The sequence below is a fragment of the Pseudoalteromonas nigrifaciens genome, assembly GCF_002221505.1.
Classification (GTDB): Bacteria; Pseudomonadota; Gammaproteobacteria; order Enterobacterales; family Alteromonadaceae; genus Pseudoalteromonas; species Pseudoalteromonas nigrifaciens.
Genome location: NZ_CP011036.1, coordinates 2,129,089 through 2,359,774, shown reverse-complemented (window position 1 = coordinate 2,359,774; position 230,686 = coordinate 2,129,089). Strand labels below are relative to the sequence as shown.

Below are 230,686 nucleotides of genomic sequence, written 5' to 3'. Positions count from 1 at the left end.
CCACTAGCCAAAGCTTAGCAATTGCTTTGGTTACTGCTGTTATTTTTACCCTCCCCAGTTTAGGCAACTTAATGCCTAATACCCGCTGGTGGCGATTTCCTTTATTGGTAGTGATTTTGTGTATATTAAGTGCTGGCTTATGGCAACTACGTAGCTGGGTGCCGCCAGCGGCTTTGCGCTTAACCGATATTACTTTATCGCACGAGGTTGATTTAGAGCAACGCCAACCTATTGGTAATATTAAGCAATTAGACTCTTATTCACTACATCATCAGGGGTTATATACGTGGACTGCTGTTAAAGCGCCCAGAGGATTAAATGAAAAGATATTTCATGTGTGGCTATACAACAATAAAGAAGTAGATCGGATCACACTAAATATAAGTGGTGGGCGAGAGCAAGGTTATAGAGCGTGGACCCATAAAGTAAATTTCCCAACTGATTCTGTCGGTAAATGGCAGGTGCAAGTAGTAACAGAATCGGGGCAACTTATAGGTTTAACTAAATTTACAGTTTTGCCTTAGCTAATGTGCATTTACTAGCGCGTTTACGGCAATTTAATTAGCTCATTTTAAGTAAGGATTATTGCCTTGCTCTACAGCCACGCAAAAAATGCGTAAATCAAGCTCTAGCTGGTGGTAACTTGGCTCCATGTGACAACAAAGTTTATAAAAACTTTTGTTATGGTCTTTTTCTTTAAAATGAGCGAGCTCGTGTACCACTAAGGCTTTTAATAACGGCTCGGGAGCGCGCAGTAAATCACTGTTGATGGCCAAATCGTGCTTGCGAGTTTTACCTTGCATACGATAGGTGTGCGTGCCAAGTGCATTAGTGACCATGTCGCCTTGCTTTTTAAATGCGGCGCGACCAAACGGCGGGGCATTTTTTAAATACTGTTTTTTAAGCTCTGTGGCGTAGCTAAAAAGTGCTTTGTCGCTGGTAATATTATGTGCCTGCGGATACTTTTTAAGTAAGTAGTTACTTACTTTATCATTACTGATTAGATTTAATACTTGCTCAACAATGTTTGCAGGGTAGCCGGTAAAATAACGTGCATATTCACTCATGTTGCTCTCTAAGTTCTAACATTTTATTTGTTGTAAGTGGTTATTTAAAACAGTGCTTGCTGGTGGGCTTCTGCCTCGCCGCTAAATGGATTTAGTACCTTGTGGTTATAACCTAGGTCCTTACAAAACTGCCTTGCTAATAACGGTGCTTCTCGGTTGTCTGCGGTATGAAAAAATACATAGGGCGTTTTTCCTTCATCAAGCCACTGTTTTACTTTACTAAGCCAAGGCTTATAAAAGGTTTTATATTCACTTTGTAAATTAGCAATAACAAAACGTGCCATGGGTTGCTCACTTGTAGCAATAGCATGCACGGGCAGATGCGGCTTTTTTTGTTGTGCATCAATCAGCGCTTCTGTATTCGCTTTAACTGCAAATAGGGCGCGGGTATCCATGGCTATACGGTTTATGTTATTTGCCATTAATAATTGATTAAGCGCTATTTCGGCTTCACCCTTTTGAAAAAATGCCGGATGGCGAACTTCTACCCCGAAGTTTAGCTCTTTGGGTAATAGGCTAATAAATTGCGCTAACTTGGGTAAATCATTAGGGCCAAAAGCACTTGGCAGCTGCAGCATAATTTGCCCAGTTTTCTCTAAAATTGGTGCAAATAAGTTAAGCCAAGCGGTTAGCTCGTTGTGTACATTAGTCAGCTTTAGCTCATGGCTAAAGCGCCGATGAAACTTAAAGGTAAATTTAAAATCGTCGGGTACACTGTTTGCCCAGCGTAAAAGAGTACTTGGGGATGGATCGGCGTAAAAGCTGGTATTTCCCTCTACAGAGTTAAAATGTTGCGCGTATTGGCTTAGCATATCGGTATTTTTACATTGGCTCGAAAATAAATTGCCTTTCCACGCATTGCTTGACCACTGTGGGCACCCAATATATAGCATACAAACTAACGCCTAATTATAAAGTAGCTATAGTGTATCAAATAATAAAATATGCTGCTTTAAATCCGATGCAAAAAACGACACCCGCCCTAGTATCTTCATATCACTTGCGTATAATACAGGGCTTAATTTGATTATTTTGAATTGCAAGCGGTGTTATTTTTATATTCGTATTTATAAAAAAGATTTACCCTACTTAAAACGAATGTTTTTTGACCGTTGCACGCCTTTTATCTGACAGGAAAACTATGCGCTCTATATACTGCGGACAGCTAAATAAAACTCACGTAGATCAAGAAGTTGAACTATGTGGCTGGATCAACAAACGACGTGACCTTGGTGGACTTATCTTTGTCGATTTACGCGATAGAGAAGGTTTAGTACAAGTTGTATTCGATTCTGACATTGAAGAGTTGATGAGTTCAGCTAACACGCTTCGCCAAGAATTTTGTGTGCAGTTAAAAGGTATTGTACGTGCACGCCCAGATAGCCAAGTAAATAAAGACATGCCTACAGGCGAAATCGAAATATTAGGCACTGAGCTTAATATTATTAACCGCTCAGAGCCATTACCACTTGATTTTAACCAAGTGAACTCTGAAGAGCGTCGTTTAAAATACCGCTACCTAGACCTACGTCGCTTAGAAATGAGCGACCGCATTAAGTTACGCGCTAAAGCAAGCAGCTTTGTGCGTCGTTTTTTAGATGAAAACGGCTTTTTAGACATAGAAACACCCGTACTTACCAAAGCAACGCCAGAGGGCGCGCGCGATTACTTAGTACCGAGTCGTGTTCACAAAGGTAGTTTTTACGCATTACCGCAGTCGCCGCAGTTATTTAAGCAATTGTTGATGATGTCGGGTTTTGACCGTTACTACCAAATTGTAAAATGTTTCCGTGATGAAGATTTACGTGCTGATCGCCAACCTGAGTTTACTCAAATAGATATTGAAACCTCGTTCATGAGCTCTGATCAAGTACGTGGTATGACTGAAAAAATGATCCGCGAAATGTGGCAAACATTGCTAAATGTAGATTTAGGCGATTTTCCAATTATGCCTTACAGCGAAGCAATGAGCTTATACGGTTCAGATAAGCCTGATTTACGTAATCCAATGAAGCTTGTTGATATTGCCGATTTAGTTAAAGACGTAGAGTTTAATGTTTTCTCAGGCCCTGCAAATGACGAAAAAGGCCGTGTTGCGGTATTAACTGTACCAGGTGGTGCTAAGCTTTCGCGTAAACAACTTGACGATTACACTAAGTTTATTGGTATTTACGGCGCTAAAGGCATGGCGTGGATGAAAGTAAACGATCACACTGCTGGCGCAGAAGGCGTGCAGTCACCAGTAGCTAAATTTTTAACTGCAGATGTAATTACTCAGTTACTTGAGCGTACTAATGCACAGTCGGGCGATATTATTTTATTTGGTGCCGATAAGCGAAACACAGTAAATGAAGCAATGGGCGCACTGCGCGTTAAAATTGGTATTGATTTAGAAATCACTAACCTTGATAGCTGGGCACCACTTTGGGTTGTAGATTTCCCAATGTTTGAAGAAGATGACGAAGGTACGCTGCACGCTGTACATCATCCATTTACTGCGCCAAAAGACATGAGCGCAAGTGAACTTGAAGCAAACCCTGCGGCTGCTATTTCAGATGCGTACGATATGGTATTAAACGGCTACGAAGTAGGTGGCGGTTCGGTACGTATTCATAATGCTGATATGCAAGAAGCTGCGTTTAGAATTTTAGGTATTAATGAGCAAGAGCAACAAGACAAGTTTGGCTTTTTGCTTGACGCACTTAAATACGGTACGCCACCACATGCTGGTTTAGCTTTTGGCCTTGACCGTTTAGCTATGTTGCTTTGTGGTACTGATAACATTCGTGACGTTATTGCGTTCCCTAAAACTACGCAGGCGTCGTGTTTATTAACTAATGCGCCAAGTAAGCCTAATGCTGATTCGTTAGCAGAACTTGCAATTAGCGTAGTAGAAAAAGCGGTACTAAGCGCAGAGTAAATTATTTTTACAGTGTTTTGTAAATATGCGTTAGATAATTAAAAATTAAACCCTTAAGTGTAGGCTTAAGGGTTTTTTTATGGTTAAATTTAGTACTGCAATAATCATACAGATGAAAAGGAATTCTTATGTCAGTTAACATCACTCTTTTTGGCGAGTTTATCGCTTTTTTTATACTTTTATTAGTGCCTATTTTTGCTTTTATTAGTTATAAATTAGGTAAACGAAAAAGTACTAATCCAGGTGTCATTGCTTTTGTTGGTGGCTGTTTATCGCTAATTTTACCTCTGGGTTTAATATTTATAGCGATACTCGCACTGAAAAAAGATCTCCCTAAAAAAGCTCAATTTGCGCGTTAAGGTAATATTCAAACCGTGTCTATAGAAAATAATAATCACTATTTTGATCAACAATTTACAGCATTAGCACTGACAGAGCAGGTTTTTGAGAATATAGAGTTTGAAGACTGTACTTTTACAGATTGCGACTTTTCAAATGGCCAATTTAAACACTGCCGTTTTATAGAATGCAGTTTTAAAAAATGCAATTTAGCATCACTAAAATGGGGTTATAGCTCACTCGAAAATGTTGACTTTAGTCATTGTAAATTAAACAGTATACAGTGGAGTGATATAAACTGGCCGCAGCTTAGTGTTAATGCTGCTGTGAGTTTTAGTCACTGTGAGCTTAGCCACAGTTCCTTTTTTGAACTAACTCTAAAAGCACTTAAACTAACAGATTGCTTTGCAAAAAATGTAGACTTTAGGCACGCAAATTTAGCTAAGAGTAAATTTAGCGGTACTGATTTTCGTGATAGCGAATTTTTTCAAACTAATTTAAGCCAGTGCGACTTTGTTGGTGCCACGCAATTTAATATCGATTTAAATAGCAACCAAATAACCAAGGCTAAATTTGAGCGTTTTGAAGCGTTGAATTTACTCAGCGGATTAGGTGTGGAGCTGGTGGATTAGCCGTTATTACACGGCTAATTAAGCTTTTTTAACAGCTAGGGCCATTTTTATTACGTGCACTTGCAAGCACTCTGGCTATTTCAAGCAACGCTGGCGAAATATCGGTTGCGCCATCTTTAATTAGCTTAGTTACATCACCCGATGAATATAAGCTATCGCGAGACGATTTAATGCCTAAACCACGTACATAGTCTTTGGTTTTACCCGTGCTGCCGGTTTCAATAAACTCGCGGATTCAAATCTGAAGTGCATAACGTTTAGGCGGCTTTAGCCGCCAAGTGATCCTGCATCAATTTTGCAGGCGTTTCAAATCCAAGTGTCTTCCTCGGACGATTATTAAGTTGCTCAAGTACTGGTATAACTTGCGCTGGTGTTACCGCCTTAAAATCGGTGCTCTTCGGCCAATACTGACGTAGTAATCCATTCGTGTTTTCATTCAATCCGCGCTCCCATGAATGATAAGGGTGAGCAAAATAAACAGGAACATTTAAAGCCTCTGTGATTTGCTCGTGATAAGCGAACTCTTTTCCATTGTCAGCCGTGATGCTATGAAGCGCTGACCTATATGGCCTTAATAGTTCTATCGTCGCCGTAGTGACGGCTTCCGCTGTTTTTCCTGCCACCTGAGTTGATACAGTGAATTGGGTGACCCGCTCTACAATGGTAACAAGGGCGCCTCGATGACCTTTACCTATGACGGTATCTATTTCCCAATCTCCGATACGGCCTTTCTCATCAACTATTTGTGGACGTTCTTCAATGCTAACGCGATTTTTTATTTGCCCTCGGTTTGTTTTACCATGACTGCGCTTGTGATATTTCTTACCGTGTCGGCGCAGATGTAGGTATAACTCACCACCTGCTTTTTTATCTTCCCAGATATACAGATAAATGCATTCATGGCTGACAGACAGTTCACTTTCTTTGCGTAACCATCCCGTTATTTGTTCAGGACTCCACTTCTCATTAAGCTTCTGGGTAATTAAAGCTATCATTTCAGGTGTCATCTTAAGCGGTTTTCTTACACTTCTTCGGCGAAACAAAGCCCGCTCATGAGCTTGTTTGTGTCTGTAACCTCGCTTACCTGTATTTCTAGAAAGCTCTCTTGAAATCGTAGATTGCGATAAATTAGTTAGCTCAGCAATACTTTGTTGCGTAAAACCGCTTTTCTTTAGAACGGCGATCTGGCATCTTTGCGCATAGGTCAGTTGTTTGTAATGTCTCATTGTAAAATCTCTTGCCGGAGAAAAAGCAGTTAGTTTATGAGCAACTGACCACTTAATCTAGCCAAAACAAGTTATGCACTTACAATTTGAATCTAGGACTTAAAAATAATGCGTTCGTTATCACTTTTAGGTTCAGCTTTTAATACTTCAATTTCGTCTTTATAGGCTTCGATTCGGCTTTGTAAAATTTCAATTCGTTCTGCAATGGTATTATATGATTTCATGGATGGATTCTTTTGCTAAAAATATTGGAACAATGACGGTTATTATCGCACACATTTAAAATAATTAATTATTTAGCTTAACAAGATGAAAAAATAGCGCAGCTTTAACTGCGCTATTTTATATACAGAATTAAAATTATTATACGTTACTCTACCAATTCACTTATCACCAGCGGGTTATTGTGCAGGGTTTTATGCACTGGGCATTTATTGGCTATTTCGAGTAAGCGCGCGCGTTGCTCTGGGGTTAAGTCGCCCGTTAAGGTGATTTTACGCGTAATAGCTTCAACACCTTGGGTTTGCTCTGCGTCACCGTCTTGTTTTTTATAATCGCGAGTGTGCTCAAGCTCAACTTTGACATGCTCCAACGGTAATTTTTTATGGCTCGCATACATGCGCAGTGTCATAGAGGTACATGCGCCAAGCCCCGCGAGTAAATGCTCATACGGATCTGGGCCTAAGTTATGGCCACCTGCTTTTAGTGGCTCATCGGCAAGCCAAGTATGCTCTTTGGTGCTTACGTGCTGAGTAAATACATGGTCTTTTTCTTCTACTAATACGCTGCCATTATTTAATTTAGCCGTATATTTAGTTTTATCGTAATTTACATAACGATTGGCCCAGGTGGCAATAATATCTGCTGCGTAGTCGGCATCGTTTTTATTAGTAAGTAAGTGATCGGCGTTATCTAGGCTAATAAAGCTTTTAGGGTGCTTAGCTGATGCGTAAATTTTTTCGGCTTCGCTAATATTTACAGTCGCGTCAATAGGGGAGTGCATTACTAATAATGCGCGCTTAAGTTTACTTATGTGGCTTTTATCGTACTTAGCTATATCGTCTATAAATTGTTTTTTAATAGTGAACTCGCGGCCTGCTAAATTTACTTTAGCTTCGCCAGCTGCGTTAATTTCATCTAGGTGGGCTTTAAAGTTGTGTGCTACGTGTTGTGCATCTGACGGCGCACCTATGGTAGTAATTGCCGATACTTCTGGTATGTGCTCTGCAGCGGCCAGCACTGCTGCTCCACCTAAGCTGTGGCCTATAAGTAGCTGCGGCGCACCAAAATGTTCACGCAGGTGATTAGCGGCCGCTACTAAGTCTTGAATATTAGATGAGAAATTACTATTGGCAAAGTCGCCATCGCTATTACCTAAGCCGGTAAAATCAAATCGTAATACTGCAATCCCTTGTTGTGTGAGTGCACGGCTGATACGTGTTGCCGCCGCTATATCTTTGCCACAGGTAAAACAGTGTGCGAATAGGGCGTAAAATTTAATTTCACCAGAGGGCAGTTCAAGTTGTCCTGCCAATTTTAAATCACCACTTTTAAAAGATACTTTTTGTCGCATGAGAAGCCTTAATACTTAAATTTAAGTACAAAATAATAAACATTACTATCATAGTTCAGAGATAGGTGCGAAGTGATGTTATTTCAATCTTTATTTATAATTTGATTAAGATCAACTCGATTGCTCACCTAGCCAAGGTGCGGACATATGTCCTTATGATTTTAGGGCTGTTTGTCTATCCTCACGGTGGTAATAATACAGGCTTTGCTGCTTAAATAGAGTAATCTACCTCTATAATGTAAATGATCTCTCACAACCTATTCACTGGAATGTACAATGCAATTACCTACTGTTGATTATAAAGCGGACAATGCGGCTGCTCAATTTGTTGAATCATTAAGAAATACCGGCTTTGGGGTATTAAAAAACCATCCAATTCCGCAATCTTTAGTTGAGTCTATTTATAAAAATTGGCAAGACTTTTTTAACTCAGATCAAAAGCAGGACTTTTTATTTTCTAAAGACACCCAAGATGGCTATTTTCCGCCTTCGGTATCTGAAGTGGCAAAAGGCTGTAAAGTTAAAGACATTAAAGAGTATTTCCATGTTTATCCTAAAGGCCGTGTACCTGCCCAGTTAGAAGCAGACATACGTGAGTACTATCGTTTAGCTAATGAGTTTGCAGCAACGCTTTTAAGTTGGGTACAAGCAGAAGCACCAGCAGATGTGCGTGCTAAATTTTCGATTGACTTAAAAGATATGATTGCTAATTCTGAGCAAACATTGCTGCGTATTTTACATTACCCACCAATGACCGGCGATGAAGAGCCAGGTGCTATTCGTGCAGCTGCGCATGGCGATATTAACTTGCTAACTGTATTACCTGCTTCTAATGAACCGGGTTTACAAGTTAAAAATACCGAAGGCGGTTGGTTAGATGTTCCTTCTGATTTTGGTTGCTTGATCATTAATATTGGTGACATGCTACAAGAAGCGTCGGGTGGTTATTTCCCTTCAACAATTCATCGGGTAATTAACCCAACAGGTAAAGCGTCTAGTAAGTCGCGTATTTCATTACCACTATTCTTACACCCTCGCCCAGATGTGGTGTTATCAGAGCGCTATACTGCTGATAGTTACTTGCAAGAGCGTTTACGTGAGCTTGGCGTTAAGTAACTAGTAAATATCGCGATATAAAAAAACGGCTTTTTAGCCGTTTTTTGCGTTTTATAACTGCGGGTAGCGCTGCTGCATAATGTTGAGTGACCTTGTAATAATCTGCGCGAGTATCGTTAAATCCACTTTAGCTAGGTTTGTAATATATAAACAGCTTTTACCTAAACTGTGCTTTCCTAACTGGTTAAGTAGGGTTTTAATCGTCTCATCTTCAAAGCCGGGCATTATATAAATACACAGCTTGGTTTTACGCGGGGAAAAGCCAGTGAGTGGCCATTTTTCACTGCTGCCAGAGTTATGTTTATAGGTGTAGTGGCCAAAGCCAATAATATCCTTACCCCATACAACGGCTTGCTCATTAGTGACTTTTGTAAATAGGGCGAGTAATGTTTTCGCCTCATCTTCCCGCTTAGTCTCTACATTATGTAAACACTCAACTAAAGTTATTTGGTTTGCTTGGGTTTTTAAGCTCATAAGTAACTCTTTAATTTATTTTTAGCGGTAGTTAATAGTAGCAAAAAATGAGTACTAAAAGTTGGATGTGAATATTTTTATGCAATATTGCAGGTTATAGGTATAATGCGCGCAACTGGCTAGTTTAGCCTTATTTAAAAGAGAGTTTATATGAGTTTTGAAGGTTTAGGTTTATCACAGTCTTTAGTTAATGCGGTTTTAGAGAAGGGCTATGAAACGCCAACGCCAATTCAGGCTCAAGCAATTCCGGCGATTATTGAGCGTCGTGATGTGATGGCAGCAGCGCAAACAGGAACAGGTAAAACAGCGGGTTTTACACTGCCACTTATTGAGCGTTTGTCTAGCGGTCCTAAAGCTAAAAGTAACCATGTGCGTGCACTTATTTTAACGCCAACACGTGAGCTTGCTTTGCAAGTTAGTGAAAATGTTGAAGAGTACGCAAAGCATTCAAATGTAAGCTCGTTTGTAGTTTACGGTGGCGTTAAAATTAACCCACAAATGCAGCGTTTGCGCAAAGGGGTTGATATTTTAGTGGCAACTCCAGGGCGCCTAATCGATTTACATAATCAAAATGCGGTTAAGTTTGATAGTGTTGAAGTACTAGTTCTTGACGAAGCTGATCGCATGCTCGACATGGGCTTTATTCATGATATTAAACGCCTGATTGCAAAAATGCCTGCAAAACGTCAAAACTTAATGTTTTCGGCAACCTTTTCTGACGAAATTCGTGCACTGGCAAAAGGGTTGATAAACGATCCGGTTGAAATTTCTGTTGCTGCAAAAAACACCACAGCTAAAAGCGTTACTCAGTGTGTTTACGCGGTAGATAAACCACGTAAAACAGCGTTATTAAGCCACCTAATTCGTACTAACGATTGGCAGCAAGTATTAGTATTTAGCCGTACTAAGCACGGCGCAAACCGCTTAGTTAAACAACTAGAGCGCGATGATATTGTTGGCGCGGCTATTCATGGCAATAAATCGCAAGGCGCACGTGTTAAAGCCCTTGATGGCTTTAAAAGCGGTGAAGTACGTGTGTTAGTTGCAACCGATATTGTTGCCCGTGGTTTAGATATTGTGGAATTACCGCATGTTGTTAACTACGACTTACCAAACGTATACGAAGATTATGTGCATCGAATTGGCCGTACTGGCCGCGCCGGTGCATCGGGCCATGCAATTTCGTTTGTAACCACGGAAGATGCAGTGGATTTATACGGCATTGAGCGCTTTATTGGTGAGCTTATTCCTCGTGCTACCGAAGAAGGTTTTGAGCCGGTTAACCCAGTACCAGAGCGCGACTTAGATGCTCGTCCAATCGCTCCTAAAAAAGCTAAAAAGACCAATCAGCCATTTAATAAGCCTAAATCTGACAGCAGCAAGCCAAATAATAAAAAGCCTAATAATGGCGGAAACGGTACGGGTGCGCGCAGAGGCGGTTCTAAAAAGCCAGTAGCTAAAACGGATGATAAAGCGCAAAGCCCATGGGCAAAACGCGAATCTGTTGGTGGTAATACTCAGCGCCGTCGTCGTCCAAGTAACAACGATTAATAATACTTTTAAACGCTGAGACAAAAAACGCGCTTACTTGCTTTACAAGTAGCGCGTTTTTTAATGGGGATTTTTTAGTGTGTATGCTTTGCTATTATTACAGGCTAGCTGATTAAGTAATTAATTCCTAATCCTACAAATAAGGTAACACTTACGCTAAGTAGTGTGCCTAGCATTACATATTCGGTGAGCTTTTTATCTTTACTGGCACTTAAATCGCCAAATCTAAATACAGATTTAGCGGCAATTAAAAACCCTAGCCCTGCAAACTGATCTAATAAGATAAACGTCAGCATCAGTACTCTTTCAAGCATGCCAATACTTTGTCCAGCTAAGGGCAGGCTACCATCACTTGAAAAGTGGTTGGTTATACGCTCTAACATCATTCTTATAAATACGGCACTGGGATTTAAAATAATGAGGTAACCAGCTATAACCCACAGCGCTTTTGAGTTGGTTAATAGCGCCATTACACTGTTAGTAAACTGCAGATTGTCAGTTAGCCAAATACTTATCGCAATAATAATGATGATATGTGCAATTTGGTCGAATAAAAAAGGCACTACGCCTTTATTAGAGTACGATTTTGCAATATCAATAAAGTAGTGGCTAATCACGATAATACTGGTGGCAAGAAATACGCTACTCAGTTGTTGCCAGCCAAAGGTATACTCCCAAAGCGTAATAATTAGTGCGCTAGTCACGCCGTGAACTAATACATGGTAGTAAAGTTTTTTTGCTTTAAAGTGGCGGGTGTTTCTGTCGTTTACCCAGCTCATGGGTTGCCAGTAAAAATCGGCGAGTAGGTGGCCAATAATAAGGGCAACGAGTAAGAGTGAAAATGCCATTATTTACTTCCTGCGATTATTTTTTGGATACATTGCTGAGTGTATTTAATAAAACGCTCTATTAGTTGGTAATGCGCTAAATTAAGCAATTTAGTAACATTCTCCCGGCTTGTTTTTAGCTCTTTAGCTACAGCGGCATGGCTGTTGTCGGCTTTAGTTAAGTACACATACAAGGCATTGGCCTGCTTTAGCGTAATTTTAGTGAGTAACACATCTACAAAGGCTAGATTAAGGCTTAAGCTCTCATCGAGTTGTTGCTCTGCAATATTAATAATAAAGCGTTGATTGGCTATTTTATCTAGCCCTTGCCCAGAGAGAGTAAAGGCAGAGCCGGTTGCGGTTTTTATATCGCTGCGCGGATTATCTATTTTCCCTAAAGCCATACTTTGGCGTAGTTCATACCCCGATGCTTTTAAGTGTAAATACACTAAAATAGCGGTTTTAAATAATTGCTCTGGGTTGTTTAACTGTAATTGAAAGGCATCGCCTCGGTATATATTCCAATGAGTGCGCTGTGTGGTAATACTTCTTAGGCTTTGCTCTAGCTGATAAAGCATGGCATCGTACTGCTGCTGAGGAATAGTTTGCGATTTAATAATGTCGCCGCTGATCACACCAATCATATGAGCCTCGAAATAGTTACTTTTTAAAATGTAACCTAAATTGGTTACATGGAGTTAAGTAACCAATTTAGGTTACTTAAATAAAAAATGCAAGGTACACTTATTTTAATAGCACCACGCCATTACTATAAATCCTGATTAGGAAATTAAATGACTTCACAACACGAGCTGCAAAATACCAAACCCCGTGTAGGTATTTTTGTCGATGTACAAAATATTTATTACACTTGCCGTGAAAGTTACGGAAAAAACTTTGATTACAACGCATTTTGGCGAGTTATGGCGCAGCAATATAATATTGAATGTGCGTTTGCTTATGCAATTTACCGAGGGGATGAAAAACAAAGCCAGTTTCAAAATATTTTGCGTGCAATTGGTTTTGAGGTAAAACTTAAGCCATTTATTCAACGCCGCGATGGCAGTGCCAAAGGCGACTGGGATGTGGGTATAACCATTGATATGCTTGAGCATGGTAAAAACCTTGATAAAGTTATTTTACTCTCTGGTGATGGCGACTTTGCTTTATTGTTGGGGCATTTAAAAAGCCAATATAATGTTCCGTGTGATGTATATGGCGCTGATAGGTTAACCGCAGAGGCATTAAAACAAAGTGCTGAGCAATTTCATTTAATCGACAATACATTTTTGCTTTAAATCAAGGTTTACTAAATAGCCAAAAAAATAACACTCACATAGGCTATTAGCCCCTGCAACATGAGACTTTTTAATACTGCAGTGTTATATAGCAATTGAGCCTATTTTAGGCTTTTTTTATCGCGCTAATAAATTGGGTTTACTAAAGGGTTATGGTAATTTTAAAACATAACGTGTACCTAAGGATTTAAATGCTTCATTACAGCAACATGCCACTAGACAGAGGCTCAAATTTTCGTAACGACCCAGCATGGCTTAAAGCGCATATGTCGGCGCAAAGTAAGTGGGTTTTAGTTAAAAATAATCAAACCTTATTTATTAAAGATACCCCAAAAGTTAGTTATTTATCGTATCAACAGGTTGCCCATTTAGATTTAACTAATGCTATTTTTGTTGGTTTAAACAATGCAAAAGATGGGGTGTTTGCTCTTGATGTATCTAAGCTAGATACCAGCATACTTGATCCTTTAATTGACGGCGCACAGTTTGTTGACATACGCCAATACGGCCCTCAAGTAACCATTAAATACGCTTCAATAGCGGCACTTGCACGCGGCTTATGTTATTGGCATGCAACCCATAGTTTTTGTGGACGTTGCGGCAGTAAAAATCATTTAGTAGAAGCCGGGCATTCGCGAGTATGCGAAAACGAAAACTGTAAACACCCTACTTTTCCGCGCACTGATCCTGCAGTAATTATGGTGGTTACTAAAGTGTTTGCCGATGGGGTAGAGCGCTGTTTACTAGGTCGTCAAGCTGCGTGGGCGAGCGGTATGTATTCGTCGTTAGCGGGCTTTGTTGATCCCGGTGAAACACTCGAGCAAGCAGTAGCTCGTGAGGTAAAAGAAGAGGCGGGTATTGAAGTAAATAATGTACGTTATGTTGCATCACAACCTTGGCCGTTTCCTTCATCAATAATGCTGGGCTTTTTTGCCGAAGCGGTTACAGAAGATATTAATGTTGATAAAAACGAACTTGACGATGCTAAGTGGTTTAGTCGTGAAGAGTTACGCCAGTTTGGTAATTGGCATGACGAAGGGGAGCATTTAAAGCTTCCCAGAACAGATTCTATTTCTCGCTATTTAATTGAGTACTGGCTAAATAATAAGGATTAAGCATGACGATCAAAAGCAATAAAAATACCCAACTTGTTACATCAGGACGTAAAAAAGCCTATACCCACGGTGTAGTTAATCCGGTTGTGCAACGTGCATCAACCATAGTATTTGACTCAGTAGCAGAATTAAAAAAAGCCGCTAAAACATGTGGTGACAAAACCTTATTTTATGGCCGTAGAGGCACAACTACCCACTTTGCGCTGCAAGAGGCGATAACTGAGCTTGAGGGCGGCGAAGGGTGTGTACTTTATCCGTGTGGCGCAGCTGCAATTAGCCAAACTTTGCTGTCGTTTTTAAAAACCGGCGACCATATTTTAATGGTTGATAATGTATACGAACCTACTCGTGATTTTTGCGATAAAATTCTAGCCGGCCTGGGTATTAGCACTACGTATTACCCACCTACTATAGGTGCTGGAATTAAAGACTACATTAAAGCAAACACCAAGGTATTGTTTTTGGAATCGCCGGGCTCTATTACCATGGAAATTCAAGATGTACCGGCTATGGTAAAAGTAGCAAACGAGCACCACATAATGACCATGCTTGATAATACCTATGGCAACGGTTTGCATTATCGTCCGCTTGAGCACGGTGTTGATATTAGTATTCAAGCAGCTACTAAATATATAGTAGGCCATTCTGATGTAATGATGGGCGTGGCTGTTGCTAATAAAAAGTATTGGCTAACTTTGCGCGAAAACTCCTATTTACTCGGGCAATGCACTAGCGCAGACGATGCATATTTAGCACTTAGGGGCTTACGCACTATGGCTGTGCGTTTAAATCAACACGAAAAAGCAGCAATAGAAGTGGCTACATGGCTTGAGCAACATGAGCTTGTTGATCATATTCGCCACCCAGCATTTGCTACTTGCCCGGGGCATGAATTTTTTAAACGTGACTTTGATGGCAGTAATGGTTTGTTCTCAATAGTAATGAAAGCAGGGGATCAGGCTGCCATAGATGCGTTTTTAGATAGCCTACACTATTTTAAAATGGGTTTTTCGTGGGGCGGCTTTGAAAGCTTAGTAACCGCTAATTTAACCATGAAAGGACTGCGTTCTGATACAGGTTGGGATTTAGGGCCCGTTATTCGTTTGCATATAGGCCTTGAAGATGTAGACGATTTAATCAACGACTTAAGCCAAGCACTTGAGGTTTATAAGCAGCATTTATAATTTTTAATGTAATTTATGCTGTTAGATTAAAATGTATTGTTACAAAGCTCACCATTGGTGAGCTTTTTTTTGCTGGTAATTCAAGGTATTTACACTTAGTGTGGATAAATATACTGAAAACAAAAAGTCATTAAGGATAGTCAATGGCAACACCATTACCGATAAACATAGGGCGACTAACGCAAATAGCAGGCTTTGAGCTCGTACGTATGTTTTTAACTAAACGTGGGCTCATTGCATTAGCTGCCTTTGCATTGGTGTGGCTAATAATACTGCGCTACCCGATAGGGCAAGCGGTAGGCATTGTAAGTGCGCCCGATTTTGAACAAATTGCCCGTGACATATCTGGCTCCATAGGTTTAAGTAAATTACTTGATTGGCCTGAGGCCGAATTTGCTATGTATTGGCTGATTGCTTTGTATAGCTTTCCGATATTTAGTGTGTTTATTTGCAGCGACCAAACGGTAGGCGATAGAGAGCGTGGCACACTTCGTTTTTTATCGCTGCGTTCAACACGTTTTGAAATACTCTTTGGCCGTTTTTTAGGGCAATTAGCGGTATTAGCATGCTTGGTAGGTATTACCCTGGTGGCTACGCTCGCTGTGCTGGGGTTTAGAGATCCTAGTTTACTTGCTGGTGGCTTTGCCCGCGCACTTTCTATATTTTTAATATTAGTGGTTACTCTGTGCCCATTTGTAGCTCTTATGACGTTGATAAATACCTTTGCTCGCTCATCGCGTTTATCTATAGTGTTGGCAATTTTATATTTTACTGCAGGCGGTATTGTTGTTGGTATTTTGCAGTGGCAAATCCCCGCATTAGGTATGCTTGATTATTTATTTCCGGGTGTACAAATAGAGCTATTAGCTGGACAAAATTTACCATTACTAAGCGCGGTGGCTATTCCACTGATCCAAACAGCGGTATTACTAAGCGTTGCTCAGCGTGTTTTTGCAAGGAGCTCACTATGAGAGCATTAATTACAGGCAGCGGTTTGAGTAAATCGTATGGCGCAAAACTTGCGCTTAATAATGTGAACTTTGAAATAAATAAAGGTGCGCCAGTGGCGCTTGTTGGGCCAAATGGCGCGGGTAAAACCACCTTATTTAGTTTGTTATGCGGCTATATAGCGCCCAGTAAAGGCAGTCTTGAAATATTAGGGCATAAGCCTGGCAGCGCAGCTTTATTTAATAAAGTAAGTGCATTACCGCAAGACGCGCAGCTTGACCCTCGTTTTAATATAGACAAGCAACTTGCCTTTTATGCAAAACTACAGGGTATGGGCGCTAAGCAAAGCCAAACTGAGGCGCTACGTGTACTTGACTTGGTTGGTCTAAAAGAGATTGCAAAGCAGCGTGCAGGGGACTTATCACACGGTATGCGTAAACGTGTAACCATAGCACAGGCGCTTATTGGTGAGCCGCAAATAGTGATGCTTGATGAAGCCACTGCGGGGCTTGATCCTATTCATGCCAGAGAAGTACGCGAGCTGGTTTCTGATTTAAGTGAGCAGGCTACTTTTATTTTAAGCTCGCACGATTTAACTGAGCTGGAGCGACTTTGCTCGCAAGTATTGCATTTAGATAAAGGCGTTTTAAGCGAGCATCAAACCAAAGAAAACAAGTCAGATACACATTTTTATACCCTAATGCTTAATGAAAATTATCAAAATGTAGAGCAGCAGTTGCAATCGATAGCAGGTATAAGCCGTGTATATATGAGCCAACATAAAGAGTTTGTAATTGAGTACCAGCCTACAGGTGAACCGCTTGATATTGCATTGCTTAACTTTTGCCATCAGCATAACTGGCAATATAGGCAGCTTGTGAACGGACACACCCTAGAGAATCAAATTTTTAAACAGGAGAAATTATAATGGGATTATTCAGTGGGTTAATGGGTAACGCTAGCGAAGTAGATGATGCCGACTTAGAAAAAGTATTATTAAATACCTTAATAGAAGGCGAACAGGTTGAAAAGGCTTATAAAGTAATACGAGATATGTTTATTTTTACTAACAAGCGATTGATCTTGATAGATAAACAAGGTGTTACTGGTTCTAAAATGGAGATGATCAGTATAGCTTATTCAAAAATAACAAAGTTTAGTAAAGAAAGCGCAGGGCATTTTGATCTAGATGCCGAGCTGAAAATATGGGTTGGCTCAGACTCTACACCTATTAGTAAAGACTTTAAGTCTGGCGATAATATTAATGATGTTTATCGTATTATTAGCCAATATGCACTGTAATACTTAGTTTAGTTAAAGTAGTTGTTAGCATGGTGTTGCAATTACTTTAATCTTACACATACCTACACTTCATTACAATTAACTTAATGAATACAAGTGCTTAGTTAAGTTTTCATTCAGTTTCACAGCGTTAGCATGTCCCTCGATCTCAGCTACCCAGCTAAGACATAAAAAAGTCATATAAATAGGGATTTATCATAATGAAAAAGTTAGCAGTTATTATCTCAAGTATTTTATTATCTAGCGCTGCAACCACTGCAATGGCAGCAGATAGCTATCAGTCAATTAGTAACCTAGGCTTTAAGCATGAAACTAGCAGCAATAACAATACCGTTGCGGTGGATTCTATTTACTATTTATCGCCTAAAAAAACATTAGGCCCGTACGATCAGTTTGAATACATAAATAAACAAAGTAATGTATATGGCAGCTACGCTGACGACGACTCTAGTGACGTAACTTCAGTTGGTGGCGAATACTTTATTAACAACTTTGTGGTAGGTGCATCTTACAGTAACCTTGATACTGGTTCGCACAATGAGTTTTACACGCTTTCAGGTGGTTTCTTTTTTAACCCAAACTTACTGGCTAAAGTAACTTTAGTTGAAAACAAAAACGGTGAAGATTTTGCGTTATTTGATTTAGCTTACAACCACATGCTAAACAGCACTGACTACATTGGTGTAACAGTAACCGCTGATGACGACTTTGATTACCGTGCAGTAGCAGCTAAATACTTTATTGACTTGCAGCAAGGTAACTTCTTAACGTTTGAAGGTAAGTACGAGAGCATTGATGATAAAGAAAACCAATGGGTAGCAGAAACTAACTACTACTTCTCAAAAGCAACATCTGTATTTGCTAACTACAACAAGCAAGATGCTTACAGCTTTGGTGCTCAGCATTTCATTAATGAAAATGTAGGTATTAAAGTTGGTTACGGTAACAATGCTGATGATTCAGGCAACGATGCTTACTTTGCTAACATGCGTTTTCAGTTTTAATTAAGGCTTATAGTTAATTTACTTAAGAGTAAAAACAAACCCCGCTTAATACTAAGCGGGGTTTTTGTATTTTTAAAGTAAGTAATTGAGTTAAAAATAATAACTAAAGCTATGCAGAAAGTTAAAAGAGGTGATTTTTAAATAAACTAAGCATAACTTACGACTGAAGAATGATTGTATTTAACTTGAGAACGGTCATAATTAAACCACTATTTTCATTCAATGTATCAAGGAATATGCACATGACATTTTTTATTATATTGCTGGTCGTGGTGGTGGTTATATTTGCAGTTAAAAATATTCGCCTCAATTTAATCAGTCGACCTACCTTTAAAATGTTTAAAAAAGTATTACCGCCGTTATCACAAACCGAGCGCGAGGCAATGGAAGCTGGTGATGTTTGGTGGGATGGTGAGTTATTTAGTGGTAACCCAGACTGGCAAAAGCTGCACCGCTTTCCTAAGCCTGAGCTAAGTGATAAAGAAAACGCCTTTATGGATAATCAAGTAGAGACTTTATTGGCTATGCTTGACGATTATCAAATTGTGCAAAAAGATAAAGACTTACCAAAAGATGTTTGGGATTACTTAAAATCGGAAGGTTTTTTTGCATTAATAATTCCTGAAAAATTTGGTGGGCGTGAATTTTCTGCGATTGCAAACTCTACTATAGTGTCAAAAATTGCCACAAAAAGCTTAACAGCAGCTGTTACCGTAATGGTACCTAATAGCTTAGGCCCAGGTGAATTACTGCTACATTACGGTACTACAGAGCAACAAAACCGCTGGTTGCCTACGTTGGCGACTGGTGAAGATGTACCTTGTTTTGCACTAACAGGTCCAGAAGCCGGATCTGATGCAGGAAGCATTCCTGACTCAGGCGTGGTGTGTATGGGGGATCATAATGGCGAAGAGGTTTTAGGCCTGCGTTTAAATTGGTCAAAACGTTATATTACGCTTGCGCCTGTGGCAACGGTTTTAGGGCTTGCCTTTAAAATGTATGACCCTGACGGTTTATTAGGTGGAGAAAAAGAGCTGGGAATTACCTGTGCGCTTATCCCTACTGATCACCCTGGAGTTGAAACTGGCGAGCGCCATTACCCACTAAATATGGCGTTTATGAATGGCACAACGTACGGTGAAGATGTGTTTATTCCACTGGATTGGATTATAGGCGGGCAGCAAGGCGCTGGACGTGGTTGGCGCATGTTGGTTGAGTGTTTAAGTGCAGGGCGTGGCATTTCATTGCCAGCATTAAGTACAGCAACAGGGCATTTAGCCGCTAAAATGACCTCAGCTTACGCCATGGTGCGCCAACAGTTTGGTGTGTCTATTGGTCAATTTGAAGGTGTACAAGAGGCACTTGCACGTATTGGTAGTTTAACCTATGCGCTTGAGTCGTGTCGTTTAATGACGGCAGGTGCAATTGATTTAAAACTCAGCCCTTCAGTTGTTACCGCTATTGCTAAATACCATATGACTGAAATGGGTCGTACAGTAATGAACGATGCGATGGATATTCATTCAGGTAAAGGCATTCAGGTTGGTCCAAATAACTATTTAGCGCATGGCTATATGGGGATCCCGGTATCGATTACGGTAGAAGGCGCTAATATTTTAACGCGTAATTTAATGATATTTGGCCAAGGTGCCACACGTTGTCATCCGTTTGTATTAAAAGAAATGGAAGCGGCAGCGATGGAAGATGATGACGCTGCATTAGAGCAATTTGATGGTTTATTAATGGACCATATTATGTTTGCCGCGTGCAACGCCAGCATGGCACTTGTGCATGGTTTAACGCGTAGTTGTTTTGCTAAAGCACCGGTAAGTGGCGAAACAGCAGTTTACTATAAGCAACTGACAAGAATGAGCCGTGGCCTTGCCATATGTACAGATGTAGCCATGCTCATGTTAGGCGGAGAACTTAAACGTAAAGAAATGATATCGGCACGTTTAGGTGATGTATTAAGCCATTTGTACTTAGCGTCAACCGTACTAAAACGTTTTGAAGACGAAGGGCGCCAACAAGCCGACTTACCCTTTGTTAAATACGCAATAGAAACGTCATTGTATGAAATTGGCCAAGCATTTGATGGTTTCTTTAAAAATTTCTCAAACCCGGTGGTTAACTTTGTGCTCAAACGTATTGTATTCCCACTCGGTAATCATTATCACAAACCAAGTGATGCCATTGCACAAAGTATTTGTAAACATATGACTCAACCAGGTGTGTTTAGAAACCGATTAACGCATTTATGTTATGTGGATGAAAACGCGGGTACGGGTGTAATGGAAAGTGCATTTTTAGCAATGCATGATATGCAAACACAATTTAAAGATCTAAAACAATGGCAGCGTAAAGGGAAGGTACCCGCTACGCTTGATATTGAGGGGGCGATTAATTATGCGCTTGAAAACGATTTATTAAAGCAAACCGATGCCGATGCAATGCATCATGCTAATAAATTAAGAAAGCAAGCCATAGCAGTTGATAACTTTCAACCTGGTGAGCTATAACGCAGTGCTTTAAGTAATAACTAAAACGAAAAGGCCTTACAAATGTAAGGCCTTTTTGCGTTTAATTCATTTAAGTTAACGAGCGTAAGGATCGGTCACTATTTTATCTATATACCATAGGCCTTTTTTATGACGCATTTTAACGCTGCGCATATCATCAATTTTTTTACCATTTAGAGTGCCGGTGAATATAAGATTAATTTTAGCCGAGTCGCCATATTGCTCCCGTAAGCTCATATTAGACATATCAACTTCTATAACCACTTGATCATATTGCATGTTTAATAAGGTGCGAGAAAATTGCTTAGCAGTACCGTATGATTTCATAATGCGGGCAAGGTTTGGGGTTGCCATAGTGCTGGCTTTATGCAGATTTTTTTGATTATAAAGCGCGTCAAAATAAGCCGTTGCAGCATCGCCCGGCGTGCTATTAACTTGGGCAACTTCTTCAGTGCAGCTAATAATAAATAGGCAAAAAGTTAAGCTTAAAAAAGAGGTTAGTTTTTTCATCATCAATATAATTTATTCATTCTTTACAAAGTGTGTGGCTTTATTGCACGGATGTAAAGGGGGGTGAATAAATAAGTAATAAAAAAGGATGCTAAGAGCATCCTTTTTTCAAACAAAATACTTATTGTACGAGCTCTTGTTCACTAAACTCTTCATCAAACATGGGGCTTGATAAATAACGCTCAGTGGCACTTGGTAAAATAACCACTATATTTTTATCTGCATTTTCAGGCTTTTCAGCAATACGTTTCGCCGCAACAACCGCTGCGCCAGATGAAATACCTACTAATATACCTTCTTGTCTCATTAGTAGGTGTGCCATCGCAATAGCATCTTCGTTAGATACTTGCTCTGCACCATCAATCACACTTAAATCTAAGTTACCAGGAATAAAGCCAGCACCAATACCTTGAATTTTATGTGGCCCAGGCTTAATTTCTTCACCTGCTAGCGTTTGGCTAATAACCGGTGAATTTGTTGGCTCAACAGCAATCGATTTTACATTGAGACCTTTTTCGTTTTTAAGGTAGCGACTAACACCAGTGATAGTCCCGCCAGTACCAACGCCTGCAACAAAAAAGTCTACTTTACCATCAAGGGCATCATAAATTTCAGGGCCGGTGGTTTCAAAGTGAATTTTAGGGTTTGCCGGGTTTTCGAATTGTTGTAATAAAATATATTTATCGGGAGCGGTTGCTTGAATTTCTTTTGCTTTATCAATTGCACCGTTCATACCTTTTGCGCCATCGGTTAGTACTAGGTTTGCACCTAATGCTTTGAGCAGTTTTCGGCGCTCTAAACTCATAGTATTTGGCATGGTAAGGGTTAGTTTATAACCACGAGATGCTGCCACAAACGCCAGCGCAATACCGGTATTACCAGATGTAGGCTCAATTAGTTCTTTATCTTTCGTTAGCTGCCCTGATTTTTCAGCTTCCCAAATCATTGATGCACCAATACGACATTTTATACTAAAGCTTGGGTTGCGAGATTCAATTTTTGCGTATACGTTGCCACCGGTAACACGGTTAAGTTTTACCAGCGGTGTATTACCAATGCTTAGTGAGTTATCTTCAAAAATAGTAGACATAATGTTCCTTTGGATACAATCCGCTTAACATGTTAGTAGTTTTGCTATTAACTATATAAGCATACTTTACTGTGAGTTTAAAAAATTTAAAGTAAAGTTTGGCTATAACATATATTTATTGGGCTTATAACGAGGATGTGTTTATTTCTAGAGCTTGAATTTACCGCAGTGTGGTTGATTTTTGAGCTATGTAGGGCCTTCTTAATGTGGTTACTGCTCATTAATTGACGCTAACGACGCTTAAAAGATAAATAAACCCTAATTAAATAAAAACTTGGCCTCGTGATCATTACAAGTGTTACTTAAGGAACCTGAGCTCCGGATAATAAATCTATCTCAAGCAGCTATTTTCAGCGCTAACTGCGTTGAATTTACTTGCAATAGGCCAGCTATTGACGCGTAAATTCGCCTTGTTTTCATTGAAAACTTCTGGCTAGAGAAAATAAAATTAAATATAACTATGATTCAATACGTTAGTAAATCTCTTAATCAGAGTTCAGATTAAGTAGAAAAATAAACTTTTGAAAGGCGTGTTATATTTATTTATATTCTAACAATTAATCTATTAAAGACTTAATACTCACCGTATTGTTGCTTATTTGTGCAAATGAACTGCAGTTGAACAGTTTTATGATACAAGCTATGCAAAACATGATAAAAACACAGTATCTAAATTCAAGAAAGCAATCACAATGAAGTTAATCTTAAAATTAATTGCCGGTATTGTGGCCGGTATCTTAGCTGGACTCTATTTACCACTAATAGGCGTTGAACTTTTATATACTGTTAAAGAACTGATTGGACAATTGATCTCCTTTACTATACCGCTGATCATTTTATTTTTTATTGCATCGGGTATTGCTGGACTACCAAAAGGGTCAGGGCACTTATTAGGTAAAACAGTTGGTTTTGCTTATGGCTCTACTGTTATTGCTGGCACACTGGCTTTTTTACTGGTTAGCACAGTAATTCCATTTTTAAGTGGCGGTATTACATTTGAAGCTGAATCAGCGACACAAGTTGGTAGTTTTATTGATTTAGAAATTCCGCCACTAATGGGCGTGATGACTGCATTAATGAGCGCATTTATATTTGGTATTGGCATGAGCCAGCTTGAATTGACTACGCTTAAAACAGTGTCTGATCAGGGGCGTGATATTGTTGATGGCTTATTATCTAAGGTGATAATACCGGCATTACCATTTTATATTGCAGGTGTATTTGCCGAAATGACGGTAGCAGGAACAGTTGTTGATACCCTACAAGCATTTGGCGTAGTACTTATTGCAGCGCTGGTTATGCACTGGTTATGGCTTACTGTTTTATATGTATCTACAGGCTTGTTACTAAAACGCAACCCAATCGAATTAATTAAAAATATGCTACCAGCGTACTTTACCGCTTTGGGCACAATGTCTAGCGCTGCAACAATTCCAGTATCATTACAATCAAGTAAGTCGAATGGCGTAAAAGAAGACGTAGCCAATTTTACGGTTCCGCTTTGTGCGACAATTCATTTATCGGGCTCTACAATTACAATTGTAACCTGTGCAATGGCGGTCATGTTTTTATCACCAAGCATGCAAGCACCTTCATTAATGGGCATGTTGCCATTTATTATGATGTTAGGTGTAGTAATGATTGCCGCACCAGGTGCACCAGGTGGTGCAGTAATGTCGGCACTGGGTTTATTAACAACTATGCTAGGCTTTAATGAAGGCGCAGTAGCTTTAATGATTGCACTATATTTAGCCCAAGACAGTTTTGGTACTGCGTGTAACGTAACCGGTGATGGCGTTATTGCTTTGTGGGTAGATCGCTTTAGCGAAAAAGCATAATAAACTGGGTGTGTTAATCTGTTAATATACATGTATTAACACACCTTAAACGATGAAATAATATCGGTTATTGTTTTATTTTAACTGTGTTACTGTGGCAAATTAATATTATTAAATTGCATTTTATTAGGCTAGTGAGGATGTTCCATTGATTAATGTACTTTTAGTTGATGACCATGAGTTGGTACGAACAGGGATCAGGCGGATTCTTGACGATGTACGAGGCTTTAAAGTTGTTGGAGAAGCTAAAACAGGTGAAGAGGCAGTGCAATTTTGTCGTCAACACTCACCCAATATAGTACTTATGGACATGAATATGCCCGGTATTGGTGGCCTTGAGGCGACGAAAAAGATTTGTCGTTATTGCCCAGATGTAAAAATTATAGTGCTTACTGTTAATTGTGAAGATCCGTATCCTAGTACCGTAATGCAGCTTGGCGCGCATGGCTTTTTAACTAAAGGTGCTGGGTCTGATGAAATGGTACGTGCTATACGCTGTGTGCATGCAGGGCAGCGTTATATTGCACCTGAAATTGCACAGCAAATTGCATTAGCACAGGTAAGTGGGCGCACAGATGAAAGTCCATTTCAGAGTTTGTCAGAGCGAGAACTGCAAATAATGCTAATGATCACCAAAGGTGAAAAAGCACAAAGTATAGCTGAGCGTTTAAATTTAAGCTCTAAAACAGTTAATAGCTACCGCTATCGTATGTTTGAAAAACTAAATGTGAGTGGCGATGTAGAGCTGACTCATTTAGCTATTCGCTATAAAATGATTGATATAGACATATCGTACTAATCATAATTTATGTCTGAATTTGATCACGTCCAGTTTTTAAAAACACTATCGAGTGAGCCCGGGGTTTACCGTATGCTCGATAGTGACAATCAAGTAATTTATGTTGGTAAAGCAAAGCATTTAAAAAAACGGGTGAGTAGTTACTTTAGAAGTAACATCACCGACAGCAAAACCCGTGTTTTAGTCAGTAATATTTGTAATGTTGAAGTAACGCTTACTAATACCGAAACCGAAGCGCTATTACTTGAAAACAATCTGATAAAAAAGTATCAGCCTCGTTACAATATTTTATTACGCGACGATAAATCCTATCCTTATATATTACTTACTAATCATAAACATCCTCGATTAGCGTTTCATCGTGGCAGTCGTAAAGTAAAAGGTGAGTATTTTGGCCCATTTCCAAGTGCGGGGGCGGTATCAGAAAGCTTACGACTGATGCAAAAAATATTTCCCATTCGTCAATGCGAAGATGTTTATTACCGTGCGCGCAGCCGACCATGCTTACAATATCAACTCAAACGATGCTCAGCCCCGTGTGTAAATAAAGTTTCAGATGAAGATTATACTGAGCAAGTTGATTATGTGCGTAAGTTTTTAACGGGTAAATCACATGAGGTAATCGCCGATCTCATTAAAAAAATGGAAGCAGCTAGCCAGCAGCTAAATTTTGAGTTGGCTGCAAAAGTGCGTGACCAAATAATGTTGCTGCGTAAAATGCAGGAACAACAGTCTATTTCGGGTAATTTTGCAGAAATGGATGTTGTAGGCTTTGCACACCTAAATGGTTTAAATGGCATTCACTTATTGATGATCCGCGACCATAAAGTATTGGGCAGTAAAACCTACTTTCCAAAAGTGCCAAAAGACTCAAGTGAACAAGAAATATTGACTTCGTTTTTAGGCCAGTACTATTTAGCGCCGGGGGCAACTGGGCGTATCGCAAAAGAAATCATTTTGCCGTTCGAAATACAAGAAAGCGACGTATTAGGCCAAGCACTTACGCAAATAAGTGAGCGTAAAGTAACTCTTAAAGTAGTTACTCGGGGTGAGCGTGCCCAGTATTTGCAGTTAGCCAATAAAAACGCATTAAATAGTATTACCGTTAAGCAAAGCACCCAAGACTCTATTAATAAACGCTATGCGCAATTAAAAGCTACCCTACGCCTTGATGATATAACCAGAATGGAATGTTTTGATATAAGCCATACTATGGGGGAGAACACGGTTGCTAGCTGTGTGGTATTTGATTCACAAGGACCCAATACTAAAGAGTATAGGCGTTACAACGTGACTGGAATAACCGGTGGAGATGATTATGCTGCCATGGAGTTTGCGCTTAATAAGCGCTACAACAAATTAGTTGATGAAGATAAAATACCCGATGTGATTTTTATAGACGGTGGTAAAGGGCAATTAGGGCGTGCAGAGCAGTATTTTGCTACTTGGCCACATGCAAAAATGCCCTTGTTAGTTGGTGTAGCTAAAGGTACAAGCCGTAAACCCGGCCTCGAAACACTGTTAATAGACGGTGGTCGAAAAACTATTCCAATGGATTCAGATGCACCTGCACTGCATTTAATTCAGCATATACGCGACGAATCACATCGTTTTGCTATTGCGGGGCACCGTAATAAGCGCCAAAAACAACGAACGCAATCATTATTAGAAGAAATAAATGGCGTAGGTGCTAAGCGCCGACAAACATTATTAAAATATTTAGGGGGCATGCAAGGGGTAAAAGCTGCTAATATAGAACAGTTAAAGAAAGTACCGGGGATCAGCCCTGACATGGCTGACAAGATATTTAACCATTTGCATGACAAGGGTTAGCCCTTCATGCGAATATAGCAAAAAAGACATACCCAAGCAGTTATGTGGAATATTCCAAACACACTCACAACCTTTAGACTTTTTCTTATCCCCATTTTTTTGGTGGTATTTTATTTGCCTTATTCATGGGCGCTTTTTGCTGCCGCCTTTATTTTTTGGTTTGCATCAATAACCGACATTCTCGACGGTTATTTAGCACGTAAACTTGAGCAATCAACCCCCTTTGGTGCGTTTTTAGATCCCGTTGCCGATAAAGTTATGGTGTGCGCTGCCTTAGTCGCGTTATCAGAGCATTATCAGTCTATGTATATGACTATCCCGGCACTTATTATAATAAGCCGCGAAATTGTTATCTCTGCACTGCGTGAATGGATGGCAGAACAAGGTAAGCGCGATAACGTGGCTGTATCTAATATGGGTAAAATAAAAACAGCAGCACAAATGTTAGCCATTATCGGTCTAATTTGGCAATACGATGCTTGGATGAATTATTTAAGTTTTGGTTTGTTGTATATTGCGACCTTCCTAACATTGAGTTCTATGATGCAATATTTGGTATCGGCATGGAGTGAATTGACCAAAAATTGATTCTAAACGTCTAATAACGCACCATATTAGATAAAAAATAATCAAACAGTTCGAAAGTGGCATTTTTTGTATTGACGCGTTTAATAATCTCTGTAGAATGCGTCCGTGTTGAGAGGGCATAGCCCCCAAGATAAACTAAATGGTAATTAATCAGTTACTGAATATTTACTGCAATACGTTGCAAGTTGATAGAAAGCTTACTGAATAATATTAAATGCGGCACTAGCTCAGTTGGTAGAGCGCGACCTTGCCAAGGTCGAGGTCACGAGTTCGAGCCTCGTGTGCCGCTCCAGTTTATCTCATTGTTAAGGCGGAATGGCAGAGTGGCCATGCACCGGATTGCAAATCCGTTTACCTCGGTTCGACTCCGGGTTCCGCCTCCATAGCAACACTCCACATGCTTTAAATAGCAAACTCGATGCCCGAGTGGTGGAATTGGTAGACACAAGGGATTTAAAATCCCTCGACTAACAAGTCGTGCCGGTTCAATTCCGGCCTCGGGCACCACTTTGTGGTTTTATTACATTACCAAGTGTAATTTATAAAATGTTTAATTTAGAACTAATATGATGCGGCACTAGCTCAGTTGGTAGAGCGCGACCTTGCCAAGGTCGAGGTCACGAGTTCGAGCCTCGTGTGCCGCTCCATATTAGTTTTATCCACTTGCTTTAAATAGCAAACTCGATGCCCGAGTGGTGGAATTGGTAGACACAAGGGATTTAAAATCCCTCGACTAACAAGTCGTGCCGGTTCAATTCCGGCCTCGGGCACCAATTTTATATAAAGTGGCAGAGTAATAAAATACTAATTTATAGTATAAGTAAATACCATTGCTTATAGAATAAAAATGCGGCACTAGCTCAGTTGGTAGAGCGCGACCTTGCCAAGGTCGAGGTCACGAGTTCGAGCCTCGTGTGCCGCTCCAAATTATTTGGATACATTTAGGCGGAATGGCAGAGTGGCCATGCACCGGATTGCAAATCCGTTTACCTCGGTTCGACTCCGGGTTCCGCCTCCATATAATTTACTCCACACGCTTTAATTAGCAAACTCGATGCCCGAGTGGTGGAATTGGTAGACACAAGGGATTTAAAATCCCTCGACTAACAAGTCGTGCCGGTTCAATTCCGGCCTCGGGCACCACTTTCTTGCTATTACTACTTATAAACAATGCTATAAGCTGGCAATAACATTAGTCAGTATTTACGCATCAATTCGTTATAATAAAACTACACATCTTATTACTACAATAAAACCCAGTCTGTTAAAGTGAATAGTTACCTTGAATAACGCTAGATTCAGTGCTTATTTATATCTTAAAGTCTACAGCCTTACCTAAATAAGTATTTCCAATTAAGCAATTAGCTATTTATTGTTACTGCACGTAAGAAATAGCCACACTTGCTGATAATACCAAAGATCCCGTAACGAAATAACGCCGCAGCGCTTAGCTACATGGCTACACTTCATCTAGTTAGAATACTAATCAAAACATGAGGACTCTATACACTAGTATAGGGTTTTGTATTTGCCGCATGAGAACGTATTACAATACAAAACTAAATGCTTACCATGAGTAACGATTACTAGGCGTTAGCAATAAGTAATCGGCAAAGCGTTACCATTTAAATCGCCAGATCATCGTTACTAAGTTTAGGGGGGGAGGTTAGGCCTCATGCGTCTCTGAGGCTTAGGTTATTGTATGAAGGTGTAGAGTGAAGCGTTATTAGCCATATAAAGGCGAGCCAGCAATGGGGATGTGCTTTAAAAGCAAAAAAAGGGAAGCACTATAGCTTCCCTTTAATTTAACCAATATTAGCATTTAATTACTTATGCCAAATCCCTTTTGGAATTGTTTTATCAAGATGCTTATTTTTAGTTGGATCGAAGGTTGGTAACTTCCCAGCACGACGTTGCGTGTTGTAGTCTTTAGCAAGCCAAACAACTACGCCTGACAACATAAATAATGCTATAACGTTCACAATAGCCATTAACCCCATAGATATATCAGCTAAAGTCCACACTAATGGTAGCTCACCCATAGCGCCAAACATCACCATACCTAATACTAACAATCTAAAAATCAACATGCCGTATGCATGGTTATGCTCTAAAAATAATAAATTTGTTTCTGCATAAGAGTAATTAGCAACAATAGATGTGAAAGCAAAGAATAAAATAGCAATCGCAACGAATATTGCACCCCAACTACCTACATGCTCCTCAAGTGCTGCTTGAGTTAAAGCTATGCCCGTTAAACCAGAGCCAGCAGTAAGTTGTTGTGATAATAAAATTAATGCCGCAGTAGCGCTACAAATTACAATAGTATCAACAAAAACGCCTAACATTTGCACATACCCTTGTGAGGCAGGGTGGGGAGGGTTAGGTGTTGCTGTTGCAGCTGCGTTAGCAGCGCTACCCATACCCGCTTCGTTTGAGAACAAGCCACGTTTAATGCCTTGGATCATCGCTTGCATAACGCCGTAGCCAATTGCGCCTGCGCCTGCTTGCTCAATGCCAAATGCACTATTTATAACATGCATAAAAACACCAGGTAGCTCTGAGTAATTTAAAGCACAAACGTACAAAGCCACTAGTAAATAAGCAAGAGCCATAAAAGGCACTACCATTTCTGCAAATCGAGAAATAGTTTTTAAACCGCCAAAAATAATGATCCCAGAGCCAATAACTAAAGCAATACCTACTACATAGTTCGGAATATCAAAAGCGACTTTAAATGCAGCTGCAATAGAGTTTGATTGCACTGCGTTAAATACAAAACCAAACGCTAATATTAAACACAGTGAAAAAATAACGCCCATCCAGCGCTTACCTAAACCATATTCCATATAATAAGCAGGGCCACCACGAAAGTTCCCCTGTTCATCACGCGTTTTATAAGCTTGCGCTAATGTGCTCTCGGCAAAACTAGTCGCCATACCAATTAAAGCAATAAGCCACATCCAAAAAATAGCCCCAGCACCACCTAAATAAAGTGCAACTGCAACACCTGCCATATTACCAGTACCAACACGCGCTGCGAGTGAAGTACAAAAGGCTTGGAATGAAGAAATGCCATCGCCTGAACCTCTACGACTCAAAAACATCACTTTTATCATGTGAGGAAACTGTACAAATTGAATAAAGCGAAGGCGAATGGTGAAAAACAGCCCTGCTGCTATTAATAAGTATACTAAAACATGGCCCCATAAGAGGCTGCTTATACTGTTTATTATATCTGTCATGCTATTTGCCTAATCAACGAGTTTAAATCTGTCGCGCAACTTAGCATAAGCTTGAGAAATAGTTTAGTAATCGAGGTAAAAAAATGACTTGTCCACAGGCTTTTGTGGGTAACCTGTGAGCCTGGCTTGTGTATCTTTGGGGTAAAAATTAAATGCAAAAAAGGCGATAAAAACGCTTGCGTAAAATCTGCGGCTCCCTATAATGCGACCCCACTGAGACGGGAAACGTCAACGCCTAGCGAGACGCGAACTACTCAGAGAGTTAAATAAAACTTCGGTTTTAAATCTTCCAAAAAGAAAGTTTAAAACTAAGTGTTGACTCGAAAAATAAAGGATGTATCATACGCATCCCTTGAGACGCTAAAGCGACTCAAAACGTTCTTTAACAATATAAAGCAATCATCTGTGTGGGCACTCGTACAGATTGAGTTCTAACAGCCAACCTACTTACTCTTTATGGGTAATTAGCGAGGCAAACAAATTAGAGTCTCAATTGAAAACTGAGTGACCAACAGAATAGTTATTTCGGTAATTATTCGGCACAGTCAATTCAATATCGAAAGATATTAAAATAAATTCAGAATTCATTGAGCTGTCGAAAGACATAAAACTTTTTAATTGAAGAGTTTGATCATGGCTCAGATTGAACGCTGGCGGCAGGCCTAACACATGCAAGTCGAGCGGTAACAGAAAGTAGCTTGCTACTTTGCTGACGAGCGGCGGACGGGTGAGTAATGCTTGGGAACATGCCTTGAGGTGGGGGACAACAGTTGGAAACGACTGCTAATACCGCATAATGTCTACGGACCAAAGGGGGCTTCGGCTCTCGCCTTTAGATTGGCCCAAGTGGGATTAGCTAGTTGGTGAGGTAATGGCTCACCAAGGCGACGATCCCTAGCTGGTTTGAGAGGATGATCAGCCACACTGGGACTGAGACACGGCCCAGACTCCTACGGGAGGCAGCAGTGGGGAATATTGCACAATGGGCGCAAGCCTGATGCAGCCATGCCGCGTGTGTGAAGAAGGCCTTCGGGTTGTAAAGCACTTTCAGTCAGGAGGAAAGGTTAGTAGTTAATACCTGCTAGCTGTGACGTTACTGACAGAAGAAGCACCGGCTAACTCCGTGCCAGCAGCCGCGGTAATACGGAGGGTGCGAGCGTTAATCGGAATTACTGGGCGTAAAGCGTACGCAGGCGGTTTGTTAAGCGAGATGTGAAAGCCCCGGGCTCAACCTGGGAACTGCATTTCGAACTGGCAAACTAGAGTGTGATAGAGGGTGGTAGAATTTCAGGTGTAGCGGTGAAATGCGTAGAGATCTGAAGGAATACCGATGGCGAAGGCAGCCACCTGGGTCAACACTGACGCTCATGTACGAAAGCGTGGGGAGCAAACGGGATTAGATACCCCGGTAGTCCACGCCGTAAACGATGTCTACTAGAAGCTCGGAGCCTCGGTTCTGTTTTTCAAAGCTAACGCATTAAGTAGACCGCCTGGGGAGTACGGCCGCAAGGTTAAAACTCAAATGAATTGACGGGGGCCCGCACAAGCGGTGGAGCATGTGGTTTAATTCGATGCAACGCGAAGAACCTTACCTACACTTGACATACAGAGAACTTACCAGAGATGGTTTGGTGCCTTCGGGAACTCTGATACAGGTGCTGCATGGCTGTCGTCAGCTCGTGTTGTGAGATGTTGGGTTAAGTCCCGCAACGAGCGCAACCCCTATCCTTAGTTGCTAGCAGGTAATGCTGAGAACTCTAAGGAGACTGCCGGTGATAAACCGGAGGAAGGTGGGGACGACGTCAAGTCATCATGGCCCTTACGTGTAGGGCTACACACGTGCTACAATGGCGCATACAGAGTGCTGCGAACCTGCGAAGGTAAGCGAATCACTTAAAGTGCGTCGTAGTCCGGATTGGAGTCTGCAACTCGACTCCATGAAGTCGGAATCGCTAGTAATCGCGTATCAGAATGACGCGGTGAATACGTTCCCGGGCCTTGTACACACCGCCCGTCACACCATGGGAGTGGGTTGCTCCAGAAGTAGATAGTCTAACCCTCGGGAGGACGTTTACCACGGAGTGATTCATGACTGGGGTGAAGTCGTAACAAGGTAGCCCTAGGGGAACCTGGGGCTGGATCACCTCCTTATACGATTTAGAACTTATTTGTTCGTAGTGTCCACACAGATGATTGTTAATTAGTGCTTGTTCTTCGGAATAACTAATTAATATGCTCTTTAAAAATTTGGAAAAGCTGATAATAAAATTCTGATGAATAACATTGTTATTTATCAAGAGTTTTCAAAAGTAAAAAAAGAATGGTAGCAGTACCATTCAGTGCCATTTAATTAACTCTTTGAGTTGATTGATTGGTATCTACTTTAGTATTCAATATTGACTTCTGGCGAAGTTAAACTGTCACACAACAAAGACCCGTTTGGGTTGTATGGTTAAGTGACTAAGCGTACACGGTGGATGCCTTGGCAGTTGGAGGCGATGAAGGACGTATTAACTTGCGATAAGCCTAGTCAAGCTAGTAAAAAGCACTTGAGACTAGGATTTCCGAATGGGGAAACCCACCTGCTTGCAGGTATCGTTAACTGAATACATAGGTTAACGAGGCGAACGCGGAGAACTGAAACATCTAAGTACCCGTAGGAAAAGAAATCAACCGAGATTCCGAAAGTAGCGGCGAGCGAAATCGGAACAGCCCTTAAGCTTATTATGTGTTAATGGAAGGCTGCTGGAAAGCGCCACGATACAGGGTGATAGTCCCGTACATGAAAAGACATTTTAAGTGAAATCGAGTAGGTCGGAGCACGTGAAACTTTGACTGAATATAGGTGGACCATCATCTAAGGCTAAATACTCCCAACTGACCGATAGTGAACCAGTACCGTGAGGGAAAGGCGAAAAGAACCCCTGTGAGGGGAGTGAAATAGAACCTGAAACCGTGTACGTACAAGCAGTAGGAGCCCACTTGTTGGGTGACTGCGTACCTTTTGTATAATGGGTCAGCGACTTATATTTTGTAGCGAGGTTAACCGATTAGGGTAGCCGTAGGGAAACCGAGTCTTAACTGGGCGAATAGTTGCAAGGTATAGACCCGAAACCCGGTGATCTAGCCATGAGCAGGTTGAAGGTTGAGTAACATCAACTGGAGGACCGAACCCACTAACGTTGAAAAGTTAGGGGATGACTTGTGGTTAGGAGTGAAAGGCTAATCAAACCGGGAGATAGCTGGTTCTCCCCGAAATCTATTTAGGTAGAGCCTCGGACGAATACTTACGGGGGTAGAGCACTGTTAAGGCTAGGGGGTCATCCCGACTTACCAACCCTTTGCAAACTCCGAATACCGTAAAGTAATATCCGGGAGACACACGGCGGGTGCTAACGTCCGTCGTGAAGAGGGAAACAACCCAGACCGCCAGCTAAGGTCCCAAAGTCATAGTTAAGTGGGAAACGATGTGGAAAGGCCCAGACAGCCAGGAGGTTGGCTTAGAAGCAGCCATCCTTTAAAGAAAGCGTAATAGCTCACTGGTCGAGTCGGTCTGCGCGGAAGATGTAACGGGGCTAAACTATGCACCGAAGCTGCGGATTCATCTTAGGATGAGTGGTAGGGGAGCGTTCTGTAAGCCGTTGAAGGTGATCCGGGAGGGTTGCTGGAGGTATCAGAAGTGCGAATGCTGACATGAGTAACGATAATGGGAGTGAAAAACTCCCACGCCGGAAGACCAAGGGTTCCTATCCCATGTTAATCAGGGTAGGGTAAGTCGACCCCTAAGGCGAGGCCGAAAGGCGTAGTCGATGGGAAACAGATTAATATTTCTGTACTCGATATAATTGCGATGGGGGGACGGAGCAGGCTAAGCAAGCATGGCGTTGGTAGTCCATGTGAAAGTGAGTAGGGCGTTTGTTTAGGTAAATCCGGACGAACATTAAACCTGAGACACGAGACGAGTCACCACGGTGATGAAGTTGCTGATGCCATACTTCCAGGAAAAGCCTCTAAGCTTCAGATTATATGGAATCGTACCCCAAACCGACACAGGTGGTCAGGTAGAGAATACTAAGGCGCTTGAGAGAACTCGGGTGAAGGAACTAGGCAAAATCGTACCGTAACTTCGGGAGAAGGTACGCTCCTATCTGTGATGAGACTTGCTCTCTAAGCGGACGGGAGCCGCAGTGACCAGGTGGCTGGGACTGTTTATTAAAAACACAGCACTGTGCAAAATCGCAAGATGACGTATACGGTGTGACACCTGCCCGGTGCCGGAAGGTTAATTGATGGGGTTATCCTTAGGGAGAAGCTCTTGATCGAAGCCCCGGTAAACGGCGGCCGTAACTATAACGGTCCTAAGGTAGCGAAATTCCTTGTCGGGTAAGTTCCGACCTGCACGAATGGTGTAACCATGGCCACGCTGTCTCCACCCGAGACTCAGTGAAATTGAAATCGCAGTGAAGATGCTGTGTACCCGCGGCTAGACGGAAAGACCCCGTGAACCTTTACTACAGCTTGGCACTGAACATTGAACCTACATGTGTAGGATAGGTGGGAGACTTTGAAGATGAGACGCTAGTTTTGTTGGAGTCAACCTTGAAATACCACCCTTGTAGTTTTGATGTTCTAACGTTGGCCCCTGAATCGGGGTTACGGACAGTGCCTGGTGGGTAGTTTGACTGGGGCGGTCTCCTCCTAAAGAGTAACGGAGGAGCACGAAGGTTGGCTAAGTACGGTCGGACATCGTACGGTTAGTGTAATGGTAGAAGCCAGCTTAACTGCGAGACAGACACGTCGAGCAGGTACGAAAGTAGGTCATAGTGATCCGGTGGTTCTGAATGGAAGGGCCATCGCTCAACGGATAAAAGGTACTCCGGGGATAACAGGCTGATACCGCCCAAGAGTTCATATCGACGGCGGTGTTTGGCACCTCGATGTCGGCTCATCACATCCTGGGGCTGAAGTCGGTCCCAAGGGTATGGCTGTTCGCCATTTAAAGTGGTACGCGAGCTGGGTTTAGAACGTCGTGAGACAGTTCGGTCCCTATCTGCCGTGGGCGTTTGAGAATTGAGAGGGGTTGCTCCTAGTACGAGAGGACCGGAGTGAACGAACCGCTGGTGTTCGGGTTGTCATGCCAATGGCATTGCCCGGTAGCTACGTTCGGAACTGATAAGCGCTGAAAGCATCTAAGCGCGAAGCAGGCCTCGAGATGATTTCTCACTAGAGCTATAAGCTCTCTGAAGGGCCGTTGGAGACTACAACGTTGATAGGCAAGATGTGGAAGTGCTGTGAGGCATTAAGCTAACTTGTACTAATTACCCGTGAGGCTTAACCATACAACGCCAAACGCGTTTTATGTGACAGTTCAAGCAAGAAGTTAATATTGCTAAAGTAGATATTTACGCAAAGACTTAAAAAATATTATCAGATATTTTCCAAATTCAGTTAATTTGTAGTGATACGAATTAACGCCCTAATTTGCTTGGTAACAATAGCGTTTTGGACCCACCTGACCCCATGCCGAACTCAGTAGTGAAACGAAACAGCGCCGATGATAGTGTAGCATTTGCTATGTGAAAGTAGGACATTGCCAGGCTCCAAATTGTAGAAAGCCCGACTAGAAATAGTCGGGCTTTTTTACGTCTGCAGAAAAGTGAAATGTGGGTGAATAATGTACACAAGTCTCCCGCGTAGGTTGGGCGAGCGTAGCGACACCCGACACTCAAATCATAAAAACATCACCACTAGCCAATGAATGTGGTGCATTTGCACTGTGACTCTCCACCGCTGTGGGCACTTACGACATTCTACTGCGTTGTCGCTACGAAGTAGCGCACCGACATTCAAATCATAAAAACATCATCACTAGTCAATGAGTGTGGTGTATTTGCACTGTGACTCTCCACTGCTGTGGGCATTAAGACACTACCAGGCCTAATTAAAGACTCCGATTCTAATTATCGCTTTGTTATTGAGCTCGTTATTTAATATTAAATTACTCATTAACTTTATGCGATTAGTATAAAAACATTAAATTGTTAGACAAAAATAACCCCATCAGCAATCTCTGCTAGCACCTAGCACCTAGCACCTAGCACCTAGCACTTTTTCCTACAAATAAAATATAATTTTGCTTTGTGGGTTGCTTTGATTTAGGATCAAATCAGTTTAAAACTAAGAACAAATAGCCTGTGTATAGATTATTATTAAGTGCCTTATCAATTATATTTTGCTTTACTGCATCAGCGGTTGAAGTAACTGATCTTTATCAAGATATTTTAAAAGTTGATGATAAAACTCGAGACACGCGTTTAGCAGCAAGTCGTAAAGCATTGCTGAATGTTCTAGTGAAAGTCAGCGGTGATGAAAGTGCTGATCAAAACAGCTTAGCGCAACAAAAAACTCAAGATATTTCAGACTACATGCTCAAGTTTGAGTACGACGAGAGTACAACCGGTAACTTAAAACTTGTTGTTAAATTTGAAGCGCGAAAAATTAATGCATTAATTAAAGAGCTCGGTTTACCCTTATGGGGTGTGCAACGACCATTAATTGCAATATGGTTAGGAATTGAAGATAACTGGCGCAGAGAGCTAGTTACTCAAGAAAGCTACCCACAACTAGAACAGTTAATATACGATAAAGCAGGGCGACGTGGTTTACCGGTTGTGGTGCCTTTACTTGATTTACAAGACAGACGTCTAGTAGGTATTCCTGAAGTATGGGGTAACTTTTCAGAGCCAGTAGAAGAGGCCTCTAAGCGTTATAGTGCTGAGCGCAGTATTACAGCCAGAATGTATAAGCAACCAGATAGTGAAAACTGGGTTTTAGATTGGCGATTTACTAACGATGATCTTTTTGAATTAAATAGATTAACGGGTGATAAACAACAAGTTGTTGCGCAAATGATAGATACGTTAGCGAAAGGGCTAGCTAATGAATATGCAATTGATCCAAATGCTTATTACGAGCAAGCAGCGGCAACTTTAACTCTAAAAGGTACGCAAAGCTTTGTTGATATTGAGTTGGCTAAACGCCGGTTATCAAATTTAAGTGTGGTAACTCAGGCTACTATTATACGAAAAACCCCAGATTTAGTTGAGTTCAAACTTAATCATACGGGTAGTGTGGTTGATTTAAAAAAAGCATTAGGGCTTGATGCTGCGTTTAGAGATTATGTTGATCCAAGTGCTTTTTATCATATTGTTGATAAAAACAGTTTAGAGTATCAATGGATTGGTGAGTAATGCTAACTCATGAGCCAATGCAAATGGCATTGCCGGTTACTTTGCCCGATGACGAAACCTTTACCTCGTACTTTGGTGGTGAGGACTCTTTAGAAGTAAGTCATTTAAAAGACAGTTTTTCAAAATTGTCGCAATCTTTTCAATACACTTATTTATGTGGTTTGGGCGATTCAGGGAAATCTCACCTTTTGTACGCTACGTGTATTCAAGCGCAAGAGCGCGGCTTATCAAATATGCTGTTATCTATGCGAGAAGTTATTGATTTTGGCCCTATGGTATTAGAAGGCTTAGAAGCCCTTGATGTTTTATGCATAGATGATGTGCATTTGGTAGCGGGTGATGATGCGTGGGAAAAGGCCTTATTTAATTTTTTTAATCGCTTTAACGAGCCTAAAAAAATGTTAGTGGTGACCGCTGACTTACTCCCCGACATGCTAAATATTAGCTTACCAGACTTAGAATCGCGGCTAAAATGGGGAACTACACTGCAAATTCGCTCAATGAGCGATGACGATAAAGCACAAGCTTTAGTTAAACGCACAAAAATGCGTGGCTTAGAGCTAAGTGACGAATGCGCCCGATTTTTATTAACGCGCTTAAGCCGTGATATGCGTACATTACTCGACGTATTAGACAAATTAGATCATGCATCTATGGCCGCACAACGAAAATTAACAATTCCTTTTATAAAATCAACGTTAAAGCTCTAGTAGGTCTAGAATCTAGGCACTGCTTTCAGTTATCATAAGTTATTACTTAACAGCAATCACCTTCTGTGAAAGATCAGGTATCCAATGAACTTAGAAAATATATTAGCGCAAGCACTTGAGGCGGTAGCCAGTGCCAGTGAAATCGCGCAGTTAGAAGAAATGCGGGTTAATTACCTTGGCAAAAAAGGCGAGATCACCAGCTTACTTAAAACGTTAGGCAAAATTGCCCCTGAAGAGCGTAAAGAAGCGGGCCAAGTTATTAATCAAGCTAAACAAGATGTGCAAGCTGCTATAAACGATAAACGTGAGCTGTTAGCCAGTAAAGCGCTAGAAGAAAAGCTAGCCGCTGAAACTATCGATGTAACATTACCTGGGCGTGTTATGCCTACTGGTGGCCTACATCCGGTTACACGTACCATTGAGCGCATAGAAAGCTTTTTTGGTGAGTTAGGCTTTGCAGTTAAATCGGGTCCTGAAGTTGAAGATGACTTTCATAACTTTGATGCGTTAAATATTCCTGAGCATCATCCAGCCCGTGCTGATCACGACACTTTTTACTTCAACCCTAAGCTGGTATTGCGCACGCAAACGAGTGGCGTACAAATACGTACAATGGAAGTTGAGCAACCGCCGCTGCGTATTATTTCTCCTGGACGTGTATATCGTAACGATTATGACCAAACGCACACGCCTATGTTTCATCAGGTTGAAGGCTTAATGGTCGACACAGATGTGAGCTTTACTGAACTTAAAGGTATTTTACACGACTTCCTGCGTAACTTTTTTGAAGAAGACATGGAAATTCGTTTCCGTCCTTCATTTTTCCCTTTTACAGAACCTTCAGCAGAAGTAGACGTAATGGGTAAAGACGGCAAGTGGCTAGAAGTATTAGGCTGCGGCATGGTACACCCTAACGTTCTTAAGTCTGTGGGCATTGATCCTGAAAAATACACCGGCTTTGCTTTTGGCATGGGTGTAGAGCGCTTAACTATGTTGCGTTATGGCGTAAACGATTTACGTGCATTTTTTGAAAATGACTTAAAATTCCTAAACCAGTTCCGTTAAGAGTGAAACAATAATATGAAATTTAGTGAAAAGTGGTTAAGAGAGTGGGTTAATCCAGCCATTGATACGCAAGCTCTGTCGGAACAGCTTTCTATGGCTGGCCTAGAAGTTGATGGCGTAACACCTGCAGCAGCAAAATTTAATGGTGTATTGGTAGGTGAAGTTGTTGAATGTGGACAACATCCTGATGCAGATAAGCTACGCGTTACCAAAATTAATGTCGGTGGTGATGAACTACTTGATATCGTATGTGGCGCACCGAACTGTCGTTTAGGCATTAAAGTTGCGGTTGCAACTGTTGGCGCAGTGCTTCCTGGTGATTTTAAAATTAAAAAAGCCAAGTTACGTGGCCAACCTTCAAATGGCATGTTGTGTGCCTTTGTTGAGCTAGGTATTAGCGAAGAAGGCGATGGCATTATGGAATTGCCAAGCGATGCGCCAGTAGGTACAGATTTACGTGAATACCTAGGCCTTGATGATAATATTATTGATGTTGATTTAACACCAAACCGTGGTGATTGTTTAGGTATAAAAGGCTTAGCGCGCGAAGTGGGCGTACTTAACAGCATTGACGTAAACGTATTACAAATTCCAGCGGTTACAGCAACAATTGACGATAAAGTATCGATTGAATTAGTTAATGAAGATGCATGTCCTCGCTACCTTGGGCGTGTGATTAAAGGCATTAACCTTGATACAGCAACGCCGTTATGGATGGTTGAAAAACTACGTCGCAGCGGTGTGCGTTCAATCGACCCAGTAGTTGATGTTACTAATTATGTATTACTTGAACTTGGCCATCCAATGCATGCATTTGATTTAAATGCGATTGAAGGTGGAATTAAAGTACGTAGTGCAAACGCCGGTGAAGAGCTAGTTTTACTTGACGGTAATAGCGTTAAATTAAACGAATCTACATTAGTGATAGCCGATCATAATAAAGCACTAGCCATTGCGGGTATTTTTGGTGGCGAGCAATCGGGTGTTACAAATAAAACGTCTGATATATTACTTGAAAGCGCATTTTTTAACCCTGTAGCAATAGCTGGGCAAGCACGTAGCTACGGTTTACACACAGATGCATCGCATCGTTATGAGCGTGGTGTTGATTTTGCGCTACAGCATGATGCAATAGAGCGTGCAACAGCGTTACTACTTGAAATAGTAGGCGGTGAAGCAGGCCCAGTGGTTGAAGCCGTTGCCGCAGATAAACTACCTAAAGTGACTGAGGTTCGTTTACGTCGTAGCCGTTTAGACCGTGTTATTGGCCATCATATTGAAGATGAAAAAGTTACTGATATTTTAACTCGCTTAGGTTTTAACGTAAAAGTTGAAAACGACAGCTGGAGTGCAGATGTACCTAGTTACCGTTTTGATGTGCGTATTGAAGAAGATTTAATTGAAGAAGTGGCGCGTGTTTACGGTTACAACAGTATTCCTAATGTTGCACCGACTGCTAAGCTTAAAATGACCACCCATAACGAAGCGACTATCGCACTAAGCAAGTTTCGTAATACGCTAGTAGCCCGTGGTTATCAAGAGGCTATTACGTACAGTTTTGTCGACCCTAAAGCGCAAGCTATTTTGCACCCAGAAAGTCAGCCGCTAGTATTACCGCACCCAATTTCAATTGAAATGTCTGCAATGCGAGTAAGCTTAATGCCTGGCTTATTGGCGTCGCTAGCGTATAACCAAAATCGTCAGCAACCGCGTATTCGTCTATTTGAACACGGCCTTAAATTTTTAAGTGACGAAAATGCCGAAAATGGTGTTAACCAAGTGCCAGTAATTGGCGGTGTAATTACCGGTCTTGCGCATGGCGAGCATTGGGTTGAAGAAAAACGCAACGTCGATTTTTACGATGTGAAAGGTGACGTGGAAGCACTACTGGCAATTACCAATGATATGAGCCGCTTTGAAATTAAAGCAGAGCAGTCAGATGGTTTGCATCCTGGTCAATCAGCGGTAATTTATGTTGCTGGTAAAAAGGTTGGTTTTTTTGGTGCATTACACCCTCAAGCGCAAAAGTCGTTAGATATCAATAATGCTACTTTCGTGTTTGAAATTGAAATGTCGGCAATCGAAAAAAGAAATTTACCGCAAGTTGCAGGGGTGTCTAAATTCCCTTCAAATCGCCGCGACATCGCGATTTTAGTGCAAGAGAGCGTAAATATTGGCGATATTTTAACAGCGATAGAAAAAGTTGGCGGAAATCAATTAGTTGACCTAAACTTATTCGATGTGTATAAGGGCAAAGGTATTGAGCCAAATTATAAGAGTTTGGCGATTGCTCTAACACTGCAATCGGTTGATAGAACACTCGAAGAGAAAGATATCAATCTAGTAGTTGATAACGTGGTGGCCACACTGGCCGAACAGTTTAATGCATCGTTGAGGGACTAGATATGGCGCTTACTAAAGCCGACATAGCTGAGCACCTATTTGAAAAACTCGGGATCAATAAAAAAGATGCCAAAGATTTAGTTGAAGCGTTTTTTGAAGAAATCCGCTCAGCGCTTGAAAAAGGCGAGCAGATTAAGCTCTCTGGATTTGGTAATTTTGATCTTCGTGATAAAAAAGAAAGACCGGGACGTAATCCGAAAACAGGGGAAGATATTCCTATTTCGGCGCGTCGCGTGGTGACCTTTAGACCTGGGCAAAAACTTAAAACCCGAGTAGAAGTGGGCACAAGTAAAGCAAAGTAATATAAAAAAGGCAGCGTAAGCTGCCTTTTTTATTATTAATGTTTTATTTAACTACGCCTAGGTTACTTAAAACTCCCTAGGTGATACAAACTTACCAGCGCGAATTTGCTGAAAAGTTTGTTGCGCTAAAGAATCTAAACTATCAAGATTTTTTCTGCTGCTTGCCAATTGCTGCTCTACAGCAAATATATCAACGTTTTCTATCCCCGACATCTGCGCAACTTTAGAAAAAACATAGGCATGTTTATAATTTTGTTGTTTATAAAACAAACTGACCAAAGAAGTAAACACCTCGGGATCAGGTATTTGCTGTGCTTTATTAAGTTCTAATGTTTTGTAGAGCAAATCAATCGTTTTATCATCATCAAATTTAATATAATACGATGCCAAAAAAAGTTGCATTTCAGCACTTGTTGTCACCCTTTCATCATGCTCCAAAGCTAAAAATTTAGTCAGTGCTCGCTGATCGTTATTACGCGACCAATGATAGTAAAGTAAGCCTGGGTGATTAGTACTTTTAGTATCTTGATATAATCGCGTCATTTCTTTAATACTGGTTAATTTACCTTCTACACGAGAGGTCTTTTTTTCTTTTAATTTTATATGCTCAATTTTAGCTGCAAGCGTAATACACTGATTATATGATTCAAACTCTTTAAGTAGCTGATATTTATTTTCATCAGTTGGGTGCTTATATTCAATATAACGCTGCAAAATAGTGTTAGAACGCTGCTCCCGACAATGATTATCTTTATTTAGATCGTTGCAAAAACCGGGCGTTTCTTTACATACTTGGGCCAAGCTTAGTGGCTTTTCACATCCGGCTAAGGTGAGTACTCCAAGCACTACTATTAGTCTTATAACCATCCTCAACCCTTAAATATATTAATATAATGTTATTCTAACGCAATCATTTAGCCTCTAACAGTAGAGAATAAAGCAAGATTAAATTAGAATAGGGAAGTCACTAGAGTGCGTTGACTTATCAGGGTCGAAATCATTTCAACTTTTGATGGTTAAATGCTCTAGGGCTATCCGTTCAAAATGTTTAACTTAGGTAAATAAAATGACCTCATCTCACGAGTTAGAATACACAAATAGTTGGCAAGAACGCCAAGGTTACGCAGAAAGCATGCAACCAATCATTGGTAAGCTTTATCGTAGTCGTGGTATCGAAATTGCTGTTTATGGCCGCCCACTTGTAAATGCAAGCCCAATTGAAATTATCAAATCTCACAAATCAGTTGCGCAGTTTGAAGGTACAAAATTACGTTTACGTGAAAGCTTCCCATTTTTAGAAGCGATTAGCAAAATGGATTTAAACTCTGCACGTATCGATATTGGTAAGCTTGCTTACAGCTATTTGTATAATGATGCTGCAAACGGTCGTTCTGTTGAAGAGTTTGTAAAAGATGAGCTCGCTGAAATTGCTGATTTACCAGCTAAAGAATCACGCGATGTGGTGCTTTATGGCTTTGGTCGAATTGGCCGTTTACTTGCACGCCTACTAATTGAAAAATCAGGTCCTTATGCTGACTTACGCCTACGCGCAATTGTTGTACGTGGTGGTAAAGATGGCGACCTTGAAAAACGTGCCAGTTTATTACGTCGTGATTCAATTCACGGTCCATTTAATGGATCTATCACTGTTGATAAAGAACGTAATGCAATTAAAGCTAATGGTAGCTACATCCAGGTTATTTACGCTAACTCTCCTAGCGAAATAGATTACACAGCCTACGGCATCGACAATGCACTTATTGTTGATAACACAGGTATTTGGAAAGATGAAGCAGGCCTTGGTCAGCATTTAGAATGTAAAGGCGCTGCTAAAGTATTATTAACGGCTCCTGCTAAAGGTAATATCAAAAACATCGTATATGGTGTAAATAACAAAGATATTTTACCTGAAGACAAAATTGTATGTGCAGCAAGCTGTACAACTAATGCCATTACACCAACACTTAAAGCATTAAACGATAAGTTTGGCATTAAAAATGGTCACGTAGAAACGGTTCACTCGTATACTAATGACCAAAACTTAATTGATAACTACCACAAAGCAGACCGCCGTGGCCGTGCTGCTGCACTTAACATGGTAATTACTGAAACAGGCGCTGCAAAAGCGGTTTCAAAAGCACTACCAGAGCTTGAGGGCAAACTAACGGGTAACGCAATTCGCGTACCTACACCTAACGTGTCGCTGGCTATTTTGAACCTAAACTTAGAAAAGAGCACCTCGGTAGAAGAGCTAAATGCATTTTTACGCGATACCGCACTTCACTCAGACCTGCGCGACCAAATTGATTACACCGCTTCTACTGAAATCGTATCTACCGATTTAGTAGGTAGTCGTTACGCTGGTGTGGTTGACTCGCAAGCAACTATTGTTGATGACAACCGTATTGTACTTTACGTTTGGTACGATAATGAATTTGGTTACAGCTGCCAAGTGGTACGTTGTATGCGCGATATGGCCGAAGTGGCATTCCCAAGCTTACCTCACTAATTTATTAGTCGTTATACAAAAGCCAGCATTTGCTGGCTTTTTTGTTTGCCCAGCGAAGCTGGCAAACCCGATAGGCTGAAAGATGCCTTATTACCCTGACTAAGGGGAAGATAATCTGAATGGCAAGGGCGTCACTGGCCAACGGTGGGGTCTGAAGGAAGCCATAAGAAGTTAGAGGTACACAACTAACCGTAACCTGTTTCGGCAGTATTGGTGGGTCAGCGTGCAAAATAGCGCAACGCCCTATACTTAGTCAGACCAATACTGTGCTTGAGGGTGGGATTTCTAACAGGGAGCCAGTGCAGTAACTGGGGAAGCCTGGCATCTAAACTTAGTGTAAATAAGTGGCCTAAACTCAAGGGGAAACCCAAGGTTTAACGTCGGTGTGAGGTGGCAGATGAACCCGTAGTAGTGAGTAAGGCTAGGCCGATGAAAGCCAGTAATGGTGTGGAGGACAAAACCAAGCCGACTATCAACAGAATGTTTGATAGGGTCAATTTTAATCAAAAGTTTTAATTGATTGCGAAGGGGGGAAGTATTCTTTAAGTGTATGAAAATCAGGAGTATCGACGTATAGGCTCACATGTATTTCGACGGAAATAGGCAAGAGATGACGGCTAAGCAGGAATGTGGACGCTGAGAACTGAAGGCCGAGCATGGGAGTAATGAGCGACCACTTAGGCAGATTGCCATTCGGCTAGCACACCTAATGTCCTCATGAAGAACACCACTATACATCAATGTGAAACGACAGACATACCGTAAGCAAAGGCAATTGATGACAGTTTACTACAGCTTGTATGGGCAATTATTAGATATTAATAACCTGTACAAGGGATTCAAAAAAGTGAAAGCAGCGAAAGGAGCGGCCGGAATAGATAGGCAGTCCATAGCCGCGTTCGCCTTGAATTTAGAAGAAAACTTGAAACAACTGCAAGGTGAACTGCAAAGCAAGCAGTATCGCGCACAGCCAGTCAAACGGATAGAAATACCGAAAGATGATGGTGGTGTGAGACTGCTGGGAATTCCAACAGTTCGCGACCGCATAGTACAACAAACACTATTGAACATTCTCCAACCGCTCTTCGACATCGACTTTCACCCATCAAGTTATGGGTACAGGCCGAAACGAAGTTGTCATGACGCCATCAGCAAAGCCACGGTATTTATTCGTAAATATCACCGTGAGTGGGTGGTTGATATGGATCTGTCGAAGTGTTTTGACCTACTCGATCACGACTTGATCATAAGCAGCGTCAAAAGCAAAGTGACAGACGGTAGCATCTTAAAACTGCTCAAACAGTTTTTAAAAAGCGGAGTAATGATAGGCAATAATTGGGAAGCGAGTGAGCTAGGAAGTCCACAAGGTGGTGTTATCAGTCCACTGTTGGCGAATATCTACCTAGATGCATTTGATCAAGAAATGAAAAAGCGAAATCACAGAATAGTGAGGTACGCCGACGACATATTGATCTTATGCTGCACAGAAAAAGCAGCCAAGAATGCACTCACAGTAGCGACTCAGATACTCGAAAAAGGCTTAAAGTTAACAGTCAACGAAAAGAAAACGCACATAGCGCATAGTAGTGAAGGCGTAAAATTTTTGGGAGTGGAGATAGGCAGTAATTGGACGCGTATCCAAGCCACAAAACTCAAAGGCTTTAAACAAAGAGTTAAACGATTAACAAAGCGAAATAGTGGCATGAACTTAATTGAAGTAATAAAAAGACTCAATCCAGTGGTGCGCGGCTTTGTAAATTATTTCAGTATAGCCAATTGTAAACGAGTGCTAAATTTGTTGGCAAGGTGGGTGAGACGACGATTAAGGGCAATTCAGTTAAGGTTGTGGAAAAACCCAGCGAGGTTGCATAAGCGACTAAAACAATTAGGGAAAAAGCCGCCATTTAAGTTCATCAAAATGAACTCATGGCGAAACTCTCTAAGTCCATTATCGAATGTAGCGATGCCAAACCAATGGTTTGAGGAGCAAGGTTTATATTCAATGGAAAAAGTAAGTACAGGATGGCTTGCTCAATCGGCGTTTAGAAAATAAGCCGAAGGGATAGAAGAATACAGGAGCCGTATACGAGGCCCGTACGTACGGTTCTGTGAGAGGGATGAGGCAAAAGCCTCACCCTACTCGATGATTATCAATATTTTTAAAGCGCAGCGCTTATGGTACGCTTTATACATTAGATACGGCTAATCGCAGCGTACTTACATCCTGGCTATTTATGCAGTCCAGAGACACTTAGTCAACTTATAGGTTTTTTGTCATGAAAATCAGTAGCAATTTCGATAGTGGTAATATTAAGGTTATTGAAGCCACCGATCCATTAAATATCCAGTTAGAGATTAATAACGATTTCCAGTCTGAATTTTATCAGTGGTTTCATTTTCGCCTAGAAACAACCCCTTACCAATTACATAAGCTAAATATAAACAAGCTCGAAAATTCAGCTTATCCAGATGGCTGGGTAGATTATCAGGCGGTTGCATCGTATGACCGTCAAACGTGGTTTCGTGTACCTTCAATCTACGAAAATGGCACATTAAGCTTTGAAATAGAGCCAGAGTGCGGCAGTGTTTATTTTGCTTATTTTGCACCATATAGCTATGAGCGTCATTTAGATTTACTTACGTGGGCGCAAAGCCAGCAAATTTGCCAATTAGAAACATTGGGCGAAACCCTTGATGGCCGCGACATGAGCGTACTTAAAATTGGTGAGCCAAGTGCAGATAAGAAAAACATTTGGATCACAGCTCGCCAGCATCCGGGTGAAACAATGGCGCAGTGGTTTGTAGAGGGAATACTTCACAAACTACTTGATGACGAAGACCCGCATGCTGCTGCATTACTATCAAAAGCAGTATTTTATATTGTGCCAAACATGAACCCAGATGGTAGTGCTCGTGGGCACTTACGTACTAACGCTAAAGGCGTTAACTTAAACCGTGAATGGCAAACGCCGAGCATGGAAAATAGCCCAGAAGTTTATTTAGTGCTTAATAAAATGCGTGAAACAGGCCTAGATATGCACCTTGATATTCATGGTGATGAAGCAATCCCGTATAACTTTGTAGCCGGCAGTGAAGGCATTCCAAGTTATGATGCGCGCTTAAAAGATCTAGAAGATAGCTTTAAAGCTGCTTTGTTAACCATTACTCCTGAGTTTCAAGACGAACATGGCTACCCTAAAGACGAGCCAGGCCAAGCTAACCTTACAGTAGGTTCATCTGCAACAGCAGAAGAATTTAAGGCGCTTACCTATACAGTCGAAATGCCATTTAAAGATAATAACGACTTACCCGACCCAGATTACGGTTGGTCAGATCGTCGTTCATATCAATTTGGCCAAGATACTTTGGCGGCTATCGTAAATGTCGTTGATAAATTAAGATAAATTAGTATAAGGTAAGGGCAACATTAAAATGTTGCCCTTTTTTGTTACAACACTTACAAAAATAACAAGTGCGCAACGGCACAATAAACTGTGGCTTAACGAATGTTTAGTCAGCAATTTCAAAATAAAATAATAAGAGGAATTTAGCGTGGATGCATTCGGACAACTTTTAGATAGCCTAGATGGCATGTTAGGAGGAGCAGTATGGTTTCCTTATGTGTTATTAGGGGTTGGTTTATTTTTTACTATTTATTTAAAATTTCCCCAAATACGGTATTTTAAACATGCTTGCCAAGTTGTTTCGGGTAAGTTTGATAAAAAAGATACAGAAGGGGATACCACTCACTTTCAAGCACTTGCTACAGCACTATCGGGCACAGTAGGCACAGGTAATATTGGTGGCGTAGCACTGGCTATATCAATTGGTGGGCCTGCGGCGTTGTTTTGGATGTGGATGACCGCATTTTTTGGTATGACTACCAAGTTTGTAGAAGTTACCTTGTCGCATAAATACCGTGAAAAAACTGAAGATGGCACTATGTCTGGCGGCCCAATGTATTACATGGATAAACGCCTTAACATGAAATGGCTGGCCATTTTATTTGCCGTAGCCACTGTAATTAGCTCGTTTGGTACAGGCAGCCTGCCACAAATTAATAATATTGCACAAGGTATGGAAGCCACCTTTGGTTTTGCGCCTATGGCCACAGGTGCAGTGTTATCTATTTTACTTGCCTTGGTTATATTAGGCGGCATTAAGCGTATTGCAGCAATTACATCACGCGTAGTACCGTTAATGGCGGCTATTTATATTATTGGTGCTCTGGCTGTTATTTTTTATAACGCTGAAAACATCGGTCCTTCATTTTCTGCTGTATTTATGGACGCATTTTCTGGCTCTGCTGCCGCAGGTGGCTTCTTGGGGGCGTCATTTGCTTATGCGTTTAACCGGGGTGTAAACCGTGGTTTATTCTCTAACGAAGCGGGTCAAGGTTCTGCGCCTATAGCGCATGCTTCGGCAAAAGCTGATGAGCCAGTATCAGAGGGTATAGTATCTATCCTAGAACCTTTTATCGATACCATTATTATTTGTACGCTTACGGGGTTGGTTATTTTATCCTCGGGGGTGTGGAATGAAAAATTTCAAACTCATTTTGAGCGCTCGGCTATGAGTATTATTAAAGGCGATTACACAGAAGAAAACCAAACACAGCGCGAAGACCTCTATAAATATCTTAATGGTCAAAAAAGTAATATAGAGACGTTTACCGGCAATATTGAAGTGGTTAATGGTGAGGCATTGAGTACAGGTTTTACGGTACTACATTCACGCTCAATTGCAGAGGATGTACGCTTTGGTATTACTGAAAAGCACAAATATACAGGTGTTGTAGAAGTAATAGATGGCATGCCAACAGATGACAGCATTAGTTTAGTGGGCAAATCATTGGTACATTCAGCAGAGCTAACTACCAAGGCTTTTAAACGTGGTTACTTTGGCGATAGTGGCCAGTACATTGTATCAATAGGCTTATTGCTGTTTGCGTTCTCTACTGCCATTGCTTGGTCGTACTATGGAGATCGCGCAATGATTTACTTATTAGGGCATCGCTCAGTAATGCCGTATCGCGTATTTTATGTGGCTGCATTCTTTTGGGCATCGTTCGCCGATACTACCTTGGTATGGAAGTTAGCGGCAGTGGCTATTGTTGTAATGACACTACCTAACTTAATTGGCATTATGTTATTGCGTAAAGAGATGAAAGAATCGGTAGATGACTACTGGGTCAAATTCAAAAAAGACAACGAGAAATAAAACAAGTACAATAAAGGCGCCGCAAGGCGCTTTTTTTATGCGTAGTATGGAGAGATGTATGGCGATTATCCGTTGCCCTAAATGTGCCAAATCAATATCAGATAAACACGCGCAATGTCCGCATTGCGAAAGTAACGTTGCCGACTTAAATAATGAGCAAGTTCAACAGCTTCAACGTGAGCAGCGAATTAAAAAACAGCAAATGTTTATAACTCACTCATTTTTAGCACTTATCCTATTTTTAGGCGGTTTTTTCTGTTTGTACTTCTTACAACCGCAAGAAAAAACACCTCAGTGGTATGCTTACACCATCGCTATTGGCGTGGGGTGTATTTGGTACCTTATTAATCGTATTATTTTAGTGACTCTAAAAAAGAAAAAATGACATGAATATCGACAATCTTGTACAAAATATTACCCCAGAATTATTTGAACGTTTGCAATACGGAGCAGCAACTGGCAAATGGCCAGATGGCACTCCTTTATCAGATGAACAAAAACAGCAAACAGTGCAGTTAGTTATGTTGTATCAAGCAAAAGTTGCTCAATCGAATGAGCAATTTACTATTGGTGCAAATGGCGAAATGGTGCAAAAAACAAAAGCACAACTGCAAAAAGAATTTAACTCAGATAACGAAATAGCTAGGTTTAGTGAACATGATCTTTAAACACCTTTTTACGCCAAAATGGAAACACCCAAAGCTGCAAGTACGTCTAGACGCAATCGAAAAATTAGATGTACAACGCGACGCAATAATTTTAAGCACTTTAGCGCTGGAAGATAGCTCAGCAGAAATTCGTCGTAAGGCACTGCAAAAAGTAAACGACTTGCCACTGTGGTGGAAAGCTTATAAACAAGATCAAGCATTAAAAGATATTGCTGAACAACAAATATCTACCGCTGTTTTAAGTAGCGAAAGTACACTGTCGCCGCAAATTAAAAGCGAATATATAGAGCGTTTTGCACCAGTAAAAACCCTTGAAAAACTTGCCTTTGCAGAAAAAGAGTTGCAAGTGCGGGTTAAGTTACTAAAGCGCCTAGGAAACCCTAAACTAATAGAAAAAGCCTTTAAAGAGGGCAGCGAAGAGTTACAAGCGCAACTAGTTGAGCTGGTTATTACCCACCAGTTAACTAAACCATTATTAAAGCATGCACAAAACAGTGCTAAAACAGCGCTTAACACGCATTTAGAAAACGAGCGTTTAGCAATTGAAATGCCAGCGCAAGTTGGGGGGGAAACCCGTGTTATTTTAGCTAAGCTAAATGCGCTGCGCGATAAAAATGATTTTGCATTAGTCAACCCAAAAGCCGGTGAGTTAATGGCGCAATGGCAAGCCTTAGAGCTTAAATGGCTTAGCACTGAGCAAGTAAAACTGTTAAACGAAAAGTACAGCACAATTACCGAAAAGCTAAATGCCCATATTGCACAGCTTCGCAGTGAGCACGAAAAAGAGCAGCAATTACTTGCACTACAACAGCGTCAACTGTTGGCATTAGCAACGCTTGAAGCTTTAAGTGAAGAAATTGAAAATGCATTACAACTTGGCCTAGAAACGCCAGAGCAAATTCAGCAAGATTGGCTTGATGCAAAAGTAGCGCAGGCTCAACAAGCAATAAATGAAACAGAGTTAGCCAATAACCCGCAATCAAAGCAGGTTATTAATAAGTTAGAAAAGTCATTTACTCAAGTAGCTAAATTACCTGAGCTAACGTCTGCTATTAAAGATTATAAGCTGGCATTTGCTGCACTGTGTGAAATAAAACCAGCAGCCGATTTAGCCCAATACGACGAAACCCTAGCTGCATTTAATAGTGGTTTTAAAGCAGCGCGTAATCATCTAAATATATTAGATAGTGCATTGCAAGGTACGTTTAAAACACAACTTAATGCGCATAAAAAGCAATTTTTAGTGCCAATGAACGAGTTGATAAAACCGCTTGAAAAAAATCAAAGCCAAGCTAAACGCAAAGCCCGTGATGTAAAGCGCCTAATAGAAGAAGGTCGTTTTAACGTTGCATTTGGTGTGTTTAAAGGCTTTGAAGAGTTATTTAATACCTTAACTGAGCAGTATCAGCAACCACTTGTAAGCTTAAAAACCGATTTAGAAGCGCAGCTAGCTGACGCCAAAGATTGGCAAAAATATGCTGCAGCACCAAAGCGCGAAGCATTACTTGAAGAAGTTAGCACGCTCGCTTTAGAGGAGTGCGTAGATCCCCAGCAACGGGCTGATCAAGTTAAAGTGTTGCGTAAACGTTGGAATGAGCTTGGCCGCTTAGATACAGACGAAGAAAAGCAACAAGGTGAGCAATTTGATCAAAAAATCGAATTATTGTTTGCACCTTGCCGTAACTATTTTGCAGAGCAAGAAGTACAACGTGAAGCGTCAAAAGCGCAGCGCGAAAGTATTATTGCTGACATGCATGCACTGCACTTACTCGCAACTGACGAGCAGGGTTTTGATTGGAAGCAGTTTGAAAGCCAATACAATCGTTTAAACAAAGCATGGCGTAGTGTGGGTAAAGTTGACCCTAAAACGTACCGTGTATTAAACGATCGTTACAAAAACGAGCAGCAGCGTGTGCTAGCGGCGTTAAATGCGTTTCATAAAGGCAATGCTACACTTAAAAATGCATTAGTAGAGCAAGCGCAGCAATTATCACAAAGTGATGACCTAGCAGCAGCATGCCAAGAGCTAAAACAATTACAGCAGCAGTGGCAAGCAATTGGCTTTGCCGGCTTAAAAGCTGAAAATGCCTTATGGCAAAAATTTCGTCAATTTAACGACGAAACTTTTACTAAACGCAGTAGCGAGTTTGAACAGCAAAAGTTAGATCAAAGCGAAAACGACAAGCAAGTAGTCGCTGAGCTTAACGAACTTGAATTGGCGCTGGGTCAAATTAACGAAAAAGCGCAATTACACGACTTAGAAACTAAAGTTAAAGGGTATACCCAGTTTAAGTCACTATCGCCAAAAGTAACGTCGTTACTTAGCGCCATAGAAGAGAAGCTTGCAGGGCTAACGAGCAAAGCCGAACAAGCTAATTTAGTGGCCTTATTTAACGCTCTTGAAAATAATGAAGCGATACCGAGCCAGTACCAAGCTGCACTTAAAACATCACTTAGTAGCGCACAGTTACTTACTAGAATGGAAATTTTAGCTAATGTAAGTAGTAATGATGCAATGCAAAGAATGGCAGAGCAAGTTGCCATGTTAGATGATAAGCATCGTGGCGAACATGCAGATATAAGCTATTATTTAAAGCAGTTGTTAGCGCTCAGTGAAGGTTCAGTTGATGCTGACACACTAGCACGGCTAAAGGCTGTTTTTACAGCTTAGTGTAGTTACACCTAATAGAGTATTACTCTTTTAAAAGCCGCTCGTAAGCGGCTTTTTTATACCCATCACTTATAATAATTTAGAGAGTTTTTTTATGAAAATATTATTTATTATTGCCGCATTATTTTTAACTGCATGTAACGCTACACAAGGAATGTCTGTTTATTCATTTACTAACGCCGACGTGGAGTCGTTATTAACAAAACAGCTTCCTAAATTAAGCGAACAGGTAAGTTTAATGGGATTACCAGTAGAGTTTGATGTAAACGATGTGAGTGTAAATATTGGTCCAGAAAATCGTGATGTTGTAGTGCTAGGCGCCGATTCAAGCGCTAACATTAGTGCTTTTGCATTAAAATACCCAGTACGCTTAAAGCTGCAAATAGAAGGTAGCCCATTTTACGACAGCGAGAAAAAAGCGGTGTTTTTACGTAATATAAAATTACTAGATTCGAGTGTTGATGCTGGTGGTTTTAAAGGTAATTTAGGTGCGCTAGACGAACAAGCTATGGATATTATTAACCGCTTTTTAGCTGTAAACCCAGTGTATGAGCTAAATATGAACGATCCTAAAATGGCCTTGCTAAGTAAACTACCACTTGATATGAAAGTGGTTGCAGGCGCTATAAAATTGGTTCCACGCCTTTAAGTTAGTTGTAAATAAAGCCTAGTTAGCATAATAATGTAACTAGGCTTTATTTTTTGTCATAAATTTTTGTATTTTCGTAATTCTATTGTCACTCCCTTCCTCCAGCGCTATTAATTACTAATAATAATTTTTGCAGTGCACTTTTTTAATTAAATTGTCATAATGATCGCGATATTTCGCGAGGGCTATTTTATGATAAAACAATTTTTAAACGATCCTAGTTTATTACTCAACGCAGTGGGCGAAGGAATTTATGGCTTTGATCTGTCGGGTAATGCCGTGTTTGTTAACCCTGCGGCCGAGCGCATGACAGGCTGGAGTGCAGAGACACTATTAGGTAAAAAAATTCATCAATACCATCATCATACTCATGCCGATGGCACGCCTTATCCAGCCGACGAATGCCAAATATATTGCACCATGTTTGACGGTAAACGTCGTGAAGTGAAAAACGAAGTTTTTTGGCGCAAAGATGGCAGCTCTTTCCCTGTTGAGTACACATCGACACCAGTTTATCGAAATAATGAATTGATAGGTGCGGTAGCGGTATTTCGCGATATTTCTCAGCAGCAACAAACACAAAATGCATTACAAGATGCACTTGCACAAGTAAAACATTTGAGTGAACAGTTACAAGATGAAAATAATTATTTAATAGCAGAATTAAACGAAGATTGGCAAGACTCTGGCTTAGTAGGTAAAAGCCACGTGTTTCAAACCATGTTAGAGCAAATTAAGTTAGTGAGCGAAACCGATACCACAGTGCTTATTTTAGGCGAAAATGGTACAGGTAAAGAGCTGGTTGCCCGAAACCTATACAGATTAAGTAAGCGTAATAAACAGCCCTTTATAAAAGTGAACTGCGCAGCATTTACGCCAAGCTTATTAGAGTCAGAGCTGTTTGGCCATGAGAAAGGCGCGTTTACTGGTGCTAATGAGCGCCGTAAAGGGCGTTTTGAACTAGCCGACAAAGGTACCTTATTTTTAGATGAAATAGCAGAGCTGCCGCTTGAAGCGCAAAGTAAGTTGCTTAGAGTGTTGCAAGAGCAAGAATTTGAACGTGTTGGGGCAAGCAATACATTAAAGGTAGATATTCGCGTTATTGCAGCAACTAACCGCGATCTATGGGAAATGGTGCAAAAAGGCAGTTTTAGAATCGATTTATACTATCGCTTAAATGTATTTCCTATAAAAGTGCCAGCGCTGAAAGAGCGCAAGGAAGATATTCCTTATTTATGTAGTAATTTAATAGTGCAGTTAAATAAACGTTTAACTAAGCAGCTTAAGGGATTAAGTAATAAGGCAATTTCTCAACTACAAGCTTATGACTGGCCAGGCAATATTAGAGAGTTACAAAATGTACTAGAGCGCGAGGCCATTTTGTCTAAGCAAGCCGTTTTACAATTAAGTCAGCCATTACAAGCAATATCACAAAGTACTATAAACCCAGCATTAACGCTCAATGAAATGCAAAAACAGCATATTATTACTGTGCTTAAGCTGTCGGCTTGGCAAATATCGGGGAGTAAAGGGGCCGCTGCAAAACTTGGTATGCCAGAGAGTACCTTACGCTCTAAAATGCACAAGTTAGGGATTAGCAAGATCTCGTGATATATCGCGAGGATCGCTTTATTTCGCGAGTTTGAGGTTTTTAATAATAAGTAAATCACTTAAATATCAATGCAATGCCTTTGCTTTCAGTTTGGTCTGAAAGTTGCAAATACTTAACTAACATCCGTTATGTTTAAGTAAGTACTATGAAGTTTGATATTAAAGAAGAAGATATGATCATCAAGCCCTACAAAAGCGAAGGGCCAATTTATATACGTGAGCAAAAAGGCTTTTTTCAACGTATACGCCGTAACTTAGGCTGGTTATTAATGCTTACGTTTATTGCAATACCGTGGATCCAATATAACGGCCAACAAGCGGTGCTATTAGATGTAGCAACGCAAAAGTTTACTATTTTCACTTTAACTTTATTCCCGCAAGATTTTATTATTGTAGCCATGTTGTTTATGGTGGGGGCCTTTGCGCTATTTTTTGTAACCAACTGGTTAGGCCGCGTTTGGTGTGGTTATACTTGCCCTCAAACTATTTGGATGTTGATGTTTTCGTGGGTTGAGCAACGCGTTGAAGGCACACGTAATCAGCGTATACAGCTTGATAAATCTGCATGGGGTTTTACCAAATGGCGTAAAAAGCTTACTAAACACAGTGCTTGGTTGGTGCTATCACTATTAACTGCCACTTCATTTTTAACTTATTTTATACCCGCAAAAACATTGTACTTAGAAATGCTTACTTTTGAGTGGTCGGGTATTACCAGCTTTTGGGTGTTTTTATTTGCTTTGTGTACATATGGTAACGCAGGGTTTTTACGTGAAAAAATGTGTACTGTGGCGTGTCCGTATTCGCGTTTTCAATCGGTTATGTTTGATAAAGATACACTCGTGGTTACTTACGATAGCGCACGCGGTGAAAACCGCGGCCCACGTAAACGTAAGGCCGACCCAAAAGCACTTAACTTAGGTGACTGCGTAGATTGTAATTTATGTGTAGAGGTATGCCCAGCTGGAATAGATATTCGAAATGGTTTGCAATATGAATGTATAAACTGTGGCTTATGTATTGATGCTTGCGACGATACTATGAATAAATTTGGTTATGAAAAAGGGTTAATAAAATACGCTAGTGGAGAGCAAATGGCGGGTAAAAAAACCAACCCTTTTAGGCTTAAATTGGTTGGATATGGTGTTTTGACCGTGATGCTAATTGTAGCTATGTTTGCTTGGGTGGCACAAAGAACACCAATTGAAGCCTCGGTACTGCGCGATAGAGGCGCCTTGTACAGAGTAAATTATGAGGGGTTAGTAGAAAACCCTTATACGTTAACGATTATAAATAAAACCCAACAAACATTGCACTACACTATTGCTATATCAGGCTTAGCAGAGGCTAAATTAACTAGCCCAGATACAACACTAATTCAACCTGGAATGATGAGGCGTATACCCGTAACGGTGACTGCAGATGGCTTTGATATTTCAAACAAGGTAAGTAAAGTTAAATTTATTATTTTTGCAGAAGAAGATCCGAGCATTAGCATAACGAAAGATAGTTACTTTTATAAAAATTAAAAGTATAAAAATGCCCAAGCTAGTTTACCTACTTGGGCATTTTAATAGGATTATTAATTGTATATATTTAAACCCAGATCACAGATTAATTATGTAATCTAATGCGCTCGTAATTACGGCTACTTGTGCCAAAATACATTCTTCGTCACTTGCTGTAGGGCTATCTGGGTATACTTCAGTGGTGGTTACATAAGGTGCATTGGTAAAGCCCATACATAAACCTAATTCGCGAGCAGCGTAGTTGATCACCCCAAATTGCTCTTGTGGCACACCAATAAGTTGGTTATTTTCATCACTTGGGGCAATGTGGGTTACTTTTGCTACGCTATCAATAATGGCTTTTTGAAATGCAGCCTCAGGTTTAGTGCTATCGGCCACTAAATAAAAACCATCGGGAATATTCCAATTAGTATTTACTGTGCCTTCGCGTGCAGCTAGTGCCGGGCGAAACTCGCTGTTGTCGCTGTCGGTCGTTTCGTGCAAATCAATATGAGCAATTAAATCTAACTCAAGGGATTTTACATACGCCATAATCGCCGCCGACTCTTGCGCTGGGCTACCTTCATAAAATGAGCGGTTAGGATCAATGGCTTCTGGGTTCCAGCGGTTTATCGTTTCGTAACCCCAAGGGCTAATACAAGGTGCGATTACAATATTAAAATGCTGACTATATTTTTGCGCTGCCGTTTTTGCAAACCTAAGCGCGCCGTGTACGCCACTAGTTTCGTAGCCATGTACACCACCGGTAATTAAAACGGTAGGTTTGTTAGTGTTAAAGTCAGCGGTTTTTAAAACAAATAAAGGATATTTGCCTGCAACGTAATTTAGTTCGCCATATTGTTCTACATTTAGCTCATCTTTGAGCTCGTTAATGAGGGTTACTACTTCATTTTGATAGCTGCGTTTAATATTTTGGCGGGTTAACCAATCGGCTTTATCGTTGTTATTCCACTTAGTGCCAGGTGTGCCAATAGGATATGTGCTGTTAGTCATAATAAACCTTTAATAATAATTATAATTAACCTTATAGCAAGGCTATATAGCAAATGCAGTTAATATAATTAGTAAATAAAGGCACAGCTTAACGCTGACTAAAATAAGGCGCAAATTAAAACGATAAACAGCTGTTTTAATTTTTTAAATTAGTTATTTACTAAGCTCAGTTATAGTAAGTTGTTAAATTAAATGTATTATAAAAGAGTATGTTACAATTGTTTTATTACCTACTTAGATATTGAGTATTATGGCGCAGTATTTTGCCACACCTAGTTGGTTAGGCCGTTTTTTCACCCGTATTAAATTACTCAGTATTGAGCAGGAAAGCTTAGTGATTGAGTTTAAAAACGCGACTAAGCAATCGTTTTTAATCAAGGATTTTAACGATTTTTCGCAGTTGCAAAACCGGATATTTAGCGCCAAAATTAATTTAACTCTAGGTGAAAATAGTGCTCATACTACTATTAGCTTTTTAAACAAAGCACAGGCAAAAGCACTAAACATTGCAATTAACCAATATTTTTCGCAAGCGCTTGAACACAAAATAAATAATGCTAAAGCTTTATTAAAGCGCACTGCGTTAGATGAGTATTTACGCGACAGTAATACCACAATTTTAAGCGCTGAGGTGTTTTCACTGAGCAAGCGCTATCAGCAAAACCGCAATGTGTGGCAAGGGTATTTACCTTCAAATAGTAGCCAGTTTTTATCGGTATTGGCCAGTGCAAAAAATAAGAATGATGCTATTGCACAACTGCGTAATAAATATGAGCGCAAGCAACTTGCTCAACGAGCTGATTTTTATAATAACGTGGAGTCAAACCCATTAACTAATGAGCAGCGTCTTGCTGTAATACGCAATAACGATAAAAATTTAGTATTGGCTGCTGCAGGTACCGGTAAAACCTCAGTTATGGTAGCCAAAGCACTTGATTTAATTGCCACAAAACAAGCAATGCCTGAGCAAATACTGGTACTTGCTTATAATAAAACAGCGGCGCAAGAGCTTAAAACACGCTTTATTAAACGCGCCCAGCAGGCTAAATTATCAAGCAAATCACCAGAGGTTTTAACTTTTCATGCGTTAGGGTTGCAGCTGCTACAGCAGGCAGGTAAAGGTTGCAACATATCGCCTTTTGTAAGTGATTTTGGCGCGCTGTCGAGCTGGCTAACATCATGGCTAAGTGAGCAAGTACAAGGCCAACCGGTATTATTAAGCGCCTTTATTGCTATGCTCGATAAGCCTTTAGTATCCTGCGATACTCATAAAAGTAAGTTTAATGCTACGCAAGTACTGGCAATATTAAAAGACTCAGGGCAGCTTAAGCATGAGGTTGATAAATATTTAAAATGCTTAGCAGCTATAAGGGCTGAACAGTTAACCGATAGCGAAATTACTCAGCGGCTTAAGCGCCAAAATAATCAATTAAATACTGTTCAACTAAGTACCAATCAATTAAATACGAGTCAAGTTAATAGCAATCAAAAAAGCACTAATCATCACAGTGCGGCCGCGCAGTTATTAATTGCTATGCATCGCGCTTATAAAGCGCAACTCATTGCGCAAAACTGTATTGATTTTGACGATATGATTTTACAAGCTACTCAGGCTGTAAATAAGCAGCAAGTGAATGTGCCATGGCAGCATATTTTAGTGGATGAATTTCAGGATATTTCTGCTGCGCGTATGGCTTTATTAAACAGTTTAATTAAGCATGGTCATAAGGTGCGTTTTACCGCTGTAGGTGACGACTGGCAGTCAATTTATCGGTTTTCTGGTGGTAACTTAGCACTTACCACACGTTTTAATGAGTTAGTGGGTAGTCATTCGTTAACGTTGTTGCAAAAAACATTTAGATATAACAATAGTATAAGTGACGTAGCGGGGTGTTTTGTTATGCAAAACCCTGAGCAGTATAAAAAGCTCATTATTACTCATACACAAGTGGCTGAGCCTCAAGTTATTTTATTAGATGACGTGTACCAAGGTAAAAAGTCGTTAGAGCTAAAAACCCAGCAAACTATCAATACTATTCAAAAACACCATGCAAACGCGAGTATTGCTGTATTGAGCCGTTATCGTTATACGCTCAACAAAGTGCAACAGCATTTAGCCTCACAACAAAAAAGTGCAAACGTAGCATTTTTAACCCTGCATAGCGCCAAAGGGTTAGAAGCAGATTACTGTATTATTATAGGGTTAGAGCAGGGGAAGTTTGGCTTTCCGAGTAGTCAGCAAAATAATCCGCTGCTGGAGGCTTTACTACCTAGCCAAGACACCTTTGCTTATTCAGAAGAGCGGCGTTTATTATATGTGGGGCTTACCCGAGCAAAACATAAGGCTTACTTAATTGCCGATGCTAAACAGCCGTCGTTATTTGTTAAAGAATTAATAAATGACAACTATCCAATTCATATTGCATCTACTTTGTTTAGCAAATAACAAAAAGCAATAGTATGCAGTGACTGTAACCAGAGGCTGTTGTTAAGCGCTAACTTGGTGAGTTAATTAATGGTTCATGCTGATATAAATTAGCGTATTGACGTTGGTGTTCGGCAAATAAATAAGCTCTTAATTGTTCTTTACCAGTATGAATGTGTTTTATTTTAGCTGCAAGGCCATGCTTGCTTTGCCTGACAGGCTCAATATCCATAGATACAGATTCTTTATTTGGTAGGGTAAATTCTACGTGTTGAACTTTTGATAGGTTTTTGTGTTTACCGGTGGGCTTTAAAAATACACCTGTGCTTGAAATTGATTCAATGCAAAAGCCTTGGCTTTTAATATTTAAATGGCTCCAGCGCCAACTGCGTTGAGTGCCTTTAGTATCAATAACTTCAGGAGCGCTTAAAGTAGGTGTAATTGTGCCGGAGCTATTAATTTTTAAGTGTAGCGGAAACCACAGTTGGTAATGGGCAACCTCAGCCAGTAGAGTTAAATTGGCATTGCTAAGTAACTGCGCAATACTAACAGGCACACTGCTTTGCATGGTTAACATAGGCTCATGAGGTAATGCAGGTTTTTGATCGGATTTAAATAAGTCAGATAAAAAGTCTATTTCTTCAGCAGAAAAATCCATATTCCATACTCGGGTTGCCTAAAATATAAGCATAAGTTAAACAAAACACCGGCTCAATAAACAGCGTGTTTAATTTTGTTTAGTTAGTCTTTAACCGTTTTAGGTAGTTAGTATCTTTAGCTAAACAAAGCGATACGGCGCGTTATTAGCTTAACCCTAGAGCTAGATTAAGATATAAAGTTGCAGCCCAAGTTATTAAAAATTAACATGATGTAATTACAAGCCACTTTTTATTTGGGTTATATCATGACGCATGCATTTACACATTATAGACAACAGCAATTGGTCCGCTTTTTAGCTGTGTTATTAAGCATTACGTTTTGTGCTAGTTTAACGGCCGCAGAGCAAAGCCAAACGTTAATTTTAGTTGGTAGCGAGCTAAGTAGCTGCAGTAGTTTAAACATGCAACAGTGCGATAAAAACACCCAAATAGCGGGTAAAGCAGAGCATTTATTTAGCGTTACGGCTGAAAAAGTTAAAAAAATCACTCAGCAGTGGCCGAGTACTAATCAAGAAGTTAAAAGCAGTACAGTTAAAGTTTTACTTGCGATAAAGGCTAAATCATCAACATCAATAACTAAGCCTGCACTGTTATGGCACTGGCGCGATATTGATAATACCCAGCTTAATAGCCTATCGGAGCAAGAGTATCATTTTGTTATGGATATGCTTGAAGTGCCTCAGTTGAGTTCTCAAGGGCAGCGATTAGCGGAGCAAGTTAACCCTAGTTTGAATAATGAACCGACTATAAACAATATACTGCAATTTATAACGGGTAGTTTAAAGGTAGCTAACGAGCAACCAAGTGTGTTGGCAATTACAGCAGCAAGCCGAGACCCTTATGCTGCTGCCGATTTTACTCAAGGTTTATTGAGCACGGCAAGTGTAAACAGCCAATGGTTAGCATTGACCCCTGCATTAGTTAAAGCAATTACTACAAACACCTGTGAAAAATTACCACAATATAGGCAATCAGAAATGCGCTTGTATAACCGTGAGGCTATTTATCCCGATCGCATCCAAGCAGAAAATACCCTTTGCAGTAATGGCGTTAATAGCTTGGTAAAGCTAATAAACAACAGTACAGGAGTGATTTTTAATAATGGCGAGCAAGACTTAACGCGCAGCGTACTGTTTGATGAAAACAACCAAGCTTACCCGTGGACTAAAGCATTGCAAACACGCCCTGTTGTTATAGGTAGCGCCGCGGGGGCGGCTATTCAAAGCGGTGGCAAAAACACAAGTGGTAACATAGCTACAATTACTAAAGGATCGAGCCTTTTGGCTTTACAGGCAGATATTAACGATAGTTCTATGTTTAATCTTGCTGGTGGCCTTGCAACATTTAATTATGGCATGATCGATACTCACTTTAGTGAACAAAACCGTACATTAAGGTTGGCAACAGTACTTGATAAAACGCAACAAAAGTTTGGTTTTGGTATTGATGAAGCCACGGCATTAGTCGTTATAAAGTCATCCGCAGGTAACTTAATGACCGTAATAGGTAAAAGTGGTGTGGTATATTTAAAAGCAAAAGGCAATCAGCATTATAACTACTCATACTGGCCTGCAGGCAGCGTTATTGATATTGCAAATGAAGATTTTACCCTAAGCCAGCGCAGCATTAATAAAGCTTTAGCAAGTATTAAAATACCAGCATTACCGCTACAACGATTTGGCTCTATATTAACGAATGCAAAATTACGCTCACTTATTCAAGCTATGTGTTTAAGCCAAGAACAAAGTACAGTTGCTCAACAAGATCAGTTTATATTGAGCTTAAGTGTACAAGCTAACACTGCGTATCATCGTATTAATAAGGATCAATATGGCTGTGCTATCAGTCATTTAGAACTTGCAGTGAGTACATTTTAGTTCTGAAAGTTTACTAGAGCGTGTTTAATTAAAACGGCCAAAATATTGTTTATAAAACTACATTGGCCGTTTTAATACTTAGTAGCCAGCGGGGCGGCTATCACGCATGATAAAATCTAGTTTTATTTGCGCTTTTATTGGCTGCGACAGATCAGTTATTTCAATCATTTCACACTCATCTCTGATCATTTCAGCTATTAGGCTCGGATAATGGCGACAGTCTTCGGGGCGGTCTAAGTAAATACTGCAAGTGTATTTATTTTGCGCTAGTGGGTTTGTTTTAGGCTCAATCTCTAAAAAAGGGCACCTGCTTAGTCTTACACCCGATTTAGGGTCGAACCATATTTCATTATTTTTAACAAATTCAAAGATTTCAGGGTTAAATACTTCCCATAAATCAATTTCTTCTTGGGTAGCACTCAAGTCGCCATCGCCGTATTTAATACAACATTTACCGCATTGATTACAGTCTTTCATAGTTTGCCAGTTAGCATAATAACCAGGCCACAGTGTAGCACTTATATTGATATGCGGTGTTGTTGGCGAAAAGGTTTAAGTTTCTACCAAGAGTATATAAAATAGCGAGCATATTGTATTACTAAGCTTTGCAGTACGCGGAGCATGATTAAAAGAGTTATAAAAAATGAGTGAAGAGCAAAGTGTAATTGATAACCTAGCCGACCTTGAAAGTTTTTTACTTAATGTAGAAAGCGGTGGTTTTGGCTTAAAAGGTGTTGCAGGCATTGGTATGGCAACAAATAACGCAGATGGCAGCCGCTTTGTAGCAGTATTTGACGATAATCAAAAGCTACTTTTAGCACGCATGATTACAGAAAACGTATTCCAAACAGGGCAAGACATGGTACGTAATGGTGTAGGGCGCAAGCATTAACTATAATAGTTAAAACGCCGCTTTAATTTAAACTGTTAAATTAAAGCGGCGTTTATTTTGTTTTTAGCCTATAAGCTTATTTAAGGTTTATAGGCGCTATCAACTTCAACAGCCTCATCTATAACTTATTAATAAATAATGGCAGGGTTTGGCTTATTCGGCGAACCTAACATTTCGCGATAAGATGGTGGCTGCAAACCTTCTCTGTCGGTAATATTAAAATGCTTAGCTATTTCGGCAGCAATTACAGTGTGCCCGTTAAGCTCGTCACCTTTAGGGTCATTAGCAATAGCATAAACAATATCACCAATAAATTCTGGTGACTCTGCGGTTGCCATAAACTGCTGGTATTGCTCTTTATCTAGTTTACCTATAATGGCCGAACGTTCGGTTAAGAGTGGCCCCATCCAAATAGATACAGCACGCATACCTGTGCCTTTAAAGTCTACCGCCATATCATGAGCAAGCTTATCAAGGCCCGCCTTTTGTGCACCATAAGCAGGCCCATGAATATAACAACTAGCACCAAATGATGAACCAAACATAATTAAGCCACTGTTATGCTTAGCCATTAGTTTTGCGCCATGCCAACTAGCCACGTAAGCAGAGCGTAAACCTACATCTAAAATTTTACCCGCATCAAGCTCTTTTTCCCAAAATGGCTTTTGTTCAACTAATTGATCATGAATAAATGCAGCGTTATTAACCAAAATATCTAATCGGCCTTGCTCTTTTTCAACCTGAGCAAACAATGCGGCGGTTTGTGCATCGTCACTGTGATCGCACACCACAGCAATACCTATACCACCTGCTTGATTAATTTGCTCGGCAGTTTCATATACTGTTCCGGGTAATACCGAGCCATCCCACCCTAAAACTGAGCCTGTTTTTATACTGCGGCCAGTAACATAAACTGTCATGCCTTTTTTACCTAAAGCTAAGGCAATGCCTCTGCCTGCACCGCGGCTAGCACCGGTTACAATGGCAACTTTTGCTTCTTCCTGTTGCATGGATTCCCTCATTTAAAAAGATGACACATTAAAAGTACTAAAGGTTAAATTGGCTAACCAGCTCAATTTAGTTTCGATAGTAGTCGTACTAGTAATAAAGATATATTTGTATTGAAATTAGCATGTAAAGCCTTAGTATAAAAGCCTAGCTTAAAAATCAACCAAAAAACAAAGGACTGCTATGAAATATACAAAGACTACCGAGCAACGTTTACAGCAACTAGAAGACAAGCAATCAATATTAGAGTTGAAATATCGCTACCTAAATGCCTGCGATGAAAAACAACCTGAGGTGGTAACTAATTGCTTTATTAGCGGCGAAGTAGATATTAACTTTGGTCACATTGGCCAATTTAACCGACGGGAAGATTTTGTGGCTGTTTTTAAAGATCTTGGTTGCCACGACCATATAGTTGATATGCATCACGCACAAAATCCGGTTTTTTTAGAGCTCACCAACAATACAGCCAAGACTAAAATTAACCTTCGCTTTCAAAGTATCAACACCAAAGATAAGCTCCATGTGCAATTAGGTGGCTACTACCTCGACGAATTTGAAAAGCAAAGAGACGGTCAATGGCTGATCAGCAAAAGTGCATTTATAATAAATTCGGTAAGCATGAGTGATTTTTCAGGTGAATATAGCAAAGTGGTTTATAGCGGAAACTGCATGCCAGACTAGGTTACTGTATATTTTTTAAATTCAGGAAAGGTAGCAATAAAGTAACTGAGCGTGTTGCGAAGTAATTGATTTTGGTTATTTAAAAGGCTTTTAAAGTTGGTTGGTATGGAGAGATATTAAACAGACACCGGATATTAAACAGACACCCATCTTAATATTTGTAAAAAAGATATTAAACAGACACCCATCTTAATATTTGTAATATCAGTGTAATTAACTAAGCTCTGGTTAGTGCAATAATTAAGCAGGGTGTCACATGGCTATCGCAAGAAAGCGTCAGGTTAGTTTGGTCGATACAAAATACTATCACTGTATTTCGCGCTGTGTACGCCGTGCATTTTTATGCGGCGTAGACAACTTTACTAATCAATCGTATGAACATCGCAGAGGGTGGGTTGAAAGCAAATTACTTGCCCTCGCTAACGTATTTTGTATCGATGTGTGCGCGTATGCAGTAATGAGCAATCACACTCATTTAGTACTCTATGTTGATGATAAAAAAGCCAAGCGACTAACCGATAAAGCCATTATTCAGCGGTGGCACAGGCTTTGTAAAGGCACTGTTCTCACTAACAAATATCTGCAAGGTGAAGAGCTAAGTAAAATTGAATGGCTCTTTCTAAATGAAACAATCAGTGAATACCGAGAACGCTTAGCTAATATCAGTTGGTTTATGCGCTTATTAAATGAAGACATTGCGCGCAGAGCTAATAAAGAAGATAACTGTACCGGCCGCTTTTGGGAGGGACGCTTTAAATCACAAGCCCTCTTAGATGAAGCCGCATTAATCGCCTGTATGGCATATGTTGACTTAAACCCAATAAGAGCAAAGGCAGCAACAACACCAGAAACATCAGAGCATACCAGCGTAAAAATACGCATTGAAAGTGCCACTGCAGGTAAGCAACCGAAGCAACTCCTGCGCTTTTCAGGTAAATCAAAAAAGCACATGGCGAAAGGATTACCATTTGCGCTTAAATCTTACCTTGAACTAGTAGAATTAACCGGGCGTTGTATACGCGAAGGCAAGAAAGGCCATATTGAGAGTACCACTTTACCCCTGTTACAAAGAGTAAACATTACCCCCGAAAACTGGCTAAAACTCACCACACAATTTAGTCGCGTATTTCATGGTGCAGTAGGTCGCCCAGCGTCACACGAAGGATACTGCGAACACCTAAACAGAAAGCGGCGCGCCAACGTTAGTAACTGCGAAAAGCTACTGGCTTAAAGCGTTACTTCAAAAAGTTACCCGTTATTTCCCTTCACTGTGAAAGCACAGTATTTCGCATGCCTAAAAATGAATAAAAAGTAGGTAAAAACGATGTTATTTGAGCTAGCGGAAGCATTTTGAATATTTAGGACACTTTAAGCCAAACGATATTTATCTTAGTAAAAATTAAAGCGATTAATTATTAGAATGGGTGTCACATTAATTTTTTATTTGTCCTTACAATTTATTTAAGATATTTGCAGGGCTTTGTAAGCTACTGCTCTATTATCACTGCTGTACCCGAGGCGACAATAAACAACATGCCAGCTTTACCACCACCTGATATTTCACTGTAGTCTAGGTCTATACCAATTACAGCGTTAGCGCCTAAAGAATAGGCTTCTTTTCTTAGCTCAGTTAAAGCTGTTCTGCGGGCATCTCTTAAAGTGTTTTGTATACTTTTATTTCTGCCACCAAAAGTATCACTGAGACTGGCTAATATATCTTTGAAGATATTCATCCCATAAACACACTCAGCAGTTATAACATCCAACCTTTTGAGTACTTTTAAATTTGATGCTGTTTCAGTAGTAAGCACAACTTCGTTAGGGCCTCTAATTACTTTAAAGTTTTTTGTAGTGAGGCTATCTTTTCTTTTTTCAATTTCGCTTAGGTTATTTTTTATTCTTTCATTTAAAGCTGAGAGTTTAGTATTTAGATATATATCTTTTGTAGCTTCTATCTTATGAGCAGTTTCTTTAGAAACACTCGTTAAATATTTACCATAGAAAAGGAGATCATAAGAGGAGTTACATTCAACAGTCCTCAAACCCGCTATACCATAGTCTTTTGATTTAAAGCTGAGTAGTACACTAGAGAGCGTAATTTCATTGTTGTTTACATCTAAAAGCTTTTCATTAATATTATTATTTATCGTTGTGTTTTCTTTGATGCCATGTTTTTTATACACACCAGATAAGCTATAAGTCGTGATTAAATTGCAAAGGAATTCATTCTTATAAAATATTGATGCGACACCTTTGTAACCATCTTTTTTTAGTGAAAAGCTGAGGTGCTCAATCTCATAAGTTGTTTCAGTAAAGTTATTGGTTAGGCCTTTGTCGTTTAAAGTCCATTCGGTTTTGGTATTTGAAGCTTTTGATTGTTGATTATCTGATAAAAACATAACCGTCCTTAGTAGTTTTAGTGTTATTAGAATTACAAAAGGCGCTAGCAAATTCAAGTCATTTAAGTTTAATTATCCATAGCCTTCTTATTGAACACAATTTTATGCCTAACTGAATCGCCCGAAATGATTGTAATAAAAGGGTATAATATGACCTTCTAAGGAGGATATATGAATACGCAACATAGAGTTGATAACGATAAACTAGTATTTAAAGCGCTGATATTAAAGCTTAATGAATCGCATAAATATAAAAACCCTAGCTACCAGTATTTAGTTAATCATTTAAATAACATAAACTTAAAAACTAGTTGGGGTAATACATGGACGCGTAAAAGCTTATTTAGATACTTACAAAGAAACGGTTTTTCGGGTGTATGGGGGCTTAGAAATAGCCTAGAACAATACAGCAAGCTAGCTAAATTTTTATAGGGTATTTTCCTACACCGTAGAAGGGGGATTCGCAACCAGTACGCACGAGCAATTGAAGAGTTGAATTTTAATTCCCGACTATAAAAAAAGAGTAGAGTGGCTACACATTGGCTACACGCAATGCTTTAGGTTAAAACGAGAATCTTATAACTAGAGGTAAGGTATTGATTTAAATGGTCGGTATGGAGAGATTCGAACTCTCGACCCCTGCCACCCCATGACAGTGCGCTACCAAGCTGCGCCACATACCGACTGAGGTTGCAATAGTACGTGTATTTTTTTAAAAATCAATAAGCATTTGTTTGTTTGGGTGTTTTTTGCGCAAGCAGGCTGAAAATAGTTTCCTTGCGCAATTAAAAGTAGTTAAGCATGGCGCTAGTCTTTATTTAACCAAAGTTTGATCGTGTTATACATTTCGTCTCGTAGTATTGGTTGCGCAGTTTTGTTAGGGTGCAAGTTATCGTTTTGCATTAAGTCGTTTTGCCCAGCAACTTTAAGTACAAAAAAGTCCATAAGGTAAGCGTTTGTATTTTTACTTACTTGTGTAAAACTATCGGTAAACATTTTGCTGTAACGTGGCCCGTAATTAGGGGGAATATAAATTTCCATTAAAGCGCTGGTGGCATTGGCTGCTTGGCTTTTTTTGATTAATTCGGTTAAGTTAGCTTGTAGCTTACTCACCGGAAAACCACGTAAACCGTCGTTTGCGCCCAGCTCAATAAGTACATGAGTTGGTTGATACTGCGCTAGCAAAGCATCTACACGGCGCAGTGCGCCACCGGTTGTTTCGCCACTGATACTGGCATTAATAAGTTTGATATTACTTTGCTCAGCATCGTATTTATCTTGTAACAATTGTACCCAGCCTTGTTCTTGTTTAAGTCCGTAGGCTGCGCTTAAACTGTCACCAAGTATTAAAATGGTGTTATTAGCTGCTGCACTTAGTGGCTTGATAACTAAAAATAAAATGAATACAAAACGTAGGATTGAATGAGTCATATGTCAGCGCTTTCTCAATTAAATATAATTCAAGTAAATGGTTTGTCTAAAGTGGTATCTACCTTTGAAGGTGAGTTGCCCATCCTCAGCGACATCAGCTTTAATGTCAAGCATGGCGAATCTGTTGCGGTAGTGGGCACTTCTGGTTCTGGTAAATCTACGTTACTTAGTTTGTTAGCTGGGCTTGATACGGCGAGTGGCGGTGAAATATTTTTAGATGGCGAGCCGCTACATAATCTCGATGAAGAAGCGCGTGCTGGGCTGCGCGCCGCAAAAGTAGGCTTTGTATTTCAGTCGTTTATGTTAGTACAAAGTTTAACAGCGCTTGAAAACGTAATGCTACCCGCTGAACTTGCAGGGGAGCGCGACGCTAAACAGCAAGCACTTATTTTGCTAGAAAAGGTAGGTTTGGGTCATCGCATCGACCATTATCCGTCGCAACTCTCTGGTGGTGAGCAGCAACGTGTTGCAATTGCGCGGGCATTTATTGGCACACCAAAAATACTGTTTGCCGATGAGCCTTCGGCAAACCTAGACAGTAAAAACGGTAAAATGATTGAGTCGTTATTATTTGATCTAAATTCGCAGCACGGTACTACGCTTATTTTAGTAACGCATGACGAGGCACTTGCACAAAAATGCCAGCATATTATTCAAATTGAAGGTGGCCGATTAGTAGAAAACTCAGCAGAGGAAATAGCAAATGTGGGCTAAGTTAGCGCTTAAGTTATTTTCGCGGGAGTTTCGCCGTGGTGAGCTTACGGTGATAAGTGCGGCTATAGCGCTTGCGGTACTTACCGTGCTTACTTTATCTATGGTTACCGAGCGTATTGCGCAGAGCATTGCGCAAAAAAGTAGCGCCTTTATTGCCGCCGACCGAGTGCTTGGCAGTAATCACGTAATCGACACTTCTTATATAGCTAAAGCAGAGCAACAAAATTTAAAAACCGCACAAATGCTTTACTTCGACACCATGTTATTTGCCAACGATGAAATGCAATTTAGTTCGGTAAAAGCGGCTTCAAGTGGTTACCCGTTAAAGGGGCAACTTAAGGTTAAATCGAGCCTAAATGGAGAAACCGAAGTTGCTAACGGCGGACCAACACTTGGCAATGTGTGGCTTAGCGAGTCGGTATTTTATAGTTTAAATATAGATATAGGCGATGTAGTAGAGCTAGGTGCTGCATTATTTAACGTTGAAAAAGTAATTGTAGAAGAGCCCGACGCGCCTTTTAATGTGTTTTCGAGTAGCCGCAGGGTGCTTATAAACATTAACGACGTGGAAAAAACAGAAGTAATACAACCGGGTAGCCGAGTGTTTTATCGTCAGCTTTATGCCGGCGATGAAAGCGATATAAATAGTTTTTACGATTGGCTAAAACCGCAGCTAAAAGAAAACCAGCAATGGTATGGCGTAAAAGATCGCCAATCGCCAATATCTAACAGTTTAAACCGCGCAGAAAGCTTTTTGTTGCTAGCAGGTTTACTGGGCATTATTTTAGCCGCAGTGGCAATTGCGGTGTCTGCAAAGCGTTATTGTGAACGCCAATACGACCCAGTTGCTATGATGAAAACCTTAGGTGGTAGCCGGGCAATGATCCGCAAAATTTACCTTACACATTTATTAATGGTGTGTTTAATGGCGGTAACAGTGGGTTTATTAATTGGCTATGGTTTACAAGAAATTGCGACACATTATTTAGCAAAAAGCATGGGTACAACGTTGCCAATGGCGGGTTTTAAGCCGTGGTTAGTGGCAATTAGTACAGGTGTAATTTGTGCTGTGATGTTTTCTATCAAGCCCTTATTTGATTTATTTGATATTCCGCCATTGCGAGTGCTGCGTCGTAACTTAGGCGATAAACTAGCGGTTAGCCGGGTGCACTTAGCTATGAGTGCGTTTACCGTGTTTTTACTCATGTGGCTATTTAGCAATAATATAAAAATTACTCTGATTTTGTTTGCCTCAACCCTTACTTTAATTGGCGTGTTGTTTTTGGTGTCTAAAGTTATATTTGGTGGTGGCCGTAAATTGGGCTTAAAGCCGGGTAATAGTTGGTCGCTGGCAATTGCGTCAATTCAAAAGCGTGCAAATGTGAATGCAGTCCAGCTGATCAGCTTTTCCCTCGCTATTAAGCTATTACTATTTTTAGTGGTACTTAAAAACGACATGATAGCCGATTGGCAGTCGCAGTTACCAGACGATGCTCCCAATGCATTTTTAGTCAATATTACCCAAAACGAACTTGAGCCAATTAATACTTATTTGGCGCAAAAAAACATTCAGGTATCGGAGTTTTACCCTACTATTCGTGGCCGGGTAAATGCGGTAAATGGCGAGCTGGTAGCGCGAGAAGTATCATTGCAAGACAACGAGAAAAAAGATGAAGAGGCACGCGCTGGTATTGGTCGCGAGCTAAATTTAACCTGGCTTGAAACGCCGCCAGCGCAAAACGAAATAGTGCAAGGGCAGTGGTTTAATGAAAACACATTAGCAGAGGCATCTATTGAGGAGTCTATGCTTGAGCGTTTAGATGTTGAACTTGGCGACACGTTAACGTTTTTAATTGGTGCGCAGTCGTTTGACGCTAAAATTACCAGTGTGCGTAAAGTAAACTGGGCCACCCTTAAGCCAAACTTTTTTATTATTTTAAGTCCTGATGTGCTCAAAGACTTTCCGGCAACGTATATTTCGTCGGTACGTATTGAGCCTGATCAAAAACGCGACTTTAGTCAATTGCTGCGCAGCTACCCAACGGTCACGGCCATAGATGTAGGTAACTTTGTTAAACAAATACAATCAACCATAGAGCAAGTGTCACTTGCAATTGGCTTTGTACTTACTATTGTGGTGTTGTGTGGTGCACTGGTATTAATATCGCAAGTGCAAGCAAGCTTAGGCGAGCGCATGCAAGAAATTGTAATACTGCGCACACTTGGTGCAAAAAGCCGGCTAATTAAAAACGCCACTTTATATGAATTTTTATTGCTTGGTGGTTTGGCCGGCTTAGTTGCCGCTTTTTTTAGTGATATTGCACTATTAATTGTACAGCAGCAGTTATTTGATCTGGCGGGTAAATTACATCCACATATTTGGATAATAGGACCGGTGGCAGGTGGAGTGTTTGTAGCGGGGTTAGGCTATTTTATGATTGCTCGCACACTTAAGCAAAACACCCAAGGGCTGGTGCGTGCGTTAGGTTAAGTTGCCAATATTTAAGCAAAAGGAAAACGCCCACTTAAGTGGGCGTTTTTGTTTTATTGTTACTGGTAATTTATACAGTGCTCTGGCATTATTAGCCTAATTAACGAATAACAATAATGAGAGTGCTTTTTGGCCATAATTTTAGGGATTGATCCAGGCTCACGCTTAACTGGCTACGGTGTTGTAGCGCATCAGGGGTCTAAATTCACTTATTTAGGCAGTGGTTGCATTAAATTAGCGGATCATGAGTTTCATATAAGACTTAAAATGATTTACCAAGGCATTACCCAGCTTATAGAGCAGTTTTCGCCAGAAACCTTCGCGATAGAAAAAGTGTTTATGGCGCACAATCCCGACTCAGCCTTAAAGCTAGGCCAAGCACGTGGTGCTGCTATTGTAGGCGCTGCAATGGCCGACTTACCAGTATTTGAATACTCAGCAAGGCAAATAAAACAAGCCGTAGTAGGCAATGGTGGCGCCGATAAAACTCAAGTACAGCATATGGTTAAAAACATTTTAAAACTACCTGGTACGCCACAAGCTGATGCCGCCGATGCACTGGCTATTGCTATTTGCCATGCGCACTCAGAACAAAATTTAATAAAACTAGCGGGTAGCGCAAGCAAAACCGTTAGAGGACGTTTAAGGAAATAACTATGATTGGTCGCTTAAATGGTATTTTAGTAGAAAAACAACCTCCCGAAATATTATTAGAGGTAAATGGTGTTGGCTACGAAGTGCAAATGCCAATGACCTGCTTTTACGACTTACCTAAAGTTGGCGAAAATGCCATTGTTTATACTCATTTTGTAGTACGCGAAGATGCACAACTATTGTTTGGCTTTAACAATAAAGTAGAGCGTGCCTTATTTAGAGAGTTATTAAAAGCCAATGGCGTAGGGCCAAAGCTAGGTTTAGCTATTTTGTCGGGTATGTCGGCGCAGCAATTTGTAAGCTGTGTAAATAACGAAGACTCCACAAGCTTAGTTAAATTACCCGGTGTAGGTAAAAAAACCGCCGAGCGGCTAGTACTCGAAATGAAAGACAGATTAAAAAATTGGGGCAACGATTTATTCACCCCTTTCAGCGACAGTGCGGTTATTGAGCCGTTTAGCGACGCAACAATTGCTAATAATGCCGCCGATGATGCTGTGTCGGCTTTGGTGTCGCTAGGTTATAAATTGCCACAAGCGCAAAAAGCAGTAAAATCAGTAAGTAAACCCGATATGTCTACTGAGGTTCTTATTAAAGAATCTTTAAAATCTATGCTGTGAGTAACCTATGATCGAAGCTGATCGCTTAATTGACGCGACTGAAAAACCCAACGAAGACTCTATAGACCGTGCAATTAGGCCAAAATTACTCGCCGATTACCGTGGTCAACCGCATGTTAAACAGCAAATGGAAATTTTTATTGAAGCGGCCCGTAGCCGAGGCGAAGCACTCGATCACCTGCTTATTTTTGGCCCACCAGGTTTGGGTAAAACTACATTAGCTAATATTGTTGCCAACGAGCTGCAGGTAAATATAAAGGCAACCTCAGGGCCAGTGCTCGAAAAAGCCGGTGATTTAGCCGCATTGCTAACCAACCTTGAAGAAGGTGATGTATTATTTATTGATGAAATACACAGGTTAAGCCCACAAGTTGAAGAAATACTCTACCCAGCAATGGAAGACTACCAACTTGATATTATGATAGGTGAAGGCCCAGCAGCACGCTCGATAAAATTAGATTTACCCTCGTTTACGCTTATTGGCGCAACGACTCGCGCGGGTTCGTTAACCTCGCCACTGCGTGACCGCTTTGGTATTGTGCAGCGCTTAGAGTTTTATTCAGTAGAAGACTTATCGTACATAGTAGGGCGATCGGCGCATTTTCTTGATTTAGAAATGTGCGACGAGGGTGCAGTTGAAATTGCTAAACGCTCACGCGGTACCCCCCGTATTGCCAATAGATTACTACGCCGAGTGCGTGACTACACCCAAGTAAAGTCAGACGGTACGGTAAACGCCGAAGTGGCAGAGCTGGCACTTAATATGATCGATGTAGATAAAAGCGGTTTTGATTATATGGATCGTAAGTACTTACTCGCCATTATAGAAAAATTTATGGGCGGCCCAGTTGGGCTCGACAATATAGCTGCAGCTATTGGCGAGGAAAAAGAGACTATTGAAGATGTAATAGAACCCTTTTTAATTCAACAGGGCTTTATTCAGCGTACACCCCGTGGACGAATAGTGTCAGACAACGCATATCATCACTTTGGTTTACTACCAAAGCAAGACTAATAAAAAGCTTTACCCAATTTAAAAAGCCATTGCGATTAATTAATTGCAATGGCTTTTTAGTTTATGCTTAGCCGTGTTTTATGTTGCTTTGCGCTGCCGTTATATTCATTCTATAGGCACGTTATTGGCGCTATACTTGGTGAGTTTTAATGTGGTTGGTATGCGTACTTAAATTTAGCAATAATTCACGATGCGTTAAGTCAATCAAGGTTATTGTGCCTGCGTTATATTGCTGGTGTTAACTAATAGGTGGTTTGCTGTGGCGCACTAGCTTAGGCTTTATGCAATTGTTATAAACGCTAAAGTTGTGATGCTAACTTAATACCTAGGTATTAATGTTATGAAGATTATTTATGGGCAAAAAAAAGCCCGCAAATAATGCGGGCAAACAACAAGTTGAAGGAAGTAATCTTGGGAACTCTATTTTACTTACTTAGGTTTTATCCTAAAAAAGTAAAACAATGTAATACGATGAAATGTCATATTACGAAGAACTGGGTGCAATGAAAACTTTCATTTAATGCGTTAGTTCGGTATGAGGTAATAATACCGAAGAGTTGTTTTTTGTTCAAACTAGAAAATTTATAATTTCAGATAAAAAAAACTAATCTGAATGCTTTTTATGAATGTTCAATTATTGCACGTTAATTAATCGTTAACATTATAACTTTATGAAATTATTTGCTTATATTGTATTTTACAGTAAATTTCGGTATTAGTTTTACTATTACGTTAAAGTAAACCTTAGGTTGTTTTGCGTGCTTATGCTTATATTTTGAATAAACAGCTAATTTAACTGAGTGTTACCTTTATAATAGCGCATTAATAAACACTAATATTAATTACGCAATTATAATAAACGGGTTATTTTACGGTTTAATAAAAATAAAAGAATTTTTTAACGTTTTTTGTTGTCTATTCATAGCAAGATCGTTGTAAGCGGGAAATACACTATATACACTAGCTACAATTTTAGACGCTTACCCTTTGTAGTTCTGGTGTAAGGTCATATTATCCAAATAAATCAATTTGATGTGTTTTTAATTTTTTAGGAGTTTAACGTGGGATCAGGGCTTAATTTTTTAGATCTAATTCTAGAAGCAAGTTTGCTTGTGCAACTAGTGATGCTAGCGTTAGTAGCGATGTCGGTAATGTCGTGGGCTATTATTTTTCAGCGTAAAAAAGCAATCTCAGACGCTTTAAGCAATGCCAAAAAGTTCGAACAAAAGTTTTGGTCTGGAATTGATTTAAGTAAGCTGTATAGCGAAATTTCATCACGTAGTGGGCAATCAAAAGGTATAGAAGCATTATTTACCGCTGGCTTTAAAGAGTTTGCACGTCATAAAAAAAATACATTTCAAAGTGCTGGCATTGTTATGGAAGGCACACATCGCTCCATGCGCGTGGCGCTTTCACGTGAGGTAGAAAAATTAGAATCAAGTTTGTCATTTTTAGCAACCGTGGGCTCAATTAGTCCATATATAGGCTTGTTTGGTACAGTATGGGGCATAATGAATGCCTTTATTGCACTGGGCGAAGTTAAGCAAGCTACGCTACAAATGGTAGCACCAGGTATTGCTGAAGCGTTGATTGCTACTGCAATGGGCTTATTTGCAGCTATTCCAGCTGTTATTGCTTATAACCGTTTTGCTAATAAAGTTGAAAAATTAGAAACGCATTACATTAACTTTATGGAAGAGTTTGCTAATATCCTACACCGTCAAGCAGCTACTCAAATAGAGGCCCAAGCGAATGTATCAGCGTAAAAAGCGCCGTCCGGTCGCAGAAATTAATGTAGTGCCTTACATTGATGTAATGTTGGTACTACTAATTATATTTATGGCTACAGCACCACTCATTACTCACGGTGTTAAAGTTGACTTACCAAAAATGGAAGAGTCGGACTTAGTTGATACTAAAGATACGCCACCTATTATTGCCTCTATAGATGCTGATGGCCGATACTATGTAAGCGTAGGCACCGACCCTGAAGAGCCAATGGAAGCGCTAGATGTAGCTGCCGTAATTAAGTTACAGCTGATGAAAAATCCAGATGTACCTGTAATGATAAAAGGCTCGGGCAAAGTGTCATATCAAGAAGTATTACTATTAATGGACTTTTTAAAAAGAGCAGGCGTGCCATCGGTAGGGTTAATGACAGAATCCTTTGAGGGGACGAAGTAGCCTTATGCAAACACCATTAATTAAATCAGTACTTTTACATGTGGCATTAGGTGGGTTTTTGTATGCCACCGCAAATATTCATTCGCCAGCGCCTAAGGTAATGGAAGTTACACTTAACTCGGCTATTCCCGATGTAGATAAAGCGGTGTCTGCGGTAACGGTTGATCAAAAACAGGTTGAGCAAAAAATTGCGCAACTTAGAAAAAAAGAAGACGATCAAAAGCGAGCTGAAGACAAACGTATTCGCGATTTAGAGCGCAGAGCTAGTAATGCGCGCAAAGAGCGAGAATCAGAAGCACGACAAATTAAAAAGTTAGAGCAACAGCGTAAAGCCAAAGAGAAAGAAACGGCAGAGGCGCAAGCGCAAGCTAAAAAAGCACGTGCCATAGAGCAGCAAGAGCGTGCTAAAGCTAAGCAAGCCGAAAAGCAAAAGCAAGAGTCTGAAAACGCTGCAAAGGCTGCCGCTGATAAACGCAAAGCTGAGGAAGATGCGCTTAAAAAAGCACAAGCTGAACGCAAAAAACGCGAAGCAGAAGCCGAACGTAAGCGTGAGCAAGCAATGCAAGAGCAAATGTTACAAGAGCAACTTGCTAAAGAGCAGGCTGCCCGCAGTAAAATACGCCAACAACAAGTAGTGAGTGAAGTAGATAAGTACCGTGCCTTAATAATGGCGCGTATACAGCAAAACTTACTTATTGACGAAAAAATGAAAAATCAGCAGTGCCGAGTTAACATTCGTTTAGGCTTTAATGGCTTAGTAACGCAAGTGACTTCATTAGGCGGCGATAGATTAGTGTGTGAAGCTGCATTAAGAGCGGTGCGTATGGCCGACACATTACCGGTATCAAAAGATAAAGACGTATTCGACCAACTTAAGAATATAAATTTAACAATCAAGCCAGAATTTTAAAGGAATGATATGTTCAACAAAGTAAAAGTAGCCTGTTTAATTTTATTATTGGGTTTTCAGGGCGTTGCAAATGCAGCCCTGGAAATTGTAATAACAGAGGGTATAGATGGCGCACGACCAATTGCTATTGTGCCATTTAAGTATCAAGGTATTGGCCCTATTCCACAAAAGATCAGCGAAGTTATTGCTGCAGATTTAATGCGCAGTGGTAAATTTAAGCCTGTAGATGTAGCACAAATGCCGCAACAGCCAAGTAAAGATAGCGATATTAACTATGCTTCTTGGGTAAACAAAGGAGTAGAGGCGATATTAGTTGGCGAAGTTGAGCAGCAATCTAATGGCCGCTACTTGGTGCGTTATGAACTGGTTGATGTTATTCGTGGGCAAATTACCGGTGGTCAAACGCAAATGATGACTAACGGTAAATTGATTAAAAACCAAGACCATATTTTAGAAGCACGTGAAAGTATTATTAGCGACACCGGCTTTCGTCGTTATTCACACCGTATAAGTGATGTGATTTACGAAAAGTTAACCGGTGAAAAAGGCGCATTTTTAACTAAAATAGCCTATGTTATAGTACGTGATAATGACGACAGACCTTATCAACTGGTAGTTTCTGATTACGATGGTTTTAATGAGCAAGTATTACTGCGCTCTAAAGAGCCGTTAATGTCGCCAGCATGGTCGCCCGATGGCACTAAGTTAGCCTATGTAACGTTTGAAAATCGTCAGAGCCAAATTTACATTCAAGACCTATACTCAGGTAAACGTGAATTGGTTACTAGTTATCCTGGTATTAACGGTGCACCGCAGTTTTCGCCCGATGGTAAAAAGTTACTATTAGTACTTTCAAAAGATAAAACCGGTGCAACCGAAGTTTATTTACTAGACTTAGTAACACGCAAAGAAACGCGTCTTACTCGTCATCGCAGTATAGATACAGAACCATCGTGGCATCCTAATGGCCAAGATATTGTATTTACATCTGAAAGGGGTGGTAATGCCCAGATTTATAAGTTAAATTTAAAAACTGGCAGAACACAAAGATTAAGCTTTGACGGTGATATGAACCTAGCAGGTTCAATAACACCCGATGGCAAAGAATTAGTGATGGTTAACCGTACCAACGGGCAGTACCATCTTGCTAAAAAAGAGCTGGCTACAGGTGCGTTTCAAGTATTAACACGAACTCGCCTTGATGAATCACCGAGTATAGCGCCAAATGGCTCGATGATTATATATAGCACGCTTCATAATAATAAACAGGTACTTGCGCTGGTATCGATGGACGGTCGCTTTAAAGCACGGTTACCTGTGCTAGACGGACAAGTAAAGGCGCCAGCTTGGTCGCCATATTTACAGTAATAATTGCGGTTTACTCAAAATAGGAATCTACTCAATGCAACTTAATAAAATACTTAAAGGCCTGCTAATTGCTGTGCCAGTAATGGCTTTAGCAGCTTGTAGCTCATCTTCAGATATAGATGAAGGCGCAGCTAACCAATCAAATCAAGGTATGGTTGAGCAATCAACAAATACTGACACAGTTGAAGTAGCGACAATTTCGCCAGAGCAACGTGCAGAAGAGCAACTTCGTCAAAAATACGAAGCACTTCGTCAAGAGCAAGTAATTTACTTTGATTTTGATAAAGCGACAGTTGAAGGCAAGTACGCTGATTTATTACGCGCACACGCTGAGTTTTTAGTTCAAAACTCATCTGTTAAAGTACTTATTGAAGGCCACGCAGATGAGCGCGGTACGCCAGAGTACAATATTGCACTAGGTGAGCACCGTGGCCAAGCAGTTGAAAAATACCTACAAAGTTTAGGTGTTTCTGCAAGCCAAATGTCAGTGGTAAGCTACGGTGAAGAGAAACCTATGGTTAAATCTCGCACTGAATCAGCTTTCGCTAAAAACCGCCGTGCGGTACTAGTTTACTAAGATAAGAGATATTATGAAGCCGAAAATTATTTTGGCAGCCATGATATTGAGCGGGAGCACCCAGTTAATGGCTGCTCCCGCTCCTGTTTCAGAAGCTGCAAGTTCACAATCGAGTATTGAAAAGCGTTTAGCGTCGTTAGAGAATATGATGCAACAACGTAACTTTTTACAAGTTGAGTTACAGCAACAGCTTAATTTATTGCAAGATGAAGTAAGCCAAATTCGTGGTGTAACCGAAGAGCAAAGTTATAAGCTAGAAAAAGTGCTGCAGCGTCAGCGCGAGCTTTATCAAGAAATTGAAAACCGCGTAAGCCAAGCTTATAGTCAACCGGCTGCCACAGCGCCTGGAGTTGATCACACGCAAGCAAGCGATACTCAGACATACAGTGCCGATTTATCTGAAAACGAAGCATACGAGCGTGCTGTTGCGTTAATAATGAAAGATAAACGCTATGATCAGGCGATCCCAGAGTTTCAAACTTTTTTAACTACCTACCCAAATTCTGTGTATGCATCAAATGCACATTATTGGCTTGGGCAGCTGCTCACGATAAAAAATAACCCAGCTAAAGCAACGGAGCATTTTAAAGTGGTGGTTAATGAATTTCCAAATTCAAATAAGCGCCCAGATGCCATGTTAAAGTTAGGTACTTTGCTACAAGAGCAAAATTTAGCAGCCGAAGCGCAAAAAATACTGAACGATTTAATTAATCAGTATCCAAGTACCACTGCTGCAAAATTGGCCACAAAGCGCTTATAAAATTAATACAAGAGACTTGATTAGGCTGCTTTTTGTCATAAGCGGTCTAAAATTGTTCAGCTAAGCATAAAAACTTAAAAAAAGAGACAATTTCGGTTGCACTCATTTTATAAATAAGTATTATAAGCGCCCGCAGCAAACGAATGGTTACCCCACTCGAAATGCGACAAAAATAGAGCGGGTCATTAGCTCAGTTGGTAGAGCAGTTGACTTTTAATCAATTGGTCGATGGTTCAAATCCATCATGACCCACCATTATATTTATAGTAATAATGGTCTATTATCGGCGGATTTACGTAAGCTTAATTAATTATTAAATTAAGCACACAGAGCGGGGCATTAGCTCAGTTGGTAGAGCAGTTGACTTTTAATCAATTGGTCGATGGTTCAAATCCATCATGCCCCACCATTCTATGAGCAGTGAAAGTAAAATATTAGTCGGCGGATTTACGCAATCAACTAACTAGCAGCCTTGCTAATTAGTTATCAAAGGGGGGCATTAGCTCAGTTGGTAGAGCAGTTGACTTTTAATCAATTGGTCGATGGTTCAAATCCATCATGCCCCACCATTCTATGAGCAGTGAAAGTAAAATATTAGTCGGCGGATTTACGCAATCAACTAACTAGCAGCCTTGCTAATTAGTTATCAAAGGGGGGCATTAGCTCAGTTGGTAGAGCAGTTGACTTTTAATCAATTGGTCGATGGTTCAAATCCATCATGCCCCACCATTCTTTATATTTAAGAATGGCTGGAATCGGCGGATTTACGTAAGCTTAATTAAATTAAGTGCATAGAGCGGGGCATTAGCTCAGTTGGTAGAGCAGTTGACTTTTAATCAATTGGTCGATGGTTCAAATCCATCATGCCCCACCATTCTATGAGCAGTGAAAGTAAAATATTAGTCGGCGGATTTACGCAATCAACTAACTAGCAGCCTTGCTAATTAGTTATCAAAGGGGGGCATTAGCTCAGTTGGTAGAGCAGTTGACTTTTAATCAATTGGTCGATGGTTCAAATCCATCATGCCCCACCATTTTTATACAATCCCTTCTTAATAGCGTCTTTTTAAAACTTCAACTTTTTATTTATAAACACCTTGAGCAGATAGCTGTTATTTAGCTTTATATTCTCGTATAATTCATCGTAATTAATGCAATATAGATGAAGTGGTCGAGAACATGAGTCTAGCTCAAACTATTATGCCTGAAGGCTATATTTTCCCTCCTAAGCCAGCACCGTTAACACAAAACGAACAAGGCGAATACAAAGCACGTATAAAGCAACTACTGCAAGAAAAAAATGCCGTATTAGTTGCCCATTACTATACCGATCCTGAAATACAAGCACTTGCCGAAGAAACCGGCGGCTGCGTTGCCGACTCGCTAGAAATGGCGCGTTTTGGTACACGCCACGATGCCGACATGATCATTGTAGCGGGTGTGCGTTTTATGGGTGAAACCGCAAAAATATTAACGCCTAACAAAACCGTGGTTATGCCAACGCTCGAAGCGACTTGTTCGTTAGACATAGGTTGCCCGGTAGATGAATTCTCAGCGTTTTGCGATCAGCACCCCGACCGCACAGTAGTAGTGTATGCAAATACTTCTACCGCAGTAAAAGCGCGTGCAGATTGGATTGTAACCTCATCTTGTGCACTGGAAATTGTTGAGCACTTAGACGAACTAGGTGAAAAAATAATTTGGGGCCCAGACAAGCACCTAGGTAGCTATATTCAAAAGAATACCGGCGCAGATATGATCATGTGGAATGGTGCATGTATCGTTCATGACGAGTTTAAAACTAAAGCTCTAAAAGACATGAAAGCGCTGCACCCAGATGCGGGCGTACTCGTACACCCAGAGTCGCCAGAGGAAATAGTTGCCCTTGCTGATGCGGTTGGTTCAACCAGCCAGTTAATAAAAGCAGCGCAAACAATGAGCAACAAAAAGTTTATTGTAGCAACTGACCGCGGTATTTTTTATAAAATGCAGCAACTATGCCCAGACAAAGAATTCTTTGCCGCTCCAACTGCCGGTGAAGGCGCTTCATGTAAAACATGTGCGCATTGCCCTTGGATGGCAATGAACGGCTTAAAAGCGATTGAAGAAGCTCTGATAGACCCCAAAGGTAAAGAAGTGTTTGTTGACATGGACTTACGCGAAGGCGCACTTAAATCACTTAACCGCATGCTTGATTTTACCGCCACAATGGCAAAGTAAAATTAACGAATATAAAAACGCACGTTAAGTTAACGCCTAAAAAACGGTTATGCCACCCGCATAGCCGTTTTTTGTGCACAGCATAAAAAATATGAATGATAAGTGAGCAGTTAAAAGCTCAAAACTAAAAATGCCTTGCACCTATGGCGGCTATTTCATACTATAGCGCGCTTGTTGCACTACCTAGTATGTAGCAACGCCGTGGAGGGATGGCTGAGTGGCTGAAGGCGCACGCCTGGAAAGTGTGTTTAGGTTAATCCCTAACGAGGGTTCGAATCCCTCTCCCTCCACCATTATTCAATATCAGGACGTCTCATGACGTCCTTTTTTGTGCCTGTAACAAAGTAAAATCAATGACTTAGTGTTTTGCAGCGTCCTACCGCGTCTCATCAAAGCTTAAAGTTTTAGTATTCCATTTAGTATTCCTATAATAAGCTGCCATAATTAGGAATACTAAAATAGAACGGAGTTAATTTGTTATGGCCAGATCTGTAAAACAACTTACTGATACAGCGCTCAAGAAAGCAAAAACAGTAGATAAAGATTTTATTTTATCTGATGGCAACGGCCTACAAGTCAAAGTTAGAAAGAGCGGAACTAAACTCTGGAATTTTAATTACTACCATCCAATTACAAAAAAGCGTATTAACATGGTATTGGGTAAGTATCCCGCTCTATCCATTGTTAATGCACGAAAATTAGCCCAAGAAGCCAGAGAGTTGGTTGCATTAGGAACTGACCCAAAAGAGCATAGAGATGAAACTTTAGCTTTTAAACGAGCACAAGAAGAGTTAACACTAAGTAAGGTCGCTTTAGAGTGGTTTGAGGTTAAAAAACCTGATTTTACTCAAGCTCATGGTGAAGATATTTGGCGCTCATTAAATAACCATGTTTTACCGGTTATTGGTAAATACCCAATTGGTAAAATTAACGCACCACAGGTAATAAAAATATTAAGGCCTATAGAGGCTAAAGGTACCCTAGAAACAGTTAAGCGTTTGAGCCAACGATTAAACCAAGTTATGACCTACGCAGTTAATAGTGGTTATATTCAAGCTAATCCGCTTGCTGGAATAAAAGAAACTTTTAAAAAGCCGCAAAAACAAAACATGCCTTCGTTAAAACCTGAAGAGTTGCCTGAATTGATGCAAACGCTTGCTACAGCTTCAATTAAACGTGTAACTCGCTTTTTAATTGAGTGGCAGTTACATACTCTTACACGCCCTGGTGAAGCTGCAGGTACTCGGTGGGATGAGATCGATTTTGATAATAAACTTTGGGTTATCCCAGCTGAACGTATGAAAAAGCGCAGAGAGCATGTTATTCCTTTATCAAAACAAGCTGTAGAGTTATTAGAGGCAATAAAACCAATTTCAGGGCACAGAGACTTTGTTTTTCCGTCAGACAGAAACCCGAGAAATCATATCAACAATGAAACAGCTAATATGGCTCTAAAACGCATGGGGTTTGAAGGTAGATTAGTAAGCCATGGCTTGCGCTCGCTTGGCAGCACAACATTAAATGAACATGAGTTTAATCCAGATATAATAGAAGCCGCACTTGCGCATGTAGATAAAAACCAAGTTCGTTCTGCTTATAATAGAGCTGAATACATAGAAAAACGCAGAGAGCTAATGAATTGGTGGAGCGACCATATAGACAAAGCATCGCAAGGGAAATTATCTATATCAGGTACAAGGCATCTATCGAAGGTAGGTTAATAACTATAATTCATTTGGCTAAATAACAGTTGTTTTATGTAATTAAAATGGCGTTAGTTAGTCAATGGTTTGTAATTTATTGCTAGACATAACTTTTACTGCGGCATAGACTGAATTTAGAAAAAGGATTTTACAAGGACGTTCATAGATGAACACTTTATTTATACCCTCTAAAAAAGTAATAACTGCAGAGCAACCTGCTCGTTTCAAAAGTGTATTAGCTTACAAATCAACATTTTCAGTGTTTTGCCCTTATTCATAATTATTAATTAATTTTAATGATGGGCTTATTCATGCCTGAAAACATCATAATTTATAAAGGAATAATTCGATGTTTATACAAAACCTCAACAAAGCTATCTAGCGTCAATTAACTTGGCCGGTTCCGCGTCAATTATCTTGGCCGGTTGACACCGAATTTTATTTGCTCTTATTGAGCGCTGTTTTGCGTCGGTAACTTTCACCTTCGCAATGAATAATCGTTGCATGATGAACCAAGCGATCGATTGCCGCGACAGTCATCGTTGAATCATCAAATAGTTCATCCCATTGTTCGAATGATTTGTTTGATGTGATGATCATGCTGTGTCGCTCATAGCGATGGGCTATCAATTCAAACAGCACACTCGTTTCCTGTTCCGTTTTTCGAACGTAACCAACGTCATCAACGATTAATAAGCTGTATTTATCGAGCTTTACAAGTTCGTCTTGCAAGCGTAAATGTCGCTTTGCTTGCTGGAGTTGTTGAACAATCGCTGACGCGGCAACAAACTTAACTTTATGGCCCTGCTCGATAAGGCCATAACCGATGCTACTGGCGATATGCGTTTTACCAAGACCACTGGCGCCAAATAACAATATATTGCCACCGTACTTCAACCAATCCGGCTGATTTATTAAATCAGCAACAAGGGGCTTACTAACCCCATCAACAAGGGTAAAGTCGAAGCTGCTAAGGTGTTTACCCACGGGCAATTTTGCATCTTTTAAAAGCCGCTGAAGGCGTTTGTCATCGCGTGTCGCAAGTTCAATATGGCACAGCTCAGATAAGTATTGCTGTGGGCTCCATTGTTCTTCTATCGCTTTTTTGCCCAGAGTATTCCACTGTTGAAGCATGGTGCTAAGCTTTAATTGTTTCAGCATTAAAGGTAACGAGGCCGTGAAGTTATCCATGTAGACCTCCCGGTATCATGCTGCTATAAGCGCTCAAGCTGTGTTGCTTTATTGTTATTGTGGGTATGTTTGATGCAATCACTAAAAATTGCGCTTCACATTCTCGGATGGCCGGTAATTGTCGCTGAGTAATTGACGCTGCTACAAATCGTCCTAATTGACGTTCACACCCACTTTGCTTCGCTAAATGGAGCAATTTCACCATGTAATAGCTCGCTTCATCCGCTAAAAGGTGGGCATTAACGTATTCCCAAATAGCTTTGTAATTGTCGCTTGGAAGTAAGTCGTCACGTAGTTGTGAGTAGCGAAATGCCAATGGTTTTTTAACCAGTGCGTCAATAACATGCAAGTAACTAATATTACGTGCACGGCATCCTTTAGAAGCATAGACACGCGCTAACGTTTGAACTAAATCGCTGCCATAGCGCAGCTCTAAACGGTTGTCATATAAACGAACAAGTAATCGGCTACCAATAAGGCGTGACGGGACGCTATAGGTAACACGTTTCAACGAAATAGTACTCGTACGTGACACCGTTAGATAATGCTCGGTGTAATTGACGCTCATCGTCCGTGGTAAAGCATGTAATTGTCGCTGCTCTACTGCGTATTTATCACTTACACGGCGATTACGGCGAGCTACAATGTCGGCAACAAACGATTCATAGACTTCTCTTGTCTGAAAGTCATAACTACCACGGATTTTTAATGCTTGCTCCAGTTGCGATTTAAGATGCCCATGAGGGCTCTCAATAGCCCCATTTTCATGCGCAATACCACGGTTATTGCGGGTCGCTTTAAAGCCATAATGGGTGACTAATTCATTAAAGCGCTCTGTAAAATCGTTATCATTAGTGTGATTACGATAGGCGGCACTCAGACTGTCTGTACGCACTTCTTTAGGCACACCGCCGGCTGCTTTAAATGCGTTTTGCACGCCATCAGAAAAAGCAGCAAAGCTTTCACCGCCGTAAATCACTTGGGCATAAGCCCAGCCACTGGCGGGCATACGATAATGAAACAACATATGCTTTAAGGGTTCACTAGCAATGGTAACGGGTGACTTCACATGTGTAAAATCACACATGCCTAATAGGCCATACTCGTGTGTTTGCAGGAATACGACCTCTTTGCTTGAGCCATACAGTGCTCGCCATTTGTGAATTCGACGCTCTAATGTACGCCGTGAGCTAGGGTTAAATTTGTCGGTGTGAAACTCGCAAAGGTGATCAAAAATTCCCACCGGAGTTAACGTTGCATCACCTTGAAGTAGAGGGACAACAATACTGTCCCAGATAGACTCAAGTGGATCTATACGCGTTCGCCATTGGCGTTTATTAGACAATGGCTGCTCATCCAGTTTATCAATGCGCCTTGCTGAACGTTCAGAAATACCTGCTTTCGCAGCCGCGATAACTTGGCTATTACGTTTTCTATGTTTCATATAAATAGTGACCTGCTGATCAGTGATTCGTGTTCCCGGCACAGTGAACTCCTCCGTTCTGCTGTACCGAACCTTATCAGATCAACCGGCCAAGATAATTGTCGCTAGACCGGCCACCGTAATTGTCGCTTAATAACAAAGCACAGCAAGAAGTACTTCTTAAGTTAGCAAGTGACTTAATGATATCTGATGGTGTTATAGATCAAAGTGAAAAGGAGTTGATTAACTTTGTTAAGTCACAGTGTACCGAAGGTGTATCTGAATTAGAAAACTTCAATCTAAGTGAAATAAGAGATGTTTTTGGCAGTAAAAAGGCTAAAGTCTCGATGTTACTTGAGCTTATTGGGCTAGCTCATGCTGATGGTTATTACGGTAAAGAAGAAAAGGTTTTTATCAATGAAATCGCTTCAGTACTAAACATAAATGAAGCTAATTTAAATGAGTTAGAAAATTGGGTTAGACGTCAACTCGATTTGGTGAACGACTCAGTTATGTTCATGGAGGAATAATTATGCCATTACCTTTGATTTTAGTAGGAGTTACCATTGCAGCTGGTAGTTTTGGGGTTAAGAAAGGGTTAGATGCAAAATCTGACTATAATGAAGCTAATAGCATTAATAAAAGAGCTAAAAATATATTTGATGATGCAGAAAGCTCGCTAAATTCAAAACGTGATCAAGCAAGTAACTCAATGTTAGCTTTAGGTCGAACAAAGTTTGATATTTATGAAAACTCATTATTAAGCTTTGTGAGTAGCTTTAGTCAAATTAAAAATATTAACTTTAATGATAGTGATGTAAAAGGTCTAGAGTCATTACCGGGTGTAGATAAAGCAGATTTAGACAACTTAAGCAGTTCAGTATTATCAACTCATGATGTTCTCTCTGGAGGTGTTACTGCGCTTGGTACTGGTGGTTTAGCTGGTTTAGCTGCGTATGGTGGTGTTGGCTTTTTAGGAACTGCATCAACCGGTACTGCAATAGGGTCTTTAACCGGTGTAGCAGCTACTAATGCTACTTTAGCTTGGTTAGGTGGTGGTTCGCTAGCAGCAGGTGGTTATGGGATGGCTGGTGGCGCTGTTGTGCTAGGTGGATTAGTTGCTGGACCAGTATTAGCCGTTGGTGGAATGATGCTCGCATCTAAAGCTGAAAGCGCAAAAATAGATGCATATTCAAATCGTGATAGAGCGCTATTAGCTGCCGAGCAAATGAAAACAGCTGAAGTCGTAACTGATGGTATTCGCCACCGTTTTGAAGAAATTAATGATGTACTTCTTCGATTAAATACTTTCTTTAATCCTATGCTAAAAGAGTTTTGTGGCCTAGTTGCACGCAATATTGATTATTCAAGCTATACAGAAAATGAAAAAAAGCTAGTGTTTAAGGTAGCTGCTACAGCTAAGAGTATAAAGAACTTACTAGAAGTTGTAATAATTAATGAAGATGGGAGCTTAACATCCCAATCAAGTAGTATTGCTAGTTTTGGATCGGATGTTATTTCGGGGCAACATCCTGACTTAGCAAGCCTAGAACCAAACACTGAACACGTTGATGTAAAGAAAGAGCCTGAACCTAAAAAGGATTTAGAGCACTATTTTCGTGAAATCAGTAGTCAAATTGACGATCAGAAGTGGGTATATGCTTTATCGTATGGCAAAAAGCTAAGAGATAAAACAGCTGCAGCTGTAAAATCGTATGCACATGAAGACTATGAAGTTGATAGTGACTATAAGAGTGAGCCTTATGGCTATTTAGTGCTTATTGATACAACTCTTTTTGGTAGTGCCAAAGATGGCTTCTTCATAACGGATACACATATTTATGGCAGGCCCTCATATAATGATCGTTTTAGTATTGAAATTAAGAAAATCAAATCAATTAGAGTAGATGAAGATGATCAGGAGTTAATGATAAACGGTGACTACTATGGTTACACGCAATCTGAACTGACTCCAAAAATGAAATTAATTGTTAACGCAATTAAAAAGTATTTAGAGCAATTTAAGTAACCTGTTATTCGAGGAGGCAGGATAAACCTCCTCGAATTTTTAAATATAGAATTAATTAATAAGTTTCTTATGGACAATATAAACTCTTCAACGTCTATTTTGGGTGGGATCTACACTCAACATTTAACGCAAGATATAACAGAGCGAACATATCGGATATTCGGTGATGCAGACCAGTTATCTCAGTTTGCATCAAAATGGAAAAATGTTGCTGCTGATAAGTCTCAAGGTCATATGTTCGAGCAACTAGAGACATTAAAGTTTAACTTTGATGCTTTAAAAAAAGATAGTGACTTATATGCCAGAACTACTGCGAGTATGGGGCTACCTATAGATCCTGTTGATATTATTATTTCTAATGGTAAAGAAACGATTCGAGAGATACAGGCAAAGTCTTGCAATAGCGCGGCGAGAAGTGCATTTGCATTATCTCAAAAAAAATACGATGAAATGCTACGCTTGGCCCCAAGTGATCAACACAGCAAAATAGAAGAGTTATTAAAACAAAGAATAGAAAAAGGCACACTCAAAGCCGAAGATTATGAACAGACACTCCGCAATCTAAAAAAGTCATTACAACATGACAATATTGCTTCAGAGGGAACAACCTACCAAGAAGCATTAGATGCAACAAACCAAGAGCAAGCAGATAAAATAGCCAACAATTATAAATTCAAGTCTGCTATTACTGATATGCACAAATCTGGTCTAAAAGCGGGAATAGTTGGAGCAAGTTTAACAGGTGGAATATCTTTTTTGGCAGAAGGTTACTCTGTGATAAAAGGAGAGAAAGACTTTGCAGAAGCGACTTTAAATACTGCGATTAATAGTGCAAAGGGTTTTGCCACTGGCTATACAGTGACAGTTATGAGCAAAGGTATTACACACTCTTCGTCATACTTCCTAGGTGAACAATTAGCTAAAAGTATTACGAGATCATCTGCGCCTGTCGCAATCGCTGTTGGAGTAGTTAATACAAGTAAGTATATAGTATCTTATTTAAAAGGTGAGATTGAATTAGAAGAGTTAACTGAGAATATAAGTCATACAGCTATAACGGGTACTTCATCCTTTTACTATGGTGCTTTAGGTCAGTTAGCTATTCCAATTCCTGTAGTTGGCGCCTTAGTTGGAGCGGGGGTTGGTTATTTTATTGGGAATATGATCCATCAATCTGGTTTAGTTGCTTTAGGTGATAGTGCAGTTGTTAAAGCATCGAAAGAGCGCAGAAACCAAATACGCGCTATTTGTTTAGAAGCGATTCCACAAATTCAAAAAAATAGAGCAGAGCTTCAAAGCTTACTTGATAAACACTTTGCAGAAAGAAAACATATATTTGACTCGACTTTTTTAGCTATGGATTTGGCGGTAGATAACGCAGAACCAGAACAATATATAAATGCTTTAAATTCTTTAAATGAAAGATTTGACTGTGAGTTACCATTTCAAAACTTTGCTGAATTTGATCAATTAATGCAATCAGATCAGAGCTTTGATTTTTGATGGAGTTTCCATGCACTAAGTGCGGAAAATGCTGCTCAAACGTAAAATTATCACCTATTACCAGTTACCTGGATAGAGGTGATGGTACTTGTGAGTATTTTGATGATAATACCAAACACTGTAAAATATACGACAACAGGCCTGAAATTTGCCGAATAGAGTTACAGTTCAATAAATACTATAAAGAAAGATTCAGCTGGAATGAGTTTATAGCAATAAACTTAGATGTGTGTGAAAAGCTACCTGAAAAGTAAAAATAAATAGAGAAATTAAATGGCTTTAACACAAATGCTAATTATTCAGTCTCTTGAGAAATGTGATCTGGTTAGAAAGGGAGTTAGTTGGGGTGTACCAGCAACTGAGCTTAAGCATTTAACTGGGAGAATAGGGGAGTTATATGTAGCGCTGATAACTAATGGTCGTATGGCAACGGAGGTTAATCAGGCTGACTATGGTGTTACACAAGCCCATGGCATAACAATAGGTTAAAAAGACCGCTAGGCTGCATACAGGCGGTTATATAGGCTTGTATGCTAATACGTTAGGCTTAGTTGAACGTATAATTATTTTAAGAATCAATACCGACGAAATTCAAGTTTAAACCCTATTAGATACGCCGTAGAAGAAGCTAAACGACTAATGAACAATGTAGCAACAGGTAAAAGCTTTATTACAATGAGCAAGTTAATAAATCCACCTGCTAAGCCACGTACTTTATTAAACCTAAAAGAAGCTATATGGCATAACTACAAATTATTATAGCTTGAAAGCGGTACTATTGAAGTGTTTGTTAATCGTGAATTAGTACCCCCTGTAAGCCTTACTTACGTGATATTGCTAAAGAGTTTAGGATTTCAATTTTAAATAGCAACGGAAATCCATTTAATACGCGGCAGTTGGGTTCTGTGTTGATTAAAGAATTGCTTAATTAATCACTAATATCATGGATTTACTGAAGGTACTTTAAAAGGTACATTGCTGTCTAAATTAATAAAATGAAGCAGGGAATATGAGCGATTTAGAAGAGTGTAGTGAGTGTAAATTAAAATTCGATTTGGATGAATACGATAATTGTCCTGATTGCGAAGATGATTTAATTGAGTGTGAAGTGTGTGAGCACAAGTTTAATTATAAACTTAAAAGCTGCCCTAACTGTGATGAAAACACGGTTCCAAAAGGTACTGAATGTGGATTTTGTGAAAAGCCCGCAGTGCGCTATATGCAAGATAATCCGGTCTGTGAAGGCCACTTCCAAGTTTAACTAAGTCTCTGGCTCATAATAAATTGTAATGAGCCATTTCCTCGACTCAAGATCTCTAAGTTACAGACAATATGCCTTATGGTTTTTAGTATATAAGTATTAACCCTGGTCCATATTACATCTACTATGAGCAGGTTGAGGCTTGAACTTTAATTTATGGAACTCACACCAATCATTAGTTAGTTTTTCATCAACAAATACACGTTTTTCAGAATTATTTAAATCCTTATATGTAATTCCAGTGATCTTTATGCCTTTGTGGGCTAGCCAAGACTCAAATATATATTTAAACGTATATGGTGGTGTAAGATCAGCATGTACATCATTTATATCCATATTATCTAAACATATCGCACAAACTAAGTTGTCTGCATCTTTAAACCTATTACGCGCTTTATCTTGTTGGTATCGAATATGGTAACGAGCAGCATCTATAACATTATCTTCATGTATTATTTGCTTTTTCTGTTACAAAGCATTTTTTAGAATAACCAATGTGTGTTTTTGTACCATCTGCTAAAACAACCCAAAATTGATAATTAGATCCACTTGATGAAGGCTTTACAAATATGTTTTTAATTGGACTTGGTAATTTTTTTAATGGGTTATAGTGATGGCGTTCAAACGCTTCTTTTAGAAATAAGAAGTCATTTAAATCATTTACAATCCTAGATATCTTATATTTATTTAAAAGTAATGTGCATAGTGCACGAGCCTCTTTCTGTGAATAAATCTCATCGTTGATTTCAAATTTTAGTACCATATCTCACCTATATTTAGTAATTCAATGTAAGCTTTTTAAACCTAGTTAAGTGATATCAACAGTTTACTGTATTTAGATTTGCTAAAAATATAAATAGTGGCAGAATAAGAAAAAGTCTATTGAATATAAGCAATAGTGTTAATTTTAAATAGACAGCCCTCGGATCAGCATAATTTTAACAAGGAGTTAGTTTTATGAATAAAGCTGACGTACACCGCCAAAAAGTCCAAGAAATCCTTAGTAGTAACGCATTACATGGTCATCAAGTAAATGCCGCGACAAAAACATTTGATGCATTTTCTAAAGATGTTAGAGCCGTAGTTACAGCTGCAGAAATGCAAGCTGGTAAATCGGGTATTGCTTTAGCTTTATGTTGTTTACAACGTTTGAGCCTAGATGATGAAACCATTTGCCAAAAGCGCTCGCTAAAAGACACCTTATACCTTGTCACAATGCCAGATACAGCCTTAAGGGATCAAGCTGAAGATGACTTAAGGCTTGCGAAAAATGTAGTGGTCAGTAATTTTGTCAATTTTGAAAAGTCTTTAGAAACAGACTTCAAGGGCAACCCTCCTAAACTCATCATCATTGATGAATGTCACTATGGCTCTAATGTAACAGGTATTCGTTATAGCACTGTATTTGACTATTTAGAGCAAGAAAATGATTCTTGTAAGGTCGTGTTTATTTCTGCGACACCTTTTGGCGCTTTATATGGTGCAGAAACAGAGTACGAAGAAGCATTAGAAGTTAGCTCAGAAGCAGAAATAGAGCATAACGATAAACTTTTAAAAGAATCAACTCAAGCAGCTAATCAAGCGCTTAAAGACTCGATTTTACGCCGTGATTTTGGTACTCGTTTGGTTTTCCATAAAACCAGTGACGAATACTACGGCGTACGAGAGATGCTACAAAACAATCGGTTACACAATTTAAATGACGAAGAAAGAAACTTCTTAGTTGAGTCGTCTCACCGTAAAAATTTTATGCAGCAATTTAATTCGCATGATGGAATGGGTTGGTCGTTAGTACGCGTACCTGCAGGTACAGCAATGGATGCCAAACAATTTTTCATTTCACAAGGAGTAGATGAAGAAAATATTTACATTCTAGGTAATTCTCTTTCAGGTGTACCTGAAGATGAGCTATCTACAATTGATAGATTTAAAAAAGCATTTGAAGACAGCGAATTGTTTGGTGAAAAGTTAGTTGCAATTACAGTTGCAGGTTGTCGAGCCGGAATAAACTTTGGTAACTTAATGAAGAATAACCTTATTTCGACCTGGGATAGCACAGTTGCAAGTGTTGCTGCTGTGGTACAGGCTAATGTAGGTCGTGCGTGTGGTTATCATGGTAACAATACCTCAATGCATTTCACTAATGGTAATGCTGCTGAAGCGTATGGGGCAATTTTAGATTATCTAGAACGGACATGTTCTGATCATGCCGCATCTGATTTTGATGGTTTAAAAGAGTTTTTTGAAGACGTATGTCAAGAATACCAAGTTAATGGTTTAGATGTAGGTCTTACAATTAAATATAAAAAACGTAGACCTATTGGTGATGTAGAAACATTTGCAACAGATCACTATGTAGCTGTACCTGCAAGGTTGCTAGATCAAGATTACGACTTTTCACAATACACGCAAGACAAGCTTCTATTAAATGCCATCACAGTTTTAAGAGAAGAGTTTATTAAAAATGGAGCACCGTCGGTAAAAGGCAGTAGAGCCATGCGCGGTAAAAAGAAAAATTGGATAAAAGCCCAGTGGGTTAATGGTGATAGTTACGATAACCCTGAGAAGGCAGGTGTAGATGGCCCTCAGAAAGATAGAACAATTATGCTTACAAGCATGTTAGATAATGATGACTATGTGGAGTTTAATAGAGTCGTAGCGCCAGGTTCAGGGGAGCTATCTGAAAATAAATCAGTTACTGCAACAGTGTTTAGTGTTTACAACATCTCAAGACGTAAAGTTGCTAAAACAATTATGACTGAAAGGGATGTATGGGATATGTGTGATTATTTCGATATTCCACATGACGATACCATATTTGTTTTGTATAGGCGTGGTGAGTACGACTTAGATAGGACTTTAGCTAAAAAGGCTCATAATGAGTTACCTGAAAAATCAGGTGCCTTGAGTGACGAATCACAGTTCTCGGTAAAGTAAAATATCATGAATCAAGCAGATAACCACAGAAAGCAACTAGAGGACGTGATAGCTCAGTTTACTTTTGCGCATCAACAGCACGCCGCACAGCGAGCATTTAGTCATTTTAAAGATGGTAGTCGTGCGGTTGTTATAACCGCCGAAATGCAATCAGGAAAATCTGGTATCGCACTAGCACTAGCTGCACTACAAAGGTTGAGTTTATCAGATACATATATTTGTGAGCGTTCAAAATTAAAAGATACACTTTATTTGGTCACTATGGCCGATTTGTCACTCCAAGAGCAGGCTAAGCAAGATCTTGCTAAATGTAATAATGTTGTTGTGAGTAACTTTACTAATATGAGTTTCGCACTCTCAAGCAACTTTAAAGCCCAACCACCCAAACTCATTATAATAGATGAGTGTCACTATGGAGCCGGCTCCGAGGCCGTAAGATATGCGAAGGTTTTTGAATATCTTGAAAAAGAAAATACAAACTGTAAAGTCGCTTTTATTTCAGCTACACCATTTAGCGCGCTCTATTCGGCGGGTACAGATTCTATTCTGCGTCACGACTTCAAAACTAGTCTAGTTTTTCATAAAACAAGCGATGAGTATTTAGGCATCAGGGAGATGCACCGCAATAATCAAATAGTAAAGTTAACAGAAGAGCAGCGTAATTTTTGTGATGATTCTTTACTACGTAAGCGTTTTATTAGGCAGTTCAAAGAGAATCCCTCATCAGGATGGTCATTGATTAGGGTTCCTAGCAGCCAGGCTAATTTAGCAAAAAATATCCTACTAGAAAACGGTATAGCCGAAGAGCAAATTATGGTTATTGGCCAAAAGTTGGTGGGGGTTGAGGAAAGTGACTTAGCAAGTATTGACGATTTTAAACGTGAATATGAAGCAGCAGCAATGTTCGATGACAAAGTTATTGCTATAACTGTTGCGGGCTTTAGAGCTGGTATTAATTTTGGTCAAGAAATGAAAAGTACGCTCATTAATACTTGGGACAGCACAATTGCTAATATTGCTGCAATTGTCCAGGCTAATATCGGTCGTGCTTGTGGTTACCATAGCAATACACTAGCCAAACACTATACGAACCTTGATGCTATTAAAGCTTATAGTGACTTACTTAACCACCTTGAATTAAATAGTGATAAAAGTGACTTTGAAGGTTTACGTGCAGTTTTTGAAGATATTTGTGCTAAATATGATGTAAGAGGTTTTGATAGAGGGATTCAAATCTCACCAAATAAGGAATATACCGCCTCTTCTCGAAAAAAAGATGACACTCAAACATATTTAACCCAAAGTTATCTAGTCGTTCCAGGTAAATTAGCTATACCGAACTACGATTACTCAAAATACACCCAAAACCCCTTACTACTTGAGGCTATTGCTCTAATTAAGGCTGAATTTTTAAAAGATGATGGTCCACACCGTAAGCAGGGTAGAGCCCTGAAAGGTGAACATCAGAACTGGATAAAGGCACAATGGGTAAACGGCGTTACTTATGATGATTACACTCCAAGCTGTGCAAAAAGTAGAACAATAGAATTCACGTCATTATTAGATCAAAATCAATCGTTAGAGTTTAATAAAGTGGTTAACCCAGGTGGTGGTGAGGCTACGACTGATAAGAGAGTTATGGCAAGTGTGTTTAGTATATATAACTTATCTAAAAAAGCAGATGCATTTAAGCGTTCAATGGATGAAGATGATTTGCAAGAGGTTAGTGAGCTATTAGATGTAGCACTCGATGACACAATAATTTTATTGTTTCTTCGTGGTGAACACTCAAGTGAGTTAACTAAAATAAAAAAACATCAGGCTGAAGTGACAGCTACGCACATTAAAAACCAGTCTGTTTTTTAATGTATTTTACAATGGTTTGGTCTCTATTACCTTTAAGGCTCTAACATGGATGAAAAAACTTTAAGTTTTATTAATAAAGCAAAATCTATACATGGCGACACTTATTCTTATGATAAGTCTATTTATATTGGTAGTAATATTAAATTAACGATTACGTGTCCACAGCATGGGAACTTTGAGCAAACACCATCAAATCACTATAAATATCATTGCTCAAAGTGCTCTAAAGAAGCGCAAAACCAAGCTAAGATTGCTAAAGCCTCTTTACAATATATACAAAAAGTAACAGCGGTTCATCAGGATAAATATGATTTATCAAAAATAATTTATACAGGTGCAAATAAAAAGGTTTCTGTAGGGTGCAAGCACCATGGTTTTTTTGAAATAGCCGCTCGACATTTTTTAGCAGGATCAGGGTGTAAACTATGTGGAAACAAAAATACAGCATTAAAAACTATCGAAGCAGCTTCCAAAACATTTGAATTAAAGTCTAGAAAGGTCCATGGAGATAGGTTTGATTATAAACATGTGTATTATAAGGGTAACACGACGAGAGTTACAATAACCTGCCCAGAACATGGGAACTTTGAACAAACCCCTCGCAAGCATCTTGAAGGTTCCGGTTGCCATAAGTGTGCAATAGATAACTCCACTTCAAGGTTATCAACTAGTGTATTTATAGAAAAAGCAAAAATAGCCCATAAAAATAAGTATAACTATTCAAAAACTCAATTTACTAAGTCACATGAAGATATAATAATTACCTGTGAAAAGCATGGTGATTTCTCACAAAATCCGCATAACCACTTAGCAGGAGCAGGTTGCAAAAGCTGTGCAAATGACCGCTTAACGTATACTACCGGTGAGTTTATTGACAGAGCTAATAAAAAGCATAATTTTTATTATACTTATGAAAAAACTGCCTATATTGCTTCAAAGACTAAAGTGCTAATCACTTGTCCTACACATGGCTTATTCTATCAAAAACCAATACTACATTTGCAAGGCTATGGCTGTAACCGTTGTGCGGCAATTAAACGTGGTAAAGATAGCAGCTCATCAACGGCTGAGTTTATACAAGGCGCAAATTTCATACATGATTTCAGATGGAACTATGACAAAACAAACTATATAAATAATCACGTAAAAGTAGTTATAACATGTGATATCCATGGCGACTTTGAACAGACACCTGGTAGCCATAAAGGTGGAAGAGGGTGTCCTAAATGCGGGATTACTAAGTCTACAGAGTCTGGAAAGGTAAAGTATGAAGAGTTTTTATTGAGAGCTCAAGATGTTCATGGTGACAAGTATTTGTATGATTTAGTAGAATATTCTGCATACAGTGAAAAGGTTAGCATAAAGTGTTTATTGCATGGTGTTTTTAATCAATCACCGGCATCGCATATTAGAGGAGTTGGGTGCCCAGCATGCGGCTTCGAATCTTCCGCAGAAAAGATCAGGGTACCTTTCTCTGTGATAATAGAAAAAGCAAATGAAATTCACAACTTTAAATATAGTTATTCAGAAATTACTAGCAACAATTCAAAAGGTAAAATACTTGTTTCTTGTCCAGAACATGGAGAATTTGAGCAAAAAACTGATGCTCACCTAAGAGGAGTTGGATGCCCGGAATGTACTAGCATTAAGCGTAACATTCAGACAGATGAATTTATTAGTAGGTCGCTTAAAATTCATAAAGGAAGGTATGGTTATGATCACGTTAATTGTAATGGCACTAATACTCTGCTAAAAATTGAGTGTTATGTTCATGGCATTTTCGAGCAAAGAGCTTCTCAACACTTAAAAGGTAGTGGATGTAGGGATTGCTATGTTGATTCTACAAAATTAAATCTAGAGAATTACCTAAAAGACTGTAAAAAAGTACATGGTGATAAGTATGATTACTCTAAACTAGAATATAACACTATCAGAGACAAGGTTATTATTACTTGTCATACCCATGGTGACTTCCTCCAAACTGCTCATGATCATAAACATGGTGGAGGCTGCCCTAAATGTGCTGAGTATTTTAGAAATTTAGACAATAAAGACCCTGATACCCCTTGTTATCTATATTATTTACAACTAAGAACAGAGCATCTCATTTTTTATAAAGTAGGCATAACAACAAAAGGCGTTGAACAACGTTTTTATCGTTTGGAGAAAGATAATACCGAAATTTTAGATCAGTTTAGTATTCTCACAACTCTTGATAAAGCTATTATTGCCGAACAAACTATATTAGAAGAGTTTGAAGAATATAGACTCTTAATGTCAGACACTTTAGTGTTAAGTAAAGGCGGAACAGAGTGTTTCGCTGATGATGTATTAGGGGTGCATGGCTTAGAATTAGAAGACTACATTACTTGAGGCAGGTGAATGCAATGTAATTATCTAAAATTATATATTAGAAAAAAGCCGTTCAACTTGAACGGCTTTCATAATAAATCTGTTAATGAACTAAGCTAGGATAGATTGATTTATATAAAGAAAGGGGATTAAGCATTTCTATAAACTCAGTCTGTTGCCGTTACGCTGTTTTTAGATATACAAAATAGCGGTTCGCAATAGCCAGCTTATGCCATCCCCCAGAACTCCGATTTAATATCATCAGCATTATTATTTTTATATATATTTTCACTTATCAAATAAGCTTGAGATTGACTGTTATTGACCATAAAGTGCTTATCATTTTTTTTATAAAGTTTGAATGGATAGTGATATTGGCTCGAATATGTCGCAGTAGCTGAAAATACATTGGTAATATTATTTTGCCCCATAAATTGAAAAATAGCTTGAGCGACATAGTTTAATCTTTCATCTCGGCCCATATTCATTGTAAACATTGAATACGAATCTTGATCATCAAATGCAACAAATATCTCAATAACTTCGTTTGAATCTTTAAAGATAAAGTTAACCACTCTGCCGTCTAGCTTCATATCACCATCTTTATCAATTTCATACAGGTGAGGAGTTTCATTATTAACATACATGACCTCACCATTTTTAACGATGAACATTATATCGACTTCAGCTTCAATAAGCCTCATTCCACCATCGTAATCGATTTGTTGATTACTGATATTATTGCCGGAATTAGAAGTAATACTTAATGAAATCAATTTATTAAGTATTGCAGTCCTAATTTTAAACATCTTGAGAGGGTCACGGCTGAAGCAACATAAAATACTTTTAAAAAATATAAATGCTTTTCCAGTATTATTATTCTCAGTGACTTTTATAAATTCAGAATGATTAATCCCGCAATTTAAAGCATATTCCTGGTGGATTCCCCCCATTTCCTCAAGTTCTTTTATTTCTTCAAGAATAAAATATTTTATTAAATCTAAATCATTGGCTAAATGCTGATTACTTAGTATTTCTGCCCAACGTTGGGCAAAGTACTCAAGTCCATCATTAGAGAGCTGCTGTCTAACAGTATCGCCACTTTTTTTTTCGAAACTGATAAATAATTTTATTCGCTCTATATTTTGCAATGCCATCGAAGTGGCTCTTTCTATATCAACTGACTCCTTATTCTTCTCCATGTCTATAACTTTACGATAATCATCATACGCCTCAAGGTACCTTTCTTGAATCATGAAACAGCCGGCTCTATTTAAAAATACGCTTGAATGGTGTGGGCTTACTTCTAGTGATTTTGTAAAGAATAAAATAGCGTCATCTTGATTACCGTATTGATGATACTGAAGAGCTTGGCGAAAGTATTGTTCACCTTGGGCTTCTGCCTTGGGGTCCGTTTTAATTCTTGAGAAAAAGCTAAATAGAGACATATTATTTCCTTATAATGAGATTTAGTTAAAGCAGTGCGAAAGAGCATACTGTCGATTGTGAAAGTAAGTATTATTGATTCTAAAATCGGTATTTGCTAATAACTCGCTAGGTTTATCCAAATATATTGATTGGATATATTCTTTTGGAATATGACTATTAACGAGAATTTCGGCTTGTGAGTCAGTAGGGTCACAAGCTCGTAAATTGATAGGTTGATTATTAAAAAGCTGTTTTAATGCCACACTTCCTGAGAGGGATTCCTCAGTTGCTGATGCTATAGAAGAGCTAGCAGCATTTGCGGGGCAAAATAAGCAGTCAAGCTCCCATAAAACACGGGCAGATATTTCTAACACAGCCCAGCTTTCTTCTGGTTGTGCTTGTCTATACTTATAAAACATCTTGTCGTTAGGGTAGGACACAGATAACGAAATCATGTGAGTTCTGTAGTCAAACCTATTAGCATCGTTGTAAATATGACCTTTAGATATTTCGTTATTATAATCTTTACTATTAAGGCCTATATCCAAAATGCTTTTAAGGTTTTTTACTTTTGTAAAGTGTATTAATGTAGTAATTCCACGCTCGCTACAAAATTGCTTAATAAGCTCTTTATCATCAATATTCGCATATTTACCTAATCCATAATGCTTCATTACGGCATCAATTAATTCAAGACGTAATGAAATAGTATTTTGATAGCTGCCTAAGTCAGCTATTAAAGTTGAAAACAGAATGTTAGGGCTATTTAACTCCAGCAGTGGCATCTCAGTCTTTAGTTTTACACCACTGGATTTAGCAAAATTACGAACCAGGAGAGAGCTTTTATTAGCGAAAGATAATTCATTTACTACAAATTATCTAGCGTCAATTAACTTGGCCGGTTCCGCGTCAATTATCTTGGCCGGTTGACACCGAATTTTATTTGCTCTTATTGAGCGCTGTTTTGCGTCGGTAACTTTCACCTTCGCAATGAATAATCGTTGCATGATGAACCAAGCGATCGATTGCCGCGACAGTCATCGTTGAATCATCAAATAGTTCATCCCATTGTTCGAATGATTTGTTTGATGTGATGATCATGCTGTGTCGCTCATAGCGATGGGCTATCAATTCAAACAGCACACTCGTTTCCTGTTCCGTTTTTCGAACGTAACCAACGTCATCAACGATTAATAAGCTGTATTTATCGAGCTTTACAAGTTCGTCTTGCAAGCGTAAATGTCGCTTTGCTTGCTGGAGTTGTTGAACAATCGCTGACGCGGCAACAAACTTAACTTTATGGCCCTGCTCGATAAGGCCATAACCGATGCTACTGGCGATATGCGTTTTACCAAGACCACTGGCGCCAAATAACAATATATTGCCACCGTACTTCAACCAATCCGGCTGATTTATTAAATCAGCAACAAGGGGCTTACTAACCCCATCAACAAGGGTAAAGTCGAAGCTGCTAAGGTGTTTACCCACGGGCAATTTTGCATCTTTTAAAAGCCGCTGAAGGCGTTTGTCATCGCGTGTCGCAAGTTCAATATGGCACAGCTCAGATAAGTATTGCTGTGGGCTCCATTGTTCTTCTATCGCTTTTTTGCCCAGAGTATTCCACTGTTGAAGCATGGTGCTAAGCTTTAATTGTTTCAGCATTAAAGGTAACGAGGCCGTGAAGTTATCCATGTAGACCTCCCGGTATCATGCTGCTATAAGCGCTCAAGCTGTGTTGCTTTATTGTTATTGTGGGTATGTTTGATGCAATCACTAAAAATTGCGCTTCACATTCTCGGATGGCCGGTAATTGTCGCTGAGTAATTGACGCTGCTACAAATCGTCCTAATTGACGTTCACACCCACTTTGCTTCGCTAAATGGAGCAATTTCACCATGTAATAGCTCGCTTCATCCGCTAAAAGGTGGGCATTAACGTATTCCCAAATAGCTTTGTAATTGTCGCTTGGAAGTAAGTCGTCACGTAGTTGTGAGTAGCGAAATGCCAATGGTTTTTTAACCAGTGCGTCAATAACATGCAAGTAACTAATATTACGTGCACGGCATCCTTTAGAAGCATAGACACGCGCTAACGTTTGAACTAAATCGCTGCCATAGCGCAGCTCTAAACGGTTGTCATATAAACGAACAAGTAATCGGCTACCAATAAGGCGTGACGGGACGCTATAGGTAACACGTTTCAACGAAATAGTACTCGTACGTGACACCGTTAGATAATGCTCGGTGTAATTGACGCTCATCGTCCGTGGTAAAGCATGTAATTGTCGCTGCTCTACTGCGTATTTATCACTTACACGGCGATTACGGCGAGCTACAATGTCGGCAACAAACGATTCATAGACTTCTCTTGTCTGAAAGTCATAACTACCACGGATTTTTAATGCTTGCTCCAGTTGCGATTTAAGATGCCCATGAGGGCTCTCAATAGCCCCATTTTCATGCGCAATACCACGGTTATTGCGGGTCGCTTTAAAGCCATAATGGGTGACTAATTCATTAAAGCGCTCTGTAAAATCGTTATCATTAGTGTGATTACGATAGGCGGCACTCAGACTGTCTGTACGCACTTCTTTAGGCACACCGCCGGCTGCTTTAAATGCGTTTTGCACGCCATCAGAAAAAGCAGCAAAGCTTTCACCGCCGTAAATCACTTGGGCATAAGCCCAGCCACTGGCGGGCATACGATAATGAAACAACATATGCTTTAAGGGTTCACTAGCAATGGTAACGGGTGACTTCACATGTGTAAAATCACACATGCCTAATAGGCCATACTCGTGTGTTTGCAGGAATACGACCTCTTTGCTTGAGCCATACAGTGCTCGCCATTTGTGAATTCGACGCTCTAATGTACGCCGTGAGCTAGGGTTAAATTTGTCGGTGTGAAACTCGCAAAGGTGATCAAAAATTCCCACCGGAGTTAACGTTGCATCACCTTGAAGTAGAGGGACAACAATACTGTCCCAGATAGACTCAAGTGGATCTATACGCGTTCGCCATTGGCGTTTATTAGACAATGGCTGCTCATCCAGTTTATCAATGCGCCTTGCTGAACGTTCAGAAATACCTGCTTTCGCAGCCGCGATAACTTGGCTATTACGTTTTCTATGTTTCATATAAATAGTGACCTGCTGATCAGTGATTCGTGTTCCCGGCACAGTGAACTCCTCCGTTCTGCTGTACCGAACCTTATCAGATCAACCGGCCAAGATAATTGTCGCTAGACCGGCCACCGTAATTGTCGCTTAATAACAAATTCAGCTGCAATAGCTGGAGTAGGTAAAAGGGCTAATGTCTTGTTTAACATTGGCTCAAACATATTAATTTCCATTTAAATAAATAAATCCTTTTGTACAGGGGAGGCGCAACTTCCGATGCTTTGGCTTAAGTGAGCTATAAACTCATCAGCAGAGTGAGTAACTTGTTTTAAAGTGCCATTGTTGACTAAAGAAACATATAAAGCAGCTGCTCTAGCCTGGCAATTAACGCTTTTTTTAGGGTTAAATTCAATATCAGTAAACGCATTATATTGAATAATTTGAGAGTGTAGTTCTTTGTTTAATTTTAAAGCATTAATGTAAATCCAATCATAAAATATAGTTTTAGGTGTGAGTGGCCAGGTTTTTCCATTACTAAAAAAGCCAGTTAAACAGCCGCTCTCAACTAAACGGCTATCTCGTTTAACTTCATGTGTCGGAATTGTTAGAAGCTCTTTAAAAGGACCGCCATTTTCAAACACTTTAGCTGCATGAAAAATATTCTCAAGTGGAATTTCGCGACCATTTTTTAATGTAACGAGCAAATTGAAAGCACTTAGGCTTACACCCAAGGTGCTCTCACTTTTTGTCGAGATTTCAAGTACATTTAAATCATTAAACAAGTTATGCGCAGCGTTATGTAAAGAGCGAACAGATTTTTGTTTTTGTGTGGCTGCCATTCCTTTATGCCATTCAAAGTCAATAAGCTCTTCCTGTACATAAGGAAACGGCTTAATCACTTTAAAAACGGGTCTAGTAGCCACTTAATCAACCTTAGGGTGTTGTTATGTTAATTACGGGGGTTAAGCACTCTTGTATGCTTAAGCCACCATGGTTGTAATAATCACCAGCCACATAACCTGCAATACCAGGAGCCATAGCTACAGAGACATTCTCGTTCCAATGCCATGGTACTTTTAATTCGTCAGTGCTTACATTGTCTTTTAAAATAGCACAGCGGGCTAAGCGTTTTTTAACCTGATTTTTTGGAATGTTTGCTTCAGCTAATTTACCTGGCACCCATAACCAACCGTGGTCGGTCACAATGCGTATATTTTTCCAGCCAGCAGCTATTAAGCCTTCAATACGGGTGACTACATCATTTAAAATGCTATCAATATAGCGTGGCATTTTTAGCTGTTGCTTATGCCCCATATTGTCTAAATCGCCAGTTTGTAGCCATGCATTTATAGATGGGTTGCCAGTGTCTAACTCTTTTAAAAACTGCCAATCTTTTTTTTCTAATGCACGACTCAAGTGATAAGAGCTAAACTCAGAGTTAGACTCGGTTATCTGGGGAATAAAGTTATCATTTTCTTGAGCGCCACTTAAAATATCGGCAACAGGAGTTACGGCAGCCTTAGCGGTTGCTGTTAATGAGGGTAGGGCACACCAGTTACTTGTTAAATTAACAGACAGGTTTAACTTATTAAGCTTATCCTCAAGCATTTTTGCAGTATCAAAACGTAGTCCATCAACAAAAAATACAGCTTGGCCGTTGGTGCTATACGTTGCGGTCGACTCATTAATTTCACCAGCACTACTTGGCTTACCGGGGTAGCCCTCGTCCTTTACTAAGCGTTGAAAGTTCAACGTAACAGCTTCAAGCCAAGGGCTATAAATTACTGCCAGAATATCAGCAACTATTTGCTCCTGGTTTAAATCAGTAGCAGCAGCCATAGCATTAATTGCTGCAGCATCTGCATGCCAGAACCGCTCTTTGTAGGTTTGTGCCATTGCCTCGGCATTTGGGCCTGTAAAATTAATTTGAGTATGCTGAGCAACGTTTACTAGTTGTTCTAATATATTCAGCCAAGGCGACATATCGAGCTTTTGCCATAACCAGCTTTTACGCTGTTCATGTAATTTATACAAGGCAGTTAACTGCTGCCTTAGCTCGGTTGGCGTTACACTGATAATGCTAGCTAATTTATTTGCTAATTCAGCTTCATCTTTTAAATTTTCAGATAAAAAATGGCTAGCCTCAAACGCTAAACCAGTAGGAGCTATAGTTTTAAGCTTTTCAACTAAACAAGGTAGGTTGTGTGCGGTGTCTTTAAATCGCTCCCAAACAGTATACCATTCGCCTTCAGCCTCACATAAGCTGTAGATAATAGCGCTTATAGCGCTTATATCGCTTATATCATCAGGGTCAAAGTTAAATTGGCTTATACAGGCTTGTTTAAATACAGGCCATTTATTTTCATCCCAAGCTTGCTTTTTTGCTTCAGGGTTATTTAACCAAGCTAAAATATCTTTAGCTGGGTCATCCATTACAATGCTTATAAAGTCCTGTGCTTCTAGCTTTTTACCTTTTAATTGTTCTGCTGGCGTTTCAAGTAAATCGGGTAAAATATTGAGTATGGCTTCTTGTGTTTTTTTATCTTTTGCAACATCCAGCTCTAAGCCCACACGCGGGTTTGTTAAAAATGAGCCAACACTCCAATCTCTCCCTGCAGAATTGTAAGCCCACCAGCAGCCTCTGTATTGCAATTCGGCTAAAGGTCTTAATTCATCAGGGCATTGCTCTATTGCACGTAAGTCTTTGCGGCCAAAACCTGGTAAATAAATTATTGGGGTTTTACCTTTAGGTAATTCACACTCTTCTAATACTCCAGCTATCGCACACTTTATCCAAATAGCAGGGCCTATGCGCTCTTCTGGGTTGTAAGTACCTAACTCAATGAGTTCAGGTACATGTTGTTTTATAAACGGCATAGCAGGCTGCCACTGACGCTCAATGTCAGTCCACAAAATAGCAGCAGGGGCTACTTGCACCGCTGAATTATAGGTTGCTGAGTTTCGCAACTGCGAAGCTAGGTAATCAATTAATTGCATAACTTTTTAACACTCACCTTAGAGGTTAGCAGCAACATTTGTTGTTAAAAGTTGCTTTATTTGTTGCTGTATTGCCACAATAAAAGGTTGATATTTGTCATCAACTTTTTGGCTGATTCTTCTATATAAGTTTACTAAATCATTGGGAGTTGCATTCGAAATAAAATCTTCATCGAGAATGCCAGAAATTTCGGCTTGTCGTTTAGCTTTTAGCGACTCTTCTTTTAAATTCAATTCATCGATCATATCAGATGCATTTTGAATACTTGCTTTAATACCACCATTAGCAAGGTATTTAAAACTAGCTTCATGGTTATCTAATGGAGATAAAGTTAGCCGAGCATCAAACCAATTTTTCTTAGCATCCCCACAATGGCTAGGAGTCCCTGGCTTCTTATTTTTAAGGCAAGATACATGCAAGTTAGAATACTCTAACTCTAAAGCTTCAAATGTTTCTTGAGGTCTAAAATGCTCAATATGAAAATCATCATTACTAATATCTTGGTTACAGTAGCAGCAGATAGAACCTTGCTCTTTCAGTAAGCTTTGCCTCATTGCTCGTTTTTCAGCGCCAGATAACTCATCAAAATTTGGCTGCCAGTCATCATTAGCTAAGGCTTTCCAATCAATAACTTCTTGCGGCTCATTGTCCTTGATTATCTGTTTCATTCATCAAGCTCCAACAGCCTTTTGCGCTTAATAATTGCGCTAGCACGACGCAACTCATCAATATTGCCGCACTTTTTAATTAACACATTAATTAAGCCCTCGGCTTGTTCTAATTCATTCTCCTCGATGTGTATAAACAACTTATTTAACTCATTTTTAGTTTCAGGTTCTCGCTCATCGACTTCCAAGTGTTGGAGTAAAATACTATTGCTATCCATTCCAAGCGACTTTTCAGGTCTAAATGCAACAACCTCACTATTTTCACGTTTAAAAAGCCACATATTTTTAGGTTCAATATGGCTAATCATTTGAGGACTGTGGGTAGAAAAAATAAACTGTGTGTTAGGAAACGTTTCCTGAAAATTTGCTATTAGCTTTCGTTGCCAGCCAGGGTGCAAATGCAAGTCAATTTCGTCTATTAGAACTATTGCCTCACCTTTAAGAGGGTTATTTAAAGCTGGATTAGCAATGGCTAGCCTTCGGGCTATATCGGCTATGAGAGCAATCAAACAAAGCTCACCATCTGATAACTGTTTTAGTTTTAGCGCTTCTTGATCTTTGTAGATGAAAAGTTCCTTTAACTTTTCATCATATCGAAGTTCGCTAAATTCAGGTAAAAAAGTAGTGATCGCCCTTTCAACAGCTCTTAATTGCAGGTCATTAGTACTAGCACTTTTACCTTGCCTGCTTTCAAGGTAACGTTGGCGATAACCAAACCAATTAGCTAATGCTTTAAAATACACACCATCTATTGATACCGATTTTTCATAAGCATCAAGAGGTGCATATTTTATTTTTCTAATATCATTAGAGTTGGCTTTTCCTCTGAAAAGCCTATTTACACTATAGTAAGCGGCAAGAGGAACACTAGTTTGGTATTCCTCAAGTTTCTGCTCTTCATTAAGCTTATGGCTTAGCGGCTTAATAATATTATTTAGTATGTCTAATTCTGAAGATTGTGTTTTTCCAGAACCATGATCTTTAGCAAATCGCGTAGTAGACCAACTTAAAGGTTCGCCTTTAAACTGCATGAAAACGGTTGAACTTAATTCTTCAGTACCTGATTTAATATCATCATTGGTTAGTTTTTTTGTGTAGCCAGGCGTACCCTTTACTCTGTTGGTAAATGTTGAAAGCATAATCCCCATAGCTTCAAGCACAGATGATTTACCCACGCCATTTACCCCAACTAGTAGGTTTATATGTTCATCAAAACTAAGCTCTATTTCTCCTAAGCCGCGAAAATTTTCGAGCTTAATTCTATCAATAAACATTTACTGAGCTTCCTTTGCTGCTTTTTTTTCGGCCAGTGTTAGGTGATGGTCGTTGATACGGTCACCTTGTTTACCGCCGTATTCCAACCCAAGATCAAACCATGGGGCTGAAGGCACGTCGGTGCCGCGGTCTTTTTTCCAGTGGATATTGGGTTTTGAACGCAGTATGCCTGCGTCTTTTTTACCGACATCTTTCGCTTTCATAAACGGGCGGATGTTTAAGCGTACACCATCATTTAAGTCTGGATTCCAACCGATAGGTTGTTCTGCTAGTGGCTTCCAGCGAACAAAAATATCTAAACTTTCTTCGCCAACAAGAATTGCTTCTAACTGTTTTTTCAAATTCTCTGCTGCTCTTAAGCGTATATCAGCCCCTTCTTTTCCATCAGCCAGGTCGCGCTTTTGAGAACCGATCCAATCGTCGAGGTAAGTATAGATTAAGCGTTCAAGGGCTTTATAGTCAAATTTGTGGTAGTTGACTAGTGCAGAAAAACCATCTTTTTCGCCATCCCATATTTGCCAAATAAACGGGCGGTGTTGAAATAGTCTACAGTGTTGATCAAAGAACTTATCACGTAGCCATTCTTCTAGATCTTTGGCTTTTACGGTTTTTAAAAGGTTATCTTCTACATTGCTAGACCACTTATCGCCATAGGCTTTATGTAAAATTGCCTCTACGCGTTTCACCGCTCTTTTTTCACTGCGAACTGCGGGGATACAGACAATACCATCGTCATCAACTAAGCCATCAAAAACTTTATTTTGAGCGATGATTTCACGCATTTCAGGAGCTAATTCCATTTCCGTGTCCAGCTCTGCTGGCCAGCGGTAACCTAATAAGCGGGCTAAAGCTACTTGTAGAACTGTGTCATCTTGTCGTAGTTCGCTGATTAAAGTAGTTTTAGTCTCGTCATTCCAGGTCACTGAGGCAGAGGGGTGACCGTGAAAAACCCATTGGGTGGGATGATCACAATATGGTAATGGAAGACCATAAGGAAATTGTTTAATCGCGATTTCATCCCATTCAGCTTTTACGTAATTGGCCTTCAATAAGTACCCATTATCTACATTTAACTTTTGATTTATTGATCTTATATTTTTATTAAAACTTGGAGATGAGCAATACATCCAAAGTCCAGGCAAATCCTTAGGATCGTCTGGTATGATTACAGCTACATTATTGTCAAATTTAGTTCCAAGGTACATGCTGGATGGTAGTTCACCCATAGTCCTAACAGAAATTCCTTTATTACCCCAGGCACTCTCTCCCCTCAACCAGGCTTTCTCCTTTCCAGCGCCTAACCTTTCTGTTAAATATTTAAGATATTCACCTTGACCATTTTGCCAGTGAAATAGGTTTTCTAAACCACCAAAATTAGAGCTTTTACTAACTGTACTTTGTTGAAAAGACCACGCAGAAGTTATTTTGCTTAGTTCAAAGAATTTTCTTCCAAACCTTGGGAAGTCACCACTTTGCAAGCCCGCATAAGAGGATACATAATCATTCAATGTCTCTAATGTCTCGGATTGAGAGGTTACAATTTCAATCCCTTTTGTTTTTTCAACTTGAGCTACTTTTATAATATTAAAATTTACAGAAGCTAGAGCTTTTATTTTATTAGATATAGGCTTAATTAAAGATAAATCTAATGTTTTATAAGTCGGATGCTTTTCATTTACACTAATGATAAACATAGATATTGTAGTTATATTACCAGGTCCAATTGAGAAAGAGTCAGCTCCACCACCAAGACCAGTAGCTAACTTAATAGTGTCACTTTCTAATATTTTTTGTCTTAGTCTTTTATAACCAGAAAGATAAAACCAGTGTTGAGGTGTTACTAAAGCATATACACCGGATGGTGTAAGTAACTTACGTATCCTTTCAATAAATACAGTCGCTAGATCTAGCTTAGAGAGCGGGTAATGTTTTTCTACAAAGTCGTTAAGACTTTCCGTGAATTTATTTTTTGTAAGGTAAGGTGGATTTGTTGCTATGAAGTGGTATCTATTAGTTAATATACTTGAGCACATCACTAAACCAGAAGAAATTGTTTCATATCCTTCAGATATATTACCCTTTTTAATTAGTGTACTATTAATAATATCCCATGGCTTATCAAAATGATTTTCGGGCTCAATTAGACTACCTAACACTGGCGCATTGATGTATGTCTGGTGCATCCACTTAACAGCACCTTGTTGGCTATTATCAGCCTTTAATAAATCTTTCCATTCTTTCTGTGCTTCGGTTATTGATACACCAGAGCAAGCTAGTTGTAACTCAGGTAACTGGCGATAACCACCAGCACCAGGATAACGCCATGCTTCAAGAGCTAAGGCAAATGCCGCCAATTCTAGACAGCGTTGGTCAAGTTCTAAACCATGGATATTTTCAGCAATAACTTTATCAATCGATTGTTTAGCGCTTAGTGATTCTAACTCCATGCGCATTGGCACTAACATTAAAAATTTGGCCACTAAAAAGTGACCTGACCCACAGCAAGGGTCGAGCGATTTAAATTCACTTAAATCTTCTGGCCATTTATCAAAATCACCTGCGGCATTGGACCAAGTTTTTGACTCTTCATCTTGAACAAATCGCAAATAATCAAGCGGTACACCGGGAATAGAGGCTAGTTCTCTAAGCTCTTGTTCACTGGTGGCAGTCGCTAAATCGTCTTGTGTTAAACGATGTTTTGCCCACCAAGCGCCTAATGCATTGTCGAGTAAAAAGCTCACCATATAGGGTTCGGTGAATAACTGAGTGACTGGGCTTAGTTCTTTAGCACCAATTTTTATGCCTGATTCGTTAACCTGTTTTTTCTTTTTGTTTTGCCAAAATTGATAACACCAGCCTAAGGCGTCTGATGCCTGAAAAGTGTTTTCATGAAGTTTAGCAATAAGTTCTTCAAGGGTATTAACATGATTAATTGAGAGCTTTACTTCAAATACAGGCGAGTCAGCTCGGAATATTTGCGGCAACATTTTTTGTGCTAATTGCCCAGCGAATTCCCAACCGTCTTTTACATCGGGTTCTTCTTCAGCTAGCTCAAAACACTCATCTAGGGTTACGTGAGTGTTTTGGTCATACATTAATAAGTCACTTTGCTCTAAAAAGCGAGCAAATAGCATACGATGCCAATGCTCGTATGCCATTTCATTAATTAATAACTCTGTTTCTTGCTTGCCTGACTCTTTGTTGAGTACATCACCCAATTGGCGGCCATGAGCACGCAATCGATTTCTTAATTTACGTTCTTCGTCTGATAAATAGCTAGGTGCGCTGCCATCACTAATACCTAGACGAGTGAGTGCTTCTGTTACTGCTATTTCAACTATGTCACGTGCTTTTTCTACTGTTTTTTCAAGCTTACTGCGTAATGTTTTATCTAATGGTTTTCTCATTTTTTATTCCTTTAGCAAGCTTATATTAGCTAGGTACTACAGGGCCGTTAGTAAGCTCTGCTTTTATTTGTGCCTCAACCTCACTAAGCCATTTTTGAAGGTCATCTTCTGTTTTAATCATGGGCTTATTAATTCGGCTATACCTTACTTTTGGAGTAAGTTCGCTAATTGCATCTTTTAACAGAGCACTAAACTTACCCGGTAGGGCAGATATGCGGTCACTCCATTGTTCAAAGCTGGTTTCATCAACAGCGTCATATACTGCAGCTGTGCTTGATAAGTCAACAGTAGGGATGTTTAACAATTTACGTTCAGCAAGTAGTGCTTGTTGTTTATCCTGGGAGATTTCCGCCCAGTTTTCATCGTCATTTAAGTCGAGAAGGCAAGTGTTAAACTCGTTTTCGTATTCAGTAAGTTTAGCCGTTATCTGATCCCTTAATGCATTTGCAGCTTGGCTAAGTAAAGGTGGTACTGGGTTTGGGTCGTCTAATAAGTTACGATTATTAATAATAGCTTGATGCTGTTGCTCTAAGTTTTTATAAACAGCTAAATTTTTACAGTAATGAATGGCTGTTTTAAGCTCTGAGTATTGATTGATACGCACTTTAGCTAAATCGGCTTGTTCTTGCCATTGATTAAAATGGTTTAGGATTTCGTCTTTTGAGTCGAATGCGTGTTGTAACTGCTCGTTACCATCGTATATTTCTAAGTTGGTAAGGATTGTGGTACTAGGTGCTAAAGGCAATGGAGCTTCACCACCTGCACTTCGCGCAATATGCTTGGCATTTTGAATTGCTAACTTTAGCTTACTGTGTTCTTCGCCTGTACTACAATTTTGCCCTTCAGGTAGCAGGGCATTAATTAAACCACGGATCTTAATAATCTGTACTTTGTTTAATGTAACGCTTTCTGGGCGGAATTTAGTTTGGGTAACAGAAGAGCGAACTAAGCTTTTGGCATCAATAGAATTCTCTTGTCCGTCATTGGCTTTTAACACGCCTGCGGCTAGCATGGCATACAAAGCTCCTTCAATAGTGTCTTTACCCCAACCATAAGGAGCATTATCGAATTGTTCAATAATTTCTCTACCAGTTTTCATTACGCCAATATAGCGTTTGATTTCGGCGCAAACAGGGTGCTTTTCAGCTTCATCGTTATAGCCAATCGCCTCAAGTGCATTTGCATCGCCCTGAGTACTTGCTCGCTCATATACTTTAGCCCAACCTTTATTATCAGCCATTTTGAATTTATGATAAAGGCGTTGGCAAGCTAGCTCTCCGGCATGTTGTACTTGTTCGTAAAGGGAATCACCCTCTACTTCTTGACCGCCAGCCATGCGTACTTGAATCGACTCAAAAATCTCATTAAGTAATCGTTTTTTGGTATTTTCGGCACTACGCAAACGTGTTTCCATTGCTTGTCGTGCATCTTTACCAGCATCTGTTGTGGCTCTGCCTCTTACTTCTAGAGTGTTTTCAGCGGCTTTAAATTCAACTATTGCTTTTTGTAGTTCGCTTCGGTAACTATTAGGAACATAAACGAAAATAGTTGAACTATCTGAATCGGCTCCACGAGATTCATCATCAAATTCACGCTTGCTTTGCTCTGGAGCCCATATTGAAATGCGTTTATTTGCATCTGCAGGTAATACCAAATCAAAAATAACGCTAGGAGGGCGAGAAACAGCGACTTCACCTTGTGTTATACGTACTTTTGCTACTTGCTTGCGAATATAACTTTGTATTTCTTTACTACGGTAAGCGTCTAATGTTTGCTGGTTTCCTAGTAAGTCATTCTCTTGGTTTCTAAATTCATCGTACCAAGCTTGGCTTTCTAGTGTTTGTAAATTATAAATACGGCCTTCGTCAGTATCGCGCGCCATAATTTCGTGTTCATCTTCAAGCACTTTAAGCATTTTAGGCACTAGTGGCCGTAATTCATGTTTGCCAGTAGTTAAGTTTTCTAATAAAAGATCAGCTAGTGCTTCTTCAGTAGCATAAATACCAAGCTGTTTTTCTTCAGGCAGTTTGCCAATAAGTAAAATAAGTGAGAGTAAGCGAGCTTGAAGTTGTTGCTCAGCATTACCTGACATTTTTCCACCAATTGTTTCATGAATACTTTTAGATATAACGCCAGCCTGTAACAGGCTAGTTGCAATCTGTTGATAAATGAAATCAGCAGGTACTATATAACCAAGAGGTTGGTTTGCATTTTGTTTCAGTGCATCGTGGACAATTCTTAATTGGTTACGTAACTGTGAGCCAGTGCCTGTTCTATCTAATGCAGGGAGTACTTCTTCCCAAAAACGACGACGGACTGGTAATAGTGGATAATCGGCAACAATATTTTTCTCATCATCACGCCTATGTGCTATCTTACTGCCACCCAGGTGACGAGTTATTTCACCCAAATTATCGTTAAGTAAGTTTGAAATATTTGGCTTAGCTGATTCTTTTTTAAGTAAAATAACCTTTCGTATTACTTCGTCTACATCTGTATCAGCAAGCTGAACTGGGACTTGAAAACGTCCAAGCAGTTTCATTAATAAAGCGCTACTATTTAATGCACTTTGTCCTGTGGCAACAAATAGTAATTTTGATTTTAGTTGACTCGCTTTACAGCACTTTTCAACAATTTCTTGAACCTCATAAACACGTTTTTCGTAGTCTTGTGCCAAAAACTGTTGTAACTCATCTAAGACAATGAGCGTAAGAGGCATCTCGTTATTACGAGATAACGCATCAACAATTGCTGATATCATTTCGTCTAGTGAAACTTCTGTTTTTTCGGGGAATTGGGCTAATAATAAATCTGATATGTTATCTAGCGTTTTATTGCCTGGTAGGTGTTGAGATAACGCTTCAGCTATAAGTTCTGAAATATAAAAGTCTTTTAATTCTTCTCGCCATGAATCTTGAGCATCATCGTTTTGTTCAACAAACTCTCTTACTTGTTGATATATACCTTTGCTTTTAAGCCACATAACAAACTGTGCTAAATGGTATTGTTCTGGTAGGCCCGCAGATTTAAAAATTAGTCCTAATAATGTAAGACGGACGTTGCTTGTGCCAGAGCCTAATGTTCCAGATACAGCATGAAGACCACCATAATTATTCGCTACTTGAGTTAACTCATCTAGGGATTTACCAATTTTTTCAGGTAAGTCTGTGTAACTTCTAGCTGTTTTACCAGCCTCTATTTCATTATTAGTCCAAAGTGTTCTTATCATTTTTGCTAAATGAGATTTACCTGAACCATAAAAGCCACTGATCCAAACGCCTGGCTGTTCATTTGTTTTTTTATCAGGTTTATCAGGTTTATCAGGCTTATCAGGCTCATTTGTTTCCAAGTTACTGAGGAATGCATCTAATATTGCTTGAAAGCCTTTTTCATAAGCACCTGTACATACAAAGGTTTCTAATTCGTAAATAAGAGTTTGATATGACTCATTTGATGTATCGTCGTTTACAGTTGCTACTCCGTTGTTAGCTAACCGTTTTTTCAGTGGATCATTATGAAAAATTTCATGTAACATTTTATTGTTCCTTAATTTGAAATTGTAGTGGCTTGGTAGCCCCAACCATCTGTTGCATCTAATAACCTGAATACATTATCTATTTTTTCGCCAGGGAAGAATAATACTACTCGACCAGTAACGCGTTTGCTGATGGCTTTAAGTAAGTCGGATATAGATAAAAAACCAAATAGTGTGCCGCAACTAGATAAACAGAGTACGTCTTTTTCTGTATGAGAGGGTTCTATATTCGTTATAATTTGCTCGACTAAATCTTCAAAAAAATAGCTGTATTTAGTTTTTAGAAGTCCAGGCCGCTTAAAGTATGGCGTTATTCTTTTTTGATTCATCATCCAATTAGGAAAGGCGTCGCTTAGATCGTAATGTTGCCAACCATGTTGATGAGTTTTAGTAGCTAGCTCAAACTCTCCCAAACGAGCTTGCAATTTGAGCTCATCAGCTTTGTCATATACGACTATTACTGCTCGTTCTTCAGCAGAAAGTAGCTGATTCCATTGTATGCTTATGTGACTTTCATAACTTTCTAGTAGCTTTGATATTCGATCAGCCATGTTCAGAGCTCCGGTAATGTAATGTCAGGAAACGAAATCTCAATAACATCACCGGCATGCTTATACTTTATAAGGCCTCTTAATGATGCCATGTAAGCTAAATCGTATAGTGTGTTCATATCTTGGCAAAGCATTTGACACCAGAAACTGTCGAATAATCGTTGACCACTGTATCCATTGCAATGTCCTAAAAAAAGCGAGTATGCAACATTAACGAAACTAACAAGCGGAATTTCACGATACTTTTTATTTTTACCTGATAAATAACCAGCCTGTGTCCACGTACCATTAATATTTTGGGCAAATGATTTTAATGATGCCGAGCTAAAACGCATGGGATCGTCTTTAGCTAAAAATGTTTCCATTGTTTCTCTGGGTAAATGTTCGCCGATTTCTAACTGTTGGATTACTTGAACGGAAGAACGCAGCAATGGATCTCTTGCAACAGCAAGCTGAAGTGCAAGCAAAGCCTGAGAGTCCTCTTTAATTTCCCACCAACTTCTTAATACACTAAATAAAGTTATATTTTTGTCTAGTGTATATAGGTCAATAAGATGCCTATATGTTAATAAACGCGACTTTTCTGTTGGTTTATGTAATATATTGAAATTTACAATATCTTCTCGGTAATCTTCTTGTGTTGCAGCTTCATCACGGGAAAAAAGTAATAATTTAAGATCTTCGATCATCATACTTCTAGCTGAGTGAGCGCCATTTTTACCAAATTTGAAGCCTATTTGGCTAAGTGTGTTTTCTTCAACCATGTTCATTCCTGATAGCCTGGGGCTATCTCAATATCTTTAAGATTAAGCTGTGATTTATTGCTCAAATGCAGCTGGTAAGTATTACAGTTTAATATGCCTTTATCTGTACAGTCTACATTCCACTGCCTAAGCAAATAACCAAGTAGAGCGGCTCTTATTTCTAATTTTAATTGCCCATTTTCCATTGCGTAATCAAGCTCTATTGCTTTTGGATATTGTAGCTTTGGATGCGGGGTTAAAATTATATCGTATATGGTCTGCCATTGGGTGTCTTTATCTGCGGATTCTTCAGGTTTAATGAGTGACAGCAGTATTTTTGGACATTCAATACGGGTGGTAACAAAATCTCTAAACTGTTGCTTGGTTCTATCAAAAGCTCGTACATGCCAGCGAGTACCATTATTTACAATAGAGTGGGGTACCAATAGCTTTGAAGTAGTGCCTGAGGTTAGTGATGTATATTGGCACTCAATAGCGAGCTTAGACGTAATAGCACGCATAAGAGTCGCGATTACTTCACTATTTGGGTGTATCAAGCGCGTTGCATCTTGGCAGTAACTACTAGGCTGAATATTACTTGATAAGCCATCACCAAAACCACGGCATAAGGCGCTGAGAATACTCTCAGCGTTGTGTTCGAAAAGGGGTTTAAAGCTTTCTAAGCGGTGGTAGCTTTTAGTTGTATGACTCAATAATAGATTTTTGGGTGCAAGTTCTTTATATGATGAAAAATCACGAGTACACGCGGCTAAGCCAGTTTTGAAACGCTGAATTAAATCAGCTCTTGCAACTTGGCCAAAGTACTGCAGATTAAAATCTATGAACGCTAAGCGTTCCCTCTGCGCATGTGTGAGTGCATCCAATGCGGTACTAGTCATAAATATACTAAATCATTATTTTGTAGTAACTATATCAGGCAAAGTTAAAGATGCAATCAAAATGAGTTAATGTGGTGTGTTTCTTAAATAACTACAATAAACATTTGACATTAAATGTTTTAGCAATTAAATTGCGTTTTAAGGGCAGAGGCTTACCTGCGGTTTGTAATGTACTTCTTACAAAACAAAGCACTCGAATCGTTTTCAGATAACACCTACGATATACACTTCATTCTTGGACTTAGTAGCCAGAAGTACGCCGTTTAAAATATACAACGGGGCTTTAACTATTTTTTAAGGTTATAGAATGAAAAACAATACCTCAGTTCCAACTACATACATCCCTCTAGAAAAATTTCATATACTGCCTTTAACTGGTTTAACACCAGAGAACTTAAAATACTCAGCTAAAAAAATTATTAAAGACAGAGAAAAAATATCTCCTACCACAAGGCTTAATATACTAGCTAAAAGCCTCGGTATTAAGGGTGGTTTTGCTAACTACGCAAATGAGTTTGAAGAAAAGATTAAGCCATTCATGGTAAAGCATAACTTGCATAAACGAGTTAATTTACTTGAGCATAAATGCCGTGGAATGCAACTAGGCTACACACAATTTACCCACCAGCAAGTATCTGAGAGGCTGTTTTACTCAAAAGGGCAGATGCCGAATAAGTTATTTACTGGGCACGACTTCGATTTTTCAGGTGTTTTAACCTGGGATATGCTAGAGCTAAATACCGCACTTGAGGTTGATAGTGATTGGGAAAGTATAATTACCAACGATATTCATTTAAAGGTTTTCAGTGATGGCTATGACATAACTCAATTAAATGAGCGTCAACAGCAGCTTTTATCCCAAGGGCTATCAGCAAAAGTAGCTTTTAAGGTGGTCGATAAATCAAGCCTACCAAGTTTCATAGACCTTATCACTGATGATAAAGCTCAAGACGCTACTCCAACTGCAGTTAAACATAGAGAGTTAGTAACTACTGCTGCAGAACTAATATTAGTTAAGAATCACAATACTGTATCCAGTTGTTATAACTTACTCGGGGACAATCTTTGTGATACGTATTGTTATGGCCCTGATTCAGAGGTAGAAGTTTATTTTGAAGAGGGAACGCTACAATCTGAAATTCAATCAATAAAAAACAAATGGAGTTTTTTTCAAATGCATTAAATGAGTGGCTTCAGGCTAGTGATTGTGGATGGGTTAATGTAATACCTTACAACGAAAATCTTATTTTCCTTTCTGACAATAGTGGCAACTATGACTTTTTAATTAAAAACCAAAGAGATAAGGTTTTTTCACATCAGATATATGGTGATTATCTAAAACGAGCTGATATACCAAGCTTTATTGAAGACTATCGATTTAAGCGTTGGGAGTACTTTAACTATAAAGGTAATCGTGAATTAGGCAGCCACTTAGCAGAGCAACATTACTATGCTAATGGCGGTTTAACTAAAAATTACCCTGGGCAACATGTAATATTACAAAATTATTATGAAGTGTCTGGTGATTATATTACTGAAAGCCGCAGCTCGAATAAGCGCTTACATGGCTTTAAAAAGATTAAGCTAGCCGAGAAAGAGCTAATGGTTTCAGAGCTTATAACCATAGATGAAATAAATGATTTTTTACATAAAAACCATGAATATTTTGCTACCAGAAAGGGTGACTCGTTACCCCCATTAAATAGTGAGTGTTATAAAGGTTTAGCTGCTACATGTACTTTTTATGATGTGCTGGCTTATATTAGCTGGGCAGAAAAAGAAACAAACGTTCCACTAAGATTACTAGCTTACGACGAGTACTTAGCTGTCAGAGATAATGAAGTTGGAAAAAGTGCACACTCTAATAAAGGCAGTGATATGACCTTTCATACACCTGACGGTAGGCAGTACCCCGGGCACCCACCATATATGAATGAGAGTGACTTTGATGCTTTGACATTACGGTTTCCTGAGAATTTAACTAATTTTGAAAAAAATGGGTTGGAATTTATAGACTCGAACTTTTTTGCAGAATGGCTTTTGGAAGGCGTAAGTATTCGTTCAGCAAGTTTAACCTCTTTTTATGGCGACGCTAATGTATTAAGGGCATCTGGTCCGCGAGATTGTACAGGTAAATATAAAGGCATAAAAACAGGCTTTAGACTTTGCTATGAATTAAGCAAGTAGGCTTTATTAAAGCTACCCCGCTATGGGGTAGCACTTTAAGCTGCAGTACTTGCAGTGTCTCTTTTCCCAATTTTTTCGCTTATCCATTCTTCAACTTCACTTTCTACCCAGGCTACAGAGTTGCCACCTAGCTCGACCTTCATTGGAAATCCACCAGCGCTCATAAAGCGATAAACAGTTGAACGGCTTAAGCCTGTGATATGTAAAACTTCTTTTAATTTGATTAAACGCATGGGATTTCTCCGGTTAGGTTATTAGTACATATCCTTTCCGGAGGTAGTAATTTTTTACTGAGGCGAAACAAAAACGTTAAGCACATACATCACTATTTTGCATAAACCATTAAGAGGGGATAACAATGCAAAATAACAAGTCACTATACGAATTTGATCACCCTGTAAGTGATGAACAAATACTTGAAGCTGCTGCTTACATAATCGCTCAAAAGCAATTTAGGCATGGGGCTTTAACATGTCCGAAAGACAGTGAAGAATATTTAAGGCATAAGTTGGCGTTGATTGAGCATGAGGTGTTTGCCGTTCTGTTCTTGGATAGCCAAAACCGCATACTTGAATATAAAGAGTTATTTAGGGGGACTATTAACGCAGCAAGCGTATACCCACGAGAAGTGGTTAAAGAAGTATTAGCGCTAAATGCAGCATCTGTAATACTTGCGCATAACCATCCTTCGGGTGTTAGCACGCCCTCACAAGCTGACAAGCTTATTACTACCAAATTACAGCAAGCACTTAACCTTATTGATGTTTCGATAGTTGATCACATCATCATTGGTGAAACCAGTTATTCATTTGCTGAACATGGCTTAATTTAAAGGGAGTAGGTTATGGCTATTAAAATAGAACAAGTAGCAGGTTTGAATGTACCTGAGTCATTTATTGATGTGATTATAAATGCCATCACTAAAAAAGATGAGTCGATAGGGAATACGAGTGAGTTAACTATTAATTTCCGTGATAAAAACTACAGTGCTAAAGCTGGTGGCTTTCATCCAGTCGAGGTCAGGCTAGAAAAGCGGGGTATTGGTTGGATGCTTGTATATATTACTGATTTTTCATACCAGGGCCGACCTGATTCTGAATTAGTAAAAGAGATTGATGTTTGCTTTGTGATTAAACGTGTATATCACATGCTGGTGGGCTGGTTGAGTGAACGAGAGGGCAAGGAGCTTTTAGCCTTGTTTGTGACTAACTTTGTTGAGTATTACAACACAGGTTGCTACCAAGTAACTATTACAACAGAGTAAGGAGTTGGCTATGGCTGAAGTACAAGCGATTAAGGACCTTGATACAGTTAAGTTAATTAGTTACTTGCTCGAAAAACGTTGCTCTAAGCAAATGAGCCATATTTGGAATATAGGATTGAACCTAGCATTGCGTATATCTGATTTATTGTCTGTTAAATTTACGGATATACAAAACGATAGGTTAATTATATTTGAGAGTAAAACAGGCAAGCTAGCAGAGATTAAGTTAAATCAGAAAGCATTAGCGTTTATCCATGAAGTACGTGTCACTCACCCCAACCATGTTTACTTATTTCAATCGTATCGTAATCAACAAGCTAAAAGTTCAAGACCACGGCCCTTATCACGCAGGGCTGTTACCAGAGCATTTGCGCTGGTGGGTGAAGAGCTTAATTTAAAGTTAGGTACTCACTCAATGCGTAAAACACGAGGTTACCACCTCTATCATAAAACCCAAGATATCGCCCGTGTAATGAAAATGCTTCGCCATAGCTCGGAAGCAACAACACTGCGTTACATTGGAATAACCCAGGAGGAAATTGATAAAGACTTTGAAGAGTTAGAGCTATAAATTTATTACATATAATAGGAGTAAGTTTGTTATGTCGTTAGAAAAAGCCGTTACATGCGGTGTAGTAGGAAATGAAGTCTCTAAACAGATAACCGGTAGTAGTGAGCCGTCACTCAGTCGAACAGCCATTGCTGTAAGCTCTGGTGCTGTAGCAGGAGCTGCTGTATCTGGTGCGATAGTAGTTGGGTTAGGTGTGGCATCTACACCTGTTACGGTGCCATTGGCTGTTGCTAGTGGCTTGCTGGCTGGAGTAGCGAGTTTATTTGATTAGAAGTAAACAAAGAACGCATTTATGCAGTGCGTTCTTTTTTTGCTTTTGTAGCGTAAATAGCGCTTCTCGTAATGCTATTTTGGGAACTTGCCAGCCCTTATATACTAAGGGCGTAGGCTTATTTAGCTAGTTGAAGGTCTCAATAGCGCGTTAGAACTAATTATGAGAAGCACAGGTCTTAATTAGAATGTCACCTCTGACTATAACCAAAACAACGCTGCCCTAAACCATATTGTTTCGTATTAAGCTTTGCTAAATAACTAGCTCGTCTATAAAGACTGCTGTAATCCGCTGTAAAATTTGTATTGTTAGCGTCAAGGTAGTAGTGCGCATTTTTTGGTAAATGCACAAGCCGTAGCGCTTCATTAAAAGGTAAACTTAAAGCACTAGCCCATGCAGCTGTAATTCTAGTAAATAAATTGTCATTACCGATGTCAATCTTACCTGTGCAGTGATACCTATCCTTATTGAAAAGTAGTACCCAATGATAATGCTGTTTATGTGCAGTGTTTTTCTCTCTTGCCCAAATAAAACGAACACTAGAAGGGTGTGGGTTTTTACCTTCGCGCTTTTTACGTATCGCATCAGCTTTAATCTGTGCTGTAAGTGATGCAATAAAACGAGTACAAACATCATTGCTATTTAAATCAACTGTATTTGAATAATCAGGTAACCTTAAGTCAACTCTTACTGCAAAGGTTCTTTTATGTTCTGTGATAGCGTTATCCATTACTTTTTGAATAGCATCTAGGTAGGGTCTAATTAACGGCTGTTTTTTTCTTGCTAGTACGTTGTACTCATTATATGAAGAACATTTAATTATTTGGTACTGTGTTGGGTTTTTCATTCTCTTTCTCCTGATAAGTATTAGTTCATATCAGGTGTATGAGTTGTAGTTTTTTAATTTGTATTTGTTGTAATAATGACTCAGTTACTAGTAACTCTAATATATATTACCAAACCGAAATTTATACTAATAAAACCAGCTCAGTTTGTGGTGGTTAATTTCATGAGCACATTACAGAGATGCTGTTTAGCGTATTCATAATTGCTCTGAAGTTATGACTGTCTTATAAAAATGCGCAAAGGAATCCGGGACGCATTGAAAAACGGGGTGTTGACCAGATTCTAAAGCCGATTTAGGGTCTCTAAAATCTACGTTCATATTGGTAATTTTGACTTTATCGCTAAAATCGATAGTAGAAGAAATAACTAAATTTTCTATTGAAAAAACACCTGAAAACTTAACTTTGGTAGGGGTTCTTATGAGCTCTATATCAATATTTTTATTTGGACAAGTCAAGCTAGTTACCCATGAAAAGTACTCTTGTTTACTAGGGGTAATAGGAAGGTTCACATCACATCTATTTAGATAGAAGGTAAATAAAATATAATGAATGAGTATGTTCGCGAAACTTCCTATTAGCTCAGAGGTTAAACGCCCCTGAATAGCTGTCATGAACTCAAAGCTTGCAGGACTTAAAATCTGATTGAATGCATCTTCTTCTGAAATAGGATTAAGTTCATACTCCTTCCTAGTAAGTAAGCGTGATAAGCCGTAAGAAACTAGCTTAAACAACACATCGTCGAAGTAATCAAAAACTTGAGTTGGCTGTTGCCTTAAAAATTGAATTTCATCATTTTGTTTGGTATCACTATCTAACCATGTATTGTCGAAATGAAGTAACTCTACAAAAATTGAATCGTTTTTGAGATGTTTTTCCATTAGTAATGAAAAGAATATGGTTGTGAATGAATTCAATTTTCTTTTCCTGTTTGAGGGTAATGTTATTAAATAAATTGCATATGTTTCTTTATTGTTTAGTTTAAATGTTGAACTACGTTTTAAATTATTAGCTTCACTACCTACTAAGCCTTTTCTTACTTTTGGCTTTACACTGTGATATTTTTTTATCGTACATCCTGTTACTGACTGGCTTATTAAGTTTTCATTTTTAAGTAGCTTTATAGCCGTTTTTAGCTGAGTAGATTCTAACCCACATGCTGTAGCTATATTTGCCATTGTAAAGCCTTCTATATAGCCAAATTCATTTTGGTTTAACACGAAGAAGCACCATAGTATTTTTATAGGCACTCTTAAATCTTTACCCTCTATTTTTGCAAGTATTTCGCTAGATATTAATTTACTAATTTCATTGGGTGTATCGTAGATAAAATTATAATAGATCTTAGGCCTTCCCCGATTAGACTGTTTAACTTTATGCTCTGAAATGGCATCGATATTTAGTAGTTCATCTACAACTTTATTGAATTTATTGTATGGACATTCTCGTTTAATGAAGTCAGTTTTAGATAATTCATCTCCAATAGTTTTATCCACAATTAAACAAATTAAAACCCATTTTGAATATGCTGATAGGCTAGCTGTTGAAGTGAAAAACTTATTCATTTAATTACCGTGCGCTATAATTTTTGTAGATATAGTAGCCAGTTTATCTATTTAATAACAGTAAAACAGGGTGTTTTTTTGTCATTAAAATATGGGGATATAATTTAATCTCAATTAGAGGTTGTTTAGAGTTTTAGTTTATTTAAAAAATCTAATTGAGTAGCTAACTGAGATTTTAACTTAGCGTCTAAGGGAGTTAACTGGAATTTTGATGTGAGCATTGATAAATATCTAACTTGGATTTTAGCTGGTGTCTAATTGCACCTCTTAATAAGAAGGGGTTTAGTTTCTGACTGCAAAGTAGTTGCTTATAGATTAGTGTTGGATTATTGTTTTTGATAACAGCAACAAACATTAAAGCACAGGGAAGAACTAATGACAGATTGGATTGATAGCAAGAATATTTTGAAGTGGGTCAAGGAAGATAATGAAGATTTGCGCAACTGGCTAGCATATCGATTTTCAAACTATGCTGAATATTTTAAATCTGAAAATGCTTCATTAAATGGCTTCATTAGATATGAAGTTAAAGGGTGCAGTTCTAATAAGGATACTCAAAAAGTCGAGGTGCAAAGGCTGCATAAAGCTTGGAAAAGCTATGAAAGAGGCTTAAAGAATGCATCTAATAAAGTGTGTAAACTTCAGTTAGAAGTGTCTAAGTCAGCACGAGATAAACTTAAGGTTTTAAGTAATGCAGATAAAATATCTCAATCTAAATACATTGAAAAGCTAATAAATTACGCTAGAACAAATCCTAAACTGATCTCTAACGATACAACGGTGAAGGATGCATATGTTTTAAAAAAGAGATCGTATAGCGACGATAACTCGGAGAACAAGGTAATAAACGATAAGTTATCAATGATTGATGATAAAATAACTAGGCTATTGGATACATGGGGCGAGTAGATTGAACACCACGTTTCTTTCTGATATTTAGGAGTTTTTTTTATAGTATTCCTATTAGTATTACAGGTGCTTATAGTTTTCCGTTTTTATCATTTTAAATCAGTTGCTTACGGTGTTTAGGTGAATCCCTCTCCCTCCACCATTATTCAATATCAGGACGTCTTATGACGTCCTTTTTTGTGCCTGAAATAAAATTATATATGTTATTAAAAGCCAGTGGGTTAATCCAACTGGCTTTTTTGTCTTATTATTTAACCGTAGTTAATACTATTAACGGCGTACGTCTTTTGGTGCGCCGCCTTCAGGCCAGTCGTTTGCTTTAGCGGCAAATGCTGGGCGTGCTAGGTGGCTAAAGTAAAATGCAATATCAACGGCTTCTTGGTCAGTTAAAATACCTTCTTGGCCAAGTGGCATGTTGCCTTTTATAAATGCAGCGGCGGTATAAGTACGTGCCATACCTGCGCCGTCGTTAAATGAGTTGTCGCCTGCTACTGCTGGGAACATATAAGTGCCACTAGGGTATAAACCTTTGGCGTCCATTTGATGGCAGCTTGCACAGTGCTGTGCATACAATGTTTTACCATTTTCTGTGTTTGGCTCTAGGTCTTTATTAATTGCTATAAAACCATTATTACTTTTTAAGTCATCTTTCGTTTTTATATCTTGCGATAAAAAGTTCATGTAGCTGACCATAGCTTGCATTTGTGTAGAGTCGGTTATTAATGGTTGGCCGTTCATTGAGCGTTGAAAACAGCCATTAATACGATCTTCAATAGTGTTTATTTTAGCATTACGGCTACGAAACTTAGGATAAACCACGTTCATACCTACATAAGGGGCTGCGTTAGCTACGCGGCCTTCGTTTAGGTGGCAAGAACTACAGTTTAGTTTGTTATTAACGTTTTCGGGTAATTGGCGGTAGGTATCGATAACTAATAAACGCCCGTAACGAATTAAATCAGATTCAGGGCTATTATCTAAATCGTTAATATTTGGCGTTGATAAGGTGTTTGGGTGGCTTGCTGATAGGTTAGTAATTACTGGCGCATTGCTTAGCGCTTTTTGTATATCTGATTGTGGTTCGGCCGTTGCTTTTGTAGTAATGCTAGTTGCATTTTGGCTGGTTGCTTTTTCAACAGCAGTGGTTTTAGCGGTTGTTTGTTTAGCTGGTTCAGGTACTGGCTCAGAGCAAGCAAATAGCGCTAAGATAGCGCTTAAAATAGTAATGAGACGGAGTTGAAACATAATTTGACCCTAGGGTATAAAAGTGTGTGGATTATACGCCTGAAAAACCATTTTCCTATTGCTTTAAATCGGTTTGCCGACGTTATTTGGCTAAAAGTTAGCGATTAAAAAAACCATAATTTATTGTATTTAAAAATATAGTTAATAATTATTTAAAATGTATATTTTATTTTAATTTTTAGGGCGTGTTGGTCATTAATAGTTACAATATTATGCTATTTAGCGGGCGATTTAATTGGACGGAAATTTATAGCTTAGTAATATAAAGCGAGGATTTAATAAGGGCCGCAATTGCAAAGGGGCTGTATAAAACAGTAAAACCATTATTGTGAGCATGGCTTTACTGTTTTGAGGGAAAGTGCTTAATATTTTTTCTTTGGCATTTTTAATTGTGTATCAAACTCATCCGGAAACAGTATAGTGCCGTCGTCGTCTTCGGTTGGAAAAACGGCAATAAGTAAGTCGTCGTCTTCTAAGCCGGGTGTCCAGCGGTTTATCCAATCTTGTGTGGGAATAGCTTTAGGCGTACAACCTTCCCATTCGCCAGTGGCCCATGCTTGTGCAAACTCGCGAGTTGGCCATACGGGTACGCAGTCGTCATCTTCGTTGGTGAGCATAACGCAGCCATCGTCATCGTTTAAAATCCATACTTGTTTAAATTGCTGTGTGGTTTCAAACATAAAAGCGAGTCGTTTTTTGGCACCAAGGCCTAAAATTACGTCGTGTTGTTCTGTGTTATTTGCTGTTGTCATAATTTGCTTACTCTAAGTTTATGGCTTGGTATTAAGTGTAAGTATATCGAGTTATATGACAGTGTGGTGAAAAGTTATTATTTAATTTACCCTATATAGATCTAATTTACGGCTCTGTAAGTATAAGTTTTATTATTAATTTGAGCGTTCATTCAAAAATACCCTTGAATGTTTACCAAATGGCCGCATTTACACACCATACTTGCTATTTAGGTTGAGCATTTAGTGCTTAGCCATTCCCACACAAAGGATCCACAATGTCGATTGATTTACTTGCCCCGTATAAATTAAACAGCACAATTGAGCTTAAAAACCGCGTATTAATGGCGCCGTTAACGCGCAGTATGGCTGATGATAACCTAGTGCCAACCCAAGCTATGGTTGACTACTACGCGCGCCGTGCAGATACAGGGTTAATTATTAGCGAAGCGACAATTATTCGCCCAGACGCGCAAGGCTATCCTAATACGCCGGGTTTATTTACTAGTGAGCAAATTCAGGGCTGGAAAAAAGTAACCGACGCAGTACATACCAATGGCGGCAAAATATTTGCCCAGCTTTGGCATGTTGGCCGTGTTGCTCACCCACACTTTTTTGATGGCGATGTACTTGCGCCATCAGCAATTGGTGTAGAAGGGACAGTTCCGCGCATGCGTGAGCTTACTTACATTACGCCAAAAGCGGCAACCACAGATGATATTAAAAGCTTAGTAGCCGATTACGCAAAAGCAGCCGAAAACGCAATAGAAGCAGGCTTCGATGGCATAGAAATTCACGGTGCTAACGGTTATTTAATTGATCAGTTTTTACATTATGCAGCAAATGAGCGCAATGATGAATACGGCCAAACGCCTGAGAACATGGCGCGTTTTGCGCTTGAAGTAACCGACGCAGTTATTGCTGTCGTTGGAAACGAACGTACCGCTATTCGTGTAACGCCGGGTGCTTATTTTAATATGACCGAGGATAGCCGCGACAAAGCCGTATTTGATTATTTGTTAGCTGAATTAGACACAAAAGATCTTGCTTACTTACATGGTGGAATTTTTGACGACAGCATGCGTTTTGACTCGCTTGAAGGCAAAAACACCTCTGAGTTTTTACGCGCAGGCTACAAAGGTACGTTAGTAGGTGTGGGTAGCTATAGTTTTGAAACAGCAAAAGAGGCGATTAACGATGCTAAGTTTGACTTAATTGCCATTGGTCGCCCACTTATTGCAAACCCAGACTACATAAGCAAAATTAGTAATAATCAACCGCTGGTAGAATACAATGCCGATATGCTTAGCGAGCTGGTGTAACTATTAGTTTTATAATTATTTAAAACGATTTTTAAGACAACCCATAAGCTTACTTTTGGGTTGTCTTTTTTTGTACATATTCCTGCCATAAATTTCCCATATTTGTTTAATTTTTATGTAAATAAAGTTCATCCCCGTTGTCATATTTAAAACTCATACTGCTCCCGTTTTCATAATAATTAATTTTTAATAATTAAAACTAAACGGGACAACAATGTACGCTTTAAAAAACAAATCGCTTTTGAGCATGGCTATAGCCATGGCTGTATCAACATCTGTTTATGCAAACGACAAGACTATAGAGGAAATAACCGTAGTTGCTAAGCCTACCAGCTATGCTAACAACGTTATTGAGCCTGCAATGCTTGAGCAACAAAGTTCGGTAGCAAGTATATTGTCGGTGATTGATAATTTACCGGGTATTAGCATAAACGAAGGTGATGCATTTGGTGGTGACGATTGGTCCACCACAATTACAATGCGTGGTTTTAGTATTGACGGTAACCAACAGCAATTAGGGATGACAGTAGATGGCATACCCAATGGTGGCTCTAATTACGGTGGCGGCGCTAAAGCAAACCGTTTTCTGGACAGCGAAAACCTGGCTACAGTTGAAGTAGGTCAAGGTACGTCTGATATTAAATCGGCATCGCTGGAAGCGCTAGGTGGTACATTTAATTTTGTAAGTAAAGATCCCAGCCTCGAAAAAGGCACTACGTTTGCCTATACATCGGGCAGCCACGACGCCTCGCGTTATTATATTAAGCACGAAACAGGCACTGTTTTTGATAATACCCAAGCATACGTAAGCTACTCGCAAACCGACACCAGCCGTTGGATTGGCTCGGGAAGTAATGGCGGTAAAGACAACCAACATGCTGAGCTTAAGTTTGTATCTAATTTTAACGATTTAACCCTAACCGGACGCTTATCTTACGACGATGTTAGCGAAACTAACTACAACAGCGTGAGTATTGAGCAATTTGAGCAAACCCCCAATTGGGATCAATTAACGTGGAACTGGACAGGGGTTCCGCACTTTGATCAAATGTTTGCCGAAGGTTGGGGGACGCTGCGCGAAAACACTTTAGGTTATTTAAAATTTGAATATGCAATTTCGCCCACATCACTATTAACGATTAGCCCTTATTATCATAAAAACTCGGGGCGTGGTGACTGGATCCCACCTTATTTAACAACCCCAGTAGATGAAAACGGCGAGCCAACAACACAAGGCGGTACTAATGCTGGCTCGTATGGTTTTGCTGATAGCGAGGGTAACCCGCTTGCACCTAACTCAGGTTGTACAGCAAGCTTAAATTGGCCGTGGGAGTCGGGGCCTGGTTTAAATCCGGCGTGTTACGACGATACAGCAACGCCCGTTATGTCTTATCGTCATACCCATTACAAAAAAGATCGTTTAGGCGTAACTGCTAACTACCAAGCAACGTTTGGTGATCACGATATTGAGGCTGGTTTTTGGTATGAGCAAAGTGAGCGAGAAGAGTCGCGTGATTGGCACAAAGTAATTGATGCGCGTATTTTTCATCATTTTGAAAACACCCCTTACTGGACTCAGTACAAAAATACCTTTGATACAGATACGTTCAAATGGTACATCCAAGACTCTATTAACTTAGGCGATTTAACCTTAAATATTGGCGCTAAACAGTATTTAGTTGAGTTACAAAAGTACGACCACTTTGCTAACGAAAGCTCTGATAAAGTAGACAGCGACTCTGATGTGTTATTTAGTGGCGGCGCGCTGTATCAGTTAAATAACGATACCGAATTATTTGCAAGTTACAGCGAAAACTTTGCTGCAATTAAAGACGGGGTGCTAGAGCGCGACAGTTCAACACTGACTGAAATAGAGCCAGAAACAGCAAAAAACATTGATTTTGGGGTACGCTACCAAGCCGATAGATTAACGCTAAGCGCAACGGCCTACAGCGTTAAGTTTGATAACCGCATTACCTTTATTGCACCAGGCAGTGATTCAGGCGGAATTGACTACACTATTGGCACTAATGGTTCATACATAAATGTAGGGGGCATCGATTCTAAGGGGTTAGAGCTCTCTGCAAGCTATATGCTCACACCAAGCTGGAGTGTTTATTCGTCGTATACCAATAGCAGCTCTGAATATTCGTCTGATGATCCAAATGCATATGACTCACAAGGCGTATTACTACAAGATAAAGAGGGCAACACTGCAGCGCCAAGCTTTAAAAAAGGCGATAGCTTAATAGATACATCGGAAGATTTATTGGTTGTATCTACCGATTACTTTAGTGACGGCTTTCGTGTTGGTTTGTCGGCTAAATACACAGGTGAGCGTTTAGGTGCATGGCAAGACGAAGGCACGCGAGCACGCAATAAAGTAGACGGCTACACGGTACTCGACTTTAATGCAGGTTACTCAACCGATGTAGACGCAGGGCCATTTAAAGCCATTGATCTCTCGTTTGTTGTTTATAACATAACCGATAAAAGCTACTTAGCAGGTGGCACAGGTAATGGGACTACTTACTTTATTGGTGCTCCTCGTACTGCTGCGGTTACGTTTACTGCAGATTTTTAAGTCGTAATATAAATTATTTTAAGCCCATTATTAATGGGCTTTTTGTTATAAAAATAGGCCGGTAACAATATGAAAACGATTTTAAAAGTAAGTGCATTTAGTTTAATTGCCCTAGGAAGCGACTTTGCAGCGGCAGTACAAACAGCTGATCAAAATGTAGTGTTGGTAACGCTTGACGGTGTGCGCTGGCAAGAGGTGTTTAGTGGCGCTGATAAAAACCTTATTAATAATTCCGATTTTGTTAAAAAGCCAGAGCAGCTAAATACAGAGTTTTGGCATAACAGCTCTGCAAAACGCCAGCAACTGCTGATGCCGTTTATTACCCAAATTGTAGCTAAGCAAGGGGTAATAATTGGTAATAGAGAGCAAGGCTCTAATATGTCGGTAAGTAACCCGTGGTATTTTTCGTATCCCGGTTATAACGAAATACTTAGCGGTGAGGTAGATGAAGGTATTAATAGTAATGATAAAATCCCTAACCCAAATCACACTATATTAGAGCGTTTGGAGCGCCAACCCGCGTTTAAAAATAACACCGCCTTATTTGGTAGCTGGGATGTATTTCCTTCAATACTTAATACTGAGCGCAGTAAGGTATATGTTAACGCCGGATTTATGCCAATTGAGGAGGATTTATTTGAAAATGCGCCACTTTTAAATGCCATGCAAAATGAAATTCCGAGCCCTTGGAGCAATGTACGATTAGACAGTTTTACTTATCGGTTTGCTAAGGCGTATATGTTAGCTAAAAAACCAAAATTATTAGTAATAAGTTTAGGAGAGACCGACGACTTTGCTCACGATGGTGATTACCACGCGTATTTAAAATCGGCAAAACAAAGTGATGCTTTTATAGCTGATTTATGGAATACCATTCAAACAACACCGGGTTATAAAAATAACACTACCCTCATTATTACCACAGATCATGGCCGTGGTAGTAACGCAAGCGACTGGCAGCATCACAGTTCAAAACGCGCCTTAGCAGCACTGCATATAGGCGAAAATAAGTTTCCCGAGGGCATTATAGGCTCCGAACATATTTGGCTTGCCGCGATTGGCCCTGCAATAAAAGGCCAAGGCTTAGTTAAAACAACTACTGAGCTAAAACAAACGCAAATTGCCGCAACAGTGTTAAAGGCACTTGGGCAAAATCCAAAGCAGATAAATTTGAATATGGCACCGGCGATTAATGAGATTGTAAAATGAAAATAATAACCGCGGTAGTATTAACCAACTTACTTGTAAGCTTTAGTGCTTTGAGTGCTCCCTCTAAAATATTATTTGGCTCGTGCGGGCATCAAGATAAAAGCATTCCTATATTCGATGCTATAAACAAAGAGCAGAGCGATTTATTTATATTTTTAGGTGACAATATTTATGGCGACACCAATAATATGAGCGTACTTGCTAATAAATACCAGCGCTTAGGAGCAAAGCCCGGTTTTAAAACACTAAAAGCGCAAACGCCTATTATAGCTATGTGGGATGACCACGATTATGGCCAAAACGATGCAGGTAAAGAGTATCCGCATAAAGAAGAGTCGCGGCAAATTATGCTCGATTTTTGGCAAGAACCTGCAAACTCACCACGACGCACTCGCCCTGATGGTATTTATACCTCGTATACGTATGGTGAAGGTGAGCAAACTGTGCAGGTGATTATGCCAGATTTGCGCTGGAACCGAGATGCGTTAAACGCAGTAAGTAAGTTGGAGTACGACACTAAGCGCAAACTAAATAATCAAGGCCCGTATAGCCCAAGTCATGTTAAAGGCGCATCAATGCTTGGTGAGGCGCAGTGGCAATGGCTTGAACAAGAGCTTAAAAAGCCCGCGGCTATAAAGCTAATTGCCTCAAGCTTACAGCTACTTCCCGATTTTACAGGGTGGGAGTCGTGGGCTAATTTCCCCGACGATCGAAAGCGTTTATTTACACTGATCAAAAAGCATAAAGTAAACGGCGTAGTTATTATTAGCGGCGATACCCACTGGGGCGAAATTTCACAGTATAAGCACAACCTTGACTACCCACTAATAGAAATGACCAGTTCTGGCCTAACCGAAAAATGGAAAAATGTAAGCCCTAACACACACCGAATAGGGGATTTTACCCACCAGGTTAATTACGGCGATTTAAGCATAGACTGGCAACAAGCCGACCCGTCAATTTCATTACAGCTCAAAGATATTGATGGTAAAGCAATAATGCAAAGTCAGTTTAAACTCTCAAGCATTAGCCCTTATTAATTATCGCCCTTATAAAACGCACAGTAAATAGCATCACTACAGTGCGTATAAAATTTAACTAACCCGCTGATTTATTAAAGCCAATTTGCGCTAATCGCTACCCCTGTAATTGAAAATATCTTACACTCGTTTTATCTCAAGCAAGGACAGGTAAGTATGCTCAATATTATTCAATCAAACCGTATGGAAGCACTGCAAGCGCAGTTTCATCAGTTATTAAAAACCAACCCATTAGCAAGCCCATTCGACAAAGAAGTGGTACTGGTGCAGTCACCGGGTATGTCGCAGTGGCTAAAAATTGGTTTGAGCGAAAACTTAGGTGTAGCGGCGCAGGTGGATTTTCCGCTGCCTTCGAGCTTTATTTGGCAGTTGTATCAGCAACTTTTACCAAATGTACCTAAAGAGTCGGCGTTTAATAAACCCAACCTTGCATGGAAACTGTTTGCTATTTTACCAAGCTGTGTTAATGAGCCACTGTATTTACCGCTAAAAACCTATTTAGAGGGCGATATTGACGGCCAAAAAACCTTTGCCTTGTGTGAAAAAATAGCCGACGTGTACGACCAATATTTAATGTACCGCCCGCATTGGATTGCCACATGGGATAGCGGTACAGATGAACTTGATGATGTTGATGTAACCATAGCCCCGTGGCAACCTGATTTATGGCGACGCATTGTACAGTTAAGCCTAGAGCTTGGGCAAAGTCAGTTTCATCGCGCGAATATGCAAGGACAACTGCTGGCAGCGCTTGAGACAATGGACAACAGCTTATTACCACAACGCATTAGTTTATTTGGTATATCGGCCATTGCCAGCTCGCAGCTTGAAGTATTTACAGCGCTGAGTGAAAAAACCGAGGTATTTTTATTCTTTTTTAATCCCAGTGAGCATTATTGGGGCGATATTATTGATGAAAAAACCGCCGCTAAAATAAGTGCAAAATACGCCAAAATGCCGCTGGTGGAAGCGCAGGAAAAAAAGCAAACTAATCCCGATGAAGAATACTACTTTATAGGCAACCCACTGTTATCCTCGTGGGGTAAATTAGGTCGCGACTACTTTGAGCAGCTAGTACAGCTAGACGCCCGTTGGATTGATGGTTTTATTGATGTGTTTGACGACACCTTACTTGGGCAAATACAAAGTGAAATTTATCAGTTGGCGTTTAAAGGTGAGTCACTGACCGATAACAAAGAGTGGTTTATAAACGACGAAGGTAAATTGCCTATAAGTGCAACCGACACCAGCATTACGCTAAGCGATTGCCATACACCGCTTCGAGAAGTTGAGCGTCTGCATGACTACTTACTTAATTTATTTAATCAAAACCCTGCGCTTACCCCCAAAGACATAATAGTAATGATGCCCGATGTAGGCACTTACAGCCCGTACATTGAAGCCGTTTTTGGTGGTGCACAAGGTAGTCGCTTTATTCCTTACGCACTTGCCGATTTAGCCATAGAGCAAGAAAAACCTGTGCTTAGCTCGTTTGCGAGTTTAGCTAATTTACCGTTTTCGCGCTTTGGTGTGTCGGATATTCTCGATTTATTACAAGTGACACAAATAGCCGAAAAATTTGGCCTGGAGGCACACGAGTACGAGCAAATTCAATATTGGCTGGAACGTGTTGGCGTTAAATGGGGTATAAATGCCGATCATAAAAGCAGCTTTGATTTACCCGCTATCGATTTAAATACCTGGCAACACGGGCTTAACCGTTTATTACTAGGTATTGCGATGCGCGACGAGCAATGCCCGTTTAACGGCATTTATAGCGCCGATGAAGTAGAAGGCATGGCGCTTGATACGCTTAATAAGCTAGTGCATTTTATTGATGTGCTACAAAGCTTTAAAGAGCAATTAACGCCCGACGATACGCTTACCAACAAAGCGCATGTTTTAAGCGAGTTGCTTAGTGCAATTTACGAGAGCGAAAGCGACGACAGCTGGGATTTATTGGTGCTGCAAAACGTGCTCGAAGAGTTACAAAAGCATCATAATAATGGCGACTACAGCAAAGCGGTATCGCAGCGTATTGTTAGTTACTTAATTAAACAAGGCATTCAAGAAAAAGGCGTAGGGCAGCGGTTTTTAGTGGGGCAAGTTAACTTTTGTACCCTAATGCCAATGCGCGCCGTGCCATTTAAAGTGGTGTGTATGCTGGGTTTGAATGATGCCGACTACCCGCGTAACGTACAGCCGATTGGTTTTGACTTAGTGCCTTATTCTAAAAAACAAAAAGGTGACCGATCACGTAAATTAGATGATCGTTACTTATTTTTAGAGGCGCTACTCAGTGCCCGCGATAACTTATACATGAGTTACATTGGTCGCTCGTGTTTTGACAACCAGCCGCGCATGCCATCAACCCTTGTGAGCGAGCTGCTAGAATATATTGGGCGTAGCTTTGCATTAAGCGACGACAGCGAAAAAACACTGCCAGAGTGTTTAATTAGCCAACAGCATTTACAGCCCTTTAATAGCCATTATTATTTAGCCAATGAGCAAGCAAACACTGTGCTGAGCAACCACAGCTATAATCCAATTTGGCTGCCAAGTGAGTCAATAACCCCACAAGTCGTGAGCGCGCTTAATGCAACACCGCCTGAGCAGTTAGAGCTCGATGTGTTTATTCGCAGTGTTTGCAACGCCCAAGAGAGTTTTTATCAACAAAGTTTAGGATTGCGATTACCGCAATTTAACGAAGTAGTAAAAGACGAAGAGCCCTTTAGCCTAGACGCATTGCGCCGCTATTTTTACCTTGATGAAATACTCGAAGCCAACATTAACGAGCTGCCACTTAGTACAGAACAAATATTGCAACGCGGCGAACTACCACAAGCCAACGTAGGTAGCTTAATATTTGAGAGCATGCAGCACCGAGTAGACGCATTGGCAGGGCAAGTGAAAGAGCAAATTAAAGGGGGCAAAAGCGACCCTATAAAGGTAGCCCTCGAACTAGAAAACACTAAAATAGAAGGCTGGTTAAACCATATTTATTTGCAAAAACAAGTGTTTTATCGCAGCGCTAGTATAAAAGCGAAAGATTTAATTAAAGGCTTTATTTATCACCTAGTAGCGCAAAGTATGGAGCAACAAGTAGAAACGCTAATACTTGGGCTTGATAAACAAGTTACCTTTGCGCCAATAAGTAAAACCGATGCCGATGCATTGTTACTTGATTGGTTTGAGTTATACAAAGCACTGCGCAACGAGCCCGTGGCGTTTTTTCCGGTAAGTGGCTACGAGTACGTAAAAAACGGTGGCGATATAGCAAAAGCCATGAGTAAATTTAGCCCGCAATACATAGGGCGAGGCGAGGGCGAAAACCCCTATATTCGCTTAACGGTACAATCGCTTAACGACTGCCAAGACGAGTTTATACAGTGGAGCGATAAATTACTCGCACCGTTATTTGCACACGCTAAGGAGAGTGACCATGCAAGCGCTTAATCCACTTACTATGCCACTAACAGGGCAAAGCTTAATTGAAGCCAGTGCCGGTACGGGTAAAACGTATACAATTACTGGTCTATATTTACGTTACTTATTGGGAATGCAAATAGCCGATGATGCAAACTCGCTATTAAATAAGCCGCTAAGCGTTGAGCAAATACTGGTGGTAACTTTTACCGATGCTGCCACGCAAGAAATTAAAGACCGCGTGCGTAATCGTATCATCACCGCGCGCGATGCACTTCTTGGGCAAGACCCAAAAGATGAACTTATAGCAGGAGTTATAGCTGCCGTTGATGATAAACACCGCGCCTTTGATTTACTCGATGCAGCGGCTAAATCGATGGACGAAGCGGCTATTTTTACCATTCATGGCTTTTGTCAGCGCATGCTAAAACAACACGCGTTTGAGTCGGGTGTGGCGTTTAACTTAGAGTTTATTTTGGATGAGCGCGACATATTGCTCGAAACCATTAAAGATTTTTGGCGCGCCTTTGTATATCCACTCAATAAAGAAAAAACCGATGCTATTTTAGGCGTGTTTGCCGCGCCAGAAGCTTTATTTGGCAAAGTGTCGAGTATTTTAAATAAAGCGAATGCGCAAATAACCCCGCAAGTAAACTTAGATGATGTATGGCAAGCGCGTGACGAGTATATAATCCGTGTACCTGCATTTAAAAAAGCGGTATTAGAGCAAGAGTTTATAGCTGCGATTAAAGGCTCGGGCTTAAGTGGTTCTAAAACGCCAGGGCGCAAAGGCAGCCTTGCAGCACTTGAAGCCTTTTGTTTAGGCGGCGATTTGTTTTTTGAATTTGGTACTAGCAAGTATTCGTTTGAGGTATGGAGCAGTGAAAACTTAAGCGATATAAGTAACTATAAAAAAAATCAGCCGCTATTTACACATCCGCTATTAACTGAATTTGACCAACTGGCAGCACTTAATAACACCATAAACCAAGGGCTAGCAATTGCTGTAGTGCAGCATGCGGCAAAGTGGGTAAAAGCAGCCGTAATAAAGCGCAAGCAAGAGCAAAGCGTGATCACCCCAGATGATTTACTTAGCAATTTACACAGTGCATTAAATAACGAGCAAGGCAATGTACTGGCGCAAAAAATTGCCCAGTTGTTTCCGGTGGCTATGATAGATGAGTTTCAAGATACCGATCCGATTCAGTACGGTATTTTTAGTAAAATTTACCAGCAAGAGCACACTACACTGGCGATGATTGGCGATCCTAAACAGGCTATTTATGGTTTTAGGGGCGCAGACATTTTTACCTATATTGGTGCCAAAGAAGCGGTGCAAAAACAGCAGCAATTTACGCTAGGTACTAACTTTCGCTCTAGCAGCGATGTAGTAAGCAGCGTAAACAGCTTATTTGGTAAGCACGCTAACAGTTTTATTTATAACGATGCCATACCGTTTAATGCAGTAGCAGCTAAAGGTAAAAAAGCTGACGAGTCGTTTTTGATTGACGGACAAGCAGCCACTGCGTTTGAATTTTGTGTATTTAGCGACACCGCCGCAGATGAAAAAAACAAGCCGACAGGCAAAGCCATTGGGCAGCAGCACTTAGCCACCTTTTTTGCCAATAAAATAGTTACTTTACTAACGCAGGCCGAGCAAGGGCGAGCCTGTATTGGTGAACAGCCAGTAAGCGCTGCAGATATTTGTATATTAGTGCGCGACCGTGTTGAAGCGCAAATAATGAAAAAGGCCTTAAGCAACGCTAAAATTGCCAGCGTGTATTTATCGCGCGAGAGTGTGTTTAGCCAAGAGCTTAGCCATCACTTACTTAATTTTTTAACTGCGTTGCATGGCCAGTATGATGAGTCGCTATTACGTGGGGTGTTAGCAGGGCCGTTATTTTGTTTAAGCTATAACGAAATATATGCACTGGCAGATGACGAGGCACAATGGCAAGAGCACTTAAACTTTTTTGCGCAACTTAACCATATTTGGAACAAGCAAGGCGTTATGGCAATGCTTGAGCGCTTAATGAGCCACAATCAACTTAGTGCTAAATGGCAAGGCTTAGGCTACAACGTTGAGCGCTGGCTTACCGACTTTAGGCACCTTGGAGAAATACTACAGCAAAAACAAATTGAGCTTGAGGGCACACTGCGTTTACTGCGCTGGTTTGCACAAAAGGTAAGCCAGCAAGATGGCGAAACAGTGCAAGTACGCCTAGAGAGTGACGCTAATTTAGTTAAAATAGTGACTATGCACGCCTCAAAAGGGCTTGAGTATCCGCTGGTATTTATGCCCTTTGCTAGTGGCTATCGTGAAACAAAAGAAGCGCTGTATCATAATAATGGCACACTAATTTACGATTTAAGTAAAGGGGATGACGCACTGCAAAAAGCAGAGCAAGAGCGCCTTGCCGAAGATTTACGCTTACTGTATGTAGCACTCACTCGCGCGGTACACTTTTGTGCTATTGGTATGTATAACATTGGCCAGGGGCAAAGTAGCCGTTTGGTAATACAAAGCAGCGCCCTGGGGCATGTGTTATTTGCAGGGCTTGAAATTACGAGCAGTCAAATTTGGCGTAACCATTTAGCCGATTTTTGCAGCGAGCATACAGGTATGGATTATCAGCAATTCACCTCAGAGGATTTATTAGCTCAAGGTACTTTAAGCTTTAATAATAACGTTGATGCTCAGCAAACATTGAGTATAAATAATGTAACAGCCAATATTGAGCGTAATTGGCGAGCAACTAGCTTTAGTGCGCTGAGCTTTAAAAAGCATATCGACCACCTAGCGCCTGGGCGCAGTGATGAGGATCATGAAAAAGATGAATTTGCCGTACAAGAAGACGAAGCACCTTCTGCGTATAGCTTTCCTAAAGGGGCAAAACCGGGGAGTTGTTTACACGAAATTTTTGAGCAAATAGATTTTACTAGCCCAATAGAGCACCCAGTTAATAAAGAGCACAATTTAGCAGACGTTATTAAACGCAGCCTAGAGAAGTACCATATTAGTGAACACTGGCAAGATGTTACTCAGCAGTGGATATTAGACGTTCTTGCTTGCCCGCTTAATGGCGATAGCAATGTTAATGCTGATGCCTCAGGTAATAGTACCTCAGGTAATAATATCTCAGGTAACAGCTCTTTAGTTAATAGTAATGGCCTGAGCTTAAGCCAACTAGCGCCAAGCGATTGCCTAGTAGAAATGGAGTTTAACTTACCGCTTAAAAGTTTAAGTGCGCCGCAGCTTAATGAAATTCTTATAAAACATTTTGGTTTTGAGCACAGTAAGCTCGAATTTAGCCACGTAAAAGGGCTGTTAAAAGGTTTTATCGATTTAATATTTTGCCACCAAGGTAAATATTATATTTTAGATTATAAATCTAATTACTTAGGTAGTAACGCTGCTGATTACGAGCACGATATGCTTGAGCAAGCCATGAGTAGCCACCAGTACCATTTACAGTATTTAATTTACACCGTAGCGCTGCATCGTTTGCTAAAACAGCGTATAGCTGATTACTCAGTTGAAACTCATTTAGGCGGCGTGTATTACACCTTTTTACGCGGCATGCCAGCTGGGCAAGGTGTGTACTTTAAAAAGCTCACCACTGAGCAAGTGACTATTTTAGATGGTTTGTTTAGCCAAGGAGCCATGTTATGAGTGAACTAAATAATCAACCGGGCCTTTTTGATCAAGAGTTTGATCAAGAGTTAGATCAGGAGCTTGAGCTAAATGAGCAAAACCCTACTTTAAGCACAGCAGTGCCTTTACTTACCTATTTACTTAGCGAAAACCGCATTCGCATTGTGGATGTAAAGTTAGCTGAAATGCTCAGTAAAAGTAACAGCGATAGTGAAAAGGCGCACAATGAGATGTTTTATCTGGTGCTATTACTGTGTTTATCGCAGCAAAGCCAGCATAGTTGTTTAACCTTAAGCGAGGTTGATTGGAGTAACCCTTTTAATTTACGCCGCAGCGACGTTAGTAAAGCACAAGGGAGCGTGCCAGATAAGCTAAGCCCGTTTAGTGAAGGGTTTAATTATGAGCAGGTGCTTAGCTATTTACAAAACCATACAAGCGTTGGAGACAACAAACCACTGCAACTGTTTAATCAACGCCTTTATTTTGCGCGCCTTGCCGGATACGAGCAAACATTAGCGAGCCGTTTACTAACAATGAGCGAGCGTAAACTTAATATAAATAATGAGTTATTAGCTGCGCTACTTAATGAGTATTTTACACCCGATGTAAACATTACCACCGATTGGCAAAAAGTAGCCTGTGCTATTGCAGCCACCAAAGGTTTTAGCGTTATTACTGGCGGCCCAGGTACTGGTAAAACGACCACTGTGACTAAATTACTCGCCATTTTACAGTCGCTTTACAAAACCGCACCGCTGAGTATTAAGCTGGTGGCACCTACAGGTAAAGCTGCAGCGCGTTTAAGCGAATCAATTTTAGGCGCTAAAGATAAGCTCACTAATATACCCGCTGATATTAAAACGTTAATCCCCGAAAGTGCACAAACTATTCACCGATTATTAGGGGTAAAACCCTTTACCAATAAATTTAGGCACAATAAAGCGAATCCACTGCATTTAGATGTGTTGATTATAGATGAAGCCTCAATGGTCGACTTATCGCTGATGGCAAAACTAATTGAGGCATTACCTGCACATGCACGGTTAATACTCTTAGGTGATAAAGATCAGCTGGCCTCGGTAGACACCGGCAGCGTAATGAGCGACTTATGCCAAGGGTTAGTACTGGGGCAAACACCTGGTTATTCACCTGCACGATGTGATGAGCTAAATAACTTATGCTTTAACGGCGAAGCTAAATTAATAGCGCAAAGTAATAGCGCGTTTAAACTTGCCGATTGCATTGCATTTTTACAACACAGCTACCGCTTTGATGCACAAAGTGGTATTGGTCAACTTGCGTTAGCGGTAAATACCAATAACACAGGTGTTTTAAATTACGTTGAGCAAGAAAGTGTTGAGGGGCGTTTTAAGGATGTGATTTTAGATTACGACTTTATAGCTAAACCTATCGAAAAATTGGTTAAAAGCGCTGCAAGTAAATACACACATTACCTTAGTTTAATTGCTCAAGGTGCAAGCGTTGCAGAGGTGCATAAAGCCTTTGCAAGTTATCAGTTACTGGCCGCGGTGCGTGAAGGTGATTACGGAGTTAATAGTTTAAATCAGCGTATTGAGCGCGTTTTACAACAACAAGGACTTATTACCCTAAGCCCGAATCAGCGCCATTATACCGGTATGCCAATAATGGTAAGCCAAAACGATTATCAGCTTAAGTTGTTTAATGGCGACATTGGTATTTTAATGCCCGATGAAAGCGGCCAGCTTAAAGCACTATTTATAGACGAGCAGGGGAATCAACGGGCGTTTTCGGCAGCACGCTTACCTGCGCACGACAAAGTATATGTAATGACTATACATAAATCACAAGGATCAGAGTTTAGCTACACCGCCATGGTATTGCCGCCGCTAAAACAAGCCCGCATGGGGATAAATAGGCAGTTAGTGTATACCGGCATAACGCGTGCTAAAAATACCTTTGAGCTGGTGGCAGATAAAAAAGTATTGTTACTGGCAATGAATAAAAGTGTGTCTAGGGCATCTGGTTTATATGAGCGTTTAAAGCTTGAATGATTAAGCTTTTAGGTGGGGGTAATAAAAAGGGTTTGCCATGGCAAACCCTTTTTATATATAACCTTTAAGTTAGCTCAGATTAATAGTAACCACTTCTGTGCTGGCATCTTCATCTTGTAAGCTATTAATTGGCACTTTTGGAATATCTGGTTTGTCTAGGGCAATATCGCCACCATCAATTACTTCGCCAGTTTGCAAATTAGTAAAATCAAATAACTGGTTATCTGCTAAATGCGACGGTACAACGTTCTGTATAGCGGTAAAAATACTTTCTATACGACCTGGGTGCTCAGCGTCCCACTTAGCTAACATATCTTTTGTGTGTTTACGCTGTAGGTTTTCTTGCGAGCCACATAAGTTACACGGAATAATAGGGTAGCCCTGTACAAAGGCATATTGGCTAATATCGCTTTCTTTACAGTATGCAAGTGGGCGAATAACCATATGTTCACCGTTATCGCTCATTAGCTTAGCTGGCATACTTTTAAGTTTGCCGCCGTAAAACATATTTAAAAATAGGGTTTCTATCATGTCATCGCGATGATGGCCAAGCGCAATTTTAGTTGCACCTAACTCTTTAGCAGTACGGTATAAAATACCCCGGCGCAGGCGCGAACAAAGTGAACAAGTCGTTTTACCTTCAGGAATAATATCGGTCACTATGCTGTAGGTGTCTTCTTCTACAATTTTGTATTCAACATTTAGTTTATCTAGATACTGGGGTAAAACGTGCTCAGGAAAGCCAGGTTGCTTTTGATCTAAGTTAACAACAAATAGCTCAAACTTAATCGGTGCTACACGTTTTAAGTGTTGCAGCATGTCGAGCATAGTGTAGCTATCTTTGCCACCAGATAAGCACACCATAATGCGGTCGCCTTCTTCAATCATGTTAAAGTCCATGACGGCTTGACCTGTTTGGCGGCGTAAACGCTTTTGAAGCTTGGTTAAGTTAAATTGAGCTTTAGCTTGATCTGAATGAGACAATTACGCCCCCTTATTAAACAATACGGCAAAGTTATTTGCTAAAAATAAAGGGGCGCATTATATACTTAAAATGCTCGGTAACAAAATTTAATCTTTTGCGAGCGGGCTAATATACCCGTCGGGTTTAAGTGCCAGTACATCGCAATCTAGGCTGTCAATAACATGCTCTGCAGTATTGCCTACTAAGGCCGCGCTTAAACCAGTACGCCCTACAGTGCCAATAACCACCAACTCGCTGTTTAAACGTTTTGCTACATCGGGAATAACGTCCTCAGGCAAACCCTCTTCAATAAAGCACTGCTCTGGGGGTAAATTAAACTCATCAGCCAGTGCATTAGTAGATTGATGATGATGTTTTTTAACCGACTCGTTATAAATGCCAGGGTTAAATTCAGGTATTTCTATGGCAATATTAATTGGTGTAGCAGGGTAGGCGTTCACCAAGTTTAGTTGGGCGTTGGCCAGTTCTGCTAAAAATTGTGCGTCTTTAATAATACGTTTATTAAGCGCTAAGTGTTGCTCGTTTTCGCTCACTGCATTAACAGCCGCTAAAATGTTGCCATTTGCAGGCCATGCCATTTGTTTTACAAATAAAACCGGAGATGGACATTTTCGTACTAAATGCCAATCGGTTGGGGTTAAAATAACGGCTTTAAGTGTACTGTGTAGATGAGTGCCTTTAATAACAAGGTCAAAGCTTTGCTCAATAACGGTATTAATAATGGCTTCGTACGGGCGATTGTGCCAAACAACTTGTGTATCAATATTAACATTTTGATAAGGCGATACTAAATCTTTTAACCAAAGCTCGCGGTCGTTTAACACGGCTTTGCGCATAGCTTCGCGCTCATCGCCAGAGAGCATAGTGGTCATTTCATAAGAAAAGTCGTAAACCGTCATAAAGGCGGTAATACTCGCACCAGATTTTTTAGCTAAATCAATCGAACGAGCTAAACCGTGCTGGTCGTCTTTGGTGGGGTCAATAACCGCAAGAATGCGTTTAATCGTGTTCATGTGCAAGCTCCATTCACTTTACGGGTGTACCTTGAGTGTAACGTAAATAGAGCACAGTGAAAGGGATAGTACAAATATTATTGTTCTAGATCAAACCATTTAATCGAATGGATTAAATGGTTTGAATATTACAACGTAAGTAGGCTAATTAGCGGGGCTTTACTATTGCAGCTGCTTTGGCCAGTGCATCGTTATCTAAAATAGTAATAAATTTGCCTTCAACTTTTATTAAATCGGCTTTTTGAAAGCGACTCAATAAACGGCTAATTGTTTCAACGGTTAAACCCAAGTAATTGCCAATTTCGCCGCGGGTCATGGTAAAGCGAAATTCTTTACGAGAAAAGCCACGCTCACCAAAGCGTTCAGATAAGTTAAAAATAAAGCTGGCTAAGCGTTGCTCGGCAGATTTTTTGTTAAGCAGTAACAGCATTTCTTGGTCATAGGTAATTTCGCTACTCATTAAGCGCATTATTTGTTGGCGTAACTTAGGGAGTCTGCCTGCTAACTCGTCAAGGGTATCAAACGGAATTTCGCATACCATAGATGTTTCTAACGCTTGTGAAAAGCTTTGGTGCATCATTTTACTTATTGCATCAAAACCAACTAAGTCACCGGCTAAATGAAAACCTGTAATTTGCTCATCGCCTTGCTCAGATAAAGTATAAGATTTAAACGAACCCGAACGAACAGCATAAATAGCGTTTAATGGCGCGCCCGACTCAAACAAAAAGTCGCCTTTGTGTAATGGTTTTTTGCGCTCGATTATTTCGTCAAGCTTATCCATTTCTTGACCATTAAGAGAGAAGGGTAAACATAACTGGCTGATACTGCAGTTATTACAGCTAATAGCACAATTACTTTTAGCACGACCTTGAGAAAAATCCATAAATTCAATCCGTTAAAATTCAAGCCACAATATGATCAATGTTAATGCACAAGCTTATCTGTTGCAATGATCAGTAAATAAATACCATACCAAATTATTACGCTGCCTAATATTATTCGCGTCCAAGGGTGATTAAATAGGGTGCTGAGTTTTTTTGCACTAACGCCTATTGTGATCATCGCGGGAAATGTACCTAGTGCAAAACACAGCATTACTAATGCACCATCAAGCGCATTTGCGCTGGTCATGGCCCAAGTAAGTGCTGAATAAACTAAACCACAGGGTAACCAGCCCCATAAAGCGCCGTACCCAAGAGCTTTAAATGGCGAGTTAATCGGCATTAAATATTTATTAAATTTAACTAGGTGTTGCCAAACTAAGGTTTTACCTACTTTTTCGAGCCATTGTAAGGTAGCTGCTAAGCGCATTATATATACCCCTACCAACAACATAAAAATGCCTGCTATAAAAGACAGTGATAATGCAAAAACAGAGTTTTGCGTGGCAAATTTACTGCTAATGCCTGCCACTAATGCGCCTGCAAGCATGTAACTTAGCGCTCGGCCTATATTATAAGCAAAAGAGTAAATGAGAGTTTGGCGTTTATTACTGGCTAATTGCAATGAGCTGGCTATGCCACCACACATTGCAATGCAATGGCCGCTGCCAATTAGGCCCATAAAAAAAGCACTGACAAAAATAGGGTCAATCATTACTTTTGTTATGCTGCTCTTTGTCATCTTCAAACAAGATACTATGGCCTTGTTTATTTAAATCAGAAAATTGCTCGCCTTTTACTGCCCAAAAAAATACTCCTATAGCTATTAGTACAAATAAAATAGCGATAGGAACTAAAATGTAAACTATGCTCATAACTTTAACAGCCTTAATGAGTTGCATATCACAATAATTGAGCTGGTCGACATACCAATAACAGCCATCCAAGGCGCTACCAGCCCCATTGCAGCTAACGGTAATATTGAGCCATTATACAATAAAGACAAAGTTAAGTTTTGTTTAATAATACGCCTAGTTTTTTTGGCAACTATTAATAGGTGCTCGATTGAGGCTAAATCGCTATTGAGCAAAACCACATCGGCGCTATTTTTTGAAATATCGGCCCCAGTTTCCATGGCGATTGATAAGTGCGCGCTGGCAAATACTGGGCTGTCGTTTACCCCATCACCTACCATGGCAACCACTTCACCTTGTGTTGACCATTGCTCAACCGCTGTTTGTTTGTCTTTAGGGCTACAGCCCGATTGCACGCTGTGTAATTTAAGTTTTTTAGCGATACGTTGCCCCGCATCAGACGCATCGCCAGTAAGCATATGACACGTTAACTTATGTGTGTGTAGAGCGTTAATTAACGTACTCGCATCATCTTTTATTTTATCGACAAAGTAAAAACGGGCAATAGGTTGCTGATTAATATACAAAGTTGCTTGCGCGTTAGTTTTTTTGCTATTAAACCAGCCACTTTTACCAATAGCATAATGAGTGTCGTTGTACTGTGCGCTGATCCCTTTGCCTGGATGTAATTGAATGTCGTTAAGTTTATGCCCTGGTACTTTATATTGGCTAAACGCACGGGCAATTGGGTGCTCTGAATAGCTCTCTAGTTGGGCTGCAATCTCAAGCACTTGATTTTTAGTGTACTCTTCGCTGAGTATATCGACCGCATCTAAGCTAAAGCGTCCTTGGGTTAGCGTGCCGGTTTTATCAAATGCGAATAAAGTGATTTTAGATAGAGTTTCGAGCACATGCGCTTGTTTTATTAAAATACCTTTACGAGTAAGGTTGGCTACCGAACAGGTTAATGCGGTTGGAATAGCTAAGCTTAGCGCGCAAGGACACGTAGCCACGAGTACAGAAATAGTGATCCAAAATGCTTGCTCAGGGGCAATTTGATACCAGCCAAATGCGGTTACCGATGCAAATATAAGTAACACAGCCACAAACCACTGAGCAACTTTATCTGTAATTTCTACTAGTTTAGGGCGTTTGGTAAGTGCATTGTGTTGTAGACGAATTATTTGATTTAGCAGCGTGCTTTGGCCTATTTTATTGATTTTTATTTCAATAATGCCGTCATGATTGACTGTGCCGGCGTAAACACTGTGATTAATAAACTTATTAACCGGCAGGTGCTCTCCGGTCATCATTGATTCATCAACGCTGGTTTTACCTTTAATTAAAATTCCATCGGCAGGAATGGTTTCGCCGGCTTTAATTAGAATAATATCGTTTAATTTAAGCTTTTTAGCGGCAATAATATGTTCTTGGCCATTTGCATCGAGAGTACGGGCGGTTAGTGGCAATAACTTTTGTAAGTTAGCTGTAAATTCACTGGCTTTTAATCGTGCTCTAAATTCTAGATATTTACCTAATAATAATAAAAAGGTGAACATACATACCGATTCAAAGTACACCTCGCCAACATTCATAATTGTGGCGTAAGAACTTGCGCCGTAAGCACCAAAAATAGCCAGCGAGACGGGTAAGTCCATATTAAGCTGTTTTGCTTTTAAACCATTAATGGCATTACTTAAAAAGGGCAGTGCGCTATATAAAATAACCGGAGAAGCTAAAACGAGGCTGATCCACCTAAAATACTGCTCAAAATTACTGTCCATACCGGAGAACATGCCAAAGTACATAGCAAAGGCAAACATCATCACTTGCATGGTCATTAAACCGGCTACACCTAAGCGGCGAATATAGGCTTTTGCGGTTTGCTGTTTTTGCTGTGCTTCTAAGTCGGACTGAAACGGATAGGCTTTATAGCCAATTTTAGCAAGGCTAGTAATAATTTCGCTCAATGGGGTGGCGGTTTTATCCCATTGCACCATAGCGCGGTTAGTTGAGGTATTAACATCAACACGCTTTACTGTTTTTAAACTGAGTAATTGCTTTTCTATAAGCCATGCACAAGCTGCGCAGGTTATACCTTCTACGCTGAGCAATACTTCTGAGAAGTTGTCATTGGTCGTTATAAATTCGTCTTGAATATCTTCATTGTCGTAGCTTTTAATAAAGGCGAGTTGCTCTGGTACTAACTGCTCTACTTTACCAGCTTGAACGGTACGATATTTATAATAGTCGGTCATACCTTGATCAATAATGTTTTGCGCAACGGCTTGGCAGCCAATGCAACACATTGGCTGAGATTTATTATCAATTACTACGTGTGCGCTAAACCCGTTAGGTACACTTTCAAGGCAATGAAAGCAATTTATAGACATACTAAATACTACTTATAATTAGGCGTAACTAAAACAGCAAGGGTGGTTGGTAAGGTAATGTTTTCTTTTAGCTTCCAGCTACCATCAATAGGCTCAATAAATACCGAATAAGCACCGTCGGTAAACCCGTCAAGTAATGCGGTAAATTCTTGATTAGCATTAGGCGTTAGCGTGGCTTCAAAGTCATGCGCTTTAATTGTACGATGATAAAACGACAGTTTTAATGCATGTATGTTGCTCGTATCGCCTTTGGTAAATTTAAAACCAACGCGCTCACTGGTAACATTCAGCTCGCCATGTAAGTATAAAGCTTTTGCCTTATCAAACTTAGTAAGCTCTAAGTTAATTGCTTTGCCTTTTTTATAGTAGTCATCTACCACCATATCAGGGCCATTGCCTATGGCGGTAAAGAATAAGCTAATGCAGCCAATAATTGCAGCAGAGGGAAAAAAGATTAAAAACCAAGGCCAAAAATTTTTATACCACGGAGTAGGTTGCATAGTTACTCTAAAATAAAATGAAGATGCGGCTATACTATAATAAATATTTGTAAAAGACTAAAAAAAAGCCTCCGAGTGGAGGCTTTTTTGATCTGGATTAATCTATTGAATTTAAAAGGTTAAATATTCGTTAACGGTGTAACTATTTAGCTTGAGATAAGCTGTAAACGTAAGCCGTTAGTAGGTGTATTTTATCTTCACCTAAAATATCTTTCCACGCTGGCATTACACCGGCACGACCATGGTTAAGCGTTTCTTCAACAGCACGTTGAGAACCACCATATAACCAAACGTTGTCGGTTAGGTTAGGTGCACCAAAGGGTAAGTTGTGTGCAACAGAGCCTTTACCGTCAGCACCATGACATGCAGCACACATAGCCCACTTAGCTTCGCCGGCAGCAGCGTCTTTTTGGTTTACAGTACGACCTGAAAGGCTAAGTACATGAGCGGTCATTTCTTTAACGCCTTGCTCACCTAATGCAGCACCCCAAGGTGGCATTGCTGCTATACGCCCGTAAAGTAATGTTTCTTTAATTTTATCGGGTGTGCCGCCATATAACCAATCATTATCAGTTAGGTTAGGAAAGCCAGTACCACCACGTGCGTCAGAACCATGACACTGAGAACAGTTTTGTGCAAAAAGACGTTGGCCAATTTCAATTGCTAGCTGACCTTGTGTTTCGGCATGTTTTTCACCATTTTCAAGTGCAACTCGCTGTGCTGCGTCACCTTCAAATTTAGATTCAACCAATTTTACTACAGGTATTTGTGCCAGTTCATTAAAAATAGGACCAAAACGTGCATCTGCAACTTCGTACTCTTTATCAAGTTTTACAAAGCGACCTTCTTCTTTAGCAAGTTTTACTGCTTCTTTAGACTCAGCCAAAGAAGTAATACCTTGGTTAGAACTAGTCCACTTACCTAATCCTTCCCAGTTACCTAAACCTGGGTAAGCTGCTAAGTAATAAACAGACCAAATAAATGTTGCAAAGAACATGTAAGTCCACCACTTTGGTAGTGGGTTATTTAGCTCTTCAATTCCATCATATTCATGTCCGCAGCTTTCACCTTCAGGTACACCAGTGTAGTTTTTTAAATTCCACACGAGTAAACCAAATAAAATGAACAAACATGATAGGGTTAATACAATAACCCAAATACTCCAAAAGCTAGTCATTTCTCAGACCCCTTTTCCTCGTTAGAGAGCGTATTGTTGTGTTTTATTTCATCTTCGAAAATAACATTAGCAGCGTCTTTAAAACGTGTTTTACTACGCTTGCTATATGCCCAAGCAACAATCACAATAAATAGTACTAAAATTACCAGAGTTAAAATGCCTCTGTATGTCCCATAATCCATAATTAGTTACTTCAAGTGGGTGCCAAGTTGTTGCAAATAAGCGATAAGGGCTTGCATTTCTGTTGCACCTTTACCGTCATTCATTGCATCAACTTTGGCAACATCGGCGATTAATTCTTCATCACTACCGTAACCTAAACCATCGTAACGGTCGGTACGGCTATCGATTCCAAATGTGTCACGGAAAATTTTAAGTTTATTCAAAGTCAAGCTTGTATCAAGCGTATTCTCTGCTAACCAAGGAAAGCCTGGCATGTTCGACTCAGGAACCACAGCACGTGGGTCAACTAAGTGAGCATAATGCCAGTCATCCGAATAACGTTTGCCTACACGAGCTAAGTCAGGACCAGTACGTTTAGAACCCCAAAGGAAAGGGTGATCCCAAACAGATTCACCAGCAACCGAATAGTGGCCATAACGCTCAACTTCGTCACGAAAAGGGCGGATCATTTGTGAGTGACAGTTAGAACAACCCTCACGTACATATAGATCTCGGCCTTCCATTTCAAGTGCCGTTAACGGACGTAGTCCGTCAACTGGTTTAGTTGTATCGTCTTGAAACATTAGCGGAGTAATTTCAACTAATGCACCAAAGCTAATTGCGAAAACGGTCAAGATAGCCATAAGGCCAATGTTTTTTTCGACTATTTCGTGTTTGTTTTGTGAATTTTTATTGCTCATTATCTCACTCCGTTATGCTAATTGTGCTTGTTCGTCTAATTGCAGCGAATCGTTCTTCGCTGCCACTGTACGATAAACGTTATAAGCCATAACTAGCATACCTACTACGATGAACACACCACCAATAAAGCGTATAACATAGAAAGGATGAGACGCCTCTAAAGACTGTACAAAGCTATACATTAATGTGCCATCAGAGTTAACTGCACGCCACATTAGACCTTGCATTACACCTGAGATCCACATTGCTACTATGTATAAAACAACACCAACAGTGTGTAACCAAAAATGTGTGTTAATTAATTTAACGCTGTACATACGACCTTGCGAGAATAGCGCAGGGATTAAGTGGTAAATAGCGCCGATAGATATCATTGCAACCCAACCTAATGCACCTGAGTGAACGTGTCCTACAGTCCAGTCGGTGTAATGAGAAAGCGCGTTTACAGATTTAATTGCCATCATTGGGCCTTCAAACGTAGACATACCGTAAAAAGATAATGAAACAACTAAGAAACGTAAAACAGGGTCAGTACGAAGCTTATGCCATGCACCAGACAACGTCATAATACCGTTAATCATGCCACCCCAAGATGGAACGAATAGGATAATAGACATAACCATACCTAAACTTTGCGTCCAATCAGGAAGCGCAGTGTAGTGAAGGTGATGAGGGCCTGCCCAAATATAAAGCGAAATAAGCGCCCAAAAGTGAACCACTGATAAGCGGTAAGAGTAAACAGGACGGCCTGCTTGTTTTGGTACAAAGTAATACATCATACCTAAAAAGCCAGCTGTTAATAAAAAGCCAACGGCATTGTGTCCGTACCACCACTGTACCATTGCATCAACTGCACCAGCATAAATGGAATACGATTTAGTTAACGACACAGGTACAGCCATACTGTTTACAATATGAAGTACAGCAACCGTAATGATAAAGCCAGCATAGAACCAGTTAGCTACATATATATGAGACACTTTACGCTTTGCGATTGTGCCCATAAATACTACCGCATAAGTTACCCATACAACGGCTATTAAAATATCAATTGGCCACTCAAGTTCTGCATATTCTTTAGAACTTGTAATACCCAAAGGTAGTGTAATAACAGCAAGCACAATAACAAGCTGCCAACCCCAAAATGTAAAGGCTGCTAATTTATCTGAAAGAAGGCGCGTTTGACAGGTACGTTGAACGACGTAATAAGACGTCGCAAAAAGTGCACTTGTACCAAATGCGAAAATAACTGCGTTCGTGTGTAACGGACGAAGTCGAGAGTATGTTAACCATGGTGTATCAAAGTTAAGTGCTGGCCAAGCTAGTTGGGCAGCAATCAGAACCCCAATACTCATGCCAACGATGCCCCAAATCACTGTCATAATAGCGAATTGGCGTACAACTTTATAGTTGTACTCAGTGTGTGATGCTACTGTCTGGCTCATTTTCTGGCTTCCGCTGCAATAAATGCGTTTAGAAATGAATTACCCACCTAAAAAAAGTGGGGCCTACTATTACTTCACAAGCTTGCCATCTAAAACATTAAAAATACGATTATTTTAGAAAACAGACTCGAGAAACCCTTATTTTTTTGCGGTTGAAATGATAAAATTTTTGGCTTAAAAAAGATAGGTCAATTACATAATATTATGACATCAATCAAACTTTACTAGCTTGCTGTTTACTTTTTGAGGTGAATTGTACGTTATTTGTAATAAAAGTGTGATTTGACCTTGTGACTATTAAATTAGTGCCAGCCATTATTTTTTGGATTGTGAGTACCTGCCACATGTATATATATAGAGTATGTTTGTTTTTTTTACTAATTTTTTTAGTTGCGTGTGATTATTCAAAAACCAGCGATACACAACAATTAAAAAACCTTGCTTGCGAAGCCGGTTTAGCCTGTACTTTTCCAAATGGCGTTAAAGTGTGGCTTAGCGATGGTGATTTATCCCCTGAAACACCATTCTCCATATTTGCCGAGTTACCTAAAGGGCATGTTATTACGAATGCAAAACTTGAAGGCGTAACTATGTATATGGGGTATATTCCTCAGCAATTTAAGCGCTATGGCAACACTTGGCAAAGTGAAACTATGGTAGGTATTTGCGCTGAAAAAAATATGCTGTGGAAATTAATCCTTAACGTAACCGATGAGGCAACACAGCAAAGCAACTCGGTATACTATTATTTTTACGTTACTTACTAAACATGCCATTGCTTATATTGCTTATTAAGTAGCTTGCTTAATTTGCAGCAGGGAGATAAGCATTCTGGTTGAGATCAGTTTAGTTGTGCTTACTCTCTTTAAGTTAAGCGTTACTTTTTATTTCTTGGCGCAGAAAAGCTAAATCCACAGAGGGTTAGCTTTAGCGCAAGAAGATTAAGCCTACAATAAGAGTACTTCGTACGCTCACATCATTTTAGCTAGCACTTAGCACTCCTGCCTTTTGTAATTTTTACTTTCTCTTTTTAATTTCGAAAAATGCATCAATGGTATTTGGTTAATTAAGTGTACTACTAGGTTTGAGGCAATCATTGCTTCATTAAATTGGTGAATAGTTTACTTGTTTAATCTTGGCTGAATAAAAAATCTCTCCTTTAAAAGCTATATATGCGTTAAATCAGACTAATTAATTACTCAAAGCGCATAAATATAGTTATCAATTAACATCTAGTTTTACGGTTTTAATAACCTACTGTGATTAACTTGTTAAATTACCGGTAAAAGGTACATTGTTGAGTTAATTACATTTAATTACAAAGTCCATTAGTTTGATTTCACCTGTGCTTTTAATGTAGCGCAATGCATTTAGTGTATTGATTTTGAAGTGTATTTATTAATTAACAAGGAAACATAGTGTAACGTTTGTACCTTTTTTGGGTGTTGTGTTTTTCGGTTGGTTTTTAATTATCCATTCGTTAAGTTTTTGTTCAGTTAATCACGCCTAAGTTGCTGTTTTCTGACTCACAATTCTTATAAAAGTGAGCATTACCATTTAGGTAAATTTTCAACAAGTAGGGTTCATCCATGAAAAAATCAACTCTTGGCTTAGCGGTTATCGCTGCTATTCCAATGTTCTCAAGTGTGCAAGTTTTAGCGGCTGACGAAGCGGCAAAATCAATTGAAAAAATTCAAGTAACAGGTTCTCGTATTAACCGTACAGATATGGAAACGGCTAGCCCTATTACAGTTATTGGCGATGACTTTATTGCAAAGAGTGGTTATACATCAGTTGCAGACGTGCTTTCTAATCAACCATCAGCGGCAGGGATGAGCTTAGGTGGTTCGAGTAATAATGGTTCAGGTGGCACTGCTACTGTAAACCTACGTGGTATGAGCTCCAAGCGTACCCTAGTATTATTAAATGGTCGTCGTATGGTTTCATCTGGAACTGGTGCAGATTCGTCTGTTGATTTAAATACGATTCCAGTTGCAATGATAAAGTCTATTGAAATTTTAAAAGACGGTGCTTCTGCAGTATATGGTTCAGATGCTATCGCTGGTGTTGTTAATATAATAACAAAAAAAGATTTTGAAGGCTCAGAAGTTAATGTAGAAGGTAGCCGCACTACAAAAGGCGATGGTAATAACTACGGTGTAAGTTTATTACACGGAATGCAAATTGCTGAAGGTAATTTAGTTGTAGGTGCACAGTATTCAAGCCGCGGCGAAATAATCCAATCAGACAGAAGCTTTGTAGAGCCAGGTCAATCATCATATATTCCTGAGGGAACACTTGGTAGTAAAATGCCAGATGGAAATGGTGGTTTTATAGACCGCAATAAAGGCTATGATTATTCGACTTCTAGCTATGCACAAACACCAAATGACTTGTACAGTATTTTTACTAGCTTTGATAAAGAGTTAGACTCAGATACAACATTTAATGTTGATTTGATGTATACGCGCCGTGATTCGACTCAACAACTTGCGCCACAGCCAGCAAGCATAGATTTAAAAACAACGAATTTAGATGCTGCTTATACAAGTGCTTTTGTAGATGGTAATGGTGTACTTGCAGATACCTTAGAGTACCGCCGTAGAATGGTTGATGCTGGTCCTCGTATTTATGAGCAAAAAACCGATACATATAGAGCGTCAGTTGCATTAATGGGTACACTAGACAATGATGCTAGCTGGGATGTAAGTGCTACTTATGGCCGTAATGATTCTAAGGATAAAGTTCAAAATTCTATCCATGCAAGTAATGTTGAGCAAAGCATTTATGCTAATCAAGCGCTTTGGTTTGCTGGCGATGCATTAAATCGTGATATGTTAGTGTCAGATGGTGCAATTTACACTGAGTCAAATGAAGGTGGTAACGAGCAGTTTATCCTAGCTGCAGGTTACAGTGCACTAACAGATAACGATATTGGTTATGCAATTGGTGTTGAAAACAGATTTGAAAGTGGTTATTACACTCCAGATATGATCACTCAACGTGGTGAAAGTACAGCTGCACAACAAGATCCAACTGAAGGTGATTACTCAGTACAGTCTGTGTATTTTGAAGCGTCTATGCCAGTGCTTGAGTCAGTAACAATTGAAGGTGCTGCACGTTACGATAACTACTCAACGTTTGGTGGTGCAACAACGTGGAAGCTTGGTGCAACTTGGAACGTAACAGATGAATTTATGGTTCGCTCTGTATTAGCGACTGGCTTTAGGGCACCTAATGTTGCTGAGCTTTTTGGTGGTAACTCAGGCTCATTCGATTACCTTGCAGATCCATGGGGTAATGAGCAAGACCCTCAAATCGAAGTAAATTACACCAGTGACAAAAACCTTAAAGCAGAAGAAAGTAAGTCATTTACTTTTGGTATGGTATGGGAAATTACTGATGGCTTATCAAGCACCATGGATTACTGGAAGTTTGATATAACTGATGCAATTACGCGTCTAGACGTTCAAAACGAAATGAGAAGTTGTTTTGCTGGTACGCTTGAGTCATGTTCAGCAATCAATATTACATCAACAGGTGATTTATCAAATATGAGTTCAGCATTAACAAATGTTGGCTCGCAAAAAACTTCTGGTGTTGATTGGAATATCTCATACAAAGCAGATAACTATGGTATCAACCTTGATACAACATACTTAATCGAATTTGAACAAGATGATATTGATTACACAGGCACTATCGATGGCAATATCGGTGGCTATGCTAAAATCAAATCAAATCTATCTGTAAATTACGATGTAAGTGAAGCTTTAAGCCTTCTTTATAATGCAAGATTCGTTAAAGGAATGGATGGCGAGTATGACGGTGATTTCTTTAGCACTGACAATACTGTTTATCATGATATTTCTATGAGCTACAGCGTAAGTGATGATTTACGCATTACTGGTGGTATGAATAATATCTTTGATAAAGAGCCTGAGTCTGTATTAGGTGGTAATGATATGGGAACAGTTCCTGAAGTATACGATGTAATTGGTTCGCGTATTTTTGCGAGTGTTAATTTTAAATTTTAATTAGCATAATAAATATTTTAAGGCCTAGTTTTTACTAGGCCTTTTTTATTGAACAAAATACTTCAGGCAAGTACACTAAGGAGCTATATTACAAGGAGATTTAATTGTTAAAGCAAGATGAGAATTTATCTTTTATTATTGAACCGCAGCTGGGCCAACGCTCAGAGCAACGCCTTGATTTATACTTTTCGATCCCCAACGAAATGGGCGTGAATGCACAAACCCTTAGTGAAGAATCCTATTTTAATAATCAATTTAAATCTTATTTAGCTTATAACGCCAATAATATTCACCTACCGCTAGTGCGAAGCCGTTTTGTAAGTAAAAACAAAGGTGAGCAGCGAGATTACCGACAAAACCTCAATTTGTATTGTTATCAGGTGCGCTTGGCTATTGATGCAGATATTAAAGAAACCCTCAAAATAGAAGACCCTGATGAATTTTATCAACGGGCGGGTGAGCTGTGCGAGCAAAGCCAAAGCTTATTAAGAAAACTAAGACGTTATACCCCTGAAGATGAAAAGCTAATTTCATTTTACACCAATGCCGATAACTACCTTAGTTGGCAAATAGAGCAGTCGTTTTTAAAACTGCTCGATGAAGGACCGCGCAGTAGTGACTATGCAAAAGAGCGCAACGACTTAGTTAACTTTTGTAAGTCAGAAAACAGTTATCGCGAAGAGCAACAATATAATTCAGAATCAACCCTTAAAGATGCAAACCGCATTACTAATAAAATGCGGTTATTGCAGCGTTTAATTGAACATGGTGTAATTTTAAACCGCCAAACTCGCTATCTTAATAGTTATTTAAAACGTTTAGTTAAGGGCTCGGTAACCGCTGTAATTATGGCGTTAGTGATGATAGTTATACTCAATGCACGCGCAACTTTTACAGAAGTTACAGCAACATTAATCTTAATATTGGGGCTTATTTATGGCCTTCGCGAAATATTTAAAGAAGATATAACCCGAATTATTTGGCGCTCTATTGTGCGTGGGCGGCCTAAGTGGCGTTTTATTTTTAAAAATAGCGTGACTAAAGACAAAGTAGCGAGTCAGTTTATTTGGTTAGAATATACGCGCTTTAAAAAAATCCCCAAAGAAGTACGTGCTATTTTCTCCAAACGCCGCCAACAAAATAAGCTCGCTGCACAGTGGTTACACTTTGCTAGCGAAACACGTGTAAATGCCCGAGAGTTTTTACCGGGTTACGATAGCTTGCATCAAACACTGCAATTTAGCCTTGCGCCGTTTTCTCGCTATCTTAAAAAAGGTGAGGGTAAGTTATATCATCTTGAGAGTAATAAGGTTTCTAAGCAGGCTGTAGAGCGGCGTTATCAATTAAATATGGTATTAGTGCTAACCGAGCGAGATAAAAAGCTGTATCAGCGTTATAAAATAACCATGAACCGCAGTAAAATAGTTAATATTGAACTTATTTACTCTGATGACGGTACTAAGCAGGAATAACAAAGGCTGTAACCGGTTACATCCCATGTTATTCCTCTAAAGGGTTAGCGTTAGTTGTTTGCTAACCCTTTTTTGGTAAATAAAGTTACCTTGTTTGATACGAGTATAATTTCGATATTTTTCGCATCGTCACCCCAAACGCAGTTGGTATGCAGTGTTTTTTCTACGCAGTTATCAGCGCTTCCTAAAAAAACTTCAACTTCTGATTTATCCATACCAATTTTTATTTTTTCGTAGTTCTCAACATTTACTTTAGAACATGCCGCTAGGCTTAGCGTTGCTGCAATAATCAGGAGTTTTTTCATTGTTATTTCCTATGTGTTAAATAACATCATATTAATGTTTGAATTTTCTAATTTGGACGATCATCCCCATTCTAGGGTGATCAAAATAGTGTATTTCTTCACTTATTACTCGTCTAAATTGTGAAAAACGAGCGGCTTCTATTTCACCACTATCGTGCTTTTGGCTAATATCGAAATTAGCGGTTATGTATAAATAATGGCGTAAATGTATTTTAAATAAACCGTCGAGTTCCCACTTCATAGTGGGTTCTTTAGGTGCATTAAAAAAGGAATCTTGCGAGTTAACCAAACTAATAAAGTCTGGGTTTGCATAACTTGGGGCGCTAGGCTCTGCACTTTTAATATGCTCACCAGCGATTAAATGCATGCTAGGTGCACGCGACTTACTTGCCCCTTCAAAACGCCAGCCAGTATGTAATAGTGGCGTTAACCCTTTGCGCTCTAGGGCTTGGCGTTGGCTGTTAAATTGCAGTTGTGTTGGTGCTAAAAGGTATGTTTGCTGCATTGTATCTTGTGCAGCTACAATCGGTGTTACCGGTAGGTGTTCATAACTTTTTAAATAATCAATACTGTTATCACACACCCCAGATTGCTGTTTTGAGTTAACTAAAGAATCTGTAAAAGAGCGTTTTTCAAAGCGTGTATCGCCATCAATACACGCTTGCATAGCTTGCTCAGTGTAAAGTGGGGTGAGTAAATCAAGTGTGTTTTTATCTTCAATAGCTGGTTTTTTAAGGCTAAAGTCTTCTTGTAAGTACGGAGCAGGGCGTTGTTTAAATACCAGTACTTCTACTTCAAACCAGCGCTCAGCAATTGCGGTGCTGCTAAATAAGCAGCATAAAATAATAAGCGATTTTTTTAGCAACATTAATGGCTAACCTTTTTTTCGAAATCTGCAAGCATTGCAGTGACCATTTTCAAGCGTTCGCGGGCATTTGCCTCGCTAATAACAAAGCGCAGTTTATTTGCGCCATCCATTTTGTACACGCGCGGTGCACTTTGTATCAAGCCTATGATGAAGCTAGGATTAACCTTAGTGTTTTGGCTAAATTCAAAGTAACCACCTTTCGGGTTTGCCTCAATTTTTGTTATACCTAAATCACTTGCTCGCATTTTTAATTGCTGCAGGCTAAAGAGGTTTTTAGCCGCGTCGGGTAATAAGCCAAAGCGGTCGATTAATTCTACCTGCAATTCGTCCATATCGGCAACATTAGCACAACTAGCAACGCGCTTGTACATACCTAAACGTGCGTTCACATCGTAAATATAATCATCGGGTAATAAAGCCGGTAGCTTTAAGTCTACCTCAGTTTGTTTTTGCAAGAGGTTTTCAAGGGTGGGCTCTTTGCCTTCTCGCAATGCTTTTACTGCTTGTTCAAGCATTTCCATGTATAAGCTAAAGCCAATGGTTTGCATTTGTCCTGATTGATCATCACCTAAAAGTTCACCCGCACCACGAATTTCTAAATCGTGGGTTGCTAGTGCAAAACCTGCGCCTAAGTCTTCTAATGACTCTATTGCTTGTAAGCGTTTGCTTGCATCTTTAGAAAGAGCTTTAGGATCGCCTGTTAATAAGTAGGCATAAGCTTGGTGATGGCTGCGACCAACACGTCCACGTAATTGATGTAACTGCGCTAAACCTAGTTTGTCGGCTCTATCCATAATTATGGTGTTAGCAGTTGGTATGTCAATACCGGTTTCTATTATAGTGGTACACACTAATACGTTGTATTTTTGGTGGTAAAAGTCAGCCATTATTTGCTCAAGCTCTTGCTCGCGCATTTGCCCATGTGCACTGGTTACGTTTGCCTCGGGCACCCATTCACTTATTTCTTGTGCTACGCGCTCAATTGTCTCTACGTTATTATGTAAAAAGTAAACTTGGCCACCGCGTTTAATTTCTCTAAGTACCGCTTCACGTATTAATTCTACATCGCGTTGGCGCACAAAGGTTTTTACTGCTAAACGCTTTGCAGGTGGAGTGGCAATAATAGATAAGTCGCGCATACCGCTCATGGCCATATTTAAGGTACGCGGGATAGGCGTTGCAGTTAAAGTGAGTATGTCGACATCGGCGCGTAGCGCTTTAATCTTCTCCTTTTGGCGCACCCCAAAGCGATGTTCTTCATCAACAATTAATAAGCCTAAATCGTTAAATATAATATCAGCCTGGATCAGTTTATGAGTACCAATGACAATATCGAGCTTGCCGTTGGCCATTTTTTCAAGCGTGTCTTTTTGCTCTTTAGGTGAGTTAAAACGCGACAGTACACCTACCTCAATAGGAAAGTCGGCAAAACGGTCTTTAAAGTTTTCAAAGTGTTGTTGGGCAAGTAATGTTGTAGGCACCAAAATAGCTACTTGTTTGTTATCGTTAACAGCTACAAATGCGGCGCGCATGGCGACTTCGGTTTTACCAAAGCCTACATCGCCACACACTAAACGGTCCATGGCTTGTTTTGATTGCATATCGCCTAATACGGCTTCAATGGCATTGCGTTGATCGTCGGTTTCTTCAAACGGGAAGCTGTCGCTAAATTGGCGATAAGCTGGGGCATCGAGGGTAAATTTATTCCCTGGTTTTGCTTGGCGCTGAGCGTAAATATCAAGTAACTCAGCGGCTACATCGCGCACTTTTTCAGCAGCACGTTTTTTAGCTTTGTCCCATGCATCTGAGCCAAGTTTATGCAGTGGTGCACTGGCTTCTTCGCCGCCCGAATAACGACTTAGCATATGCAGCGCCGAAACCGGTACATACAATTTTGCTTCACTGGCGTAAGTAATGGTAACAAATTCAGTGATAATGCCTGCGGCATCTATGGTTTGCAAACCTTGATAGCGACCAACGCCGTGATCAAGATGTACAATAGGTTGGCCTTCTTTAAGTTCGGCTAAGTTACGAATTAGTGCATCTTGGCTGGCTTGGTATTTATGCTTACGGCGACGGCGCTGCGATACTTTTATGCCAAGCAGTTCTTGTTCGGTGATAATAGATAAACTAGGTTTAGTACCTAATACAACACTTTGCTCCAGTGGGCTAACAATTAGGCCAACATCGCTTTGGCTTTTTGTAAACTGCTCAAAACTAGTAAATTCTTTAAACTTTAAGCCGCTAGGTTTTAATACTCCCAGTAATGACTCGCGCCGGCCATCCGACTCTACGCTTAGTAAAATACGGCCTTTGTGCTTTTTTTGCGCCGCTACATAGTTTATAAACGCACCGTAAGGTTCGCTTTGTTTATGATCAATGCGAATAACAGGTAATTCACTAACAGTTAAATTTTTATTGCCTGCTTTTGTACCTAGCTTTGCTTGAGATAAGCGAATACGCGAATAATTCCCTAAATTAGCAAACAATTCATTAATGGGTTGATACAGCGCGCTTGGCTCTAATAATGGACGCAGTGGGTCTACGCGGCGGTTTTCATAGCGCACGTTTACGTCATGCCAAAAATTATCGGCGGCATGTTCTAAATCACCGAGCTGCATTACCGTTGTGGTTTCAGGTAGGTAATCAAAAATAGTGGCCAGTTGCTCGAAAAACAGTGGCATATAATATTCTATACCGGCAGGCCAATTACCTTTACTCACTTGCATGTAAACAGAGTCTTGCTGCGCGCTGGCACCAAACTTCTCACGGTACGCTATTCTAAAGCGTTCAATGTCGGCTTCGTTAGTGGGAAATTCGTGTGCCGGGAGCAGTTCAATTTTATCTACTTTTTCATCTGAGCGCTGGGTTTCAACATCAAATAAACGAATGCTGTCGAGCTCGTCGTCAAAAAAGTCGAGTCTAAAAGGATGCGGGCTGCCCATAGGGTATAAGTCGACAATAGAGCCGCGAATGGCGTACTCGCCGTGCTCCATTACTTGCTGTACGTTTAAATAACCCGCTTGTTCTAAATTATTTCTGAAATTATGAGTATCGAGCTTATCACCCACCTTAAAGTTAATTGTGGACCCATAAATAAACGAAGCCGGGGCGGTGCGCAGCATTAAGGTAGAAACAGGGACAATTAAAACACTTTGTTGCTCGTTTTTGAGCGTATTTAAAGTGGCTAAACGGGCAGAAATAATATCTTGATGAGGAGAAAAATGGTCGTAAGGTAGGGTTTCCCAGTCAGGAAATATCATTACCGGGTTGTCGGGCAATAAATATTCTAGCTCGGTTTCAAGGCGCAGGGCGCTTGGCGTGTCTGGGGTTACAATTAATACTAAATTGTCTTGTTGTTTTACACCCTCAGCAATAGCAATGCTTAAACCGCTGCCGCTAAGTTGCCCCCATTGAATTTTATCTTTTTGAGATTTCACCCAAGGCAAGGCTGCCCATTGCTCAAACGCCATTTATTACTCCATTTATAAATTGGCCCTAATTTATTATGTAATAAGGGCCAAGTAATTTTATTTAATCGCGGTAAATTTTTGTTAAGTCTTGGTAGTGATCAATTCTGCGGTCGCGTAAATACGGCCAAATACGTCTTACGTTTTCGCTGCGCTGTTGATCAAGCTCAATTACTAAAATTTGCTCGTCAGTATTATTAGCCTCAGCAAGTAATTCACCTTGTGGCCCTGCAATAAAAGAGTTCCCCCAAAATTGAATCCCTTCGCTTTGCTCACTTGGGTCTTGCTCGACTCCAACGCGGTTACAACTAATTACCGGTACACCATTGGCAATCGCATGGGCGCGCTGGCTAATAACCCACGCATCTTTTTGGCGGGTTTGTTCATCGCTATTATCGCGCGGATCCCAGCCTATTGCAGTTGGATAAATAAGTAGCTCAGCACCGGCCATTGCCATTAAGCGTGCAGCTTCAGGAAACCACTGATCCCAACATACTAATACGCCCAATTTACCTACTGAGGTTTGAATTGGCTCAAAGCCTAAATCGCCTGGAGTAAAGTAAAATTTTTCGTAAAAACCAGGGTCATCGGGAATATGCATTTTACGGTATTTACCGGCAATACTGCCGTCATTTTCCAGTACTACAGCGGTATTGTGATAAAGGCCGGTAGCACGTTTTTCAAATAACGACGCCACAATTACAATGCTTAATTCTTTTGCCAGCTCACCTAAAGTATGCGTGCTTGGGCCTGGAATGGTTTCGGCTAAATCAAACACGTCTACATCTTCGGTTTGGCAAAAGTACAGGCTACGGTGTAGCTCTTGCAGCACAACTAATTTAGCGCCTTTGTTGGCTGCTTCACGAATTGCGGCAATCGACTTTGCCATATTTTGCTCAGCATTATCGCTATTGCTTTGTTGTACGAGTGCAACGGTTAATTTTGCAGGGCTGGTCATTGAGCTGCTCCAGTTAAAAATCCACGTGGGAGTTGCATTGTTATACAGTGCAAACTGCCAAATTGTTCAATAATAGGTAGGCAATTAATGCCCACTATTGTGTGCTCTGGGTACGCTTGTTGAATTTGCGCTAAGGCGAGCTTATCGCTTACATCATCGTACGTTGGTACTAATACCGTATTATTAATAATTAAGTAGTTAGCATAGGTGGCAGGCAAACGTGTTTGCTCATCGTCATACACTGCTTTGGGCCAAGGTAAGGCAATTAAATTATATGGGGTGTTATCGGTAGTTTTAAAGCCTTGAAGCTGTTTTTCCATCGCATGCAGCGCGTTGTAATGCTCATCGGTTTTATCATCGCACTGTACATAAACAAGGGTATTGTTTGGTGCAAAGCGAACTAGCGTGTCTATGTGGCTGTCGGTGTCGTCGCCCGCTAAATAACCATGGTCAACCCATAAAAAGTCAGTTGCTCCTAAGTGCTGTTTTAACAGTGTTGCAATGTCACTTGGGGTTAAATTTGGGTTGCGGTTTTTATTGAGCAAACATTCACTGGTAGTAAGTAGTACGCCGTGTTCGTTTATTTCAATGCCACCGCCTTCAAGCACCATATCTACTGCTTGGTAGTCATTATTTGTATCGCTAAGCTCATTGACTAAAACACGGTTTATTTGATTATCTAAATTACTTGCAAATTTATTGCCCCAACCGTTAAAGGTAAAATCATACACTTTAAGCTGATTAGGGTTATTTATAGCGGCGCAAGTAAGGGGGCCGTGATCGCGTGCCCATGTATCATTTGTTGGTGTAACTACAAAGTGAACACAGTTTAAGGGGACGTTGGCGGCGTGCAATAGCGCAATAACATGCTCTTTTACAGGCTCACTGTGCGCTACAATAACTAACTGTTGTACTGCGGTAATATGTTTTGCAAGCGCTACATACACAGGCTCAACGCGTGCTAAGTTTTCAGCCCAATCGGTGTTTTTATGCGGCCAAGTTAGCATAACAGCGTCTTGCTCGGCCCATTCTGGTAAAAGTCTAAAATTCATGAGTAATTGATACAAATTAAGGTAGCGCTAGTTTAGCAGTTTGAGTGTACATGTCAGCTATTTATCATCTGCTTGCATGTTTTGTGATTGCTCTAATTGCTGGCGTTTTTTTAGTTGTCGGGTTTGCGCATGCAAACTGGCTCTAACGACTAGTTCTTGGTCGCTGTCTCTTATGGCTATAAAGAGTAAAGTGTATTGGTAATGCTCGGTATCGATTTTTTTAATTGCAACGACTTCGGTATAGCAATAAACAGCAGACGCTTCATGGTGTAAAAAAAGTTTAGTCCGAAACTTTTGCCCTAAAGAATAAACATCCTCTGTTGTAAATTTTACGCCACCGCCGCCATAACTATCGCAATAAATAGCGTTATCTTCGCTTTGCTCTGAGGAGAGAACATGGCTCATTATTAAGTCTATTTTACGTGATTGCGCTTGTAAAAAAACTGCTAGCTCTTGGGCAACATCACCTAAATTACGCAGTGGTCCAAGCGCGCTTTGCTCTAAGCTACTTACTTCATTAGCGAGTTTAAATAAAGGGGGAATGTCTGCGTCTAACTGGGTAAGGTTTTTTGGAACGGCGTTATCATCAACTATGTATAGGTTTACACGGTTACTTTCATCAATTTGAAAATATTGTTCAAACTCACTTAATCTTTGACTGTTCATAGCACTCTCCGCAACACATTTAAGTAATAATAGCGCCCTTAGTGCTAAATTACTAGAATATATGTTTTTTGAATAACTGCTTGAATACTTTATTTATATTCATTTTATAAATATAAAAAAACGGCCAACGTTATCCTAACATTGGCCGCTGGGGTATTGATTAATTTTTACCACTTTAATCATGGCACATAGATGCCGTATGGGGAGGAGACCATTACATCAGGTTATTTAAGCAGCTCGGTTAACTCATGTAAGTTTTTTACAACATGATCTGGTTTTTTAGCCAGTGGGTAAAGTGCTTTACCTGGGCGTGCAATAAAAGTGGTTTGTAAACCGGCTGCTTTTGCGCCGGCTACGTCCCAACCATGTGCTGCAACCATCATGGCTTCATTTGGTTTTACATTAAGTTTTTTAAGTACCCATTGGTACGCACGTAAATCAGGCTTGTACACTTTAATATCTTCAATGCTGTAGCGCTCGTCAAAATAATGGGTTAAACCAGCGCTTTCAAATTGTGCTTGTACGCCTTTATTTGAAGAGTTTGTTAGGCTAACCAGCTTATAACCTTGTGCTCTTAATGCAGCTAAACCTGCTTTTACGTCTGCGTGTGGAGGCAGTGTTAATAATGGTGTAACAATCGCGGTTTTTGCTTGCTCGCTGGTAATATTAATATTGTTGTTTTGTGCCACCATTAATAATGACGCCACGCCAACTTGGCCAAAGTCTTGGTAATCGCCAATTACAGTTGATACCAACGAGTGGTGTAGCATAGTAGAAAACCACAATGGTAATAAATCCTCTCGCCCACCAAGTGCTTCGCCTATAGAAGCGCGCATTGAATCTAGATCAAGGAGTGTTTCGTTAACGTCAAAAATTAACACTTTAGGTTTATTTGAGGTTTGTTCGGCCATAGTATCTCCAGATAATAGGCTTGCGCCTAAAATTAATGAAAGGGTTAGGGTTTTTAGGGATGTTAATACAGACATTATTTACTCTCAGATTTTAAAGCGTTTAATACATCAAAAGGTTCAGCGCGTAGGGTGTAGTCTTCAGTTACAAATGCGTAAGTGATCACACCTTGTTGATTAATAACATAAGTGGCCGGTAGTGGTAGTTGAAAGCTTTTATCGCCGTAGTAGTGCTCAAATCAATACCAAATTCGGTATATAACGCTTGAATACGCTCATCGAGTGTAAACAATAAACCGAACTGCTTGGCTATTTTATTACTTACATCTGAAAGTACATCAAATTCAAGGTCGTTTTTTTGCGCCGTTGACAGTGTTTCATCAGGAAGTTGTGGTGAAATGGCAATTAACTGTGCATTTTGCGCTTTAAATTGTGGTAAGTAATCATTCAGGGCTTTTAACTCTAAATTGCAATAAGGGCACCAGCCACCACGGTAAAAGCTAATAATTACTGGGCCTTGTTTTAATAATGTCGCAAGTTCAACCGTGTTCTCTTGATGATTAGCCAAGCTAAAATTGGTAACTTTTTGCCCTACCTGTAATGCATTATCTTTAATGTGCTGGGCAATAAGCTCTGCGTTTGTCGTATTCATTAGTGCTAAAGCATCTGCAGGGAGCTTTGCTTCTTTTTGCACGTTATAGGCGTCAATTTGCGCTTTTAAACTCATATATAACCTCAATAATTAAGTTACGTTAGATTATATAGTTTTAGTTATTTAAATATAGATTGCAAAAGTGAAAGCTTCATTCGAAAATATTAAACATTGAAAACCCAAAGTAGCTTTTTATGTATAACATAAGTGATTTAGAAACTTTTATAGCCGTAGTAGAGAATAAAGGTGTACTTGCCGCTGCGCGCGAGCAAGGTTTATCGCCAGCAACAGTGAGCCATCGCCTTAGTAAATTAGAGCGAGAGTTGTCTACTGTTTTAGTCTTTAGGGATAGTCGACGAGTACGTTTATCGCCTGCAGGAGAGGTGTTTTACACGTGTGTGGGCGCTATTATTGAGGCACTGCACGATGCAGAGCATAGTATAGGTGCTCGCAGCTCAACTGTGAGTGGGTTGCTAAGGGTAACTATGCCACCGTGGATTTTTTCTAAGTATGTTATGCCTAAGCTCAGCGAGTTTGAAAGTGAATATCCTCAATTAAAACTCGACTTTTTAATTACGGACCACTTTATTAATGTGGTTGATGATGCTCAAGATGTGGCTATAAGAGTAGGGCAGTTAAACGACTCTGGCATGTTGTCGCGTAAAATAGTCAATAATAGCCGTGTGTTATGTGCAGCGCCTAGCTATATAAATAAACAGGGTATGCCAAGTAATTTAACCGAGCTTGCGGCGCATTATTGAAGACGTTATTTTATCGGGCGCACTGCGCTACGATAATTATAAAGGCTTTGGTGATACGGTTAACTTTAAACTAGCGGGTAACTGGTCGATTACTGACGATATATCACTGCGTGGTGCATTAAGCTCAGGTTTTAGAGCGCCGTCAATGCAGCAGCTGTATTTTAATAATATCAGTACTCAGTTTGTTGTTGATGATGTTACTGGCAACTTAGTTGCCGAAGAAGTCGGTACTTTTAGAAACGACTCAACATTAGCGCAAAGCTTAGGTATTCCAAAACTAACAGAAGGAAAGTCGCAAAACCGCAGCTTAGGTATAGTGTATAACGTAACAGACAACATTAACGTAACGCTCGACTATTACTCAATTGATATAGACGATCGTATAGTTATCAGTAATCGTTTAGGTAAAGGGTTGTCGCCAAGTCTTGACGCTGCATTAATAAGCTCAGGTGCTGGTGCGGGTCAGTTCTTTTTAAATGGTGCTGATACAGAAACGCAAGGTATTGACTTTGTTGCTACCTGGAACACTGAAGGGTTAGGCGGTACGCTTGATTTTACCTTAGCAGCTAACTTTACTAAAACCGATGTGGTGTCGTTATTTACCCCGGCAGGTTCAGGTTTAGAAACAGTACCGGTTGAGGACGTGTTCTCTGACCAAGAAATTTCGATTATTGAAGAATGGCAACCAGAGGATCGCATTAACTTAAGTGCGCTTTACCAACGTGATGACTGGACAGTTAATTTGTCACTTAATCGCTTTGGTGAGTACACAGTAGAAGATGGCGGCCGCCAGACTTACGGTGCCGAAATATTAACTGATGTTAAAGTAAATTACTTTATAACTGAGAACTTATCGGTAAATATTGGCGCAAATAACTTATTTGATGTCTACCCAGATGAAAATACTATAGGTAATTCACGTACTGGTACTATTGTAGACGCCCAAGGCAATACCATTGTAAGCAGCCCAGGGGTATTTAAATACTCTCGCCGTTCAGCCCCATTTGGCTTTAACGGTGCGTATTACTACCTAGGTGCAGAATACCGCTTTTAATTATAGATACTCCCATTTTTATACTTAATATAAAGCCCAGCATTTAAGAATGCTGGGCTTTTTTAATTGTTTAACCTGAACTCAGCTTTAGGTTGAGTTATTATCCAGAATTTAGGCTACTTACTGCTTTTTCATTCGGCTCATTTCAGCATGACAGCTTTGCATTGTTAGTAATGCTTTAGCTAGTACAGCTTCGCAGTCTGCGGGTTGTGGTTTTTTCATTGCATCTTTAATTTCTTCGAGGGTTTTATCCTCAACTTCTTCTAGCTCTTTAATATACGTATCGTCGTTATTGCTGCTAAATTTAGTGATAAGCGCAGTGTAAGCACGGCGCGCTTCTACCGCAAATGATGAGCCATCCTCACGTTCGCCTTGTTCATTAACAGCAAAAGGTTGTAAGCGTTCAACGGTTACCTTACGTGCATCAATCATGCGCTGGAAAAGGGCGGCAACAGCGGGATCTTTTACGTTCTGTTGGGCTTTTTCGTAAAAATCTATACCACTATTCATTACTTGGATGATGTCAGAAATATGATTTACTTCATTACTTTGATGGGTGTTCATAATGACCTCTCTTATAAATGAAATTAAATGTTCATTTATATAAAAGCAAAGGTTGTTCCACTATAAATACTTTCGTAATCATTTGTTTTTATTGGTATAAATGTATTTTTAGGATGATGTTTGCTTACTTGTTAGATTAAGTAAGCAAATTTTACAAAGCTTTTGTAACGGTATTACTTAAGTTCTTCAGCAACTTCGGCTACTTTTTGACGTAACCAAATATGACTAGCATCGCGATGTAACAACGGGCTCCAAATCATATCTAACTCAAACGGTGGAATAGGAAAAGGAGGTTCTAATATTTTAAGACTAGGATCGTCTATATAAATGTTAGCTGCTTTGGAGGGCAATGTTGCTATTAAGTTTTGTACTTTGGCTAAATGTACTGCCACATGATAGTTACGGGTAAAGGTGGCAATATTACGGTGTTTACCAAAATGAGCGAGTGCTTCATCAACCCAGCCGAGTTTTTGCACATCTTTAGGATCCATTCCTACGCCTACACCAAAACCGGTTTTACTTACCCAAATATGGCGTGCTTTTAAGTAGCTCTCTAGGCTAAAATTGTCAATAATCGGGTTATCGGATTTAACTAAACAGCAAAAACTGTCTTTCCAAATGCGTTTATGATGAAACGATTGCGGTAGGTTTTCAAAGCGATTGATTGCCATATCCACTTTGCCATTTTCCACATCATGAAAGGTCACATCACTAGGGGTGAGTATATCTAAGGTGGTGTCGGGGGCTTCTGCGTGTAATTTACTTAATAGCTTGGGCGCTAAGGTACTGGCCGCATAGTCACTGGCCATTATTCTAAATACGCGCTTACTTTGGCTTGCTTCAAACTCACGATTAGGCGCAAGTGTTTCCTCTAGGGTCATTAATATACCGCGAATAACGGGTTGTAACTCTAACGCGCGCTCTGTGGGTACCATGCCATCGCTGGTGCGTACTAAAATAGGATCGTTAAATAAGTTACGAAGGCGCTTTAAGCCATTGCTCATGGCAGGTTGAGTAATACTTAACCGGTTTGCTGCGCGGGTAACATTACATTCGCGCAATAAAGTATCGAGATAAACCAGTAAATTTAAATCTATTTTACTTATATTCATTGTGTGTCCTTAACGCTTTACCAGTGATGGATAAAACGTTGTGCTGTCGGGTATGGATAAATATGACTAACCTGACCATTTTTAATATTTTGCTGTGCTTGCTTCCAAAAGTTAACATCAATAAGCTCTGGATGTGTGCTCATTAAAAACTGCTTATAGATTGGGTTAGGCATTACAAAGGTGCAAAGTTGCTCAGGGAATACATCTTGCGGCGCAACCGAATAGCTTTGCTCATCCATTAAGTAGTCGTCATACGTTTTTGCTTTAGGCAGTGCTCTAAAATTCATGTCGGTTAAATATTGCACTTCATCGTAATCATAAAAAATAATGCGTTTGTGTTTACTAACACCAAAGTTTTTTAACAGCATGTCGCCGGGAAATATATTAACAGCAATCATTTCTTTTAGTGCCTGGCCGTACTCTTCAATCGCGTCGGCGGCACTGGCATCATCGGCATTTTCTAAAAATAGATTAAGCGGTGTCATGCGTCGCTCAATATATAAATGTTTGATAATTAGCCAGTCGCCTTCAATTACCATGGATGAACCAATGGTTTGGTGCAACTGCTGCAACAAGTTACTATCAAACCGCGCTAAAGGAAATACGACGTTAGAATACTCTATGGTGTCGGCCATGCGGCCAACCCGATCGTGTTTTTTAACTAACTGGTAGCGCTTTAACACGGTATCACGACCAAAAGGTTTACTTTCGCCAAATTTATCTTTAATAACTTTAAATACATAGCCGAATGAGGGCAGGGTAAATACCATCATCACCATGCCTGGTGTGCCGGGGGCAATTGTAAATTCGTCATTAGAGTGAGTTAAATGATTTAAAAACTCACGGTAAAACTCGGTTTTACCTTGTTTATGAAAACCAATAGCGTTGTAAAGCTCTGCTATAGTTTTATTGGGCATTAATTGGTTTAAAAATCGGACTAATGCGGAAGGCGCATGGGTTTCTACCATAAAGTAGGCACGCGCAAAGCCAAAAATAACTCGCATTTGTGACGATTTAGTAAGTAGTGCGTCTAGGTATAAACCTTTATCTTCATGATGCAGTACTGCAATAATAAACGGCTGTACGCCGCTTTGCGATACCACTCGCCCTACAATATAGGCGGCTTTGTTACGGTAAAATGGAGTGTGCAGTATATCAAAGCGCATTTGCCAGGCTTTATGGTGCGTGTCGGGCGCTTGTTTATAAAATGCTTTTACCAGCAGTCGTATGTCTCGTTCTAAATTTACAAAGGGGGCTTTAAAATCAAAGTGATTAATGATTTGTTTAATTGTGGGCTTTAGGCCGTCAACCACAGGAAAATAGCTGCGATACTCAGCTTCTACGGGCACTGCAGGCGCATCTTTTAGAGTGGCTTCTACAAAAATAAAGTCGTTATGAAAATAGCGGCGATGATACAGGCGGCAAAATACCGAATTATAAAAAGTTTCGGCAAGCTCAGCCTGAGGATGAAAACATAAAAAATGTTGATAGAGTTTTTTTACTTCTAGCCACAGCTGTTCGTCGAGTTGTTCGGTTTGTTGTTGTCGAAGTGTGGCGGTGGTTTCGTTAACCCGATCATCATAATGGCTAATACGTAATCGGCTTATATCATTAATTGCTTGCCAGTCTCTTTTAGCAAACGCCAGCGGTGCTTTTGCCGTGGTTTTTTGAAATAACAGGTAGTGCTTTTTAAAGCCCGTTAAAATTAATTCAGCAATATGACGAGGCTGCATCATTACTCCTTATTAGACGCTAGAGCTTATACTCTATCATTGTTAAGAGTATGTTATTCTCGATTTAAAACCAAGCTAAATTAAGATGTTATTTATTCATGAGATAAAGGTTACTGATAGTTGTCTATTTTTTTTTGTAATTTATTAATGCGCTTTTTTACCATATTAATTTGTGCTTTATAGTTTTTGTTAATTACTTTTTGTTTTTTAGCAATATCGGCGGCAATACGTTTTTTATCTTCCTTGGCTAAAATATGGTTAAGGCGCTGTTGCTGTTTATAATCAGCTTGGTCTTTTTTACGATCTAATATTGCTAACTTATGTTGATTACTGCGCAGCTCTGCCTGTAAGCCTGCTAGTAAGCTTTCGCGCTCCAGTTCGTTTAATTGCTTGGTGTAATCTACTTTAGGGCCTACTTGCTGATTTATTATGGTGTTAACTTTGTATACGGTGGCGTTGTTATCGCACGGGAATTGAGAAAAGGTGGTGCCTTCTTGTGTAACACACTTGTAGTAACTGGTTGCACTGAAACTGTTAAAGCTTAAGGTTGTAAGCAAGAGGAAAATAAAAATACAGTACAGCTTAATCATATTGGCTATCCCTAAGAGTGTTTTACTGCGTTAAATTAATAACGTTAAAGTAAAACTATAACCTAGCTTGGCGGTATAGCAAGCTAGGTTAATAATAGCCTTATTGAGTAAAGGTTTTTAACTTTTTGATACTGTGAACTAAAAATGGAATGTCTAAGCCTTGCTCAATAGAAAATCCTTCGGCGGCAGAAATATTTTTAAAGTCGCCATCAGGATCAATTAAGGTAATTCTATCCTTTTTATACGCTATAACCACGCCTTGAGAATAATTAACACCCATATTATCTTTTTTCTGGTGTAAGTTAACACCAAGCATAGTTTGCTCAGCAATAGTGTTGCAGTTTAAATACTGCCCAACAGCGGTCGCTATTATATCGCTAGGTTGAATAAGGCCATTAACGCGAGTGATCCGTTTATCTGAACTATAAAGCGTTGAGGTAATTACCACCTCTTTATTATTATCAGCCAAACTAAAAGCATAAACATGAGTATTTTTATCGCGAGGTGCTAAATCATCAGTGCCTTTAATAATTCTAATTGCACTATTAGTGTGGGTTTGATCGTTAATAAAGTTTAACGCTGCAATACCCGTTACTTCAACACTGCGACGTTGGCTTTGCCATGCGGGTAATGTTTGCTCATTTATAATTGTAGATTTATAAAATGCTGGTAAACCATAAACTAAACTAAAGAGCATATCGTTATGATCGGTTGGTTGTAAAAACTGCTTAGTGCTATACAAGTTTTTATTACTGGCAAATTGAGCAAGCTGCTGCGCTGTTTCAAATACAAAAATATCAATTTTAGCCGGTGTGTAATCTTCGCATTTTGTCAGCGGAGTAGGCAATTGGTAGCTAATGTTTTGTTGATTAATTTGCACATTATGCGCTTGTTTATAGCTTTCTATGTCTAGTAGATCATTTTTAGCTAATAAGCTTTTAGCCGTTGTAGGGTAAGAGAGTGGTAAAAAGTTATCTTGTTTAGTTACATCAAACTTTAAATTAGCGTCTGCCCAAATATGAATACTATGACTTAAAGCAAAACAAATCACTAAAAATGAACTCGCGTAGCGAGCAAACTTGAGCTGCTTTAAACGCGCTAAATTTTGCCAAGTAAAATTACTGACCGTTAACTGAAAACCTAAAATAACTAAAACTATGCCACCGGCTAAAATAGTTGTTAAAGCGGGTGAGCTGTTTAAGCGGTGCCATAAAAGCGAAATGATCTCAGGTAAAGCAGAACTACTTAAGTGATAACCTAAATTAAAATAAACATAAGCATCAAGTGTGAGTAAAGAGGCGCCAAAGGTAGCAATAACTGCAGCCATACCGCGAATATGGCGAGGGTATGGAAAAACTAAACTGAGCGGAAATACCGTCAGCACAAACGCTAAAAAGGCAATAAAGCTAGTATGGCTAAGCCAAGTAACTAGCATATAAGTAATACCCATAAAGCTTGTAGGTGGCGAGTCGGCAAACAAGTAGCTTAAGCTAATTAAGAGCGCTAAGCCAATATTGGCAAAGGTAAACCAATGCCCCCAACTTAGTAATTGACTCGCTTTTGATGAAAACTGATTGTGCTGCGATAAATTCATAGAGTTTATTTAACCGACTGTGCGAGAGCTTTAGCAAAGTTCTCGGTAACGGCTTGTCTTTTCCCTGTTGGTACATGCTCTTTTAAGATATGCGTGATAGAATTTCCTAAACACATAAGACTCAAATCAACCGGCGCATTGTGTTGAGTTAACACATCAATAAGCTGATCGACGATTTGTTCTACTTGTTCATTAGAGTATTTTGATAAGATTGGCATCAGTTGGTTCAATTTAATAGTTATATTCTCACATTTTAACACCAGAGGCGTGAAAAACAAAGATGGCAACAGACGTTAAAAAACTAGTCGTTCATTATGTAGACAAAAAAGACGGCGATACTCAAATTCATTTACGTAATGATGAAATGCTAATCAACGATAAAGTAGCTGTGTTTATTGAGCAATTGCATCATGCATATAATGGTAAGCCAGGTAAAGGCTTTTGCGCTTTTAGTGGCGATAAAAATAGCGTAGTTGCATCGGCAATGCAAAGTTACCGTAACAACGAACTTGGCTTTTGGCATATGACAGATCAAGCATCGAGTGTGTTAAAAGAGGAACTTGATAAATACGCATTTAATGAAACCGGTTATTTAGTGTTTTGTCACTATCAGTATGTGGCTACAGACTACATGCTGATTGCGATGATTAATATTAAAGAGCATTACTCAATTACCTCTGAGCTAGATTTAGCATCGTCACGTCATTTAGATATTTCGCGTATGCAATTAGCGGCACGAATCGATTTAACCGCTTGGGACACCCAAGCGCAAGACAATCGTTATATTTCATTTATTAAAGGCCGCGCAGGGCGCAAAGTTGCCGATTTCTTCTTAGACTTTTTAGGCTGTGAAGAAGGTATTGATCCTAAACAACAAAGCCAAGTAATGCTCAGTGCTGTAGAGGATTACTTATCAGAGCAACAATTTGATAAATCAGAAAAAGACGATTTACGTAAACAAGTATTTGATTACTGTAATGATTGTGTAACGACAGGTGAAGATGCCAACGTAAGTGAGCTTTCGGCAACACTTACAAAAGGCGATGACAGTCCGTTTGACAGCTTTTGCAAAGAGCAAAGTTACGATTTAGAAGAGTCATTCCCCGTTGATAAAAAAACAGTGGCAAGTATGGTTAAGTTCTCCGGTTTAGGTGGCGGTGTAAGTGTGAGCTTTGAGCGTAAACACTTAGGTGAACGTGTTACTTATAATGAAGCAACCGATACCTTAGTGATCAAAGGCATTCCGCCAAACTTAAAAGATCAGTTACAACGCTTCATGGAAAAAGAACAAGACTAATGCGATTGATCTAAAGTTACAGGTACAAAAAAGCCCCGCTAGTTAATAATTAACTAGCGGGGCTTTTTAATGAGTATTGTTAATCAACACTCATTGTTTTAGTCATTGTAGAACTTGCACGACCAGCAGGTTTGATTGAACCCGCACGCAAACCACTGTCTGGCACTAGTTCACGTTTATCGTGAGCCATAGCAACAGATGTATGTTTTACTTCGCTATCAGCTACAGGGGTAGGCTGTGCCATTGGCGCACTTGCTGACCCTTGAGCTATCGCTGTTTTAACATGTGGTGCTGCAGTTACTACTGGAGTTTCAACTTTAGCTGGCTCTTCAGTTACCACTGGAGTTTCAACTTTAGCTGGCTCTTCAGTTACCACTGGAGTTTCAACTTTAGTTGGCTCTTCAGTTACCACTGGCGCTTCAACTTTAGCTGGCTCTTCAGTTACCACTGGCGCTTCAACTTTAGTTGGCTCTTCAGTAACTACTGGGGTTTCAACTTTAGCTGGCTCTTCAGTTACTAATGGAGTTTCAACTTTAGCTGGTTCTTCAGTAACTACTGGGGTTTCAACTTTAGCTGGCTCTTCAGCTGCTACTGGCGTTTCAACTTTAGCTGGCTCTTCAGCGGCTACTGGAGTTTCAACCTTAGCTGGCTCTTCAGTTACAACTGGAGTTTCAACTTTAGCTGGCTCTTCAGTTTGTACTGGCTCTTCTACAGCTTCAACTTTGGCTAAGTCTTCAACCGCAACGGCTTGTTCAACTTGTTGCGCTGCATCCGCAGGTGTAGCTGCAGATTTAGCTTTAAGCTCTGCTTCATACTCTGCAGCAGCTTGGTCGGCAACAGGAACAAATGCCGGTGCTTCATCTGACTTAGCTTCATTGCCTTCACCTTCAGGGCGACGACGACGCTGACCTGATGCACGAAGATGACGAGGTGAGCGACGTGAACGTGTACGAGTTTGCTCTTGCTCGTCTTCGGTTGTAGGTGTTTCATCGTTAGAATCAACATCTTCAACTTTTTCTTCTTTAATATGAGCTGTTTTTTCTGCCGCTGTTTGAGTTTGCTTTTCTACAACAGGTGCTTGCTCTTGGGCTACTGGTGTTTCTTTTTCTGTAGCTTGTACAGGTGTTTCATCTGTTGTTTGTACCTGCTCAGCATTTTCATCTTGCAGGCGTACTTTTTTACGCAAATTACGACGCTGGCGACGAACCTTTGGTTTTTGATCCTTTGGCTCTTCGGCTTGAACTGGCTTAGTTTCAGCTTCTGCTTTTGCAGGTGCATCAACTTTTACTGCATCTTTCTCTTCAGTGCGTGGCTCTGGGCGCTTACGTGAATTAGGATTGCGACGACGCTTATTGCGATTCTCGCCTCTCTCTTGGTTCTCGTTAGTTTGCGTTGCTGCTTCAGGTGTTGATACAGAGTTAGTTTTAACCTCTTCATCCGCAGTACGCTCAGTGCGTGGCTTAGAACGAGGGTTATTACGGCGACGCTGATTGTTGTTATTACGGCGACGATTATCGTTATTACGCGTATTATCGCGCGTTTCTTGTTGCTGTTTTTGTGTTTCTTCTTTTTTCACTTCAACGGTTTCGCTGGCGAATAAAGATTTAAACCACTTACCAATTGCATCCAGTAAACCGCTTTGCGCTTTAGTTTCAGCAGGGGCAACAACGTTAGCAGGAGCCGCTTGTGGAGCTGGTGCTGCAGGCATTACAACGCCTTTTAACATTGGCTCTTCACGTACTGGTGCTACAGGCGACTTAGACATTTCAAATGCTTCAGGCTCTGGAGCAACAATTTGTCCATAGCTTACTGTTTCAATCGTTTCGTCTTTACGTAAGCGCATTACTTCGTAGTGTGGTGTTTCCATGTGTTGATTAGGAATGATCACTATGTCGCACTTATGTTGTTTTTCCATGCGATGAACACTACGGCGCTGTTCATTTAATAAATAAGCGGCAACAGCAACAGGCACTTGAGCATTAACTTGTGCAGTGTTGTCTTTAATTGCTTCTTCTTCAATTAAACGCAAAATAGACAGTGCAATTGATTCGTTAGAACGAATCGTACCTTGACCACTACAACGTGGACATGGGCCTTGGCTTGCTTCACCTAATGAAGGGCGCAGACGCTGACGCGACATTTCGAGTAAACCAAAACGTGAAATTTTACCAATTTGCACACGAGCACGATCAGGACGAACAGCGTCTTTTAGACGGTTTTCTACTTCACGCTGATGGCGTGGTGGTGTCATATCGATAAAATCGATAACAATTAAGCCACCTAAGTCGCGAAGACGTAATTGACGTGCAATTTCATCTGCTGCTTCTAAGTTAGTATTAAGTGCTGTTTCTTCAATATCGCCGCCTTTTGTTGCTTTAGACGAGTTAATATCGATAGAGGTTAATGCTTCTGTAGGATCAATTACAATTGAACCACCTGAAGGCAAGCGTACTTCACGCTGGAACGCAGACTCAATTTGGCTTTCAATTTGGTAATGCGTAAATAATGGCGTATCACCTTGATAAAGCTTAACACGGCTCATAAAGTCAGGGCGAAAACGTTCAATATGCGCTTTAGCTTCTTCAAAAACACGTGGTTTATCAATTAATATTTCGCCAATATCACGACGTAAATAGTCGCGAATTGCACGAAATATTACATTGCTTTCTTGGTGTATTAAAAACGGCGCTTTAGCACTGTCGGCTGCAACACCAATTGCTTCCCAATGAACAAGTAAGGCTTTTAAATCGTAGTTTAATTCTTCAAACGATTTGCCAACACCAGCAGTACGAACAATTAAGCCCATACCTTTAGGAAGTTCTAAACGACTAAGTGACTCTTTTAGTTCAGTACGCTCATCACCTTCAATGCGACGAGATATACCGCCAGCACGAGGATTATTAGGCATTAAAACTAAGTAGCTACCGGCAACGCTGATAAAGGTAGTAAGTGCTGCGCCTTTTTGGCCACGCTCTTCTTTATCAACTTGTACTATAACTTCTTGACCTTCTTTGATCACGTCACGAATATTCGGACGGCCATGGAAAGTATACCCAGCTGGGAAGTAAGTACGGGCAATTTCTTTTAAAGGAAGGAAACCATGACGATCAGCACCGTATTCAACAAATGCTGCTTCAAGAGATGGTTCAATGCGAGTGATTTTGCCTTTATAAATATTGGCTTTTTTCTGTTCGTGACCTGGGCTTTCTATATCTAAATCATATAGGCGCTGGCCGTCAACCAGTGCTACGCGCATTTCTTCTTGCTGCGTTGCATTGATTAGCATACGTTTCATATTGTTACTCTACTAGTTTGTGTCGCTGACATGACGCTGTTTTCACGTCTGTTCAGTTATTCCTATTTTTAGAATGTGCAGCCTCACGACTGGGTCTTTAATGGAACGGCTCTGTTTTTTTGCGTACGCAGTATTTTTAAATGCAGGCAAACAATAGTGTATTTATTACTATTAAATTCATAGCAGGGCTAAAACTGTCGGCTTTTCAGCTACGTTACACGTTTTACCCAGAAGTTGGCCTGTCATACTAATCTTATTAAATGCCGTTCATATTTAGGCGCATAGGGCTCGTTAAGTAAGTGAGTAATACAATGTGATGTACTACTAAAATCCATTTTTGTGAGCAAAAATCGCTGCCAATGTTAATGACGACTTATTTATTAGATTTTTTAGTTCTAAATAAGCTGCTGTACGGTACTACAATTGAGCAAGTGCTGAACGACGTTTTTACGTCGTCACTATCAGACAAATTATCTGTTCATTGCTTTTTCAATCGCATTAAAAATCAATTCATGTTCAAACTTAACTGGCAATATATTACGCGCATTGCCGCTAATTGATCGCACGTGTTGACTGGGTATGTATAAAAGCTTTGGAAAACTTAACTCGGATCTGTATGATCAATTACCCAGAATGTGCATCACGAATGTATTACTGCGTTAAAAAGCACCGTTGTTATTTGCAAATACTAAATATTTGCGCTGCTGATTATCCCACTATTATAACTGTGTTAGCAACTAAATTATTTTTCTTAAATTAGTGATTAGGCAATGTCAGAAAAAAACGACTTACAAGTAACTTATGTCACGATCAACGAAGACCATTTAGGTCAACGAATTGATAACTTTCTTATTACCCATTTAAAAGGGGTGCCTAAAAGCGCAATTTATAAACTTTTGCGTAAAGGTGAGGTGCGCGTTAATAAAAAACGCATTAAGCCGGTATATAAACTGCAGCTAGAAGATGTTCTTCGTATTGCGCCAATTAGGGTGGCAGAACGAGAAGAGTTTGTGCCTTCAAAACTTGATAAAGTAACACGCCTTGAAAATGATATTATATTTGAAGATAAATACCTGATTGTTATTAATAAACCATCGGGTATGGCGGTACATGGTGGTAGTGGCTTAAGTTATGGTTTAATTGAAGCGCTGCGAGTATTACGCCCAGAAGAGCGCAGTTTAGAGCTTGTGCATAGACTAGATCGCGATACGTCGGGGTGTTTATTAATTGCTAAGCGCCGTTCAGTACTGACTGCTTTACATGAGCAGTTACGTGAAAAAACCATGGAAAAAAACTATTGGGCGCTAGTTGATGGCCAATGGGACTCTAAAACTAAAAATGTTACCGAAGGGCTGCGTAAAAATACGCTTAAGTCTGGGGAGCGCGTAGTGCGTGTAGATAACACTGAAGGTAAACCCTCACATACCCGCTTTAAAGTGCTTGAGCGCTTTAACGAGTGCTCGTTAGTGCAGGCGTCACCGGTTACCGGGCGTACTCACCAAATACGTGTGCATACACAATGCAAAGGGCATCCCATTGCGTGTGATGATAAATATGGCGATGAAGAGTTTGATAATTCGATGCGTAAAACAGGGTTAAATCGTTTGTTTTTACATGCTCATGACTTAACTTTTTATCATCCTAAAAACGAAACAACCATGCGCGTAGAAGCACCGCTTGATAAAGCACTGGCTAATTGCCTAGTTAAATTGCGTGCTAATAAAACGTGATAGCAGTCAGTTCGCTCAAAAAGTACAAGCTGGTTATTTTTGATTGGGACGGCACAGTAATGGATTCAATAACTAAAATAGTTAATTGTATTTGCAGCAGTGCCGTTGCGTTAAATATAGAACCGCCAAGCAATGAAGCAACAAAAAGCATTATTGGTTTGTCGCTTGATAAAGCCATTGCGGTATTATTTCCGCTGCATAGAGCGCAGCATCAAGCGTTAATTAGTGGATATAAGCAGCATTACCAAACAGATACTACGGCTACACCATTATTTGCCGATGTAGAAAAAGTGCTATTAGCACTACAGCACAGTGGCATTATTTTAGCCGTGGCAACAGGTAAAGGGCGCGCAGGACTCGATCGTTTATTACACCAAAGTGAGTTAGGGCATTATTTTAGTGCAACGCGTAGTAGTGATGACGCAAGCTCTAAGCCATCGCCGGATATGTTGTTTCAATTATTAGCAGAGCTTGGCATAAGCGCCGATGAAGCGGTTATGATTGGCGATACAAAAATTGATATGGCAATGGCGCAAGCCGCGGGTATGGATAGCATAGGTGTCACTATGGGTGTACATAACGCAAAGCAACTTAGCGAGTTTAACCCGATTGCAACTGTTGATAGTTATCAGCAGTTGCAACAGTTATTGCTGCCTGAGCATTAACTAAGGGGGGTATTTGATTGCGCACTTAGCACATCAAGGCCAAACTCAGCTAATAATTGGCTGAGTTTGATCAGTGGTAAACCAATTAAACTGTTGGGATCGTCTCCAGTTAATTTTTCAAATAAACAAATTCCTAGGCCTTCACTTTTAAAACTGCCTGCGCAATTATAGGGCTGCTCAGCATCGCAATAAGCACTTATTTGCGCATCAGTGAGTGTTTTGAAAGTAACATTAAATGGTTCAATGCAGGTTTTACTCTCCCCAGATGTAAGATCGTAAACGCACAGGCCAGTTAAAAATGTTACACTATGGCCGCTAAAAAGGGATAACTGTTTTACGGCATTGTGTTTATTATGAGGTTTACCTAAAATTTGCTCATTAAATACAGCAACCTGATCTGAGCCAATCACTAAGCCTTTACTAAAGTGTTTACTAGCTGCGCGGGCTTTTAATTCACTTAAACGCTTAACTAGTTGTGCAGGGGTTTCATTGTTTAATGCTGACTCGTCAACATTCGGTGAAAATGTATCGAATGGTAGATTGAATTTTTGTAATAAAGACTGCCTAAAGGGTGAGCTTGAGGCTAATATAAGTGGGTACTTCATAGATTGTTTTCCTAACCAAAATCAGATTGAGTTAGGATAAATCAGATCCGTGAGTAAAACACGTGAAAAACCACGTAAATATGGTTTTTTACTTTGACTAACCAACTAACTATCTATATGATGCAGCCCCTATGCAAAAGGTGAAAATTCCCATCACTCTTCATCCAGGCAAAGCAGCGCAACACCGTTTAAAGTATGACGGCATTGTACCGCTTGAGAAACTAACTCGTTTACGAGAAGTTGTGCAGGAAGAAGTAGGTGAAATAGCGGTAAAAATTCATTGCAAAAACGACGACCAAGGTTTTGTTGTGATTAGAGGCAATTTGTCCACACACGTAACTGTCACTTGTCAACGTTGTAATGGTGATTTAGGGTTGGATTTGGTGCAAGATTTTGTTTATTCACCAGTTGGTGATGAAACAGAATCAGACATTTTTCCAGAAGACTACGATGAAGTAGCGCTTGATGAAAATGGTGAAATTAACGTTTTTAATTTAATTGAAGACGAATTAATTTTAGCAGTTCCATTGGTCTCTACCCACAACGAAGCTTCATGCAGTTATTCAGCAAAGCCTGCCAGCTTTGGTGTTTTAAAGGCGGAAGATGAGAAACCTAATCCATTTGATATTTTGAAACAACTTAAGAAAGATTCTTAGGAGAAGACTATGGCTGTACAAAAAAGCAAAAAGTCTCGTGCAAGACGCGGCATGCGCCGTTCACACGATGCGATTAGTGGTCCAAGCTTAACTGTAGATCAAACATCTGGTGAGACTCATCGTCGCCACCATGTGACTGCAGATGGTTACTACAAAGGCGTTCAAGTAATTTCTAAATAAGAGATTTCTTTATGCTGAATAATCTAACCATAGCGTTAGATATGATGGGGGGCGATTACGGCCCCCGTTCATCTATCCCCGCTGCCGTTAACGCGGTAAATGCTCATGCTAATTTAACGCTAATTTTATGCGGAAATGAGCAAGTCATATCAAAACAACTCGAATCACTCGATTCACTAGCACACCCTCGACTTATTATTCGCCACTGTAGCGAAGTTGTTACAAATGCATGTAAGCCCGGTGTTGCTGTACGCTCCAAAAAAGATTCATCTATGCGCGTTGCCCTTAACTTAGTTAAATCGGGCGAGGCTCAAGCATGCGTAAGTTCAGGTAATACTGGCGCGTTATTCTTTATGGCACATTACGTGTTAAAAATGCTTCCTGGTGTAAAACGTCCAGCACTTATTTCTGCGGTACCTACAGAGCGAAAAAACCCTGTTTATTTACTCGATCTGGGTGCTAACGTACATTGCGATGCGCAAACCTTATATCAATTTGGCATTATGGGGTCGGTAGTCGCAGGGCAAGCACTTGGCTGCGATAATCCCAAAGTAAGTTTATTAAATATTGGCTCTGAAGATATCAAAGGCCATGAAGATATTAAGCAAGCTGCACAATTAATGCAGCAAAGCCCTTTAATCAACTATATTGGTTACAGTGAAGGTAGCGATATATTTACCGGAAAAGCCGATGTTATTGTATGCGAAGGCTTTGTGGGTAATGTGGCGCTTAAAACCTGTGAAGGGATTGCAAAACTTATAATGAATAAGTTTACCGCCGCGCTTGAAAAGCACCTCGTATATAAATGCATGGCGTTTATGCTGAGCCCAATAATAAAAAAACTCTATAAAAGGGTGAACCCCGACCAGTATAACGGTGCAAGTCTGGTAGGATTGCGCGGTATTGTGGTTAAAAGCCATGGAAATGCCTCAGCTAAAGCATTTCAAGCAGCAATTGATGAAGCGGTAAAGGAGGTTGAACGCCAACTTCCTGACAAAATAGCCGCAATTTTTGAAAAAATACATTCTAAAGACACGGTGAACGAGTAGTAATTGAGTTGCCGTGTTTATAACATTATTTATTTGTTTAATTAAAAAGAGCAAAATATGGCACAACAAATTGCAATTCTATTTCCAGGTCAAGGCTCACAAAGTGTTGGCATGTTAACTGAGTTACTCCAAAGCTCAGACATTGTTAAAGCAACTTTTAGCGAAGCGTCAGCGGCGTTAGGATATGACCTAGCAGAACTGGTTCTTAATGGCCCAGAAGAAAAACTAAATCAAACTCACCGCACTCAACCTGCATTATTAACAGCCAGTGTTGCTATTTACCGTGACTGGTTAGCAGCTAACCCAGATGCAGATGTTGTTATGGCTGGACACAGCTTAGGTGAGTACTCAGCATTAGTATGTAGCGAAGTAATAAGCTTGAGTGAAGCGGTAAAGCTAGTAGAGAACCGTGGTTTATATATGCAAGAAGCCGTACCTGCAGGTGTGGGTTCAATGGCTGCTATTATTGGCTTAGGCGACGATGAAACCAAAGCGGCTTGCGCCGCTGCAGCGCAGGGTGAAGTGGTTTCTCCGGTAAATTATAATTCTCCTGGGCAAGTTGTTATTGCAGGCCATAAAGCGGCTGTAGATCGCGCTTCTCAAGCGTGTAAAGATGCAGGTGCAAAACGTGCATTGCCACTTGCTGTTAGCGTACCATCGCATTGTGAGCTAATGAAGCCGGCCGCTGAAAAGCTAGCTATTGATTTAGCTGCGTTAACATTTAACACGCCTAAATGCGCTGTTATTAATAATGTTGATGTAAAAGCTGAAACGTCAGCTGATGCAATTAAAGACGCATTAGTACGCCAGTTATACAGCCCAGTACGCTGGACTGAAACAGTACAAGCATTAGTCGCACAAGGTGTAACGCAAAGCTACGAATTTGGCCCAGGCAAAGTATTAACTGGCCTTGCAAAACGAATTGATAAAGCAATGATCTGTGGTTCAGTTAACGACTGTGCCTCAATTGATGCTGCAAAATAAGAGTATAAAATATGACTAATTTATTTTCATTAGCGGGCAAAGTTGTCCTGATCACGGGCGCTAGCCGTGGTATTGGTAAAGCCATTGCAACTACTTTAGTTGCCCAAGGCGCAAAAGTAGCGGGTACGGCAACCAGTGAGTCGGGCGCTGCTAAAATTAGCGAGTATTTAGGTGAAAGCGGTAAAGGCTATGCGTTAAACGTAACTGATCCTGCATCTATTGAGGCGACATTGGCGGCGATTAAAGCTGATTTTGGCGATGTTGACGTATTGGTAAATAATGCCGGCATCACTCGCGATAATTTATTAATGCGCATGAAAGAAAGTGAGTGGGATGATATTATCGACACTAACTTAAGTTCTATATTCCGTTTATCTAAGGCGGTATTACGCCCAATGATGAAGAAAAAGAACGGTCGTATTATCAATATTGGCTCAGTAGTGGGCACTATGGGTAATGCTGGGCAAGCTAACTATGCAGCGGCTAAAGCCGGTGTTATTGGCTTTTCTAAGTCACTAGCACGCGAAGTAGCGTCGCGTGGTATTACGGTAAACGTAGTTGCGCCTGGTTTTATTCAAACCGATATGACTGATGGTCTTACGGATGAGCAAAAAGCAGCCACACTGGCAAATGTACCAGCAGGGCGTTTAGGGCAACCAGATGAAATTGCTGCTGCTGTATGTTACCTAGCGTCAGATGCGGCTGCGTATGTATCGGGTGAAACTTTGCATGTAAATGGTGCGATGTACATGGTTTAATAGCCTATGTGCAAAGAAAGTAATTAAATATAAGTAATTAAATTGCCAAAAAAGATTGAATTATTGGCAATCTTGCTTTAAACATACTTGAAATCGTGGTTAAAATAAGCGATAAAAGACGAAACGTACACTCAAGAGGTTTGACCAGACAATTATTTATGGTCAAAAGATTGAATCAGAGAATTATGCGACGTAAACTACGCCGCAATCTGAAAATAACGCATTGGCGTTTTTAATAAAGGAAAGAAGAATGAGCGATATCCAAGAACGCGTAAAGAAAATTATCATCGAACAACTAGGTGTTAAAGAAGAAGAAGTGAAGAATGAATCTTCTTTCGTAGATGACTTAGGTGCAGATTCTCTTGATACAGTTGAATTAGTAATGGCTCTTGAAGAAGAGTTTGATACTGAGATCCCTGATGAAGAAGCTGAAAAAATCACTACAGTACAATCTGCTATCGATTACGTTACAGCTCACGCTGAGTAATTAATCGCATATTAAGGGCAGCATTCGCTGCCCTTAATCTCTATATCCAAACCACTTCAAAGTATATGATTCAAAGCAAAGCTAAACATCAATCTAATTTACACTGATTTTATTGGTATTATGCGTTTTAAATCTAATTTGAGACGAGTACTTTGAAGTTGCTTGGGTATTATTATCCCCTTATAAAACACCTTATTGGAGGCAAACCGTGGCTAAACGTCGAGTTGTCGTAACTGGCTTAGGAATGTTGACGCCGCTAGGTAATGATGTGCAATCAACCTGGCAGGGCTTATTAGATGGCAAAAGTGGTATTCAAACTATCACACACTTTGATACATCAAAATTTGGTACGCATTTCGCGGGTCTAATCAATGATTTTGATGCATCGGCTTATATGCCAGCAAAAGATGCTAAAAAAATGGATTTATTTATTCAATACGGCATTGCCGCGGGGATCCAAGCATTTAAAGATTCAGGCCTTGAAGTAACTGAACAAAACGCGACGCGTATTGGCGTAGCAGTGGGTTCAGGTATTGGTGGTTTAACGCTTATTGAAGAAAACCATATAAAACTACTTAATAGTGGACCGCGTAAGTTATCCCCATTTTATGTACCTTCTACCATTATTAATATGATTTCTGGTCATTTATCAATAATGAATGGACTACGTGGCCCTAATATTTCTATTGTTACAGCCTGTACTACGGGTTTGCATAATATTGGCCATGCTGCTCGTATGATAGCGTATGGCGATGCAGATGCTATGGTAGCTGGCGGTGCTGAAAAAGCCTGTACACCAATTGGTATGGGGGGCTTTAATGCTGCTCGTGCACTTTCAACACGCAACGATGATCCACAAGCGGCTTCGCGTCCTTGGGATAAAGACCGCGATGGTTTTGTATTATCAGATGGTGCGGGTGTTGTGGTTGTTGAAGAATACGAACACGCAAAAGCACGTGGTGCAAAAATTTACGCAGAACTAGTTGGTTTTGGTATGAGTGGTGATGCATTTCATATGACTTCACCACCAGAAGATGGTGCAGGCGCAGCATTAGCGATGGAAAATGCGCTAAACGATGCGCAAGTAAATGCGGACCAAATTGGTTACATTAACGCACATGGTACATCGACTCATGCAGGCGACAAAGCAGAAACCTCGGCCGTTAAAAGTGTTTTTGGCAGTGCAGCAAAAGACGTAATGGTGAGTTCATCTAAATCTATGATGGGTCACTTATTAGGTGCTGCTGGTTCGGTTGAGTCGATTATTTCAATATTGTCGTTAACCGATCAAAAAGTTACCCCAACAATTAATCTTGATAACCCAGATGAAGGGTGCGATTTAGACTATGTACCGCACACTGCCCGAGATGCAAAATTAGAGTTTGCACTATGTAACTCGTTTGGCTTTGGTGGTACTAATGGCTCGTTACTGTTTAAAAAGGTATAATCTTTTTTAACAACAGACCAGACTATAAGAGCTCAGTTGTTTAACTGGGCTTTTTTTATATGCAAAAAACACAAAAAAACACACAAACTATTATTACAACAGTTAAAAACAGCACTATAAGCGCGTACGATCGTGGCTTAAATTATGGTGATGGCTTTTTTACAACTGCAAAAGTAGTAAATGGGCAAGTAGAGCATTGGTCACATCATAAAGCACGTTTAATTGAATGTGCTGCACGACTTGGTTTTCCATTAGTAGATATTGCTGAACTTGAAGCTCACATAGCTAAAAGTATAGCGGAGCATACGTTGTGTGTGCTTAAAATTGTAATAACGCGAGGCGAAGGAGGGCGCGGTTATGGTTTGCCGCAAACCTGTAATGTAACCGTGTTATTGAGTGTTTTAGAGTATCCTCAAAATTACAGCAGACTGGCAAATGAGGGTATAAGCCTTAACATCAGCCCCATTAAACTAGCCGCACAACCCTTGCTTGCAGGGCTCAAAACACTAAACCGCCTTGAACAAGTATTAATAAAAAAAGCGCTGCAAACGCAACCTTGTGATGATGTGCTTGTACTTGATTATAACAACAATGTGATAGAAGCCTCTGCAGCAAATATTATTGCTATTAAGCAAAATAAATTATTTACCCCAAGCCTTAATGAGTGCGGGATAAAGGGGGTTTATCTACAATCATTATGTGATAAATTAGCCGTTGATTTTAAGTGCGTAAGTATTGCAGACTTGCTTGAAGCAGATGCGGTTTTTATCTGTAATAGCTTAATGGGCGTAGTGCCTATTAATCGTCTTGAGCAGCGTAGCTTTGATATTGTGCATAGCCAGTTATTATTAAATAAATTATTAGCCAAGGAGGCTAAGTGTTAAAAGTTACTTTATCGGTATTATTATTAGCTATAATTACCAGTGTTTTTGGTTATCAGCAATTACAAGCAACGCTCCATAGCCCATTAAAAGTAGCGAATAACACCCAATTTGAAGTGAAAAAAGGTACTGGCTTTAATCAGTTATGTAAGCAATGGCAAGCCAATAACTGGGTAGAAAACTGCTGGCGTTACCAATTACTTGCTAAACTAGACCCAACACTCACAGATTTAAAAACGGGGCTTTACGCACTTAATAGTGATAGTGTTATTAGCAATATAAAAAAAATAAATAATGGCCAACAAGTTAGCTTTAGTTTTACAATTATTGAAGGCCAAGCGCTGCGCGAAGTATTAGCCGCTATTAAAAATGCCAATAACTTAAAAAATGATTTAAAAGAGCAGCAACTAAGTCAGCAAATACTTGGCAGTGATATGCACTTAGAAGGCTGGTTATTTCCCGAAACCTATCACTATCATAATAACGACACAATTAGCAGTGTGCTAAAACGCGCCGCCCAAAAAATGCAGCAAACCCTTGATACTGCTTGGCAGCAGCGTGCACAAAATTTACCCTATAAAACAGCGTACGAAGCACTGATAATGGCCTCCATTATTGAAAAAGAAACGGGCCTTGCCAGTGAGCGGCCATTAATCGCCTCTGCATTTGTAAACAGACTAAATACTAATATGCGTCTACAAACAGATCCAACCGTAATTTACGGCATTGGGGAGAGCTTTGACGGCGATATTAAACGCAAAGACTTGCGTAACTACACGCCCTATAACACCTATCGTATTAATGGCCTGCCGCCAACACCCATTGCCATGCCATCAAAGGCAGCTATTTTAGCCGCGGTTAATCCACCCACAACTGAGTATGTTTACTTTGTTTCAAAAGGTGATGGCAGTCATCAATTTTCAACCACATTGAAGCAACACAATGCGGCAGTTAAAACGTATATATTAAACAAAAAGAACTAATTTTTTATGAAACCTAAATTTATAGTAATCGAAGGGTTAGAAGGGGCCGGTAAATCTACCGCTATTGCTTTGTGCCAGTCGTTTTTAAACAGCAAAAAAATTGATTTTATTAATGTGCGTGAACCCGGTGGTACGCCGCTTGCTGAGTCGTTACGTACATTAGTAAAAGCACAACATGACGAAGAAATAGCGTTCGAAACTGAGTTATTAATTATGTACGCTGCACGCTCGCAGCTAATGCATAATGTTATTAACCCAGCACTTGAGCAAGGGCAATGGGTACTTGCCGATCGTCATGACTTGTCATCGCAGGCGTATCAGGGTGGTGGGCGTGGTATTAGTGCTAATACACTTGCATCACTTTCTTCCATGGTATTAAAAGGGCTAAAACCCGATTTAACCATTTACTTAGATATTGATCCGGTTATTGGCCTTGAACGCGCTAAAGGTCGAGGCGAATTAGACAGAATAGAACAAGAAGCGATTGAGTTTTTTCAGCGTACACGGATGCGTTACTTAGAACTTGCTAATGACGACAACTCCATTAAAACTGTTGACGCAAACCAAAGCATTGAGCACGTACATCGTGATATAACGAATGTATTACGCACATTTTTTGCAGAGCAAAAATAATATGAGACTGCCTTGGCTACACGATATAGAGCAACGCTTAACACAAAGTTTTAAAGCACAGCGCTTTCATCATGCGCAGTTGTTTAGTGGTCCTATTGGTGTTGGCAAGTTTGCTTTTGCAAGCCAGTTAGCCAATGCATTGTTGTGCAACAATATAGCCGAGCAAGTTGCGGCAAAAAAAAGTGTATTATCAGCTTGTGGACAGTGTAAAAGTTGTTTATTAATAAAGGCAGGTACTCACCCTGATAAGCGCTTAACGCAAGTTGATGGGCAGAGTATTGGCGTAGACGATATACGTGGTATTAGTGATTTTATGCATCATTCGGCAGCGCAAAATGGTAATAAAGTCGCTATTATCGAAAACTGCGAAAAAATGACTACCGCTGCTGCAAATGCGTTATTAAAAACGCTAGAAGAGCCAAGTCAAAGCCGGTTTTTAATTCTCACATCCAGTCAAGCTACACAATTGCCAGCCACTGTTTTAAGTCGCTGTGCAAAAACGGATGTAAAAGTAACAAACTTAGCACTTGCTCAGCAATGGTTAGAATCGCTAGAAATAACTAATTACACCTGGTTGCCGCTGTTTTACAGCCAACCACTGCAAGTTAAATACTGGCAAGAGCAAAATCAGCTACAAAATATAAATACACTTTATAAATTTGCAACTGAGTTTAAACAAAGTCATAATTTTACAGAGTTAGTAGCAATAATAAATAAACAGCCTGAGCTTATTCGTATATTTACGTTGTTTTTAAGCGAGCAATTAAAACAACAGCTTATGCAAGGCATGAGCTTTGACGCTTATCAAAATGTGCAACATGCTCTAAACGAGTTTTTACAAAACAATACCAAAATACTCGGGCTAAATTTACCGCTAGCAGTATCGAGATTAGCGTCCGTACTGCGAAATAATTAAAGGACTGAGCATGCAAGAGCTATTAGTAGATATAGACGATTTAGATGAATTATATTGCTGTTATATGCCTTATTTAAAAAAAGGGGGCTTATTTGTACGCACTAATATGCGTTACGAAGTAGGGCATTCACTCGCTTTACGAGTTACCCTTCCAGATGCGTTAGAGGATGACGTTGTGACCGGGAAAGTGTCGTGGATCACACCACAAGGAGCGCAAAGCTCTAACCCGCCTGGCATAGGTATTAGTTTTTTAGATGATAAAACAAACCTAAACGCCAAGATCGAAAAACTACTGGGGACTATGTTAAACTCCGGTAATCCAACTTATACCATGTAAAGTAGTACCATGATTGTAGATTCTCATTGCCATTTAGACCGCCTTGATTTTGATAAGCTCGATTTAAACCTTGACCAAGTGCTTGATAAAGCGCGTGCAAAAAAGGTTGAACACTTTTTATGTGTAAGCGTAACACTTGATCAATTCCCGAATATGCTTGATAAAATTAAGCATTATGATGATGTGTCAGCTTCGTGTGGCGTACATCCACTTGATCAAAAAGATGCGCTTAATAAGCAACAATTAATCGATTTAGCGTCGCACGATAAAGTCGTCGCCATTGGTGAAACAGGACTTGATTACTACTACGCAAAAGACACGCATGCCGTACAACAGGCAAGCTTTGTAGGTCATATAGAAGTAGCAAATCAACTACAAAAGCCATTAATTATTCATACTCGTGACGCTCGTAGCGATACCATTAATTTAATGAAACAGCATAACGCCGAAAATTGTGGTGGTGTACTACATTGTTTTACTGAAGATTGGGATATGGCTAAAAAAGCCATTGATATGGGCTTTTATATTTCGATTTCGGGCATTGTTACCTTCAAAAATGCCGTAGAGTTAAAAGAAGTGGTAAAACAAATACCGCTCGATCGCTTGTTAATAGAAACCGACTCTCCATATTTAGCACCAGTACCGTATCGCGGAAAAACTAATCAGCCAGCATATGTAGAAGATGTGGCTTATTACATTAGTGAATTAAAGGGAATTAGCTTTAACGAGCTGGCAAAAGCGACTACAGAGAACTTTTACTCTTTATTTAAATTAGCAGCCAAAGGCTAAATACATGAAAACTCACACGGCGCAACTTCCTATTTTATTAATGGGGCCTATGGTGCGCCGTGCAGAGCAAACCAGTGTATGCATTCAGTTTGCTACCTCTAAGCCTGTAAACTGTCGCATTGAACTGTTAAATTATGAATGTTACAGCGATCAGCACAGCGTTTCTCTCGGCGAGCGCTTATATCTGCATTTCGTCATTATAAAGCCAATAAATCATAAGTTTCCTCCTGACAGCTTATTAAGCTACGAACTTATAGTTGACGATACTCCAATTGATTTATCGCCTTGGTGCTATAGCAATCAAGCAACACCTGCATTTGTAATTCCCAATAAACTCAGTGATATTTTGCACGGATCATGTCGTAATGCACATCATCCCGCAAAAGACAGTTTAGTCTGTGCAAGTCATTGGCAAAACACTCAGCGCGGTAATAACAACCAAGGTGCACAATTGCTATTACTGAGCGGTGATCAGGTTTATGCCGATGACGTAGCAGGACCTATGTTATTAGCCATTCATCAGTTAATTGAAGCCTTAGGTATTTATAAAGAGCAACCACTTACAGTTGAGCTACCGAACGATATAAATGAGCAGCTTTATAATCGCCATTTGTTCTTACCAAAAACACCTTGGCAAAAACGCTCAAAGTTAGGTGTTAGTTACTGGCTGAAAAAAGATGAACCTCACTTTTCAAGTGTAAAAGCCCACAATCACCTTATTCACTTTGAAGAATATATAGCACTTTATTTATTAAATTTTAGTGCTGCAGCTTGGCAATGTGTAGATATACAAAGCATAACGTATGCAGGTCAAAACGAGCAAAACAAGACTATTTTTAACGCCGAAAAATCAGCACTGATTGATTATACAAAAGGATTGAGTGATGTAGAGCGGTTGTTTGCCAATGTATCTACATTAATGATATTTGACGATCATGATGTAACCGATGACTGGAACCTGACAGCTGGATGGGAGCAAGCGATTAGTCAAAACCCAGTGAGTAAACGTATTGTAAGCAATGGTTTAATTAGTTACTGGTTGTTTCAAGGGATGGGAAATGATGCACTCACTAAAACGGGCACATTAATCGCTGCGTTTAAGCACAGCTTAGCGAGTAGTAATATTTGGCAATTTAAAACATTTGATAAAACACTAACAGAATTTAGTCATTGGCATTATGAACTGACAACGGTTCCTAAAGTGGTGGTGCTCGACACTCGCACACATCGTTGGCGTAATGAGCAAAATTTTAATGAGCCCTCTGGTCTACTTGATTGGGAGCGACTTACTGATCTTGAGCAGAGCTTATTGAGCCATGATCAAGTTATTATTGTATCGCCCGCGCCAGTATTTGGCGTTAAATCGATTGAAGCTATTCAAGCGCTATTTAATATGTGCGGCCAACCGCTCACGGTAGACGTAGAGAACTGGATGGCTCACGAAGGCTCGGCAAGAAAATTGCTCGATACTTTTAGAAGAGACGATACCCCAAACGAAACGCTAATTTTATCTGGTGATGTACATTACTCCTTTTGTTTTTCGGTGCAAAAACGTTTTGGCGATCATCCTAATAGAGTGTGGCAGCTGACTGCCAGTGGTATAAAAAATGAATTTCCGCGTAAATTAATAAATATACTCGATAAACTCGATTCAATTTTATATAGCCCGAAAAGTCCGCTGAATTTCTTTACTAAACGTTGGCATATGGAGGTTGATAAACACCAAACCAAAGGCGATGGGCAAAAGTATTTAGTGAGCGATTCAGCTATTAGCTTAATAACGCTAGAGCAAGGTAATTTGGCCCGCTATCAGCTTATTCATGGCGACGGTCACTTAACAGAGTTTGATTTAGCACAGCACTAGTCGGCTTGATTACGTCTTTTTTTTATAGTTTTAGGCGCAGGTAATTTATTAGTTAAAATAGCTAAGCATAAAATAGCCATAAACAGCATTGAATTAGCGCCTGCTTGCAGCGAATAGTCGACTAAAGAATGCAGTAGCATAGTAATAATAGCTACTGCACAGCCAAATGCTACTCCTTGATAAAGTGCGGTTTTGCGTTGGCGCATGGTCGCAATACAGAGCCATAAACAATAAAGTATCAGCAAACCAAGTGCTAATGTTGCCGGTATACCTAGCTCCACAGCAAATTGTATATAATCGTTATGCGCATTATCGTAGTAGCCAGAAAAGGGCTCTGATTGATACGCAGGGAAAGCAGTGTAAAAAGTACCCCCACCTGATCCCAGCAATGGTTTATCTAATATAAGTGGTATAGAGTCGCTTACCACTTCGTCACGCGTTTCTGAGTGTATACTGGTTTCGCTAATACGCTGTTTTACTTTTTCAACGTCAAATATTGCACCAATAATAATTAAATCGATAATAAAAAAGCTAATAATAAGGTGTTTAAACGCTTTGGGCTTTTGTCTGTAAATAAATAAAGCCAATAAGCTCATAACCATTAAAGCGATAAAAAATGCCGAGTTACCCATGCGGCTGCGAGTTAATATTAAGGCAACAATAATAATAATTAATGATACGCGTAATACAATTTTAGAGCTTAATAATATACCAGCCCAGTCACGTAATGTTTGTGCGAGTGATTGTGTATTGTCGTTAGCAGAGCGTTTTAACTCACTGATCAACACACCTATGCCTAAGCATAAGCACAGCGCTAAATAGTTGGCTAAAAAGTTAGAATAAGTAAAAGTACCAATAGCACGATCGGTATGTTTATAACTAAATAATGGGCTAATAATATCGGGTGATAAGCTTAAATAACTTGCATATAAGGCCTGAAAAACCCCAGCAAAAATAACAGTGTAAACTAGTTTTTTAATTCGTAGGGAGTGGTTACAGTAAATAAAAATTAACCAGCAAAATAATAGCATAAACCAGGTTTTAATTAACATTTGCTGAGTTTGAAACGGATCAACACTTATACTAAATAGCTGTATTGTGCAAACTAAAACAACAACGCCAAGAGCAATAAATATAGGCCAAGAGTATAAAGGAGGATAAAGCAGTTGTTTATTTTTAATAGCACTATTAAATAAATGCAATAAAAACGTAAAGCTAATCAGCACGCCTATAGCTAATATTGCCCATGGGCGGTAACTGCCAAGGGGTAGGGGGAGTAAAAAAATAATTAAACATATAACAAAAAATATAAAGCGATTCACAGCCCACAGCCATCTCAAAATATAAACGCAGCGCTAAGGCTGCATTTATATTTAATAAAGTTAGTTACCAACTTCAGATATACCAGCATCACCACCAGTACCACCCGATCCAGGAGGTGTAGGCAATACAGGTAAGCTAATAGGAGGATTAGGTTGTGCTTGGATAGGGCCTGCTGCCGTGGCTTGTGAAGCAATAGTAGCATCTATGCCCGCATTAATTGCCGCAAGTGTAATAGTGTCTGAATCTATTCCGTATGCAGAAAGTGCGGCTAATAAAGTAGGAACCATAGGGCTGTCTACACCAAAAGCAGCAATAACGGCAGTAATCATTTGATCAACCTGAGCGTTACTACAATTGCCTCGTGGCAAGGTTTTGTCTAGTTGGTTTTTTATATTGTTTTTACAAATAATTTTAATGGCGGCAACTAAGTCTTGTTGCAGTTGCTCAGGAGATACATTTATTGGTGCATTACTTAAAATCGAAATCAAGTTGTCTATCCCTGCAGACTGAACAGATTTTATGTATTAGTTTGTGCATAAGTTTGCGGTACATAAAATACACACAGCCCTACTATTAGTCCAAATAAGATAATTGATTTCATGATCGACCCTTGTTTAAAAAATAGGCTACTTACAAAATTCTAATACATTTGGATGAAAAGTAAACTTTTTATTTGTGTTTTCATCAATAATGTTGATTACTTGTGAGGCGGAGCAAATTAAATTCCCTTGAACACCATCACAACCTAAGCTTTCGAGTATGTTTAATGTTTCGGGCTTTTCAATTAAACACGCTAAGACTTTAATACCAAAGCCATGACAAATATTATTTACAGTTTGAATATAAAAGCGACTTTGCGGATTATCAATTAAATCTTGAATGTAGCTACCGTCAATTTTCACATACTCAATATCAAGACCATGTAAATACTTAAAAGAGGTTAAACTGGTGCCAAAGTGCTCTACACACACACTAATACCAACCTCTTTTATCGCATCAATATGAAGTGCAGCAACGCGTATATTACTTAGTAAGCTCAATTCATGAAGCTCAAAAATAAGATTGTTTTTGAGGCAGGGGTAGTGTTGAGAAAACGCACCTAGCCATTGTATAAACTCCGGTGAATATAATGAGGACTTACTTATATTTAATGCGAATTTATCCTCTGGATATTGCATTTTAATATTAATAAAATCACGGATTAATTTTTTATCCAGTTCTTCTGTCAAATTTAACTTTTCGGCCATAGCGAATAAGTGACTATTGTTTATTTTTTCATTGTTATAGATAAAGTGCGTAAATACCTCAAAGTAGCACTGTGTAAACTCGGTATTACTTTTTTTCACAGGCTGTACTGAAAAGCTCACTTCCCCAGAGTTAATTATGCTCTGAATTATTTTTTGCCACTCTTCAACACTAAAGACTATTTTATTATCAATGTTAGCGTCAATCGTACTTTCTCCAATAGTACATTTGGTATCTAATGACGAAAGTAAATGACTCAGTGTTAAGCTTTTTTCAACATTTATAGAAGCTAAGCGGGCATAACCATTATTATGTGAGCTGTGCTGTTTTTGGCTAAACAGGTCAATAAGGTTAGCGTGTAAATTATATAAAAAAGTAATATCGTATGGCGCAATAAAAACAAAAGTACTGCCATTTATTCGGCATAACCTATAATTATTTAGTTCAGCTAAAGAGAGTTTTAATATTTTAGCAACGTCAGTCACATACTCATCACCCCTTTGATAGCTAAGTGTTCGATTAATGTTTACTAGCGAGGGAAGTGTGACCATTGTTGCTGTCATTGGACGCTCAGAGGTAATGGAGTGGGTAACGGCGTTAAAATAGTTTTCAAAAGATTTGCGATTACCTAACCCTGTTAGTGGATCACTATACACGGCGTTTGTTAGTGCTTGGGTTTGTTTAGCTAAAGAGTCGAATGTACTTTGCAAATTAAGCACCATATTATTAATTGCTTTGGTTACTATGCGCAATTCGTGGGCTAACGGCACTTTATTATTGAGTGTAAAGCGTTTGCGAGTAACAAGCAGTGCTTGCTTCTCAACTGCTTTTAAAGGTTTGAATATTGTTTGTAAAATAAAATAAGTGATCAGCAGTGAAGCAATTAATAATATGAGCGAACTATAAAAGCTACGCTTTGTGTGTAGCCATAAAGTTAAATATGACTCTCCTAAGTGGCTGGTAACTTCAAGTGTACCAGCAATGATCCAACCCGTATTTATTTCAGATTGCATTGTAGGCGCGCTTAATTTTACAGTGTTTGTAAACCAATGAGGCACAGAATCTACATGGGTAGGGTTTTCTAATGAGAATAGCGTTTCATGTTTCGTATTAATAAAGCGTATTTTACTATAATAACCAGAATCAAATATTGCGGTTGCCATAGTTTGCCCTATTATGATTCCATCTGTATCCAAATAAGGGGAGATAGAAAGTCCTAGGCTTGTAGCTGTGTCTTTTGCATGGCTTGCCATTTGTGTTTGTAAATAGTCTCGGGTTGTATCTACATCAATAATAATTCTTACAAAAAAAGATAAAATGGAAATACAAATTATTAGCCCGTAGATCTGTATTTTAAGACTCATACCTTGTGGTAGTGTTTAGAAATCTGTGTCATTTCAGTATTATTAAGAAAACAGGAGTGACACATGACTCAATCTTTCGATTTCAACAAAGCATTAGCTGAACTTCAAGCTGGTAAAGGTCTTACTGGCGAAGACGGTGTTCTAACACCCTTAATCAAACAACTCACCGAAGCGGCTCTTAAAGCCGAATTAGAGCAGCATCTACAATCTGAGACGCAAGTTAACCGTAAAAATGGTTCAACCAAAAAAACAGTTAAGTCATCCATAGGGCAATTCGAACTTGAAACGCCCAGAGACCGCGCAGGTTCGTTTGAACCTCAGCTAGTTAAAAAGAACCAAACTAAGTTAACGCCTGAAATTGATGAGAAAATTCTATCTATGTTTGCTTTAGGTATGAGCTACCGAGATATTCGAGGCCATATACAGGATATGTATGGCGTTGAAGTATCAGAGGCCACCATCACTGCCGTAACAGACCAACTGATACCAGAGCTTAAGGCATGGCAAGCGCGCAGTTTAGATACGCTTTACCCATTTATCTGGCTTGATGCCATTCATTATAAGATTAAAGAAAATGGCCGCTACGTGAGTAAGGCTATTTATACCGTACTAGGTGTCAATATTGAAGGCCGAAAAGAGTTACTTGGTTTATATATCTCTGAAAGTGAAGGGGCTAACTATTGGTTATCAGTATTAACTGATTTACATAATCGTGGTGTATCCGATATTTTAATTGCCTGTGTTGATGGACTAAAAGGCTTCCCTGAAGCAATAGCAACAATCTACCCCGACGCCGAAGTGCAGGAGTGCGTCATTCATCAAATTCGTAATTCGATGAAGTACGTTGCTTCAAAGCACCAAAAAGAGTTTATGACTGACTTGAAACCCGTTTATAAGGCTGCCACTAAGGATGCAGCAGAAGCCGCTCTTGACGAATTAGATGCCAAATGGGGCAAGTTATACCCTATTGTTATCGCGTCTTGGCGTCGTAAATGGGGCAATCTGTCGGTTTATTTCAAGTATCCAGATTACGTGCGTAAAGCTATTTATACCACGAATGCGATTGAAGCTGTACATCGTCAGTTTAGGCGACTCACCAAGACTAAGGGAGGATTCCCTAATGAAAACAGCTTGATGAAATTATTGTATGCAGGCATATTAAATGCCTCAAAGAAATGGACAATGCCAATCCATAACTGGAATCTGACATTGTCGCAATTGGCCATCCACTTCGAAGGTAGGTTAGATGGTGTGCTAGATATTTAGCAATTTAAGCTGACACAGAATTCTGAACGCCCTCTACCTTGTTTAAAAGGGTGATACATTATTTTCATCTCCTGTATCAATTCCATTTACGAGTGCAAGCTCACCTTTTTCAATTCTTTTTAGCATAGTATCCCAAGCCGACACACCGCTACTATTTTTAACTTTATTACCAAGCCCTTTTGCTTTGGCTAACCATAAACCTTGGCCATTAAAACTGTATATAGGTGTTAAATCGTGACGTTTATTTGCGGGGAGTAACTGGGTATTAAAGTTACCCAAAACAAAAGGAATTTGGTCAGCTTCAGGAAAGTATATCAGTACCATGTGGGGCTGATTAATGGTGTGTTGACGCACATACATAAACCTTATTTTTTCTTCAGGAATACCAAGCGCAATTAAAGTAAAGTATTTAGCTATAACGTAATCCTCACAATCCCCCATACCTACACCCAAGCTTTCTATTGGTGTAGCCCAATAATCATTTTTATTCCAAAGCTCATTATCTGTTTTGTATTTTATATGTTCATTAAAAAAATTATTAACCAGATGTACCTGCCGCCATTCATTCTTATCAATCGATGCATCAATAAACCTAAGCCATTGCTTTATGCGATTATGTCCATCTTTACCATAATGTTGTTTTGCACGTTCAATTATTTCGCTATTACGCAAGTAATTGATTGTGTCTTGTGAGTAAACATAAAAAGATAACAAGATAACAATGCAGCACCCCAAACGCACAAGTAGTTCCTTAAAATTTAGATGCGACACTTATTATATTATTAGCATTAAAACCGAAACTAGCAATAAAGTAGGTTAAATAAGTTTTAATGAAACAATTTGTTAGCATTGACTAATTAAAAGGTGTGGTTTAATGTTTATTGAATTGCGTTGTTTTGTACTTTAAATGTACGAAATCGCGATTAGTGACCCCAACATATGCGTTAAAAGTTTTAAAGATTGCTCGTTGGATATAATAAAAATTGGCACTAAATTTTGACTTTATTAAATTGTATGGCAATTGATATAAAGTGCTATGTAGCAAATACACTACATTGTTAAGTTATACCATTGATAAACCATATATATTAATTACTTAAAGCTTAAGTAATACATGAGAGGCTTAATATTAAACACAATCTCGGTGCACATGAAAATACAATGTTTACGAGTTTTTTGAGATCTGTTTTACTAAGTAAATTAAAAGTTTAATCTTATAAGTTGATCTATTATAAGATGAATTGTTCTATTTAAAACCAAGTGAGTTTGATGGTAGCTCCAATTTTGGAGTTAGAAAAATTATTTTACGTTTAGTAAATTTAAGAGAGTCAACGGATGGGTTTATTTTTGAAACTGTTGAAAAATAAATTAAAGGTATTGATACCTGACTCTATATATATTCGATATGAATATTTAAAGCTTCACCGTAAATTTTATTCAAAAAAGAAAGTGCTTACTTTTAGCGATAGGATTTTCTCGTGGAAACTAAGTAAGAAACTAACTGATTTTTCTATTTTTGTGGATAAATATAAAGTTAGAGCATTTGTCGCTGATAGGTGCGGTGAAAAATACCTTCCAACCTTACTAAAAACTTGTACCGTAGCTGAAGATTTTAATTTAACCGAAATGCCAGATAAATTTGTCATAAAACTAAATAACGGTAGTGGCTATAATCTTGTTATCAATAATAAAAATGATCATTGTAATGCTGAAATTCGCCAATTAATTACACAATGGCTAAAGTCTGATTTTTATGCAATAAGTAAAGAAAAACAGTATAAAAACGTTGAGCAGCTAGTTATTTGTGAAGAGTTTATTGAATCAACAGATGGCCTAAAAGACTATAAATTTTATTGTATAGAGGGCGCAATTGAATTTGTGCAGGTAATTTCACAAAGGGCAAGCAATAAGCAAACGCACAACTACTATTCAAGGTTATGGCAACCACTTCCAATCTTAAGGGCTGGATGTGATATTGGAGAAGTTGAACTCAAACCAAAAAATTTTGCAGAGGCAGTTGTAATTGTAGAAGCATTGAGTAGCTCATTTTCTTTTGTAAGAGTTGATCTCTATATTCAAGATAAAATATATTTTGGTGAATTAACGTTTACTCCTGGGAATGGGTACATTAAATTCCTGCCTGAACAGTTTGATAGGGAGTTAGCAAGTAAAATGAAATTAGCTTTTAAAAACAATGGTTAATAAATTAAGAGAATAAGTATATTTAATAAATGGTTCACGCTTTTACTTTAAGGGAGTGAAGATGAAAATAAAAAAAATTCTCAGTCTAGAAACACTCAGAGGGTGGGCTTGTTTATTATTAGTACTTAATCACTTAATAGGTGAACCAAATATATCAGGTTTAAAGTTACCCGAAAATAACGACTTTTATTTTTTTAACTTAATGTTAGAAAATGTCAGAATGCCATTATTTGCATTTTTAGGCGGCGTTATTTTCTCTTTTAGAGGAGTGACATCAGAGCAATTTTTTTCTATGTTAAAAGGAAAGTACTTTAGACTAATCATTCCTCTAATTTTTGTAGGCCCAATTTATCTATTTATTCAGGCACATACTTTAGGAGCAAATCAAAAAATAGAAATAACCAATATTACTTATTACTTTAGCGTGATATGGGAAAGTAAATTTCATTTTTGGTTTTTACAAGCAATGTTTTTGGTGTTTTTATTTTATGGCTTATCATCATTTATAAAAACTACAACTCAAAATAAATACATATTTGCGCTATTTACGGGGATTATTTTATGCGTATTTATGCCTACAGATATTTATTTTTTTTCATTATCTGGATTTTTCTTTTTATTACCTTTCTTCTCGTTAGGGTGCTTACTTAGCTCAAAAAGACACAGCGAAGAAAAGCTAAATATAAAGTTAGTTACAATATTATTAACTTTGTTTGCTGGCCTTATGTTGTATAAATTTTTACAACTACAAAGCCAGAGTAACTTTGAAAGAAACAGCCTAATGGGGCTAATAACTGGCTTTGTTGGTTGTTCATTATTTTACTTTGCAAAAATAAAGATTATACCCCTTGTGTTTATTGGTAAATATTCATTTTCAATATACTTATACCATGTTTACTTTTTGGTTTTATCTAGAATGTTACTAGTTTATTTAGGTGTGCAATTGACAGAGCTTAATATTGTATTTGGCATGTTCTTTGGGATCTTTGGTCCGATTGCAGTTGAAATTGTATTATCAAAAAGTAATTACGCATCACGAATTTTTTTAGGGCAAAAAAGTACTGTTAAATATGCACAAAAGTCGACATAGGAAACGATGTTTGTATATGAGTACTAATTATGTGCGTATTTTTTACGTAGCAGTGATTAGTGAATTTTAATAAAGCAGTACACATTACTAATATGGTTACTACACTGAGATCTTTATAAATCTAAAACAGTCAGTTAATTTATTTAGTTATTGAATTTTAAAATTTTGATTTATTGAAGTTATAAATATGACTCTATTATTACAAGGTAAGTTTTTTGAGCCAATCGCCAGCTATTTTAAATAAGTTTTTAGGCACAGCCGGTTTACAAATGATAAGCCGTGCTTTATCCGTTATAGCAGGCGTAATACTTGCCCGTTATTTAGGACCTGAGCAATATGGCTTATATACCTATGTTTTATCAATTATTGCCATAGTCACAATACCTGTTATAGCAGGTTTACCACAATTATTGATCCGTGAAATTGCACATGCTGAATTAGAAGGTAAATGGGGAGAATTAAAGGGGTTACTCAGGTGGTCATCGGCATTTATTATCAGTATTTCTGCGCTTGTGATGCTTACGACCATGCTTATTTTATATTTAGGCTTAATAAGTTCCCAGACTGCTAGTTTACTTTGGTTTGCAATTTTTTTGATCCCTATAAAAAGCTTTTCTGCAAAACAAGGAGCTATTTTAAACGGTTTTAGAAAACCAATTCTAGGCTTATTTCCAGAGTTTATTTTGATGCCATTTTTAGCCATTTTAGTTTACTTATATTTTATTGTATCAAAAACTGAGTTCACCAGTTTACTGCTTATAAAAGTACAGTTAATAACATCGGCATTAACGCTGTTATTAGGCTTAGGGCTAATATTTAAAGAGCGATCGAATAACCTTAACCATGTTAAACCTACTTACTATTTTAAAAAATGGCATATTGCATTACTCCCGTTTACGCTAATGATATTTATTAGCACCATGAATGCACAGCTTGCAAACGTATTTTTAGGCTACTTTGATGATAAAGAGTCTGTCGCTTCTTTTAAGGTAGCTTTACAAGGGGTGACATTAGTTACCTTAGGGTTTGCAGCGGTAAACAATATTATAGGCCCTAAAGTTGCTAGGTTGTATAGAAGTGGCGATATACAGTCAACACAGGCTTTACTAACTAAAAGTGTAAAGTTAAGCGCCACTTTTTCAATACCAATAGCGGTTGTTTTAATTTTTTTTGGGGATTGGTTTATAAGAATACTTTTTGGAGAGCAATATCTGGCTTCCCATCCAATTCTTATTATTTTATGTATTGGCCAAATAATTAATATTTGTTTTGGCTCTGTTGGTTTAGTGCTGAATATGACAGGAAATGAAAAACGTTCATTAAAAGCATTGTTGGCTACATTATTAATAAACGTGTTGTTGTTATTTATTTTAGTGCCTATCTATCAAGCAATTGGGGCGGCTTTAGCTGTAAGCATGAGTCTAGTGCTGTGGAATATTTGGATGTCGATTGATGTATATAAAATAACAAAGTTAAAAACTTGGTTATGCTAAATTTCATTTATAAAAATTAAAAGGATTAAGCTAAATGGTTGAGTTAAGCATCATTATTCCTACTTATGGAAGAGTCACAAAAATAAGAAATGCAATACAAAGTGCACTTATAAACTCACTTTGTGAGGTAATAGTTGTTGATGATAATGGTAAAGGGTCAGAGCATCAGCTAAATACAGAGTCTATTTTAGAGGATTTAATTGTCTCTAAAAAAATAAAATACATACCATTAGAAAAAAACTCAGGAGCAGGGATTGCCAGAAACATTGGTATTAAGCAAGCCAATGGCGAGTATGTAACTTTTTTAGACGATGATGATTTTTTTATAGATGGGAAATTACTCGAAAAACTTAACTTTTTTAAACACCAACAAGAGCAGCCTGCTGTCTGTTGTAGCCATATGCAAGTAGAAGAAAATGGTAAAGGTGTTTTAGCAAACGATGATAAGTTTGTAGGCCATGACGCTAAGACCTTTTTGCTATCTGGGAGTTGTTATACTTCAATGATAATGATTAAAAAAAGTGTTTTAGAAGCCATAGGTGGGTTTTATGATACACCTTACTTACAAGATCATACCTTAATGTTAAAGGCCTTTATTCAAAATTATAGTGTGTGCGTATTTGCTGAAAATGTCTTTGTGCATACAATCCACAATGGAGCGAGTATTACCACAGGTACTCGACCAATAGCAGGCGTACAGCTCAGGTGTAAATTAGAAAAAGAGCTAAGTAATAAGGTCACGTTGTCAGCTTCAGAGCAAAACGATTTGAATTATAGGTGGAGCACAATTGACTATCATAATTACTGGCTTGAACATGGGCGCAATTTCTCTTTATTTAAATTTTTGTTCACAAAAATAGTATGGCGCTCAAGAACAAGCGAACAACTTTATGAATCATTTAAGTTACTCGTAAAGTTTGGGATGAAATATCAATATTACTCAAAGTAAAAGGAAGCTTTATTTTGATCTATCACAATAAAACTTTTCTGTTAAATAGAACAATGTTGATTCTTGTTTTTGTATCATTAGTTTCACTGCTAGCGCCTTTTTATATAGGAATTTTTGCTTTATTCACGTATTTAACAACTAAAAGATCTGAGTGGCTTTACGTTTTTTTTATTAGCTTTATTTTGCTTTTTTGCAATATGAATTTACACAAAGAAGCATGGGCATTTGGCGATTTTTTAGGAATAGGCAATGACTTAGGCTGGTATTCAACCCAATGGTTTGCATTCAATAATTATCAATATGGTTTTTTGAGTATTTTTGATGAAGATTATGCAATTTTTATTAATGATGGCTTTTTGGTACAACCGAAAATATCGGAGCCGATTTATCATGGCTATTCTTACTTCTTTTCAAAATTAACGAATGGCAATTATATATTTTATACGTATACGATTACGTTATTTATCTATTTACCAGCATGTATTGTTATTTACAAGATATTAGATTCAGCTAAATTTAGTGAGGTGTTAATTGCGTTAGCGCTGATGTTTTTTATTTTTTATTCAATGAAATTTACAAACATGTTTAACATGATACGGCATTATTGCTCAGGTTCTTTCTTAATTATTACTCTGTTTTTTTTATATTTTGACAAAATACGCTTCGCCATTTTTTTTGGTGTCATCGCATCATTAACACATAATGCAGCCGTGGTTGTTTGTGCAATTTATTTTGTTGTTTATTATGTTACGGCCTCTGATGAAAGAAGTAATAGATACAAAATTTTATATGTCGTTATGGGCTCTGCGGCAATATCAATATTATACCTTTTAGTTTATTACGCCACATTTACCAATTATGAAGAATTAGATGATAGAGGTTCAGGAATACTATTTAAGCTTTTAGATGTTGCTATCGTACTGCTTTCTATATTCGCCTATATGGTTAGGCGTAAATCGACATTTGATAAGATGTGGTTTTATTATATAGGTATTATCGTATTAATTTGTTTTATGCATACAACAAACTTCTTACAGCTACGCTATTATGCCTACTTTGATTATTTTAGATGGATTGGCTTGGTATATATATTTTCTTTAATACTACGTGTTGTCAGGCTAAAGCTACTGTTTTTTTCATTATCTTTAATCGCGTTTATTTTATTTTTGTGGTACAGAATTTATATTTCTGATTTCGATTTTAACGGAATGTTCCACCATTATTTCTTTATAAAATTTTAACTTCATATTATGTAATAACTACTTATAAGGATTGTAATGAAAATTTTATTATTAACAACATGTATATGTAATGACGAAAATATCAAAGACTTAAAAAGACTAATACTATCGATAAATAGTGTAAGAAACATTCAATTTGTACACTATGTACTATTACAAAGTGCAGATGGCTACAGTGAAGAGTGTTTACTTGGGCTAGCTAGTAACTATACGCTAATCACAATTAGTCAAAGTCATATTGTGTCGTTATCAAAGGCCAGAAATAAGCTTATTAAAGAAGTGAACAGTCGGTATTCATTGAATGATTTTGATTTCGTGTCCTGCCCAGACGATGACTGTTGGTACCCAGAAGGGTTTTGGAATAGCTTTAATGAACTACAAGCACTCAGTCGATTTGAATTGTTTTATACTCAATTTTCATCAGCACCAAGTATTAGCCCCTTTACTTCTAATGAACATAATTCGTCAAACTTAATACGATACGCATCATCTAACACTACATTTTATGCATCTAAAGTATTTAATGAAGTAGGGCTGTTTGATGAAAACTTTGGCGTCGGCGCTAAAAATAATGGAGGTGAAGATTTGGACTTTGCAATAAAAGCTTCACTTATTAGTAAGGTTATATTTTTTATGAACTCTGCAGCTATTGGCCATCGTGATCCATTACCAGAATTTAGATATAAGTATTTTCAAGGCTCTTTCGCGGTATTAAATAACCACAAACTAAAAAGTACTGCTCTTTACTATCACTATTTGCGAAAGCTTATGGTTGGTATTTTTTATTATTCACAAAGAAAAATAAAGTTTGCTGACTTTAAAGTAATAAAATAGGAGCTTAAAGCGATGGACCCTATCTTAAAGTCATTAACTTTAGTCAATGAGGTATCTTTAGCCAGTATTTTAGAGCGTATCACAAATACGGATAAAGCAATTTCGATCGGTTTTTTAAATCAGTATGCATATAACTTAATAAGTAGTAGTGATGCTATAAAAGCTAACTTTTTCGATTTAGATTATTTATTCAGAGACGGTAAAGGGGTTGAATTAGCGTGCTTGTACAACAATATTGACCCTCAATCTAACTTAAATGGTACAGACTTTATTCCGCGATTAATCTCGCAATTATATTTATCTAACAAGGAAATGACCCTTTTTGCGTACGGTACTCAGCAACCTTGGTTAGATATAGGTGCAACCTCGCTTTTTAACACCTCCCAATATTATAGTTTAAATGGGTTTAAAGATGTCGACTGTTATCTTGAGCACAATTTACAGTATCAAACTGAGAGTCTTAACGTAGTCGTTCTTGCTATGGGTATGCCTAAGCAAGAGCTGATAGCTACACAACTAAAACTACAGAGCAAAAATAAAATGATAATAATATGTGGTGGTGCAATATTGGATTTTCAAGCGGGTAGGGTAAAGCGCGCACCGACGATATTTAGAAAGCTTGGTTTTGAGTGGCTATACAGATTTGCTCTAGAGCCTAAAAGGTTATTTTCTCGTTATGTTGTCGGGATCCCATTGTTTTTTTTAAATGTATATCGCTCCAGTACTAAAAGAGTTTTGTAATTAAAGGGAGTGGTAAAAGTTAATTTCTATTAGCGTGAAGCTAACGCTTAAATCAAAGATATAACAACAATTTGATGGCTATTTTTGACGTGAGATCTACATTATTGCGATAAATTGTACTAACCTTAATAAAAGCAATGTAATTAATAATAATTTTAGTATGTTAGGTAAAATGTTTTTAAGGGAGGGTGATTCTAATGAATTATAAAAGTTATTGTCATTTAAGTCAGGATATAAAAGAACACTTGCCTAAAATACAGAGTTTAAACTTTGATTTAATTGTAGGCCTTCCAAGAAGTGGTTTAACACCAGCTAATATGCTGGCATTGTATTTGAATATTCATTGTACGGATTTGATTTCTTTAATTAATAATTCAGAGCTCAAAACAGGAAGTACACGAAAAAGTAAAAATCAATATTTAAAATACCCACAAAACGCACAAAAAATATTATTAGTGGATGACAGTATTGCAAAAGGTGACTCGATTAAAGCTGATATGGCTTTAATTCCCACATATTTACACAGTAAAATTACGACATGTGCAATTTACTCATCGCTAAAACAAAGAAATGATGTTGATTTTTTTCTAGAGTACCTACCATCACCAAGGGTGTTTGAATGGAACATTTTTCATCATCCAATTTTAACGACGTAAGCGCGCATTTAAGCAGTGCGCTTAGCTATAATCGAAGTCTAGCTGCACATTCCACGGCATTAGGTCGGTAAAATCATCATCACCCTCATCTCGATTCGGCAACGTTTTAAATAAATGCACAAAGTAGTAATAAGGATTGATGTCATTGGCACGGCAGGTCATCACAATACTATAAAGTATCGCGCTGGCCTGAGCACCATTAACCGATTTTGAGAATAGCCAGTTTTTTCTACCAGTGGTAAACGGCCGAATATCTCGCTCAGTAATATTATTATCAATCCCTAGTTCGCCATCTTCACTATACCGCATTAATTTCGGCCATTGATTAAGCGTGTATTTTATCGCTTTGCCAATATAACTCCCCGCCGTTACTTTACCTTCGGCTTCATCAAGCCACGCTTTAAAGTGCATTAATATGGGTAAGGCTTTTTCTTGTCGTAACTGATACCGCGCTTGAGGAGATAACTGTTTGTTTTTAGCGTGGGTTTCCAGTTTATATAATTGGCTGATAAAGCTGATGGCTTTATGCGCTCGACCTTTGTTTTTCGACTCTGCTTTTAAGGCATCGTTATATTTGCGTCTAGCGTGTGCCCAGCAACCAACAGGGGTAATGCCTTCAATACCGTCATAAACACGGTAACCGTCGCACTGTAAATAGCCTTGATAACCGGCAAGAAATTCTTTTGCGCAAGCGCGACTTCGACCTGCTTGGTAATCGTAAATCACGACAGGCTCACGGCTGACCTCATTGCTGCGATAAACCCACATGTAGGAATTGCTGCTAGGGTTGTCACCTTCATCTAACACTTGTGTACGGGTTTCATCGGCACATAAACTATGCTCACTAAGCAAGTGACGTTGCATGGCTGCCACTAAGGGGCTGATTAGCAGGCCCGCTTTAATACACCAATTAGCTAATGTTCCGCGCGATAGTTCAAGGCCGCCACGGCCCAGTATGTCAACGAAACGATAAAGCGGTAAGGCATCGCAGTATTTGCCCGTAACAACCGCCGATAACGCTTCTGGACTCGCAATGCTGCCAGGAATAGGCTGCTTGGGTTTAGGCGCGGTGATTATTTTACTGGCCAATTGTTCATGCTCGCAATGTCTGCAAGCATATTTAAATTGTTTGTGCTTAATGACACTGACTTTCGCCGGAATAATCTTCACTTGCTCGCTGTCTTCACTACCACATTGATGTAGTTGTTCACCGCAACACTGACACGTTAACTCGGTTAAGGTGTGCTCAACTTCTTCTCGTTCAAAGTGCTCAGCCAGTATTTGTTTACCTTTCTTATGGTGTTTAGGCGGCTCAGTCGTTTTATGCTGCTCCGCTTCGTTGAAGGTACCTCGCGGGGCTTTTTCACTTTTTTTACCGTATTTTTGGGATTTACTTAACTTAAGCTCAGCAAGCAAGTGGTCAATCCGCGATTGCATTTCAACCTTATCTTCTTGCAGTGAAATTTTATCTTTTTCTAAGCCATCAAGCTTAGCCTGCATAAGTGCAAGCTGATTTTGTAGTTCGGTGATGAGAATAGTGTCTGGCATTTTAATAGCATGACACATGGGAAAGATCGTTCAAGTAAAAAAAACGATCTGGTTAATTTATATCACTGATAACCCTGATAAAGTTGAGTGGCGGGTTTTATTATTTACCGGTAAGCCAGATAATAACCATTGTAACTGCCGTTGTTCAATCCCCATGGCTACGTGTGCTTGAGCATGATTTGGCCATTGAAATCGTCCTTGCTCTAAGCGACGATAATAAAGCCAAAAACCATTGGTATCCCAAAACAAAATTTTTAATTTATCGCGTTGTTTATTACAAAAAACGAACCACGCTTGGCTTAAAGGATCGAGAGATAGGGTATCGCTGACAATAATACTTAACCCATTGATTGATTTTCGCATGTCGGTGAATCCCGTGACCAAGTAAACTTGGTGGGTGCAAGGTGTCACAGTACGCTCAATAATTTGGCGAGTGCTTGGTGCGCTAATGTCGACTCGAAGTCTATTTGATAGCCGTTTGGTGTGGTGAGTTTAATGATTGAAGGGTGTGTAAAGGCTTGCTCATGAATAACAAACGGGATCACCTGTTGCTTTTTAACCCTTATCGTTTCGTCAGAAAGGCGTTTACGCCAAACATAGAAAGTCGATGCGTTAATGTTGTTATCACGACAAAATTGAATGATGGCTAAACCACTCGATTTTTGCTGCTCAAAAATGCCTTGCCAGTGTTTTATTTTTTGCTGTTTATTCATAATTACCTCAGGTTAATATGCTGAGTAAATTATGCATAGGTAGCATTAATATTGGTATGTGGGTTTAATTGCGCGCTTACTTAACGACTGCTTGTTTAGATATAGATGGTGTTTTGTGTATTGACCCTACTGAAGAGCAAACTAATGATGCCGAAAAGTACATTGAGTTTATTTTAAATGCACAGCCATTATTTATACCCTCTAGAAAAGTTTATGCGCTTGTTACCAGCCGGTCAGAAAAGTATCGAGAACAGACTGAGATATGGTTAAAAAAGTATAAAGTAGAATACGAGTATTTAATTATGCAAGATTTACCTGGTAAAGAAGGAGGACAAAAGCAAATTAGTCATGCAAAGCATAAAGCTTTATTTTATCAAAAAAGTAGTGCAGAGCTTTTTATTGAAAGCGACTATAAGCAAAGTATTGAAATTAATCATATCACTAAAAAACCAGTTTTTTGTGCAGCTAGTAACCAAATAATTAACAACGGCTTTTATAATCTAAAGCATGAAGCAGTTACAAGCTTAAAAGAACGGTTGGCTTCGTTTATACCTCGTGGCATAAAAAATCAGATTAAAAAATTATATTAACTTTATTTACAAAGACTTATCTTGTTCTTTAGATAAATAGAGCCTAGCTTATATTATTGTTAATTTGCAAGTGTGTAGGGCTCCCATCAACTCAAAATATAAAAGCTAAGTTTTCAGTATTCACCGTATTTAGGCTTGATATTGTTTGCGCTTAAGCTCTTCAGTACTTAGCGTTTTTTGTTTATTAACTAACGCCAAACGTTTGTGTAAGCCTTACTGGTTAGTCATTGCCACCGTGTGCAGTATAACATTCCCCCAGGCTACCTTAAACCCACCAAATAATAGACGCACTATGCTTATTTAAAACTTAGAAGCAAACACTTATAACGTGTTTTCGGTTGTGTTATTAATTATTATCTAAACCAGTTAGCGGTCTGCTCTCTTACTTTTTGTACAGCCTATTATTTTTCTAAAGGATTACACTAGGGTAAAAATGTACTATTTCACAGGGTTTGGTTGATAGTAGTTTTTATATAGTCGCAGTTTAAACCTAAACACTGATAAGCAGGCTGTATAAAGCGATCTTTTATGTTTGTTTTTGTTTTATGTTTGTTTATTTTGTGTTTGTTTTTTTAAGTTGTTTATTTTATTGGCTATAAATAAAACTATTAAAACCTTCAAGTAAACAGTAATTAAGCCCCAAGGTAATAGGTTGCTATTATGTTGTTAGTAAATGAATGTAGTTGCTAAAACTAAGTAGATGATAATTAAAAATAGCTGTAGGGCAAATTACACATCAAGAACAGAGCCAAAAATGTGCAAATTTATTGTAATATTATGCTATTAGCTTTTATTCATCGGCATAGTTTTTACTGAGAGAGTAAGTTACGTATACCCTACTCATGATATTAACCAGATGGATTCATGCATTGTTTATTTAAATATCTAAGCATGATTACATAAAAAAGGGCTGTTGTTTAGATGGGGAGTTGTAGTTTAGATACATTTATATTTTAAGAAATATGTTTAATAAAATAGCTTTAACCTTTTGTATATTAGTAAACCCGCCTGTATGTTAATTGTGCAATTTGAGATGTTAATTTAGTATTAATTCCATAGTCTAGTGATGCTTCTTCTTACCTGAGACCAATTAATAGGAATTAATAGTTATGAGCTCTTCAAGGACATTTAAGTTATCAGGTTCGTCAGATGCCTGCTTTTATAGACTCTTCGATATTTTTGCATTGTTTTTTGCTTTTCAATGCTCCGCCTTATTTTATAACTTTAATCTAAGCTCTTTTTATATGGTATCAGTGCTAAGTGTTGCATTAATTTACTTATATTGCGCTGAAATATTTTCTACTTATAGATCGTGGCGAGCAGGGAAGTTTAGAGTAATGATGTTGTGTGTTTGGGGCGCTTTATTAGTTTCATTCGCTTGTTTGTTTTTTATATCATTTATTTTTAAGTTTTCAGAATCCTTATCTCGGATTGGCATTAGCTTGTGGTTTTTATTAAGCATGCTTTATTTATATTTATGGCGCTTAGCTGTGTACTTGTATAAGCGAAATCGTCGTAAATTTGGTTCATATTTACGCAATGTAGCCATCATTGGTGCTACAGAAACCGCTGCTTACTTATATGATGAAATTGAGAAAAATGATGAGTTAGGCTTTAAGTTTTTAGGGTTTTTTGATGATAGAAACCCAGAGCGTTTATTTAGTAAATTAGCCTCTCATGATGTTGCAGGCAACATACAAAAAGCTGTGGATTTAGCAAGAGAGGGCAGAGTTGATGTGTTATATATTGCTCTTCCCATGAAAGCAGAAAAACGTATTGCAGACATTTTATTGCAGCTGGGTGATACCACAGTTGATGTGCATATAATACCTGACTTTTTGCTTTCTAATCTTATACATGCGCGTATTGAACATGTTGGCGAAGTTGATACATTGAGTGTGTTTGAGTCACCGTGCATTGGTGCTCATGAGTTTATTAAGCGTACAGAGGATATTGTGTTTTCAATGATTATATTGTTTTTGATTTCGCCATTACTATTAGTTATTGCCGCGGCAGTGAAATTAACATCAGCTGGTCCTGTAATATTTAAGCAAGATCGTTACGGACTTGATGGACGAAAAATAAAAGTTTGGAAATTCCGTTCAATGACAGTCACAGAAAACAGCAAAGTGGTAACTCAAGCTACAAAAAATGATGTGAGGATAACAAAGTTAGGCCGATTTTTGCGACGTACGAGTCTTGATGAACTTCCTCAGTTTTTAAATGTACTTGAAGGTGACATGTCCATTGTTGGCCCAAGACCTCATGCGGTTGCGCACAACGAAGAGTATAGAAAAAAAGTAGAGTTTTATATGTTTAGGCACAAAGCCAAACCAGGCATTACAGGGTGGGCGCAAGTTAACGGCTGGCGTGGTGAAACAGATACGTTAATAAAAATGGCGAAACGTGTAGAGTATGACCTACACTATATTAAGAACTGGTCATTACTATTTGATATAAAAATAATAATCATAACAATATTTAAAGGATTTAAGAATGAAAATGCCTACTAATACAATTGCCCCTTGCCTACTCGTTGTTTGTATTGGGGGCAGTCCTTATGCAACGGCTAACCTAAAACCAGGTAGTATTATTACAAAAGATGGTGCCGAAATAACGCCTACACTACAAACAGGAGTGAGTACTAATAATAACTTTTTTAGAACACCAACTAATGAGGAGTCGCGGTTAATATGGAATATATCACCTAACATTTCGGCTGTAATTGAAGATGGCCCAGACAATTATAAGCTTAATGTTGGAACAATAACGTCCTTTCATAATAAAGATACCACAGATAACTTCACTCAAGTGACCACAGCAGCGAGCGTTCATAAAGAGTTTACCCAACAGCATAGACTCGATATTAAAGGTGATGCAGATTGGTTATATGAACCCAGAGGTAGTGGTTTAACCGAAGGTTTGGGGGATATTGTTAATGAATTAGTAAAGTACCAACAGCAAAATGTAACAACGCGTTATGAATATGGCGCAAAAAGCTCTAAAGCTCAAGTTGCGCTTATTGCTGGTTTTTTCAATAAAAAATACCAAAATTTTAGACCTGTATCTCAATATCGCGATTATGATAAAACTTTAGTGGGAATAACCGGTTACTACAATACGCTTGCAGCAACGCGCACTTTTTTGGAGCTAACACAAGAAAAGTACCGCTATGATGTTTTGCAAGCCAATGGTATTTCACGAGATTCAGATGACAGAAAAATATTACTGGGAATAGAGTGGGAGGCAACGGCGGTAACATCCGGTACCTTCAAAGTCGGTTATCAAGACAAAGATTTTTTTTCTGACCTACGTGAAGATTTTACCGGTTTAAGCTGGGAAGCCGCAGTACTTTGGCAACCACTTACTTATTCATCGTTACAATTTTTAACTAGCCGCTCAGCTAAAGATCCCTTAGTAGCAGGTGATTATATTAAAGAGAGTGTTTATAACATTACCTGGGATCACAATTGGAGTAATTACTTTAGTTCGTTGGCAAGTTTAAATTATGCAGATGAGCAATACACTGGGGATGTTGGCAGACAAGATAAAACAACAGCGGCTCGACTAGGTTTAAACTATTTGGTTAGTAACTTTGGGATGGTATCTAGTTACGTTGATTTTATAGATAAAAACTCTAATCAAAATACGATTGAATATGATCGTTTCATTGTCGGGATTAATTTTACCTTTGTTTTAAAGGCTAATCGATGAAATTTTGGATGCTTGTTTGCCTGGCTTTTTTATTAAGTTTTAATAGTTTTGGCCAAAATGCGCAAAACTATACTTTAGGGCCAGGTGACAAAATTGAAATAAAAGTTTTTGGCCAACCAGATTTAGATGTGACGGCGTTATTAGGTAACAGTGGCAAAGTTAATTACCCTTTTTTGGGAAAAGTTAAACTCGCTGGCCTAAATACATCACAGGTTGAACAAATAATAATAAGAGGGCTACAGCCTGACTATTTAGTTAACCCCAATGTGTATGCGCAAGTTACACAATATCGACCTTTTTATATTCATGGTGAGGTAAATAACCCAGGTGCATACCCTTATCAGCCGGCAATGACAGTAAATCAAGCGATTGCACTTGGCGGTGGATTAACAGAGCGAGCATCGATAGATAAAATATATATTTTTAAAGAACAAACCAAAGAGCAACAAATTAGAGGCAGTTTAAACAGTCAAATTGCAGCGGGCGACACCATTAAAATAGAACAGCGCTTGTTTTAAGCCGTTAAAGGCAGTGATGAATGAATCAAAAATCAGAAAAATTAAATAATAATGATGATGTAATTGAGTTGGGCATTAACTTTAATGTTATTAAGCAAGCAAAGTGGCGAATTTTGAGCTTTGCGATAGTTATTACATTATTAGCGATAATGATTACGTTAACTTTAATACCTAAATATAAAGCAAGTGCAACGTTATTAATTGAAGCTGAGCAGGCTAAAGCGGTTAGTTTTGAAGAAATATATGGTTTAGACTCAAACCAAAAAGAATATTATTTAACTCAATTTGAGGTAATAAAATCAGACAGTATTGCACGTGAAGTTATTACGAAACTAGATCTGCAGTCACACACTGACTTTATTCCAAAACCTTCAATATTTAATGAAGTTAATATACTAATTAAAGAGTTGCTGCCTTTTTTAAATAAAAAAGAAGTTGCTGCGCTCTCGTATGAAGATCAAGTTGAGCAACAAATGCAAGATTTGCTTAGTATATTTAATAAAGCATTAATAGTTTCACCAATTCGTAAAACGCAATTAGTTAGGGTGAGTTTTGAGTCGAGTGATTCTAAACTTGCAGCCTTAGTAGCAAATACGGTAGGTGAGGTATACATAGACAGCCAAATGCGCGCCAAAATGGGGATCACGCAACAGGCAACAAGCTGGTTAAACACACGCTTGTCACAGTTACGGATCCAATTAGATGATTCAGAGGTTCGACTGCAGGCGTACCGAGAGGCGCAGCAATTAGTTGATATAGAAGGTATTGCGGGGCTAGTGACACAAGAGCTAGAGCAAATGTCTCAGCAGTTAGTTGATGCTCGAGCCGCAAGAAATAATTTAAAGAGTATAAACAGAGTAATCAAGGAGTACGGAAATAATAATATAGAATTTTTAGGTAGTATGCCGGAAATAACATCACATAAAGTAGTACAAGATGTAAAGCGCGAGTTAGTACTTGTTGAGCGAAAAGTGAGTGACTTGGGCGAAGTATATGGCAATAAGCACCCAAAAATGATTTCTGCTAAAGCTGAACTTGCAACTGTAAAAGCTAATTTAAATAAGCAAATTAAAGGCCTAGTTACAGGTATCGAAAAAGAGTTAAACAGAACAACTCGAACCGTTAATACATTAGAAGCTGATCTAAAAAAAATCCGAGATGATTATCAATATATTACACGCAAAGAAACGCAGTATAATCAGTTAAAACGTGAAGTTGAAACTAACCGAAATATATTTAATACATTTTTATCTCGCTCTAAAGAAACCGAAGTAACCAGCGACTTCACCTCAGCAGCAGCTCGCTTTACCGATAGAGCATACACACCTAAATATCCCAGTAAGCCCAATAAAAAGCTTATTGTAATAATTACATTTATAGCTAGCTTTGCCTTTGCAGTAGTGATGAGCTTTATATTCGATGCATTAAACGATACGGTAAAAACAAAAAATGACGTTGAAAGTAAACTAGCGCAACGCATGCTAGGTTTATTACCCAAAGTTAAAATATCGAGAAAGAATCCGTTTCCGATATACGCATATTTAGAGGATAAATACCGTCGCTTTGCAGAATCTGTGCGTACATTTAGAACAAGCTTATTGCTTACTCAGTTAGACCGAAATCATCAAATAATAGCAGTTACATCAAGCGTCCCAGGTGAAGGGAAAACCACCACATCAGCTAACTTAGCCTTATCGCTTGCGCAAATGGGGAGCGTTTTACTGATTGATGCTGATTTACGTAAACCCAGCTTAGCAAAACGGTTTGATATACCTGTATTTCACCCGGGCTTAAGTAATTTAATTACTGGTACAGAGCAGTTTTCTGAGTGCGTTCATTTAGATGAGCGCTCTGGTGTTGCTATTATGCCAAGTGGGCAAATACCATCAAATCCGTTAGAGTTACTCTCTAGCGCCCGGTTTGATGAGTTATTAAAGGTTTTAAAAACCAAGTACGATCACATCATTATTGACACTCCCCCAACACAAGCGGTTAGTGACGCATTAGTAATTGCACAAAGTGTTGATTCGGTAGTGTATGTAGTGAGAGCAGACGTAACAAGGGTAAAACCGATTAAAGCTGGGTTAGAGCGTTTGTTTGAGGTAAAAGCACATGTGGCAGGCGTTATACTTAACCAAGTAGATATGAGCAAAACTAAAGATGAGCATAGCTACGGATACTATGATTATTATGATTACTCACAACCGCCAGAAAAACCTCAACCTAATGGCTAAATTATGATTGATATTCATTCGCATATTTTACCCGGTATTGACGATGGCGCTAAAAATTTAAATGAATCTTTAGCATTATTAAAGCTAGCGCAAAGTGATGGAATAACACATATGGTGATTACTCCGCATATTCATATAGGGCGATTTGATAACTCCGCGGTACAACTTCGCAGAGACTTAGCTGATTTAAAAGAGCATGCAAAACAGGCTCAAATTACTATAAAGCTAGCAGTAGCGGCAGAAGTACGCCTTGATATAGAGTTAATGGCACTGGTAAAGGCAAATAAATTGCCCTTTATTGGGAATTTAGCCGGAGCAAATTACTTATTGTTAGAGCTACCACATTCTCATGTACCACCAGGCTACGATAAGTTTATTGGTTGGTTAGTAAAACAAAATATTAAAGTGATTATACCTCACCCTGAACGTAACCGTGATATTCAGGCTAATCCTTTTTATATAGAACATTTAAAGCAGTTAGGTTGTGAGTTTCAATTAACCGCTTCAAGTATTGAAGGGGGGTGGGGGGATAAAGCAAAACAAATTAGCAATGACATGCTTAAAGGTAATTTAGTTAATTATGTTGCCTCTGATGCGCATTCGGTAAAACGTAGGCCGCCAATACTTAGTAAAGCAAAACACATTGTGAGTAATTTAGTAGGGGAGGATAAAGCACATATGTTATTTGTAACTAACCCTTGGCGCTTAACTGAGTCACTATTTTGTGATTAGTTTTAAATTAAATAGGTTAATCCCTATTATTGTTTTAGCGCTTATAACCTTGTTTATTGCCTATTACAGTATAAAAAGCATACGCGCCAATGCTTGGTATTTTAATGCTAGAAATACGCTGGAACAGCTGTCCTCTCCAATTAAGCGCTCAGAATTAAAGCAGGCCGAAAAAGCTATTACTTTAGCGGCTAAATTTGAGCCAAGCCATCCTCATTATTGGCACTTGAATGCGTATATAAAAATATTATCAGTAAGTATTTTAAATCAGCCGACTGTAATTAATGCTCCTACACATCAGCTGGCTTACCAACAAGCCGAACAAGCGCTTTTAAAGTCTATTGAATTAAGGCAAACATGGGCAGAAACTTGGATAGCATTGGCGCAAGTGGTGAGTTATCAAGATGGGCCCACAGAGCAGGTTTATGATTATATTCAACAAGCAAAAAAAGTAGGACCTTATAAGCTTGATGTACATTTAGGTATTATTCAAATAGCGTTGATTCATTGGTCGCAACTAACTCCACAATACAAAGCTTTATATGTTAACGAATTGAAGTTAGCAGTTAAATATGGCTATAAATTCGATCAAGTATTTGATATTGCAAAACAAAGTAATAGCTTACCCATATTGTGTTTATCGTTACAATTTGGTGGCGATTTCGATTCTGTTCGCAAAAGTTATATATTTAAAAAACATTGTGGTAGTGGCAAATAAAAATGCCCAGAGTTATAAAAACTCTGGGCTATAAAATGGCTCTTAGTTGAGCCTTACGTTAACTGAAGACGCTTTCTTGATTATAGGGAGAAGAAGAAAGTACATATAAGTATAGCTAAAATCATTAAAACCGCACATTTATTATCCGAATTTAAGTACTTTTAACAACCCAATCATATTCAAAAATGTATGCATGTTTTAATACTCACATTTTACATTAAACGCTGTTTAATTGCTTTGTGCCCATGTTATTAGCTGCGTATTTTGTACTAGATCGCGTGGGAGTGAGTTTTTAACTTTATTTTTTTGCCATTTACCTAAGCCAATAGGGCAGCCACATAAAGTTAAAATAACCTCTCCTGTATTTTGGCTTACATCAGCTAAGCGAATATCCTTACCCTGAAAGTAGTCGTTAGCTTGAGTGTCGGTTAAAGGCAATACATTACTTTTACACTGCTTACCAAATGCGGTTGCAAACTCGTGGGCTAAACGCACGCCATTATTATGAATGGCACCAAGTTGAATGCCTAAACGGGCGTATTTAATTTTGTTTTGCACAGCTTCAAACTCCTGCGGAAATAACCACAGCTCTTTATCGCGCTGCATTAATATGCCCGGTAAGGTATTTAAACCAAATTGTTGCTTAAGTGTTTGCATAAAAACAGCACTTTTTTTGCTCTCAAATTGCTGAAACGGAAAAGCACCTTTTTTGACTTTTAGATTAGGGTTGTCACTACTTGCTTGTTTTTTGAATTTGGCAATAAAAAAGCCTTCACAGTCGAAAGTTTGCGGCCACACATGTAAATACCCCTCTGGCGTAGTTGCTTTACTTGCGCCAGGAAATAGATCACTTAAAGACTCGGGTATTATACAGTCGCCAAATTCACTGAGTAAAAAGTCGCACACGTGTTGGTTTTCAAGTGGAGTAAGCGTACAGGTTGAATACACTAAGGTTCCACCGGGCTTTAAGGCGTAAAATGCACTTTTAATTAGATCTTTTTGTACTTGGGCAATTTCAATATTAGAGTCGATTGACCAATTTTTTAGTGCATCTGCATCTTTTCGTACTGTGCCTTCGCCAGAGCAGGGGGCATCGAGTAAAATGCTATCAAAGCACTCAAACATATAATTACCAAAAATCACCCCATCAAAATGCGATAACGCACAGTTACCTACTCCCATGCGTTTTAAAGTAGCGCTAAGTACTTTTAAGCGTGATGACGAAAGCTCATTTGCAACCAACACCCCTTGGTTATTCATTAGTGCAGCAAGCTGCGAAGTTTTAGAACCAGGTGCAGATGCCATATCAAGAACGTAATTAGTGTGCTCTATACTTTGTTTTAGTGCTATGGGGGGCAGCATAGAGCTTGCTTCTTGAACATACATAGCACCGCTAAGGTGAAGATCGGTATTGCCAAGTGCTAGGTTTTGCTCTTCTGCGGCAGGGCGCTCTAACCAAAAACCTTCCTCGCACCATGGAATAGGAGTGAGTAGCCAATTTTTTTGCTTAGCGTATTGCTTAAACTCAGTAACAGATATTTTTAAGGTATTAACACGAATAGATTTTCGTAGTGGCCGCCGGCAAGCATTAATAAAGTCGTCTATATCTAGGTGTGCAGGTAAATAGGTTTTTACATCATCGATAAAGTGCTCGGGGATAAAGGTATTTGCGTCCACGGTTTGGCCAGTCGTTATATTAAAGACAAATAATAACATTTCTTAAAGTGTGTTTCAGTGCTTAACAGGTAAAAAGTTAGTTTTTATTGGTGTCGACACTTAGCAGTGGTTTATCACTTTAGAGCAGATAATTATTATACTTTAGGCTAATGATGTCGACAATAAGTGTGTTTTTTAAGTTTTACATACTGTTTTAGGGTTGACACTTAGTGGTAGTGAGTTCATAGTGGCTTTATAAATTGTCGACAATCTAATAGTAACCTATGACGCAAAGCCTGTTAAATGAAACACCTATTACAACCGCATCAGATCAAGTGTTTGTAAATATGCGCCGAGAAATAGTAGAGGGCAGCATAGCACAAGGCAGTAAAATATCTGAGCCAGAACTGGCAAAGCGTTATGGAGTGAGCCGTGCAACGCTGCGTGAAGCGTTAAATCGTTTAGAAAGCTGTTATTTAGTTGAGCGTAAAGCCAACATAGGTTGCCGAGTTGTATCGTTAACAGCAGATCGCTTGATAGAAGTTTATCAAGTGCGCAGTGCCTTAGAGGGCTTGGCGTGTCGTCTTGCTGCCGACAATATGGCAGCCGATGAAGTCCAAGGTTTAAAGCAATTACTTAATCAGCATTTAAAAACGCAACGAGTAAAAGAAGGCGAGTCGTACTATCAAGAAGCAGGTGATTTAGATTTTCATTACCGCATCATAAAAGGCAGTAAAAATGCCCACTTGATTCATTTGCTATGCCACGACCTTTATCAATTAATAAGAATGTACCGCGTACAAATGGGTATGGTTGGTCCGCGGGTATCAAAAGCATTTGATGAGCACTTAGCCATTATTAATGCGATTGAAAACCACGATGGAGAATTAGCCGAAATGTTGATGAAGCGCCACATAAGTGCTTCACAAGCCAATATTCAAACTAAATTTGATTTACTTGCAGCGCAAACTAAAGCCAGTTAAATAAATCGTTTTAGTATTTAAAATATCAAAACTGCCCCAGAGCAGCCACCGTTCAAAGTTAGGAGAAACGAATGTCAGCAGGATCAAAGTTTAAACAGGCTATTGCCAATAATCACCCATTACAAATAGTGGGTACTATTAATGCGTACACAGCAATGATGGCTGAAAAAATGGGTCATCAGGCAATTTACTTATCGGGTGCAGGTGTTGCCAATGCTTCTTTTGGTATGCCTGATTTAGGTATGACTAGCCTTGATAACGTGCTTGAAGATATTCGCCGTATTACCGGTGCAAGCGACTTACCTTTATTAGTAGATGCTGATACAGGTTGGGGTGGTGCGTTTAATATAGCCCGTACAGTAAAAGAAATGACTAAAGCAGGTGCTGCCGGTTTTCATATTGAAGACCAAGTAGCGCAAAAGCGTTGTGGCCACCGCCCAAATAAAGAAATAGTTAGCCAAGGTGAAATGGTTGACCGTATTAAAGCCGCTGTAGATGCAAAAACCGATAGTGACTTTTACATTATGGCACGTACCGATGCGTTTCAAAAAGAAGGTTTAAATGCCGCTATTGAGCGCGCAGCAGCGTGTGTTGAAGCCGGTGCAGACGCCATTTTTGCAGAAGCCGTGCACGACCTTGCCGACTACCAAGCATTTACAAAAGCGATTAACGTTCCTGTATTGGCTAACATTACTGAGTTTGGTCAAACGCCTATTTATACTAAAGAGCAGTTAGGCGATGTAGGCGTTGAAATGGTGCTTTACCCATTAAGCGCATTTAGAGCGATGAACAAAGCAGCCTATAATGTATATAGCTCAATTTTAAATGAAGGTTCGCAACAAAGCCAAATTGAAAATATGCAAACCCGTGCTGAGCTTTATGATTTTTTAGATTATCACACCTATGAAAATACCCTAGATAACCTTTTTTCATCAACTAAATAATAATAACAATTTAAGGAGATAAATTATGAGTACTAAAGTATTAGCGGGTGCAGGTTTACGCGGTCAAGTAGCAGGTCAAACTGCATTATGTACAGTAGGCCAAACAGGTTCAGGTTTAACTTATTGTGGTTACGATATTAGCGAGCTTGCTGAAAAAGCGCAGTTTGAAGAAGTATCGTTTTTATTATCTCGTGGCGAATTACCAACAACCGGTGAGCTTGCAGAATACAAAGCTAAACTAAAAAGCTTACGCGGCTTACCACAAGCACTTAAAACAGTGCTTGAGAACATTCCAAAAGACGCACACCCAATGGATGTGATGCGCACAGGTTGCTCTATGCTGGGTAACCTTGAAATGGAAAATGATTTTAGCGAAGCCAATGATGCGATTGACCGCATGGTTGCAGTATTTCCAAGTATTATTTGTTACTGGTATCGCTTTACGCATGATGGCGTACGCATTGAAACGCAAACAGATGATGACTCAGTTGGCGCGCATTTTTTAACCTTATTACACGATAAAGCCCCGTCTGAGCTATTTGCTCAAGTTATGAATGTGTCACTAATTTTATACGCAGAGCATGAATTTAATGCCTCAACCTTTACTGGTCGTGTGTGTGCATCAACGCTATCTGATATTCATTCATGTGTAACCGGTGCCATAGGTACGTTACGTGGGCCATTACATGGTGGTGCTAACGAAGCGGCAATGGATATGATTGAAAACTTCACCAGCGCAGATCAAGCAGAGCAAGAAGTGATGGGCATGCTTGAGCGTAAAGATAAAATTATGGGCTTTGGCCACGCTATTTATCGCGAATCAGATCCACGTAACGTAATTATTAAAAAGTGGTCTGAAAAGCTCGCAGCAGAAGTAGGTGATGATGTACTTTACCCTGTGTCTGTTCGTTGTGAAGAAGTAATGTGGCGCGAGAAAAAGTTATTTTGTAATGCTGATTTCTTCCACGCATCGGCGTATCACTTTATGGATATTCCGACCAAATTATTTACGCCAATATTTGTAATGAGCCGCGTAACAGGTTGGACAGCACACGTTAAAGAGCAACGTGCAAATAACCGTATTATTCGTCCAAGTGCTGATTACACTGGGCCAGATGCACGTAGCTACACACCTATCGAATCACGTTAAAATTATTTGGTGGGCACGTAAAGTGCTCACCTTTTTTATTTGCTGCACACTATTTTAAGGCTCATCACTTTTCACTCTCTCCTTAAATAAGCTAGTAGTGCACAACCACCGTCACCAAATTAGCGAATATTTTAATGACTATAATAAATAATACTGAATATCGAAAACCCTTACCCAATTCAAACGTTGATTATTTTGATGCTCAAGCAGCTGTTGATGCAATTAAACCAGGTGCATATGCAACACTGCCTTATACATCACGTGTATTTGCCGAAAACTTAGTGCGCCGCTGCGATCCAGCAATGCTTACCGATGCACTAAACCAGTTGATTGAACGCAAACAAGATTTAGACTTTCCTTGGTATCCGGCGCGTGTAGTGTGTCACGATATTTTGGGTCAAACTGCACTGGTTGACTTAGCTGGACTGCGTGACGCGATTGCAGCTAAAGGTGGCGATCCGTCTAAAGTAAACCCAGTTGTACCTACGCAATTAATTGTTGATCACTCTTTGTCGGTAGAGCATGCAGGGTTTGATCCCGATGCATTTGAAAAAAACCGTGCTATAGAAGACAGACGTAACGATGACCGTTTCCATTTTATAAACTGGACCAAAACAGCGTTTAAAAATATTGATGTGATCCCGCCAGGTAACGGCATTATGCATCAAATTAACCTTGAAAAAATGTCGCCGGTAATTCAAAACCGCGATGGTATTGCCTTCCCAGATACCTTAGTAGGTACAGACAGCCATACTCCACACGTTGATGCACTGGGTGTTATTGCTGTGGGTGTAGGTGGCCTTGAAGCAGAAAGCGTAATGTTAGGGCGTGCTTCATACATGCGCCTGCCAGACATTGTAGGGGTTGAGCTAACAGGTAAGCGCCAACCGGGTATTACCGCTACCGATATCGTACTGGCTATTACTGAGTTTTTACGCGCGCAGCGTGTGGTATCAGCATACTTAGAATTTTACGGTGAAGGTGCCGATGCACTTACGCTGGGCGATCGTGCAACTATTTCAAATATGACGCCTGAATTTGGTGCCACAGCGGCGATGTTTTACATCGACGATATGACCATAGATTATTTGCGTTTAACGGGTCGTGAAGAAGAGCAAATTGCACTGGTAGAAAACTACGCTAAAACCACCGGCTTGTGGAGCGATAGCTTAAAAACAGCGCAGTACGATCGCGTGCTTAAGTTTGATTTATCAAGTGTGGGGCGCAACATTGCTGGGCCATCAAATCCACATCGCCGTGTATCTACAAGCGATTTAGCTAAAGAAGGTATTTCAGGCGTAGTTGAAAACGAAGCAGGCTTAATGCCAGATGGTGCGTGTATTATTGCCGCTATTACCAGCTGTACAAACACTAGTAACCCACGCAACGTGATTGCCGCGGCATTACTTGCGCGTAATGCTAACGCCAAGGGTTTAACGCGTAAACCTTGGGTAAAAACCTCATTAGCACCGGGCTCTAAAGCCGTGCAATCGTACCTAGAAGACGCTAACTTACTTACCGAACTTGAACAGCTAGGTTTTGGTATTGTTGGTTTTGCTTGTACTACGTGTAATGGCATGAGTGGCGCGCTTGACCCTGTAATTCAAAAAGAAGTGATTGATCGCGACTTATACGCCACCGCGGTACTGTCGGGTAACCGTAACTTTGACGGCCGTATTCATCCTTACGCCAAACAAGCGTTTTTAGCATCGCCGCCTTTGGTTGTTGCTTATGCAATTGCCGGTACGATTCGTTTTGATATTGAAAAAGATATACTAGGTAAAGATCAGCAAGGTAACGACGTTACCCTTAAAGATTTATGGCCGTCAGATGAAGAAATTGACGCAGTAGTTAAGCAAAGCGTTAAGCCAGAGCAATTTAGAAAAGTATACGAGCCCATGTTTAACTTAACCGTAGATTACGGTGAAGATAACGACCCGCTATACGAATGGCGTCCAGAAAGCACTTATATTCGCCGACCTCCTTATTGGGAAGGTGCATTAGCAGGCGAGCGTACCATGACAGGTATGCGTGCACTGGCAGTACTTGGCGATAACATTACAACCGATCACTTATCGCCTTCAAATGCGATAATGGCCAGCAGTGCCGCGGGTGAATACCTATTAAAAATGAACGTACCTGAGGAAGACTTTAACTCATACGCAACCCATAGGGGCGATCATTTAACAGCGCAGCGCGCTACGTTTGCTAACCCTAAATTGCTAAATGAAATGGTACTTGATGAAAACGGCGAAATTAAACAAGGTTCGTACGCGCGCATAGAACCAGAGGGCAAAAATACTCGCATGTGGGAAGCAATCGAAGCATACATGCAGCGTAAGCAACCACTTATTATTGTGGCAGGCGCAGATTATGGCCAAGGCTCGTCGCGCGATTGGGCGGCAAAAGGCGTAAGACTCGCGGGTGTTGAAGTAATTGCAGCTGAAGGGTTTGAGCGTATTCACCGTACTAACTTAGTGGGTATGGGTGTTTTACCGTTAGAGTTTAAAGCGGGAACAACTCGTAAAACACTTAAACTAGATGGCAGTGAAAGTTACGATGTAACGGGTGAACCAACCCCTGGTTGCACACTTAACTTGTCGATCACTCGTAAAAATGGCGAAGTACTAAACGTACCAATGAAATGTCGTATAGATACACAAGAAGAGCTGTCTATTTATGCTGCAGGTGGTGTATTACAACGCTTTGCACAAGACTTTTTAGAAGCTACAAAAACAGCATAAGGGCAGGGGTAATTATGTTTAAACCACAAATTAAAGTACCTGCCACATACATGCGTGGCGGTACTAGTAAAGGGGTGTTTTTTAACCTTAGTGACTTGCCAAAGCCTGCCCAAGTGGCAGGTGAGGCACGTAATAACTTATTACTGCGCGTTATTGGCAGCCCAGATCCGTACGGCAAACAAACCGATGGTATGGGCGGTGCTACATCTAGCACCAGTAAAACGGTTATTTTAAGTAAAAGTGAGCAAGCCGATCACGATGTTGACTATTTATTTGGCCAAGTGGCAATAGATAAAGCATTTGTTGATTTTAGCGGCAACTGCGGTAATTTAACCGCAGCTGTCGGTGCTTTTGCTATTAGTAATGACTTGGTTGATAAAAGCCGTGTACCGGATAATGGCGTTGCAGTTGTACGTGTATGGCAAGCCAATATTAAAAAAAGCATTTTAGTGCATGTACCTATGACTAATGGCGAAGTACAAGAAACCGGTGACTTTGAGCTAGACGGCGTTACATTTGCAGCAGCTGAAGTAAAACTGGAATTTATTGACCCTGCAGATGGCGACGGCGCGTTATTTCCAACTGGCAATGTGGTAGATGATCTAGAAGTGCCAGGAGTAGGTACTTTAAAAGCGACGATGATCAACGCAGGCATTCCCACCATTTTTGTTAATGCAAGCGACATTGGTTATACCGGCACTGAATTGCAAGATGATATAAACGCAGATGCAGCAGCGCTTGAAAAGCTTGAAACCATTCGTGCCTATGGCGCAGTTAAAATGGGACTCATACAAAATATTGATGAGGCAGCAGCACGCCAACATACACCTAAAGTGGCATTTGTTGGTGCAGCACAAAATTACAAAGCGTCAAGCGGTAAGCAAATTAACGCCAGTGAAATTAACTTGTTAGTGCGCGCTATGTCTATGGGTAAATTACACCATGCAATGATGGGCACAGCAGCAGTAGCTATTGGTACCGCTGCGGCAATTGACGGTACGTTAGTTAATTTAGCCGCTGGTGGCGGGGCATTGAGTGAAGTTAACTTTGGTCACCCATCGGGCACCTTAAAAGTAGGCGCACACGCTACAAATACGGATGGTAACTGGCAAGTAACTAAAGCCAGTATGAGCCGCAGTGCACGGGTGCTTATGGAAGGCGTGGTAAGAGTACCGCAATAAAGCATTGTTTTAATTACGATTAAGTTATTTATAATTTATGCATAAGTTGATGCGGTAATACTTTAGGGTATTGCTCATCAACTTTTTTTGGTTATGGGCTATTTTTGATACTCGTTGACTCTCGTTTGACCAAGCGGGGTAAATATTTATGCTCACTGTGACTGACACTTTCAACTATTTCATTTTTAAAGTGTGTTAACGCCAACTGAGCTGCGTGCTGCGCCATTTTTTCAATGGGATAGTTTAAAGTGGTTAGTTTTGGCCTTGAATAACGTGCAATCAGCACATCATCAAAACCAATCACCGACACATCACCGGGTACTTTATAGCCATTATCTTCAAGTGTTGAAATAGCACCAATAGCCATAGCATCGTTATAAACAAAAATAGCGCTGAAGGGCTGCCCAGAGGCTAATAAGTTTTGCGCAGCGCTTTGTCCGCCTTGTAGGGTAGGCTCCGCGTATTTAATCAGCGCAGGGCTAATGGGGCTGCCTGCCATATTTAGTTCTGCCGAAAAGCCATTAAGGCGTAGCGCAGGATCTTCAATTTGATATTTACTGCTTATACAGGCAATGTTTTTATGTTTGAGCGTCATTAGATGGCGCGCTGCTATTTTTGCGCCTTCTTCGTTATCTAACCAAATACATTTATGTTTTATTTGCTCAATGTGTCTATTGATAAGCACTAAGCCGGGGAGTTTTTCACATAAAGTAATTAGTTCGCAGTCAGGAATTATTTTACTATGCATAACAACAGTTTGGCAGCGGCGTTCAAGTAATAAATTGATAGCAGCGCGTTCAGATTCTACACTTTGTCCTGCGGTACTTAACAACAATTGCATATTATTTTCGCGGGCTACTTTATCTACCCCGCTGGCTAATGATGCAAAAAATGGGTCGGTAAGTTCGGGGATCACCACGCCTATGGTCATGCTTTTTCGGGTTACTAAAGCACGTGCATTAGCATTGGGCGTGTAGCCAAGCTCTTGCATTACTTTATTTACTTTTTCTATGGTTGCCTTACTTACTTTAGGGCCATTATTAATTACACGAGATACCGAGGCGATAGACACGCCTGCAATTCTGGCTACATCTTTTATTGTTGTCATTGGCGGGTAATCGTTTTCTACATCCTGTTAATAATAAAATTTACACTATTTAACGTGGGCTGTATATGTTGATTTTTTAGGTTGCAAATAGCGGGGTAAGCGTTTACCCTTTTCGGTTTTATCATAAACCACATTTGAGATATTTATGGATACAATTTTTGACCCAACTGAGCATCCACATCGTCGCTACAATCCATTGATTGATGAGTGGGTGTTAGTTTCACCGCATCGTGCCAAACGACCTTGGCAGGGACAAGTTGAAACTCTCGATGAAGACGTTAGAGAAAGTCATGATGAAAGCTGTTTTTTATGTGCTGGTAATACCCGCATAAACGGTGAAGTTAATGACAACTATAAAAAAACTTATGTGTTTACTAATGACTTTGCAGCTCTGAAAATTGATACTCCAGAATTTAAAACAGACGATCCGCTATTTAAAATGGCCACAGAGCAAGGCGAAAGTCGTGTTATTTGCTTCTCTCCAGATCACAGCAAAACCTTACCGCAACTTAGTATTAGCGCTATTACCGACATTGTTAAAACGTGGCAAAGCCAGTGCTTAGAGTTAGGCGAAAAGTATAACTGGGTGCAGGTATTCGAAAACAAAGGGGCGATGATGGGGTGCTCAAATCCGCATCCGCATGGCCAAATTTGGTCGCAGCAGCAATTACCTACTTTGGTAAATAAAAAACAACATGCGCTGAGCGACTATGCTAAAAAATATAACAGTAACTTATTACTTGATTACGCTCAGCGTGAAGCGCAGTCGGGCGAGCGTGTTGTTGTTAAAAATGAAGATTGGCTGGTGGTTGTACCGTACTGGGCAGGCTGGCCATTTGAAACCTTATTATTACCGCGTTTTGCGTTAACACGTATGGTCGACTTAACCCCAGAACAAGCGGTAACTCTAGCCGATGCATTAAAACAAATTACCACTAAATACGACAATTTATTTAATTGTTCGTTCCCATATTCTATGGGCTGGCACGGCGCGCCTTATGATGGGCAAGAGCATAGTGAATGGCAGCTTCATGCAAGCTTTTTTCCACCATTATTACGCTCAGCTACTGTGCGT

General features: G+C 39.4%; 191 protein-coding genes, 16 tRNA genes, 3 rRNA genes and 4 pseudogenes (2 of these 214 running past the window's edge). 137 read left to right on the top strand and 77 right to left on the bottom strand.

What is annotated here, in order from left to right; genetic code table 11:
* Positions 1–524 carry the 3' portion of a DUF5924 family protein gene (locus tag PNIG_RS11290; protein WP_089368522.1) on the top strand. Its footprint begins 490 nt before the window's first position, so only the last 524 of its 1,014 coding nucleotides appear in the window; its start codon lies beyond the left edge, outside the window; its stop codon occupies positions 522–524.
* A 42-nt stretch (positions 525–566) separates the two neighbouring features.
* On the opposite strand, the gene PNIG_RS11285 is transcribed toward PNIG_RS11290, so the two are convergent.
* Together PNIG_RS11285 and PNIG_RS11280 are read right to left on the bottom strand one after the other, a co-directional pair.
* Positions 567–1,067: a M48 metallopeptidase family protein gene (locus PNIG_RS11285; protein WP_011328606.1), complete on the bottom strand. Its 501-nt coding sequence runs from the start codon at positions 1,065–1,067 to the stop codon at positions 567–569.
* Positions 1,068–1,111: 44 nt separating this feature from the next.
* On the bottom strand, positions 1,112–1,960 hold the full coding sequence (locus PNIG_RS11280; RefSeq protein WP_011328605.1) for a DUF72 domain-containing protein: 849 nt from the start codon (positions 1,958–1,960) through the stop codon (positions 1,112–1,114).
* Positions 1,961–2,208: 248 nt separating this feature from the next.
* On the opposite strand from PNIG_RS11280, the gene aspS reads away from it, so the two are divergent.
* From aspS to PNIG_RS11265, 3 genes are all read left to right on the top strand, one after another.
* Positions 2,209–3,987, top strand: a complete 1,779-nt coding sequence (aspS, locus tag PNIG_RS11275; RefSeq protein ID WP_011328604.1) for an aspartate--tRNA ligase — start codon at positions 2,209–2,211, stop codon at positions 3,985–3,987.
* Between the two features lie 128 nt (positions 3,988–4,115).
* Positions 4,116–4,346: a hypothetical protein gene (locus tag PNIG_RS11270; RefSeq protein WP_011328602.1), complete on the top strand. Its 231-nt coding sequence runs from the start codon at positions 4,116–4,118 to the stop codon at positions 4,344–4,346.
* Positions 4,347–4,361: 15 nt separating this feature from the next.
* Entirely contained in the window at positions 4,362–4,958 is a 597-nt protein-coding gene (locus PNIG_RS11265; RefSeq protein ID WP_011328601.1) for a pentapeptide repeat-containing protein, read from the top strand.
* 28 nt (positions 4,959–4,986) lie between these two features.
* Here the strand turns inward: PNIG_RS11265 and PNIG_RS20180 are convergent.
* From PNIG_RS20180 to PNIG_RS11250, 4 genes and pseudogenes are all read right to left on the bottom strand, one after another.
* Positions 4,987–5,193, bottom strand: a pseudogene (locus PNIG_RS20180) (hypothetical protein); the annotation flags it as partial.
* A 22-nt stretch (positions 5,194–5,215) separates the two neighbouring features.
* A complete protein-coding gene (locus PNIG_RS11255; protein WP_089368521.1) occupies positions 5,216–6,184 on the bottom strand; it encodes an IS30 family transposase in 969 nt (322 codons plus the stop codon).
* Positions 6,185–6,276: 92 nt separating this feature from the next.
* Complete coding sequence (locus PNIG_RS20280) at positions 6,277–6,408, bottom strand: hypothetical protein (protein ID WP_256620718.1); 132 nt, start codon at positions 6,406–6,408, stop codon at positions 6,277–6,279.
* 146 nt (positions 6,409–6,554) lie between these two features.
* Entirely contained in the window at positions 6,555–7,757 is a 1,203-nt protein-coding gene (locus tag PNIG_RS11250; RefSeq protein WP_086999221.1) for a bifunctional alpha/beta hydrolase/OsmC family protein, read from the bottom strand.
* Positions 7,758–8,033: 276 nt separating this feature from the next.
* Here PNIG_RS11250 and PNIG_RS11245 point away from each other — a divergent pair, with 276 nt between their 5' ends.
* On the top strand, positions 8,034–8,873 hold the full coding sequence (locus PNIG_RS11245) for an isopenicillin N synthase family dioxygenase (protein ID WP_058373708.1): 840 nt from the start codon (positions 8,034–8,036) through the stop codon (positions 8,871–8,873).
* A 51-nt stretch (positions 8,874–8,924) separates the two neighbouring features.
* Here the strand turns inward: PNIG_RS11245 and PNIG_RS11240 are convergent, their stop codons facing one another.
* Positions 8,925–9,347: a DUF1801 domain-containing protein gene (locus PNIG_RS11240; RefSeq protein ID WP_011328597.1), complete on the bottom strand. Its 423-nt coding sequence runs from the start codon at positions 9,345–9,347 to the stop codon at positions 8,925–8,927.
* Between the two features lie 150 nt (positions 9,348–9,497).
* On the opposite strand from PNIG_RS11240, the gene PNIG_RS11235 reads away from it, so the two are divergent.
* Positions 9,498–10,898, top strand: a complete 1,401-nt coding sequence (locus PNIG_RS11235; protein ID WP_011328596.1) for a DEAD/DEAH box helicase — start codon at positions 9,498–9,500, stop codon at positions 10,896–10,898.
* Between the two features lie 104 nt (positions 10,899–11,002).
* Here PNIG_RS11235 and PNIG_RS11230 read toward each other — a convergent pair whose 3' ends face one another.
* Entirely contained in the window at positions 11,003–11,746 is a 744-nt protein-coding gene (locus PNIG_RS11230) for a DUF3307 domain-containing protein (protein ID WP_011328595.1), read from the bottom strand.
* Positions 11,746–12,369: a hypothetical protein gene (locus PNIG_RS11225; RefSeq protein WP_041454486.1), complete on the bottom strand. Its 624-nt coding sequence runs from the start codon at positions 12,367–12,369 to the stop codon at positions 11,746–11,748. The genes PNIG_RS11230 and PNIG_RS11225 overlap by 1 nt, the downstream gene beginning before the upstream one ends.
* Before the next feature lie 150 nt (positions 12,370–12,519).
* Here PNIG_RS11225 and PNIG_RS11220 point away from each other — a divergent pair, with 150 nt between their 5' ends.
* From PNIG_RS11220 to PNIG_RS11185, 8 genes are all read left to right on the top strand, one after another.
* Positions 12,520–13,023 carry a LabA-like NYN domain-containing protein gene (locus tag PNIG_RS11220; RefSeq protein WP_086999215.1) on the top strand — a complete coding sequence of 168 codons (504 nt, stop codon included), beginning with the start codon at positions 12,520–12,522 and terminating at the stop codon, positions 13,021–13,023.
* Positions 13,024–13,214: 191 nt separating this feature from the next.
* Positions 13,215–14,138, top strand: coding sequence for an NAD(+) diphosphatase (gene nudC / locus PNIG_RS11215; RefSeq protein WP_089368520.1), 924 nt, complete (start codon positions 13,215–13,217; stop codon positions 14,136–14,138).
* A 2-nt stretch (positions 14,139–14,140) separates the two neighbouring features.
* Complete coding sequence (locus PNIG_RS11210; RefSeq protein WP_089368519.1) at positions 14,141–15,322, top strand: cystathionine beta-lyase; 1,182 nt, start codon at positions 14,141–14,143, stop codon at positions 15,320–15,322.
* A gap of 143 nt (positions 15,323–15,465) precedes the next feature.
* A complete protein-coding gene (locus PNIG_RS11205) occupies positions 15,466–16,293 on the top strand; it encodes an ABC transporter permease (protein WP_086999203.1) in 828 nt (275 codons plus the stop codon).
* A complete protein-coding gene (locus tag PNIG_RS11200; protein ID WP_011328589.1) occupies positions 16,290–17,198 on the top strand; it encodes an ABC transporter ATP-binding protein in 909 nt (302 codons plus the stop codon). The genes PNIG_RS11205 and PNIG_RS11200 overlap by 4 nt, the downstream gene beginning before the upstream one ends.
* Positions 17,198–17,572, top strand: a complete 375-nt coding sequence (locus PNIG_RS11195) for a PH domain-containing protein (RefSeq protein ID WP_011328588.1) — start codon at positions 17,198–17,200, stop codon at positions 17,570–17,572. The genes PNIG_RS11200 and PNIG_RS11195 overlap by 1 nt, the downstream gene beginning before the upstream one ends.
* 200 nt (positions 17,573–17,772) lie before the next feature.
* Complete coding sequence (locus PNIG_RS11190; protein ID WP_011328587.1) at positions 17,773–18,576, top strand: putative porin; 804 nt, start codon at positions 17,773–17,775, stop codon at positions 18,574–18,576.
* Positions 18,577–18,818: 242 nt separating this feature from the next.
* Positions 18,819–21,095, top strand: a complete 2,277-nt coding sequence (locus tag PNIG_RS11185; RefSeq protein WP_192532206.1) for an acyl-CoA dehydrogenase — start codon at positions 18,819–18,821, stop codon at positions 21,093–21,095.
* Between the two features lie 75 nt (positions 21,096–21,170).
* Here the strand turns inward: PNIG_RS11185 and PNIG_RS11180 are convergent, their stop codons facing one another.
* Together PNIG_RS11180 and cysK are read right to left on the bottom strand one after the other, a co-directional pair.
* Positions 21,171–21,605: a hypothetical protein gene (locus PNIG_RS11180; protein WP_041454731.1), complete on the bottom strand. Its 435-nt coding sequence runs from the start codon at positions 21,603–21,605 to the stop codon at positions 21,171–21,173.
* Between the two features lie 121 nt (positions 21,606–21,726).
* Positions 21,727–22,695 (bottom strand): cysteine synthase A, encoded by a 969-nt coding sequence (gene cysK / locus PNIG_RS11175; protein WP_011328584.1) that lies wholly within the window; start codon positions 22,693–22,695, stop codon positions 21,727–21,729.
* 692 nt (positions 22,696–23,387) lie between these two features.
* Here cysK and PNIG_RS11170 point away from each other — a divergent pair.
* The 12 genes from PNIG_RS11170 (at position 23,388) to PNIG_RS11115 (ending at position 28,896) form a co-directional block, all read left to right on the top strand.
* A complete protein-coding gene (locus tag PNIG_RS11170; RefSeq protein ID WP_089368517.1) occupies positions 23,388–24,533 on the top strand; it encodes a dicarboxylate/amino acid:cation symporter in 1,146 nt (381 codons plus the stop codon).
* A 148-nt stretch (positions 24,534–24,681) separates the two neighbouring features.
* Entirely contained in the window at positions 24,682–25,332 is a 651-nt protein-coding gene (gene uvrY, locus PNIG_RS11165; protein ID WP_089368516.1) for a UvrY/SirA/GacA family response regulator transcription factor, read from the top strand.
* Between the two features lie 9 nt (positions 25,333–25,341).
* Positions 25,342–27,165 carry an excinuclease ABC subunit UvrC gene (gene uvrC, locus PNIG_RS11160; protein WP_089368515.1) on the top strand — a complete coding sequence of 608 codons (1,824 nt, stop codon included), beginning with the start codon at positions 25,342–25,344 and terminating at the stop codon, positions 27,163–27,165.
* 42 nt (positions 27,166–27,207) lie between these two features.
* Complete coding sequence (pgsA, locus tag PNIG_RS11155) at positions 27,208–27,753, top strand: CDP-diacylglycerol--glycerol-3-phosphate 3-phosphatidyltransferase (RefSeq protein WP_089368514.1); 546 nt, start codon at positions 27,208–27,210, stop codon at positions 27,751–27,753.
* A 216-nt stretch (positions 27,754–27,969) separates the two neighbouring features.
* Positions 27,970–28,045 (top strand) — tRNA-Gly (locus tag PNIG_RS11150).
* A 17-nt stretch (positions 28,046–28,062) separates the two neighbouring features.
* Positions 28,063–28,136, top strand: a tRNA-Cys gene (locus PNIG_RS11145).
* 37 nt (positions 28,137–28,173) lie between these two features.
* Positions 28,174–28,260, top strand: a tRNA-Leu gene (locus PNIG_RS11140).
* 64 nt (positions 28,261–28,324) lie between these two features.
* Positions 28,325–28,400 (top strand) — tRNA-Gly (locus PNIG_RS11135).
* 39 nt (positions 28,401–28,439) lie between these two features.
* A tRNA-Leu gene (locus PNIG_RS11130) sits at positions 28,440–28,526 on the top strand.
* Positions 28,527–28,602: 76 nt separating this feature from the next.
* A tRNA-Gly gene (locus tag PNIG_RS11125) sits at positions 28,603–28,678 on the top strand.
* Positions 28,679–28,697: 19 nt separating this feature from the next.
* Positions 28,698–28,771 (top strand) — tRNA-Cys (locus PNIG_RS11120).
* Positions 28,772–28,809: 38 nt separating this feature from the next.
* Positions 28,810–28,896 (top strand) — tRNA-Leu (locus PNIG_RS11115).
* Between the two features lie 683 nt (positions 28,897–29,579).
* Here PNIG_RS11115 and PNIG_RS11110 read toward each other — a convergent pair.
* On the bottom strand, positions 29,580–30,998 hold the full coding sequence (locus PNIG_RS11110; RefSeq protein WP_011328579.1) for an alanine/glycine:cation symporter family protein: 1,419 nt from the start codon (positions 30,996–30,998) through the stop codon (positions 29,580–29,582).
* Positions 30,999–31,613: 615 nt separating this feature from the next.
* On the opposite strand from PNIG_RS11110, the gene PNIG_RS11105 reads away from it, so the two are divergent.
* From PNIG_RS11105 to ihfA, 8 genes are all read left to right on the top strand, one after another.
* Positions 31,614–33,149: ribosomal RNA gene (locus PNIG_RS11105) — 16S ribosomal RNA — on the top strand.
* Between the two features lie 299 nt (positions 33,150–33,448).
* A 23S ribosomal RNA gene (locus PNIG_RS11100) occupies positions 33,449–36,337 on the top strand.
* A gap of 145 nt (positions 36,338–36,482) precedes the next feature.
* Positions 36,483–36,597, top strand: a 5S ribosomal RNA gene (gene rrf, locus PNIG_RS11095).
* The 16S, 23S and 5S rRNA genes sit together here, the layout of an rRNA operon.
* Before the next feature lie 595 nt (positions 36,598–37,192).
* On the top strand, positions 37,193–38,248 hold the full coding sequence (locus tag PNIG_RS11090) for a DUF2066 domain-containing protein (protein ID WP_011328578.1): 1,056 nt from the start codon (positions 37,193–37,195) through the stop codon (positions 38,246–38,248).
* Entirely contained in the window at positions 38,248–38,958 is a 711-nt protein-coding gene (hda, locus tag PNIG_RS11085; protein WP_172459224.1) for a DnaA regulatory inactivator Hda, read from the top strand. The genes PNIG_RS11090 and hda overlap by 1 nt, the downstream gene beginning before the upstream one ends.
* 84 nt (positions 38,959–39,042) lie before the next feature.
* Positions 39,043–40,023: a phenylalanine--tRNA ligase subunit alpha gene (gene pheS / locus PNIG_RS11080; RefSeq protein WP_011328576.1), complete on the top strand. Its 981-nt coding sequence runs from the start codon at positions 39,043–39,045 to the stop codon at positions 40,021–40,023.
* 15 nt (positions 40,024–40,038) lie between these two features.
* Positions 40,039–42,426: a phenylalanine--tRNA ligase subunit beta gene (gene pheT, locus PNIG_RS11075; protein ID WP_086994471.1), complete on the top strand. Its 2,388-nt coding sequence runs from the start codon at positions 40,039–40,041 to the stop codon at positions 42,424–42,426.
* Between the two features lie 2 nt (positions 42,427–42,428).
* Entirely contained in the window at positions 42,429–42,728 is a 300-nt protein-coding gene (gene ihfA, locus PNIG_RS11070) for an integration host factor subunit alpha (RefSeq protein ID WP_011328574.1), read from the top strand.
* A gap of 66 nt (positions 42,729–42,794) precedes the next feature.
* Here the strand turns inward: ihfA and PNIG_RS11065 are convergent, their stop codons facing one another.
* Entirely contained in the window at positions 42,795–43,595 is an 801-nt protein-coding gene (locus PNIG_RS11065; RefSeq protein WP_089368513.1) for a DUF2989 domain-containing protein, read from the bottom strand.
* A gap of 199 nt (positions 43,596–43,794) precedes the next feature.
* On the opposite strand from PNIG_RS11065, the gene PNIG_RS11060 reads away from it, so the two are divergent.
* The 10 genes from PNIG_RS11060 (at position 43,795) to ccoG (ending at position 57,585) form a co-directional block, all read left to right on the top strand.
* A complete protein-coding gene (locus PNIG_RS11060) occupies positions 43,795–45,237 on the top strand; it encodes a glyceraldehyde-3-phosphate dehydrogenase (protein ID WP_011328572.1) in 1,443 nt (480 codons plus the stop codon).
* Between the two features lie 778 nt (positions 45,238–46,015).
* Positions 46,016–47,290 (top strand): group II intron reverse transcriptase/maturase, encoded by a 1,275-nt coding sequence (ltrA, locus tag PNIG_RS11050; RefSeq protein ID WP_089368512.1) that lies wholly within the window; start codon positions 46,016–46,018, stop codon positions 47,288–47,290.
* Between the two features lie 223 nt (positions 47,291–47,513).
* Positions 47,514–48,641 (top strand): M14 family metallopeptidase, encoded by a 1,128-nt coding sequence (locus PNIG_RS11045; protein WP_089368511.1) that lies wholly within the window; start codon positions 47,514–47,516, stop codon positions 48,639–48,641.
* A gap of 148 nt (positions 48,642–48,789) precedes the next feature.
* Entirely contained in the window at positions 48,790–50,457 is a 1,668-nt protein-coding gene (locus PNIG_RS11040) for an alanine/glycine:cation symporter family protein (protein ID WP_011328570.1), read from the top strand.
* A 58-nt stretch (positions 50,458–50,515) separates the two neighbouring features.
* Positions 50,516–50,842, top strand: a complete 327-nt coding sequence (locus PNIG_RS11035) for a hypothetical protein (protein ID WP_011328569.1) — start codon at positions 50,516–50,518, stop codon at positions 50,840–50,842.
* A 1-nt stretch (position 50,843) separates the two neighbouring features.
* Positions 50,844–51,125 (top strand): YeaC family protein, encoded by a 282-nt coding sequence (locus PNIG_RS11030; RefSeq protein WP_011328568.1) that lies wholly within the window; start codon positions 50,844–50,846, stop codon positions 51,123–51,125.
* The gene (locus tag PNIG_RS11025; RefSeq protein WP_089368510.1) at positions 51,115–53,796 is read left to right on the top strand and encodes a DUF349 domain-containing protein; all 2,682 of its coding nucleotides are present in this window, start codon (positions 51,115–51,117) and stop codon (positions 53,794–53,796) included. The genes PNIG_RS11030 and PNIG_RS11025 overlap by 11 nt, the downstream gene beginning before the upstream one ends.
* A gap of 94 nt (positions 53,797–53,890) precedes the next feature.
* Positions 53,891–54,445 (top strand): YceB family lipoprotein, encoded by a 555-nt coding sequence (locus PNIG_RS11020; protein WP_011328566.1) that lies wholly within the window; start codon positions 53,891–53,893, stop codon positions 54,443–54,445.
* Positions 54,446–54,637: 192 nt separating this feature from the next.
* Positions 54,638–56,056: a sigma-54 interaction domain-containing protein gene (locus PNIG_RS11015; RefSeq protein WP_089368509.1), complete on the top strand. Its 1,419-nt coding sequence runs from the start codon at positions 54,638–54,640 to the stop codon at positions 56,054–56,056.
* Between the two features lie 146 nt (positions 56,057–56,202).
* The gene (gene ccoG, locus PNIG_RS11010) at positions 56,203–57,585 is read left to right on the top strand and encodes a cytochrome c oxidase accessory protein CcoG (RefSeq protein ID WP_167376935.1); all 1,383 of its coding nucleotides are present in this window, start codon (positions 56,203–56,205) and stop codon (positions 57,583–57,585) included.
* A gap of 78 nt (positions 57,586–57,663) precedes the next feature.
* Here the strand turns inward: ccoG and PNIG_RS11005 are convergent, their stop codons facing one another.
* Entirely contained in the window at positions 57,664–58,578 is a 915-nt protein-coding gene (locus PNIG_RS11005) for a M14 family metallopeptidase (RefSeq protein WP_089368508.1), read from the bottom strand.
* Between the two features lie 250 nt (positions 58,579–58,828).
* On the opposite strand from PNIG_RS11005, the gene PNIG_RS11000 reads away from it, so the two are divergent.
* The gene (locus PNIG_RS11000) at positions 58,829–61,024 is read left to right on the top strand and encodes a UvrD-helicase domain-containing protein (protein ID WP_089368507.1); all 2,196 of its coding nucleotides are present in this window, start codon (positions 58,829–58,831) and stop codon (positions 61,022–61,024) included.
* A 49-nt stretch (positions 61,025–61,073) separates the two neighbouring features.
* On the opposite strand, the gene PNIG_RS10995 is transcribed toward PNIG_RS11000, so the two are convergent.
* Positions 61,074–61,661 (bottom strand): hypothetical protein, encoded by a 588-nt coding sequence (locus PNIG_RS10995; protein WP_089368506.1) that lies wholly within the window; start codon positions 61,659–61,661, stop codon positions 61,074–61,076.
* 246 nt (positions 61,662–61,907) lie between these two features.
* Between PNIG_RS10995 and PNIG_RS10990 the strand changes: the two genes are divergently transcribed.
* On the top strand, positions 61,908–63,539 hold the full coding sequence (locus PNIG_RS10990; RefSeq protein ID WP_089368505.1) for a cyanophycinase: 1,632 nt from the start codon (positions 61,908–61,910) through the stop codon (positions 63,537–63,539).
* A 78-nt stretch (positions 63,540–63,617) separates the two neighbouring features.
* On the opposite strand, the gene PNIG_RS10985 is transcribed toward PNIG_RS10990, so the two are convergent.
* A complete protein-coding gene (locus tag PNIG_RS10985) occupies positions 63,618–64,016 on the bottom strand; it encodes a YkgJ family cysteine cluster protein (protein ID WP_086994494.1) in 399 nt (132 codons plus the stop codon).
* A 166-nt stretch (positions 64,017–64,182) separates the two neighbouring features.
* Between PNIG_RS10985 and PNIG_RS10980 the strand changes: the two genes are divergently transcribed.
* Positions 64,183–64,431 carry a hypothetical protein gene (locus tag PNIG_RS10980; RefSeq protein ID WP_011328558.1) on the top strand — a complete coding sequence of 83 codons (249 nt, stop codon included), beginning with the start codon at positions 64,183–64,185 and terminating at the stop codon, positions 64,429–64,431.
* 128 nt (positions 64,432–64,559) lie between these two features.
* Here PNIG_RS10980 and PNIG_RS10975 read toward each other — a convergent pair whose 3' ends face one another.
* Positions 64,560–65,441 (bottom strand): SDR family NAD(P)-dependent oxidoreductase, encoded by an 882-nt coding sequence (locus PNIG_RS10975; protein WP_089368504.1) that lies wholly within the window; start codon positions 65,439–65,441, stop codon positions 64,560–64,562.
* Positions 65,442–65,622: 181 nt separating this feature from the next.
* On the opposite strand from PNIG_RS10975, the gene PNIG_RS10970 reads away from it, so the two are divergent.
* Positions 65,623–66,123, top strand: coding sequence for a nuclear transport factor 2 family protein (locus tag PNIG_RS10970; RefSeq protein ID WP_089368503.1), 501 nt, complete (start codon positions 65,623–65,625; stop codon positions 66,121–66,123).
* Positions 66,124–66,379: 256 nt separating this feature from the next.
* Positions 66,380–67,354, top strand: coding sequence for a transposase (locus PNIG_RS10965; protein ID WP_089368502.1), 975 nt, complete (start codon positions 66,380–66,382; stop codon positions 67,352–67,354).
* Between the two features lie 256 nt (positions 67,355–67,610).
* Here PNIG_RS10965 and PNIG_RS20175 read toward each other — a convergent pair whose 3' ends face one another.
* On the bottom strand, positions 67,611–68,522 hold the full coding sequence (locus PNIG_RS20175; RefSeq protein WP_011328554.1) for a YbjQ family protein: 912 nt from the start codon (positions 68,520–68,522) through the stop codon (positions 67,611–67,613).
* Between the two features lie 171 nt (positions 68,523–68,693).
* Here PNIG_RS20175 and PNIG_RS10955 point away from each other — a divergent pair, with 171 nt between their 5' ends.
* Positions 68,694–68,954, top strand: coding sequence for a hypothetical protein (locus PNIG_RS10955; protein ID WP_011328553.1), 261 nt, complete (start codon positions 68,694–68,696; stop codon positions 68,952–68,954).
* A 174-nt stretch (positions 68,955–69,128) separates the two neighbouring features.
* On the opposite strand, the gene PNIG_RS10950 is transcribed toward PNIG_RS10955, so the two are convergent.
* Positions 69,129–69,205: transfer RNA gene (locus PNIG_RS10950), tRNA-Pro, on the bottom strand.
* Positions 69,206–69,329: 124 nt separating this feature from the next.
* Entirely contained in the window at positions 69,330–69,953 is a 624-nt protein-coding gene (locus tag PNIG_RS10945) for an arylesterase (RefSeq protein ID WP_011328552.1), read from the bottom strand.
* On the opposite strand from PNIG_RS10945, the gene PNIG_RS10940 reads away from it, so the two are divergent.
* The 20 genes from PNIG_RS10940 (at position 69,954) to PNIG_RS10845 (ending at position 85,187) form a co-directional block, all read left to right on the top strand.
* A complete protein-coding gene (locus tag PNIG_RS10940) occupies positions 69,954–70,667 on the top strand; it encodes an ABC transporter ATP-binding protein (protein WP_011328551.1) in 714 nt (237 codons plus the stop codon).
* Positions 70,657–73,158 carry an ABC transporter permease gene (locus tag PNIG_RS10935; RefSeq protein WP_089368501.1) on the top strand — a complete coding sequence of 834 codons (2,502 nt, stop codon included), beginning with the start codon at positions 70,657–70,659 and terminating at the stop codon, positions 73,156–73,158. The genes PNIG_RS10940 and PNIG_RS10935 overlap by 11 nt, the downstream gene beginning before the upstream one ends.
* Positions 73,159–73,287: 129 nt before the next feature.
* A complete protein-coding gene (ruvC, locus tag PNIG_RS10930) occupies positions 73,288–73,812 on the top strand; it encodes a crossover junction endodeoxyribonuclease RuvC (protein ID WP_011328549.1) in 525 nt (174 codons plus the stop codon).
* Positions 73,813–73,814: 2 nt separating this feature from the next.
* Positions 73,815–74,432, top strand: coding sequence for a Holliday junction branch migration protein RuvA (gene ruvA / locus PNIG_RS10925; RefSeq protein WP_089368500.1), 618 nt, complete (start codon positions 73,815–73,817; stop codon positions 74,430–74,432).
* Positions 74,433–74,439: 7 nt separating this feature from the next.
* Positions 74,440–75,447 carry a Holliday junction branch migration DNA helicase RuvB gene (gene ruvB / locus PNIG_RS10920; RefSeq protein WP_011328547.1) on the top strand — a complete coding sequence of 336 codons (1,008 nt, stop codon included), beginning with the start codon at positions 74,440–74,442 and terminating at the stop codon, positions 75,445–75,447.
* Positions 75,448–76,508: 1,061 nt separating this feature from the next.
* Complete coding sequence (gene tolQ, locus PNIG_RS10915) at positions 76,509–77,213, top strand: protein TolQ (RefSeq protein ID WP_041454480.1); 705 nt, start codon at positions 76,509–76,511, stop codon at positions 77,211–77,213.
* Positions 77,200–77,631 carry a protein TolR gene (gene tolR, locus PNIG_RS10910; RefSeq protein WP_041454479.1) on the top strand — a complete coding sequence of 144 codons (432 nt, stop codon included), beginning with the start codon at positions 77,200–77,202 and terminating at the stop codon, positions 77,629–77,631. The genes tolQ and tolR overlap by 14 nt, the downstream gene beginning before the upstream one ends.
* 4 nt (positions 77,632–77,635) lie before the next feature.
* Positions 77,636–78,541, top strand: a complete 906-nt coding sequence (gene tolA / locus PNIG_RS10905) for a cell envelope integrity protein TolA (protein ID WP_089368499.1) — start codon at positions 77,636–77,638, stop codon at positions 78,539–78,541.
* 9 nt (positions 78,542–78,550) lie between these two features.
* Positions 78,551–79,909 carry a Tol-Pal system beta propeller repeat protein TolB gene (gene tolB, locus PNIG_RS10900; protein WP_011328543.1) on the top strand — a complete coding sequence of 453 codons (1,359 nt, stop codon included), beginning with the start codon at positions 78,551–78,553 and terminating at the stop codon, positions 79,907–79,909.
* Between the two features lie 34 nt (positions 79,910–79,943).
* Positions 79,944–80,486 carry a peptidoglycan-associated lipoprotein Pal gene (pal, locus tag PNIG_RS10895; protein WP_011328542.1) on the top strand — a complete coding sequence of 181 codons (543 nt, stop codon included), beginning with the start codon at positions 79,944–79,946 and terminating at the stop codon, positions 80,484–80,486.
* Between the two features lie 13 nt (positions 80,487–80,499).
* Entirely contained in the window at positions 80,500–81,246 is a 747-nt protein-coding gene (gene ybgF, locus PNIG_RS10890) for a tol-pal system protein YbgF (protein ID WP_011328541.1), read from the top strand.
* Between the two features lie 179 nt (positions 81,247–81,425).
* Positions 81,426–81,501 (top strand) — tRNA-Lys (locus tag PNIG_RS10885).
* 78 nt (positions 81,502–81,579) lie between these two features.
* Positions 81,580–81,655: transfer RNA gene (locus PNIG_RS10880), tRNA-Lys, on the top strand.
* A gap of 84 nt (positions 81,656–81,739) precedes the next feature.
* Positions 81,740–81,815: transfer RNA gene (locus PNIG_RS10875), tRNA-Lys, on the top strand.
* A gap of 84 nt (positions 81,816–81,899) precedes the next feature.
* A tRNA-Lys gene (locus tag PNIG_RS10870) sits at positions 81,900–81,975 on the top strand.
* 69 nt (positions 81,976–82,044) lie between these two features.
* Positions 82,045–82,120 (top strand) — tRNA-Lys (locus tag PNIG_RS10865).
* An 84-nt stretch (positions 82,121–82,204) separates the two neighbouring features.
* A tRNA-Lys gene (locus PNIG_RS10860) sits at positions 82,205–82,280 on the top strand.
* Positions 82,281–82,425: 145 nt separating this feature from the next.
* Positions 82,426–83,466, top strand: coding sequence for a quinolinate synthase NadA (gene nadA, locus PNIG_RS10855; protein ID WP_058373665.1), 1,041 nt, complete (start codon positions 82,426–82,428; stop codon positions 83,464–83,466).
* Between the two features lie 203 nt (positions 83,467–83,669).
* Positions 83,670–83,759 (top strand) — tRNA-Ser (locus PNIG_RS10850).
* A 186-nt stretch (positions 83,760–83,945) separates the two neighbouring features.
* Positions 83,946–85,187, top strand: coding sequence for an integrase domain-containing protein (locus PNIG_RS10845; protein ID WP_089368498.1), 1,242 nt, complete (start codon positions 83,946–83,948; stop codon positions 85,185–85,187).
* Positions 85,188–85,607: 420 nt separating this feature from the next.
* Here the strand turns inward: PNIG_RS10845 and istB (PNIG_RS10840) are convergent, their stop codons facing one another.
* Positions 85,608–86,360, bottom strand: coding sequence for an IS21-like element helper ATPase IstB (gene istB, locus PNIG_RS10840; protein ID WP_089368257.1), 753 nt, complete (start codon positions 86,358–86,360; stop codon positions 85,608–85,610).
* Positions 86,353–87,846 (bottom strand): IS21 family transposase, encoded by a 1,494-nt coding sequence (gene istA, locus PNIG_RS10835; protein ID WP_089368256.1) that lies wholly within the window; start codon positions 87,844–87,846, stop codon positions 86,353–86,355. The genes istB (PNIG_RS10840) and istA (PNIG_RS10835) overlap by 8 nt, the downstream gene beginning before the upstream one ends.
* 80 nt (positions 87,847–87,926) lie before the next feature.
* Between istA (PNIG_RS10835) and PNIG_RS10830 the strand changes: the two genes are divergently transcribed.
* From PNIG_RS10830 to PNIG_RS10805, 6 genes are all read left to right on the top strand, one after another.
* A complete protein-coding gene (locus PNIG_RS10830) occupies positions 87,927–88,313 on the top strand; it encodes a TerB family tellurite resistance protein (protein ID WP_157696009.1) in 387 nt (128 codons plus the stop codon).
* 2 nt (positions 88,314–88,315) lie between these two features.
* A complete protein-coding gene (locus tag PNIG_RS10825; RefSeq protein WP_089368496.1) occupies positions 88,316–89,812 on the top strand; it encodes a hypothetical protein in 1,497 nt (498 codons plus the stop codon).
* A gap of 69 nt (positions 89,813–89,881) precedes the next feature.
* Complete coding sequence (locus PNIG_RS10820) at positions 89,882–91,315, top strand: hypothetical protein (protein WP_089368495.1); 1,434 nt, start codon at positions 89,882–89,884, stop codon at positions 91,313–91,315.
* A complete protein-coding gene (locus PNIG_RS20395) occupies positions 91,315–91,569 on the top strand; it encodes a YkgJ family cysteine cluster protein (protein WP_089368494.1) in 255 nt (84 codons plus the stop codon). The genes PNIG_RS10820 and PNIG_RS20395 overlap by 1 nt, the downstream gene beginning before the upstream one ends.
* Positions 91,570–91,588: 19 nt before the next feature.
* A complete protein-coding gene (locus tag PNIG_RS20170; RefSeq protein WP_089368493.1) occupies positions 91,589–91,804 on the top strand; it encodes a hypothetical protein in 216 nt (71 codons plus the stop codon).
* Positions 91,805–92,324: 520 nt separating this feature from the next.
* The gene (locus tag PNIG_RS10805) at positions 92,325–92,576 is read left to right on the top strand and encodes a hypothetical protein (RefSeq protein WP_089368492.1); all 252 of its coding nucleotides are present in this window, start codon (positions 92,325–92,327) and stop codon (positions 92,574–92,576) included.
* A 445-nt stretch (positions 92,577–93,021) separates the two neighbouring features.
* On the opposite strand, the gene PNIG_RS10795 is transcribed toward PNIG_RS10805, so the two are convergent.
* Positions 93,022–93,339: a DUF3223 domain-containing protein gene (locus PNIG_RS10795; protein WP_089368490.1), complete on the bottom strand. Its 318-nt coding sequence runs from the start codon at positions 93,337–93,339 to the stop codon at positions 93,022–93,024.
* 194 nt (positions 93,340–93,533) lie between these two features.
* On the opposite strand from PNIG_RS10795, the gene PNIG_RS10790 reads away from it, so the two are divergent.
* The 3 genes from PNIG_RS10790 to PNIG_RS10780 are packed head-to-tail and all read left to right on the top strand — an operon-like array spanning position 93,534 to position 99,752.
* Entirely contained in the window at positions 93,534–95,513 is a 1,980-nt protein-coding gene (locus PNIG_RS10790; RefSeq protein WP_089368489.1) for a DEAD/DEAH box helicase, read from the top strand.
* 6 nt (positions 95,514–95,519) lie between these two features.
* On the top strand, positions 95,520–97,379 hold the full coding sequence (locus PNIG_RS10785; RefSeq protein WP_089368488.1) for a DEAD/DEAH box helicase family protein: 1,860 nt from the start codon (positions 95,520–95,522) through the stop codon (positions 97,377–97,379).
* A 45-nt stretch (positions 97,380–97,424) separates the two neighbouring features.
* Complete coding sequence (locus PNIG_RS10780; RefSeq protein ID WP_089368487.1) at positions 97,425–99,752, top strand: hypothetical protein; 2,328 nt, start codon at positions 97,425–97,427, stop codon at positions 99,750–99,752.
* Positions 99,753–99,958: 206 nt separating this feature from the next.
* Here the strand turns inward: PNIG_RS10780 and PNIG_RS10775 are convergent, their stop codons facing one another.
* The 13 genes from PNIG_RS10775 to PNIG_RS10715 form a co-directional block, all read right to left on the bottom strand.
* On the bottom strand, positions 99,959–101,179 hold the full coding sequence (locus PNIG_RS10775; protein ID WP_089368486.1) for a tetratricopeptide repeat protein: 1,221 nt from the start codon (positions 101,177–101,179) through the stop codon (positions 99,959–99,961).
* Positions 101,180–101,200: 21 nt separating this feature from the next.
* Positions 101,201–101,944, bottom strand: a complete 744-nt coding sequence (locus PNIG_RS10770; protein WP_089368485.1) for a DarT ssDNA thymidine ADP-ribosyltransferase family protein — start codon at positions 101,942–101,944, stop codon at positions 101,201–101,203.
* A 154-nt stretch (positions 101,945–102,098) separates the two neighbouring features.
* Positions 102,099–102,851 carry an IS21-like element helper ATPase IstB gene (istB, locus tag PNIG_RS10765; RefSeq protein WP_089368257.1) on the bottom strand — a complete coding sequence of 251 codons (753 nt, stop codon included), beginning with the start codon at positions 102,849–102,851 and terminating at the stop codon, positions 102,099–102,101.
* Complete coding sequence (istA, locus tag PNIG_RS10760; protein ID WP_089368256.1) at positions 102,844–104,337, bottom strand: IS21 family transposase; 1,494 nt, start codon at positions 104,335–104,337, stop codon at positions 102,844–102,846. The genes istB (PNIG_RS10765) and istA (PNIG_RS10760) overlap by 8 nt, the downstream gene beginning before the upstream one ends.
* Positions 104,338–104,510: 173 nt before the next feature.
* Complete coding sequence (locus tag PNIG_RS10755) at positions 104,511–105,200, bottom strand: DarT1-associated NADAR antitoxin family protein (RefSeq protein WP_089368484.1); 690 nt, start codon at positions 105,198–105,200, stop codon at positions 104,511–104,513.
* Between the two features lie 10 nt (positions 105,201–105,210).
* Complete coding sequence (pglZ, locus tag PNIG_RS10750; protein ID WP_089368483.1) at positions 105,211–107,274, bottom strand: BREX-1 system phosphatase PglZ type B; 2,064 nt, start codon at positions 107,272–107,274, stop codon at positions 105,211–105,213.
* Between the two features lie 18 nt (positions 107,275–107,292).
* The gene (locus PNIG_RS10745; protein WP_089368482.1) at positions 107,293–107,943 is read right to left on the bottom strand and encodes a retron system putative HNH endonuclease; all 651 of its coding nucleotides are present in this window, start codon (positions 107,941–107,943) and stop codon (positions 107,293–107,295) included.
* Positions 107,940–109,217, bottom strand: coding sequence for an AAA family ATPase (locus PNIG_RS10740; RefSeq protein WP_089368481.1), 1,278 nt, complete (start codon positions 109,215–109,217; stop codon positions 107,940–107,942). The genes PNIG_RS10745 and PNIG_RS10740 overlap by 4 nt, the downstream gene beginning before the upstream one ends.
* Positions 109,218–112,625 carry an Eco57I restriction-modification methylase domain-containing protein gene (locus tag PNIG_RS10735; RefSeq protein ID WP_089368480.1) on the bottom strand — a complete coding sequence of 1,136 codons (3,408 nt, stop codon included), beginning with the start codon at positions 112,623–112,625 and terminating at the stop codon, positions 109,218–109,220.
* A 25-nt stretch (positions 112,626–112,650) separates the two neighbouring features.
* Positions 112,651–116,160, bottom strand: a complete 3,510-nt coding sequence (gene brxC, locus PNIG_RS10730) for a BREX system P-loop protein BrxC (protein WP_089368479.1) — start codon at positions 116,158–116,160, stop codon at positions 112,651–112,653.
* 11 nt (positions 116,161–116,171) lie between these two features.
* On the bottom strand, positions 116,172–116,711 hold the full coding sequence (locus PNIG_RS10725) for a BREX protein BrxB domain-containing protein (protein WP_089368478.1): 540 nt from the start codon (positions 116,709–116,711) through the stop codon (positions 116,172–116,174).
* 2 nt (positions 116,712–116,713) lie between these two features.
* On the bottom strand, positions 116,714–117,475 hold the full coding sequence (locus PNIG_RS10720) for a hypothetical protein (protein WP_089368477.1): 762 nt from the start codon (positions 117,473–117,475) through the stop codon (positions 116,714–116,716).
* A gap of 2 nt (positions 117,476–117,477) precedes the next feature.
* Positions 117,478–118,353, bottom strand: a complete 876-nt coding sequence (locus PNIG_RS10715) for a BrxR family transcriptional regulator (protein ID WP_089368476.1) — start codon at positions 118,351–118,353, stop codon at positions 117,478–117,480.
* A 307-nt stretch (positions 118,354–118,660) separates the two neighbouring features.
* Here PNIG_RS10715 and PNIG_RS10710 point away from each other — a divergent pair, with 307 nt between their 5' ends.
* Both PNIG_RS10710 and PNIG_RS10705 read left to right on the top strand, forming a co-directional pair.
* Positions 118,661–119,536 carry a hypothetical protein gene (locus PNIG_RS10710; RefSeq protein ID WP_089368475.1) on the top strand — a complete coding sequence of 292 codons (876 nt, stop codon included), beginning with the start codon at positions 118,661–118,663 and terminating at the stop codon, positions 119,534–119,536.
* Complete coding sequence (locus PNIG_RS10705) at positions 119,512–120,540, top strand: hypothetical protein (protein ID WP_089368474.1); 1,029 nt, start codon at positions 119,512–119,514, stop codon at positions 120,538–120,540. The genes PNIG_RS10710 and PNIG_RS10705 overlap by 25 nt, the downstream gene beginning before the upstream one ends.
* 35 nt (positions 120,541–120,575) lie before the next feature.
* Here the strand turns inward: PNIG_RS10705 and PNIG_RS10700 are convergent, their stop codons facing one another.
* Positions 120,576–120,773: a helix-turn-helix transcriptional regulator gene (locus PNIG_RS10700; RefSeq protein WP_010557263.1), complete on the bottom strand. Its 198-nt coding sequence runs from the start codon at positions 120,771–120,773 to the stop codon at positions 120,576–120,578.
* Between the two features lie 125 nt (positions 120,774–120,898).
* Here PNIG_RS10700 and radC point away from each other — a divergent pair, with 125 nt between their 5' ends.
* Genes radC through PNIG_RS10680 form a run of 4 tightly spaced genes read left to right on the top strand, consistent with a single transcriptional unit; the run spans position 120,899 to position 122,646 of the window.
* Positions 120,899–121,372: a RadC family protein gene (radC, locus tag PNIG_RS10695; protein ID WP_010557264.1), complete on the top strand. Its 474-nt coding sequence runs from the start codon at positions 120,899–120,901 to the stop codon at positions 121,370–121,372.
* Positions 121,373–121,384: 12 nt separating this feature from the next.
* Positions 121,385–121,804 carry a DUF2787 domain-containing protein gene (locus tag PNIG_RS10690; RefSeq protein WP_089368473.1) on the top strand — a complete coding sequence of 140 codons (420 nt, stop codon included), beginning with the start codon at positions 121,385–121,387 and terminating at the stop codon, positions 121,802–121,804.
* 10 nt (positions 121,805–121,814) lie between these two features.
* Complete coding sequence (locus PNIG_RS10685) at positions 121,815–122,375, top strand: tyrosine-type recombinase/integrase (protein WP_089368472.1); 561 nt, start codon at positions 121,815–121,817, stop codon at positions 122,373–122,375.
* Between the two features lie 31 nt (positions 122,376–122,406).
* Positions 122,407–122,646 carry a hypothetical protein gene (locus PNIG_RS10680; protein WP_089368471.1) on the top strand — a complete coding sequence of 80 codons (240 nt, stop codon included), beginning with the start codon at positions 122,407–122,409 and terminating at the stop codon, positions 122,644–122,646.
* Positions 122,647–122,836: 190 nt separating this feature from the next.
* Here PNIG_RS10680 and PNIG_RS10675 read toward each other — a convergent pair whose 3' ends face one another.
* Together PNIG_RS10675 and PNIG_RS10670 are read right to left on the bottom strand one after the other, a co-directional pair.
* Positions 122,837–123,493: an inovirus Gp2 family protein gene (locus PNIG_RS10675; protein WP_089368470.1), complete on the bottom strand. Its 657-nt coding sequence runs from the start codon at positions 123,491–123,493 to the stop codon at positions 122,837–122,839.
* A gap of 195 nt (positions 123,494–123,688) precedes the next feature.
* Complete coding sequence (locus tag PNIG_RS10670; protein ID WP_089368469.1) at positions 123,689–125,056, bottom strand: hypothetical protein; 1,368 nt, start codon at positions 125,054–125,056, stop codon at positions 123,689–123,691.
* A gap of 375 nt (positions 125,057–125,431) precedes the next feature.
* On the opposite strand from PNIG_RS10670, the gene PNIG_RS10665 reads away from it, so the two are divergent.
* Positions 125,432–125,965, top strand: a complete 534-nt coding sequence (locus tag PNIG_RS10665; protein ID WP_089368468.1) for a hypothetical protein — start codon at positions 125,432–125,434, stop codon at positions 125,963–125,965.
* A 270-nt stretch (positions 125,966–126,235) separates the two neighbouring features.
* On the opposite strand, the gene PNIG_RS10660 is transcribed toward PNIG_RS10665, so the two are convergent.
* Together PNIG_RS10660 and PNIG_RS10655 are read right to left on the bottom strand one after the other, a co-directional pair.
* Positions 126,236–127,210 (bottom strand): c-type cytochrome, encoded by a 975-nt coding sequence (locus tag PNIG_RS10660; RefSeq protein ID WP_244181033.1) that lies wholly within the window; start codon positions 127,208–127,210, stop codon positions 126,236–126,238.
* Between the two features lie 362 nt (positions 127,211–127,572).
* A complete protein-coding gene (locus PNIG_RS10655; RefSeq protein WP_011328538.1) occupies positions 127,573–127,962 on the bottom strand; it encodes a DUF2750 domain-containing protein in 390 nt (129 codons plus the stop codon).
* Between the two features lie 257 nt (positions 127,963–128,219).
* On the opposite strand from PNIG_RS10655, the gene PNIG_RS10650 reads away from it, so the two are divergent.
* The 7 genes from PNIG_RS10650 (at position 128,220) to recD (ending at position 143,210) form a co-directional block, all read left to right on the top strand.
* On the top strand, positions 128,220–129,263 hold the full coding sequence (locus PNIG_RS10650) for an alkene reductase (protein ID WP_011328537.1): 1,044 nt from the start codon (positions 128,220–128,222) through the stop codon (positions 129,261–129,263).
* 214 nt (positions 129,264–129,477) lie between these two features.
* Entirely contained in the window at positions 129,478–131,847 is a 2,370-nt protein-coding gene (locus PNIG_RS10645; protein WP_089368467.1) for a TonB-dependent receptor domain-containing protein, read from the top strand.
* Positions 131,848–131,916: 69 nt separating this feature from the next.
* On the top strand, positions 131,917–133,056 hold the full coding sequence (locus PNIG_RS10640) for an alkaline phosphatase family protein (protein ID WP_089368466.1): 1,140 nt from the start codon (positions 131,917–131,919) through the stop codon (positions 133,054–133,056).
* On the top strand, positions 133,053–134,096 hold the full coding sequence (locus PNIG_RS10635) for an alkaline phosphatase D family protein (protein WP_089368465.1): 1,044 nt from the start codon (positions 133,053–133,055) through the stop codon (positions 134,094–134,096). Before PNIG_RS10640 ends, PNIG_RS10635 begins: the two co-directional genes overlap by 4 nt.
* Before the next feature lie 156 nt (positions 134,097–134,252).
* A complete protein-coding gene (gene recC, locus PNIG_RS10630; RefSeq protein ID WP_089368464.1) occupies positions 134,253–137,552 on the top strand; it encodes an exodeoxyribonuclease V subunit gamma in 3,300 nt (1,099 codons plus the stop codon).
* Positions 137,539–141,195, top strand: a complete 3,657-nt coding sequence (gene recB, locus PNIG_RS10625) for an exodeoxyribonuclease V subunit beta (protein ID WP_089368463.1) — start codon at positions 137,539–137,541, stop codon at positions 141,193–141,195. Before recC ends, recB begins: the two co-directional genes overlap by 14 nt.
* Complete coding sequence (recD, locus tag PNIG_RS10620) at positions 141,192–143,210, top strand: exodeoxyribonuclease V subunit alpha (protein WP_089368462.1); 2,019 nt, start codon at positions 141,192–141,194, stop codon at positions 143,208–143,210. Before recB ends, recD begins: the two co-directional genes overlap by 4 nt.
* A 69-nt stretch (positions 143,211–143,279) precedes the next feature.
* Here recD and ttcA read toward each other — a convergent pair whose 3' ends face one another.
* The 11 genes from ttcA to ccoN form a co-directional block, all read right to left on the bottom strand.
* A complete protein-coding gene (gene ttcA, locus PNIG_RS10615) occupies positions 143,280–144,194 on the bottom strand; it encodes a tRNA 2-thiocytidine(32) synthetase TtcA (RefSeq protein WP_089368461.1) in 915 nt (304 codons plus the stop codon).
* Positions 144,195–144,281: 87 nt separating this feature from the next.
* Entirely contained in the window at positions 144,282–145,208 is a 927-nt protein-coding gene (uspE, locus tag PNIG_RS10610) for a universal stress protein UspE (RefSeq protein ID WP_089368460.1), read from the bottom strand.
* A 148-nt stretch (positions 145,209–145,356) separates the two neighbouring features.
* Positions 145,357–146,094, bottom strand: coding sequence for an FNR family transcription factor (locus PNIG_RS10605; protein WP_058373651.1), 738 nt, complete (start codon positions 146,092–146,094; stop codon positions 145,357–145,359).
* A 41-nt stretch (positions 146,095–146,135) separates the two neighbouring features.
* Entirely contained in the window at positions 146,136–146,807 is a 672-nt protein-coding gene (locus tag PNIG_RS10600; protein WP_041454477.1) for a sulfite exporter TauE/SafE family protein, read from the bottom strand.
* Positions 146,800–146,967, bottom strand: coding sequence for a cbb3-type cytochrome oxidase assembly protein CcoS (gene ccoS / locus PNIG_RS10595; RefSeq protein WP_089368459.1), 168 nt, complete (start codon positions 146,965–146,967; stop codon positions 146,800–146,802). Before ccoS ends, PNIG_RS10600 begins: the two co-directional genes overlap by 8 nt.
* Positions 146,964–149,339, bottom strand: coding sequence for a heavy metal translocating P-type ATPase (locus PNIG_RS10590; RefSeq protein ID WP_089368458.1), 2,376 nt, complete (start codon positions 149,337–149,339; stop codon positions 146,964–146,966). Before PNIG_RS10590 ends, ccoS begins: the two co-directional genes overlap by 4 nt.
* An 8-nt stretch (positions 149,340–149,347) precedes the next feature.
* On the bottom strand, positions 149,348–149,839 hold the full coding sequence (locus tag PNIG_RS10585) for a FixH family protein (protein ID WP_011328521.1): 492 nt from the start codon (positions 149,837–149,839) through the stop codon (positions 149,348–149,350).
* A 142-nt stretch (positions 149,840–149,981) separates the two neighbouring features.
* A complete protein-coding gene (locus PNIG_RS10580) occupies positions 149,982–151,016 on the bottom strand; it encodes a c-type cytochrome (protein WP_089368457.1) in 1,035 nt (344 codons plus the stop codon).
* The gene (locus tag PNIG_RS10575; RefSeq protein WP_089368456.1) at positions 151,013–151,198 is read right to left on the bottom strand and encodes a cbb3-type cytochrome oxidase subunit 3; all 186 of its coding nucleotides are present in this window, start codon (positions 151,196–151,198) and stop codon (positions 151,013–151,015) included. Before PNIG_RS10575 ends, PNIG_RS10580 begins: the two co-directional genes overlap by 4 nt.
* Positions 151,199–151,204: 6 nt before the next feature.
* Positions 151,205–151,879, bottom strand: coding sequence for a cytochrome-c oxidase, cbb3-type subunit II (gene ccoO, locus PNIG_RS10570; RefSeq protein ID WP_011328518.1), 675 nt, complete (start codon positions 151,877–151,879; stop codon positions 151,205–151,207).
* Between the two features lie 12 nt (positions 151,880–151,891).
* On the bottom strand, positions 151,892–153,325 hold the full coding sequence (ccoN, locus tag PNIG_RS10565) for a cytochrome-c oxidase, cbb3-type subunit I (protein WP_011328517.1): 1,434 nt from the start codon (positions 153,323–153,325) through the stop codon (positions 151,892–151,894).
* A 344-nt stretch (positions 153,326–153,669) separates the two neighbouring features.
* Between ccoN and PNIG_RS10560 the strand changes: the two genes are divergently transcribed.
* The 3 genes from PNIG_RS10560 to PNIG_RS10550 all read left to right on the top strand — a co-directional run bounded on the left by PNIG_RS10560 (position 153,670) and on the right by PNIG_RS10550 (position 158,834).
* On the top strand, positions 153,670–154,092 hold the full coding sequence (locus tag PNIG_RS10560) for a hypothetical protein (protein ID WP_089368966.1): 423 nt from the start codon (positions 153,670–153,672) through the stop codon (positions 154,090–154,092).
* Positions 154,093–154,914: 822 nt separating this feature from the next.
* Positions 154,915–157,362, top strand: coding sequence for a TonB-dependent receptor (locus PNIG_RS10555; RefSeq protein ID WP_089368455.1), 2,448 nt, complete (start codon positions 154,915–154,917; stop codon positions 157,360–157,362).
* Positions 157,363–157,466: 104 nt separating this feature from the next.
* On the top strand, positions 157,467–158,834 hold the full coding sequence (locus PNIG_RS10550) for a hypothetical protein (RefSeq protein WP_086994924.1): 1,368 nt from the start codon (positions 157,467–157,469) through the stop codon (positions 158,832–158,834).
* 50 nt (positions 158,835–158,884) lie between these two features.
* Here the strand turns inward: PNIG_RS10550 and PNIG_RS10545 are convergent, their stop codons facing one another.
* The 8 genes and pseudogenes from PNIG_RS10545 to PNIG_RS10510 all read right to left on the bottom strand — a co-directional run bounded on the left by PNIG_RS10545 (position 158,885) and on the right by PNIG_RS10510 (position 167,788).
* On the bottom strand, positions 158,885–159,139 hold the full coding sequence (locus tag PNIG_RS10545) for a DUF3862 domain-containing protein (RefSeq protein ID WP_086994927.1): 255 nt from the start codon (positions 159,137–159,139) through the stop codon (positions 158,885–158,887).
* A gap of 31 nt (positions 159,140–159,170) precedes the next feature.
* Positions 159,171–160,007, bottom strand: coding sequence for a peptidoglycan binding protein CsiV (locus PNIG_RS10540; protein ID WP_089368454.1), 837 nt, complete (start codon positions 160,005–160,007; stop codon positions 159,171–159,173).
* The gene (gene mfd / locus PNIG_RS10535; RefSeq protein ID WP_089368453.1) at positions 160,007–163,480 is read right to left on the bottom strand and encodes a transcription-repair coupling factor; all 3,474 of its coding nucleotides are present in this window, start codon (positions 163,478–163,480) and stop codon (positions 160,007–160,009) included. The genes PNIG_RS10540 and mfd overlap by 1 nt, the downstream gene beginning before the upstream one ends.
* A gap of 61 nt (positions 163,481–163,541) precedes the next feature.
* Entirely contained in the window at positions 163,542–164,435 is an 894-nt protein-coding gene (locus tag PNIG_RS10530) for a carbon-nitrogen hydrolase (protein WP_089368452.1), read from the bottom strand.
* Complete coding sequence (locus PNIG_RS10525; protein WP_089368451.1) at positions 164,432–165,487, bottom strand: agmatine deiminase family protein; 1,056 nt, start codon at positions 165,485–165,487, stop codon at positions 164,432–164,434. The genes PNIG_RS10530 and PNIG_RS10525 overlap by 4 nt, the downstream gene beginning before the upstream one ends.
* 57 nt (positions 165,488–165,544) lie before the next feature.
* Positions 165,545–166,153 (bottom strand): PilZ domain-containing protein, encoded by a 609-nt coding sequence (locus PNIG_RS10520; protein WP_086994942.1) that lies wholly within the window; start codon positions 166,151–166,153, stop codon positions 165,545–165,547.
* Between the two features lie 224 nt (positions 166,154–166,377).
* On the bottom strand, positions 166,378–167,139 hold the full coding sequence (locus PNIG_RS10515; protein WP_089368450.1) for a haloacid dehalogenase type II: 762 nt from the start codon (positions 167,137–167,139) through the stop codon (positions 166,378–166,380).
* Positions 167,139–167,788 (bottom strand): annotated as a pseudogene (locus PNIG_RS10510) (peroxiredoxin-like family protein). The gene PNIG_RS10515 and the pseudogene PNIG_RS10510 overlap by 1 nt, the downstream one beginning before the upstream one ends.
* Positions 167,789–167,907: 119 nt before the next feature.
* Here PNIG_RS10510 and PNIG_RS10505 point away from each other — a divergent pair.
* Both PNIG_RS10505 and PNIG_RS10500 read left to right on the top strand, forming a co-directional pair.
* Positions 167,908–168,471, top strand: a pseudogene (locus tag PNIG_RS10505) (LysR family transcriptional regulator); the annotation flags it as partial.
* Positions 168,467–169,528 (top strand): annotated as a pseudogene (locus PNIG_RS10500) (TonB-dependent receptor domain-containing protein); the annotation flags it as partial. The pseudogenes PNIG_RS10505 and PNIG_RS10500, both read left to right, overlap by 5 nt.
* Positions 169,529–169,648: 120 nt before the next feature.
* On the opposite strand, the gene PNIG_RS10495 reads toward PNIG_RS10500, so the two are convergent.
* From PNIG_RS10495 to PNIG_RS10470, 6 genes are all read right to left on the bottom strand, one after another.
* The gene (locus PNIG_RS10495) at positions 169,649–170,092 is read right to left on the bottom strand and encodes a ferritin-like domain-containing protein (RefSeq protein ID WP_011328498.1); all 444 of its coding nucleotides are present in this window, start codon (positions 170,090–170,092) and stop codon (positions 169,649–169,651) included.
* A gap of 173 nt (positions 170,093–170,265) precedes the next feature.
* Positions 170,266–171,204 carry a LysR family transcriptional regulator gene (locus PNIG_RS10490; RefSeq protein ID WP_011328497.1) on the bottom strand — a complete coding sequence of 313 codons (939 nt, stop codon included), beginning with the start codon at positions 171,202–171,204 and terminating at the stop codon, positions 170,266–170,268.
* 17 nt (positions 171,205–171,221) lie between these two features.
* On the bottom strand, positions 171,222–172,937 hold the full coding sequence (gene aceK / locus PNIG_RS10485; protein WP_089368449.1) for a bifunctional isocitrate dehydrogenase kinase/phosphatase: 1,716 nt from the start codon (positions 172,935–172,937) through the stop codon (positions 171,222–171,224).
* Positions 172,938–173,047: 110 nt separating this feature from the next.
* On the bottom strand, positions 173,048–173,527 hold the full coding sequence (locus tag PNIG_RS10480; protein ID WP_089368448.1) for a hypothetical protein: 480 nt from the start codon (positions 173,525–173,527) through the stop codon (positions 173,048–173,050).
* Between the two features lie 100 nt (positions 173,528–173,627).
* The gene (locus PNIG_RS10475) at positions 173,628–175,121 is read right to left on the bottom strand and encodes a DUF3413 domain-containing protein (protein ID WP_089368447.1); all 1,494 of its coding nucleotides are present in this window, start codon (positions 175,119–175,121) and stop codon (positions 173,628–173,630) included.
* A gap of 5 nt (positions 175,122–175,126) precedes the next feature.
* Positions 175,127–175,339 carry a YejL family protein gene (locus tag PNIG_RS10470; protein WP_011328493.1) on the bottom strand — a complete coding sequence of 71 codons (213 nt, stop codon included), beginning with the start codon at positions 175,337–175,339 and terminating at the stop codon, positions 175,127–175,129.
* A gap of 62 nt (positions 175,340–175,401) precedes the next feature.
* Here PNIG_RS10470 and yejK point away from each other — a divergent pair, with 62 nt between their 5' ends.
* A complete protein-coding gene (yejK, locus tag PNIG_RS10465) occupies positions 175,402–176,418 on the top strand; it encodes a nucleoid-associated protein YejK (RefSeq protein ID WP_011328492.1) in 1,017 nt (338 codons plus the stop codon).
* Between the two features lie 79 nt (positions 176,419–176,497).
* On the opposite strand, the gene rne is transcribed toward yejK, so the two are convergent.
* On the bottom strand, positions 176,498–179,713 hold the full coding sequence (gene rne / locus PNIG_RS10460; RefSeq protein WP_089368446.1) for a ribonuclease E: 3,216 nt from the start codon (positions 179,711–179,713) through the stop codon (positions 176,498–176,500).
* Between the two features lie 770 nt (positions 179,714–180,483).
* On the opposite strand from rne, the gene rluC reads away from it, so the two are divergent.
* Positions 180,484–181,443 (top strand): 23S rRNA pseudouridine(955/2504/2580) synthase RluC, encoded by a 960-nt coding sequence (gene rluC / locus PNIG_RS10450; protein ID WP_011328490.1) that lies wholly within the window; start codon positions 180,484–180,486, stop codon positions 181,441–181,443.
* Positions 181,440–182,108 carry an HAD-IA family hydrolase gene (locus tag PNIG_RS10445; protein ID WP_244181032.1) on the top strand — a complete coding sequence of 223 codons (669 nt, stop codon included), beginning with the start codon at positions 181,440–181,442 and terminating at the stop codon, positions 182,106–182,108. The genes rluC and PNIG_RS10445 overlap by 4 nt, the downstream gene beginning before the upstream one ends.
* Here the strand turns inward: PNIG_RS10445 and PNIG_RS10440 are convergent.
* Positions 182,105–182,713 carry a Maf family protein gene (locus PNIG_RS10440; RefSeq protein ID WP_058373622.1) on the bottom strand — a complete coding sequence of 203 codons (609 nt, stop codon included), beginning with the start codon at positions 182,711–182,713 and terminating at the stop codon, positions 182,105–182,107. The two genes, PNIG_RS10445 and PNIG_RS10440, sit on opposite strands and share 4 nt — an antisense overlap.
* 131 nt (positions 182,714–182,844) lie before the next feature.
* On the opposite strand from PNIG_RS10440, the gene yceD reads away from it, so the two are divergent.
* The 14 genes from yceD (at position 182,845) to PNIG_RS10370 (ending at position 194,677) form a co-directional block, all read left to right on the top strand.
* The gene (yceD, locus tag PNIG_RS10435; RefSeq protein ID WP_011328487.1) at positions 182,845–183,369 is read left to right on the top strand and encodes a 23S rRNA accumulation protein YceD; all 525 of its coding nucleotides are present in this window, start codon (positions 182,845–182,847) and stop codon (positions 183,367–183,369) included.
* A 9-nt stretch (positions 183,370–183,378) separates the two neighbouring features.
* Entirely contained in the window at positions 183,379–183,549 is a 171-nt protein-coding gene (gene rpmF / locus PNIG_RS10430) for a 50S ribosomal protein L32 (RefSeq protein ID WP_011328486.1), read from the top strand.
* 11 nt (positions 183,550–183,560) lie between these two features.
* Positions 183,561–184,598, top strand: a complete 1,038-nt coding sequence (gene plsX, locus PNIG_RS10425) for a phosphate acyltransferase PlsX (protein ID WP_011328485.1) — start codon at positions 183,561–183,563, stop codon at positions 184,596–184,598.
* 57 nt (positions 184,599–184,655) lie between these two features.
* Positions 184,656–185,582 carry an ACP S-malonyltransferase gene (gene fabD, locus PNIG_RS10420; protein ID WP_089368444.1) on the top strand — a complete coding sequence of 309 codons (927 nt, stop codon included), beginning with the start codon at positions 184,656–184,658 and terminating at the stop codon, positions 185,580–185,582.
* A gap of 11 nt (positions 185,583–185,593) precedes the next feature.
* Entirely contained in the window at positions 185,594–186,340 is a 747-nt protein-coding gene (gene fabG / locus PNIG_RS10415; RefSeq protein WP_011328483.1) for a 3-oxoacyl-ACP reductase FabG, read from the top strand.
* 250 nt (positions 186,341–186,590) lie between these two features.
* Positions 186,591–186,827: an acyl carrier protein gene (gene acpP, locus PNIG_RS10410; RefSeq protein WP_006792304.1), complete on the top strand. Its 237-nt coding sequence runs from the start codon at positions 186,591–186,593 to the stop codon at positions 186,825–186,827.
* Between the two features lie 208 nt (positions 186,828–187,035).
* Positions 187,036–188,274, top strand: a complete 1,239-nt coding sequence (gene fabF / locus PNIG_RS10405) for a beta-ketoacyl-ACP synthase II (RefSeq protein ID WP_011328482.1) — start codon at positions 187,036–187,038, stop codon at positions 188,272–188,274.
* A 59-nt stretch (positions 188,275–188,333) separates the two neighbouring features.
* Positions 188,334–189,158, top strand: a complete 825-nt coding sequence (gene pabC / locus PNIG_RS10400; RefSeq protein ID WP_089368443.1) for an aminodeoxychorismate lyase — start codon at positions 188,334–188,336, stop codon at positions 189,156–189,158.
* Positions 189,152–190,138 (top strand): endolytic transglycosylase MltG, encoded by a 987-nt coding sequence (mltG, locus tag PNIG_RS10395; RefSeq protein ID WP_011328480.1) that lies wholly within the window; start codon positions 189,152–189,154, stop codon positions 190,136–190,138. Before pabC ends, mltG begins: the two co-directional genes overlap by 7 nt.
* A 6-nt stretch (positions 190,139–190,144) precedes the next feature.
* On the top strand, positions 190,145–190,771 hold the full coding sequence (gene tmk, locus PNIG_RS10390) for a dTMP kinase (RefSeq protein ID WP_011328479.1): 627 nt from the start codon (positions 190,145–190,147) through the stop codon (positions 190,769–190,771).
* 1 nt (position 190,772) lies between these two features.
* A complete protein-coding gene (locus tag PNIG_RS10385; protein WP_089368442.1) occupies positions 190,773–191,687 on the top strand; it encodes a DNA polymerase III subunit in 915 nt (304 codons plus the stop codon).
* Positions 191,688–191,697: 10 nt separating this feature from the next.
* Positions 191,698–192,024 carry a PilZ domain-containing protein gene (locus tag PNIG_RS10380; RefSeq protein ID WP_011328477.1) on the top strand — a complete coding sequence of 109 codons (327 nt, stop codon included), beginning with the start codon at positions 191,698–191,700 and terminating at the stop codon, positions 192,022–192,024.
* 9 nt (positions 192,025–192,033) lie between these two features.
* The gene (locus tag PNIG_RS10375) at positions 192,034–192,813 is read left to right on the top strand and encodes a TatD family hydrolase (protein WP_011328476.1); all 780 of its coding nucleotides are present in this window, start codon (positions 192,034–192,036) and stop codon (positions 192,811–192,813) included.
* 4 nt (positions 192,814–192,817) lie between these two features.
* Positions 192,818–194,677: an alkaline phosphatase D family protein gene (locus PNIG_RS10370; RefSeq protein ID WP_089368441.1), complete on the top strand. Its 1,860-nt coding sequence runs from the start codon at positions 192,818–192,820 to the stop codon at positions 194,675–194,677.
* On the opposite strand, the gene PNIG_RS10365 is transcribed toward PNIG_RS10370, so the two are convergent.
* From PNIG_RS10365 to PNIG_RS10355, 3 genes are all read right to left on the bottom strand, one after another.
* Positions 194,674–195,999 (bottom strand): O-antigen ligase family protein, encoded by a 1,326-nt coding sequence (locus PNIG_RS10365; protein WP_089368440.1) that lies wholly within the window; start codon positions 195,997–195,999, stop codon positions 194,674–194,676. The genes PNIG_RS10370 and PNIG_RS10365 overlap by 4 nt on opposite strands.
* Before the next feature lie 60 nt (positions 196,000–196,059).
* Positions 196,060–196,488 carry a hypothetical protein gene (locus PNIG_RS10360; protein ID WP_244181031.1) on the bottom strand — a complete coding sequence of 143 codons (429 nt, stop codon included), beginning with the start codon at positions 196,486–196,488 and terminating at the stop codon, positions 196,060–196,062.
* 138 nt (positions 196,489–196,626) lie between these two features.
* Positions 196,627–198,609 (bottom strand): bifunctional diguanylate cyclase/phosphodiesterase, encoded by a 1,983-nt coding sequence (locus tag PNIG_RS10355; RefSeq protein WP_089368439.1) that lies wholly within the window; start codon positions 198,607–198,609, stop codon positions 196,627–196,629.
* A 63-nt stretch (positions 198,610–198,672) separates the two neighbouring features.
* Between PNIG_RS10355 and PNIG_RS10350 the strand changes: the two genes are divergently transcribed.
* Positions 198,673–199,875: an IS256 family transposase gene (locus PNIG_RS10350; RefSeq protein ID WP_089368438.1), complete on the top strand. Its 1,203-nt coding sequence runs from the start codon at positions 198,673–198,675 to the stop codon at positions 199,873–199,875.
* A gap of 42 nt (positions 199,876–199,917) precedes the next feature.
* On the opposite strand, the gene PNIG_RS10345 is transcribed toward PNIG_RS10350, so the two are convergent.
* Positions 199,918–200,616, bottom strand: coding sequence for a transglutaminase-like cysteine peptidase (locus PNIG_RS10345; protein ID WP_089368437.1), 699 nt, complete (start codon positions 200,614–200,616; stop codon positions 199,918–199,920).
* A 594-nt stretch (positions 200,617–201,210) separates the two neighbouring features.
* Between PNIG_RS10345 and PNIG_RS10340 the strand changes: the two genes are divergently transcribed.
* From PNIG_RS10340 to PNIG_RS10305, 8 genes are all read left to right on the top strand, one after another.
* Positions 201,211–202,077 carry an ATP-grasp fold amidoligase family protein gene (locus PNIG_RS10340; protein ID WP_011328468.1) on the top strand — a complete coding sequence of 289 codons (867 nt, stop codon included), beginning with the start codon at positions 201,211–201,213 and terminating at the stop codon, positions 202,075–202,077.
* A 61-nt stretch (positions 202,078–202,138) separates the two neighbouring features.
* A complete protein-coding gene (locus tag PNIG_RS10335) occupies positions 202,139–203,167 on the top strand; it encodes an acyltransferase family protein (RefSeq protein ID WP_089368436.1) in 1,029 nt (342 codons plus the stop codon).
* 215 nt (positions 203,168–203,382) lie between these two features.
* Positions 203,383–204,660, top strand: coding sequence for a flippase (locus PNIG_RS10330; RefSeq protein ID WP_011328466.1), 1,278 nt, complete (start codon positions 203,383–203,385; stop codon positions 204,658–204,660).
* A 34-nt stretch (positions 204,661–204,694) separates the two neighbouring features.
* Entirely contained in the window at positions 204,695–205,609 is a 915-nt protein-coding gene (locus PNIG_RS10325; protein WP_089368435.1) for a glycosyltransferase family 2 protein, read from the top strand.
* Between the two features lie 53 nt (positions 205,610–205,662).
* Positions 205,663–206,850: an EpsG family protein gene (locus PNIG_RS10320; protein ID WP_011328464.1), complete on the top strand. Its 1,188-nt coding sequence runs from the start codon at positions 205,663–205,665 to the stop codon at positions 206,848–206,850.
* Between the two features lie 36 nt (positions 206,851–206,886).
* Positions 206,887–207,684: a glycosyltransferase family 2 protein gene (locus tag PNIG_RS10315; protein ID WP_011328463.1), complete on the top strand. Its 798-nt coding sequence runs from the start codon at positions 206,887–206,889 to the stop codon at positions 207,682–207,684.
* Between the two features lie 12 nt (positions 207,685–207,696).
* On the top strand, positions 207,697–208,425 hold the full coding sequence (locus PNIG_RS10310; RefSeq protein WP_089368434.1) for a WecB/TagA/CpsF family glycosyltransferase: 729 nt from the start codon (positions 207,697–207,699) through the stop codon (positions 208,423–208,425).
* A 197-nt stretch (positions 208,426–208,622) separates the two neighbouring features.
* Entirely contained in the window at positions 208,623–209,081 is a 459-nt protein-coding gene (locus PNIG_RS10305) for a phosphoribosyltransferase (protein ID WP_089368433.1), read from the top strand.
* Between the two features lie 21 nt (positions 209,082–209,102).
* Here the strand turns inward: PNIG_RS10305 and tnpC are convergent, their stop codons facing one another.
* From tnpC to tnpA, 3 genes are read right to left on the bottom strand one after another with little or no spacing between them, the layout of a single operon-like run.
* Positions 209,103–210,647: an IS66 family transposase gene (gene tnpC / locus PNIG_RS10300; RefSeq protein ID WP_086960352.1), complete on the bottom strand. Its 1,545-nt coding sequence runs from the start codon at positions 210,645–210,647 to the stop codon at positions 209,103–209,105.
* Between the two features lie 39 nt (positions 210,648–210,686).
* The gene (tnpB, locus tag PNIG_RS10295) at positions 210,687–211,040 is read right to left on the bottom strand and encodes an IS66 family insertion sequence element accessory protein TnpB (RefSeq protein ID WP_254910727.1); all 354 of its coding nucleotides are present in this window, start codon (positions 211,038–211,040) and stop codon (positions 210,687–210,689) included.
* Positions 211,037–211,342, bottom strand: a complete 306-nt coding sequence (tnpA, locus tag PNIG_RS10290) for an IS66 family insertion sequence element accessory protein TnpA (RefSeq protein WP_010555472.1) — start codon at positions 211,340–211,342, stop codon at positions 211,037–211,039. Before tnpA ends, tnpB begins: the two co-directional genes overlap by 4 nt.
* Before the next feature lie 68 nt (positions 211,343–211,410).
* On the opposite strand from tnpA, the gene PNIG_RS10285 reads away from it, so the two are divergent.
* From PNIG_RS10285 to PNIG_RS10255, 7 genes are all read left to right on the top strand, one after another.
* Positions 211,411–211,932 (top strand): hypothetical protein, encoded by a 522-nt coding sequence (locus PNIG_RS10285; RefSeq protein WP_089368432.1) that lies wholly within the window; start codon positions 211,411–211,413, stop codon positions 211,930–211,932.
* A 1,109-nt stretch (positions 211,933–213,041) separates the two neighbouring features.
* Positions 213,042–214,445, top strand: coding sequence for an undecaprenyl-phosphate glucose phosphotransferase (locus tag PNIG_RS10280; protein ID WP_089368431.1), 1,404 nt, complete (start codon positions 213,042–213,044; stop codon positions 214,443–214,445).
* The gene (locus tag PNIG_RS10275) at positions 214,429–215,646 is read left to right on the top strand and encodes an outer membrane beta-barrel protein (protein WP_089368430.1); all 1,218 of its coding nucleotides are present in this window, start codon (positions 214,429–214,431) and stop codon (positions 215,644–215,646) included. Before PNIG_RS10280 ends, PNIG_RS10275 begins: the two co-directional genes overlap by 17 nt.
* Positions 215,643–216,164, top strand: a complete 522-nt coding sequence (locus tag PNIG_RS10270) for a polysaccharide biosynthesis/export family protein (protein ID WP_089368429.1) — start codon at positions 215,643–215,645, stop codon at positions 216,162–216,164. The genes PNIG_RS10275 and PNIG_RS10270 overlap by 4 nt, the downstream gene beginning before the upstream one ends.
* A gap of 20 nt (positions 216,165–216,184) precedes the next feature.
* Positions 216,185–218,398, top strand: a complete 2,214-nt coding sequence (locus tag PNIG_RS10265; protein WP_089368428.1) for a GumC family protein — start codon at positions 216,185–216,187, stop codon at positions 218,396–218,398.
* Positions 218,399–218,401: 3 nt separating this feature from the next.
* Positions 218,402–219,130 (top strand): tyrosine-protein phosphatase, encoded by a 729-nt coding sequence (locus tag PNIG_RS10260; RefSeq protein WP_089368427.1) that lies wholly within the window; start codon positions 218,402–218,404, stop codon positions 219,128–219,130.
* Entirely contained in the window at positions 219,123–219,845 is a 723-nt protein-coding gene (locus tag PNIG_RS10255; RefSeq protein ID WP_089368426.1) for a VpsP family polysaccharide biosynthesis protein, read from the top strand. The genes PNIG_RS10260 and PNIG_RS10255 overlap by 8 nt, the downstream gene beginning before the upstream one ends.
* A gap of 228 nt (positions 219,846–220,073) precedes the next feature.
* On the opposite strand, the gene rsmF is transcribed toward PNIG_RS10255, so the two are convergent.
* The gene (rsmF, locus tag PNIG_RS10250) at positions 220,074–221,522 is read right to left on the bottom strand and encodes a 16S rRNA (cytosine(1407)-C(5))-methyltransferase RsmF (protein ID WP_089368964.1); all 1,449 of its coding nucleotides are present in this window, start codon (positions 221,520–221,522) and stop codon (positions 220,074–220,076) included.
* Between the two features lie 263 nt (positions 221,523–221,785).
* On the opposite strand from rsmF, the gene PNIG_RS10245 reads away from it, so the two are divergent.
* The 5 genes from PNIG_RS10245 to prpF all read left to right on the top strand — a co-directional run bounded on the left by PNIG_RS10245 (position 221,786) and on the right by prpF (position 228,503).
* Positions 221,786–222,484 carry a GntR family transcriptional regulator gene (locus PNIG_RS10245; RefSeq protein WP_011328452.1) on the top strand — a complete coding sequence of 233 codons (699 nt, stop codon included), beginning with the start codon at positions 221,786–221,788 and terminating at the stop codon, positions 222,482–222,484.
* A 71-nt stretch (positions 222,485–222,555) separates the two neighbouring features.
* Positions 222,556–223,428: a methylisocitrate lyase gene (prpB, locus tag PNIG_RS10240; protein ID WP_011328451.1), complete on the top strand. Its 873-nt coding sequence runs from the start codon at positions 222,556–222,558 to the stop codon at positions 223,426–223,428.
* A 25-nt stretch (positions 223,429–223,453) separates the two neighbouring features.
* Positions 223,454–224,578, top strand: coding sequence for a bifunctional 2-methylcitrate synthase/citrate synthase (gene prpC, locus PNIG_RS10235; RefSeq protein ID WP_011328450.1), 1,125 nt, complete (start codon positions 223,454–223,456; stop codon positions 224,576–224,578).
* 134 nt (positions 224,579–224,712) lie between these two features.
* Positions 224,713–227,322 (top strand): Fe/S-dependent 2-methylisocitrate dehydratase AcnD, encoded by a 2,610-nt coding sequence (gene acnD, locus PNIG_RS10230; protein WP_089368425.1) that lies wholly within the window; start codon positions 224,713–224,715, stop codon positions 227,320–227,322.
* Between the two features lie 14 nt (positions 227,323–227,336).
* Positions 227,337–228,503, top strand: coding sequence for a 2-methylaconitate cis-trans isomerase PrpF (prpF, locus tag PNIG_RS10225; RefSeq protein ID WP_041454466.1), 1,167 nt, complete (start codon positions 227,337–227,339; stop codon positions 228,501–228,503).
* A 91-nt stretch (positions 228,504–228,594) separates the two neighbouring features.
* Here the strand turns inward: prpF and PNIG_RS10220 are convergent, their stop codons facing one another.
* Entirely contained in the window at positions 228,595–229,611 is a 1,017-nt protein-coding gene (locus PNIG_RS10220) for a LacI family DNA-binding transcriptional regulator (RefSeq protein ID WP_089368424.1), read from the bottom strand.
* A 145-nt stretch (positions 229,612–229,756) separates the two neighbouring features.
* Here PNIG_RS10220 and PNIG_RS10215 point away from each other — a divergent pair, with 145 nt between their 5' ends.
* Positions 229,757–230,686, top strand: partial view of a UDP-glucose--hexose-1-phosphate uridylyltransferase gene (locus PNIG_RS10215; RefSeq protein WP_011328446.1) — the 5' portion only. 114 nt of this gene lie beyond the right edge of the window; 930 of the gene's 1,044 nt are visible here — the first part of the coding sequence; the start codon lies at positions 229,757–229,759; the stop codon falls past the right edge of the window.

Bases quoted from the DNA above. Each gene is read 5' to 3' on its own strand.
- PNIG_RS11285 (WP_011328606.1), bottom strand. From the start codon at position 1,067: ATGAGTGAATATGCACGTTATTTTACCGGCTACCCTGCAAACATTGTT.
- PNIG_RS11280 (WP_011328605.1), bottom strand. From the start codon at position 1,960: ATGCTATATATTGGGTGCCCACAGTGGTCAAGCAATGCGTGGAAAGGC.
- aspS (WP_011328604.1), top strand. From the start codon at position 2,209: ATGCGCTCTATATACTGCGGACAGCTAAATAAAACTCACGTAGATCAA.
- PNIG_RS11270 (WP_011328602.1), top strand. From the start codon at position 4,116: ATGTCAGTTAACATCACTCTTTTTGGCGAGTTTATCGCTTTTTTTATA.
- PNIG_RS11255 (WP_089368521.1), bottom strand. From the start codon at position 6,184: ATGAGACATTACAAACAACTGACCTATGCGCAAAGATGCCAGATCGCC.
- PNIG_RS20280 (WP_256620718.1), bottom strand. From the start codon at position 6,408: ATGAAATCATATAATACCATTGCAGAACGAATTGAAATTTTACAAAGC.
- PNIG_RS11250 (WP_086999221.1), bottom strand. From the start codon at position 7,757: ATGCGACAAAAAGTATCTTTTAAAAGTGGTGATTTAAAATTGGCAGGA.
- PNIG_RS11245 (WP_058373708.1), top strand. From the start codon at position 8,034: ATGCAATTACCTACTGTTGATTATAAAGCGGACAATGCGGCTGCTCAA.
- PNIG_RS11240 (WP_011328597.1), bottom strand. From the start codon at position 9,347: ATGAGCTTAAAAACCCAAGCAAACCAAATAACTTTAGTTGAGTGTTTA.
- PNIG_RS11235 (WP_011328596.1), top strand. From the start codon at position 9,498: ATGAGTTTTGAAGGTTTAGGTTTATCACAGTCTTTAGTTAATGCGGTT.
- PNIG_RS11230 (WP_011328595.1), bottom strand. From the start codon at position 11,746: ATGGCATTTTCACTCTTACTCGTTGCCCTTATTATTGGCCACCTACTC.
- PNIG_RS11225 (WP_041454486.1), bottom strand. From the start codon at position 12,369: ATGATTGGTGTGATCAGCGGCGACATTATTAAATCGCAAACTATTCCT.
- PNIG_RS11220 (WP_086999215.1), top strand. From the start codon at position 12,520: ATGACTTCACAACACGAGCTGCAAAATACCAAACCCCGTGTAGGTATT.
- nudC (WP_089368520.1), top strand. From the start codon at position 13,215: ATGCTTCATTACAGCAACATGCCACTAGACAGAGGCTCAAATTTTCGT.
- PNIG_RS11210 (WP_089368519.1), top strand. From the start codon at position 14,141: ATGACGATCAAAAGCAATAAAAATACCCAACTTGTTACATCAGGACGT.
- PNIG_RS11205 (WP_086999203.1), top strand. From the start codon at position 15,466: ATGGCAACACCATTACCGATAAACATAGGGCGACTAACGCAAATAGCA.
- PNIG_RS11200 (WP_011328589.1), top strand. From the start codon at position 16,290: ATGAGAGCATTAATTACAGGCAGCGGTTTGAGTAAATCGTATGGCGCA.
- PNIG_RS11195 (WP_011328588.1), top strand. From the start codon at position 17,198: ATGGGATTATTCAGTGGGTTAATGGGTAACGCTAGCGAAGTAGATGAT.
- PNIG_RS11190 (WP_011328587.1), top strand. From the start codon at position 17,773: ATGAAAAAGTTAGCAGTTATTATCTCAAGTATTTTATTATCTAGCGCT.
- PNIG_RS11185 (WP_192532206.1), top strand. From the start codon at position 18,819: ATGACATTTTTTATTATATTGCTGGTCGTGGTGGTGGTTATATTTGCA.
- PNIG_RS11180 (WP_041454731.1), bottom strand. From the start codon at position 21,605: ATGAAAAAACTAACCTCTTTTTTAAGCTTAACTTTTTGCCTATTTATT.
- cysK (WP_011328584.1), bottom strand. From the start codon at position 22,695: ATGTCTACTATTTTTGAAGATAACTCACTAAGCATTGGTAATACACCG.
- PNIG_RS11170 (WP_089368517.1), top strand. From the start codon at position 23,388: ATGAAGTTAATCTTAAAATTAATTGCCGGTATTGTGGCCGGTATCTTA.
- uvrC (WP_089368515.1), top strand. From the start codon at position 25,342: ATGTCTGAATTTGATCACGTCCAGTTTTTAAAAACACTATCGAGTGAG.
- pgsA (WP_089368514.1), top strand. From the start codon at position 27,208: ATGTGGAATATTCCAAACACACTCACAACCTTTAGACTTTTTCTTATC.
- PNIG_RS11110 (WP_011328579.1), bottom strand. From the start codon at position 30,998: ATGACAGATATAATAAACAGTATAAGCAGCCTCTTATGGGGCCATGTT.
- hda (WP_172459224.1), top strand. From the start codon at position 38,248: ATGCTAACTCATGAGCCAATGCAAATGGCATTGCCGGTTACTTTGCCC.
- pheS (WP_011328576.1), top strand. From the start codon at position 39,043: ATGAACTTAGAAAATATATTAGCGCAAGCACTTGAGGCGGTAGCCAGT.
- pheT (WP_086994471.1), top strand. From the start codon at position 40,039: ATGAAATTTAGTGAAAAGTGGTTAAGAGAGTGGGTTAATCCAGCCATT.
- ihfA (WP_011328574.1), top strand. From the start codon at position 42,429: ATGGCGCTTACTAAAGCCGACATAGCTGAGCACCTATTTGAAAAACTC.
- PNIG_RS11065 (WP_089368513.1), bottom strand. From the start codon at position 43,595: ATGGTTATAAGACTAATAGTAGTGCTTGGAGTACTCACCTTAGCCGGA.
- PNIG_RS11060 (WP_011328572.1), top strand. From the start codon at position 43,795: ATGACCTCATCTCACGAGTTAGAATACACAAATAGTTGGCAAGAACGC.
- ltrA (WP_089368512.1), top strand. From the start codon at position 46,016: ATGACAGTTTACTACAGCTTGTATGGGCAATTATTAGATATTAATAAC.
- PNIG_RS11045 (WP_089368511.1), top strand. From the start codon at position 47,514: ATGAAAATCAGTAGCAATTTCGATAGTGGTAATATTAAGGTTATTGAA.
- PNIG_RS11035 (WP_011328569.1), top strand. From the start codon at position 50,516: ATGGCGATTATCCGTTGCCCTAAATGTGCCAAATCAATATCAGATAAA.
- PNIG_RS11030 (WP_011328568.1), top strand. From the start codon at position 50,844: ATGAATATCGACAATCTTGTACAAAATATTACCCCAGAATTATTTGAA.
- PNIG_RS11025 (WP_089368510.1), top strand. From the start codon at position 51,115: ATGATCTTTAAACACCTTTTTACGCCAAAATGGAAACACCCAAAGCTG.
- PNIG_RS11020 (WP_011328566.1), top strand. From the start codon at position 53,891: ATGAAAATATTATTTATTATTGCCGCATTATTTTTAACTGCATGTAAC.
- PNIG_RS11015 (WP_089368509.1), top strand. From the start codon at position 54,638: ATGATAAAACAATTTTTAAACGATCCTAGTTTATTACTCAACGCAGTG.
- ccoG (WP_167376935.1), top strand. From the start codon at position 56,203: ATGAAGTTTGATATTAAAGAAGAAGATATGATCATCAAGCCCTACAAA.
- PNIG_RS11005 (WP_089368508.1), bottom strand. From the start codon at position 58,578: ATGACTAACAGCACATATCCTATTGGCACACCTGGCACTAAGTGGAAT.
- PNIG_RS11000 (WP_089368507.1), top strand. From the start codon at position 58,829: ATGGCGCAGTATTTTGCCACACCTAGTTGGTTAGGCCGTTTTTTCACC.
- PNIG_RS10995 (WP_089368506.1), bottom strand. From the start codon at position 61,661: ATGGATTTTTCTGCTGAAGAAATAGACTTTTTATCTGACTTATTTAAA.
- PNIG_RS10990 (WP_089368505.1), top strand. From the start codon at position 61,908: ATGACGCATGCATTTACACATTATAGACAACAGCAATTGGTCCGCTTT.
- PNIG_RS10985 (WP_086994494.1), bottom strand. From the start codon at position 64,016: ATGAAAGACTGTAATCAATGCGGTAAATGTTGTATTAAATACGGCGAT.
- PNIG_RS10980 (WP_011328558.1), top strand. From the start codon at position 64,183: ATGAGTGAAGAGCAAAGTGTAATTGATAACCTAGCCGACCTTGAAAGT.
- PNIG_RS10975 (WP_089368504.1), bottom strand. From the start codon at position 65,441: ATGCAACAGGAAGAAGCAAAAGTTGCCATTGTAACCGGTGCTAGCCGC.
- PNIG_RS10970 (WP_089368503.1), top strand. From the start codon at position 65,623: ATGAAATATACAAAGACTACCGAGCAACGTTTACAGCAACTAGAAGAC.
- PNIG_RS10965 (WP_089368502.1), top strand. From the start codon at position 66,380: ATGGCTATCGCAAGAAAGCGTCAGGTTAGTTTGGTCGATACAAAATAC.
- PNIG_RS20175 (WP_011328554.1), bottom strand. From the start codon at position 68,522: ATGTTTTTATCAGATAATCAACAATCAAAAGCTTCAAATACCAAAACC.
- PNIG_RS10955 (WP_011328553.1), top strand. From the start codon at position 68,694: ATGAATACGCAACATAGAGTTGATAACGATAAACTAGTATTTAAAGCG.
- PNIG_RS10945 (WP_011328552.1), bottom strand. From the start codon at position 69,953: ATGACTCATTCAATCCTACGTTTTGTATTCATTTTATTTTTAGTTATC.
- PNIG_RS10940 (WP_011328551.1), top strand. From the start codon at position 69,954: ATGTCAGCGCTTTCTCAATTAAATATAATTCAAGTAAATGGTTTGTCT.
- PNIG_RS10935 (WP_089368501.1), top strand. From the start codon at position 70,657: ATGTGGGCTAAGTTAGCGCTTAAGTTATTTTCGCGGGAGTTTCGCCGT.
- ruvA (WP_089368500.1), top strand. From the start codon at position 73,815: ATGATTGGTCGCTTAAATGGTATTTTAGTAGAAAAACAACCTCCCGAA.
- ruvB (WP_011328547.1), top strand. From the start codon at position 74,440: ATGATCGAAGCTGATCGCTTAATTGACGCGACTGAAAAACCCAACGAA.
- tolR (WP_041454479.1), top strand. From the start codon at position 77,200: ATGTATCAGCGTAAAAAGCGCCGTCCGGTCGCAGAAATTAATGTAGTG.
- tolA (WP_089368499.1), top strand. From the start codon at position 77,636: ATGCAAACACCATTAATTAAATCAGTACTTTTACATGTGGCATTAGGT.
- tolB (WP_011328543.1), top strand. From the start codon at position 78,551: ATGTTCAACAAAGTAAAAGTAGCCTGTTTAATTTTATTATTGGGTTTT.
- pal (WP_011328542.1), top strand. From the start codon at position 79,944: ATGCAACTTAATAAAATACTTAAAGGCCTGCTAATTGCTGTGCCAGTA.
- ybgF (WP_011328541.1), top strand. From the start codon at position 80,500: ATGAAGCCGAAAATTATTTTGGCAGCCATGATATTGAGCGGGAGCACC.
- nadA (WP_058373665.1), top strand. From the start codon at position 82,426: ATGAGTCTAGCTCAAACTATTATGCCTGAAGGCTATATTTTCCCTCCT.
- PNIG_RS10845 (WP_089368498.1), top strand. From the start codon at position 83,946: ATGGCCAGATCTGTAAAACAACTTACTGATACAGCGCTCAAGAAAGCA.
- istB (WP_089368257.1), bottom strand. From the start codon at position 86,360: ATGGATAACTTCACGGCCTCGTTACCTTTAATGCTGAAACAATTAAAG.
- PNIG_RS10825 (WP_089368496.1), top strand. From the start codon at position 88,316: ATGCCATTACCTTTGATTTTAGTAGGAGTTACCATTGCAGCTGGTAGT.
- PNIG_RS10820 (WP_089368495.1), top strand. From the start codon at position 89,882: ATGGACAATATAAACTCTTCAACGTCTATTTTGGGTGGGATCTACACT.
- PNIG_RS20395 (WP_089368494.1), top strand. From the start codon at position 91,315: ATGGAGTTTCCATGCACTAAGTGCGGAAAATGCTGCTCAAACGTAAAA.
- PNIG_RS20170 (WP_089368493.1), top strand. From the start codon at position 91,589: ATGGCTTTAACACAAATGCTAATTATTCAGTCTCTTGAGAAATGTGAT.
- PNIG_RS10805 (WP_089368492.1), top strand. From the start codon at position 92,325: ATGAGCGATTTAGAAGAGTGTAGTGAGTGTAAATTAAAATTCGATTTG.
- PNIG_RS10795 (WP_089368490.1), bottom strand. From the start codon at position 93,339: ATGGTACTAAAATTTGAAATCAACGATGAGATTTATTCACAGAAAGAG.
- PNIG_RS10790 (WP_089368489.1), top strand. From the start codon at position 93,534: ATGAATAAAGCTGACGTACACCGCCAAAAAGTCCAAGAAATCCTTAGT.
- PNIG_RS10785 (WP_089368488.1), top strand. From the start codon at position 95,520: ATGAATCAAGCAGATAACCACAGAAAGCAACTAGAGGACGTGATAGCT.
- PNIG_RS10780 (WP_089368487.1), top strand. From the start codon at position 97,425: ATGGATGAAAAAACTTTAAGTTTTATTAATAAAGCAAAATCTATACAT.
- PNIG_RS10775 (WP_089368486.1), bottom strand. From the start codon at position 101,179: ATGTCTCTATTTAGCTTTTTCTCAAGAATTAAAACGGACCCCAAGGCA.
- PNIG_RS10770 (WP_089368485.1), bottom strand. From the start codon at position 101,944: ATGCCACTGCTGGAGTTAAATAGCCCTAACATTCTGTTTTCAACTTTA.
- istB (WP_089368257.1), bottom strand. From the start codon at position 102,851: ATGGATAACTTCACGGCCTCGTTACCTTTAATGCTGAAACAATTAAAG.
- pglZ (WP_089368483.1), bottom strand. From the start codon at position 107,274: ATGCAATTAATTGATTACCTAGCTTCGCAGTTGCGAAACTCAGCAACC.
- PNIG_RS10745 (WP_089368482.1), bottom strand. From the start codon at position 107,943: ATGAAACAGATAATCAAGGACAATGAGCCGCAAGAAGTTATTGATTGG.
- PNIG_RS10740 (WP_089368481.1), bottom strand. From the start codon at position 109,217: ATGTTTATTGATAGAATTAAGCTCGAAAATTTTCGCGGCTTAGGAGAA.
- PNIG_RS10735 (WP_089368480.1), bottom strand. From the start codon at position 112,625: ATGAGAAAACCATTAGATAAAACATTACGCAGTAAGCTTGAAAAAACA.
- brxC (WP_089368479.1), bottom strand. From the start codon at position 116,160: ATGTTACATGAAATTTTTCATAATGATCCACTGAAAAAACGGTTAGCT.
- PNIG_RS10725 (WP_089368478.1), bottom strand. From the start codon at position 116,711: ATGGCTGATCGAATATCAAAGCTACTAGAAAGTTATGAAAGTCACATA.
- PNIG_RS10720 (WP_089368477.1), bottom strand. From the start codon at position 117,475: ATGGTTGAAGAAAACACACTTAGCCAAATAGGCTTCAAATTTGGTAAA.
- PNIG_RS10715 (WP_089368476.1), bottom strand. From the start codon at position 118,353: ATGACTAGTACCGCATTGGATGCACTCACACATGCGCAGAGGGAACGC.
- PNIG_RS10710 (WP_089368475.1), top strand. From the start codon at position 118,661: ATGAAAAACAATACCTCAGTTCCAACTACATACATCCCTCTAGAAAAA.
- PNIG_RS10705 (WP_089368474.1), top strand. From the start codon at position 119,512: ATGGAGTTTTTTTCAAATGCATTAAATGAGTGGCTTCAGGCTAGTGAT.
- PNIG_RS10700 (WP_010557263.1), bottom strand. From the start codon at position 120,773: ATGCGTTTAATCAAATTAAAAGAAGTTTTACATATCACAGGCTTAAGC.
- radC (WP_010557264.1), top strand. From the start codon at position 120,899: ATGCAAAATAACAAGTCACTATACGAATTTGATCACCCTGTAAGTGAT.
- PNIG_RS10690 (WP_089368473.1), top strand. From the start codon at position 121,385: ATGGCTATTAAAATAGAACAAGTAGCAGGTTTGAATGTACCTGAGTCA.
- PNIG_RS10685 (WP_089368472.1), top strand. From the start codon at position 121,815: ATGGCTGAAGTACAAGCGATTAAGGACCTTGATACAGTTAAGTTAATT.
- PNIG_RS10680 (WP_089368471.1), top strand. From the start codon at position 122,407: ATGTCGTTAGAAAAAGCCGTTACATGCGGTGTAGTAGGAAATGAAGTC.
- PNIG_RS10675 (WP_089368470.1), bottom strand. From the start codon at position 123,493: ATGAAAAACCCAACACAGTACCAAATAATTAAATGTTCTTCATATAAT.
- PNIG_RS10670 (WP_089368469.1), bottom strand. From the start codon at position 125,056: ATGAATAAGTTTTTCACTTCAACAGCTAGCCTATCAGCATATTCAAAA.
- PNIG_RS10665 (WP_089368468.1), top strand. From the start codon at position 125,432: ATGACAGATTGGATTGATAGCAAGAATATTTTGAAGTGGGTCAAGGAA.
- PNIG_RS10660 (WP_244181033.1), bottom strand. From the start codon at position 127,210: ATGTTTCAACTCCGTCTCATTACTATTTTAAGCGCTATCTTAGCGCTA.
- PNIG_RS10655 (WP_011328538.1), bottom strand. From the start codon at position 127,962: ATGACAACAGCAAATAACACAGAACAACACGACGTAATTTTAGGCCTT.
- PNIG_RS10650 (WP_011328537.1), top strand. From the start codon at position 128,220: ATGTCGATTGATTTACTTGCCCCGTATAAATTAAACAGCACAATTGAG.
- PNIG_RS10645 (WP_089368467.1), top strand. From the start codon at position 129,478: ATGTACGCTTTAAAAAACAAATCGCTTTTGAGCATGGCTATAGCCATG.
- PNIG_RS10640 (WP_089368466.1), top strand. From the start codon at position 131,917: ATGAAAACGATTTTAAAAGTAAGTGCATTTAGTTTAATTGCCCTAGGA.
- PNIG_RS10635 (WP_089368465.1), top strand. From the start codon at position 133,053: ATGAAAATAATAACCGCGGTAGTATTAACCAACTTACTTGTAAGCTTT.
- recC (WP_089368464.1), top strand. From the start codon at position 134,253: ATGCTCAATATTATTCAATCAAACCGTATGGAAGCACTGCAAGCGCAG.
- recB (WP_089368463.1), top strand. From the start codon at position 137,539: ATGCAAGCGCTTAATCCACTTACTATGCCACTAACAGGGCAAAGCTTA.
- recD (WP_089368462.1), top strand. From the start codon at position 141,192: ATGAGTGAACTAAATAATCAACCGGGCCTTTTTGATCAAGAGTTTGAT.
- uspE (WP_089368460.1), bottom strand. From the start codon at position 145,208: ATGAACACGATTAAACGCATTCTTGCGGTTATTGACCCCACCAAAGAC.
- PNIG_RS10605 (WP_058373651.1), bottom strand. From the start codon at position 146,094: ATGGATTTTTCTCAAGGTCGTGCTAAAAGTAATTGTGCTATTAGCTGT.
- PNIG_RS10600 (WP_041454477.1), bottom strand. From the start codon at position 146,807: ATGATTGACCCTATTTTTGTCAGTGCTTTTTTTATGGGCCTAATTGGC.
- ccoS (WP_089368459.1), bottom strand. From the start codon at position 146,967: ATGAGCATAGTTTACATTTTAGTTCCTATCGCTATTTTATTTGTACTA.
- PNIG_RS10590 (WP_089368458.1), bottom strand. From the start codon at position 149,339: ATGTCTATAAATTGCTTTCATTGCCTTGAAAGTGTACCTAACGGGTTT.
- PNIG_RS10585 (WP_011328521.1), bottom strand. From the start codon at position 149,839: ATGCAACCTACTCCGTGGTATAAAAATTTTTGGCCTTGGTTTTTAATC.
- PNIG_RS10580 (WP_089368457.1), bottom strand. From the start codon at position 151,016: ATGACTAGCTTTTGGAGTATTTGGGTTATTGTATTAACCCTATCATGT.
- PNIG_RS10575 (WP_089368456.1), bottom strand. From the start codon at position 151,198: ATGGATTATGGGACATACAGAGGCATTTTAACTCTGGTAATTTTAGTA.
- ccoO (WP_011328518.1), bottom strand. From the start codon at position 151,879: ATGAGCAATAAAAATTCACAAAACAAACACGAAATAGTCGAAAAAAAC.
- ccoN (WP_011328517.1), bottom strand. From the start codon at position 153,325: ATGAGCCAGACAGTAGCATCACACACTGAGTACAACTATAAAGTTGTA.
- PNIG_RS10560 (WP_089368966.1), top strand. From the start codon at position 153,670: ATGTATATATATAGAGTATGTTTGTTTTTTTTACTAATTTTTTTAGTT.
- PNIG_RS10555 (WP_089368455.1), top strand. From the start codon at position 154,915: ATGAAAAAATCAACTCTTGGCTTAGCGGTTATCGCTGCTATTCCAATG.
- PNIG_RS10545 (WP_086994927.1), bottom strand. From the start codon at position 159,139: ATGAAAAAACTCCTGATTATTGCAGCAACGCTAAGCCTAGCGGCATGT.
- PNIG_RS10540 (WP_089368454.1), bottom strand. From the start codon at position 160,007: ATGTTGCTAAAAAAATCGCTTATTATTTTATGCTGCTTATTTAGCAGC.
- mfd (WP_089368453.1), bottom strand. From the start codon at position 163,480: ATGGCGTTTGAGCAATGGGCAGCCTTGCCTTGGGTGAAATCTCAAAAA.
- PNIG_RS10530 (WP_089368452.1), bottom strand. From the start codon at position 164,435: ATGACCAGCCCTGCAAAATTAACCGTTGCACTCGTACAACAAAGCAAT.
- PNIG_RS10525 (WP_089368451.1), bottom strand. From the start codon at position 165,487: ATGAATTTTAGACTTTTACCAGAATGGGCCGAGCAAGACGCTGTTATG.
- PNIG_RS10520 (WP_086994942.1), bottom strand. From the start codon at position 166,153: ATGAACAGTCAAAGATTAAGTGAGTTTGAACAATATTTTCAAATTGAT.
- PNIG_RS10515 (WP_089368450.1), bottom strand. From the start codon at position 167,139: ATGTCTGTATTAACATCCCTAAAAACCCTAACCCTTTCATTAATTTTA.
- PNIG_RS10495 (WP_011328498.1), bottom strand. From the start codon at position 170,092: ATGAACACCCATCAAAGTAATGAAGTAAATCATATTTCTGACATCATC.
- PNIG_RS10490 (WP_011328497.1), bottom strand. From the start codon at position 171,204: ATGAATATAAGTAAAATAGATTTAAATTTACTGGTTTATCTCGATACT.
- aceK (WP_089368449.1), bottom strand. From the start codon at position 172,937: ATGCAGCCTCGTCATATTGCTGAATTAATTTTAACGGGCTTTAAAAAG.
- PNIG_RS10480 (WP_089368448.1), bottom strand. From the start codon at position 173,527: ATGATTAAGCTGTACTGTATTTTTATTTTCCTCTTGCTTACAACCTTA.
- PNIG_RS10475 (WP_089368447.1), bottom strand. From the start codon at position 175,121: ATGAATTTATCGCAGCACAATCAGTTTTCATCAAAAGCGAGTCAATTA.
- PNIG_RS10470 (WP_011328493.1), bottom strand. From the start codon at position 175,339: ATGCCAATCTTATCAAAATACTCTAATGAACAAGTAGAACAAATCGTC.
- yejK (WP_011328492.1), top strand. From the start codon at position 175,402: ATGGCAACAGACGTTAAAAAACTAGTCGTTCATTATGTAGACAAAAAA.
- rne (WP_089368446.1), bottom strand. From the start codon at position 179,713: ATGAAACGTATGCTAATCAATGCAACGCAGCAAGAAGAAATGCGCGTA.
- rluC (WP_011328490.1), top strand. From the start codon at position 180,484: ATGTCAGAAAAAAACGACTTACAAGTAACTTATGTCACGATCAACGAA.
- PNIG_RS10440 (WP_058373622.1), bottom strand. From the start codon at position 182,713: ATGAAGTACCCACTTATATTAGCCTCAAGCTCACCCTTTAGGCAGTCT.
- yceD (WP_011328487.1), top strand. From the start codon at position 182,845: ATGCAAAAGGTGAAAATTCCCATCACTCTTCATCCAGGCAAAGCAGCG.
- rpmF (WP_011328486.1), top strand. From the start codon at position 183,379: ATGGCTGTACAAAAAAGCAAAAAGTCTCGTGCAAGACGCGGCATGCGC.
- plsX (WP_011328485.1), top strand. From the start codon at position 183,561: ATGCTGAATAATCTAACCATAGCGTTAGATATGATGGGGGGCGATTAC.
- fabD (WP_089368444.1), top strand. From the start codon at position 184,656: ATGGCACAACAAATTGCAATTCTATTTCCAGGTCAAGGCTCACAAAGT.
- fabG (WP_011328483.1), top strand. From the start codon at position 185,594: ATGACTAATTTATTTTCATTAGCGGGCAAAGTTGTCCTGATCACGGGC.
- acpP (WP_006792304.1), top strand. From the start codon at position 186,591: ATGAGCGATATCCAAGAACGCGTAAAGAAAATTATCATCGAACAACTA.
- pabC (WP_089368443.1), top strand. From the start codon at position 188,334: ATGCAAAAAACACAAAAAAACACACAAACTATTATTACAACAGTTAAA.
- tmk (WP_011328479.1), top strand. From the start codon at position 190,145: ATGAAACCTAAATTTATAGTAATCGAAGGGTTAGAAGGGGCCGGTAAA.
- PNIG_RS10385 (WP_089368442.1), top strand. From the start codon at position 190,773: ATGAGACTGCCTTGGCTACACGATATAGAGCAACGCTTAACACAAAGT.
- PNIG_RS10380 (WP_011328477.1), top strand. From the start codon at position 191,698: ATGCAAGAGCTATTAGTAGATATAGACGATTTAGATGAATTATATTGC.
- PNIG_RS10375 (WP_011328476.1), top strand. From the start codon at position 192,034: ATGATTGTAGATTCTCATTGCCATTTAGACCGCCTTGATTTTGATAAG.
- PNIG_RS10370 (WP_089368441.1), top strand. From the start codon at position 192,818: ATGAAAACTCACACGGCGCAACTTCCTATTTTATTAATGGGGCCTATG.
- PNIG_RS10355 (WP_089368439.1), bottom strand. From the start codon at position 198,609: ATGAGTCTTAAAATACAGATCTACGGGCTAATAATTTGTATTTCCATT.
- PNIG_RS10350 (WP_089368438.1), top strand. From the start codon at position 198,673: ATGACTCAATCTTTCGATTTCAACAAAGCATTAGCTGAACTTCAAGCT.
- PNIG_RS10340 (WP_011328468.1), top strand. From the start codon at position 201,211: ATGGGTTTATTTTTGAAACTGTTGAAAAATAAATTAAAGGTATTGATA.
- PNIG_RS10335 (WP_089368436.1), top strand. From the start codon at position 202,139: ATGAAAATAAAAAAAATTCTCAGTCTAGAAACACTCAGAGGGTGGGCT.
- PNIG_RS10325 (WP_089368435.1), top strand. From the start codon at position 204,695: ATGGTTGAGTTAAGCATCATTATTCCTACTTATGGAAGAGTCACAAAA.
- PNIG_RS10320 (WP_011328464.1), top strand. From the start codon at position 205,663: ATGTTGATTCTTGTTTTTGTATCATTAGTTTCACTGCTAGCGCCTTTT.
- PNIG_RS10315 (WP_011328463.1), top strand. From the start codon at position 206,887: ATGAAAATTTTATTATTAACAACATGTATATGTAATGACGAAAATATC.
- PNIG_RS10310 (WP_089368434.1), top strand. From the start codon at position 207,697: ATGGACCCTATCTTAAAGTCATTAACTTTAGTCAATGAGGTATCTTTA.
- PNIG_RS10305 (WP_089368433.1), top strand. From the start codon at position 208,623: ATGAATTATAAAAGTTATTGTCATTTAAGTCAGGATATAAAAGAACAC.
- tnpC (WP_086960352.1), bottom strand. From the start codon at position 210,647: ATGTGTCATGCTATTAAAATGCCAGACACTATTCTCATCACCGAACTA.
- tnpA (WP_010555472.1), bottom strand. From the start codon at position 211,342: ATGAATAAACAGCAAAAAATAAAACACTGGCAAGGCATTTTTGAGCAG.
- PNIG_RS10280 (WP_089368431.1), top strand. From the start codon at position 213,042: ATGAGCTCTTCAAGGACATTTAAGTTATCAGGTTCGTCAGATGCCTGC.
- PNIG_RS10275 (WP_089368430.1), top strand. From the start codon at position 214,429: ATGAAAATGCCTACTAATACAATTGCCCCTTGCCTACTCGTTGTTTGT.
- PNIG_RS10270 (WP_089368429.1), top strand. From the start codon at position 215,643: ATGAAATTTTGGATGCTTGTTTGCCTGGCTTTTTTATTAAGTTTTAAT.
- PNIG_RS10265 (WP_089368428.1), top strand. From the start codon at position 216,185: ATGAATCAAAAATCAGAAAAATTAAATAATAATGATGATGTAATTGAG.
- PNIG_RS10260 (WP_089368427.1), top strand. From the start codon at position 218,402: ATGATTGATATTCATTCGCATATTTTACCCGGTATTGACGATGGCGCT.
- PNIG_RS10245 (WP_011328452.1), top strand. From the start codon at position 221,786: ATGACGCAAAGCCTGTTAAATGAAACACCTATTACAACCGCATCAGAT.
- prpB (WP_011328451.1), top strand. From the start codon at position 222,556: ATGTCAGCAGGATCAAAGTTTAAACAGGCTATTGCCAATAATCACCCA.
- prpC (WP_011328450.1), top strand. From the start codon at position 223,454: ATGAGTACTAAAGTATTAGCGGGTGCAGGTTTACGCGGTCAAGTAGCA.
- acnD (WP_089368425.1), top strand. From the start codon at position 224,713: ATGACTATAATAAATAATACTGAATATCGAAAACCCTTACCCAATTCA.
- prpF (WP_041454466.1), top strand. From the start codon at position 227,337: ATGTTTAAACCACAAATTAAAGTACCTGCCACATACATGCGTGGCGGT.
- PNIG_RS10220 (WP_089368424.1), bottom strand. From the start codon at position 229,611: ATGACAACAATAAAAGATGTAGCCAGAATTGCAGGCGTGTCTATCGCC.